The organism is Methylobacterium brachiatum (assembly GCF_900113845.1).
GTDB classification, from domain to species: domain Bacteria; phylum Pseudomonadota; class Alphaproteobacteria; order Rhizobiales; family Beijerinckiaceae; genus Methylobacterium; species Methylobacterium brachiatum.
Window position 1 is genome coordinate 56,582 of the sequence record NZ_FOQW01000009.1, and the last position, 217,914, is coordinate 274,495.

Sequence of the window (217,914 nt, forward strand, 5' to 3'; positions counted from 1 at the left end):
CGTCGCGGAGGGACGCAAATCCGAGAAGCGCTCGATGAGCGGGTGGCCGACATAGGTGCAGGGCGGGCCGCCGAGCCGCAGATGCGCGTCCGGCTCGAACGGCAGCAGCGCCATCACGTGGTCGATGAAGCCGCGCATGCCCTTGGCCCGCCACGGCCGCCAGGCCCAGACGCTCGGCGACACGTAATCGACGATCGGGATGCCGGGCGCCGCCTTCCGGACCCGCTGGGCCACGGCATGGGTGAAGCCCGGGCTATCGATGATCACCAGAACGTCGGGCCGGGCGCGCATCACCGCGGTCGCGGTCTCGCGGATCCGGCGCAGCAGGGTCCGAGCGCGGGCGAGCACCGGCAGGTAGCCCATGACGGCGACGTCATCGAGGGGGAACAGGGAGGTGAACCCCTCCTCGGCCATGGCCTCGCCGCCGACCCCGCCGAACACGGTCCCGGGCGCGGTCGCCCGCAGCGCCCGCATCAACTTGGCCCCGAGCTGGTCGCCGGAATCCTCGCCGGCCACCAGCCAGACGGTTTTCGGCTCGCTCATGGTCCGGCCCCGGGCCGGTAGCCGACCAGAAACAGCCCGAGGCGGTCGGCCTCCGCGGCGGTGGCCACGCGGTCGATCACCAGGGTGCCGCCGGCCTCGAGCGCCAGGCCGACGCAGCCGGCCGCCGCGGCGTTGCGCACGGTCCGGGGGCCGATCGCCGGCAGGTCGATGCGCAGGTCCTGGCCGAGCTTCGGCGCCTTGACCAGCACGGTCGCGGGCAGCGCCCGGCCCCGCCCGAACGGTTTGCGCCCGAGCGCCCGGGCGCGGGCGAGCATGCGGTCAGTCCCCTCCGGCCCCTCGACGGCGATCACACGCTCGCCCGAGACCGCCACCGCCTGCCCGAGATCGTAGGGCGAGAGCGCGTCGAGCACCCCGCGGCCAGTGCGGATCGACGCGTCGGCTTCCGTGTCGGGTCCGAGGCGGCCGAGCCGGCCCTCGGGGCAGAGCAGATCCGGCGCGGCCTCGTGGACGCCGAGCACCCGGTGGCCCTCCTCCTCGACCAGGGCCAGGGCGGCGCGCAGCAGGCGGTCGTCGCCGCCCCCGGCGATCGCCCGCAGGGTCTCGCGGTTCCGGAGCGCCGCGCCGGCATTGAGCAGCGCGGCCGGGCTCGGCCGCGAGACCCCGCCCGCCGGCACCATCACGGCCGGTCCCCAGCGGCGCAGCAGCTTGAGGATCGCGGCGAGGTCGAGGAGGTCGACGGTGGCGTCGGCCCGGGCGCGCAGGGACCGGTCGGTGAAGCCGCGCAGGGCGATCAGCCGGAACGGCCGGTGCGTCCGGTTCAGGGACTCGGCCACCAGCTCGGGCAGCCGGCCGGCGCCGGCGATCAGGACGAGCGTGCCCTCGGGCAGCGGAGCGGCCTCGGCCATGGGGAGGCTCAGGCCGCCCCGATCGGAACCGGAAGCTCGCGCGGGGTGCAGATCGAGCGCTTGCCGCCAGCGCGAATGAAGGCGAGGATCTCGGACACTGCGGCGTGGGATTCGAAGGTCGCGGCCACGTCCTCGACCCGCTCCATGAGCGTGCCCTCGGGGGCGAACAGCAGCCGGTAGGCCCGCCGGAGTGCGTGGATGTCCTCCCGGGCGAAGCCCCGGCGCTGCAGGCCGATGATGTTGAGGCCCGATAGGTAGGCGCGGTTGCCGAGCACCATGCCGTACGGGATGCAGTCGTTCTCCAGGCCCGAGAGGCCGCCCACGAAGGCGTGCGCGCCGACCCGGGCGAACTGGATCACGGCGGCGCCCCCGCCCAGGATCGCGTAATCGCCGACGCTGCAATGGCCGGCCAGCATCACGTTGTTGGAGAAGATGACGTGGTCGCCGACCCGGCAATCGTGGCCGACATGGGAATTGGCCAGGAAGGTGCAGTGATCGCCGACCGCGGTCTCGAGGCCACCCCCGCTGGTGCCGGGGTTCATGGTCACGCCCTCGCGGATCAGGCAGTCGGATCCGATTGTCAGCGTCGAGGGCTCGCCCCGGTATTTCAGATCCTGCGGCTGATGGCCGATGGAGGCGAACGGGAAGATCCGGGTGCGGGGACCGATCGTGGTGCGGCCGGCCAGCACCACGTGGCTGAGCAGCTCGCAGCCCTCGCCCAGCACGACCTCGGGGCCGACATGGCAGAACGGGCCGATCCGGGTCCCGTCGCCGATCACGGCGCCGGATTCGATCACGGCGCTCGGGTGGATGAGGGCGTCGCTCACTCCGTCACCAGCATGGCGCTGATCTCGGCCTCCGCCACCAGCACACCGTCGACCCGGGCCTCGCCGCGGTACCACCACATCGTCCGGCGCCGGTTCATCTTCTTCATGTGGAAGCGCACCTGATCACCCGGGGTGACCGGCTTGCGGAACTTGCATTTGTCGATGGTCATGAAGAACACCTGCTTGGTCTGCAGCTCTTCAGTCCGGATGTGACGGCAGCAGATCGCGCCGGCGGTCTGGGCCATGCCCTCGATCAGCAGCACCCCGGGGAAGACCGGCAGACCGGGGAAATGCCCCATGAATTGTGGCTCGTTGGCGGTGACGTTCTTGATACCGACGCAGGATTCGTCGCGGTCGATCTCGACGATGCGGTCGATCATCAGGAACGGGTAGCGGTGCGGCAGCAGCTCCAGCAGCGTCTGGATGTCGGCTGTGCCCAGCTCCTCGTTGGTGTCGCGCGCCGCCTCGCTCATCGAATCCCGTACCTCGCGTCACCGCCACCGGGCGGACCGATATCCGCCCTCCATGACGGGCGGACGCCCTCTTCGGAAGAAATCGGCGGAAGCGCAAGGGTTTCCCGGCGGCGCGGCCGATATCGCGACCGGGATCACTCGGCCTCGGGGGCCGGATCCTTCTCGGAATCCTTGCCCGAGCGCTCGGCCAGGCGCGCCAGCGTCGTCAGCTCGCGGAACCAGGCCCGCACCGGCTTGGCCGGCGTACCGCCCCAGCGGCTGCCCGGCGGGACATCGCGGTTGACGTTGGACGAGCCGGCGATCTGGGCGCCGCGGCCGATGCGCAGATGGCCGACGACGCCGACCTGGCCGCCGAGCACCACGTAATCCTCCAGCGTGGTCGAGCCCGAGATGCCGACCCCGGAGACGATCACGCAATGGCGCCCGATCACGACGTTGTGGGCGATCTGGACCAGGTTATCGATCTTGGTGCCCTCGCCGATCACCGTATCGCGCGAGGCGCCCCGGTCGATCGTCGTGTTGGCGCCGATCTCGACATCGTCCTGGACGATCACCCGGCCGATCTGCGGCACCTTGAGATGGCTCACGCCCATGGCGAAGCCGAACCCGTCCTGGCCGAGCCGGGCGCCGGGATGCAGGATCACCCGGTTGCCGAGCAGGGCGTGGCTCAAGGTCGTGCCGGCCCCGATGGAGCAGTCGCGCCCGATCCGCACCCCCGGGCCGATCACCGCGTTCGGGCCGATGACGCTGCCGGACCCGATCTCGACGCCGGGGCCGATCACGGCGCCCGGATCGACCGTGACGCCCTCTTCCAGGCGCGCATCCGGGTGGATATGGGCGCCCGGAGCGATGCTGCGCCCGCCGAATTGCGAGCCGGGACGCATGGCGTCCGGGTGGAGGCGGCCGAGCAGGGCGGCGTAGGCCCGGTACGGGTCGCGGCTGACCAGCGCGACGGTGCCGGCCGGACAGCGCGCCGCGAAGCGCGGGCTCACCAGGCAGGCCCCGGCCCGGGTCTCGGTCAGCGCCGAGCCGTAGCGGGCATTGTCCATGTAGGCGAGGTGGTGCGGCCCGGCGCTCTCGAGCGGGGCGGCTCCGGTGAGCCGGTATTCCGGGTCCGCGCCCTCGGGCAGGACCGCACCGGCGGCGACAGCGATGTCGGCGAGGGTGAGCGAGCCGGTCGCGGCGAAGAAAGCGGGATCTGACATGCGTGACAACGCGCCGGCCGGAGAAATCCGACCGGCGCGCGTGGATTTTATCAGAACCGCGAGCCGCCCGAGAAGCGGAACGCCTGGGTCTGATCCTTGCCAATATGGCCGACCTTGCCGAGCAGCGGCACGTAGACCGACTGACCCTCGTCCTTCGTCAGGGCGTAGGCGTAGTCGAAGCGGATCGGGCCGAGCGGCGAGTTCCACAGGATGGAGGCGCCGATCGAGGAGCGGATCGCGGCGGTGTCGCGGACGTTCACGCATTCCGGCTCGACGCCGATGTTGAACGCGGAGAAGTTGCACTTCCCGGTCTGGGGCGAGATGCCGTTGATGAAGCCGTCGCCGTTCACGTTGAAGTTGCGCCGGCCGTTATAGCCGAACAGCGTACCGGCATCGGCGAAGACCGCGCCCTTCAGGCCCAGATCCCGCGGAATGAGCGGCAGCGGGAACTGCACCTCGAGGGTACCGCCGATATAGGTGGAGCCGCCGATGGCGTTGGAGCGGGCGTCGGCGATGCCGACGTCGCGCGGGCCGATGCCGTTGGGCGCGAAACCGCGGACCAGCGACGGGCCGAGGAAGAACTCGTCGGTGACGCGCAGCGGCTTGCCGTCGATCGCGTTGATGTGGCCGCCCTGGAACCGGACGAAGCCGATCACGTCTTCGAACAGCTCCTTGTAGTAGCGCGCATCCGCGGTGACGCGGAAGAACTTCGAGTCGCCGCCGAGACCCGCGACGTCGGGCTTCAACTCGGCGTAGAGGCCGTTGCGCGGCGCGCCGACCACGTCGAGGGTCGAGTAGGCGAGCGTCAGGCCGGCCAGCGAGGTCAGCGTGTTGCCCTGCGAGCCCTTGATGGCGATCGAGGCTTCGCCGTCATACGCGCAATTCGGGTAGATCGACTGGCCACCGATGTTGCGGCCGCTGTTCGGGTCGATCGTGCCGCCGGCGTAGGTCGCGGTGTAACCCGGGATCGGCGTCGAGCAGTCGTTGTACGGCCGCTTGAGGGTGTTCGGGACCTTCAGCTCGGTGTTGTACAGCGAGTAGCGCAGGGTGATGCCGAACTCCTCGGTGATCGGCAGGCCCAGGCGCAGCTGGCCGCCATACACCGTGGTCTCGTAGCGCGAGTACCGGGTCAGGTCGGAGTACTTGTAGAAGGCGTCGAAGCCGGCGGCGAGCCGGTAGCCGAGGAAGTACGGCTCGGTGAACGAGAAATCGACGCCGCGCGAGTACTGGCCGCCAGTGCCGGCGAGGCGGACATACTGGCCGCGACCGAGGAAGTTGGACTCGGAGACCGAGACCTCGCCGATGATGCCGTCCTGGGTGGAGTAGCCGCCCGCCACCGAGAACGAACCCGTGGGCTGATCCTCGACATCGATGTTGATGACCACGCGGTCGGCCGCGGAGCCGGGCTCGTTGGAGAACCGGACCTTCTTGAAGAAGCCGAGGCCGTTCAGGCGCCGCTCGGCCCGGTCGGTGAGCACGCGGTTGTAGGCGTCGCCTTCCGCGATATCGAGCTCGCGGCGGATGACGTAGTCGCGGGTCCGGGTGTTGCCGCGGATGTTGATGCGCTCGACGTAGACGTGCGGGCCGTCCTCGACCACGAAGCCCAGGGAGACCTGGTGGGAGGCGGGATCGCGCTGGCCGGTCGGGCGGACCTGGGCGAACGGGTAGCCGGCGCGGTTGACCTCGCGGGTGACGTTGTTGAGCGTCCGCTCCACGTCGTCGGCGTTGTAGACGTCGCCCACCGCGGCGGTGATCTGGCCGTCGAGCTTGGCGGTGTCGATGCCGGGCAGGCGGGAATCCACCGCCACCGCGCCGACCTTGTACTGCTCGCCCTCGTTCACCGTGATGGTGATGACGTAGCCGGAGCTGTCGCCCTCGACGTAGCGGGCGTCGGCGCTGACCACCTGGAAGTCGGCATAGCCGTTCTTCAGGTAGTAGCGGCGCACCTGGTCGAGGTCGGCGGTGATGCGGTCGGGATCGTAGACGTCGGAGGTCTTGATGAACGACAGGAAGTTCATCTCGGAGGAGCTCATGAGCCCCTTCAGCGTCCGCTCCGAATAGGCGTTGTTGCCGACGAAGTTGATCGAGATGATGCCGGTCTTGTCGCCCTCGTCCACCTGGTAGATCACGTCGACGCGGCCGTTGGGCAGGTCGACGGTCCGGTAGGTAACCTTGGCGGTGCCGCGGCCGAAACGCTTGTAGACGTCGCGGATGCGGGCGAGGTCGGCGTTGACGATGGCCTCACTGTAGGGGCCGCGGGCCTTCGCCTCGACGATGCCCTCGAGCGTGGCCTTCTCGACCTTCTTGTTGCCCTCGAACACGACCCGGTTGATCAGGTTGTTCTCGCGGACGGTGACCACCGTGCGGCCGCCGGACTGGGCGACCTTCACGTCCGAGAACATGCCGCTGGCGAGCAGGTTGCGCCGAGCCTCCTCGGCGGAGCCGGACGCGGTCCCGGTCACGTAGGACCGGATGGTGTCGGCATCGACGCGCTGGTTGCCCTGGACGACGATCTGCTGCGCCTGCGCGGCACCGCTCAGGACGAGGCCCGCACCGGCAGCGACTAGGACGATGGTCTTCCGCACCGACTTACGTCGGGGCTTCCCCGTCAACGACATCATGCAATCGCCCGTTTCTGTTCTGGTCGCGGGGGTTAGCCCGTCACAGGCGGCCGTTGACCGGTCGTCCTGTCACCCTGGTCCAAGCGTGGCTTCAGGTCCAAGCGTAGCTCTTAGCGGGATTCCCCTGCCAAGCAAACGCGCGGGAGGCCATCGTCAGGGGATTTTGGGGGGTCGTGGCCTTCGCGCCACTTAACGGCGCGGACCCCGCCGGGGCAAAGCGCCGATCATGGTAAATGGCCCGTAAATCTTTGCGGCCACTTCTGTTTTCGCGTCGGCGAATCTGAGCTTTAACGCTGTTTTAAGCACCCGCCGGGGCGCGTTCGCGGCGCTCTCCGGGCGGGATCGCGGCGGGATTGGGGCACCGAATCCGGTGGAGATCGGACCCGGCGCCCCGCCCCGGGATCAGGTGTTCCGCCAGGAGGCGCCGAGGTTGAGGATGTCGTTCCAGGCCGCGAACAGCATCAGCATCAGCACGAGGGCGAGGCCGATGCGGAAGCCGATCTCCTGGGCGCGCTCGCTGAGCGGGCGGCCGCGGATCACCTCGAAGGCGTAGAACAGCAGGTGTCCGCCATCGAGGAGCGGCACCGGGAACAGGTTCAGCAGGCCGATCGAGACCGAAAGCAGCGCGATCAGGCCGACGAGACCGCCGACGCCGCCGGTCTTGGCGACCTCGCCGGAGACCCGGGCGATGCCGATCGGGCCCGAGAGCTGGTCGGCGGATTCGCGGCCAGTGGCGAGCTTGCTCAGGTAGGAGAAGGTCCGCTCGACCACGAAGTAGGTCTCGCGCACGCCGAGATCGAGGGAGTCCAGCGCCCCGTACCGGACGAGCCGGGCCTCCGAGCCCGAGGGCGAGCGGATGCCGAGCCGGCCGATCCGGTGGCGGCCGAACGGCGTCTTCTCCTCGTAGGTCGCCGGGGTCGCCTGGATGGTGATCGGCTGGTCGCCGCGCTCCACCGTGAAGGTCAGCGGCGTGCCGGCGCTCCCGGTCACCGTGCGGTACATGGCGTTGAAGTCGCCGATCTTCTGGCCGTCGATGGCGGTGATCACGTCGCCCGGTTGGAAGCCGGCCTGGGCGGCGACGCTGCCGGGCTCCACCGAGGAGACCCGGGCGGGCAGCTCGTAGCGGCCGGCGAGCCAGATCGCCCCGGCGAACAGCAGGATCGCGAGCAGGAAGTTCGCCACCGGTCCGGCGGCCACGATCGCGGCGCGCTTGGCCACCGGCTGGGTCGGGAAGCTGGTCGCCCGCTCCTGCGGGCTCATCCGGGCGATCGCCTCGGGATCCGGGATGCTCGCGCCGTTCACGTCGCCGTGGAACTTGACGTAGCCGCCAAGCGGGATGGCGCAGAGCTTCCAGCGGGTGCCGCGGCGGTCGTTGAAGCCGAACAGCTCCGGGCCGAAGCCGAGGGAGAAGGCATGCACGCCGACGCCGCACCAGCGCCCGACCAGGAAGTGGCCCATCTCGTGGACGAAGACCACGACCGTGAGCACGAACAGGAACGGGATCACGGCGCCGAAGAAGCCGCCGGCGGTCCCGCCCATCGCGTTGAGGAAGTCCATGAGCCGATCCCTGGCCGTCTCTGCGCCGGCGTCTCAGGCCGGCCATCGGGCCGGTTTAGCAGATCGGTGTTGTTTATCGCCAACGCAATCCGCCGGGACTGCCGCGGGAGGTCGCGGGGCGCGGGCGCGCACATCGGGGCGAAGGATGCCCGCTATCCTCGCTCTCACGCCCCCGAAGCCGTCAGTGGCCCCCGCCCCCGCCGGCGGCCGCGCGCGGGCGGCGGATCAGCGGCACGGCGCAGGCCATCGCCAGGAACAGCACGGTGAGCGCCAGGAACACGTCCTCGAAGGCCATCACCAGCCCCTGGATCCGCACCGTGTTGGACATGGCCTTGAGCGCCATGCCCGGCGCGGCGCTGCCGAAGGACTCGAAGCCGCGCTGCATGGAATCGAGCCGCTCCAGCGCGGCGTTGTTGGCCCAGGTGAAGCGCTCGTGCAGCCGGGCGAGGTGCAGGTCCCAGCGGGCGTTGAGCACGGTGTTGATCAGGGCCAGGCCGACCGCGCCGCCGAGGTTGCGGGTGAGGTTGTAGAGGCCGGAGGCGTTCTTCATTCGGGCCGGCGGCAGGGTGCCGAGCGCGATGTTGTTGATCGGGATCATGCACAGCATCAGCGAGCAGCCGCGCAGGATCTGCGGCCAGAGCAACTCCCAGAAATCCCAGTCCTTGGTCAGCCCGGTCACGATCCAGGTACCGCTGGCGAAGCCGACGAAGCCGATCGCCATCATGATCCGCGGATCGACCTTGCCTGAGAGGCGGCCGGCGATCGGGGCGGTGGCGAACATGCACAGCCCCGAGACGAACATCGTCTCGCCGATCATCAACGCCGAGTAGCCGCGCACCCGGGCGAGGTAGACCGGGTAGATGTAGGTCAGGCCGTAGAGCCCGATGCCGAGCACGAAGCTCGCCACGCAGCCGCTGGCGAAGTTGCGGTCGGAGAAGGCTCGCAGGTCAACGATCGGCTGCTTGGCCGTGAAGGCCCGCCAGAAGAACAGCAGCCCCGAGACCGCACAGATGACCGCGCAGGCGAAGACCGCCTCGTCCTGCATCCAGTCGTGGTTCGGCCCCTCCTCGAGGACGTATTCGAGGCAGCCGAGGAAGCCCGCCATGAAGGCGAGGCCGGCCCAGTCGAACGACTTCAGCAAGGCGTGGTTCGGCTTGTCGAAATCGACCAGGAGCCAGGTCGAGATCGTCACCCCGATTCCCGGCACGACGTTGATCAGGAACAGCCAGTGCCAGGACATCAGGTCGGTGAGGTAGCCGCCGATCGTCGGGCCGATGGTCGGTGCCAGCGTCGCCACGAGGCCGATCACCGGCGACACGATGGTGCGCTTCGACGGCGGGAAGATCGTGAAGGCCGCGGCGAACACGGTCGGGATCATGCCGCCGCCGATGAAGCCTTGCGCGGCGCGCCAGACGATCATCTCGGAGATCGACGAGGAGGTGGCGCACATCACGCTCATCAGCGTGAAGCCCCCTGCCGAGAGCGCGAACATCCAGCGGGTCGAGAGCACCCTCGACAGGGTCCCCGAGAGCGGGATCGAGATCACCTCGGCGATCAGGTAGCTGGTCTGGACCCAGGGGATCTCGTCCCCGGAAGCCGAGAGGCCGGCCTGGATCTCGTTGAGGGAGGCCGAGACGATCTGGATGTCCAGGATCGCCATGAACATCCCGAACACCATGCAGAAGAACGCCACCATGCGGCGGCGGTCCATGGGGGGCTCCGCGGCGGCCGGGATTGCGGCCGGGAGGGCGGCGCTGGCAGCCACGGCCGGGCTCAGCGGCTCGCGGCGTCGAACCGCCGGTTCGCGGCCTGGTCGAGGACCGAGCGATCGGTGCCACCGCGGGTATCGACCCGGACCTCGGCCGAGAGGCCGGGCCGCAGCAGCCCCTCGCGGGCGACGTCCTCGGGCACGCGCACCCGCACCGGCAGGCGCTGGACGATCTTGGTGAAGTTGCCGGTGGCGTTGTCCGGGGGCAGCAGGCTGAACACCGAGCCGGAGGCCGGCGAGAACGACTCGACCACCCCGTGGATCTCGCGGTCCGGATAGGCGTCCACCGTCACGATCACCGGCTGGCCCGGGCGCATGCGCTGCACCTGCGTCTCCTTGAAGTTCGCGTCGATGCGCACGCTCTGGAGCGGGACCAGGGCGGCGACCCGGGTTCCCGGCGCCACGTAGGCCCCGGCCTCGACCGCCTTGTTGCCGACCACACCATCGAACGGCGCGCGGATCACCGTGAAGGCGAGGTCGCGCCGGGCGCGATCGACGGCGGTGCGCAGCTCGGCCGAGAGGCGCTCGGCCTCGCGCTTCTGGGCCTGGAGCACGTCGACATTGGCGCGGGCCGCCAGGAGGCCGGCCTCCATGCCCTTCACCGAGGCCTCGGTGCGGTCCCGGTCGGCGCGGGCCTGATCGATCCGCGACTTGGCGACGTAATCGGCCTGCATCTGGGTTGCCCGGGCGAAATCCGCCTGGGCGCGCACGGCGTCGGCGCGGGTCGCGTCGATCTGCGCGGCGGCCTGGGTGACCTGCGCCTGCGCGGCCTCGACCTGCCGGCCGATCCGCACGATCGTGCTTTCCTGCGTAGCGAGCTTGTCCTGCGCGGCCTGCAGCGCGAGGCGGTAATCGCCGTCGTCGAGCTTGGCGATCACGTCCCCCTTCTTCACCGAGACGCCGTTCACCACGGGTACGGATTCGAGATAGCCCGAGACCTTGGCGGCCAGGACCGAGATGTCGGCCTGCACGTAGGCATCGTCGGTCGAGACGAAGAACCGCCCGACGCTCCACCATTGCCAGGCCTCGTAGGTGCCGCCGCCGAGGGCCGCCGCCAGCACGCCGAGCAGCAGCGCCCGCCGGAGCGGACGCTTGCGGACGGGGGGCGTGTCCGGCGCGGTCGGCGCCGAAGCCTGCGGCGCCTCGGCGTTGCGCGGGGAGGCGGGGCGGGGCGTCGGACCCTCGGCGCGCTCGTCCTCCACGAACGTAATGTCGGCAACCGGCCGGTCGCCATCTTCGCGAAGGGACATCGTCGAGCCTCTGGTCTCATGACCGAACCGTTCGGTCAGCCGACAGGACGCGCCTTGACGCACGTCGAATCTGCCTTCAGGGTAGATTGACCGAACGGTTCGGTCAAGCGAAGCAGCGTCTCCGGCGCGGAGCAGGGTGATGGTTCAGGGCGTGGTGCTGGAGCGGGGCTCGTCCTCGACCGAGAGCGACAAGCGGCGGCAGATCCTCGAAGGCGCGCGCCGTGTCTTCCTCGCCTCCGGGTTCGACGGGGCCAGCATGGGCGAGATCGCCCGGGCCGCGGGTGTCTCCAAGGGCACGCTCTACGTTTATTTCGACAGCAAGGAGGCCCTGTTCGAGGCCCTGATCATCCTGGAGAAGTCCAGCCTGGCCGAGACCCTGTTCACCTTCGACCCGGCGGATTCGGACGTCCCGGCCGTGCTGACGCGGTTAGGGATGAGCTTCCTGGCCGAGATGTCCAAGCCGGAGCACATCTCCGTGCATCGCATGGTCATCGGGGTCTGCGAGAAGTTCCCGCATTTCGGCCAGGTCTATTACGAGGCCGGGCCGGCCTGCGGTGTCGCCCGGTTGGCGGCCTATCTCGACGTCCAGGTGGCGAGCGGCCGGCTGCGCATCACCGATACGACCCTCGCGGCCCAGCACTTCCTGCATCTGTGCCTGGCGGGCCTCCTGACCCGACTCCTGTTCGCGGCCGGCGGCATGGCGGACGAAGCCCGGAAGCGGTTTCAGGTCGCGGAGGCGGTGCGGGTGTTTCTGGCCGGGTACGGGGCGGATGCCTCGACCTAACTTTCCTCCGCTCAAGCGAATGGGCGGAAGACATTTCGATCGAGAGGGCGAAACCGGATTCGTCGGCCCCATTCCCATGTCTTGCCTAGGGGCGTTCGCCTACACCAAGTTGCTGTCGAAAGAACGTGAGCACCCGTTGATTAAAATCTCTGTGGAAGGCTACGCGATCGAAACTCGCATCGTCGACACAAATATTCGGCTGAGATTTTTTCAACTCGTCTGGACAAGGCCTTATAAACGCGAAATGTGCTGCTCGTGGCACAATATGAAATTCTGATTTTCCGGGCAAATTCCGAGCGATCGTGGCGACATCCTCAGGAAACACGCCGTCGCCCCCAAACTGGGACCCCCAGAGCTGAACGGGAACCGAGATAAATCTTAGGCTATCGCTCGTCGGGAACATTTTGCTGAGAGGATCAGCTATAACGATAGCCTTGACCCGAGTGTCATGAACCAAGCTGTGAATTGACCAGACGTCCAGGCTTCCATGCGTGCACCTCTCCGCATTGGAACCAGTGCAAGGCGAGAACCAAGCGCGAAAATTCGGCTGGCCACCGCCGAGCACGAGGCCAGTATAGCCCCCCCGCGAGAACCCGAAAAAGCCGATCCGATTCGGGTCAATCCTCGCTGGGCCTGATGCCGGGCCTAGCAAGAAATCGATAAGGCGCCTGACATCCGAGGGACGGCTGATTAAGGCCCAATAATCGCGAAACCTTGCCTCGTTTGTGTAAGCATCGTCAGGGTGATTAATCGCTACGACGATAAAGCCCGCATCCGCAAGAGTTTCTGCGGTGTCGCGGTGGCCGAGGTAAGATCCACCAAACCCGTGCGAAACGACAATAAGCGGCAAATTTTGGCCCGCGATTGGGCAATCACGGACACCTGGAATCACGGAACTCCCAAGTTTGATATCTTTGGCAGCGCTAGCACAAGGCGACCACATGGCCGCTTCCAAAGCTGGACCACCTGGGTCGGATGGAACCGAGAATGTTTGAAAGCCGGCCGCCTCAACAGCCGTCGCCGCAAAACTAAATATTGCGATGATTAATAATAAACACAAGCGCATCTCGGCCTCATATTTAATAATTTATCGTTGCAATATGGTACCTTGCTGACATCTTTGTTGATTATTGGAAAAATACCGAAGAGTAGAGGATCGAGATTATGTTATCACATGCAGCGTGCAGAGCCTACATTTGAAAGGTTTTCACGCTTGCGGCACGCGGCCGTCCTAACGCCCTTGCGTGGTTTCTCGGAGCCGAATGGAACGCGTCCTGTGTTGCGGCTCCGGAAGGCAGAGGATGTTGCCCAGCGGATTTGGAAGAAGCCCTTTCTCGCCTGCTACGATGGAGGGCCGCCCACGATGCCACCAAGCTCACAGCCTGGAAGCGCTCGTCATGCTGCGTTGCCATCGAAGGCGGCACGCACGAGAGGAAGCTGCCTTATCCCGCCGCGCGCAGCTCCGGCAGAGCCTCGGCGCTCCAGACGCGGACATGGGCGTCGATGGCCAGCGCCTCGTCCACGTCGGCGGGCGCGGTCCGGTACTGCCCGGCGAAATGCCCGCAGGCGCGCTCGACCAGGTCGCTGATCCCGTAGAAGCCGATCCGGCCGGCGATGAAGGCGGCCACCGCGATCTCGTTCGCCGCATTCATGACGGTGGGCGCCGCCCCGCCGGCGGCGAGCGCCGCCCGGGCGATGCGCAGGCACGGGAAGCGCTCCTCGTCGGCCGCCTCGAAGGTCAGCGCGCCGAGCTGCACAAGGTCCAGGGGCCGGCCCCGGGCGATGGTCAGGCGGTCGCCGAGGCCGAGGCAGTGCGAGATCGGCACGCGCATGTCGGGGAGCGCCAGCTCGGCGGTGACGGCGCCGTCCAGCCAGTAGACCAGGCCGTGGATCACCGATTGCGGGTGGACGACGACGTCCAGGCGCTCGGGCTCGATGCCGAACAGGTGGTGCGCCTCGATCAGCTCCAGGCCCTTGTTCATCAGGCTGGCCGAATCGATGTTGATCTTCATGCCCATCGACCAGGTCGGATGGGCCGCGGCCTCGGTCGCGGAGGCGGCGGCGATCCGCTCCCGGGTCCAGGTCCGGAACGGGCCGCCCGAGGCGGTGATCATCATGGTGCGGACATCCGCCAGCGGCCGGCCGGCGAGCGCCTGGCTGAGCGCGTCGTGCTCGGAATCCATCGGCAGGATCGTGGCGCCGTAGCGCGCCGCGTCGCGCATGAAGGCGTCGCCGGCGCAGACCAGGCTCTCCTTGTTGGCGAGCGCGACCTTGCGGCCGAGCCGTAGCGCGGCGTGGGTGGATTTCAGCCCGGCCGCGCCGCTCACCGCGGCGACGACGATATCGGCGTCGCGGGCGGCGGCCTCCATGACGGCACCCTCCCCGGCCCCGTTGGGGATGCCGCTGCCCGACAGAGCCTCGGCGAGGGCCGGGCCGGCACTCGCGTCGGCGAGCGCCGCGAACGAAGCGCCGAGCTCACGCGCGACCTTGGCGAGCGCGACCGCGTCGCGGCCGCCGACCACGGCGCCGGTGCGGAACCGGTCCGGATGCTGGGCCAGCAGGTCGGCGGTGGAGCGCCCGATCGAGCCGGTGGCGCCGAAGACGGCGACGGTCTGGGTCACGGGTGAAACTCCCTCATCGTCACGGGATCAGACCGCTTCCACGCAGGGCGAGATAGAGCCCGGCCAACACGGCCACCGCAAAAAATCCGTCGAGCCGGTCCATGACGCCGCCATGGCCCGGGATGATCTTGCCCGAATCCTTCACCCCGTAGCGGCGCTTGAGGCCGGATTCGAGCAGGTCGCCGGCCTGGCTCAGCACGGAGGCCAGGGCGCTCACCCCGGCGACCACCGGCAGCGAGGCGGCGCTCGGCAGGTCCAGCCCGGCGAGGTCGGCGGCCACCGCCACGAGCGAGCCGGCCGCGACCGCACCGACAAGGCCGCCGATCGCCCCCGACCAGGTCTTGTTGGGCGAGACCCGGGGCATCAGCTTCGGTCCGCCGATCTTGCGGCCAGCGAAATAGGCCGCGATGTCGGTGGACCAGACCACGGCGAACATCCAGGCCGGGCCGACGAGGCCGATTCCGGGATCGTCGCGCAGGGCCACCGGCACCGACGCGATGGCCGCGGCTCCGAGCACGCCGGCGAGCGCCCGTACCCGGCCGAAGCCGGTGCGCGCCACCGTGGCGCAGGCCGCGGCCCCGAGGAGCAGGACGGCGAGGCAGGCGAGCGCTGGGGCGCCGCCGCGCTGGCAGAGCAGCAGGGCGCCGAGCGTCGCCGCGCCCAGCGCGATCAGCACCTCGCGCGGCTCGGTCCGGCTCATCACCATCCATTCGGCGAAGCCGATGATGCCGGCGGCGAGCCAGATCCCCGCGAAGGGCCAGCCACCATAGACCAGGGCCGCGAGGATCGCCGGGGCGAGCACCACGCCCGAGGCGACGCGCAGCCAGAGCTCGCGCCGCCCGGAGGGGCGTGCGGCCTGTGGGGCGGTGGGGGTCACGCGCGTCTCGGCCTTCGCCTCAGACGTGCATGATCTCCTTCTCCTTGGCGGCCAGCACGCCGTCGATCTCGGCGATGAACTGGTCGGTCGCCTTCTGCACGTCGGCGGCCTGGCGCTTCTCGTCGTCCTCCGAGATGGCGCTGTCCTTCAGGAGCTTCTTCAGGTGGTCGAGCCCGTCCCGGCGGACGTGGCGCACGGCGACGCGCGCCTCCTCGGTGTATTTGTGGGCGACCTTGACCATCTCCTTGCGGCGCTGCTCGTTCATCTCGGGGATGCGCAGCCGGATGGTCTGACCCTCGGTCTGCGGGTTGAGGCCGAGATCGGATTCGCGGATCGCCTTCTCGACGGCGGTGACCATGCTGCGGTCCCAGACCGAGATCGACAGAAGCCGGGGCTCGGGCACGCTCACGGTGGCAACCTGCGCCATCGGCATCGACGAGCCGTAGGCGTCGACCTGGATCGGGTCGAGCAGCGAGGGCGTGGCGCGCCCGGTCCGCAGGGATCCGAGATCCTTTGAGAGCGACGCGACCGCGCCCTGCATGCGGCGCTTGATGTCGTTGAGGTCGAATTCCGGTGTGGCCATGGTGGTCGTCCCGACACGTCTGACGTTGTCTTCTCGCCCGGTACGGGCAGTCGCGGCCTCAATGGCGGAATTTTCCCGGTGCCGCAAACCTCCGGCGCATCCTCCGGAAAGCGGGTCACCGGCTTTCCGAAGGCCGCGATGCGAATCGCGAGGCGCGCGGGTGCCGGATCAGGGCGCCACGAGGGTCGAGGGCGCCTCGCCCGACAGGATCCCGGCGATCGAGCTCGGCGGATGCAGGGAGCCCACGACGATCGACAGCCGGCTCTCGCGGGCGAGCGCGAAGGCCGCGGTGTCCATCACCTTGAGGTCGCGGGCGATCGCCTCGTCATGGGTCAGCCGGTCGTAGCGGGTGGCGGTCGGATCCTTCTTGGGATCGGCCGAGTAGACGCCGTCCACCTGCGTGGCCTTGAGCACGGCGTCGCAGCGCAGCTCGGCGGCGCGCAGGACCGCGGCGGTGTCGGTCGTGAAGAACGGGTTGCCGGTGCCGCCGGCGAGCACCACCACCTGACCCTTGTCGAGATGGTGCAGGGCCGGCTGGCGGGCATAGGTCTCGCAGATCGTCGGCATCGACACCGCCGACATGGTCCGGGCCGGCACGCCCGCGGCGTTGAGCGCGGTCTCGATCGCCAGCGAGTTCATCACCGTGGCCATCATGCCCAGGGAATCACCGGTGGCCCGGTCGATCCAGCCGGCCGCCGAGATGCGGGCACCGCGGATCATGTTGCCGCCCCCGACCACGATGGCGATCTCGGCACCGGCCTCGATGGTCCGGGCGATGTCCTCGGCCAGGGCCGCCAGCGTGGGCGGATGGAGCCAGTAGCCGTCCGGAGCGGCCAGGGCCTCGCCCGACAGCTTGAGGAGGATACGGCGAAACGGCGTCGCTTCCGGCATCTCGATCTCCGGCTCCCCACCGCATCGCGCGAACCCGCGAGGCTTCTACGTCAGCCGCGGGAGCGGCGTCGAGGGGCGCGGAGCGATCGAGGCGGGGATCACGGGGACGATCTGCCACCGACACGCGATCGACGTGCAGCTTTGGCAGAGGAGCGAGGCCCGCCATCGGGATGGACGCCCGGGATTCCATGCGCATCGCACTCGTCATCAACGGCGCCTCCGGGGCGGTGGCGTCGGGCACGACGCCGGAGGCGATCCGGGAGAAGCTGGTCGCGGCCGGGATCGAACCGCTCGGCGAGGCCGACCGGGGGGCGCCCCTGCCGGTGCGGATCGCCGCCGCGGCCTCGGAGCCCGATATCGACGCCCTGGTGGTGGCCGGCGGCGACGGCACCATCGCGTGCGCGGCCGCGGCCCTCGTCGGCAAGACCACGCCGCTGGGGATCCTGCCGCTCGGCACCCTGAACCTTCTGGCCCGGGATCTCGGGGTGCCGCTCGATATCGACGGCGCGGTGGCCGCGCTGGTTGCGGGCGGCCGACGCCGGATCGATGTCGGTGAGGTCAATGGCCGCACGTTCCTGATCAACTCGGTGCTCGGCCTGCCCGCCCGGGTGACACGGCACCGAGAGGCACATCGCCGGCATCTCGGCCTGCGCAGCCTGCTGCGCTGGGTCGTGGGGGTCTTGCGCCATCTCGGCCGGTATCCGCGCCTCACCGTGACCGGCACGATCGACGGCGCGGTCCGGACTTGGCGGTTCCGGCTGCTGGCGGTGGTGATCGGCGATTACGTCGAGCGCCCGGGCCATATGCTGGTGCGGGCTCCCGTCGATGCCGGGCGGCTCACGCTCTACGTCCTGGCGCATCTCTCGCTGGCCCGGACCCTGCGCCTCGCCCTCGGCTTCGCCCTGGGCGATTGGCGGCGGCTGCCGGACGTGGAGCGGGTGCCGGCGACGAGCCTGACCATCGCGTCGGAGGCCCGGGCGCTCCGGGTCATGAACGACGGCGAGGTGACCCTGATCCCCGCACCCCTGCGCTACCGGATCCACCGGCAGGCGCTGACCGTGATCGTGCCGAAGACGGGCGGCCATCCGTGAGACGGATCAGCCATATCTCCGACCTGCATTTCGGCCGCACCGACCCGGCGGTGGTGGAAGCGCTGGTTCACGAGCTGAACGCCGACGCCCCGGACCTGATCGTCGCCTCGGGGGATTTCACCATGGCGGCGCGCCCGTCGGAATTCGCCGAGGCCCGCGCCTTCCTCGACCGGCTGAAGCCGCCCTGGATCGGGGTGCCGGGCAACCACGACATCTCGCCGTTCCGCCTGATCCAGCGCTTCCTGTGGCCGTTCACGCGCTACCGGCGCGCCATCGCGGCCGAGACCGAGCCGTGCTTCGAGGATGCGGAGATCGGGATCGTCTGCCTGAACACGGTGCGGCGCTGGGCGCCGGAGCCGGACTGGTCGCACGGCGTGATCCGCCGCAGCCAGATCGTCCGGGCCGAGGCGCGGCTCACGGCGATGCCGGATCACCTGTTCAAGATCGTCGTGGGTCACCACCCGTTCCTGCCGCCCCCCTGGGACGCGGAAGCCCGGATGGTCGGGCGGGCCGATCGGGCCCTGGCCGCGTTCCGCCGCTGCGGGGTCGGCCTGACCCTAGCGGGCCATCTGCACCGGCACTACGCCCGCTACGCGGACCCCGAGACCCCCGAGGATGCCTTGGTGGATCAGAGCGCCGTCCGCTCGCGCCCGGGGCGGTTGCTCGCCGTCCAGGCCGGCTCGGCGACCTCGACGCGGCTGCGGGGCAACGAGCCGAACGCTTACAACCGGATCACCATCGCGGGCGGTCTAGCGACCGTCACCGTGCGGCTGTGGGACGGGCGCGCCTGGGTCGATGCGGCGCCGGCATGACCGACATGGTCGCGCCGGCGCCGATCTTGTCAGCTCCCGGTGAAGACGCCGACGGAGCCGAGAAGCGTCATGACGAGACCGGACGCGAACACGCCGATCATCAGGTAGGAGAAGGTTTTCAAAGCCATGCCTGTGATCTAGCGCGGCCGTGCCGCGGCCGGTGTGCGCTGCAACACGGGGCGGGCGGGATTAGGTTTCCGCGATACGGGACTTAGAGGGGCCCAGGCCGGAATGATATTGTCCGGCAATGACTTGCGTCGTCTAAACAAATAAAGTCGCGGCGCAAACGGCTGGTCCGGCGGTGCTGCTGATTTTGCGACGAGAAGCCCCCGCCCGCATCGGCTACGATGTTCACGCTTCAGCTTATGCAGGCCATGACGCGCCCCCTCTCACGTGCGGGAGAGGGGAGCCGCGCTGCATCCTGGGCGGTGTGATCGACACAGACCGTCTCGATGAGGCGGAATACTGTCTGACCGAGCTCGATCCAACCGGCCGTTCCGACCCAGCCTTCTGCCTTCTCGCCAACGCCGTTGGCGCGAAACACAAAAAAACCCCGCCCGGCTCACGCCGAACGGGGTTTTCGAAATCGTCAGACCGAAAGGTCCGGACTAATCAGGCGCGACCGGCCTGCTGGGCGACTTCGGTGGCGAAGTCCGGACCCTCTTCCTTCTCGATGCCCTCGCCCAGCGCGTAGCGGACGAACGCGGTCAGGGTGACGGGGCCGCCGACCTTGCCGGCGGCTTCCTTGAGCACCTGGCTGACCGTCTTCGAGCCATCATGCACGAAGGGCTGCTCCAGGAGGGTGACCTCCTTGTAGTAGCTCTTCAGGCCGCTCTCAACGATCTTGGCGAGCACGTGGTCCGGCTTGCCGGCGTTCTTCTCGCGCAGGATGTTCGACTCGCGCTCCAGGGTCGCGGCGTCGACGCCGGAGGCGTCCAGCGCCACCGGGTTGGTGGCGGCGACGTGCATGGCGATCTGGCGGCCGAGATTCGACAGGGCGTCAACGTCGCCTTCGGACTCGAGCGCCACGAGCACGCCGATCTTGCCCAGCCCGTCCGAGACCTGGCTGTGGACGTAGGAGGCGATGACGCCCTTCTTGACCTCGAGCTTGGCGACCCGGCGCAGGTTCATGTTCTCGCCGATGGTGGCGATCAGGCTCTGCAGCTTCTCCGAGACGGTCTCGGTGGCGCCCGGGAACTTGGCGGCCTGGAGGCCCTCCAGGGTGCCGTCGGTGTTAAGGGCGATCTTGGCGGCCTCGCGGGCGAAGGCCTGGAAGGCGTCGTTGCGGGCGACGAAGTCGGTCTCGGAATTCACCTCGACGATCGCGGCATGATGGCCGGCGGATTCGACGGCGACCAGGCCCTCGGCGGCGACGCGGCCGGCCTTCTTGGCAGCCTTGGCGAGGCCCTTCTTGCGCAGCCAGTCGATGGCCGCCTCGATGTCGCCCTGCGTCTCGTTGAGCGCGCCCTTGCAGTCCATCATGCCCGCGCCGGTCTTCTCCCGGAGCTCCTTCACCATCGCGGCGGTGATGTTGGCCATGGCGGTCCCTTTCGTGTGGTCTGGATGAGAGAGGCCCGGCGCGCGGGTAAGCGGCCGGGCCCGGTATGCCTGGGTTCACGACGCCCCGATGACGGGGCGCCGCGACGTACCGAGAATCAGACCGCGGCGGCGGCCTCGACGAAACCGCGGGCCTGCGAGACCCACGAATCGCGGTCGATGCGGCCGTTGAGCTTCAGGTCGGAATCGACCTTGGCGACCTCGTCCGGGGTCATCGCGGCGATCTGCCAGTAATGGTAGATGCCGGCATCGTTGAGCTTCTGGACGATCTGCGGACCGGCGCCGTGCAGCTTGGTCAGGTCGTCCGGCGCGCCGCGCGGGGCGGCGAGCAGCTCGAAATGCTCGGTCGACTCGGCGAGCATCGCCACGTCGGCCGGGTCGAGCGCGTCGGACTCGACCGAGACGGCCGCGTCGTCGTTCGCCGGCAGCTCCTCGGCCTGCGGCTCCTCGGAGGCGCCGAGATCGACGCCCGACGAGCCCTGGGCCCGCGAGATGCCGTCGATGGCGGCCTTGGCGATCAGGTCGCAGTAGAGCGCGATGGCGCGGCCGGCATCGTCGTTGGCCGGGACGATGTGGGTGATGCCGTCCGGGTTGCAGTTGGTGTCGACGATGGCGGCCACCGGGATCCCGAGGCGGTTCGCCTCCTTGATCGCCAGCTGCTCCTTGTTGGTGTCGATCACGAACAGCAGGTCCGGCACGCCGCCCATGTCCTTGATGCCGCCGAGCGCCTTCTCGAGCTTGTCCTTCTCACGGGACAGCATCAGGCGCTCCTTCTTGGTCAGGCCCGGGCCGCCGGTCTCCAGCGTCTCGGTGACCTTGCGCAGGCGCGCGATCGAGCCCGAGATGGTCTTCCAGTTGGTGAGCATGCCGCCCAGCCAGCGGGAATTGACGTAGTACTGGGCCGAGCGCTTGGCGGCGTCGGCGATCGTGTCGGCCGCCTGGCGCTTGGTGCCCACGAACAGCACCCGGCCGCCCTTCGCGACGGTGTCGCTTACCGCCTGCAGCGCGGTGTGCATCGCCGGCACGGTCTGGGCCAGGTCGATGATGTGGATGTTGTTGCGGGTGCCGAAGATGTACGGCTGCATCTTCGGGTTCCAGCGGTGGGCCTGGTGACCGAAATGGGCGCCCGCCTCGAGGAGCTGACGCATAGTGAAATCGACGGCCATGTCTTTGTACTCTCCGGTTGGATCCGCCGCGGAGGGATGCAGCCGCCCGACGCATTCGGACGGCCACCGGAAGACGCCTCATTCAGGCATGAGGCCGGCTCCGCGTGTGGGATGGGCGGGCGCTTAGCAGAGCCCGGGGCGGGACGCAAGGATTCGGGTGAAATCGAAGGGCGGCCGCCTCTCAGGGCTTGTAACTGGAGGTCTCCGACGCCGATAAGTCCCCGCATGGCGGGCGTCGCGTTCGATACGCTGAAATTTGCCCGGACCCTCCGGGACAAGGCCAAGCTCTCGCCCGAGCAGGCCGAGTGCTTGGCCGATGCCATGGCCGAAGCGCTTCAGGGTGATCTCGTCACGAACGCAGATCTGCGCGCCGAATTGGCAGAGACTCGCGCCGAGATCGTGCGCTGGGTCGCCGGATTGATCGGCTTTCAGACGCTGGCGATCATCGGAGCCGTCGTCGCCCTCGCCCGGTCGCTTCATTGAGGCCGTAGTCCAGGTCCAAAGCGATCAGGTGCCCGCGAACACGGCGGCGATATCGGCCGGACCCATAACCCGGTAGCCCCCGGCCGGCAGGTCCGCCGGCAGGTCGAGCCCGCCGACCCGGTCCCGATGCAAAGCCACGACGTGGTTGCCGATGGCGGCGAACATCCGGCGCACCTGGTGGTAGCGGCCTTCCGTCAGCGTCACCGCGCAATGGGTGGGATCCTCGACGTCCAGATGCACCGGCAGCAAGGGCCGGTCCTCACCCTCCAGCATCAGCGTGCCCGACGCGAAGGTCGCTCCCTCGGTGCCGTCGAGCGGCCGGTCCAGGGTGACCCGGTAGCGCTTGGCCACATTCGCCTTGGGCGCGATGATCCGGTGGAGCAGCGCGCCGTCATCGGTGAGCAGCAACAGGCCGGAGGTCTCCTTATCGAGGCGCCCCACGGTGGAGAGCGGCGGGTCGCGCCGGCGCCAGCGTTCGGGCAACAGCCCGTAGACGAGGGGCCCGGCCTCCTTGTGCGAGCAGGTCACGCCGAGCGGCTTGTGCAGCATCAGGCACAGGCCCGGCAGCGGATCGACCGGCGCGCCGTCGACGGTCAGACGCTCCGGAAGATCGGGATCGAGGGCGATCCGGTCGCCGGCATCCGCCAGCTCGGCGCCGTCCAGCAGGATCGCGCCGGCGCGGGCCAGCCCCTGGATCTCGCGGCGCGACCCGTAGCCGAGATTGGCCAGCAGCTTGTCGAGGCGGACGGATTTGGCCGCCTTCATCGGCGCGCCTCGTAGACCCGGTAGCCCCCGGCCTGCACCGTGACCGAGACGTCGCGGAACGCGGCACCCAGGGCGGTCTCGTAGGGCAGGTGCGCATTGGCCACGAGCCACAGCGTGCCGCCCTTGCGCAGAGCCTCCGCGGCCCGGGCGATGAAGGTTCGGCCGAGCGCCTGATCCTCGGTGCCGCCATCGTGGAACGGCGGGTTCATCACGACGAAGTCGAGACTGCCCGGCACCGCGCCGGCCGCCCGGATATCGGCCCAGACGATCGTCGCCCGCGGATCGGCGACGTTGCGATGCGCCATCTCGACGGCCCGGCGATCGATCTCCACCAGCGTCAGCGCGGTGACCGCGGGCGAGCCCAGGATCGCCCGGGCGAGGATCCCGAGGCCGCAGCCGAGATCGGCCCCCTTGCCCTTCAGCGGCGGCAGATTCGCCAGGAGCAACGCCGTACCGGGATCGAGCCGGTCCCAGGAGAAGACGCCAGGCTGCGTGCACAGAGCGAGGTTGTCGACGTGGCGCGGGCCGCCTTCCTCGATGGCTGCGCCGAGTCCGGCCGGCTCCGGCGGCCGGACGAGCCTGCAGATCCGGTGGTGGCGGCGCGGCTCGTCGGCAGCGTGACACGCGAAAGCGGCCAGTTCCTTGGCCAGCCGCGTGCCGCCCCGGTCCTTCGGCGCGAGTGCCAGCATCCGGCCGCCGGGCACGAGCGCCCGCAACGTATGAGCGAGCACGTAGCGCCGCTCGATCGTGCCCGGGGGCGCCAGCACGGTCGCGGCATCAAGGCTGCCCTCGGTCAGGTCCTCGAGCCGGGCTGAGCCGGGGATCAGGGGGGAAAGCTGGACGGCGTCGCCGGGGACCTCTGCGAGGTCGACCGGCGGCAGGCCGTAAACGGCATGGCGCATGAACAATTCAGGATCTGGAGAGCTGGCATCGGAACGCGAATCCACAGCGGAGCGGGAAGCCCGCACCCGACTCGGATCATCCGGAGGGAACGTCGCCTGTTACCCGGAATGGCTCCGAAAGCCCAGCCTCGGGGTCGCCGCACGGACCCGGTCAGAGGGCAGACCGTCCGCCGCGGGCGAGCCCCCGCCCCTGCGCCATCGGGGCGGTTCCCGAATCCCCGAAGCCGGGTCTATCTTGCGGTCATGACCGCTCCGAACGACCCGCGCCCGACCCTCCAGAATCCGGACGACGATCCCTACCTGTGGTTGGAAGAGATCGACGGGCCGGAGGCGCTGGCCTGGGTCGAGGCCCGCAACGCCGAGACCCTGGCCCGCTACGGCGATGCCGCCTTCGCCCGGGATCGCGACACCGCGCGGACCATCCTGGATCGGCCGGAGCGTATCCCGTTCGTCTCGCGCCGGGGCGGGCTGCTCTATAATTTCTGGACGGATGCCGAGCACCCGCGCGGCCTGTGGCGGCGCACCGACGCGGCGAGCTTCCGGACCGAGTCGCCGGCTTGGGACATCCTGCTCGACCTCGATGCGCTCGCCGCCGCGGAGGGCGAGGATTGGGTCTGGGCCGGGTCGTCGGTCCTGAAGGAGGGTCACGACCGCGCCCTGCTTTCCCTCAGCCGGGGCGGCGGCGACGCCAAGGTCGTGCGCGAGTTCGACCTGACCGCCCGCCGCTTCGTGGCCGACGGCTTCGTCCTGCCGGAGTCGAAGGGCGGTGCGGCCTGGCTCGACCGCGACACGCTGCTGGTCACGAGCGCCTACGGCGACGGCATGGCCACGCGCGCGGGCTACCCCCGCGCCACCCGGATGCTGTCGCGCGGCTCGGATCCGCTGGCCGCCGCAGTGCTGTTCGAGGTGCCGGAGACCAGCATGGCCGCCTGGGCCTCGGTGGACCGGGAGACGGGCGTCGAGCGACTGGTCTTCATCGAGCAGATCGGCTTCTTCGACACGACGATCCACCTCGGCGACCGGAGCGGCCCGCGCACCCGGCTCGACCTGCCCTCGGACGCGGACGTCCAGATCGACCGGGATTACCTCGCGGTGCGGCCGCGCCAGCCCTGGCTGGTAGGCGGCGTGGAGCACGCGACCGACACGGTGCTGGCGATGCCGCTCTCGGCCTTCCTGGCGGGGCGCCGCGACTTCACGGTCCTGTGGCGGCCGGACCAGCGACAGGCGCTCCAGGACGTGTTCTGGTCGGCGGGGCGTCTGTTCGTCCATGCGCTCGACGACCTGCGCCCGACCTACACGGTCTGCACGCCCGAAGGGGGTGCCTGGACGACACGGCCGCTCGACGGGCTGCCGGCCCTCGGCAGCGTCCATGTCTGGCCCCTCGACGGCGACCCCGAGGAGGCGGACGGCACGCTGCTGGCGACCGTGCACGACCCTGTGACGCCCGCGACGCTGCTCAGCATCCCGCCCAGCCTCGAAGCACCCACGGTGCTGCGCCGGACCCCGCCGGCTTTCGACGCGCAGGGCCTGCGGGTCACCCGGCACGAGGCAATCTCGGCGGACGGCACGCGGGTACCCTACGTCCAGACCGGACCGGAGGCCCTGACCGGCGAGGCTCCGGTGCATATGACCGCCTATGGCGGGTTCCGGCTCCCGCTGCTGCCGAGCTATTCCCCGGTCCTGGGCAAGCTCTGGCTGGAGCGGGGCGGCACGAGCGTCGTCGCCAATATCCGCGGGGGCGGCGAGTTCGGCACGCGCTGGCACGATGCCGGCCGTCGCGAGGGCAAGGCACGGGCCCATGACGATTTCGCCGCGGTCGCGGCCGACCTCGTGGCGCGCGGCGTGACCCGGCCGGGCCGGATCGCCGCGGAGGGCGGCTCGAATGGCGGCCTGCTGATCGCGAACATGCTGACCCGGTATCCGGAGCGGTTCGGCGCGCTGTTCTGCACGATCCCGCTGATCGACATGCGCCGCTACACCAAGCTCCTGGCCGGGGCGAGCTGGATCGCGGAATACGGCGACCCGGACGATCCGCAGGATTGGGCCTTCCTCGGCGCGATCTCGGCCTACCACAAAGCCGAGGCGGGCCGGCCCTACCCGCCGATCCTGCTGGCCACCAGCCGCCGCGACGACCGCGTCCATCCCGGCCATGCCCGCAAGATGGCCCGGAAGCTGAACGCCCTGGGTTACGATGCGTCCTTCTACGAGCCCGCCTCAGGCGGTCACGGCTACGGCAAGGACAATGCCGAGACGGCGTCCTTCCTAGCGCTCGGCCTGACCTTCCTGCGTCGCTCGATCGGCTGGGATGCCCCGGAGGCCTAAGATCCGGGTTTCAAAAGGTCTTCGACCTTTTGCGGGTGCAGGGCAGAGCCCTGCAAGTCTCGGGGGCTCCGCCGAAGGGCGAGCCCCCGGAAACCCGGTTCAGCCGCGGGGGAATTCCAGGCCCATCTCGCGGTAGCGGGCGGGGTCGTCGGCCCAGTTCTCACGCACCTTCACGTGCAGGAACAGGTGGACCTTGGCGTCCGCCGCCTCGGCGATCCCGATGCGGGCCGCCTGACCGATCGCCTTGATGGTCTGGCCGCCCTTGCCGAGCACGATCGAGCGCTGGCTCTCGCGCTCGACGAAGATCGTCTGCTCGATCCGAACCGAGCCGTCCGGCCGGATCTGCCACTGGTCGGTCTCGACCGTGGAGCGGTAGGGCAGCTCCTCGTGCAGCCGGTCGTAGATTTTTTCCCGGGTAATCTCCGCGGCGAGCATGCGCAGCGGCGCGTCCGAGACCTGATCCTCCGGGTAGAGCCACGGGCCCGGCGGCATCCGGGCGGCGAGCGCTCGGCGCAGGTCGCCGACGCCGTCGCCCTTGAGCGCCGAGATCATGAAGGTCTCGGCAAACGGCGAGGCCGCGTTGAGCTTGGCGGCCAGATCGAGCAGCCGCTCGCGCGGGATCAGGTCGATCTTGTTGAGGATCAGCATCTTCTCGCGCTTCACCTCGCCGAGGCGGCTCAGGATGGCCTCGACCTCCTCGTCCAGGCCCTTGCGGGCATCGACCAGCAGGCAGACCGCATCCGCGTCGGCGGCGCCGCTCCAGGCGGAATGCACCATCGCCCGATCGAGGCGGCGCTTGGGCGCGAAGATGCCCGGGGTGTCGACCAGGATCACCTGGGCCGAGCCCTCGATCAGGATGCCGCGCACGAGCGCCCGGGTCGTCTGCACCTTGCGCGAGACGATCGAGACCTTCGTGCCGACCAGGTTGTTGAGGAGGGTCGACTTGCCGGCATTCGGCACGCCGATCAGCGCGACGAAGCCCGCCCGTGAATCCGCTGGCGTGCCCGGAAGCGTCGATGGCGCCTTGGGGGCCGGCCCCTCGGCATGCCCCTCGTCCTGTCCGTCGTCTTGTTCGTGGTCGGTCATGCTGTCTCCGTCGGCCCCGTCTCCGGGACGGTGCCGATTCCCTCGCGCTCCATCAGCGCGCGGGCGGCCTCCTGCTCGGCGACACGCTTCGAGGTGCCCTCGCCGTGACCCGGCTCGAGCCCCTCGACCTGTACGGCAATGCGGAAACGGGGCGCATGATCCGGGCCGGTGCGCTCGACCACCGCGTAGACGGGGATCGGCAGGCTCCGGCCCATGGCCCATTCCTGCAGGGCGGATTTGGCGTCGCGGCCGCGATGGGCCGCCATCGGCTCGGCCGGATGGAAATGCGCCTCGACGATCACCCGGGCGGCCTCGAAGCCGGCATCGAGGTAGATCGCACCGAGGATCGCCTCGCAGACGTCGGCCAGGATCGTCTGGTTGCGCCGGCCGCCGCCCATCACCTCGCCCTGGCCGAGGATCAGGTGCGGCCCGACCTCCCAGGAGGCCGCCACCGCCGCGCAGGTCTCCCGGCGCACGAGGCCGGCCAGGCGGCGTGACAGGTCGCCTTCGTCCGCGTCCGGAAAGGCGGCGTAGAGGCGGTCGGCCACGGCGAGCCCGAGCACCCGGTCGCCCAGGAACTCCAGGCGCTGGTAGCTGCCGCCGCGCCCGGTGGCCTTGCTGGTATGGGTGAGCGCCCGGGTCAGCAGGTTCTGATCGGCGAAGCTATGGCCGATCCGCTCCTCCAGGACGCCGAGCGGCGGCCTGGGCTTATGGGAACGCCGTGCCCGGGAAGACGGTCGGGCCTGTCCAGCCTCGTCCAAGTTCGGGCCGTTCAATGGATGGTCGAGAACAGGCGCGACCAGCGCACATGGGCCGGCCAGTTCCAGAGCTGCCAGGCCGGGGTGCCCTCGTCGATCGAGAAGAAGATCATCTCGGCGCGCCCGACCAGATTGGCGAAGGGCACGTAGCCGACGCTCGCGAGATCGCGCGAGTCGGTGGAGTTGTCGCGGTTGTCGCCCATCATGAAGAAGTGGCCGCTGGGCACGGTGTAGAGCTCGGTCTTGTCCCAGAAGCCGTTGTCGCCGTCGCGCTCGATCACCCGGTGGACGACGCCGTTGGGCAGCGTCTCGAGATACTGGGGCACCTTGGTCGCCTGCCCGTAGGGATCGGTGGTCTCGTAATCGGCGATCCGCTCGCGCTTGACCGGCTTGCCGTTGATGTTGAGCACGCCGTCGATCATCTGGATCTTGTCGCCCGGCAGGCCGATCACGCGCTTGATGTAATCCGTGGCGTTGTCCTTGGGCAGCTTGAACACCGCGATGTCGCCGCGCTTCGGCTCGGCCGCCCAGACGCGCCCATCCGCCTGGATCGGAATGTATTCCGAGAGCGGCAGGGAGTATTTCGAGTAGCCGTAGGAATACTTCGAGACGAACAGGTAATCGCCGATCAGCAGCGTCGGCACCAGCGACCCCGACGGGATGTTGAACGGCTGGAACAGCAGCGTGCGCACCACCAGGGCGATCAGCAGCGCCTGGACGCCGACCTTCAGCGTCTCGCGGATGCTGGCCCAGGTGCCGGTCTCGACCGGTTTCGTCAGCGGCTTGCCGTCGTGATCCACGCGTGCGCGTTCCATCTTCAGACTCAGATTCCGTCGCCGGAGCACGCCCCAGCTTTTCCGTTCTCGTACGATGGGGCCGGAACCGGCTTCCGCCCGTCCGCATCATACGCCAGCCGCCCGCGAGGCCCGGCCCCGCCGCCTGCGGCTGATCTGCGGTTGTCCCGAGGAATGCGCCGCAATCGTGTCCGCTGGTGCGGCGGTCTAGACCAAGCGCGAGCCCCCGGCAACGCGCGAGGGTAGCGGGCTAATCCGCCATCCCGGGTCTCACGCCGGCAGCGCTTCGATGATCACGAAGGCTTGAGCCATGGGCGGATCGTCCGTGAGGCTCACATGCAGCCGGCCCTCATGCCCCGCGGGCAGCATCTCGGCGAGTCGCGCGGCGGCACCGCCGGAGAGCCGCAGGGTCGGCTGGCCGGAGGGCAGGTTCACCACCTCCATGTCGCGCCAGAACACGCCGTTGCTGAGGCCGGTGCCCAGCGCCTTGGCGCAGGCCTCCTTGGCGGCAAAGCGCCTGGCGTAGCCCGGCGCGCGGGCGGCGCGGCGGTCGCAGCGCGCCCGCTCGCCATCGGTGAACACCCGGTGCGTGAAGCGGTCGCCATGGCGCGCGAGCGTCCGGGCGATCCGGTCGATGTCGCAGAGATCGGAACCGATGCCGATGATCATGGGCGCCGCGCGCGATCCATGGCGGCCCGCATGTCGCGCACCGCCTGGGTGAGCCCGACGAAGATCGCGTCGGCGATCAGGGCGTGGCCGATATTCAGCTCCCGGATCTGCGGCAGCGCCGCCACCGGCCCGACGCTCCGGACCGTGAGCCCGTGCCCGGCATGGATCTCCAGGCCGAGCCCGGCGCCGTGCTCGGCCGCCCGCGTGATACGCGCTAGTTCATGGGCAACCCGCGCCTCATCGCCCGCCACGGCGGCCTCGCAATAGCTGCCGGTGTGCAGCTCGACCACCGGCGCGCCGAGCGCACGGGCGGCGTCCATCACCGCAGGCTCGGGCTCGACGAACAGAGAGACGCGGATCCCGGCCTCCGCCAGGGCGCGGATCCGGGGGGCGAGGTGATCGCGCCCGCCGACGATGTCGAGGCCGCCCTCGGTGGTGCGCTCCGCGCGCTTCTCCGGCACCAGGCAGGCGGCATGGGGGCGTGTCGCCAGGGCGATCGTCACCATCTCGTCCGTGGCCGCCATCTCGAAGTTGAGCGGCACGGTGAGATCGCGCTTCAGCGCGGCGATGTCGGCGTCCCGGATGTGACGTCGGTCCTCGCGCAGATGCGCGGTGATGCCGTCCGCCCCGGCCTCGACCGCCAGGAGGGCGGCCCGCACCGGGTCGGGATAGGACTCGCCGCGGGCGTTGCGCACCGTGGCGACGTGGTCGATGTTGACGCCGAGGCGCAGCTTTTCGGAGGTCATGGGCCGATTCGTCCCGGGGCCGCCACGGTCCGCCGGGCGCCCTCGAACCGCCGATATGTTGGCGATCCGCCCGATGGGCAAGCCGCGCCGGCGCTCAGGCGGACGAGCCGCGTCGAGACCGGTCGGTCTTGCCAGCCTGCGAAAAACCGATTATGCGCCGCCCCTCGCGTTCGCTCCGGCCGGGGGCTGAACGGACGGTGCCGCTTGCGGCATAGGATCCTGAACGATCCGTCGTCCGGTGTCTCCGCCTTCGATCAACCGCTCGGGCCTGCAAAAACGGCTCGAAGGGCTTGGCGCCGAGCGTCTCGCGAATGAACCGGCCCGAACCAGCCGCCTCCGGGCGGCCGGGCTCCTTTTGACACTGAAAGGCCCGATATGCCTCTCTACGAGCACGTGCTCTTGGCCCGGCAGGACGTGACGTCCCAGCAGGTCGAGACGATGATCGACACCTACAAGGGTGTGATCGAGCAGAACGGCGGCCGCCTCGAGAAGATCGAGATGTGGGGCGTGAAGTCCCTGGCCTACCGCATCAAGAAGAACCGCAAGGCGCATTTCGCGCTCCTCAACATCGACGCCCCCCCGGCCGCCATCGCCGAGATGGAGCGTCAGATGCAGATCTCCGAGGACGTGCTGCGCTTCATGACCGTCCGGGTCGAGGATCTCGATTCCGAGCCGTCGGCGATGATGCAGAAGCGCGACCGCGACGACCGCAAGGATCGCGAGCGCGGCCGGCGTCGTGACGACGACGGCTTCGGTGGTGGCGGCGGGTTCGGCGGCGGCGAGCGCCCCGAGCGCGGCGATCGTCCCGAGCGCAGCTTCGGCGGGGAGGGCTAAACCATGGCTTTCGGTGCTGGTGCAGGCGGCGGACGCCGTCCCTTCTTCCGTCGTCGCAAGACTTGCCCGTTCTCCGGCGCGAACGCGCCGAAGATCGACTACAAGGACGTCAAGCTCCTGTCCCGCTACGTGTCCGAGCGCGGCAAGATCGTCCCGTCCCGCATCACCGCGGTCTCGGCCAAGAAGCAGCGCGAGCTCGCCCAGGCGATCAAGCGCGCCCGCTTCCTCGGCCTGCTGCCCTACGTGATCAAGTAGGCTGATTCGACTGGCCGGCCCGGCATCGACCCGGGCCGGCTTCCTCAGAGAGCGATGCGACATCGCTCGATCGTTGGGGCGCAGCGACGCCTCTAACCCTGCCGTGCCGGCAGCGGGACAGCGGAACCCATGGCACAGCATATCGGCATCGGTATCGGCGCGGGCCTCGTCTCCGCACTCCTGTTCGGGGTGCTGCTGAAGGCGACCCCGCTGGCGATCCTGCTCTACCTCGTCGCGCCTCTGCCGATCCTCATCGTCGGCCTGGGCTGGAGCCACAAGGCCGCCCTGACGGCGGCGGCCGCCGGCAGCCTCGCCCTGGCGCTCGTGATCGCGCCCTTCATGGGCCTCGCCTACGCCGCCTACATCGCCCTGCCCGCCTGGTGGCTCGCCTACCTGACGCTGCTCGGCCGCGAGACGCCGTCCGGCCTCGAATGGTACCCGACCGGCCGCCTCCTCGGCTGGACCGCCGCCACGGCCGCCCTCGCCTTCATCGCCATCGCGGTCCTGTCCTCGCCGAACCACGCGGCCTTCGACACGCAGCTGCGCGGGCTCGCCCGCACGCTGGTGCAGGTGCGCGACCCCGCCGCCCGGCCGGCGACCGAACCCCGCCGCACCGACGCGCCGCAAGCCGAAGCCGGCTCTCCCGCCCCCGACGCGGGGACCGAGCCGGACGCGACGCCCAAGCCCGGCCAGGACGAGGCCGAGGTGACGCGGGGCGAAGTCGCCGACGCCCTCGCGCGCGTCGTACCGGCCTTCGCGGCCAACGGGCTCACCCTGCTCCTGACCTTCTATCTCTGGGCCTCGGCCCGGATCGTGAAGATCTCCGGGCGCCTGCCCCGGCCCTGGCCGGACCTGCCGTCGACCGCCATGCCGCGCACGACCCTGGTGACCCTCGCAGCCGCCGTGCTGATGTGCTTCGCCCCCGGCTTCATCGGCGTGTTCGGCGTTGCGCTGGTCGGCGCCTTCAGCGCGGCCTTCGCGCTCCAGGGGCTCGCCGCCTTCCACGACCGCTCGCGCGGCCGGCCGGGCCGCGGGCTGATGCTGTTCGGCATGTACCTGATCCTGTTCGTGACCCAGGGCGTCGCCCTGGTGGCACTCACCCTGTTCGGCCTGGCCGACACCGCCCTCGATCGCCGCCGTCCGAAGGACAACCCGGCGCCGTGAGTCCCCGGCCCGTGCGGCCGACCAACTGAAGGAGAATGACGATGGAAGTGATCCTGCTCGAGCGCGTGGCCAAGCTCGGCCAGATGGGCGAGACCGTGAACGTCCGCCCGGGCTTCGCCCGCAACTTCCTGCTCGCCCGCGGCAAGGCGCTGCGCGCGACGGAATCCAACAAGAAGCACTTCGAGTCGCAGCGCGCCCAGCTCGAGGCCCGCAACCTCGACCGGAAGAAGGACGCCGAGGCCGTCGCCGAGAAGCTGAACGGCCAGAGCTTCATCCTGATCCGCCAGTCGGGCGAGACCGGCGTGCTCTACGGCTCCGTCTCCACCCGCGACCTCGCCGAGGTGGTGGCCAAGGAGGGCTTCACCGTCGATCGCGGCCAGTTCATCCTGAACCAGCCGATCAAGACCCTGGGCCTGCACACCGTCCCGGTGGTGCTGCACCCCGAGGTCGAGGTCCAGATCACCGTCAACGTCGCCCGCAGCCCCGAAGAGGCCGAGCGTCAGGCGCGCGGCGAGTCGGTCACCGAGCGCGAGGCGTTCAACCTCGACGACCTCGGCCTGGAGGTCGGCATGGCGCTGGCCGATGCCGGCGAAGGTGCCGACGACCGCGGCTGAGTCCGTCGGGATCCACGGCTGGCGCCGCTCCGCAACGGCCCTCCGGCTCGCGCGGGGCGGCGTCGCCCGCATCCCTGTATAGCGGTGAACATTGGGGATCATTCGCCCCAAGACTTGACACGTTCCAGTTTTGTTCCAGCATGGACGCCCGCCCCTCGCGAGAGTCGGCGGGCGTCCGTTCGTCCGGGCCGAGGACCGGATGAGCCGGCCGTCGGCTAGGCTTCGGTAACCTTACCGTGGCCAATGTCGCGCGGTGTGATCCTGGTGCGCCCGTCGCGGCGCCTGATTCGGAGTCGTCCGCCGATGGCCCTGCCCAATGCGCTCACGGCCAAGCTGGAAGCGGTTCAAGCTGAGTACCGCGTCGCCCCGCACAACATCGATGCGGAGCAGGCGCTGCTCGGCGCCATCCTGGTGAACAACGACGCCTATTACCGGGTGTCGGACTTCCTGCTGGCCGAGCACTTCATGGAGGATGCCCACCAGCAGATCTTCTCGGTGGCCGCCTCGCTGATTCGGGCCGGCAAGCTCGCCACGCCCATCACCATGAAGACCTATCTGGGCGACGCCGATTTCGGCGGCCAGACGGTGATGCAGTACCTCGCGAGGCTGGCCGCCGACGCGACCACGGTGATCAATGCCGGCGCCTACGGCCGGACGATCTACGACCTCGCGATCCGCCGTCGCCTGATCACGATCGGCGAGGATCTGGTCAACGGCGCCTACGAGGCGCCGGTGGAGCAGGCGCCCCGCGACCAGATCGAGGAGACCGAGCGCCGGCTCTACGAGCTCGCCGAGGCCGGGAAATACGACGGCGGCTTCCAAAAATTCTCCGACGCGCTCACCGCCGCGGTGGACATGGCCGCCAAGGCCTACCAGCGCGACGGCAAGCTCTCGGGCATCGCCACCGGCCTGTCCGACCTCGACGCCAAGATGGGCGGCCTGCAGCCCTCCGACTTGATCATCCTCGCGGGCCGCCCGGCCATGGGCAAGACCTCGCTGGTGACCAACATCGCCTTCAACATCGCCAAGGCCTATCGCGGCGAGAAGCAGGCGGACGGCACGATGCAGACGGTCAACGGCGGCATCGTCGGGTTCTTCTCCCTCGAAATGTCGGCCGAGCAGCTCGCCACCCGTATCATCGCCGAGCAATCGGGCGTGCCCTCGTACAAGATCCGCCGCGGCGACATCCGGCCGGAGGATTTCTACAAGATCACCGACGCCGCCCGGGACATGCAGACGATCCCGTTCTACATCGACCAGACCGGCGGCATCTCGATCGCCCAGCTCGCCGCCCGAGCCCGGCGCCTGAAGCGCCAGAAGGGCCTGGACCTGCTGATCGTCGACTACCTGCAGCTGCTCTCCGGCTCCGGCAAGCGCAGCGACAACCGCGTGCAGGAGATGACCGAGATCACCACCGGCATGAAGGCGCTGGCCAAGGAGCTGGCGGTGCCGATCATCGGGCTCTCGCAGCTCTCGCGTCAGGTCGAGAACCGCGACGACAAGCGCCCGCAGCTCTCGGATCTGCGTGAATCCGGCTCGATCGAGCAGGACGCCGACGTGGTGATGTTCGTGTTCCGCGAGGAATACTACGTCAACAACAAGAAGCCGCGCGAGGGCACGGAGGAGTTCTTCGCCTGGGAGGCGGAGATGAACCGTGTCCACGGCAAGGCCGAGGTCATCCTCGGCAAGCAGCGTCACGGCCCGACCGGCACGGTCGAGCTGCAGTTCGACGCCAACATCACCCGGTTCTCGAACCTGGCGCAGAGCGAGCGGCTGCCCGAGCAGATGTGATAGATTGCGACCGCCCGCGCGACCGGGCGGCGGCAAGGAGGCGGTCGTGACAGCTCCGAAGCGGGTGCCGCAGGGACTGAAGACGACGCGGTACGAGGACGATGTCCATGCCTGGGCCCAAGAGCAGGTGCATTTCCTGCAAGCCGGGGCCTGGGCGCGTCTCGACATCGAACACCTTGCCGACGAGATCGCGGATGTGGGTCGCAGCGAACGCCACGCACTGACCAGCGCCCTGAGCGTGATCCTGCTGCACCTTCTGAATTGGGATCATCAGCCGACGCGACGGACACGCAGCTGGGTCACATCGATCCGGACGCAGCGCGTCGTCGTGGCCGAGCGTCTCGAAGACAGCCCCAGCCTGAAGTCCCGGATCGATGTGCTGGTCGCGCGGGCCTATCACCGCGCCTCGATCGAGGCAGCCGGCGAGACCGGGCTCGACGAGGGGACCTTCCCGCCGGCCTGCCCCTACGATGTCGAGACGATCATGACGCGCGAGATCCCCTGGCCGCCGAGCGACGGCCAGCCGCGGCCTCAACACGGGTAGGATCACGCCCGGCCGTCCCGCGCCGCCGCGAACCATCGCCACACCCGGCCGTTGTGCGGAAGACGATTGTCCCGCCGCCGCAGGAGCGATGATGAGCGAGCCGACCCCTCCGAAGATGCCGTATTGGCACGTCTATACCGACGCGGACGGGGTGAGCCGCCAGGAGCGATTTTTCATCGAGCGTTTCAAGTTCGAGGGGATCAACCCCGAGACGGCACCGCAATGGAACGACAAGATGGAGCCGGCGCCGTCGGTCGTGACCTTCACGGTCCTGCCGGTCGGCTGGGTCGGCGAATGGCACGAGAATCCGCGGCCGCAATGGATCGCGATCCTGTCGGGCCGCTGGTTCGTGGAGACCATGGATGGCCACCGGGTCGAGATGGGCCCGGGCGAGCTGATGATGGGCGAGGATCAGAACACCAGGGCGCGCGACGGCAGGAAGGGCCACCTCTCGGGCACCGTGGGCGACGAGCCCTGTACAATGATCGTCACGGGGCTCCAGGTGGAGCCCACCGTGAACCAGCCCGGCCGCTTCAAGTAGGGGCCGCGGCATGGACGGTTTCGAACTGACGCAGCCACGCTTCAAGGCGTATGTGCTGCCGAACGCGCCGCTGGAAAAATTGGCCGACGGCTTCGGCTGGGCCGAAGGCCCGGTCTTTTTCGGCGACCGCAACGAGCTGCTGTTCTCGGATCTCCCGAACAATCGGGTGATGCGCTGGACGGATGCGGGCGGCCTCAGCGTCTACCGCGCGGCGAGCGACTTCGAGAACGGACACGCCCGGGACCGCCAGGGGCGGCTCCTGTCCTGCTCGCATCGCGGCCGGCGCATCCACCGGACCGAGCTTGACGGCAGCATCACCAGCCTGGTCGAGCGCTACCAGGGCCGGCGGCTGAACTCGCCCAACGACATCGTCTGCAAGTCCGACGGCACGATCTGGTTCTCGGACCCGCCCTACGGCATCCAGACCGACTACGAAGGCGGCAAGCAGGAATCCGAGCTGCCCGCCGCACTCTACCGGTTCGACCCGCGCGACGGCTCGCTGCGCGTCGTCGTGGACGACTTCCAGGGGCCGAACGGCCTGTGCTTCTCTCCGGACGAGCGAAAACTCTACGTGGTCGAGACCGGCCTGCAATTCGCCATCGATCCGCTCCAGAACATACGTGTGTTCGATGTGGCCGAGGATGGCCGTCTGTCCGGAGGACACGTGTTCTGCACGATCGCACCGGGCAATGCCGACGGGATCCGGTGCGACGAGCAGGGCAATCTCTGGTCGAGCGCCGGCGACGGCGTCCACTGCATCGATCCCGGCGGCGAATTGGTCGGCAAGATCCTGGTGCCCTCGCCGGTGGCGAACCTCGCCTTCGGCGGCCGCAACAACAGCCGCCTGTTCCTGTGCGCTTCGCATGCGCTCTACGCGATCTACACCAACGTGCGCGGAGCGCGGCTGCTGTGAGCGGCGTTCGGGCCGTCGCCGGCTTCAGCCGTACCGTTGCGGACCTCGCGGTCACCGAGGACTTCTACCGCGAAGCTCTCGGCTTCGAGCGGGTCGCGCCACCCGAGCCGGTACCGGCCGCGCATGTCGAGGCGATGGGGCTCGCCGGGGTGAAGGCACGGCAGCTGCGCCTGCGGCTCGGCCGCCAGACCGTGACGTTCGTGGCCGTCGAACCGGCGGGCGCCCCCTACCCGGCCGATCCCCTGGCGACCGATCCGTTCTTCCAGCACCTGGCCATTCCGGTTCGCGACATGGACGCCGCTATGGCTCGGCTTGCCCGGCTCAACCCGACCACGATCAGCCGGGGCGGCGCGCAGGTCCTGCCCGCCTCCACGGGGGGCGTCACCGCCTACAAGTTTCGCGATCCCGACGGGCATCCGCTCGAGCTGATCTTCTTTCCCGATGGCCCGCCGGCGGACCGCTGGCGCGACGCGCCGGGCCTGTTCCTCGGGATCGACCATTCGGCGATCACCGTCGCCGATCTCGACGCGACCCTGTCGTTCCTCACCGGGCCCCTCGGCCTCACGGTGGCGCAGAAAGGCCTGAACCGGGGGCCCAAACAGGCCCGGCTCGACGGCATCGACGATCCCGAGGTCGATGTCATCGCGCTCGAGCCGCCGGTGCCGGCGCCGCATGTCGAGCTGCTGCATTACCGGCGCCCGGCGCCCCGGCACGCGTCACGCACCGTGTTCGGGCCGGCCGACCGCGCCTCGACCCGTTTCGTCTTCGCGGTCGCGGATATGGGCAGCCTGCTGGCAGCGCTGCGCCAGGCGGGCTTCGCGCCGCGCGCCTCCGCGGACGGCCAGGCTGCCTATTGCGCGGGCCCGGACGGGCACGGGTTCCTGTTCGTGAAGGCCTGACGCCCGCAGGCGGAGGCTGCGTGCAGCGCACTTGACGCGCCGCCCCTCCGGCGTCCAATCCGGCCGCCCCGGAGGTCAGACCGATGCCGCTCCTCGCCCTGCCCTTTCCGGCCATCGATCCGGTGGCGATCGCGATCGGGCCGATCACGATCAAATGGTACGCGCTGGCCTACATCGCCGGCCTGATCGGCGGTTGGTACTACGCGCGCCGCCTGGTCATGGCCGACAGCCTGTGGGGCGTGGTCAAGCGCCCGCAGGTGGTCGACATTGACGACCTGGTCGTCTGGGTGGCGCTCGGCGTCGTGCTGGGCGGTCGGATCGGCTACGTGCTGTTCTACAATCTGCCGATGTACATCGCCGACCCGATGGAGATCCTGGCGATCCGCAACGGCGGCATGTCGTTCCACGGCGGGTTCCTCGGGGCGATCCTGGCCTTCCTGCTGTTCGCCCGCGCCAAGAAGCTCAACGGCTACACCCTGCTCGATATCGGCGCCGTGGTCGTGCCGATCGGCCTGTTCTTCGGGCGGATCGCGAATTTCGTGAACGGCGAGCTCTGGGGGCGGGTCGCGCCGGACTTCCCCTACGCGATCGTGTTCCCCACCGGCGGGCCGCTGCCGCGCCATCCGAGCCAGCTCTACGAGGCCGTCACCGAGGGCCTGCTGCTGTTCATCGTCATGGCGCTCGCTGTCCGCCGGTTCGGGTTCCGCAAGCCGGGCCTGCTCGGCGGGATCTTCGTCCTCGGCTACGCGCTGGCCCGGACATTCTGCGAGTTCTTCCGCGAGCCGGATCGGCAGCTCGGCTTCCTGTTCGGCGACCATCTCGGGCCGATGGGCGGCGGTGTCACCATGGGCATGCTGCTCTGCGTGCCGATGATGATCGTCGGGCTCACCTACATCCTGCTCGCCGCGACCGGGCGGACCCGCCCGCGCAATCCGGTGGCCGCGTCCGGGACCGACCAAGAGGCGCGCGAGGCGCCCGCCAAGGCGTGACGCCGCTCGGAGCCGAGATCGCGGCGCTGATCCGCCATGGCGGGCCGATCGGCATCGACCGCTACATGGCGCTGTGTCTCGGCCACCCGGTCCACGGCTATTACCGCACCCGTGATCCGCTCGGCGTGCGCGGTGATTTCACGACTGCGCCCGAGATCAGCCAGATGTTCGGCGAGCTGCTGGGCGCCTGGTCGGGCTACGTTCACGGCCGGATGGGCCGGCCGGACCCGCTGGTCCTGGTGGAACTCGGCCCCGGCTGGGGCACGCTGATGGCGGACGCCCTGCGGGCCCTCGGGACGGCGGCTCCGGGCGTTCGCGTGACACCGCATCTCGTCGAGACCGGCCCGGTGCTACGGGCCGTCCAGGAGCGAACCCTCGCGGGGAAAGGCGCCACCTGGCACGCCGGAATCGAGACCCTGCCCGCGGGCCCGGCGATCATCCTGGCCAACGAGTTCTTCGATTGCCTGCCGGTCCGGCAGTTCGAGCGTCGCGCGACCGGCTGGCACGAGCGCCAGATCGGTCTCGGCCCCGAAGGCGATTTCGTCCACGGCCTGGCCCCCGAAGCGACCCCGGGGATCGAGGCGGAGGGCCCGGAGGGCAGGCTGCTGAGCGTGCCGGGGGTCGGCCTGGCGCTGATGCGGCAACTCGCCCGCCGCCTTCGCGAATCAGGCGGCGCGCTGCTGGCGATCGATTACGGCCATAGCCGGCCGGGCTTCGGCGACACCCTTCAGGCCCTGTCCGGGCATCGCTTCACCGATCCGCTGGCGGCGCCCGGAGACGCGGATCTCACGCATCACGTCGATTTCGCCGCCCTCGCGAAGGCCGCCCAGGCCGAGGGCGCGACGGTTCACGGGCCGGTGGCGCAGCGGGATTTTCTGCTCGCCCTGGGCCTGAAGGCCCGCGCCGAGCGCCTGAAGGCCCGCGCCACCCCGGCTCAGGCTGCGGCGATCGATGCGGCCGCCGAGCGACTTACGGATGCGAGCCCGACGGGAATGGGCAGTCTGTTCAAGGCCCTGGCCGTGACGGGCCCGGGTCTCGGGCCGCTGCCCGGGTTTCCCGAAGCCTAAGGCTCCGAACCCGGACGGCAGCGCGGGATGTAGTCAGCCGAACGAACCGAAGCCGGCGTCGGAGCCGCTCGGTGCCCGCGGGGTCGGCGGTGCGGGCGGGTTCGGGTCGGAGGGGTCGAGTTCGCCGAGCTCACGCACGACGGGGTGTTCGGATGCGCTCGGGTTCCGGTGTTCCGGGACCTCGGGGGCCTTGGTCTCGATCGGGGAGTCGTTCTCGGTCCGTCGTGACATTGCGATCCTTCTCGGAAGAATCCGGAACCCGGACTCATGCTGCAATGCAGCAAGAATCTGACGGTTCCACGACATCGTCAAGGGGCAGCCATTCCGCTATCGAGCGCGACACCAGGACCGCGAGGGAGCCGACCGTGACCGCAGGCATGTACATCGAGGCGCCGGAACTCTCGTCGCATGCACGCGTGCGCCACGCCTACTTCACCCGGGTCGGCGGCGTGTCCGAGGGCATCTACGCCACGCTCAACGGCGGGCTCGGCTCCCAGGACGTCCCGGAGCGCGTCGCCGAGAACCGGACGCGCATGTGCGCGCAGCTCGGCCTGGCGCCGGACCGGCTCGTCAGCCTGTATCAGGTCCATTCCGCCGCGGTGGTGACCGTCGAGGCGCCCGTCCCGGCCGCGGATCGCCCGAAGGCCGACGCCATGGTGACGCGGATGCCCGGTCTCGCCCTGGGAATCGCCACCGCCGATTGCGGGCCGATCCTGTTCGCGGATCCCGAGAACGGGGTTGTGGGCGCAGCCCATGCCGGCTGGAAGGGCGCGCTCACCGGAGTGATCGAGGCGACCGTCCGCGCCATGGAGGCGCTGGGCGCCCGGAGACGGCAGATCGTGGCCGTGCTCGGGCCGACGATCAGCCAGGCCTCCTATGAGGTCGGCCCGGATTTCGTCGCACGCTTCCGCACCGAGGCGCCCGGCATGGACCGGTTCCTCGGCCCGGGCTCCCGCGAGGACCACGCGCAGTTCGATCTCCCGGGCTTCATCCTGGCCCGGCTCGGCGAGGCGGAGATCGGCGAGGCTGCGACGCTGAACCTCTGCACCTATGCCGATCCGGATCGCTTCTACAGCTATCGCCGGACCACCCACCGCGGTGAGCCCGATTACGGGCGCCTGATCTCGGCCATCGCGCTGACGCCCTGACCTTTTGACACGGCCCGACGCAAGCGTGGCCGATGCTGTCCAGGGGGTGCGACACTTTGTCAAACCGAATGGGCGGAAAAAAGCGTGGCCATAAGCGAACCTTGACCATTCGGGCGCGTTTAGACGCTCGAGGTGCCGGGGAAGAACCGCGGATTGCCAAAAGGGGCCGTGATGAGCGGTCGGCGATACCGCAGCGCGTAAAGCAGCCCTGGAACCGCTGGAATGCAGCCAGATCCGCGTTCCGTTTCGGTCTTGCGAGGCCGGGGCGGGGCCACCCGTGAGGACCAGATGATGAAATCCCTGCTTCGCGCCACCACCGCCCTTGCGGGCGTCGCCCTCGCCGGCTCGGCCTTCGCCGCCGACCTGCCGCGCCGCGCCGCTCCGCCGCCCGTCTTCACCCCGGTGCCCGTGTTCACCTGGACCGGCGCCTATTTCGGTATCAACGCCGGCTACGCCTTCGATGCCAGCAGCCGCTCCAACAACTCCACCTTCGGCGTGCCCTTCCCCTACGCCGTCCCCGGCACCACCGCGACGTTCCGCGACCGCAGCCAGGACGGCTTCTCCGGCGGTGGTCAGATCGGCTACAACTACCAGTTCACCCCGGGCTCGGGCGTGGTGGTCGGCATCGAGGCCGACGCCCAGTACCTTGACTTCGGTCGTAACCGGAACAACGCCTTCATCAGCGGCGCCGTGGCCCCGGGCTACTACGTCACCGACCCGCGCGGCCTGTCGAGCCTCGACTACTTCGGCACCGTGCGCGGCCGTCTCGGCTACGCCTTCGACCGCACCCTCGTGTACGGCACCGGCGGCTTCGCCTACGGCTCGGGCAGCGCCGACCGCTCGTTCGGTGGTTTCGCCGGCAACGACAGCTTCCGCACCGGCTACGCGGTTGGCGGCGGCATCGAGTACGCGCTCCCCACCGACTCGTTCCTGAACTTCTTCCGCTCGTCGGCCGTGACGCTCAAGGTCGAAGGCCTGTACGTCAACCTGGAGCGCGGCACCCGCAACCAGGGCGCCCTGGTGGTCAACGCCGCCAACCTCGTCCCGGTCGCCTACAGCGCCATCGGTCGCCGCGACGACGAGTTCGCCGTGGTCCGCGCCGGCCTGAACTACAAGTTCGGCTCGTACTAAGAACGAGACCCGGCGCGCCCCGCGCGCCGGTCCGGATCCGAACGATGAAAGAGCCCGGCCGAGAGGCCGGGCTCTTTCGCGTTTGGGCCCTGCGCCGGCCTGAATGAAGTTTTCGCAACCGCCCCTGACAAAGCGTCACCGCACACCCATGTCCTCTGCGGCCGTGCGGCGCGTTCGAGCCCGCGGGTACGACTTGAGGAGGAGAACTCCATGAATAGCGAAGAACGCGACGTCATCTCCGGCATCTTCCAGCGCCTGGAGCAGGCCCAGAGCCAGCCCCGCGACGCGGAGGCCGAGCGCTTCATCGCCGAGAAGATCCGCGCCCAGCCCTACGCCCCCTACGCGATGGCGCAGCTGATCTACGTGCAGGAAGAGGCGATCAAGAGCCTGAACCAGCAGCTGGAGCAGGCGCGAAGCCAGGCGGCGCCGGCCCAGTCCTCGGGTGGCGGCGGCTTCCTGTCGAGCATCTTCGGCGGTGGCGGCAGCCAGCGCCAGGAGCCGCAGCCGGGCTATGGGCAGCAGCGCCCGGCCGGCCAGCCCTGGGGCGGCGGTGGCGGCGCGCCGCAGGGCTATCCCCAGCAGGGCTACCCGCAGCAGCCGGGCTACCCGCCGCAGCAGCAGGGCGGCCCGTGGGGCGGCCAGCCGCAGGCTCCGGCCCGGGGCGGCGGCTTCATGGCCACCGCGCTGCCGATGGCGGCCGGCGCGGCCGGCGGCATGCTGCTCGGCAGCGCCCTGTCGAACGCCTTCGCGGGCGGCCATTCGAGCCTCGGCAGCGCCGCGGCTGCGGGCCTCGGCGGCGGTGGTGAGACGGTGGTGAACAACTATTACGGCGATGGCGGCGGCAACCAGGATCTCGGGTCGGCGCTCGACGGCGGCGGTAGCGGCAGCGACTTCCAGGACGCCAGCTTCAGCGATCCCTCGGGGGATTTCGGCGGCGATCTCGGCGGCGGCGACGACAGCGACTGGACCTGATCGATCCGGCCACCCCACAATCAGGCCCGGTCGCGCTCACGCGCGGCCGGGCTTTTTGTTTTGAGACCGTCCGAACGGTTTCGGTCAGACGGGTTGAACCCGCCCCGCCGCCGCTCCCCGGAAGGCGTGGGCGGCGTGGCGTTCCGGCAGCCGGTCGCCCTGCCCGAACAGCTTCCGTCGATAGGACCCGTCGGCGTAGGCGGTCTTGTAGAGCCCTCGGTCCTGTAATTCCGGGATCACGATATCGATGAAGTCGGAGAAGCTTTCGGGGACGACGATGCGGCTGAGGTTGAACCCGTCCACTTCGCCTTCCTCGACCCAGGCCTGGAGTTCGTCGGCGATCGAGACCGCGTCGCCCGCCAGCACCGCGTAGCGCCCGCCGAGCTCGAGCTCCGCCAGGAGGTCGCGCTTGGTCAGGCCGCGCTTCGCGGCAGCCGCGTTGGCGGACTGGATGGCGTTGCCCGGACCGTAGGGAATCGCCTCGTCGAGGCCGTAGCGCGCGAAGTCGATCCCGGTCGAGGCGGAGAAATGCGCCAGGCCGGCCTCCGGACTCGCGTAGCGCAGGTAATCGGCACGCTTCTCCTCGGCCTCGGCCCGGCTGCGCCCCGGTATCACCGCCAGCCCGACGAACACCTTCACGTCCTCCGGGTGGCGCCCGGCCGCCACCGCCTCGGCGCGGATGGCGCGAACGGCCTCCCGGGCCGTCCCCCGGTCGCGGGCCGAGATGAACACGCACTCGGCGTGGCGCCCGGCGAAGGCCCGGCCGCGGCCCGAGGCGCCCGCCTGGTAAAGCACCGGCGTGCGCTGCACGGAGGGCTCGGACAGGTGATAGGCTTCGACGTCGAAGAATGTGCCGTGATGCGAGACCGGGCGGATATGGGCCGGATCGCTGAACACCCGGGCTTCCCGGTCTCGGCGCACCGCCGCGTCGTCCCAGCTGCCCTCCCAGAGCTTGTAGAGCACCTCGAGATACTCGTCGGCATAGTCGTAGCGCCGGTCATGGCTGGGCAGGGTGCCGCCGCTCAGCCCGCGATGGGCGCTGTCGAGATAGCCGGTGACGATGTTCCAGCCGATGCGGCCGCCGGTGAGGTGGTCGAGGGTCGAGAGGCGGCGCGCGAAAGTGTAGGGCGCCTCCGTGTGGACGTTGACCGTCACGCCGAAGCCGAGATGCTCGGTCACCGCCGCCATGGCGGGGACCAGCAGGCTCGGGTCGTTGACCGGGAGCTGCACGGCCTCGCGCGCGGTGACATCGATGCCGCCACCGTAGATGTCGTAGACGCCGCTGATATCGGCGATGAACAGCCCGTCGAACAGGCCGCGCTCCAGGAGCTTCGCCTGATCGGTCCAGTAGCGGAGCGTGTTGTAGTCCGACGAGCGGTCGCGCGGATGGGTCCACAACCCGTGGTTGATGTGGCCGACGCAGTTCATGTTGAACGCGTTCAGCCGGATCTGCTTTCTGGCGACCATTCAGAGCGCTCCGTGCCGGGGCGGCAGCCGGCCGTCGAGAAGGGCGGCGCCGATCCGGCGATACGTCCACCGCACGGGGTCACGACGCAAACGATTCCCTGTCCGCCGAACGGGCAGGAGCCTGATCCGTCCGGAACGCGCAAGCCCTGCGGCGTCGATGCCGCGGCTTATCGATCATCGCATCGCAACGGCTCCGCAGCAGCGTTCTGAATCTCGTCGGTCGCGCGGCATTCCTCACCCCGAACCGGACGAACCGCGCCGGGAGAGAAGAGCTTTCTGCCGTGTCGCGCCGGAGCGGTCATGGCGGCCTTCGCGCGTGATCGAAGGAGAGAGAATATCCTTTCGACTGAGCCGCCGAGAGATATAGCATCTCTTGTGTATTGTTCTGTAAAAAGAACGTTCTCGTTGACCATTCAACGCACGCTAGGCAGATTACATCCTGTAATCGGGCTGTGCCTGCACGCCTCTACCGACCCCTGCGAGGAATTATGATCGGCACGCGACGCACCCTGTTCTCGCGCCGCCACGCGGCCGCCCTGTTGGCGTCCGTCCTGGCCGTTGCCGCACTCGGCCCGGCCGTCGCGGCGGAGGGGCAGCTGCGCATCGCGAAGCAGTTCGGCGTCGTCTACCTGCTGCTCAACGTGGCGGAAGATCAGAAGCTCATCGAGAAGCACGGCGCGAAGGCCGGCCTCGACATCAAGGTGGAGTACGCGCAGCTCTCCGGCGGCTCGGCGGTGAACGACGCGCTCCTGTCGGGCAGCATCGACGTCGCGGGCGCGGGCGTCGGGCCGCTGTTCACGCTGTGGGATCGCACCCGCGGCCGGCAGAATGTGAAGGGCGTCGCGTCGCTCGGCAACTTTCCTTACTACCTCGTCTCCAACCGGCCCGAGGTGAAGACGATCGGCGACTTCACCGACAAGGACCGGATCGCGCTGCCGGCGGTCGGCGTCTCGGTTCAGGCCCGCATCCTGCAATGGGCCTCCGCCAAGCTCTGGGGCGACAAGGATTTCGCCCGGCTCGACAAGATCAGCGTCGCCGTCCCGCATCCGGAAGCCTCGGCCGCGATCATCAAGGGCGGGACGGAGATCACCGGCCATTTCGGCAACCCGCCGTTCCAGGAGCAGGAGCTCGCCGGCAACCCGAACGCCCACATCGTCCTGAACTCCTACGCGGTCCAGGGCGGCCCGGCCTCCTCGACGGTGCTCTACGCCACGGAAAAGTTCTACCGCGACAGCCCGAAGACCTACACGGCCTTCGTGGACGCCCTCGCGGAAGCCGCGCAGTTCATCACCGACCATCCCGAGACGGCCGCGGATATCTACATCAAGTCCAACGCCAGCCGGATCGACCGCGACCTGCTGCTCAAGGTCATCCGCAACCCCGAGGTGACCTTCAAGATCGCGCCGCAGAACACGATCGGGCTCGGGCAGTTCATGCACCGCGTCGGCGTGATCCGGAACGAGCCGAAGACCCTCGACGACTACTTCTTCGCCAATCCCCGCATCGCGACCGGCAGCTGAGCCGATGACGCTGGTCGATGAGCGCCGCGCTATCGCGCGGGTCCAGCGGAGCATCGCGGCCGAGCCGGTCCTTGCCCACGACGCGGAAGCCGTATCTGCGCCGACGCCCCTGCCGGCGCCGCTGCTGCGGGTCTCGGACCTGACCCTCGAATACCGCACCCCGGAGCGCGTGGTCCGGGCGACCCACCGGGTCGGGTTCGATGTCTACGAGGCCGACCGCTTCATCCTGCTCGGCCCCTCCGGCTGCGGCAAGTCCACCCTGCTCAAGGCGATCGCCGGCTTCATCCCGCCGGTGGAGGGATCGATCACCCTCGGCGGCGAGGTTGTGCGCGGGCCGGGGCCGGACCGCATCGTGGTCTTCCAGGAATTCGATCAGCTGCCGCCGTGGAAGACCGTCGCGCAGAACGTGGCCTTCCCGCTGCGCGCCGCCGGCCTCGTCGGCCGGCGCGAGGCCGAAGCCCGGGCGCGGCACTCCATCGACAGGGTCGGCCTCACGCCGTTCGCGGACAGCTACCCGCACCAGCTCTCCGGCGGCATGAAGCAGCGCGTCGCCATCGCCCGCGCGCTCGCCAGCCAGCCCAAGGTGCTGCTGATGGACGAGCCCTTCGCGGCGCTCGACGCGCTGACCCGGCGCAAGATGCAGGAGGAGCTGCTGGCCCTCTGGGAAGAGGTGCGCTTCACCCTGCTGTTCGTCACGCATTCCATCGAGGAAGCGCTGGTGGTCGGCAACCGGGTGGCGCTGCTCTCGCCCCATCCCGGCCGGTTGCGCGGCGAGTACAACAGCCACGATTTCGACCTGGCGAGCGTCGGCAGCGCGGCGTTCCAGGCGGCGGTGCAGCGCCTGCACGGCCGCCTGTTCGAGACCGACCCCGAAACCTCCGTCCCAGCGGCTCCCGCACGATGACCCAGCACGTCCGTCCGCCGATCCGATCGGAATACGATCTCGTGCTGGCGCCCTTCGTGGAGGCGCCGGTCGAGCGCAGGCTGCCGTTTTCGACGCGGGTCTGGCAGCAGGGCTGGCTCCGCAAGGGCCTGATCCTCGTCGTGCTCGCCCTCGCCTGGGAGGCGCTGGCCCGGTGGCAGGACAACGACCTGCTGCTGCCCAGCTTCGGCGCCACCCTGTCGGCCCTCGCGGAGGGCCTGGGCAGCGGCGAGCTGCTGGAGCGGGCCCGGATTTCCCTCACGGTGCTGGCGGAAGGCTATGTCGGCGGCGTCGTTCTGGCCTTCGCCCTGACGACGCTCGCGGTCTCGACGCAGTTCGGCCGCGACCTGCTCTCGACCCTGACGGCGATGTTCAACCCGCTGCCCGCTATCGCGCTGCTGCCGCTGGCCTTGCTCTGGTTCGGGCTCGGCTCCGGCAGCCTGATCTTCGTGCTGGTCCATGCGGTGCTGTGGCCGCTGGCGCTCAACACCTTCGCGGGCTTCCAGGGCGTGCCCGAGACCCTGCGCATGGCCGGGCGCAATTACGGCCTGACGGGCCTGTCCTATGTCTGGCAGATCCTGATCCCGGCGGCCCTGCCGGCGATCCTGTCCGGGCTCAAGATCGGCTGGGCCTTCGCCTGGCGTACCCTGATCGCGGCCGAGCTGGTCTTCGGCGCCGCCTCCGGCCAGGGCGGGCTCGGCTGGTACATCTACCAGAACCGCAACGAGCTCTACACCGACCGGGTCTTCGCCGGCCTCTTGCTGGTCATCGCGATCGGGCTCATCGTCGAGAACGTCGTGTTCGCGACGTTCGAGCGGCTCACGGTCCGGCGCTGGGGCATGGTGCGCTGACGCCGCCCGCGGTCTCCTCGCCTTCGCCCCGCAACGCATCGCCTCCAACCCCGATCGGCCGATGACACAGGACACGCTTCGCCTCGGCGCCTTCTTCTACGCCACCGGGCACCACGTCGCCGGATGGCGCCACCCGTCGAGCGAGGCCGATGGCGGGCTCAACCTCGAGCGTTACGTCGGCTGGGCGCGCCGGGCGGAGGACGCGAAGTTCGATCTGGTGTTCCTGGAGGACGGGACCGGCATCCGCGACGGCAACCTACGCTCCAGCGAGCGCACGGCCCGCTCGGCCCATTTCGAGCCGGTGACGCTGCTCTCGGCGCTGGCGGCGGTCACGAGCCGGATCGGGCTGGTCGCCACCACCTCCACCAGCTTCAACGAGCCCTACAACGTCGCCCGGCGTTTCGCCTCGCTCGATCACCTGAGCGGCGGCCGGGCCGGCTGGAACCTCGTCACCTCGACCACGGATGCCGAGGCCGCCAATTTCGGCACGGATCAGATCGCGCGCCACACCGACCGCTACGAGCGGGCCGAGGAGTTCGTCGATGTCGTCCTCGGCCTGTGGAACACCTGGGACGACGGCGCCGTGATCATCGACCGGGCCAGCGGCCAGTTCTCGAAGCCGGACGGGTTCCGGCCGCTGAACCACCGCGGCAAGCATTTCCAGGTGCGCGGCCCGCTCAACATCTCGCGCACGCCGCAGGGGCAGCCGGTGCTGGTCCAGGCGGGCTCCTCGGGGCCCGGCAAGGATCTGGCGGCCCGCACGGCCGAGATCGTGTTCACCGCCAACCAGACGCTCGACGAGGCGGTCGCCTTCTACGGCGACCTGAAGGAGCGGATGGCCCGCTTCGGCCGGAGCGGGGACGACCTCAAGGTGATGCCGGGTCTGTTCCCGGTGGTCGGCCGCACCGAGTCCGAGGCGCGCGCCAAGTTCGACGCGCTCCAGGACCTGATCGACCCGGTGGTCGGCCTGGCCTTGCTCGAGCGCATGGTCGGCGGCTTCGACCTGTCCGGCTACGATCCGGACGGGCCGGTGCCGGAGCTGCCCGAGGCCGAGGGCGCGAAATCCCGCCAGCAGCTGATGTTCGACCTCGCCCGCCGGGAGGGCCTGACGCTGCGCCAGCTCTACCTGCGGATCGCCGGCGCCCGGGGCCATTCGCAGATCGTCGGGACGCCCGCCCAGATCGCCGACGAGATGGAGGAGCGCTTCCGGGCGAAGGGTGCCGACGGCTTCAACATCATGCCGGCGACCCTGCCGGGGGGCCTCGACGACTTCATCGAACTCGTGCTGCCCGAGCTGCGCCGACGCGGCCTGTTCCGCAGCGAATACGAGGGCCGGACGCTCCGGGACCATCTGGGCTCCCGTCCGCCCGCGCGGCCCGCCGCGCTCCCGGAATCCCCGGCCGGGGCGTGAGGCGGATGCGGCGAAGACTTGGAACGTAGAGGATGAGATCTGGGGGACACCGTCCTCTGCAGCGGCCCAATAAAAGACTTCGCTTCGTTTGACTGTCGGTGCCGGCAACGACACCATCGGGGCTCAGCACGATTCCGGCAGCGCGGGTGCGGGATCCTCATGAGAGGAGCGCAGCACGCCCGCCTCCGGCGCGGAGCCTGCCGAGGCGATGCGTCGGCCCTGCCGCGATCAGGACGGAGCGCAGCGAAGACGTGTCCATGCCGTTGAGCCACGACATCCCGGATCACGCGCTGGCTTTCGCCAGCGATCCGCCTGCATCCTGCGCCGAAAGCCGGATGCGAAGCTACATCGTCGCCTCCGCGCTCCTGATCTGCCTCATCGGATGGATCCTGCACTGATGGCGGCCGTCTCCGAAGACGTGGTCGCCACCGACAGGCCCCCGGCCGGGCGTGGACCACGCGCGTTTTCCATCCCGCAATCCGGACGCTGCCGGAGCCTCATGCGATGAGCGACGGCGCCCCGAAGAAGAGCCCGGCGCGGCGACGCTTTCTCGCCCAGGGCGCCGCTGCGGCGGCGGGTATCCTGGCCGGGAGCGGTGCGCCGGGCCGCAGCCCGGCCGAGGCGGCCGCGCCGCCCGGCATCCCCGACTGGATGAAGGAACCGGGCGCGGATGTCGGCAGCCAGACCTACGGCCAGCCGTCACGGTTCGAGAGCGGCCTGATCCGCAACGTGCCCAAGGGCCTGAAGCAATACATCTCGGCCTCGAGCCGGACGCCGCTGCAGGATCTCGACGGCATCCTCACGCCCAACGGGCTGTTCTACGAGCGCCACCACGGCGGCATCCCCGATATCGACCCCGCGCAGCACCGGCTGCTGGTCCACGGGCTGGTGGAGACGCCCCTGATCCTGACCCTGGACGACATCCGCCGCTTCCCGTCGGAATCGCGCATCCACTTCCTGGAATGCTCGGGCAATCCCGGCTTCGAGGCGATCAAGGCGGGCCGGACCGCGTCGGACCTCGTCGGCCTCGTCAGCTGCGCCGAATGGACCGGGGTCCGCCTCGCGACGGTGTTGCGGGAGGCCGGGCTCAAGCCCGAGGCCCGATGGGTCGTGGCCGAAGGCGCCGACGCCGCCGCCATGACCCGCAGCCTCCCGATCGCGAAATGCCTCGACGACGCCCTGCTGGTCTACAGCCAGAACGGCGAGCGGCTGCGTCCGCAGCAGGGCTATCCCCTGCGGGTGCTCCTGCCCGGCTTCGAAGGCAACATGAGCGTGAAGTGGCTGCGGCGCCTGAATGTCACCGCCGAGCCGGCATTCTCGCGCGAGGAGACCGCGAAATACACCGACCTGATGCCTGACGGGACGGCGCGGCAATTCACGTTCGTCATGGAGGCGAAATCGGTCATCACGCGGCCCTCCGGCACCCAGCGGATCGCCCCGGGCTTCCACGAGATCACCGGCCTCGCCTGGACCGGCCGCGGCAAGATCAGCGGCGTGCAGGTTTCAGTCGATTCCGGACGGACTTGGCAGGACGCCACCCTGCAGGAGCCGGTCCTGACCCGGGCCCTGACCCGGTTCCGCCTCCCCTGGACCTGGGACGGGCAGCCAACCACCATCGCCAGCCGCGCGATCGACGAGACCGGCTATGTCCAGCCGGGCTTCGCGGATCTCACCGCGGTGCGCGGCCTGAACTCCTTCTACCACAACAACGCGGTCGTGCCCTGGCGCATCGCGGCGAGCGGCGAGGTCGCCAATGGCTACGCGTAGGGTTGCGGCTCTGACGGGCGCAGTGCTCCTGCTCCTGCTCGGGATCGCCGGGGCGGCGCGCGCCACCGAGCGTCTCGGGATCGGCCGGCCGGCGTCCGAGGCGGAGATCGCGGCCTGGAACATCGACATCGACCGCGACGGCCAAAAACTGCCGCCGGGCAGCGGCAGCGTCGCGCAGGGACGCGCGGTCTTCGCGACGCACTGCGCGTCCTGCCACGGGTCCCGCGGCGAAGGCGGGATCGGGGACAGGCTGGTCGGCGGCCAGGGAACGCTGGCCACCGCCAAGCCAATCAAGACTGTGGGCAGCTTCTGGCCCTACGCGCCGACACTGTTCGATTACATCCGGCGAGCGATGCCGCTCAACGCACCGCAATCGCTCAGCGCCGATGAGGTCTACGCGGTGTCGGCCTATCTCCTCCACCTCAACGGCCTCGTTTCCGACGAGACGATCCTCGACGCGAAATCCCTGGCGGCGATCCGGATGCCGAACCGCGACGGCTTCGTCCCGGATCCGCGCCCGGATGTGAGGCCCTGACGGATCCGGCGGCGCAATCGCCCGCTTTTGGGGCGCTCAGCTGCGCGGCGGCGTCCAGACCGCGTCGCGGACCCGGACGGCGCGCGGAATCAGGCCGAGCCGGAAGAACCGGTCGGCGGTCGTCTGCTGGCTGGACAGGATGGCGTCGGAGAGCGGCAGCACGCCGAAATGCGTGCGGTCTGCCGCGACCTTCTGGATGGCGAAGGGGAGCCCGGTCACGTCCGCGAGCGCCTGGGCAACCTGATCCCGATGGCCTTCAGCCCAATCCGCCGCGTCGGACAGCCCGGCCAACGCACCGGCCACGATGCCCGGATGCGTCTCGGCGAATGTCCTGTTGGCCAGGAAGAAGGCCGGAGCCTCGAAGGTCTGGCCGGACGTGACGAGGATCCGCGTATCGTTGCGGGCCTGCGTCAGGGCGAGATACGGGTCCCAGATCGTCCAGGCGTCGACGCTGTCGTTGGCGAATGCCGAGCCGGCATCGGCGGGCAGCAGGTAGGCGGGCTTGATGTCGGCGAAGCCGAGGCCGGCCTTCTCGAGGGCGGCCACCAGCAGGTTATGGGAGCTGGTCCCGCGCGCGACCGCGACCGTGCGGCCCTTGAGATCGCCGACCATTCGGATCGGCGAATCCGCCTTCACCACGATGGCCTCGCTGTCGCCGGAGGGCGGTACGGCACCGGCATAGACGAGGTTGCCGCCGGCCGCCTGCGAGAAGATCGGCGGCGTGTCGCCCGTGTAGCCGAAGTCGATGCCGCCGGCGTTGAGGGCTTCGAGCAGGGGCGGGCCGGCCTGGAACTCGACCCAGCGTACACGCGTCCCGGCGGCGGCCAGTCGTTTCTCGATGGTGCCCTGCCTGCGGGCCACGACGATCAGGCCGACCTTCTGATAGCCGATCCGAAACTCCTTCGGCGCAGGCTCCTGTCCGGCCGCCCCCGGGATTACCGGGAGGCCCGCCGCCAGGGCGAGGATCAGGGCCGAGACCCCGCGTCTGGTGGTCGTCACGCGGCGCTCTCCTGCGAGGTCCGGCCCTGCACGAAGCGGCCGCCGACGGTCTGTGGCTGACGCAGCAGGTTGAGGATCGGGCAGGCCTTCTCGACTCGCACCTGGAGTGCCGCGATCACCGCCGGGTCGGCCGGCGAGTCGATCTGCACCGTGTAGGCGAGATCCTGCGGGTGCACGGGGATATCCTCGAAACCGTCCGCGCCGGCACGCGGATCGAACGTCCCGGTCACCGCAACCTCCAGCGCCGTGATCGGGATCGCCTGGAGCGCGGCCTGGATCAGGATCGTGTGGGCGAGGCACGAGCCGAGGACACCGAGCTGGAGCTCGGGCGAGCCGGGCCCCAGATCGAACCCGGCGAAGTCCGGTGCGCTGTCGGACACGATGGCGTGCCGGCGGATCCCGATCCGGCGCACGCCGCTGCCGCCCTCCACCGTCGCCCGCGCGGTCAGCGGCACGGGCGCCACCTCGCCCCTGCGGATCCGCGCGTCGCGCGCCGCCAGCGCGCGGCGCTTCTCGTCGAGATAGGCGTCGATGTCGGCCATGGATCCTGCCCGCGGTGGAAGAGCGTCGCGGCCGTGCCTCGCGACATCCGAAGTCTAGGTTCGGGCCGACGAAAAAGGCTTCCGTAGATCCGGTGCCTGCAAGGATGTCGTTCTGCGACGGCGCGCGACCGCAAGACGGATGTTCATGCCCACTTGGTCATGCGGCCGCGGTCGAACGGCAGCAGATCCGGACGGGATTCATCGATTCGCGGCCATCTTCTGGGGCCATCACGATAGCTCAGGAGATCAACCAGCCCCAATGGGGCGGCCCCGCAAGCTCACCACAAGCAGGTCGTGCGTGAGACTTTCCCACGCCCGAGTTGTCTAACGGGCTACGGAAAAGGGTATTCCCGAACTGAGTGGCCGGACAGGTTCGAATTGTCCGGATGTCCGGAAAATCGATCATCCCGTTTCATTGACCGGCACCTCGCTCGGAGGAACGATGGACTGCGCGGTGCGAGCGCTGCGCCGCGCCCCGATCGATCAGGAGCCGTCCCGTGCCGAGCCAGGACCTCACCCACGCCAAGCCCGAGACGCTCGCCCTCCATGCCGGCTGGCGGGCCGACCCGTCGAGCGGTTCTGTGGCGGTGCCGATCCACCAGACCACCTCCTACCAGTTCCGCGACACGGCGCATGCCGAGGATCTGTTCGCCCTGAGGGAACTCGGCAACATCTACACCCGGGTGGGCAACCCGACCGTGGACGTGCTGGAGCAGCGCCTCGCGGCCCTCGAAGGCGGCGTTGCCGCACTCGCCCTCGCCTCCGGCCAGGCGGCCTCGGCGCTCGCCGTGCAGAACTTGGCCCGCGCCGGCGACAACATCGTCTCCTCGACCGATCTCTACGGCGGCACCTGGAACCTGTTCGCCAACACCCTGTCCGAGCAGGGCATCGCGGTGCGCTTCGTCGATCCCGCCGATCCGCAGGCCTTCGCCCGCGCCACGGACGAGCGGACGCGGGCCTACTACGCCGAGACGCTGCCGAACCCGAAGCTCGCGGTCTTTCCGATCCGCGAGGTGGCCGAGATCGGCCGGCCGCTCGGCATCCCGCTCATCGTCGACAACACCGCCGCGCCGCTGCTGGCCCGCCCGTTCGATCACGGCGCGGCCATCGTCGTGTACTCGACCACCAAATACATCGCCGGCCACGGCATCGCGATCGGCGGCGCGATCATCGACGGCGGCACCTTCGACTGGGCGGCCCACCCGCTGCGCCAGCCCAATCTCAACACGCCGGATGCCAGCTATCACGGTGCGATCTGGACGGAGGCCGCGCAGCCGATCGGGCCGGTCGCCTACGTCCTGCGGGCGCGGGTACGGCTGCTGCGCGACCTCGGCCCCGCGGTCTCACCGCTCAACGCGTTCCTGACGCTTCAGGGCCTGGAGACGCTGCCGCTGCGGATCGAGCGGCACAGCCGCAACGCCCAGGCGATCGCGGCTTGCCTGAAGGACCGGCCCGAAATTGTGCGGGTGATCCACCCATCGCTCCAGACCGGCGCGGCGCGTGCCCGGGCCGACGCGGTGCTCAGCGGCGGCTATGGCGGTCTCGTCGGTTTCGAACTGGCGGCCGGGCGCGCGGCGGGACGGCGCTTCATCGACGCCCTGAAGCTGTTCTACCACGTGGCCAATATCGGCGACGCGCGCAGCCTCGCGATCCATCCCGCGAGCACGACGCATGCACAGCTCGGCCCCGAGGCGCTGAAGGCCACGGGCGTCTCGGACGGTTACGTCCGTCTCTCGGTGGGGCTGGAGCATATCGACGACCTGCTCGCCGATCTCGATCAGGCGCTGGCTGCCGCCGGCACTGTGGCGCGGGCGGCCTGACGATGATCCGGCTTCTCACCCGCTTCGCCCGGTTCTTGCCGGGGGCCGCCCTGCCCCACGGCGAACAGCCCGCGACCCGCCTGCCTCATCTTCATATCCCAATGCTCGACGGCGGCATCCTCGCCTGCGCCGACCTCGCAGCCCAGTTCGTGGACCTGCCCGGTCTTCTGCGAGAGCGTCAGCCCCCTGCTTCGGGCGGTTGATGGGCCGTCGCGTCGGCCGGTTCTGTCGATCTGCGACGCGTCACGTCGCGACGGCCGCGATCCGTGCTTATGCAGGAGACATGACTGTCAGCACGTCGGCCGAGCGGCGACCGCGTGCGCGACGCGTCTACGATGGCGCTACTGCCTGCTGACGGGGTTCACCGAGGGCATCGCAGCATCGGCGCCGAGCTTCGGGGCCGCCTGACTCATCAACGGCGTGCCGGGCGCCGGCTCCGAACCCGACGTTTCCCAGTGGGCGAAGGCGACGCTTGCGAGGATGATGACGATCGCGGCGGGGAACAGGAGACGAGACATGGGCCGGCAACCGAGGCCGCCGGCCTCGGTTCCGACGGTGCGGCTATCGGGTCGGCGCCGTGGTGCTGGTTCCAACGCCCACGCCCGGCCGCGCCGTACCGGTACCCGGGACCGTGGCGGCGCCGGCCGCGCCGGTGGTCGAGCCTGTCGTCGCACCGGTGGCTGAGCCAGTTGCAGCCTCATTCGCCTTCTGGCTGTCGCTCTTCACCGAGCCGGGATTGTTCATGTTGCCGGTCGCACTGCCGCCGCCGGCGGGCTGCTGGGCGTAGGCGGTTCCGGTCAGGGCGATGGCGAGGGCGGCCGCAAGGCCGAAAGTCTTCATGGGCATGTGCGTTTCCTCAGGTCGGCCCGTCTTCGGGCTCCTACGGCAACGCAGCCGGAGCCGGTCCGTTCGCGGTACTTCTATCGAAGGTTGAAGCGGCTCTGCACGATCGCGTCGATCACCGCCGCGGCGGATCGATCCACACCCGTGTGCCGGCCCCTGCGGAGGGGCCAAACTCCTCGGCTGCCCAACCGGACTGGAACGACGCCGTCAGGGTTGCGCCCACACTGACCGCCGGCTTGATCGAGCCGGTGGTCACCGGGTCGGCCCAGTCCGATGCGTGCCCGGCGACATGCACGATCGGCTCCGGCAGGTTGCGCTCGTAGCCCACGACGATGGCGGTCAGCCCGGCGCCGACGAGGACGAGGGCCAGCCCGTCGACGATCATGTGGCCCAGTCTCGGCATGATACCCACGCATGTTGAGGAGCCTCCGGGCTACGACCGTAGGCTTAACGAATCGTACCGATCCGGCCCCGAGCGGCCGGTCGCGCAACGATCCATGCCGATGGGCGCTTACCGCCCGCGACACGATCGGTTCGGAGACGCCATCCATGGAAGCCAGCGACCTCAAGCAACACCCGCCCTTCCGGGTGATCACCTTCCGCGACGACCAGGAGGTCATTTCCGAGGATGTCGAAACCGAGGTGGCGGCCCGGACCCGCTTCGCTTCGGCGGTCGACCTGTGCAAGACGCGGGATCCGGCGCACGCTCACCGCGTCGTCCTGCAATCCGGCGGCGAGACGATCGAAGCCTGGCCGCAAGCCGGCGCATAGCCGCGGCATCACATCCGGGGATCTGCCATGGAAACCTTGTTGCCGACGGCCACGACGCTCGGAGCGGCGCTCAGCGCGCGCAACGAGACGCTGGCGGTCGCGGAATCGTCGTCCGGCGGTCTCGTGGCGGCGGCGCTCCTGTCGGTCCCCGGCGCCAGCGCGTATTTCCTCGGCGGCGCCGTGGTCTACACCGCCGCGGCCCGGTCGGCTCTCGTCGGCCTCGACGAAGCCGCGATGACCGGCCTGCGCTCGGCTTCCGAAGATTATGCGCGCCTGCTGGCCCGGACCGTCCGCACACGACACGGCGCAACCTGGGGCATCGCCGAGACCGGCGCCGCCGGCCCGAGCGGCAACCGCTACGGCGATGCCGCCGGGCATAGCTGTCTGGCCGTGAGCGGTCCCGTCGAGCTCGTCGCCACGATCGAGACCGGCGGCACGGATCGGATCACGAACATGCGGACCTTCGCCCGCGCCCTCCTCGACCTGCTGGGCGATGCCCTGGCCGGTCGGCGCTGAGCACCGCAATCCGTCCGGGCGTCTGGACGCGACCGGGTACGGCCCGGCCAGGGCGGACGGCCAGTCGCTGGAACGGGGATGCCGACGCGACGTTCCGACCTCTCGGACGGGACCGCGCCAGGAGATCAACGTGCCTCAGAGACACCCGCTCCGGTTGTGGGTCGTGCGCCATGGCGAGAGTTCCGGGAATGTCGCCCGCGACGCCGCGCAGGCCGCGGGCGCTGCCCGCATCGACATCCCGGAGCGCGATGTGGACGTGCCGCTCAGCGCGCTCGGTCACCGCCAGGCCGAGGCGCTCGGGCGCTGGTTCGCCAGTTTGCCCGACGATGAGCGCCCGAACCTCGTCCTCGCCTCGCCGTACCGGCGAGCGGTCCAGACGGCCGAACACATTAAGGGTGCGGGCGGTCTGGCCTCCGGCACGCCGCGGCTGTTGATCGACGAGCGTCTGCGCGAGAAGGAGTTCGGCATCCTCGACCGGCTGACCCGGGTCGGGATCGAGCAGCAGCATCCCGAACAATCCGCGTTGCGGCACGATCTCGGCAAGTTCTACCATCGCCCGCCGGGCGGCGAGAGCTGGTGCGACGTGATCCTGCGCCTGCGCAGTTCCCTCGACACGATCGGCCTGCACCATGACGGACGCCGGATCCTGCTCGTCGCCCACCAGGTCGTGGTTTTGTGCCTGCGCTACCTGCTGGAGGGGATGACCGAGGCCGAGATCCTCGCCGTCGATGCCGAGGGCGATGTGCTGAATTGCGGCGTGACGGAGTATGCGTTCTCGGCCACGGCCGCCCCCGACGGCGGGTTGGCCCTGGTCCGCTACAACTTCGTCGCACCCCTTGAGGCGGGGGGCGCCCCCGTTACCTCCGAACCAGATGCCGAAGCGGCCGCGACGTGATCCCTCACGGAGCCGGCGCAGGGCGACCGGGGGATCCATGAGCACCGTCACGCCGGTCACCGAGCACGTCCTGCGGACCATGGCCCCGCCCGAGCCCGACGGCGACAGCAAGGACGGAAGGGGCCGGGTCCTCATCGTGGCAGGGTGTACGGGCCTGCCGGGCGCGGTGTTGCTCGCCGCCCATGCCGCGCTCCGGGTCGGCGCGGGGAAGCTGCAGATCGCGGTCTGCCGGGACCTGGCGATCCCGATCGGGATTGCGGTGCCCGAAGCGCTGGTGATCGGGCTGCCGCAGACCGACGACGGCGGTATCGATAAAGCCTGTGCCGCCGATCTCGCGCAGCGGGCGGAACGCGTCGATGGGGTCCTGGTCGGCCCCGGCATATCCGAGGATGCGGATGCCGAAGCCGTGACCGCCGCCCTGATCCGGGGCGCCGGCGAAGCGGCCCTCGTCCTGGATGCCGGCGCCCTCGTGGCGTTGCGGGCCGAGCCGGATCTGACCCGGCGCTTGTCCAAGCCGGCGATCATCACCCCGCATGCCGGCGAGATGGCGCAGCTCCTCGGGGAGGAGCGCGACGCGATCGAGGCGGATCCGCTGGCGGCGGCGCGGCGGGCGACCGAGCGCTTCGGCACGGTCACTGTGATGAAGGGCGGGCGGACGCACGTCGTCGCCCCGGACGGCAGGGCCTGGTGCTACGAGGTCGGCCATGTCGGGTTGGCGACGTCGGGCTCCGGCGACACGCTGGCCGGACTCGTCGTCGGCCTGCTGGCCCGCGGTGCCGCGCCGGAAGCGGCCGCCCTCTGGAGCGTCTACGCCCATGGCGAGGCCGGCCGCCGGCTCGCCCGCCGCTACGGCGGCATCGGCTTCATGGCCCGCGAGATCCCGGGCGAGGTGCCGTGCATCCTCGCCGAGATGATGACCTAGCGCCTGCAGCCTACGGAGATCATCCTGTGCCGTCCTCGCGAGCGCGGCGAAGCGACCCCGTGCCGCGCGCGATCCCCGAACCTTGGCGCTTCCCTGGTTTGCTTCGCTGCGCTCGCCAGGACGGATGAGGCCGAGCCTCACTCCGCGGCGGTCGCCGATACACCATCCGCTCCGAATTGCGCCGCGTGCAGGCGCCGGTAGACGCCGTCGGCATCGAGCAGCGCCGCGTGCCGCCCCTGCTCGACGATGCCGTCCTCGCCCAGAACCACGATGCGGTCGGCGTCGCGGATCGTCGCCAGCCGGTGGGCGATGACCAGCGTCGTGCGTCCCCGCGCGAGGTCGGCGAGCGCCTGCTGGATCTCGCGCTCGGTCTGCGTGTCGAGGGCGGAGGTCGCCTCGTCAAGGATCAGGATCGGCGGGTTCTTGAGGAACACCCGGGCGATGGCGATGCGCTGCTTCTGCCCGCCGGACAGGCGCACGCCGCGCTCGCCCACCACCGTGTCGAGCCCGGCGGGGAGGCCATCGATGAGCGCGCCGAGCCGGGCGCGACGGGCGGCCTGGTCGATCTCGGCCTCGCTCGCGTCGAGGCGGCCATAGGCAATGTTCTCGCGGATCGTGCCGGCGAACAGGAACACGTCCTGCTGCACGATGCCGATCTGCCGCCGCAGGGAGGCGAGGGTCAGGTCGCGCACGTCGATGCCGTCGATCGTCACCCGCCCCGCCGCAACCTCGTAGAAGCGCGGCAGCAGGGCGCACAGCGTCGTCTTGCCGACGCCCGACGGGCCCACGAACGCGACCGTCTCCCCGGCCGCAATCGTCAGGTCGAGGCCGGCGAAGATCGGGCGGCCGGTATCGTAGCCGAAGCTCACGCCCTCGAAGCGGATGTCGCCGCGCAAGGCTCGCGCCTCGATCGCATCCGGACGATCGACGATGTCGGGCTCGGTCGCGAGCAGTTCCTGGTAGCGACGGAAGCCCGCCACCCCCTTGGGGTAGGTCTCGATCACCGCGCCGATCTTCTCCAGCGGGCGGTAGAACACGCCGACCAGCAGGAGGAAGCCGACGAAGCCGCCGGCCGTGAGATCGCCGCGGACCACGAAGGCCGCGCCGCCGAGCAGCACGGCGATCTGGACCAGGCGCAGGCCGAGATAGTTGATCGACAGGCTGGCCGCCATGAGGCGGTAGGCTTCGAGCTTGGTGTCGCGGTAGCGGGCGTTATCGCGGGCGAACAAGGCGCGCTCGTGCTGCTCGTTGGCGAAGGCCTGCACGACCCGGATCCCGCCGACATTCTCCTCGATGCGGGCGTTGAAGGCGCCGACCCGGCCGTATTGCGTCTGCCAGTTCCGGGTCATCCGCCCGCCGTAGCGGAGGCTCACGAAGGCGATGACCGGCAGGATCGCGCCGGTGATCAGCGCAAGCGTCGGGTGGACCCAGACCATCAACCCGAAGGCGCCGACCAGCGTCATCACGGCGATGAACAGATCCTCGGGCCCGTGATGGGCGACCTCGCCGATCTCCTCGAGATCCTTCGTCACCCGGGCGACGAGGTGGCCGGTCTTCTGTCCGTCGTAGAACCGGAACGAGAGCTTCTGCAGGTGGTCGAAGGCCCGGGCCCGCATCGTCGTCTCAATGTTGATGCCCAGCACGTGGCCCCAATAGGTCACCACCACCATCAGGCCGGCATTGGCCACGTAGACCAGCGCGAGACCGCAGGCCGCCAGCAGGATCAGGCTCCAATCCTGCTGCGGCAGCAGCCGGTCGACGAAGATCTTCACCGCGATGGGAAAGCCGAGCTCCAGCAGGCCGGACAGGACCGCGCAGCCGAAATCCGTCAGGAACAGCGCCCGATGCGGCCTGTAATAGGCGAGGAAGGCCTTCAGCATGATCCGCGGGTCAGCGCTCGGTGGCGCGTTCGAGGGGGCAGAGCGCCCCACAGGACGGGACGCCCGGAAGGCGGTGACGCAGGCAGCAGACGCGCCGCCGGCGGCAGCCCGACGCGTCCGCGCACAGGGCCTGCGCGAGGGGGTTCCTACCGCAGGCGAGGTCGCCGCGCCATCCGAGCCGTGTCGCGGCCGCCGGGCAGGTCGGCTCGCCCGCGCAGCCCAACTCCCCGGCGACGTAGTCGAGGATCACCGCGGCGTTCCCCCATAGGACCCGGGGGGCGATCCCGCACCTTGCGTGGCACATGTCGACGAAGGGGCGCAGATGGCCCTCGACCAGGCCCGCGAGGCCGGACGCGCAGCCGGACCGGCAATCCGGCGTCTCTGCCGGGACCAGGAGGCGGGCCGGTCGGCCGGCGTCATCGAGTTCGAGGCGCGTCGTGTCGAAGGCGAGCGGCAGGGGACGCCCGAGACAGGCCAGGGCGGTCAAGGCCGGCGTGGCGAGGGCGGCCAGATAGAACTGGCTCCAGTACGAGACGAGGACGCGTCGGTCGACCGCACCGTAGCCCGCTCCGAAGGTCGAGAGGGTCGTCTCGAACACTCCGGGATCGCGCAACGCGGCCACCGGCAGCGCGGTCGCCCCGCCGGGCCCGACGGCGACACCGTGACGGTACGTCTCCAGCGACGCGGGAACGCGCGCGGCGATCTCGTCAATCATCGCGTCCCCGCCCCGTCGGCCCGGAGGGTCCGATCCACCGTCACCAGCAGCCAGGCCACCGCCGCCGCGTAGAGGGGCAGCGTCGCGCCGAAATAGGACGGCCATCCGGCCCATTCGGCCAGAGCCGGGGCGGCGACCCGCAGGGGCATCGCGGCGAAGAAGGCCGCGCCGAACAGCAGCGCGTAATCCGTGGCCGGCCGCGGCCCCTGCGCCCAGCGGTAGATCATGTTGAACACCGGAACACCCAGGATCCCGCCGCAGAGGAAATTCAGGATCGTCGCCGCGATCGCCAGCTCTACCGCGCCGGCCGCGCAGGCCGACGCCATCAGGCCGCCGGAGACCAGGACGCCGAACGCCCCGAAGGCGATCAGCCGCACCGTGCCGAAGCGTGCGGCGAGGCCGCCCGCGACGAGCGCCATGACGAGGTTGATGGCCGGCAGGACGGTGCCGGTGAGAAAGCCGACCTGCGCCAGCGGCACGCCGAGGTCGAGGAGGGCCAGCGTGTTGGGGCCGGACAGCAGGTAGGAAGCGGCGAAATACGCGCCCAGCACCAGGATCCGCGCCGCAAGCGCGCGCAGCCGCGCGAACGAGCCCGACCACCGCTCGGGTACGCCGCCGACCCCGTGGAGACGCGCCTCCGGGTAGCCGAGGATCGGCAGGAGGCACAGCGCGTCCAGGGCCGCGCAGGCCAGGACCGCCAGGCGCCATCCGAGGAGATCGTAGGACCCGACCAGGATCCCGACGCCGAGAATGCCGCCGAGGGACGCGCCGCAGAGCTTGGCCGAGGCGACGAAGGCCCGCCGCTCCGCCGGCACGGTCTCGACGACCAACGCCTCCAGCGCGATGTCCATGGTGGCGACGCAGGCGCAGGCCGCGACCGCCAGCAGGAGCAGCGCCAACAGCGGCCAATGCTCGCCGAAGCTGAGGACGCCCAGGAGCAGCACCGTCGCGCCCTGCGCGGCCACGATCCACCCGACGCGGTGATCGAGGAACGGCAGGCGGACCCGGTCGAGGATGGCGGCCCACAGGAAGGTGAGACCCACCGGCAGATTGATGAGCTGCAGCAGCCCGATTTCGGCCAGTTCCAGGCCCCGGACACGCAGGATCAGCGGCGCCCCGCCCGACAGGAAGCCGAGGGTGGCGCCGAAGGTCATATACAGACAGAAGAACGGCGCCAGCGGGCGCATGCCGGACAGAAACCTGTCCAACCTCACCCGAACGCTCCCGACGGCAGCGGGGCTCACCACCTGCAGCATCGCGCGCCCCTGCGAGAGGGACGGCACTGACCCGCCCTACGGTGACGCTCGAACCCCGATCCGTCCTGACTTCGCCAGTTTATAATCAAACTAATTCAATATTGCGCCTCTGATCATTCATTTAGACGTGACACAAGGCTCGGAGCAAGGCGATCGCGCCGACAAATCCATAGCAACGACCCAGCAGAATGGGTGTCGATAGGACAGCTCATCTCACCCGGGGACGACCTGTCGATCGACCGGCCGCGACGCTCATCGTCCGCAAAGGCCTGCCGCGGGGACGAAGACGCTCAGCGGCTTTCCCCGGTGTCATCGCGCCAACGCGGCTCGAAAGTGAGGCTCGCGCCCAGCAGGTCCCTCTCGGAAGGATGACGGGCGGGAGAAACCGGCGAGACGGGCGTCAGAGCACCTCGACGCGGGTCCCCACCGGGACCCGGTCGTAGAGGTCAACCACATCCTCGTTCATCATCCGGATGCAGCCCGACGAGACCGACTGGCCGATCGTCCCCGGCTCGTTCGTGCCGTGGATGCGGTAGAGCGAGGAGCCGAGATAGAGCGCGCGGGCGCCGAGCGGGTTCTCGGGACCACCGGCCATGTGCCGCGGCAGGTCGGGACGGCGGGCGAGCATCTCGGCCGGCGGTGTCCAGTCGGGCCATTCGGCCTTGCGGCTGACGGTCTTGAGGCCGCTCCAGGCGAAGCCCGGACGACCGACGCCGATCCCGTAGCGCAGCGCCCGCTGCCCAGGCTGAACGAGATAGAGGTGCTTGGCGGCCGTATCGATCACGATCGTCCCAGGCCGCTGAGGCCCGGCGAAGGCGACCTCCTGGCGCCGGTATTCCGGCCCGACCTCCCGGGCGATGCGGCCCGGATCCGCCTGGGGGACGCCGTAGGCTTGCTGCGGTGGGAGAGCCTGCAGGGGCTCCGGCTCGGCTGGCAGGAGTTCGCCGGAATATGCCGCCACCCGCTGCGGCGCGGCCGAGCGTTGCGGCCAGCCGCGGCCCCCTCCCCCGGCTTGACCGGTCACGAGATATTCGATGAGGCCGCCGCCATAGCCGCTGCCTTCGGCATAACGCGCCTGCTGCGCCGACGCGGCGGTGCATAGCCACCCCGTGGCCACGACGGCACACAGACCCAGACGGACCGAACCACGCATCGGCGAACGCTCCCGTGGGGGCAGAGGCCCCGATTCGGGGACGATCCACCCGCGACCGGGCGTTCCGGTGAATCAACATGGTGAATCACGCCGCGCCGTCCCCGCCCTCCCCGAATGCGCGCGATCAGCGTGAATCGTTAGTAAAACCCTGCGTGCCACAACCACCGATAGGTCAAATGTCGCTGGGGCATAGAAATCGTCGTCGGATGAAGTTGGCAGTCACAGTCCGCTAACCGATTGTGGTAGAGAGTTGCCACCACGGATCCTGAAGGCTCACGCCCCGACGATGACCCAAAAGCGCTATCGTATCGAAGACAGCCTCGGGCTTCCCGGGGTCTTACCCGCCGCACCGGCTCCGGAGGCCTCGAATGAGCGGCTGGACGAGATCCTGAGCGCGATCATGGATCTGCGCCGCATCACGCAGATGAGCGCGGACGAGACGATCGAGACGTGCCGGCGTGAGCTGCACGATGCGCTGGCGATGCGCTCCGAACTCGACCTGATGAAGGAGGCGATCACCCGGACCAAGTCCGAGCTGGCGACGCTTCACCGCTCCGAGAACAGCGGCAAGGGCATGCGCCGCGCGGCGGACGAGCTCGACGCGGTGGTCGAATCAACCGAGCGCGCCACGACGCAGCTGCTGAACGCGGTCGAGGAGATCGAGTCGAATGCCGGCATGCTGTACACGGCGAATTTACCGCCGGGCATGAAGCAGCATGTCGACATCATCCAGGAGCGGGTGATCTCGGCCTACGAGGCCTGCAACTTCCAGGATCTGACCGGCCAGCGGATCAACAAGATCGTCGGCGTGATGAAGTTCATCGAGGAGCATCTCGATCGGCTGATCGCAGCCTGGACTCAGCTGGACAGCTTCCGCGACCTGATCACCGTGATGCCGGTCCCGACCGCGCTGGACGACGAGAGCAGCCTGCTCAACGGGCCGAAGCTCGACGACGATCCGGGCCACGTCGACCAGAACGACATCGACTCCCTGTTCGACTGATCCGGTCGGACGGGTCCGGCGCGGTAATTTTGTCGGCCAACCCGGTCCCACTCGGGGGCAGGAACGCTTAGATCTGCGGTATGAACCGCAGAGCCCTCTCAGACCTGCCCCCCGACACCTTCGACGACGGCCGCGACGCCGATCGCGAGGAGAGCGCCGGCGAGTCCGAGGCCGCGCTGTCCGCCGAGGATTCGCCGGAGATCGATTTCGATTTCGATCCGGGCGCGGTCCAGGCCGGCACCGAGGTGATCCGTCGGTTCTGGTCGACGCTGCCGAACTCCCCCGGCGTCTACCGGATGTTCGACCATCGCGGCGACGTCCTCTACGTCGGCAAGGCGAAGAACCTGAAGGCCCGCGTCGGCTCCTACGCCCGCGGCCAGGCGCATTCGAACCGCATCGCCCGGATGATCTCCCAGACGGCGGCGATGGAGTTCGTCACCACCGCCACCGAGACCGAGGCGCTGCTCCTCGAAGCCAACCTGATCAAGCAGCTCAAGCCCCGCTTCAACGTGCTGATGCGGGACGACAAATCCTTCCCGTACATCCTGGTCACAGCCGACGGGCCGGCGCCGCAGATCGTCAAGCACCGCGGCGCGCGGCGGCGGAAGGGCAATTATTACGGCCCCTTCGCCAGCGTCTGGGCGGTCAACCGCACGGTCAACGCCCTGCAGCGGGCCTTCCTGCTCCGCACCTGCACCGACAGCTATTACGAGAACCGCAGCCGGCCCTGCCTGCTGTTCCAGATCAAGCGCTGCTCCGGCCCCTGCACCGGCGAGATCGGGACCGACGACTACGCCGCGATGGCGGATGCGGCGCGCGCCTTCCTGGCCGGCAAGTCCAACGCCGTGAAGGACCGGATGCGCGCCGAGATGCAGGAGGCGTCCGAGGCGCTGGAGTTCGAGCGCGCCGCCCGCTACCGCGACCGGATCGCGGCGCTCTCGGCGATCCAGGGGGTGCAGGGCGTCAACACGCAGGGCGTCGAGGAGGCCGACGTGTTCGCCCTCGACGAGCAGGCCGGGCAGTTCTGCATCGAGGTGTTCTTCTTCCGCAACTTCCAGAACTGGGGCAACCGCGCCTACTTCCCGAAGGCCGACCGGTCGATGACGGCCGAGGAGGTGCTGGGCTCGTTCATCAGCCAGTTCTACGACGACAAGCCCGCGCCCCGCACGGTGCTGACCAGCCACCCGATCGAGGATGCCGAGCTGGTCGCCGCCGCCCTGTCGAGCCGGGTCGATTACCGGGTGGAAATTCACAAACCGAGCCGCAGCGAGCGGAAGAACCTCGTCGACTACGCCCAGCGCAACGCCAAGGAGGCGCTGGCGCGGCGGCTCGCCGACACCGCCTCGCAGGGCAAGCTGCTGACGGCCCTGGGACAGGCCTTCGGCATGGACCGGACGCCGCGGCGGATCGAGGTCTACGACAACTCGCACATCATGGGCACGAACGCGGTGGGCGGGATGATCGTCGCCGGCCCGACCGGGTTCATGAAGACGCATTACCGCACCTTCAACATAAAGTCGGAGGAACTGACGCCGGGGGACGATTACGGCATGATGCGCGAGGTCCTGCAGCGGCGCTTCAAGCGCCTCGTCAAGGAGGCGCCCCGCACCGAGCGCGAGGCCGCCGTCGCGGCGGCCGAGGGTGTGGACGCCGAGCCGATTCCGGCGCCCGCGGAGGATAGCGAGGCGTTTCCCGCCTGGCCGGACCTGGTGCTGATCGACGGCGGCAAGGGCCAGCTCGACGCCGCCCGCACGGCGCTCGACGAGATCGGCGTGTCGGACGTCCCGTTGGTCGGCATCGCCAAGGGCCGCGACCGGGATGCCGGGCGCGAGACGTTTTTCGTGCCGGGGCGGCCGCCGTTCAAGCTTCCGCCGCGGGACCCGACGCTCTACTTCGTGCAGCGGCTGCGCGACGAAGCCCACCGCTTCGCCATCGGCAGCCACAGGGCCAAGCGCAAGCGTGAGATGATCAAGAATCCCTTGGACGAGATCGCCGGCATCGGCCCCAGCCGCAAGCGCGCGCTGCTGCACCATTTTGGGACCGTGAAGGCGATCGAGCGGGCCGCCTTCGAGGATCTGGCCAAGACGCCCGGGGTCAACGCCGCGACCGCGCGCGCCGTCTACGATTTCTTCCATGCCGGCGCCTGAGAATCCCGCCGTCCCGGCCGCGCCCGCGGCCGAGACGTTGACGCCCGGGCCAAGCTCTGATTTCACCCCGTCGATGAACGCCGTCCTTCCCCGACGACGGTCGCCGGCCTGGACGCTCGCGAATTGCCTGACCTACGGGCGCCTCGTCGCGGTGCCGGTGATGGTCGCATTGCTGTTCTGGCCCGACTCGCACACCGCGCGCTGGACCGCGCTGGGCGTTTTCGTGGCGGCCGCGATCACCGACTATCTCGACGGGTATGTCGCGCGGACCTACCACCAGAGTTCCGCGCTCGGCCGCATGCTCGACCCGATCGCCGACAAGCTGCTGGTCTCGGCCTGCCTGCTGATGCTCGCTGCCGACCACACCATCGTCGGCTCGTCGGTCTGGGCCGCGATCGTGATCCTGTGCCGGGAGGTGCTGGTTTCCGGCCTGCGCGAGTACCTCGCCGAGCTGAAGGTCGGCGTACCGGTCAGCAAGATCGCCAAGTGGAAGACGACCGTCCAGCTCGTGGCGCTCGGCTTCCTGGTGGCCGGCCCCGCGGGCGAGCGGGTCCTGCCCGGCACGGAGGCGATCGGCCTCGCGCTGCTGTGGCTCGCCGCCGCCCTCACGATCTGGACCGGCTGGGACTACATGAGGGCCGGGATCAAGCACGTGATCGACGACCCGCGCTAGGTCATCATCCCGGGACGCGGCTTCCGTGGTCCGACCAGGGCGATGATCGATGGGCGTGGTTGACGGTCCCTTTCCGGCATGGTGACGCGATGAAGCTCGTCTATTTCGCCTGGGTCCGCGAGCGGATCGGCCGCGCCGAGGAGGAGCTGGCGCCGCCGCCGGAGGTCGCCACGGTCACCGATCTGGTTGCCTGGCTGCGCGGGCGGGGCGAGGAATACGCCTACGCGTTCGAGGATCCGGGCGTGGTGCGCGCGGCCATCGACCGGACCCATGCCAAGCCGGATGCGGCCATCGCGGGTGCCGGCGAGATCGCGTTCTTCCCGCCGATGACCGGCGGCTGAGGTCCGGCGATCCCGGCACGTAGTCCGCCGATCTTGAAAGCCGGGGCTTTCCGGGGTCTCTTGCGGTGTCGCTCCGGCCGCGTTTCAAGCCGAACGGCGCGTGGGCCGAGCCGCGTTCCTCTACGGGTTCGGCCCGCTTTTCAGCACATGATCTAACCACCAGAAATTGCGGAACGCTCAAGCTGGGGCCGCCGTTACTCGGGACCGAAATCGGAACCGGAGTTCCCCGATGCGCCACCCCCTCCTCGCCGCCGCTGCCCTGCTCAGCCTCGGTGCCGCCGCCCAAGCCCAGACCACCGTCATCGAGCGCGACCGCCCCGCCGTGGTGGTCGATCGCCCGGCCTCCGAGTCGAAGTCCGTCACCGTCCACGATCATGGCGACGGCTGCGTCAGCAAGACGGTCCGCAAGGAAAACGAGATGGGCGATTCCAAGACCGTGAAGAAAGAATCGTGCGATTGAGTCAGGCACCGTTCGGGACAGACGTGGCCCGGGCGTCGGCTTTCGCGTCTCGGTCGCTCCGCGGAAAGAACACCGCGGAACAGTAACTTAGAGCTGTACCCGATCGGATCGTGATCGGGTACAGCTCTCCGGCAGGGGGCGGCGATGGCGGCCTCGGTCGGGAAGGATACGCGGATGTCGAGTGACGCCCAGATCGTCGAAGTTCTCTCGAAGGTCACCACGGCCACGATCACGACGATCCTGCTGAAGAAGGGTCTGCGCAATGTCTGGCTGCGCGGGACCCGGCCCCTGAGGCCTGGGCAGCCCCGGATCGTGGGCCGCGCCTTCACCCTGCGCTTCGTTCCGGCCCGCGAGGATCTCGCCACCCCCGAATCGTGGTCGTCCCCGACCTCCACCCGCGCGGCGATCGAGGCGATGCCGGCCGGGTGCATCGCCGTCGTGGACGCGATGGGCGTCACCGATGCCGGGATCTTCGGCGACATCCTGTGCGCCCGCATGGCCAAGAAGGGCGTGGCCGCCCTGGTCACGGACGGCGTGATGCGTGACGTTGCCGGCGTACTCGGCACCGGCCTGCCGGTCTGGTGCCAGGGTGCGGCGGCGCCGCCGTCCGTGGCGGGCCTGACCTTCGTGGCCTGGCAGCAGCCGATCGCCTGCGGCGGCGTCGCGGTCTTCCCCGATGACGTGATCGTGGTGGATGAGGACGGGGCCGTGCTGATTCCGGCGGCCCTGCTCGAGACCGTGCTGGAACTCGCCCCGGAGCAGGAGCGGTTCGAGGGCTGGATCATGGAGGAGGTCGGCAAGGGTGCCGCGCTCCCGGGGCTCTATCCGCCAAACGCCGAGAACAAGGCGCGTTACGAAGCCAGCAAAGGCTGAACCGCCGGGCTATCCGGTCATCGATTCGTGCGGGCTGCGACGGTCGCGGGATGGCCCGTCACAGCTCGACCATGACGAGCCCCCTGAGCCTTCCTTCGCAGGCGTCGTGCAGGGCCTGGGGTGCACGCTCCAGCCCTTGGACCTTCGAGCAGGCGAAATGGAGCCCGGCCTCCCGCTGCCAGGCGAGCCATTCCGGAAACCCCTCCGCGCTGTCCCGGTCCGCGCTGTAGCCGCGCAGGGTCATGTCCCTGAGGATCAGCTGGAACGAGTCGAGCTCGACCGGCGCGGCGATGCTGGCGCCCGCCACGTTCAGCTCGGCGGTCAATGCGCCGAGCAGGACGAACCGTGCGCCCTCGCGCGCCGCCCCCGCGGCGGCGGCCAGGTGCTCGCCGCCGACCATATCGACGAACACGTCCACGCCGGCCGGCGCGGCCGCCTTGAGCTGATCGGCGATCGGGCCCCGGTTGCGCAGGATCACCGCGTCGTAGCCGAGATCGGCCTTCATCCAATCGGCCTTGTCCGCGCTGCCGGTGCTGCCGATCACCCGCGCTGCGCCGAGCTTGCGGGCGATCTGCCCGGCCATCGACCCGATCGCGCCGGCCCCGCTCGACACGAAGACGGTGTCGCCGGGACGAACCTGGATGCCCCGGGTCAGGGCCGCGTAGGCGGTCCAGCCATGGCCGAGATAGGCGGCGGGCTCGATCGGCCCTCGGCCGACCGCAACGCAGCGGCCGGCATCGACGACCGCATAATCCCGCCATCCCAGGGGATGGGAAACGAAGGCGCCGACCTCGAATCCGCTCCCGGGCGGGCAGGCCACGACCTCGCCGATCGCGCCATCCGCCAGGGCGTCCCTGGGCCTGAGCGCGGGGAACGGAATGCCCTCGACAGCTTGTGCATCCGGGCTCGCCATGAGCTGGGTTGAGATGGAGACGCGAAACCAGCGATTGCGGATGATCAGGTCGTTCGGACCGGGGCTCGGCAAACCCGTTTCCGTGATCGTGAGATCGTGGGGTTGGATCATCCCGTCGGGATAGGTGAGCAGCCGGACGGCGCGGCAACGCTCGATGACATGGTTCATGGGAACTCCCTGGCGGGATTGCGGGATGCCGGCCGAGCCGCACCCACCCGAATCGACGGCATCATCCCATCAAATGACTGGTGGTCAGTCAAATTTTTTCGAGGGTTTTCAGCTTCATTTCCGTCGACAGGCGCGAGCCGGCCGGGAGCCCCTTTTCAACGCACCGATCCGGGTTCAGGCAGGGCGGATCGCCCGCCCGTCATGGGATCGCACCGTGCCGACCAAGCCCAGGACCAAGCCGCCTCACGAGCGGCGCGAGGATCTGATGAACGCCGCCGAGCGCCTGTTCCTCGATCAGGGCGTGGCATCGACCACGATCGAGCAGATCACCGCCGGGGCGGGGGTCGCGAAGGGCAGTTTCTACCTTCACTTTTCCTCGAAGGAGGATGTGGTCGGCGGGCTGCGCCAGCGCTTTGTCGCCACCCTGCTCGACACCATCAACGCTGCGGTCGAGCGGCGCGCTGACGGAGACTGGAGCGGGAAGCTCGCGGCCTGGGCGACGGCGTGCGGCCGAGGATACGCCGCCTCCGCACGCCTCCACGAGATCGTCTTCCACGACGTGCCGCCGCCCTCGCTGGACGGTCTGGCCGACAACATCCTGATCGACGATCTGACCCGGCTGCTGACCGATGGCGGCCAAGCACAGGCCTGGACGATCGCGGATGCCCGCTTCACGGCGGTTTTCCTGTTCAACGCCCTTCACGGGGTCGGGTTGGACGCCGCACAGACGGGGCGGCTGGATGTGATCGAGCCCAGGATCGTGGAGCATTGCTTCCGGCTGGTGGGGCTGCTGGCCCCGGGAGAGAGCGCTGCAGACGGATATGGTGCTTGAAGTATGCTCGGTCTGTCCTCGACTTATCGACGTCATTCTTCCGACGCCGCCAGGCAATTACCAAACAGTGACTATTTTAATTTACCACCCACACCCACGAATTCGAGATTTTAGACGTTGAACTAGATCGAAAAAAGACCGTTTGACGGCATCGTTGGCTTCGAGAGCAAGAAACGGGTTGGCCACCCCGGCCGCGGATTCATAGGCTCGGATCGACCTGTTGGAGATCCGCCATGCCGCCCGCCGGGACTCACGCCATGTCCGCGCCCGAATGGGCGATGCTGCTTGGCCTGTCCGTCCTCTGGGGCGGCTCGTTCTTCTTCACCGGCGTCGCGCTTGCCGGGCTGCCGCCCCTCACCCTGGTGGTTCTGCGGGTCGGGCTCGCCGCCCTGATCCTGAACCTGATCCTTCCGCTGACCGGGACACGTCTGCCGGGCACGCGCGACATCTGGGCCGCGTTCCTCGGCATGGGCCTCTTGAACAATGTCCTGCCCTTCAGCCTCATCGTCTGGGGCCAGACCCATATCGCGTCCGGCCTCGCCGCCATCCTCAACGCCACGACGCCGCTTTTCACGGTCCTCGTCGCCCACCTGCTCACCTCCGACGAGCGGATGACCGGCAACCGGCTTGCCGGCGTGCTGGTGGGCTTGGGCGGCGTCGCCGTGATGGTCGGCCCCGCCGCCGTTGCGGGATCCGGCGCGGGGTTCCTGGCCCAGCTCGCCGTGCTGGGTGCGGCCCTGTCCTACGCCGGCGCCAGCGTATTCGGGCGGCGCTTCAAGCGGATGGGCGTCCCACCCCTCGCGGTGGCCACCGGGCAGGTCACCGCCTCGGCTCTGGTGCTGTTGCCGGCTGCGCTGACGATCGACCACCCCTGGACCCTGCCGATGCCCGGCGCGCCCGTCTGGGGCGCGGTCTTCGGCATCGCCACGTTGTCCACCGCACTCGCTTACGTGCTGTATTTCCGGATCCTGGCGCGGGCGGGGGCGACGAACCTCTCGCTCGTCACCTTTCTGATCCCGGTCTCGGCGATCCTGCTGGGCGCCCTGGTCCTGGGCGAGCGCCTCGAAAAGCGGCACTATCTCGGCATGGCCCTGATCGGCGGCGGCCTGGCGGCCATCGACGGCCGCCTCCTCCGCAGGGTCCGCGCCGCCGACGGATCGTGAGTTCAGCCCGCGTGTTACCGCCAGCCGGCGTCGATGAAGTAATTGTGCCCGGTGCACATGCGGGCATCGTCGGAGGCGAGGAACAGCACCAGGGCGGCGACGTCGGAAGGCTGGATCCGCCCGTCCAGGCACTGCGAAGCGACGATCTCGGCCTCGCCCTCGGGGGTATACCAGCGCTCCTGACGGGGCGTCTGGACGTTGCCGGGCACGACCGCGCAGACCCGGATGCGGTCCCGGCCGAGGTCGCGGGCAAGCGCCCGGGTCATCCCCTCGATCGCCGCCTTGGCGGTCTGGTAGACGGCCAGCTCCTTCAGGCCGAGATGCCAGCTGATCGAGCCGAAGTTCAGGATCACGCCGCCGCCGGCCCGGCGCATCGCCGGTACGGCGGCCTGCGCGGCGAAGAACAGGTGACGGAGATTCACCGCCATCCGGTCGTCCCAATATTCGGGCGTGACGTCCTCGAGCTTGTGGCGGTCGTCGTTGCCGGCATTGTTGACCAGGACGTCGAGCCCGCCGAGCGCGGATTCGGCCCCAGCCACCAGGGCGCGGACGGCGTCGACATCGGTGAGATCGCAGCGGCGGTAGAGCGGCGGGTGCGCCGCACCGGGGGACAGGCGCGCGACCAGGGCTTGCGCCGCCTCGTCGGCGATGTCGCAGAACACGACGCGGGCACCCTGGGCAACGAAGGCTTCGACCAAGCCTTCACCGATCCCGGAGGCGCCACCCGTCACCAGCACGCGTTTCCCGCGAAGAGTTGGGTAGATGGCGTGCGTCGAGGGTGAGGACATCGGCAAGTCTCCGAAGGCTGAGACGGCGCAGAATCGCCGACTCGGCGCCATCTCTTCGAAGAGTCGACGATTCGCACCGCCGCCGCAATCCTGTCCCGGTCCCCGGACGATCCGCGCAAGTCGGCGGCCATTGTCCAAACGTTAACGCTTTCGGAATCACATCGCCGCGTCTTCTAGAAAGGAACACGCGATGCCCCTGCGCCTGGAACTCAAGCCGCTCGAGCGGCTGATCATCAACGGCGCGCTGATTCGCAACGGCGACCGGCGCTCGACCTTCCTGATCGAGACGCAGTGCAAGTTCCTGCGCGAGAGCGAGATCATCACGGAGAGCGAGGCCGACACGGCCTGCAAGCAGATCCACCTCACGCTGACGGTGATCTACCTCGCCGACGACCCAGCGGCGGGGATCGACCTGTTCTTCCGGCAGGCCGGGGAGCTGATTCGTCTGATGCCGGCGGCGGCGCCGCAGATCGCCGCCATCGCCGAAGCCGTCGAGGCCGGCACGTTCTATCCGGCGATCAAACTCGGCCGGAAGCTCGTGGAATGGGAGGCCGGGATACTCGCCCAGGCGCTGCCGGCCGGGCCGCCCGAGCCCGGCGCGGCCGCCTGACCGCGCCGTCCGGGTCTCAGCCCAGATTGCCCTGGAGGCCGGCGGCGATCTCGTTGTTGATCTGCACGAGGTTGGCGATCTTCTCCGGGGTCGGCTCGATCATCGTGTCGACGCAGCTGCGCAGCACGAACACGCCCAGGTTGCCGATGCCCTGCTTGATATCGGCCGGCAGCGGGTTCTCGTCGGCGGTCGCCTCGCTGGCCAGGATGGTCCAGACGCGCTGGTTGAACGACAGGGCCTCGTTCAGGCGCTTGGTGTCGCCGGCGGCGAGCCCGTGGCTGGCGCCGATCAGCTGCTGGGCCGCCTTCAGCAGGACCGCCGATTCGGCTTCGCGCGGCGTCAATGCGGACCGGGACGTCCGGGCATAGGCGTTGGCGGCGTAGTTCATAGGCGGTCCAGCCCTATCGCATCAGACCTGCCGGGTGGGCAGGCTTGCGTGTAGCTGTCGCAGATCAAGTGTTAAGGCCGCGTGAGCATCCGTCCGCCATGATGCCGCCGGGTTGGACAGAGACCAGGGATTGTGGTCGCGGAATGCCGGCCACCGGATCGCGTCAGAGATGCTGAACTTCTTGCTTGGAACCGTTGCCGGCGGCCTGATCGCCGCCGTACTGACCATCGCGGCAGCCCGGCAGCCGGAGGTTCAGGCGCGTCTCGGGCTACGACCGGCCCCGGTTGTGGCGGCGCTCGCGGCGGTGACCAAGCCGCGCGAGCCGGATTGCGTCAAGCCGCACGAGGCGCCCACCGTCGGGAGCCGGGATATGCTGTTCAACCGCCAGCGGTTCTGGTCGGTCGCGCCCTGATGTCAGAGCGTCCCGATCAGCACGAGCAGCATCGTCGTGGCGACGGTGGTGCTGATGAAGCCGCAAAGAGCGGCCGCGAAGGACGGGCCGGTGCGATCGGTGGTCGGGGCCTGGAGATCGGACGACAGCAGGGCGGTGGTCATCGGCGCATAACCTTGTCGGCGACGTGCGTCGCTATGTCGGGATGATGCTGCGGGGCCTGAACGTACGAGGTGCGCGGACGCACCCGGTCAGTCGCAGCGGTTGATTTTCTTGGCGATGCGGAGGCCGCGCAGCTCGCTGCGCAGATCGATGGCCACCACGCCCTCGCCGCAGCGCTCGAAAGCGTCGCGGGCGTCGTCGTAGCGGTCGCCGACCTCGTCCAGCGTGTCGCAGACGCGGTCATGGTTACCCAGCCGCGCCTCTTGGCGCGCCTGGAAGCGCAGGGCGTTGGCCTCATCGACCTTGCGCTGGGCCTCGAGGCACGCCGGCAGGGCCAGCGCCGAGGAGGCCAGAGCGAGGAGCGACAGGGCACCGGCCAGGGCCGTCTTGGCGAGGCCGGTCGTCAGGGAGAAGCCGTAGCGGGAAGAGTCCGAACGGGCGCTCACGGGAATACTCACGACTTGGTTTCTATGGTGGCCCCACAAGACGAGGCCGCCGGGTTTCTCGGGACGGCGCGTATCCATCCCCTCTCTGTCCGCTGAAACGGTGAAGCTGCTGTGAAGGTTCCGACTGAACTACGCCTTCCGGCGTAGGCGCCCGGTGCGGATTGCGCAGAGGCCTGCGACGGCCGGACCCGCCGGATCGGCCCGGCATCGCACGGCTATGCCATCGCCTCGCGCGCTCCGCGACCGCACCCGCTCAGGTTGAGCACGCCCCGATCCATCCCGTCCAAGCTGCAGGACGCCCAGTGGCCGGCACCATGATCGCGTCCGCCACCGCAATGCCGTCTGAGAAGCGCGTCGCGATAGAACATCCGACCTAAGGCACCGCCCGTTCTCTCAACAGGTGGCTCCGCGCTAGAGTATCGAGCGACCCAGACGGCATGACGCCGAAGCGAAGAACCCGTCCACCACGGCGCGGATGGCGTCACACGCACTGAACCCTTGCTAAGGCCATGAACAAAAGCGCTCTGGCACCCCTCATCATCTTTGTTCTTGCAGGCTTCAGCGGCACGGACAATTTTCCGGCCCAGGAATACCGAACCCTCACGGTTGCCGACTGGCCGCTCAAGTTCGTCCAACATGATTTCGACGCCTTCTGCTATTCGACCTATCGCTGCGCGGTCCGATACAACGGATTCACATTCGCGGATGACCCGGACGACAAGCTGCAGATCTCGTCGGCGTCCTTGGGCAGCGGTTACCCGGACAATTTGAAGGCCAGCTATCTCGGCGTGCCGAATTTCCCGATGCCGGCCGACGTCTCATGGCGCTCCGCGGATGGCACTGCGCATCACGCCGAGGTCGACATCGCACACATATTTGCCGGCGGCCTGATCAAGCACAACGCGAAGCGCGAGGACATCGCGGAAGGCGTTTCGATCACGAATCCGGAAATCATCCTCGAAGTCAACGACAGGACGATCAACGTCTACATGCGGGCGCACATCCCGATGAAAACGTTGCAGATCCCCGGCAATCGCTACAGCGATTACAGGGCCGATCTCGTCCTGGCATGGAGCAGGACATACTAGAGCGCTCCCGCTCAAGCAGCCCCGCTTCGACGCAGGAGAGTGCGTCAAACCAACATATCGGGGCCGCTCGCAATCGCACTGTTCCGCGCCGAGCAGGCCCCACTTCCGCGGTGCGGGAGCTCGAAAGTTGGCTACGCCTTCCGGCGGAGGCGCGAGGTGAGGATGGCCGAGAGGCCGACCGGGGCCGGCCCCATCGGGTCGACCCCGACATCGTACTGCTTCGGCATCGGCTTGAGCTTGCCGTGGCTGTGCCCGTGCAGGTTGAGCGCACCCCGGTTCATGCCGTTCCAGGTCCGGAATGCGTAGTGGCACAGCACCACCATCCGGTCCTCGACCAGGAGTTCCGCGTAATGGCGCACGGAGGCCCAGCCCGGAGCCCCCAGTGTGTCGGGGCCGTCGTTGTTGCCGACGATCAGGTGCTTCTCGCCATTGAGCCCGTCGAGGATCTCGCGGATCCGTGCGCCGCTCGGGCCGAGCGCGAAATCCCCGAGGTGCCAGACGGTGTCGCCCGGGGCCACCGCGGCGTTCCAGGCGGCGATCAAGCCGGCATCGTGGGCGTCGAGGTCCGGGTACGGCCGGTGGTCGAAGCGCAGGGCCCGTTGGTCGCCAAAATGGGTATCGCCCGTGAAGAAGGTGGCCACCGATCCGCTCCGTGGAATGTCCGCCCACCCGCCTATCCGTCAGCGAGAGCATCCGCCGGCGACCTGGATGCCGGCGCGGTCACAAGCGCTGACGCAGATCGAGGACCGAGAGGCGGGCGCGCTGGCGGCACAGAGGGTCTACCGCACCACGGCGCGCATCGTGATGTGCCGAAGCGTAGCGGCGGCTGGGTTGGCGCAGCGCCGATCGGGTCCGGCTCCGGCCCCCACCTTGCGCGCAAACGAGGCTCGCTTCATGCAAGATCGGCTTGTTGTTCTGCCAGCCTTGAAGCAAGAAATGTAAGAAATTTACATTTCTACAGGCACCTCAGACCGGATCATCTGCGCAGAAGAATTTTGTATTGCGATGTTACGGGCCAGACATTAGCGCAGGCACAGCGTTCGCTACCTCCGGGGCGTTGATGATCGCGGGTCCGCTTGCGCTCTCGCCCGCTATGCATGAGCACCCGTGGTCCATCTCCGTCAGGCTGACCTGCACAACCGTCTCCTCCGGGCCCTCGATCCCGAGGATTTCGCGGTCCTGCAGCCTGCGCTGCGCCCGGAAGACATGCTGCTGCGGCAGATGTTGATCGCCCCCCACACGCGGATCGACACGGTCTACTTCGTGGAATCCGGCATCGTCTCGGTGACCAACGACGGCGCGAGCGGTCGGGTCGAAATCGGGCTGATCGGCCGCGAAGGTCTGGTCGGCGCCAGCCCGATCCTGCTCGGGGACGACCGCACCCCCTACACGCACTTCGTGCAGGCGGCCGGGCACATGCTGTCGGTCGATGCGCAGGTCCTGTCCGGGCTCGCGGAGGCGCGCCCGGCGATGCGCCGCCTCTTCCTGCGCTACATCCACACCCATTTCGCGCAGACCGCGCAGACGGCGTTCGCGAATGCGCGGGGCAACACCGGGACGCGGCTCGCCCGCTGGCTGCTGATGTATCACGACCGCAGCGCGGGCGACGTCGTCACGGTCACGCAGGAATTCATGTCGCTGATGCTGGGCGTCGAACGACCCGGCGTGACCCAGGCGCTGCGCGTGCTGGAGCGGGACGGGCTCGTGCGCACGCATCGCGGTCTCGTCCGGATCGTCGACCGCGATGGCCTGCTCCGCCTCGTCGGCGACAGCTACGGAACGGCGGAGGCCGAATATGACCGCCTGATCGGCGGGCCCACGGCGCCGACCGACTGACGGTCTTGGACGCCGCGACGGCCCGGTGCATCGCGATCCGGCCCACGAGTCTGGGGTGCCGGGCGGCGACGATCGATCCCACCCCCGCCCGGCGATGCGCCGATTGACGCCATCGCGCCCCGGCGCGAAGCCTGCGGACCAAAAGGAAGACGGCGGAGGAACGGGCGATGCTGGGGACGGTCGGGTTCGCGTTCCTGGCGGGGCTCCTGTCGGTTCTGTCGCCCTGCGTCCTGCCGCTGGTACCGATCGTGCTCGGCACCGCGGCTTCGGAGCATCGGCTCGGGCCCGTGGCGCTGGCACTCGGCCTGGCCCTCTCCTTCACGGCCATCGGGCTATTCATGGCGACGATCGGCTTCTCGATCGGGCTCGACGGCGACGTGTTCCGCGGCGCCGGAGCCGTGCTGCTGATCCTCCTCGGCCTGGTGCTGATGCTGCCGCGGCTCCAGGCGCAGGTCGCCACCGCCGCCGGGCCGGTGGGGGCCTGGGCCGAGGACCGGTTCGGCGGGTTCGGGTCCGGGGGCCTGTCCGGCCAGTTCGGCGTCGGCCTGCTGCTCGGCGCGGCCTGGAGCCCCTGCGTCGGGCCGACCCTCGGGGCCGCCTCGCTGCTGGCCGCCCGGGGCGAGCATCTCGGCAGCGTCGCCCTGACCATGCTGGCGTTCGGGATCGGGGCCGCGGCCCCGCTGATGCTGCTCGGCTTCGTCTCCCGCGAGGCGCTGATGCGCTGGCGCGGCGGCCTCGCGGCGGCCGGCAAGGGCGTGAAGGCGGCCCTGGGGGTGGTGATGGTGGCGCTGGGGCTTCTCATCCTCACCGGCACCGACAAGCGGGTCGAGGCCGCGGCGGTCGCCGCCTCGCCGGACTGGCTGAATGCCATCACCACGCGTTACTGACGGGCGCAGCATCGTCCGCCGAAGGCCGGCCTTCCGTCCGGGACGATGCCGGTGAACACCGCCTCGGCGGCCTTGGCCCGGAGTTCCGCATGACCGAGTCCCCCCGTCTGACCAGTCTCGCCCATGGCGGCGGCTGCGGCTGCAAGCTCGATCCGGCGATCCTGCGCCGGCTGCTGGCCGAGCAGCCGGCCGCCGGCCCGTTCGAGCGGCTGCTCGTCGGCAACGAGACCTCCGACGACGCCGCGGTCTGGGCGCTCGACGACGGCACCTGCGTGATCGCCACCACCGACTTCTTCACCCCGATGGTGGACGACCCCGTCGAGTTCGGGCGGATCGCCGCGACCAACGCGATCTCGGACGTCTACGCCATGGGCGGACGGCCGATCTTCGCCCTGGCGATCCTGGGCATGCCGGTGGGCAAGATCGAGCCCGACGTGGTCGCCCGGATCCTGCGCGGCGGCGCCGAGACATGCGCCGAGGCCGGGATCCCGGTGGCCGGTGGCCATTCGATCGATACGCCGGAGCCGATCTACGGGCTCGCGGTGATCGGCACCTGCCGCCGGGAGGCGGTGCGGCGCAACGCCGACGCGCGGGCCGGCGACGCGGTGATCCTGACCAAGCCGCTCGGCGTCGGGGTCTATTCCGCGGCGATCAAGCGCGAGGCCCTGGACGCGGCCGACTATCGCGACTTCGTCGCCACCACCACCCGGCTCAACACGGTCGGCATCGAACTCGCCGCCGAGCCGGCGGTCCATGCGATGACCGACGTGACCGGCTTCGGCATCCTGGGCCACGGGCTCGAGATCGCCCGCGGCGCCGGCCTGACCTTCGCCCTCGAGGCCGGCGCCCTGCCGTTCCTGCCCCGGGCCGAGGCTCTGGTGCAGGCGGGCTTCGTCACCGGGGCCTCGCACCGCAACTGGAACGCGTTCGGCGCCGAGATCGACCTGCCCGCGGGCTATCCCGATTGGCGCCGCCACCTGCTCACCGACCCGCAGACCTCCGGCGGCCTGCTGGTGACCTGCGACGAGCCCCAGGCGGAGGCGATCCTGGCGCGCATCCGGGCGGCCGGCTACGCCGCCGCGGCCCGGATCGGCCGCATGGAGGCCGGCCCTGCCCGCATCCGTGTGGACGGCTGATGGCGCACGCGGTCCGAGAGGCAATCTTCACCCTTCGCGGCCAGACTGAGCGCCCCGCCCGACGCGCGAACCGCCCTTGACCGACGCCGCTTCCTCACCGCCCGCCCACGGCGTCGCCGGCTGGCCGTTCAGCCCCGTCACCGCCGGACCGGGGCGGCCGGCCGCCTTGCCCGACGGGCGGCCCTGGCCGCGGATCCGCGTCGTCACCCTGGCGGATCCCGGCATCGACGCGAAGGCGACCGCCGCCTCGGTCCTGCGCCAGGATTACGCGGAGCTCCGGCACGACCTCGTGCCGCCTGGGTTCGGGCGTGCCCATATCGAAGCAATCCTGGCCGAGCCCGGCTGCGACGCCCTGCTGTGGCTCCGCCCGGGCGATCTCCTCGCGCCGGGGGCGCTCACCGCCCTGGCCCTGGAGGCCGCCCTGACCGGTGCGGCGGCGGTCGCGGGCCTGCGGGTCCTGTTCGCCGATACAATCCTGGAACTCGACATCCCCGGGATGGAGGCTTGGGACGGGGTGCCGTTCCCCGGCGGCGCGGTTCTGTGGATGCGCGCGGCGCTCCACCGCCACGCCGTGCTCGACGCCGACGGCGACCTGCACGCCTCCGCCGCCTGGTCGGCCCTTCCAGCCGCCGCTCGCTCGCGCATCGGCCGCCCGGTTCTGCTGCAACGCATGAACGAGGCGCCGGCCGCGCGATCCGGCGGCCTGGCGATCGTCTCGCTGACCGGCACCGGCACCCAGGGCGGCGCCGGGGTCGCCCAGAGGCGGCTCGCCGAGGCGCTGGCGCTCGCCGGCCACCGCGTGACCGGCATCGCGCTGAGCGACCGGCCGGAGGCCGCGGAATGGACCGACCGGTTCCCGCGGGCCGAGGCGGCGATCGCGGCCGCCGCGCCCGACCTCGTGCTGGCCGGCAACCTGCACGGCGCCACCCGCAGCCTCGACGTGGTCGGGCGGCTGGCCCGCAGCGGCCCGACGGCTCTGGTGCTGCACGACCTGTTCCCGCTCACCGGCCGCTGCTGCCATCCGCGCGACTGCACCCGCGCCGCCACCGGCTGCGACGCCGCCTGTCCCGGACCGGACGAGTACCCGCAGCTCGCCCCCGGGCGGATCGCCGGCATGCACGCCCGAAAGCGCGCGGTGCTGGCCGAACCGGCCGGGCCATGGCTGCTCGCCAATTCCGACTGGACCCTGGCCCGCGCCCGGGACCTCGCACCCCCCGGCGCGGTGGCCGAGCGGATCCAGCTGGCCTTCCCGACCGCGACGTTCCGGCCCGGCGACCGCGCCGCCCTGCGCCGCCGGCTCGGCCTGCCGGCGGGCGACGTGCTGATCCTGATCTCGGCCGTGATCGTCGACGGGCCCGACAAGGGTTTCTCGGATCTGCGTGCCGCGCTCCGGGCGGTGGCCCGGCCGGGGGTCGGCGTCGTCGCGATCGGCCGGCTCGACGATCCGGCCCGGCTCGGCCTGCCGAACCTGTTCGCCCCGGGGCTGATCGCCGACGAGGACACCCTGGCCGCCTGGTACGGCGCCTGCGACCTCCACGTCACCGCGAGCCGCCACGAGACCCTCGGCCAGACCCCGATCGAGGCCGGTCTGTGCGGCGTGCCGACGCTGGCCTACCGCACCTCCGGGCTGACCTCCGCGGTGATCGACGGCGTGTCCGGCCGGCTCGTTCCGGTGAAGCCCGGAGCCCTGGCCTGGGCCCTGGCCGAGCTGGTGGACGATGCCGGGGCCCGGGCGCGGCTCGGCGCCTTCGCCCGGATCGCCCTGGAGAGCCGCCACAGCCCCGCCGCCGCCGCGCTGTCACTCGACGCGATCATCCGGGCGCGGAATCTGCTGCCCGGCGCCGCGCGGCTGGCCTTCGCCCCGGCGATGCTCGGCCATTTCCCGTTCGCGGCCGAGCGCCAGACGGGCGCGACCGGCACCGTGCCGGCGCCTTCGCGGCCGCTGGTACGCCGGCTGCGGCGCGCCAAGCAGATGGTGCTCGGCCGGCGCATGCCCCTGTTCGTACGCCGCTGCCTCTACCTCGCCGGCACCCTGCGGCGGAGCGTCCCGTGAAGCCGGGGCCGAAGCGGATCTATCTCGACCAGACCCATCTGCGCGCGCACGTCACCGGGATCGAGCGGATCACCCTGGACCTGTTCGCCCCGGAGCGGCTGGCGCCCCACGAGGTCCGGGCGGTCACCAGCGGCTCGCTGCCGGGGATGATCGGCCAGCAGCAGCTCGGGCTGCCGCTGCGCGCGCTCACCGACCGGGACGCGCTGTTCCTGTTCCCGGGCTTTCCGCCGGGGCCGCTCTGCGCGGTCGCTGCGGCGCGCTGCCTCCTCTACGTCCACGATACCTTCCTGCTCGACCGGCCGGAGGATCTGAGCCTGAAAAGCCGGCTCTACATGAGCCCGTGCTTCGCCCGCGCCCTGCGCTGGTGCCCGAACCTGTTCGTCAACAGCCGCACCACCGGCGCGGCGGTGCGGGCCGTCTGCGCGCCGAGGGCCCGGGTCGCCCTGCTGCGCCCGTCCGTGCGCGACGCCTTCAATCTCGGTGACCTGCCGGGGCCGGCCGCCTACGCCCCGGGCGCGCCGATCCGGATGCTGGCGATCGGCACGATCGAGCCGCGCAAGGATTATCCGGCCTCTCTCGCCCTGGTCGGGGCGCTCAACCGCGCGGGGGTGCCGGCGGAGCTTCACCTGGTCGGGCGGGTCGGCTGGGGCCGTCACGCCTTCCTGGACGACCCGCCGCCCTTCCTGCACCGCCACGGCTACCTGGCCGACGCGGCGCTGCGGGATCTCGCCGGCTCCTGCCACCTCCTGCTCTCGACCTCGAAGGCGGAGGGGCTCGGGCTGCCGCTCCTCGAGGTCCAGCATGGCGGCCTGCCCGTGGCGGCACCGGATGCACCGGTATTCCGCGAGGTGCTGGGCGCCTCCGGTCTGATGATCCGGCCGGAGGTGCCCGAGGCGGCCGCGTCGGCGCTGATGGACTGGATCGTCGAGGGCGGGCTGGCACAGGCGGCGGCCGCGAGCCGCGGGAACGTGGCGGGCTGGAATGCCGCCGCGGCCGAGGACCGGGCGCGTTTCCAGGCGTTCCTGGCCGGGGATCCGGCGGCCTATGCGGCACCGGACGCCGTGATCGTCGCGTGAATCCGTTTACGTAGTCCCCAACAATTACGGGCCTGTTGGCGCCACAAAAACGTGACAGAGCGTTCTAGTTGGGTATGCGATATCTACACGAAGCCTGCTGCAGGTTGCGCTTCAAGGCGAGAGTACTGGTTCGGTATGCTGATTGCTGCAGTGACGGGACGACATCGCCTCGGCCGAGGTCTCGTCCCGGAACGGCACGCGGGTGACCGGAAAGGGGACGGGAGCCGGATGGCGGTTCAGGGCGGCACGGACCGCCTCACGGTCGGTCAGGAGCGAGGCGCATGTTCGACTTCTCAACACGCATGAGCGGTGAGCAGCCCGTCCGCATGGTGCTGCCGCAACCCGCCGAGCCGCGCACGGAGGCGCGCGTGATCCTGCGCCGCCTGTGGCGGGGCAGCGGCTTCATCCTGCTCGGCGCCCTGTTCATGGTGGCGGCCGCGGTGGCGCTGCTCGGCCTGATCCCGCCGCGCTACACCTCGTCCATCCAGGTGCTGGTCGATCCCAGCGATCTCCGGGTGGTCGAGAACGACGTCAACGCGCGCCAGCCCCAGGCCGATAGCGGCGTGTCGATCGCCGAGAGCCAGGTCCGGGTGATCCAGTCCGACAACGTCCTGCGCCGGGTCATCGCCACGCTGCATCTCGACCAGGACGACGAGTTCGTGATGCCGGACGGCAACAACCCGACGCTCGCCTGGATCAAGGGTGCGCTCGGCATGGTGCCGCCGGCGGCGAGCCGCGACCCGGTCAACATCGCCCTCGACACGCTCCAGACCAAGCTCAGCGTGCGCCGGGCCGAGCGGACCTTCGTGATCGACGTCTCGGTCCAGTCGCGCGATCCCGAGAAGGCCGCCCGGATCGCCAACGCGATCGGCGCCGCCTACTTCGCCGAGGAGGCAGCGGCCCGCACCGAGACCGCCCGGCGCGCCTTCGACGCCCTCACCGGACGGCTCGGCAGCCTCAAGCGCGACGTCGAGCAGGCCGAGGGCGAGGTGGTGCGCTACCGCGAGGCCCACAAGCTCGTGGCCGCGAGCGGCCGCCTGCTCACCGACCAGCAGCTCGGCGACCTGAACCAGCAGCTCGTCACTGCCTCGATCAAGACCGCCGAGGCGAAGTCGCGCCTCGACCAGGCCCGCAAGATGCGCACCTCGGATCCGAGCACCGCCCTGCCCGAGATGCTGCAATCCCTGGAGATGCAGGCGCTGCGGCAACAATACGCCACGCTCTCGCGCAACACCGCCGAGCTCGCCACACGGCTCGGCGAGCGCCACCCGGCCATGGCCGAGCAATACGCCCAGCAGCGCGACCTCCAGCGCCTGATCCAGCGCGAGAAGGAGCGGATCATCGACACGACCCAGAAGGATTACGACCGGGCCGCGGCCAGTGAGGCGGCGATCCGGGCCAATCTCGACCGGGTCAAGAACGAGACGGTGAGCAGCGACCGCGCCTATGTCGGCCTGCGCGAGCTGGAGCGGACGCTCGATGCCCGCCGCGGGGTCTACGAGGCCTATCTGAAGCGCGCCCGCGAGGCGAGCGAGCAGGAGCGGCTCAACACCACCAACGTCCGGATCATCTCGGAGGCGACCCCGGCCCGGCAGCGGACCTTCCCGCCCTCGCCGAAGATCGTGCTGCCGGTGGCTCTGGTGCTCGGCCTGCTGCTCGGCGGCGCCATCGCATTGGCGCTCGGCGCCGACAGCGACCGCCGCCGGTTCCGCCGCGCGGCTGCCCGGCCCGGAACGAGCTTCCGGGCCGCCGATGCGTGATGTCGAGGCCCCGGGCCCGGCAGATCCAGAGGCGGCATGGCAAGACCGGGCCGTGCCGGACCGTGCCGCATCGCCCGGTCGCGGGGCGTCGGACCCGTCCACGACCGTCACGCTGTTCGGCTACAGCTTCCACACCGGCTCGGCGCCGGCGATCGTCGCGGCGGTCGCGGCGCATCACGCGGTCGGCCCCCGGACGATCGTCACCGCCAATGTCGACCACATCGTCCAGCTCGCCGAGGATGCGGATTTCCGCGACGCCTACGCCCGTGCCGCCGCCCGGACCCTCGACGGCATGCCGCTGGTCTGGCTCGCCCGGGCGACGAGCGGGCGGCCGGCCGAGCGGATCACCGGCCACGACCTCCTGGCCTGCGTGCTGGCCGACCCGCCGCCCTTCGCCCGCCGGGTGTTCTTCGTCGCCGCCCGGCAGGATGCCGCCGACACGCTGACCACGCGCCTCCAGGCCGCCGGCCTCCCGGACGGCGCCGTGGCGAGTGCGGTCCCGCCCTTCGGCTTCGAGGACGACGCATCCTACGGACGGGCCCTCGCCGAGCGGATCCGCACCCACGGCACGACCCTGCTGGTGATGGGCGTCGGCGCGCCGAAATCGGAGATCTGGGTCGATCGCCAGGGCCGCGCGCTCGGCAACCCGGTGGTGTTCTGCGTGGGCGAAGCGCTCTCGGTCGCGGCGGGCTACGTGCCCCGCGCCCCGTGGCTGATGCAGCGGCTGGGCCTCGAATGGGTCTTCCGCTTCCTCTGTGCGCCGCGGCGGCTGTTTCGCCGCTACTTCATCGAATCCTGGCGCTTCATCGGCATCGCCGCGCGGGACCGGGCTTCGGGGCGGCGGGATTGAGGGCCGGGGCGGCGGCCGTCGCGCCGGCCTGAGCCCGTCCACGCCCGCATCCGTCACGTCAAGGCGTTGCGGGCGCCCTACGCAAACAGCTCCGGCCGCCGCAATTGCAGCGCGAACAGCAGCAGCAGCGACTTCATGTCGGTGAGCGCGCCGCGGCGGCTCATCGCAACCAGTTCCGACAGCGGGATCTCGTGGACGGCGACCGCCTCGCCCTCGGCGGCCAGGCCACCGCCCGCGCCCATGCGATCGGATTCGCCGTAGGCGGCCAGGAACAGGTCCATCCGCTCGGTCGAGATGCCCGGCATCGTCCAGGCGCTCGCCACGAGGTCGAGGTCGCCGAGCCGCAGCCCCGTCTCCTCGACGGCCTCGCGCCGGACCTCGTCCTCGGGGGCGCCGTCGTCGAGAAGGCCTGCCGGCACCTCGACATGGCTCGGCGGGCCGCCCGAATAGAGCACCGGCGCCCGGAACTGCGAGACCAGCGTCGCGACCCGCCGGACCGGGTCGTAGGGCAGAACCGCGACGGCCCGCCCGTGATCTTCCATTTCGCGGGTGATGCGCGTGCCGTCGTCCTGCATCACCTCGGCCACGAGGTACCGGGCCCACCCCTCGTGCACGAGGCGCACGCCCCCGATCCGTGGTGCCATGCCGTCTCCGCCTCAACCTAGGGAACGCGACGGATCGCTCAGGAATGCGGCGGCTTCGCGGAGGCCCTCATGCGGAAGCACAGGCGACCCCCGTCCCGCTCGGCCGAATCGAGCACGGCGCCCTCCTCCCGCACCATGTTCGGGATGTCGATTATCGCCATCGGATCGGTGCAGGTCACCACCAGGACGCGCCCAGCCCCCAGGGCGCGCAGGGCCTTGCGCGTGCGCAGCACCGGCAGCGGGCATTTCAGCCCCGTGAGGTCGAGCTCGACGCTCTCCGCCGCATCATCCAGCAAACGTATGGCTCCAGGGCCGGCGTCCCTACCACTCGTGATAGCCGAAGATCGGGCCGCGATAGGTGTCCGGCGCGAACACATAATAGGTCGGGCCGTAATAGCCGTATTCCATGTTGCGGCCTGGGGTCGGCGCGTAGGCGTAGCCGTAGCCGAACGGCACCGGATAGCCGTACTCACCGTAATAGCTGTATTCCGGCCGGACGACCCGCGCGCCGGCGACGACGGCCGAGCGCCCGACCGGGGCGGCCTGCGGGGCGCGATACGGGCCCAGATCGGCCGCGGAGCAGACGCCACCGGCTGTCAGGGCGGAGACCAGGCCGGCCGCGAGAGCGGCGGTTAAGCGGATCATGGCACGGACTCCTCGACAAGGGATTCGGCCTCGGAGGGATCCGATCTCATGGCCGAAAACCGATAAGCCTTGCGGGCCTTGTTCGAAGCTTGCGGCGCACGTTTAACGTGCGGCGGGTCGCGTGCGCGAGCCGGCAAACAAAAACGCCCGGCCTCGCGGAGACCGGGCGTCGTCAAGCCGATTGGATCAGGGCTTACCAGCCGTAATCGTAATAGCCGTAGGCCGGGGCGTAACCGTAAGCCGGATAGGCGTAACCGCCGACCGGGGCGTAGCCATAGGCCGGGTAGCCGTAGCCGCCGCCGTAATAGCCGTAGCGGGGCGCGGCGCTGGCTGCCAGGGCACCGCCGATGATGCCGAGGGCGGCACCGGCCGCGACTGCGCCGGCGACCCGGCCGCCATAGCCGCGGCGGTAGCCGTAGCCGCCGTAATAGCCGCGCCGCCAGCCGACCGTGTCGATCTGGGTGCTCGGGCCGCCGACCTGCACGGCGGTCTGCGCCGGCAGCGGCGCAGCCTCGGCTGCGGTGAACGAACCGGCGATCATGGCCAAGGCCGAGGCGCCGGCGACGACGGATGTGGTGATGCGGGACATGGACACCTCCTCCACGCGCTGAACGATCGGCGTGTGAACATCCAGGTATCGCACTTCGTTCCAGGCGCCGGTGTGCGGCCGCACGACGCTCAGGATCGGCGGTTCAGAACACGCATTCCGTGAAGGCCGGGCGCACGCAGGCACTCCAGCGGCCCTCGTAATCGGCGAGCAGATCGTCCGCCCGGGTGCGTCCCGCGGTGACGATCGCCTCGAGCGGCTGGAGGTAGACCGTCTCGTCGCGGCCCTCGGCATCGCGGCGATCGCGGGCGCGCAGACCGGCGCGGGCGATGGCGAGCGCCTCGGCGGCGACCGCGCCGAGGGTGGTGTTGGCCACCGGGGCAGCGAGGCCGAGGCGCGGCGCGGTGGCGCGGGCGGCCTCGCGGTTGGCCGGGCTCCAGCCCTTCACGAGATCCAGGGCGGCGTCCAGCGCCGCCTCGTCGTAGAGCAGCCCGGCCCAGAAGGCGGCCTGGGCCGCGATCATGCCGGGATCGCCGACATCGGCGCCGCGCATCTCCAGGAAGCGCTTGAGCCGCACCTCCGGGAAGGCCGTGGAGGCGTGGTTGGCCCAGTCGGCGACCGTGGCGTACTCGCCCGGGAGCTGCGCCAGCTTGCCGGCCATCAGGTCGCGGAACGAGGCGCCCGAGACGTCGTGGTAGATGTCGCCGCGCTTGACGAAATACATCGGCATGTCGAGCAGCCAGTCGACATAGGCCTCGTAGCCGAACCCGGATTCGAACGCGAAGGGCAGCATGCCGGTGCGGTGGGGATCGGTGTCGCGCCAGATCTCGGAGCGGCGGGACAGGAAGCCGTTAGGCCGCCCGTCGGTGAAGGGCGAATTGGCGAACAGGGCCGTCGCCACCGGCTGGAGCGCCAGGGAGGCGCGCATCTTGCGCACCATGTCGGGCTCGGAGGCGAAGTCGAGATTCACCTGTACGGTGGCGGTGCGCAGCATCATGTCGAGGCCGAGGGCGCCGACCTTCGGCATGTAGCCGGCCATGATCTTGTAGCGGCTCTTGGGCATGACCGGGGTCTCGTCCCGGCGCCAGCGCGGGCTCATGCCGAGCGTCAGGAAGCCGATATCGAGCGGATCGGCCGCGCGCTTGGTCGCCGCCAGATGGGCGGCGAGCTCGGAAGCGGTGGCGTGCACATCCGGCAGCGCCGCGCCGGACAGCTCGAACTGCCCGCCCGGCTCGATCGAGATCGCGCCGCCCTCCTCGGCCGAGAGGCCGATGATGTTGCCGAGGTCGAGGATCGGCTCCCACCCCGTCTCCCGGGCGAGCCCTTCCAGCAGCGCGCGGATGCCGCGTTCGCCGTCATAGGGCACCGGCTCGCGGCTCTCCCGGTAGAACGGGATCTTCTCGTGCTCCGTGCCGATGGCGAATCGCGCGCGCGGCTTCTCGCCGGCGGCGAACCACTCGATCAGTTCGGCGCGCGTGGTGAGCGGCGTGGTGTCGTTGCTGTCGCGCGCCATGCGCTGCCTGCCCGTGCCTGTGAACCATACGCCCGGGACGGGAGCGCACCGGAATGCTCCGACGAGTCCGTCCGGTTCAACCCCGTCCCGCGAGCGGAGACCGGACGGACGCCCGCGCCGGCTTCGAGAGCACGGCGCGGGCGGCGTCCGGTTCGGGACATAATCGAGGCTTCGGGAACCGACAACGCGGCGCCGTGGACCGGGGCCCCTGTTCACCCCGCTTCGGCGGAACAATCCCGTGGCCCGCCGCTCTCATGTGCGCCGGCACACACGCTCCGGCCGGCCTTTGCGTCAGCGCGCGTCACCGAGCACCGCCTGGACCAGGGTCAGCACCGCGACCGCCGCCGTGTCGGCCCGCAGGATCCGCGGCCCGAGCGACAGCGCGACCGTGTTCGGCCGCGCCCGGATCGCCGCCCGCTCGTCGTCCGAGAAGCCGCCCTCCGGCCCGACCAGGACGGCGAGGGGCGGCGGCTGCGCGGGATCGGCGGCCTCCCGAAGGGCCCGGACCGGGTCGCTGACGGGGGCATCCTCGTCGCAGAACACGAGCAGCCGCTCGGGCGCGAGACCGGCGAGCGCCGGGCCGAGCTTCTCCGGCTCCGGACAATCGGGGATCGCCAGGATGCCGCATTGCTCGGCGGCCTCGACGGCGTTGGCGCGCAGGCGGTCCATGTTGATCCGCTCGCCCTGCGTGTAGCGGGTGATGACCGGGCGGATCGTCCCGGCGCCCATCTCGACCGCCTTCTGGGCGAGATAATCGAGCCGCGCACTCTTCAGGGGCGCGAACAGGTAGTGCAGGTCGGCGCGCGGCGTCTGGGCGCGGGTGCGCTCGGAGACGTGGAGATCGGCGCCCTTCCGGCCGGTCTGCACGAGGTGCGCGCGCCATTCCCCGTCCCGCCCGTTGAACACCAGAACCGGATCGTCGGGACCGCGGCGCAGGACGTTGAGCAGGTAATTCGCCTGGGCCCGGTCGAGCGGCAGGACCACGCCGGCGGCGAGGTCCGATTCGACATGGAGACGCGGGGCGGTGAAGTCGTAGGCCGGCATGGTCGGGTGGTCGCGCGCGCCGGCGGAGCTGTCAACGCGGGCCGAAGCCCCCGGCAACCCGCAAACCTGTTGCGAAAAGGTTACGAAGGCCGGTTTTTGGCGCTTCCCCCACACCAGCATGGCCTCGCCGGTTTGCCGCTCGATTGACGCCACATTCCTATGGCGAACCCAAGGGAACGGAGTGGGGCCGGCGGTGCGCGGGTTCCGGCAGGCGTCTGAGGGAGTCGCAGGATGGCATACGGGAGCTTGAGTCTGGGGGCGGCGGCGCTCGTCGGCGGCCTGCTGTTCGGCACGGCGGCCTTCGCGCAGGGCGCGGCCCCGGAATGCGGGACGATCCAGAAGACCCTGGCCGAGCGCAAGGCGCTGGTCTCCCGCGCCAACGCCGCGTCGAACAGCAAGAAGAAGATGACGCCGCAGGAAGCCTGCGCGCTGTTCGGCAAGCTCCAGTCCAACGGGGCCGAAGGCATGAAGTGGATCGCCGCCAACAAGGAATGGTGCTCGATCCCGGATTCCTTCGCCGAGGGCTTCAAGGCCGACCACCTCAAGGTCAGCGGCATCCGCACCAAGATCTGCGGCGTCGCGGCCCAGGCGACCAAGATGGAGGCGCAGGCCCGCGCCCAGGCCCAGAACGGCGCCAGCAGCGGCCTGCTCGGCGGTCCGGGCCTGACCGGCAGCTTCAAGCTGCCGCAGGGCGCCCTGTAGAGGCGTCCAGGCCGGGGCGCCCGTCCCCGCACCAGGTCCCCACGCAGCGCGCTTCGGATTGCCTCACGCTCGACGGGGCGTCCGGTCGATCGATGACACGCGCCATCCCGCCCGTCCCTGCGCGACCGGTCTCACACATCTCCGGACGATGCGCAGGTCCCCTCTCCCGTGCGGGAGAGGGACAGGGTGAGGGATGCGACCCCACCGGAAAGCCCTGGTCCCTCACCCCAGCCCTCTCCCGCACGGGAGAGGGGGCACGTTAAGCCGCACAACAGCGGGGGCGCTCGAACCGGCATGGTCCGTGACCCGTGCGAGAGACAGGACGCAGCGCTTCGGGCGCTTGCTGCCGGCCCTGATGTGTGAATCTGCTAGCTCCGTGACGGAGCGGGATTGCGCGTGGGACGACCGGAGATCCGACCGATGAGCGGGACGGCGGCAGAGGACGGGCGTCCGGCCGACGCGGTGAGCGGGCATTGGGTCGAGCGCGCGGCGCCGCGGCCCTGGCGGCCCTATCTGCGCCTGGCGCGCATCGACCGGCCGATCGGCTGGTGGCTCCTGCTCCTGCCGTGCTGGTGGTCGTCCGCCCTGGCGGCCATCAAGGCCGACCTGTCCTTCCCCGATCCCTGGCACTGCCTGCTGTTCCTGATCGGCGCGGTGGCGATGCGTGGCGCGGGCTCGACCTACAACGACATCGCCGACCGGGACCTCGACGCCCAGGTCGAGCGCACGCGCCAGCGTCCCCTCCCCTCCGGGCAGGTCCGGCCGCGCCACGCGGCGCTGTTCCTGCTGGCCCAGCTGCTCGTCGGCTTGGCGGTGCTGCTGCAGTTCAACGAGCAGGCGGTGCTCGTCGGGCTGTGCTCCCTGCTGCCGGTCGCGATCTACCCGTTCATGAAGCGGGTCATGCCGATGCCGCAGGCGGTGCTGGGCCTGGCCTTCGCGTGGGGGGCGCTGATGGGCTGGGCGGCCCTGTTCGCCCGCCTCGATGCCCCGGCGCTGCTGCTCTACGCGGGCACGATCTGGTGGGTGGTCGGCTACGACACGATCTACGCGGTCCAGGACATCGAGGATGACGAGATCGCCGGCATCCACTCCTCGGCCCGCCTGTTCGGTCGGCACGTCCGGGGCGCCGTGGGTCTGTGCTACGCGCTCGCCGCGCTGTTCGTCGCGCTGGCCGCCTGGGGCGCAGGCGCGGGGCTCGTGGGGTTTCTCGGGGTCGCGGCCTTCGCCGCGCATCTCGGATGGCAGGTCCTGTCGCTGCGGGAGCGCGACGGGCGGGGTGCGCTGACCCTGTTCCGCTCGAACCGGGATGCCGGCCTGATCCTGTTCGTCGGGCTCTCGGCGGACGCGCTGCTGCGCAGCCTCTCCTGAGATCCGGCAGCGCGATCAGGTGCGGGCGATGATCTCGTTCTCGCCGCGGAAGATCTGCGGACGGGCCGGCAGCCGACCGGTCTTGCGGCGGGCCAGGAAGCGCGGGCGGCGGGCACCGAGCCCGGCATGCCGGCGGCGGATGCGCACGCGCCCGAGGATCAGCCGGCCGATCTGCTCGGAGACCGGCACCAGCACGCCGTCCTCCCGGACGATCATCCGGACCAGCCCGGCCCGGGCGGCGATGTCCCGCCAGATGGCGACCACGTCGTCCTCGTCGAAGCAGCCGAGACGGTGCAACTCCTCGCCCTCGGCATCGACCAGGATCAGGCTGAACCGGTCGGCGCCGCAGATCTCGGCGTCCTCGGTGGCGTAGGCCAGGGCGATCCCGGCGGCCTTGCGGGCGCCGGAGACCCGGCCGATCACCGGCAGGGGCGACGGGGCGAAAGCGGAAGCGGCCCCTTGGGCATCCATGAAAGGTCCTTCGCGACGTTCGTCCGTGAACGAGGAAGTGTTCATCTGTCCGAGTCCCTGGGGCAAGTGGCGACCCGTGTCGGGCCGTCCGTTATGCCAAGCAAAATCGCACCCGAACTCCTCCGCACAGCTTAAGCACCGTCGTTAAGCGATTCTGGACGGGGATGTCATTTGAGGAATGCTCAATGCTTCCTTGAATGCTCAACAACTCCTTGCGAAGATCGATGAGTCTCGATCGATCCCGGTGGTGGAGTGCGGATCCTTGTGGCCGTGGGGCTGGCGCCCTACAACGGAGGCCACCGGGCGGCACGGCCCTCCGGTACCCACAACCTCCTGCCGAGCCGGCTCAGTACCTCCGACCTGCCGGGCGGAGGCCCCGACGTGGCCCGATCCGGGCCTGACGCATTCCCTGCGGAGCGCGATGCCCGAGCCCCTCTCCGACGCGGCCGTATCCGCCCTGATGCCGGACCTGCGCGCGGTCATGCGCGAGGCCGCCGATATCGCCCGCCCGTTCTTCAGGCTGGGCGGCCAGACCTCCGCGCGGATCTGGTCGAAGGCCGGCGGGTCTCCGGTGACGGAGGCCGACGTGGCGGTCGACACCTTCCTGAAGATCCGCCTGAGCGCGCTGGTGCCGGAGGCGGCCTGGCTGTCCGAGGAGACCGCGGACGACCCGTCGCGCATCGGCCACGACCTCGTCTGGATCGTCGACCCGATCGACGGCACCCGGGCGTTCCTGTCGGGCCATCCCGACTGGTCGATCGCGGTCGCGCTGCTGGCCGGCGGCCAGCCGCGGATCGGCTTCGTCCACGCCCCCGTCGGCAATGCCGATTACGAGGCGGTGCTCGGACACGGCGCCACGCGGAACGGCGAGCCGATCCGGGTCGATGCCAAGGAGACGCTGCCCGGCGCGCGGATCACCGGGCCGAAGCCGATGCTCGACCGCCTGTCCCGGGGCGCCGGCGCCGATGTCGATTTCGAGCGGATCGACCGCATCCCGTCGCTGGCCCTGCGGCTCGCCCGGGTGGCGGAAGGCTCGGTCGATGTCGGGCTGATCTCCGGCAACGCCCGCGACTGGGATATCGCGGCGGCCGACCTGATCCTGCGGGAGGCCGGCGGCGTGGTCTGCGACCTCAAGGGTCAGGCGACCACCTACAACCGGCCCGACCCGGTCCATGGCGAGTTGCTGGCGACACCGGTCGCCCTGCGCGACTTGGTTCTGGCGGCCTGGGATCGATAGGGCCGCGCCGGGGCGCAAGCGGGCGACGCGCGTCGGCTCGCACCCACGCAAAAGCCGCGCTCGATCATCGATCGAACGCGGCTCCAGACGCTCTGAACGTGCGGGGACCCTATCGGGCCGGATCGGCCCTCAGGCCGCCGCCGCCTCGCGGATGACCACGGCGTTGGGCGCGAGCCCGAAGCGCTCGGCGAGATGCCAGCGCAGTTCCCGGGGGGAATGGTAGTTGTAGGACCGATCGATCAGGTTGCTGAGATCGGTCCCGGCCTCGTTCGCGGAATTGGCCCGCGCCAGCCGACCGACCCGGAAGGTCGACGCATCGGTGACGGGGGAGCGGACGCCGCGGCGCCGCGTGTATTCGAACATCATTATCGCGTGTGTCTTTTCTTTTCTGGACCGGACGTCTGTGCGCGACCGGCGTCGTTTCTGCTGGTTGCCTCCGACGCCCCCGCGGCCCGGGCGATCGCCCGGATGGAAGCGTCGGAAGGGGGAGCCGCCTGATGCGGCCGGTTCAATCCCGTTCGCGGGTTCAGGCGGCCTGAAGGTTGCCGGCGGCGTCCTTGCCGCTGCGCTTGTCCGTCAGGATCTCGTACGAGAGCCGCTGGCCCTCGACCAAGTTACGCATGCCAGCCCGCTCTACGGCGGAGATGTGAACGAAAACGTCCTTGCCGCCGTCATCGGGCTGAATGAAGCCGTAGCCCTTGGTCTCGTTATACCACTTCACAGTGCCGGTATTCACGTAGGGTACCTCGTTCGTCCATAGGTCATGCGCACGGCGAAAAAGCCGCGCGATGCACCACGGTCTTGCTGGGTTGGCCAGTGTGGCAGGGCGCGAGACGCCAGGCGTTGGAAAGCGCCGGTCTCGATGGGAAAGCCCCCCGAGGCTCTATTTAGGCGCTGGCTGCGGCGGCAACAAGGCGTTTCGGGCGCGGCCTCTCGGTCGCAGGCCCGGCGGGCCAACCGTAGCGGCGCGACGCCCCCTGTGATTTCCGGCGTTCTCGTTGCATATACGGAACGCGGACAGACAGTTAAGGCGCGTGGCTCCCGGACGATACATGGCAGGCATTTCGGTCTCGCTGGACGGTGCGAACATCCAGCTCTCCTTCCAGAAGGACGATCAGGCGACGGCGGTGGTGATGGATGCCCGCGCCGCCCGCGCCCTGGTGCGGGCCGTCGGGCAGCTCCTCACGGCGATCGACGACACCGACGAGCCCGACCTGACCGAGGGCCTGGGCGACGAGGAGGTCGCGATGCTCGACGTCACGTCCTCGGCGATCGAGATCGGCACCGACGAGGAAGGCCAGGCCGTGGTCGCGCTCCAGGCCGGCGCGCTGCCTCCGTTCCAGCTGCGCCTGACGGACGAAGAGGCCCGCCACGTGGTGACGAGCCTCTCGGAAATCCTCAGCGCGCCGCGCGACGTACGCACCTCGCACGGCGGTCACTGAACCGGCCGGATCACATCCGCGTGCCGGGATCGGTCGGCGATCCGGGGAAGACGTCGGGCTCGGAGCCCGGGCCGCCGGGCTCGCCGACGCCGGGATCGTTCACCGGATAGGGCGTGCGCGGTCCGGTCGGTCCGATATCGGGCTCGTCTTCGGGCAAGGGGGGCGGCGGCGGCAGATCGCCGGGCGTGGGATCGGGAACGCCGGGATTGGCCATGGCGCGTCTCCTGCTGGTGTTCGGGATGCCGGATCAACGGGCCGCCCCTCCGGGGGTTCCGCAGGTAGAGCCCGGATCCGGTGCGGCGCGGAACAGCGCCCAGGCACCTCCGTTGACCGGGCAGACCCCCCATCAAGGAGGCCCGCCATGCCCGATATCAGCCAAGCCAAGATCCTGATCCTCGCCACCGACGGCTTCGAGGAGAGCGAACTCACCGTGCCGCACGCCCAGCTCGCCGAGGCCGGCGCCACCGTCTTGGTGGCCGCGCCGCAATCGCGCGAGAGCAAGGGCACGATCCGCGGCTGGGACAAGACCGACTGGGGCAAGGAGGTCGCGGTCGACATCGATCTCGAGCGCGTCGACCCCGCCGAATACGATGCGCTGGTCCTGCCGGGCGGCCAGATCAACCCGGACAAGCTCCGGCTCGAGCCGAAGGCCCTGGAGGTGATCAGGAGCTTCCTGACCTCCGGCAAGGTCGTCGCCGCGATCTGCCACGCGCCGTGGCTGCTGATCGAGGCCGGCGCGGCCAAGGGCCGCGACCTGACGTCGTTCGCCTCGATCCGCACCGACGTGATCAATGCCGGCGGCCGCTGGCACGACGAGGCCGTGGTGACCGACCAGGGCATCATCACCAGCCGCAACCCGGGCGATCTCGACGCCTTCTGCGCCAAGATCGTCGAGGAGGTGCAGGAGGGCGGCCACGGCACCCGGCAGCTCGCCGCCTGACATCGGGTCCGCGCATCCGCCCCGGATCGGCTCCGCCCGGTCCGGGGCGCCCCCCTCGGAGGAGCCTGCCGGCGAAGCGGGCGCGAAAGACCAGGGTCCGCGGTCGTTGACGGATCGTACACCGGGATGAAGCAGGCCGCTCCGTTCGGACACGTCATCTTTACACGGGGCGGCGACGCTCACGGCAGCGCATCACGGCGTCCGCCGCTGTCCGAGGGGCCCGCTTGTCCAGCAGGAATGAACGCCGGGATCGGTGCCTCGATCTGGATGTGTTCAAGACGCTTCTCGTCACGGGCATGGTCTTCGCCCACGTCGTCCAGATCGTTCAGGCGCCGGGCGACAGGCTGGCGGAAGGCCTGTCGAACGTCATCAACCTCATCAGCTTCTCGGGTTTCCTGTTCGCGTTCGGCTGGGGAACGGCCCTGTCCCGCCGCAGGGATCGGGCCGGGACGGTTTGGGCCCGGCTCAAGGGCCCCGCGCAAATCCTGCTGGCCTTCTACCTGTCGGGCATCGGGCATCTGCTGCTGATCGAGCGGACCGGCTGGTCCGGCACGCGGATCCTGGGCGTCGTGACGCTGACCGACCTGCCCGGCCACAGCGAGTTCCTGGCCTCGTTCTTCGTCCTGAGCCTCGCGATGATCGGGATCGGGCGATGGCTCGGCCCGCTCGCCGCGCAGCCAGCGATCCTGGCCCTGGGCGTGGCCCTCTCGGCCCTGTCCGGATGCGTCCAGATCGAGGCCTTCGATCTGCCCTGGCTGAGGATCCTGTTCAGCGCGCCGAACACCACGTATTTCCCGCTCGCGCCCTACGCGATGTGGCTGTTTCTCGGAGCATTCTATGCCGGGAAGCCGGAACCGTTCGGCCGCCTCGCGCTGTGCCTTGCCGCCCTGGCGACCTACGGGTTTCTCGCCGTGGCGATGACGGCCGAGCGTCCGCCCGCCCGCTTCCCGCCCTCGACCCTGTGGGTCGTGGGGCCGGCCCTGTTCCTCCTGCTCTATCGGGCGGCCAGCATGGCGATCGTCCGGCGCGTCGCCCTCCCCCGCTTCCTGACGAGCCCGGGGCGGCATGTCCTGATCTACCTGGTCGCCTCGAACCTGGCCCTGTTCACGTGCCAGACCCTGTTCGGCCACCCGGTCCAAGGTCCGTGGCAGGCCACGCTCGTCACCGCCACCCTGATCGCCGCGATCGCGACGGCGATCGAAGCCGCCTCGACCGCGATGCAGACATCGCGGTCGCCCGCCCGGGTCGCGCCGACGTGAACTGTCAGCCGCGCGCGCCGTCGCCGGTCACCTCGAGGACGGCGCAGGCGCGGATCGGACGGCCGTACTCGTCCGTCCCCGCCACGGTGACCCGGTGGGCGCCGGGCGGGAGGTCGTCCGGCAGGCGGGCGGTCCAGATATGGGTCGAGGGCGTCGCCTGGACCCAGCTCTTCTTGGTCTCGGGGTACCGCGCGTAGAGCTCGGTCACGAACGGGTCGAGCCGCCGGGTGCGGACCATCGGCTCCGGCGCCCGGTCGCCGATCCCCACAGTCAGGGTCGTGCGCGGGCCGCCGTCGAAGACGTTGACCACGAGGTTGGTCGAGGCCAGCGCCTCCTGCGGGACCGGGGGGCGCAGGCCCTGCATCGGATGGCTCGCCCGGACGATCTCCGGGGCGGCGGGACGCAACTCGCTCTCGAAGGCGATGCGCATCGTCGCGTCCGGCTCGCCCTGGGCGGGGACGAAGCGGGTCGTGTAGTCGGTGCCGCGGATCGAGAGCACGTGGAAGCCGTTCGGCGTGCCGTCGCGGCTGTCGGCCGAGGGGATGCCGGTCCGGGTATCCGGCCCGCTCCACCACGAGCCCGACACGGCCGTCATGACGTGGTGGTGGTGCCCGTCCGCCGGGTAGTGATGCTCGGTGGTGTGGGTGTGGCCGGCGAGGCTGAGCACCTTGCGGCCGGCCAGCACGTCGAGCAGCGCCGCCCGGTCGATCGTCGCGCTGCGCGGGTCGTCGCCGGTATCGGTGAGCAGCGGGATGTGGGTCGCCAGCACGATCAGGTCGTCCGGCGGGATCTCGGCCAGGAGGTTCTTCAGGAAGGCGAGCGTCCGCTCGCCGATATGGCCCCGGTAGGTGTTGGCCCCGACCGGCACCGGCGGCCCCATCCACTCCACGTTGTCGAGCATGACGAACAGCACCCGCCCGTGCCGGAACGCGTAGCTCGGCGCGCCGAACACGCGCTTCCAGGTCTCGCGGCTGTAGCGCGCGTCCGGGGCCTGCATGTTGAGGTCGTGGTTGCCGGGCAGGCTGTACCAGGGCAGCCCGATCCGGCCGACGATGCGGTTGGAGCGGCCGTAGAGCGAGAGGTCGTCGAACAGCACGTCGCCGGTGGTGAGGCCGAACGCCGCCGGGATGGTCATCGCCCGGGCGACCGCGGTGTCGCGCACATGGTCGAGCTCGAACCGGCTCTCCGGCTGCGGATCGGTGAACAGGATCACGTCGAAATCCGCCGGCTCGTCGACCCGGGTCAGAGTGAAGTCGATCGAGGCCGGAAGCGGGCCGGTGGGTGCGAGGCCCCGGTAGCGCAGGCCGAGGCTCGCCGGCGTGCCGTTGGGCTGGTGGATGTAGGAGTGCCGGGGCACGTTGTCGGCATCGCGCGGCAGGGCGTAGCCGGGCGGCTTGATCACGAAGACCGCGCCGTCCCCGGGCATCGGCAGGCGATAGCGCCCCTGCCCGTCCGTGCGCGCGACCTCGCGGCCGTTCGAGACCAGCACGCCCGGCAGCGGCGCGCGGTCGGCGCCGGTCGCCGGGACTGCATAGACGATGCCGGTGGCCTCCCCGGATTCCTGCGCCCCGGCGCGGCCGGCGATGAGGCCGAGGGCGGCGGCGCCGGCCACGGTCTCCCGGCGGGTGAGGCGTGCGGGTGCGGGATTGGAATCGCGCGACATCGGGGGCTCCTGCTCGGCGGCAAAGGCCAAGCAGAGGCGTTTGACCGCCCGATGACAGCGCGGCCCCGAAACGCACGAGGCCCGCACCCCGGATGGGATGCGGGCCTCGGATGAAGCCGTCGGGCCGAGGCGCGGAGCGCTTACTCCTCGTCGCCGGGCTCGAAGGTCTGGGGCAGCGGCTCGGCGCTGGCGACCGGGGTCGGCGCCCCGATGGTCGAGGGCACGTTCACGCCGTCGCGCTTGTAGATGTCGTCGCGGAATTGCACGAGGCCATCCGGGGTCGCCCAGGCGGTGATGTAGGTCCAGTAGACCGGCACGGGCTGGGCGATGTTGGCGTCGACGCGCTTGCCGCTCTCGATCGCCTGCTCGACCTGCTCACGGCCCCAGCCGGGGGTCTCCTTCAGCAGCCAGGTGATGTACTCGCGCACGTTCTGCACGCGCACGCAGCCCGACGAGATGAAGCGGAAATCGTCGCCGAACACGCCCTTGGTGTTCGTGTCGTGCATGAACACGCCGTAGGGGTTCGGGATGTTGATGCGGACGATGCCCATCGAGTTGAAGTCGGCACCCGATTCCTGCCGGTAGGTGTAGCGCGTGCCCTCATCCGAGTTCCAATTGATCGAGCGCGGCGAGACCTCGCCATTGCCCGACAGGATGTGGATCTTATTGTCGGTGAGGTAGTTCGGATCCTTCTGCATCTTCGGGATCAGGTCCTTCTTCACGATGGAAGCCGGGACCGTCCAGGTCGGGTTGAAGTTGATCTGCGTCGCCTTGGTGTTCATGATCGGCGACTGGCGGTCGATCTTGCCGACGCCGGCGGCGTGCAGCGTGACGACCTGGCCGTTCTCCACGGTCTCCACCAGGGCGGCCGGGATGTTCATGATCACGAAGCGCCGGCCGAGATCGCCCGAATAGGAGCGCAGGCGGACGACGTTGGTCTCGAGCTGGTGCAGCCGCACGTCGGCGGGCACGTTCATCGCCTGCTGGGTGGCGAGGCTCATCGCGCCGGTCTGGCTGAGGCCGTGCCGGGCCTGGAAGCGCTTCACGCCGGCCGCGACGTAGGAATCGTACACGCCCGAGCCGCCGGCGGCCGGATCGAGGTCGCCGGTGACGATCAGGCGCTGGCGCACCGCGGCCACCGCCGGACCCTTCGCGCCGACGCGCAGGCGCTCGGCGCCCGAGACCGGACGCCAGCCGCCGCGGTTGACGATATCCCGATAGCGCTCGACCATCTGCTCGGTGGCCGCCACGGTCTGGGGCGACAGGATCGGCACGGTCTCGCGCTGCACCTGCATGCCGGCAGGCGAGGCGTAATCCTGCGCCCACTCGGCCTGGGCGTAGTTGCCCTGGTCTCGGGCCTCGGCGGCGCCGAGCCCGAGCGTGCCGAGCGCGGCGACGCCCAGGATGGCGGTGAACCGGTTTGTTGCCTTGGTGCGCATCAGTCGCTGGCTCTTGTCCGGAGTTCGTCAGTTCATGGCGAGAGCGGGTCTACCCGGTCGCCACGGTGTCGGGATGGCCTTAAGACTCCCTATCGAAGGGGCCGGATTGTGGCATCGGCGTGCGCCAACGCACCTGACGACTGGCTGCGGCGCGGCGACAACTGTCACCCGCGGGACGGTGTGGCAGAGATGCCACCGTCGGGCGGTCCGGGCTGGCCGCGCCGGGCGCCCAAGGCCCGCGCCGTAGGTCGCCGCCGCGATCGCGGGCGGACCGATTGCTAGACGAGTCAGGACGGAAGCATGCCCATGAAGATCCTTTGCACGGCCCTGCTGGGCCTCGGCCTGTTCGCGAGCACGGCGCAGGCGGCCCCGGAGGCGGCGCCGGTCAAGGCCGGCGATCTCACGATCGACACGCCCTGGCTGCGCGCCACGCCGAACGGCGCCAAGGTCGCGGGCGGTTACGTGCGGATCGTCAACACCGGCTCGGCCCCCGACACGCTTACCGGCGCCTCGGTGCCGTTCGCGACCTCCGGCGAGATCCACTCCATGTCGATGGAGGGCGGCGTGATGAAGATGGCCCCGGTTTCGGGCGGCCTGACGATCAAGCCCGGCGAGACGGTCGAGCTGAAGCCCGGCGGCTATCACCTGATGTTCGAGGGCCTGACCGGCGCCCCCAAGGCCGGCGATACCGTGTCCGGGACGCTGACATTCCAGCGCGCCGGCACCGTGCCGGTCACGTTCTCGGTGGCGCCGATCGGCGCGAGCGCACCGGGCGGCGGCCACCAGCATCACCACTAGCAGACATCGATCACGCCGCAGTCCGGGACACGCTGCGCGTGTTTCGGGACAGTCCACGCCGCTTGATCTGGCCCGCCCTCGCCCAGCAGTTGAGGGCGGGCAGGCCCTGCACGCAAGCGGTTCCAAGATCGGCCGGAGGCACCGCGTATTCGGCGGTGTCGAGGTCTCCTTTCGAATGCTTGCACGCGACGACGGGCGCCATATCTTAACCATCGGCCCGGTCGTTAAGGTTAAAAAAGATCTAACCCTGATGCGGCCGCGGTTCGGCGCTAGGATTGCTGCGTCGTCCGGGAGCCATGGCCGGAATGTCCCGGTCCGGGACGGCTAGGCCCGTCGGCGGCACAGGAGAGGCACATGAACGGCTTCGATGTCACGTTCCGGGACGATCGGGACTGGGTCGATTTCGGCAAGACCTACGTCAATTCCGTGGCGTTCAAGACGCTGTTCCGCGACGGCATGCTGCTCGTGGAGGAGACGGCGGCCTATCTCGACGGCGAGGGCCGGGACGAGTCGCGCCTCGTCTCCCGGGACGCGACGCTGAGCTACGCCGCGGAGAGCATGCGTTTGACCACGCTGCTCATGCAGATCGCGTCGTGGCTGCTGGTCCAGCGCGCGGTCGCCGAGGGCGAGATGACCCCGGCGGAGGCGCTGCAGGAGAAGCACCGGGTCAAGCTCGGCAAGGCCGAGCCGCCGAAGCAGTCGGATTTCAACCTGCTGCCGGTGCGCCTGCAGCAGCTGATCATGCGGGCGCGGCGCCTGCACGCCCGCATCCTTCACCTCGACTCGCTGATCGCGGACGACCGTCCGACGCCGGCGCCGGTCGAGAGCCCGGTGGCGGCCCAGCAGGGCCTGCTGCGCATGGCCTTCCGCCTGGGCGAGGGCTGAGCGCGGCCGCGCGGCCGGACCCGGGGGGCTCCGACCGCGGGCGCGGGGCTCAGAAGGCCGGCAATTCGCCCGGCCGGTTCTGCGTGATGTAGGCCCGGATCGTGTCGTTCTGGTAGGCGTGGACGAGCTTGGGCACCCAGGGGGCGTTCTTGTCCGCCTCCCGCACAGCGATGAAGTTGTTGTAGGGATTGTTGACCGACGACTCGATCGCGATCGAGTCCTTGCCCGGCTTCAGGCCGGCTTCGACGGCGTAGTTCGTGTTGATCACCGCGGCGTCCAGATCGTCGAGGCTGCGCGCCAGCTGGGCCGCGTCGATCTCGCGGAACTGCAGCTTCTTCGGATTGGCGGTGACGTCGAGCACCGTGGGCAGGATGCCGACGCCGTCCTTCAGCGTGATCAGCTTCTGGGCCTGCAGCAGCAGCAGGGCGCGACCGCCGTTGGACGGGTCGTTCGGGATGCCGATCGCGGCGCCGGTCTTCAGGTCGCCGACCGCCTTCACCTTTCGGGAATAGAGGCCGATCGGCGAGACGATCGTGTCGGCGACCGGCACGATCTTGTAGCCCTTGGCCTTGATCTGGTTCTCCAAAAAAGGCTTGTGTTGGAAGGCGTTGGCCTGGATGTCCCCGGCATCGAGGGCGGCGTTCGGCACGAGGTAGTCGGAGAACACGACGAGGTCGAGATCGAGCCCGTCCTTGGCGGCGATCGCCTTCACCTTCGCCCAGACATCCTCGGAATCGCTCATGATGCCGACCTTGATCTTCTCGGCCGCGAAGGCCGGGGCGGCAAAGGTGAGCAGGATGGCGAGGGCGGACGACAGCCAGCGTTTCATGGAAGACGACCCCAAGAACGGCGCTCGCAGCTTTCGAGCGCCTGAGATGGTTTTGGGTGTTCTCGGCGGACGCTTCGAAGACCGTCCGACGATCACCCGGGAAGAACGACCGCGACCGGATCGATATGCGATCGGGACGGCCGATGATCGTTGCGCGGTCCGATCATCGACGGAAGCGGACATTACGACGGCGCGGCTTGGCCGGAAAAGAGGCCCCTCGCGCAGGCCGACCCGGCGAGAGCCGTCGCGGCGCGTCTTATCAAAAGACTATTTTCTTCGGCGGGTGATCATGTGGAACAAACCCGCCGCCCGGCCGGAAAATTTGCGATCGGATTTCGCGGGAAAAACCCGCCCCAGGCAGGGTGGCGTGACAAGCGCGCAAACAGAAACGGGCGGCCCCGCGAGGGACCGCCCGTTGTGATTCGGGTCCGCCTGATCCGTCGGGGATCAGCGCTTGCCGAGGTTGCCGAACCGCGAGTTGAAGCGCGAGACGCGCCCGGCACGATCGAGCATCTTCTGCTCGCCGCCGGTCCAGGCCGGGTGGGTGAGCGGATCGATGTCGAGGTTGAGGGTGTCGCCCTCCTTGCCGTAGGTCGAACGGGTCCGGTACTCGGTGCCGTCCGTCATCACGACCTTGATGAAGTGGTAGTCGGGGTGCTCGGTCCCCTTGGCCTTTGCGGCCGCGTCCTTCGCCATGACCTGTCGTTCCTGTTCTGGCACGCCGGCGGGGAGCGCAGGAGGCGCCGCCCGGCCCGGAATGCGGAAGGTGTCAGCGGTTGCACCGAACCGTAGGTTCGTGGCAACGGCACGTCCAAGCCGACCGTGGTGGCGGCCCGCGGCCATTGAACACGCGCAATCGGATGAGGGGCGGCGTATATCGCAGGCTCTCTCCCGGAACAAGCGCCGTGGACCGGGTGGGAAGAGACGCGTGAGGCGTGATGGCCCGTAAGACGAAAGCGGCCGCTTCCGGCCGGCCCAAGGCACCGCTGAGCGCGCTCCGGCCGCTCCTGCCCTTCGCCCTGCGCTACCGCGGGCGGATCGCCGCCGGAATCCTCGCCCTGATCTGCGCCTCGGCCTCGACCCTGGTGGTGCCGATCGCCATGCGGCGGGTGATCGACCACGGCTTCACGGCCGACGGCGCCAACGTCATCGACGCCTATTTCCTGGCCCTACTCGGGGTCGTGGCGGCCTTCGCGCTGTCGAGCGCGGCCCGGGTCTATACCGTGGTCACCCTCGGCGAGCGCGTGGTCGCGGACCTGCGCAGCGCCGTCTTCGCCCGGCTGACGATCCTCGATCCCGCCTTCTTCGACCGCTCGCAATCCGGCGAGATCGTCTCGCGGCTCACCGCCGACGCGACGCAGATCAAGTCGGCCTTCGGCGTCTCCGTCTCGATCCTGCTGCGCAACCTGTTCCTGTTCGTCGGCGCGACCGCCATGATGGTGATCACCAGCCCGCGGCTCTCCGTGATGGTGCTGGCGGCGATTCCCGTCATCGTGTTCCCGCTGATCGTATCGGGCCGCGGCGTCCGGCGGCGCTCCCGGGCCGCGCAGGACCGTCTGGCGGACGCCTCCGCCTACGCCGCCGAGGCGGTCGGGGCGGTGCGGACCATGCAGGCCTTCGGGCGATCGGGGACGACGGCCGCGAAGTTCGCCGCCGCCTCCGAGGAGGCCTATGCCGCCGCCCGCGATTCGATCCGGGCCCGCGCGCTGCTGACCGGCGTGGCGATCTTCCTGATCTCCGCCTCGGTGGTCGGGGTGATGTGGTACGGCGCGCAGGGCGTCCTCAACCACACCATGACCGGCGGCGAGCTCTCGCAATTCGTGCTCTACGCGGTGTTCGGCGCGGGGGCGCTCGGCCAGCTCTCCGAGGTCTACGGCGACCTCGCCATGTCGGCGGGCGCGGCCGAGCGGCTCACCGAGATCCTGGCGGCCGAGCCGGCGATCCGCACACCCGTCCCGGCGTCGCGGCTGCCCGAGCCGGCGCGCGGCGCCGTGACCTTCGAGTCCGTGCGCTTCGCCTATCCGACCCGCCCCGGCCACGCCGCCCTCGACGGGCTGAGCTTCGCGGCCGCTCCGGGCGAGCGCATCGCCATCGTGGGCCCGTCCGGCGCCGGCAAGTCGACGGTGCTGCAGTTGCTCCTGCGCTTCTACGATCCGCAGGGCGGCCGCGTTCTGGTCGACGGCACCGACATCGCCCAGGTTGACCCGGAGGCCCTGCGCGCCCGCATCGCCCTGGTGCCGCAGGATCCGGTGGTGTTCTCCGGGACCGTGTCGGAGAACATCCGCTACGGACGCCCGGAGGCCGGCGAGGCCGAGGTGCGGCGCGCCGCCGAACTCGCCAACGCGCACGGCTTCGTCACCGCCCTGCCGCAGGGCTACGACACCCAGGTCGGCGAGCGCGGCGTCACCCTCTCCGGCGGTCAGCGCCAGCGCATCGCCATCGCCCGGGCGATCCTCAAGGACGCCCCGATCCTGCTCCTCGACGAGGCGACCTCGGCGCTGGACGCGGAATCCGAGCGCGCGGTCCAGGCCGCCCTGGACACGCTGATGCGCGGACGCACCACCCTGGTGATCGCCCATCGGCTCGCCACGATCCGCGCGGCCGACCGCATCCTGGTCCTCGACGACGGCCGCATCGTCGAGACCGGCACCCATGAGAGCCTGCTGGCCCAGGGCGCGCTCTACGCGCAGCTCGCGAGCCTGCAATTCACCGACGCCCTGGACGAGACCGCCCGCGGCAAGGGTCTGCGCATCCGCGGCGAACGCATGCCCGCCGCCGAATAAGCGGCGCGGAACCCGCCCCCGCGGGTCTCGGGCGCGGATGACGGGCGTGCGCCGCGCCGGCGAGGGGCAGGAATGCGGGCGCGGTGTCGAAGCCCGCGGTGACCCGCCTCCACCCGGACCTCGCCCGCTTCCCCGCCTGCCGTTCCTCGCGCCGCCGATCCCCGATCGAGCCGCTGGACGGGCTGATGCGCCCCCTCGGCGGCGGCTGAACGGCGTGCGCGCCGGCCTGTACCCGGCGGGATCGTCGGTGCTGTTCCTGATGACCGGCGGCACGCCCGGGATCTTCGTCGACAAGGACACGCTGACCGGTTGCGGAGTCTGATACGGCCCCGGCCCCCGAGGGCTCAGGCGGCGCGAATGCTGCGGGTCCGGCTAGATGACGGTTCGGCCCGGGGCGAGTCCGGCCGCGCCGCCGTGGCCGCCAGCGAGGCCGAGGCCGCGCGGAGCGCCCGGATCGGGTCCGCGATACCATCGATACCGGAACAGTCCTGATCGGGCGCACCCGCGACCCGCTGCGCCTGAGCCGCGATCGCCTCCGACACCATCGCGGCCTGCTCGGACAGTTCCCTCGCCCGGGCGGCAGCCGCCGCGAAACCCCCACCCGCCTGGGCGGCCGCGAGGGTGGCTCGCAGCGCCATCACACTCGCCTGGGCGGTCATCTCGGCGAGCGACCCGATCGTGTCGGCGGGTGTCGGATGGGCCGGCTGACCGCTCAGCGTGACCAGCCCGTGCTGGAAGATCCGCACCGCCTCTGCGACCGCGTCGGCCTCCCCGGCCTGCCGGAATGCGATCGCCGCCCCGGACGCGTCCAAGCGCAGGCCGTGCCGGCCGGCGGAGTCAGAGCCCCGGGGGGCGGCTGACCGGGACCACGCCAGCCACCAGCCGCCGATCATCGCCAGGGCCAGAGCGACCAGGCCGGCAAGGACGCTCGGCTCGAACGTCGCTGTTGCGGACGGTGATGGCCGCCCCCAGCCGGGCCCGGCGGCGAGCAGGGCGCCGAGCACCGCGAAGATCGCGACGAGAGACGCGCATCTGGAAAGGGTCAGCTTGGACATCGGTGGAACCATCCCCGCCTCGCCGTCAACGATGCGTCGAAATGGCTAATCCGCCGTTAAATGATCTGACCGTCGGTCAAATTCGACCGACCATTATTCGCGATCGGCGATCCAATAGACAATAGTTTTGCGAAACTGGATTAAATATCGGGCGAGGCACGATGATCGCACGACTATCCTGGACGCGGACTCGGAGGTCCAAGACTCGGACAAGGGATCCCGCAATGCGGATGCCGCAAGGGCCGCTCCCCGCCCGGTGCCTGACCTCACCGGGCACCAGAGCGGTCGATGGAAAGCGTCGGGCCGCCGACCCTACCGCTCCGTGAGCTTCATCTCGATCCGGCGGTTCTTGGCGTAGGCCTCCTCGGTCGTACCGGCGTCGAGGGGCTGGAACTCGCCGAAGGCGCCGGCGAGGAGATGCTGCGGCGGGATGCCCTTGCCGGCGAGGTACTGCACCACCGCGATGGCCCGGGCCGCCGAGAGCGCCCAGTTCGACGGGAATTGCGACGTGTTGATCGGCCGCGCATCGGTGTGGCCGTCGACCCGCAGGACCCAGGGCAGGTCCGCCGGGATTTGCCGGGCGAGGTCGGCGATGGCCCCGGCGATCCGGTCGAGCTCGGGGCCGGCCTCGGGCTTGAGCGTCGCCGAGCCGCCCGGGAACAGCACCTCGGATTGCAGCACGAAGCGGTCGCCGACCACCCGGATGTCGGGGCGGTTGCCGAGGATCTGGCGCAGGCGCCCGAAGAAGTCCGAGCGGTAGCGGGCTAGCTCCTGGACCTTCTGGGCCAGGGCGACGTTCAGCCGGCTGCCGAGCTCGGCGATGCGCACCTGGGATTCCCGATCCCGGGTCTCGGAGGCGGCGAGCGCATCCTCGAGGGCGGCGAGCTGCCGACGCATGGCGCTGATCTGCTCGTTCAGCAGATCGACCTGGGACAGGGCCCGCTTGGTCGCGCCGCGCTCGGCCTCCAGCTGCTTGTCGAGGGCGCCCGCGGCGCCCTGGCTGACGGTGGCAGCCTCGGCCTGGGACTTCGCCTGGTCGCGCTCGGCCTCGACGCCGGCCAGGGTGGTGCGGAGGCTGCGGACCTCGTCCTCCTGGCTGCGGCGGTTCGAGCGCTCGAGGGCCAGGAGGTCGGTGAGGTCGGCGATCTGCCGGTTGAGCTTGACCAACGTCGCGTCCCGCCCGGTCAGCTCCTGCGACAGGAAGAACTGCCCGACCACGAAGACGGTGAGCAGGAAGACCACCGCCAGCAGCAGCGTCGCCAGGGCGTCGACATAGCCCGGCCAGACATTGACGGAGCGTCGGGAGCGGGCCGCGGTCGAGGCCACTACACCCGCTCCCGGCCCAGCCGGTCGAGCACCTGCTTCAGCTCGCGCTCACGGCTCGCCTGCGCCTCGACCCAGTCGCGGATCATCTGCTGCTCGGCCCGCATGTGCTGGACGAGGCCCTGGATGCCCTCGGCGAGGTTGGTCATGGCGAGCGTCGCGGCCCGGCCGCCCCCGCCCTCCGAGACGATCGCGGTCAACCGCTCGATCGCCTCCTTGAGGTCCTGGGTGCCGGCGGCCGGCCGGATCGCGGTGGCGCCCTCTGTCTCGGCCGCCAACGCGCCGGACAGCAGCCAATCCTGCAATTCGTTGTGGAAACGGGCATGGGCCTGGCTGGCCTGCAGCTCCAGGAAGCCGGTGATCAGCGAGGAGGCGAGGCCGAACAGCGAGGCCGAGAAGGCGAGGCCGATTCCCGAGAGCGGTACCGCCAGGCCCGATTTCAGCTCGTCGAACATCACCCCGGCATCGCCGCCGCCGCGCATGCCCTTGATCACCCCGCCCACCGCCGAGAGGGTGTCGATCAGGCCCCAGAACGTGCCGAGCAGGCCGAGCAGGATCAGGATGCCCGCGATGTAGCGCAGGATCTCGCGATCCTCGTCGAGGCGCGCCGCGATCGTGTCGAGATAGCCCGAAGTCCCCGGCAGAAGCGCCCCGGTTTTCCGGGCGGCGATCATCGGCACCATGGGCGCCAACAGGGCCGGCGGCTTCTTGGCCTGGCCGCCGCTCGCCACCGCGTTGACGTAGCTGACCTCTCGGTACAGCCGAAAAACCTGCCCGAAGGCGATCAGCACCGCGATCAGCAGCACGCCGAGGATCAGCCCGTTGAGTCCCGGATTGGCCAGGAAGGCGGGCGTGATCTGCTTGAACAGGATGAAGGCGAGGAAGCCCACCAGGATCAGGAAGATCACCATCCGCCCGAGATAGATCCCGGGCCGTGCCAGCGGCTGTATTTTATTCTCGTTGTCGTCGCGGGCGGCCATCGGTCGCTCTAGCCTGATCTCACCATGAAGCCGCCGGCGGGCGGGATCCGTCGCGGCCACTGTGGGGGTAGCCCTGCACGCGATCAAGTCTCTCCACGGTCACGCTTGTGCGGCGATCGAGCCCCCCGGAAGGGGTGACAGCTCCGATCGTCCGACCCGCGCCGGCTCACGCCCCGCGCAAGCCGCCTATCCGGCGTAGTACGCCACCGAGGCGCGGCGCCGAAGGGCCTCGGACCGCGCGAGCTAGCGGTGCTGGTACCAATCCCAGACCAGGAAGGCCGGGAACGGGAGCATGATGGCGAAGAAGATCCAGTCGAACATCTGCGGCATGGCGCGGTCCCTTGGCGCGGTCCCTGGGTTCGGGGGTCTCTGCAATCTACGGATGCAGACCGCCGAAGTTCCGGACCTGTGCCATGCCGGGACACCCGGCACCCTGCGCGGGCTGCCGTCGATCCGCCTCTACTCCCAGAACCGCGGCCAGCTCTCTTCGAGATTCGGACCGAGGCGAACCGCCGCGACCCGGGTGGCGAGGCCGTCCGCCTGGGTTTCCACGGCGACGCCGCACAGCGTGGCCTCGCCTCCGGCCACTTCCCAGCGGGAGCCCGGCGTCTTCTGGATCATCCGGCGGATCGGCTCGTCCTTCTGCATGCCGATGACCGAATCGTAGTCGCCGCACATCCCGGCATCCGACATGTAGGCGGTGCCCCCGGGCAGGATCCGGTGGTCGGCCGTGGGCGTGTGGGTGTGGGTCCCGACCACGAGGCTCGCGCGGCCGTCGAGGTAATGGCCGAAGGCCTGCTTCTCGCTGGTTGCCTCCGCGTGCACGTCGACCACCACGGCGTCGGCGGCGGCCCCGAGGGGACAGGCCGAGAGCTCGCGCTCCACCGCGGTGAACGGGTCGTCCATGGCGTCGAGGAAGACCCGCCCCATCACGTTGACCACGAGCACCCGGGCGCCGCCTTGCGTCTCCACCACGGTGGCGCCGCGGCCGGGCGTGCCGGGCGGGTAGTTCGCCGGCCGCACCAGGCGCGGCTGGCGGGCGATGAAGACCAGCGCCTCGCGCTGGTCGAAACTGTGATTGCCGAGCGTCACGGCATCGGCACCGGCCTGGATCAGCTCGTCGCAGATCGTCTCCGAGATGCCGAAGCCGCCGGCTGAATTCTCGCCGTTCACGACGACGCAGTCGAGACGCCAGCGCTCGCGCAGCTTGGGCAGACGCTCGCAGACGACGCTACGGCCCGGGCGACCGATCACGTCGCCGAGAAAAAGCAGCCGCATGGATCAGGACTTCCTGTCGAACCGGATCACGCCCGTTTCGGTGATCACGAACTGGAGCGGTCGGTCATGCGGCTCGGCCGGCACGCGATCAACCCGTTGCACGGAAAATCCAACCCCGACGGTCAGGACGGGCCGGGTGCGGGACAGGCGCGCGATCGCGCCGTCATAGTAGCCGCGGCCGTAGCCGATGCGCTGACCCGTCCCGTCGAAGGCGGCGAGCGGCACGATCAGGGCGTCCGGCTCCACGGGCGGCAGGGACGGGTCGGGCTCGCTGAGGCCGAAGCGGCCGGCGACCAACGCATCTCCGGCCCGCCATTCGCGGAAGATCAGGCCCTCGGGGGTGACGTGCGGCAGCGCGACCCGCTGGCCCCGGGCGAGCAGGCCCTCGGCGGCCGGGCGCGGATCGACCTCGCTGCGGATCGGCCAGAAGGCGCCGACCAGCCGCGCCTCGGCCAGCTCCGGCAGGGCGAGGAGCGCCTGCACGATCCGGGCGGACGCGGCATGCCGGGCGGCGGGCTCCAGCGCGTCCCGGGCGGCGAGCGCCGCGCCGCGCAGCTGGGCTTTGAGCGCCGCATCCGTCTTGGCGGGGTCGGCTTCAGGAGAAGGAGAGTGCGGAGCCACGTGAGCCGTTGGAGGATCGATCCCGGGAAACCTACAGAGTAGGTGGGCGCCGTGTTGGCCAAGTCCAGGGACGAGGCCAGGGACAGCTCCCGAGGGAGTCGATAAGGCCCCGGGGAAAGTGCTCCTGACGAACTCTGCAGCCCCGCCTGCGCAATGTAGCGATCTCGTGGGGTTCCTGCCAGGGCCCGGCGGACCGAAATATCGACGCCGGGACCGGCCCGGTGGCCTGCATCCGGCGGACGCCGTCAGCGCGTCCGGTCGGCCGCCCCGGCGACGACGGCGCGGGTGCCGGCCAGGATCTCGGCCCGCACGGTTTCCGTCGGAGCGGCGTCCCAGAGCTGGATCAGCTCGATCAGACCGGCATGCGCCACCGAGGTCGGCTCGGAGAAGAACGTCTCCACCGGAATGCCCGCGACCGCGGCGATCCGTACGAGCCGGGCATTCAGGGCGCTGCGCGCGTGCGTGTCGGGCTGGATCGTCGCGCTCACACTCATGAAATCGCCACTCCGATCGGTCGGGAGCCTTCGATATCAGAGACGCTCTAGCCAAAATACAATCTATGCAACTAGTTCCGGCGAATTAATTCAGGTATAAGTTGCGTTATCCACCAGAACGGGTCGGCGTCGAGGGCCGGATACCGTTTTGGCGGCTAAAGCCGCCCACGCCTCAGGCTGTACCGTGGCCGCCGGCAGCGGAGGCAGTGCTCGCGTGCAGGGTCAGACGCGGCCGGGCAACCGGATCCGCGGGGCCCGCGCCGAGCCGTCGATGCACTCGATGCCGCCGCCCGTGTTCACGGTATGGAGCCGAGACCCGGGCCAGGCCGGGCCGGGCTCGATGCGGCCGATGACGGTCTGCGAAAAGCCCTCCGGGTCGAGGCGGTCGATCCGCGCCAGCCCGAGGGCGCGGCCATAGCCCGTCGCGCAATCCTGGACCGGGCGGATGAGGCGTCCGCCGCGCTCGACGATGCGCCCTGCGGGCCGCGCGGTCGCGGGATCGATCAGCACCGGATTGGCCGGATGCGGCGTATAGGGGCCGCGGAAATCGGGGGCCGACCAGAGACAGAGCGCGTCGTGGTAGGATCCGGACCCGGCGGGCGCCTCGGGGACGGCATCGCGCAGGGTGGCGAAGATCCACCAGCGGCCGCCCTGTTCGAGGAGGGTCGCGTCGCTGGCGACCACGCCCGAGAGCAGCGTCGCCTCCTTCACCCAGCCGCCGGGGTAGCGGGTGGCGCGGTAGAGATCGACCGTGCCGGAGGCGGAGCTTTCCGGCACCATCCAGGCCTCGCCGTCGCGCTCGAACACGAACGGGTAGGACAGGTGATGGGGCTCCTCCAGCACCGGGACGGGCGTGCCCTCGGGGCCGTCCGGGCCGAAGCGGACCGCGGAGATGATCGCCTTGCCGGTGGCGTGCGGGAATTCCTCGACGAAGACGTGCGTGCTTCCGCCGAAGGCCAGCGGGAACGGGTCGGCGTAGAAGCGGTGGCCGTCATCCGGCAGGTCGGTCCAGCCGGCCTGGGGATGACGCCCGAGGTCGATCAGGTCCGGCCCGTCGAGGCGCCGCCAGCCGCAGCGCCAGTGCGGGGCGCGGTAGCAGAGATGGTACAGGCGGTGGATGACAGCGCCCGCGATCATCCGCGCGGCCCGGGTCCCGAGCTCGCCGCCCGACAGGGTCCGCGCCGGCTCGGAGGGCGGCAGGGGCGCGACCGAGGGCGGTTCGCTGCGCCCGGCGGCACGGCGTCCGAGGGCGGCCGCGACCAGCGTCACCGTCCGGGCGAGCGCGTCGTCGACGCCGGCGAGCAGGATACCCGGCCGGTCGGTGCCGAGCCGGCCCTCGGCCACGATGGTCCCCGCCGCGACGAGGGTCAGCCGGGGGACCGCCCCGGCGAGCAGGCTCGCCAGGAGGGCGTCGTCGCCGCGCCGTCCGTCATAGGCGAGCTGCCAGGTTGCCGGGCCGGCCGGGAGATCGCCGCACAGGTCGAGGACCACGTCCGGCTTCGCGTCGGGCCGCCGCCACGGGTCGAGGGCGGTCGGCGGCAGGCGCTCGGAGCCGAGGCGCGGCAGGCGGTGGATCAGCGCCTCGAGCCGGAACAGCAGCTCGATCGTGTCGGGCCACCCGTCCGGCACGACGGCCGCGTCGACGCTCACGGTCCGGATGCCGGCCGTGCCGGCGAGCCGCTGCAGCAGGGCGATCTGCCAGCGGCGCGGCTCGGCCCCGTCGAGACGAACTCTCACATGCATGATGAGCGCCTTCGCCCCGTCGATAATCTGCCGGATAACGGCCGCAGATCCGATCTAATTCCCAAACGGTAACGAGACCGATAACCCTATAGGCAGCGGACTTTGGTTGACGGCGTTTACCAGACGCCGAGTAATTGGTGGTTGCGCCGATGACCCTCGGCAGTCTTGAGGGATTGTCAGCAGTCTGCGCGACTCTTGCAGTAGGAGATGGGGCCCGCGAGGGACCGACCGAGTTCGAGACGATGGTGACCGATCGTGGCACAGATCGACCGTAACATTGCCGTCGCGACCTGGCTCGCACCGGTCCATCCGGCACAACCGGAGCGGACGGGTCCGACCCGGCCCGACACCACCGCCGAGTTCGGCGACCTGTGGCGCATCCTGTGGCGGCGCAAGCGCACCGTGCTGGGCACCGCCCTGGTGCTCGGCCTGCTGGTCCTGGCCTATGCCCTGATCACCCCGTCCCTCTACACGGCGACCGCGCAGATCCTGATCGACCCGCGCGACCGGCAGGTGGTGCTCAACGACGTCAATCCCGCCGCCCTCTCGCCGGATGGCGGCATCGCCCAGGTCGAGAGCCAGGTGAAGGTGATCGAGTCGGACGCGGTCCTGGGCCGGGCGGTGGCGCAGGCGGGGCTCGAGGGCGAGCCGGGCTTCGGGGTCGCGCAGGCCGGGCTGATCTCGCGCACCGTCGCCTCGCTGCGGGAGATGGTGCTGGGCCCAAAGGCGGAGCGCCCGGTGGATGCCCGCGGCCGGGCCCTTGACCAGTTGCGGCGCAAGCTCGCGGTCAAGCGCGCCGACAAGGTGTTCGTGATCGACGTCGTCGTCACCACGGCGGATCCGGATCTCTCGGCCCGGATCGTCAACGCCATCGCCAACGCGTACCTCGCCGACCAGACCGAGGCCCGTTCCGACGCCGCCAAGCGCGCCGCGGGCGACCTGCGCGGCCGCCTCGACGAGTTGCGCAACACCGTCAACGCCGCCGACAAGAAGCTCGAGGATTACAAGGCCAAGAACGGCCTGATCGCGTCGAGCGGCCGGCTGGTGAACGAGCAGCAGCTCACCGATTCGAACGCCCGCCTGGTCGCCGCCCGGGCCCGCACCGCCGAAGCGAAGGCGCGCCTGCAGGGGATCAAGGACGCGCGCGGCCAGGCGATCGGCTCCGGCGCGATGCCGGAGGCCATCCAGTCCTCGGCGGTGGACCGGTTGCGCGGCCAGTACGCCGAGCTCGCCGCCAAGGAAGCGGACCTGCGCACCAATCTCGGCGAGCGCCATCCCTACATCGCCGCCGTGCGCACGCAGATGCAGGACGTCCGCCGGCTGATCGATGCCGAGCTCAACCGCATCGCCGGCGCGGCCGAGACCGAGTACCAGCGCGCCCAGGCCAACGAGCGCTCGCTCGCCGCCGATCTGGAGAAGCTGCAGCGGCAATCCGCGGTGACCTCGCAATCCTCCGTCCAGCTGCGCGAGCTGGAGCGGGAGGTCGAGGCGGCCCGCACCGTCTACAACACGTTCCTGGTCCGCACCCGCGAGATCAAGGAGCAATCCGGCATCGACAGCTCGAATGCCCGGATCATCACCTCGGCCCGTCCGCCGCAGGATGCGAGCTGGCCGCCGCGCCTGATCCTGGTCGCCGCCGCCCTGGCCGGCGGCCTCGGCCTCGGCGCCGGCATCGCGCTCACCCGGGAATATCTGGAGCCGACGGTGCTGTCGCCGCGCCAGCTGGAGCGGCTGTCGAACGCCCCCGTCGTCGCGGTGATCCCGGGCCTGCAGCCGGGTGGGGCCAGCACCGCGGCCGCGAGCTTCACCCTCGATCATCTCGCCACCGCGGAGGGAACGCGCGGCCGGTCGCTGGCGCTGCTGGTGACCTCCGGCGAGGCCGAGGCGACGGAGCGCCGGGCCGTGATCGCGCTGCTGGCCTCGGTGGCGGTGGCGCGCGGTGACCGGGTTCTTCTGGTCGATGCGGATCTGCGCGCCGACGGTGGCGGCTCGGCCGGCCTGCTCGACGTGCTGCGCGGCGAGCAGAGCCTCAACGCGGTGACGCAGGTCGATCCGAAGACCGGCGCGCGGCGGATCGGGCTCGGCGACACCCAGAAGCCGATCCGCGACGCGCTGGTGCCGGCCAATATCGAGCGCTTCCTGGCCGGCGTGAAAGGCCGGTTCGAGCTGGTCCTGATCGATGGCGGCGTCCTGTCGGAGAACCTGCGGCTCGGCCCGATCGCCGCGGCGGCGGACCGGCTGCTGCTGGTCGTCTGCAACGGCGCCACCCGCCAGCGCGACCTGATCGATCTCGTCGACACCTCCGAGGCCCTCGGTCGGCCGGTCTCGGGCTCCCTGCTGCTCGACCGGCGCAGCGCGTGAGCACGGCGCGGCCCGCGGGCTTCGCGCACCGGCTGGCCGCGCGATCGCGGCCCGGCGCTGGCCTGGCCCGCGCGGAATCGCTGGCCTTCGTGCTGCTGACCGTGGTGCTGGTCGGCGTGTCGGGCGGCCTGCTCTGGGCGCTCGGTCTCAATTACGACGGGATCAGCGGCTCGGCGCCGTCGAAAATCCATCCGGCGACCTACATGGCGGTGGCGCTCGTCGGCTGGACGATGCTGCGCGCCGGCAACCCGGTGATCCCGGTGGCGCAGGCGCTCAACCGCCGCCCGGCCTGCGTGCTGCTCGCGACCTGCGGCGTGCTGCTCCTCGTGCTGATCGCCGCCCGCGGCGGCACGGGACTGGCCGGTTCGATCGACACCTTCGTGCTGGCCGGCCTGATCCCGATCCTGCTGATGGATCGCGACGCCGCGACCCTGCGGCGGATCGAGACCGTCTTCCACCTGATGATGCTCGCCAACGCGATGCTCGGCCTGTTCGAGTTCGCCAGCGGCCAGCGCTTCTTCCCGTTCCGGTTCGACGGCATGGCGTTCGAGACCGATACGCGCTCGGCCGCGCTCCAGGGCCATCCGCTGGTCAATGCGACGCTCACCGCCTGCTACATCCTGGCGCTCGCCAAGGGCGGCGGCCGGCTGAGCCCGGCGCTCCGGGCCGGAATGATCGCCGTGCAGCTCGTCGCCCTGGTGACCTTCGGCGGCCGCTCGGCCACCGTGACCACCCTGGCGCTCGGCGGCCTCGTCGGGCTGTTCGCCCTGAACCGGACCCTGCGGAGCAACCGGATTCCCCTGATCGGTGCGGCCTGCGCCTGCTTCGTGCTGACGGCGCTGCCCGTGATGGTCGCCGTCCTGGCCGCGGTGGGCTTCTTCAACACGCTGCTGAGCCGGTTCGTCTCCGACGGCGGCAGCGCCCAGGCCCGGGTCGACATGCTGGCGATCTTCGACGCGATCCCGTTCCGGCAATTGCTGCTGGCCCCGGACCTCCTGCAGGTGAGCACCCTGCGGCGGATCTACGGCCTGGAATGGGGCATCGAGAACTCGATCGTCTCCGACGTGCTCTACCACGGCATCCTGGTGACGACGCTGCTGGTCGTGGCGGTCGGCCTCTACCTCACCGAGATCGCCCGCCAGTGCCGCCGCGGGGTCTGGCTGCCGATCCTCGCCTTCGTGATCCTGATCAACACCTTCGAGGGGCTGGCCGGGAAGACCACCATGCTCGCGAAGTTCGCGATGATGCTGATCGTGCTGTTTCCGCCGGGCGCCACTCGGGAGCGGGGCTGACACCTCGGTCGGCCCTACCCCCGGCTCCTCCTACTCTCCCCCCCCCCTCATCCTGAGGCGCGAGCGCAGCGAGCCTCGAAGGAGCCCTCCAGGGATCGCGCGGCAGGCTGGAAGGCTCCTTCGTGGCCTCCGCTGCGCTCCGGCACCTCAGGATGAGGGGGGAGAGTAGGAGGAAACACTTCTGAGCGAACCCGCTTAACGACGTCTGCCAAGCCCGAGCGCGGCCACCAGGGCCGGATCGATGGCGTGGCCATCGTCCATCAGGCCGAGCCCGTCGAACAGGTTCCAGAACGACCAAGCGAAGCCCGCCCGCTCGGCCGCGCGCCGTACGTCGCCGAGATAGGCCGCGCGATCCGCGGGCCTGGATGCCGTGTACCGGGAATCGGTGCGCAGCGCCCCGAACTCCCCCATCAGCACATGCCGGGCCGGAATCCCGTAGAGGTCGGCCCAGGTCGAGACCGGAGCCATCGCCTGCGCCAGATAGGCCGGGCCCGGATCGGCCTCGCCGTATTCGCGCAGCTTCGTCTCGATCACCGCGAAATCCCGGGCCTTCTCGGCCTGCGGGACGGCACGGTCCGCCGCCATGCGGGCCCGGATTGCCGCGAGCGTCTCGGGCAATCGTGCCGCCGCGCCCGGCCAGGGCACGGCATTCAGCCAACGGTAGAACGGCTCCTCGGTGAGCCAGGTCGCACCCTGGTGGGAGAACAGATACGGCTCGTAGAAATGGAAGGTGTAGAGCAGCGGCGCGAACCGCGTGAAGGTTGCCGGGTCGAGGGCCGTCAGCCCGGACACGAGGCTGCCGCAGGCGCCGGTCGCCACCAGGGTCAGGTCCGGCGCGGCGTCGCGCGCGGCGGTGAGGAGCCCGGCCTGAACCCGGTTCCAGGCGCCCGCTCCGCAGGCCTGCGGCGGCTCGTTCACCGGCTCCAGCGCCACCCGGTCGGGACCCTTCCGGGCGCAGAGCCGGGCCAGTTCGGCGATCAGGCCGCGATAGGCCGGGTAGAGCGGCGCTTGCTCGGAGCCGTAGAAGGCGCCGGGCGTGTAATGGTGGGTGGCGGCGTTCGCCTGGACGTTGAGCAGGACGCGCATCCCGGTCGCCAGCACCGCTTCGATCGCATCCGACAGGGTGCCGAGAAGCTCGGCCCGGCGCGCGCCGGTGAACGCCACGAACGGCCCCGGATCGAGCGGAAGCCGGGCGAAGTCGAAGCCGAGCTCCGCCAGCCGGCGCAGATCGTCCCGGCTCGGCACGGGGCGGTCGGCCTGGAACGGCGGCCAGGCATAATCGGTCCGCGGCGCCGGAAACTCGGTGGTGAGCGAGAACCACGGCCATAGGGCGATGCCGCGGCGGAGCCGAAGCGGTTCCGGGGCGGCCACGACCGGGAGCGCGCCCGTGCCGGCGACGGCGAGCCCACCGGCCAGCACGGACCGCCGGCTCGCCCTCATCCCTCCGTCCCGGCCGTAGCGCGCTGCGGGCTTGCATGGGCCCTGACACGGGATTCCGGGGCCGGCAGCCGCGGGTAGCCGCCGACCCGGCGCAGCTCGTCCTCATAGGCGGCCAGGACGTCGTCCCAGCGAAACCGTTCGGCCTGGGCGCGCGCCGCGGCCCGGGCGGCCGCGACCGCCCCATCGTCGGTCAGGACCCGCTCGATAGCGGCGGCGCAGCTGTCGCCGTCGGTGAAGTAGAACTGGCCGTCGCCCGCGGTGCCGCGGTTGAACGGGTTGTCGTGCGCGATCACCGCGTTGCCGGCCCACAGCGCCTCCACAAGCGACGGGTTGGTGCCGCCGACCGTGTGGCCGTGGAGATAGGCGCGCGCGTGGACGCGCAGGCTCTGGACCATCTCCGGCTCGTAGATCGCCCCCGGCATCAGCACCTCGAGCCCGGCGGCGTTCTCGACGGCGCGGTGATAGGCGTTGCCGACCTTCAGGGTGCCGAGCACCACTAGCCGCATGCCCCTGGGCTTGCGTGAGAACGCCTCGACCAGGGTGAGGATGTTGTTGTCGGGTTCGATGCGGGCGATCGACACCAGGTAGCGCCCCGGCTCGAGCCCCAGGGGCGGCGGCCGCAGATCCGCCGGCGGCGGATCGCCCCCGTAGGGAATCGTCGCGATGGCGCGACGCGGGCGGCGGCGGGCCAGATGGTCGGCGATGGCCGGATGGTCGGCCACGAGCCGCTGCGACGACCAGGCCGCGATCCACTCGCTCCCGTAGAAGAACGCCCGCACCGGCAGCGGCCATTTCGGCCGGCGCCACTCGATTCCGTCCATGTTGGTCAGGATCCGGCCGCCGCGCGCCCGCAGGTAGGGCAGGAACGCCGCGCCGTTATAGCCGAGGACGAGGCAGACGCCGCCCCGCGTCGCCGCGTCCTTCACGCAGAACGCATCGAAGGCCAGCGTCGCGGCCGGACCGCGCAGGGCCACCTCCACGGTGATCAGCGTGATGCCGTTCCAGGTCCGGGTCGAGACCCGGTCCCGCACCCGCTCGACCTCCGCCTGACAATAGACGCCGACCCGCCAGCCGTGACTGGCGAGATGCAGCGCAAGCCGTTCCGCGAAAGTCTCGAAGCCGCCATGGGCGGCCGGAATCCCGCGCGTCCCAAGAATAAGTAGTGTGGGCGCATCGACGGGCACGGCTCTTCCTTTCCTGTTATCGGTTCATATTGTACAGCGGCAGGAATAACGGTCGCCTAAATAGGCGATACAACCCTCGGTTGTTATAGATCGATAAGTTTTCATCTTATGGTAGATAGTTCGATACTGGCTTCATCTTCTAGCCCAGTTGGCGGCGGTGTGGCACCGCGTCCCTCGGCTTTGCGGACGGATGCGCCCCCCGCCATGCGGCGCGACACAGCCACCGATTCGGGAGCGACCGGGACGACCGGCACGTTCGCGTTCGGGCGCCAAGCCGGAAGCGCGCCGGTCACGCGCATCACCTGCGTGCATCAGGGCTTCGAGCTCTACGGATCGGATCGCTGCTTCATCGAGACGGTGCGGACCATCCGGGCCGCCCATCCGACCGCGCGGATCGAGATCGTCCTGCCCCGGCGCGGCCCGATCGTGGCAGCGCTCGAGCCCTATGCCGACGCGATCGTGATCGAGCCGCTGTGGATCCTGCGGCGCAAGAACCTCGCCCGCCTCGCCACGTTGGGAATGATGGCCCTGCCCTTCGCGGTGGCCCGGGCGCTCCGGCGGATCCGCGACAGCGATCTCGTCTACATCAACACCACGGTTGTGGCCGATTACCTGCTCGCCGCCCGCCTGCTGCCGGGGCGCAGCATCGTGCACGTGCACGAGATCCCGGAAGGCGCCGTGCTGAAGGTCCTGCGCGGGCTGATCCGCTGGAGCGGCGCCAACGTCGTGTTCAATTCGCGCGCCACCGAGCGGGCCTACGCCCTGCCCGTGGGGGCCACAGCGCGCGTGGTCTATAACGGCATCGCCGGACCGGCGGAGCCGAACGGGCGAGATTACGACGGCACGCGGCCCCTGCGGGTGCTGATGCTCGGCCGAATCAGCCGGATCAAGGGCCAGGACGTGCTGGTCGAGGCGCTGGCGTCCCTGCCGGCGGCCATCCGCAGCCGGATCGAGCTGAAGATCGTCGGCAGCGCCTTCGAGGACGCCGCGCGCGAGGAAGCGCTGGCCGCGCGGATCGCGGAGACCGGCCTGGCGCAGCAGGTCACCCTCCAGCCCTTCGTGGACGATCCGTCCGCGCTCTACCGCTGGGCCGACGTGGTGACGATGCCCTCGCAGCGTCCGGAATCGCTCGGCCGGGTGGCGATCGAGGCGATGTCCTACGGCGTGCCGCCGCTGGTCACGGATATCGGCGGCCTTCCCGAGGTGGTGGCCGACGGCAAGACCGGCTGGATCGTGCCGCCCGGCGGCCCGGAGCCGATCGCCACGGTGCTCGCCCGCATCGCCACCGACCCGGCCAGCTGGCGCGGCTTCGGCCGGGCGGCCCGGGAACGCTACGAGACCCTGTTCTCGGAGGCCTCGGCCGCCGAGGGGATCGACGCCATGGTGCGCGCGACCCTGCGGCGCGCCCGGAGCCCCGAGACGGCGGTGGCCGCGGAACGGACCGCGCGCCCGGCGGCCTGACCAACATGTCTTCGGTCCGCGCCTATACAGGACGGAGACCGGCCTTTGTCCGCGGTCGATCTTCGGTGGACAATCACCGGCACTGTCAAATTCGGTAAGCACCGCGCGACGATAATAGCCACCGCGCAAGTCGCCGACGATGCCGAGACGCGCGCAGCGCCGCGCAGGCATGGCGCGACCTGCGCTCCGGCGCGTTGAGCGTCTCAAGCGGATCCGGCGGTTTCCGTCGGCGTGCAAGCCGGGCTGGCGGAGGGAAACGACTCGTCATGGATGTCGTCCAGTTCATCACGCGGATCATCGACAGGGTCTCGGCCGAGAACCTGGTCGCCGCCGGCCTGCTGTTCGCGACGGCGTTCGGCTGCGCGCTGATCGCGTATCTGCGCACCGCGGAACGCTACTCGTTTGCCGAGTTCTTCGAATTCGCGCTGCCGCACGAGGTGATGACCCACCCCTCCGCCCGGGCGGATTTGCTGTTCTACGTCACCCGCAAGGCGATCATGCCGTTCCTGCTGATCCCGGCGGGCGTGACCTTCGTGGTGGCGGTCGGCTACGCGACCAACCGGGTGCTGGGCACCCTGTTCGGCATCGACCAGCCGATCTTCGGCGAGCCCGGGCCGGTGACCGTGGTGCTGTTCACCCTCACCATGCTGCTCGCCTACGACCTGTCCTATTACCTCTACCACACGGCCCAGCACCGCTACCCGTTCCTCTGGGAGCTCCATAAGGTCCACCACTCGGCCGAGGTGATGGTGGGCATCACCAAGGACCGGGTCCACCCCCTCGACGAGCTGATGAACCGGGCCTGGGACGGGGTGATCCCCGGGATCTGCTTCGGGATCTGGAGCCTGCTGGCCCTGAACCCGGTCGAGCTGACGGTGTTCGGGATCAACGTCTACATCATGCGCAACATCCTGATGATGGACTTCGTGCGCCACACCCATTTCAAGATCTCGTTCGGCCGGCTCAACGCGGTGATCCTCTGCCCGCACTGGCACCAGCTCCACCACTCGACGGCGCCGCAGCATTACGACAAGAATTTCGGGCTGCTGTTCTCGTTCTGGGACCGCCTGTTCGGCACCCTCCACGTCCCGGAGCCGAACGAGGATTTCACCTTCGGCCTGGTCGATCGCGATGTCGCCGATTATCAATCCCTCTCGGGTCTCTACGTGCTTCCTCTCAAGAAGATGGGCCGGCGGATCGCCCGGCAGGTCCGCCGCCTGCGCGGGATCCCCGCCCAGCCTAGCTCCGGCGCCTGACCATGTCCCCTGAACGTTTCGAGATCGTCCGCACCGCGGAGCGGCTGGCCGCCGTCGGGCCGGCCTGGACCGCGCTGTGGCGCCGCAGCGGCGCCCTGGTGTTCCAGAGCCATCCCTGGATCTCGGCCTGGTGGGCCAGCGCCCCCGACCGCGAGCGGCGGGCGCTCGCGATCGTGCTCGCCTGGCGCGGCGACACCCTGGTCGGCGTGCTGCCCCTGGCCACCGTGCGGCGGAAGGGCTTCCGCGTGCTCGAATGGGCCGCGAAGGATTGCTCCGATTTCGGCGACGCTCTGCTGGCGGACCGCACGAATGCCGGGCTCGTCCGGCGGATGTGGCAGCAGGCCAGCCGGGCGGGCGGCTTCGACCTCGCCTACCTGAACCGGCTCCTGCCCGACGCCGCCGCGCGGGCGCTGCTCACCCCCATCTCGGGCAGCACGAGGCTGCGCCTCAACCACCGCGACGAGGCGAACTGGCGGGTGCGCGGCCCCTGGCCGACCGGGCAGGCCTGGTTCGACGCGCAATCGAAGAAGACCCGCCAGAATTACCGGCGCGGCCAGAAATCCCTGGGCGAGCACGGACCGCTGACCTTCCGGCTGCTCGGCCCGGAGGAACCGCTCGGGCCTGTTCTGGACAAGCTCACCCAGTTCAAGCGCGCGTGGCTCGCGACCCACAACCTGCCCTCGACGGCCTTCTACGACGAGGGTTCGCAGGCGCTGCCCGCCATGGTGGAGGTGCTGGCCGGGACCGGACTCCTGCACGCCTTCGTGCTCGAATGCGGTGGCGCGCTGGTGGCCGTCTCGATCAACTTCGTCCAGGCCGGCACGATGATGGCGTTCGTCACCACCTACGACCCGGCCTTCGAGCGCGGATCGCCCGGCATGGTGCTGATGATGGACTACATCATGTGGTCGATCGACCAGGGGCTGCACACGGTCGATTTCCTGTGCGGCGACGAGGGCTTCAAGGGCCGCTTCGGCACCGAGAGCCTGACCCTCGCCTCGATGATGGGCGGGCGCACCCCGCAGGGCGCGGCGGCCCATCTGGTCGACCGCACCGGGCACGTCCTCAAGCAGCGCTTCGGCAAGACGGACGACACGGCGACCCACGCGGCCGAAGCGGCGGCGTGACTCGCGGGACCGGTGCTGGTTGAGAGGAAAGCGTGCCGTCGGGGCGCTGAGCATCCCGACGATTCCAGGCCGCCGCGCTAGGGCGATCCCGTCGCCGAAACGCCCGCGCCGCGCCCGCCCCGCGACGACGCCCGAAACGCCCCCACCGACCAGATCAGCGTCGCGATCTCGGAGGCGAGAAGCCCGAGAAGGGCCGTGTCCGGCGGCATCAGCAGCAGGAGCGGCACCATGAGGGCGAAGCCCAACGCGGCGCTCGCCACGGCCCCGGCCGTGATCGTCCGGAACGCCGCGGAGGCTTCGAGATAGGCGCGCGGGATGGCGTAGAGCAGCGACGTCGTCACGACGGCCCAGACGCCGAGCCCGATCCAACCCATGGGCTCGGCGGCGAAACGCCCCTTGAACAGCACCTGCTCGATCAGCGGCAGGGTCGCGGCCATCACCAGCCCGTAGACCAGGCAGGCACAGCCGATCAGCAGGACGTGGCGCATCACGAGCCGGCGGGCGGCCTGGACCTGCCTGGCGGCCAGCAGGCCGCTGATCTCCGGCAGGACCATATTCATCAAGGCGCTCGTGGGGATGCGCAACGGCGCGTAGAGCACCAGCGTCGCGGCGATCGGCGCGTAGGCCGCCGGTCCGGCCAGAAGGGCGAACAGGAGCGTCAGGCCCTGGCCCTGCACGGTGAGGCTGGTGACGCCGGCGAGCGACCAGGCCAGGGTCCGCCAGATCGCCCGGTAGCGCGCCCGCGCCCGGGCGTGGAGCGAGATCCGCAGGCGTTGCCGCAGGGCCCCGTAGGCCACCGCGATGGCGATGGCATGGGCCAGCGCGATCGCGAGGAACGCCCGGTCGAGCAGGGCCGCGCCCTCCCCGCTCACCCCGCGCCACACGAAGGCGGCACCGCAGACGGCGTAGACGAGATCGCTCAGACCCGCGATCCGCGGCCGCCCGCGCGCCAGCAGCACGATCCGGAGATAGCTGCGGAAGCCGTAGAGGCCCACGAACGCCCCGGCCGCCAGGGCGCCGAGGCCGATCACCGGGATCAGCGCCACGGAGGTGGCGACCGCCATCAGCACGGAGACCAGGGCTGCGCCGGAGCCGAACATCACGTCGTAGCCCAGCGCCGCCGGGCGACCGAGGCTGCGGGCGAGGTGGAGCGTCGCCGGCACCGCGACCAGGGCACGGATATAGGTGATGCCGACCGCGCCGACCGTGAACACGATCGCGAACAGCCCGTAATCGTGCGCCCCGAGTTCGCGCACCAGCAGGATGTTCAACGCGAAGTGGAACAGGCTCTGGATCAGCTCGCCGGAGAGGATCACGGCGAACCGTCCGGAAAGGCCGGCGCGCGCCGTCGCGATCAGGTTCAGGCGGCGGGCCGGCATGGAAAGGGTCTCACCGGGTCGCGGCATCGGTCTCGGCATGATGGTGTGGGGCGGCCTTCTTCCGGTGACGACGGCCGCGCTTCGATCCGGTCATCTAGGGGCGGGGTCCGGGACGGCATCCGCATTCGCCCGGGCACGGGCCGGAAACTCTCAACCCTGCGCGTCCGTTCGGTCTCCGGCGCCGCGGCCGAGAACGTGTCCGAGTGCGCTGACGCAGCGGGCGACATCCTCCGCATCGGCCCAGACATGCGGGCTCAGGCGCAGTGCCCCTGACCGCTCGCTCACGAAAACGTTTGCCTCCTGCAAACGATCCACCAGGTTCCCGGGCAGGCCGCCGGGCAGCCGTGCCCCGAGGATGTGGCCCGCGCGCAGGGGCTCCGGCGCGACGGCCAGGCCCAGACCCGCGACGCCTTCGGCCAGGCGGTCGGTGAGGTCGCGCAGCCTGGCCGCGACGGCCGGGACGCCCCACCCGGCGATCAGGTCCAGGCCCGCCGCCGCCATGGAGAGCGCCGCGGGATCGTTCAGTTCGCCGCGATCGTAGCGTCGGGCTCCGGCCACCGGCGACCGGTTCCCGGTATGCTCCTCGATCGGCACCCCGTCCTGCCGGCCGGGCGCGGCGTACAGGAAGGCGACGCCGTAGGGGCCGAGCGCCCATTTGTAGGTCGGAAAGGCCAGGAAGTCGGGCCGCCAGCGGGCGACGTCCACCGGCATCGCCCCGACGGCCTGGGTGGCGTCGATCACCAGGGCGGCGCCGGTGTCGCGCACCGCCGGAGCGAGCCGGTCGAGATCGATCCGGCCGCCATCGGTCCAGTGCAGGGGCGTCAGGGTGGCGACGGCGAGGGGCTTCGCCGCCGGGCGCCGGATGGCCTCCAGCAGAGCCGCCGTCCAGTCCCCGTCCGCCGGCCGGGCGACCTCCTCCACGACGAGATCATGGGCTTCCGCCAGCCGGTCGAAGGCGTAGCGCAGGGACGGGAACTCATCGGCCACCCGCAGCAGCCGGCCGCCCGGCGCGGGGGCGAGGTTGCGCGCGGCCGTGGCCATGGCGTGGCTCACGGACCCGACGATCGCGACGTCGTCGATGCCCGCACCGATCAGCCGGGCCGCCGCCATGCGGGTCCGCTCGGCGAGAGCTGGGATCGCCGAGCGGGGAAAGGTCCAGGGCTGGCTCTTCACCAGGATCCCGGCCTCCCCCGCCGCCCGCACGGCCCGCGGCAGCGGCGACCACGCGGCCGCATCCAGGTAGGCGACATCCGCGGGCACCTCGAACAGGTGGCGCTGGCTGGGAATCGGTTCGACGCGCGGCATGATGGCCGGGACCGTAGGAGATCGCGCGGGAAGCCGCCATGGTCCGGACTTGATCGCTCAGCCCCGATGCCGCAAGCCGGCAGGCCACAGCCCCGCGAGGCAACCGTGCCGACCCGCTCCCTGCCCAAGACCGATATCGCGTCACGATGGGACGCCTGAGCCGCGACTGCTTCGATGCCGGGCCCGCGCCGATGCGGGTCGCCGAGGCAGTGGCGCTGCTGCGCGCGCGGCTGCCGATCCTGTCGGGGATCGAGTCGGTCTCCGTCGAGCGCGCCGACGGGCGTGTGCTGGCGGAGGATCTGATCGCCCCGATCGATCTCCCCCCGTTCGATAACGCCGCGGTCGACGGCTACGCGGTGCGGGCCGGCGACCTTGCGCCGGCGGGCGAGACCCGGCTGCCGCTCGGCGGCCGCGTCCCGGCCGGCCACGCGCCGGCCGATCCCGGGCCGGGCTTCGCGGTGCGGATCTTCACCGGGGCGCCGATGCCGCCGGGCACCGATACGGTGGCGATGCAGGAGGATGTCCGGCTCGACGGCGACGCCGTGATCCTGCCGGCCGGCCTCGCCCCGGGCTCCAATCGCCGCCGGGCCGGGGAGGATGTGGCCCGCGCCAGCCGCGCGATCCCGGCCGGGACGCGGCTGGGGCCGCGCCACCTCGCGCTCGCTGCGGCCCTCGGCCTGCCCGCGCTGCGCCTGCGGGTGCCGCTTAAGGTGGCGCTGTTCTCCACGGGCGACGAGCTGACCCCGCCCGGCCACGAGCTTCCGCCCGCCGGGATCCACGACGCCAACCGGCCGATGCTCGCCGCCCTGCTGCGGCGGCTCGGCGCCGAACCCGTCGATCTCGGCATCCTGCGCGACGCGCCCGGCCCCCTGCGCCAGCGCCTCGCAGCGGCCGCCGCCGCGCACGACCTGATCCTCACCTCCGGCGGCGTCTCGGTGGGCGAGGAGGATCACGTCCGCGCAGCCGTCGAGGCCTCGGGCGGCCTGACCTTCTGGCGGCTGGCGATCAAGCCCGGCCGTCCCGTGGCCCTGGGCCAGGTGGCGGGAACCCCCTTCGCCGGACTCCCGGGAAACCCGGCCGCCGCCTACGTCACCGCCCTCGCCGTGCTCCGCCCCCTGGTCCTGCATCTCTCGGGCGCGCACGACGCGGCGCCGACGCTGACCGTCCGCAGCGGTTTCGACCGGGAGAAGCGGCCGGGCCGGCGGGAATACCTGCGCGTCTGCCTTCGCGCCGGAGCGGACGGCGTGCCCGAGGCGGTGCCGGCGCCCGGCGGCGCCCTGTCCGGCCTGGCGACCAGCGACGGGCTGGTGGAGCTGGCCGAGGATCTGAGCGCCGTGCGAGTCGGCGATGCCCTGCCGTATCGACCGCATGGCGATTGGGGGATGTGACGGCCGGATAGGCGGCGCTGCCATCGACATGACGCTACGAACGTATATACTTTTGGGTATATACACGGAGGCCCGCATGACGAGGACCCGCGTCTTCCAATCGGGGAACAGCCAGGCCGTCCGGTTACCGGCCGGGTTTCGCCTCCGGGGTCCCGAAGTCGAGATCCTGAAACGGGGCGATGAAATCGTGTTGCGGGAGATTCGGCCCCACGATCTCTCTGCTGCCTTCCTCCTTCTGACTGAGCTTCCGATTGATGAGGTCGTCCGTGAGGACACGCCGCCTCAGGAGCGCGAAGGCCTATGAAGCCGCGCTACATGCTGGATACCAACATCTGCATCCACATCCGCCGCGCCCGGCCTCCACAGGTGCTCGAACGGTTCCGGGACCTGACGCCGGGCGACGTGGTCATGTCGCCGATCACACAAGGCGAACTGCTGTTCGGCCTGGAAAAAATCCGGACGACGACGGGCTTCGACGCGGCGCTGCGTGGCTTCACAAAACTGGTCGAATTGATCCCGGTCGTGGCCTTGGGCGAGACCGTTTCCGCACATTACGCGGCGTTTCGCGCCAAGCTGCAGACGGCCGGGTTGAACATCGGGAACAACGACCTTTGGATCGCTGCGCACGCGAAAGCGCTCGATGTCACCCTGGTCACGAACAACACCCGGGCGTTCGACCGGCTCAAGCCCGCCCTTTCGGTCGAAAACTGGGCCGACGAGGCGACCGGATTTGCCCCGTAGGCGCGCGCCCACGATCGAGCTTCCATGACCTTTCGGCGGTGAATTGGACCAGACATCCTGCGGGACACCGCGCCCGTGAGCCTGTAGAGCGTCAGGCCCGATCACGCCGCCCTGTTCGAGACACCGTGTCCCTGCTCGCCGACCGCGCCCCCGCCAAAGTCAACCTGACGCTCCACGTCCTCGGGCGGCGCGCCGGCGACGGCTATCACGAGCTGGAGAGCCTGGTGGCCTTCGCGGGCAGTGCCGACCGCCTGACCCTCGACCCCGACGCACCGCTCGGCCTCACCGTCAGCGGCCCGACCGCCGGCCCCGCCGGCCCGACGCAGGACAACCTCGTCCTGCGCGCCGCCCGCGGGCTCGCCGCGAAGGTGCCGTCGCTGCGGATGGGAGCGTTCCATCTGGTCAAGCGCCTGCCGGTCGCGGCCGGGATCGGCGGGGGCTCCTCCGATGCCGCCGCCGGCCTGCGGCTGCTCGCCTGCCTCAACGGCCTGGCGCTCGACCACTCGGCCGTCATCGCGGCCGCGCGCGAGACCGGGGCCGATGTCCCGGTCTGCCTCGATCCCCGGGCGCGGATGATGCGCGGCGCCGGTGAGGCGATCGGCCCGGCCCTCGGTCTCGCGCCGCTGCCGGCGGTGCTGATCAATCCCGGCGTGCCGGTGCCGACCGCCCCGGTCTTCAAGGCTCTGGGCCTCGCGGTCGGCCAGAGGCTCGACGGCGCACCGCATCCCGCGATCGCCGAGGGGCTCGGCGCCGACGCCCTCGTGGCGGCGCTCGCCCCGGCCCGGAACGATCTGGAAGCGCCGGCGCTCACGGTCGCCCCGGTGATCGGCGAGGCCCTGGCGGCCCTGCGCGACCAGGGCGGATGCCGCCTGGCGCGGATGTCGGGGTCGGGCGCGACGGTGTTCGCGCTGTTCACCGACCGGCGCGCCGCCGTGCGGGCGGCCGCCACTCTGCGGGCCGCCCGTCCGGGCTGGTGGGTGGCGCCGACTTTCCTGCGCTGAGCGACGGACGGCTCCCGTCAGCTTCCGGCCGTACCGGCGCGCGCGCGGCCGCGGCGGAAATAGGCCCGGCGCTCGGCCTCGGCCCGGACCGTCGTGGCGCGCACCTGCAAGAGGTCCTTGCGGGTGAGAAGCCCGACCAGCGCGCCGCTCTCCGGATCGGTCACGGGCAGGCGCCCCTGCCCGGCCGAGAGCATCACGTCGAGGGCGTGCGAGACCACGTCGCCCGGATGCACGACCGCAAGGTCGGCATCCGAGACGCGCTCGGCCAAAGTGCCGTCAGGCCCGTCGCCCTCCCCCGTCTCGACCGTCCAGCGCAGGGCGTCGTTGCGCGTGACCAGCCCCACCGGCCGCCCGGCGCTGTCGATCACCGGATAGGCGTGATGCTCGCCGACACGGATCGCCGCCAGGGCCTCGGCGAGCGCGATTTCTCCGTCGAGGGTCTCGACCGCGCGGGTCATGACCGCCTCGACCCGGGCGAGATCGTAGGGATCGATGCCGTATTCCCGGGTCACGTGCTGGCCCCGCCGGGCGATCTTCTCGGTGAGGATCGAGCGCTTGAGCAGCAGCACGGTCACCGCATAGGCCGCCATCGTGGCCGCGAGCAGCGGCGCCAGGGCGGCGACGTCCCCGGTCACCTCGACGGCGAACACCACCCCGGTGAGCGGCGCCGGCAGGGTCCCGCCGAGCATCGCCGCCATGCCGAGCAGCGCCCAGAAGCCGTGCGCCCCCGGCAGAACGAGCCCGATCAGCCAGCCGATGGCGCCGCCCAGGATCAGCAGCGGCGCCAGCACGCCACCGGATGTGCCCGACGACAGGGCCGCGAGCCAGATCACCGCCTTCACCACCAGGATCGTCAGCACGGCGCCGGCCAGCAGATGCCCAGCGAGGAGGTCGCGGATCACGTCGTAGCCGACGCCGAGCGCCCGGGGCTCCACGAGGCCGCCGAGCCCGACCACGAGGGCACCGAGGGCCGGCCACCACATCCAGTGGATCGGCAGCCGACCGAACCCGTCCTCCAACGCGTAGAGCGCGCGGGTCAGCACGCCAGAGATCAGTCCGCAGGCGACTCCGAGCAGGGCGCAGGCGGGCAGGCCCCACCACGGCAGGGCCGGGTTGTCGGTGAAGGGGAAGAGCGGGCCGGCCTCGAACAAGGCGGGGCGCCAGCAGGCCGCCGTCACCGCCCCGACCGTCACCGGCACGAGGCTGCGCGGCCGCCATTCGAACAGCAGCACCTCGACGGCGAGCAGCACGGCCGCCACCGGCGTCCCGAAGATCGCCGTCATGCCGGCGGCGGCGCCCGACACCAGCAGGGTCTTCCGCTCGGCTGCGCTGAGATGGAAGAACTGCGCGAACAGCGAGCCCACCGCGCCGCCCGTGACGATGATCGGCCCCTCGGCGCCGAACGGGCCGCCGGTGCCGATCGCCACCGCCGAGGAGAGCGGCTTGAGCACCGCCACCTTCGGCGACATCCGGCTACCGCCGATCAGGATCGCCTCCATGGCCTCCGGGATGCCGTGGCCGCGGATCTTCTCCGAGCCGTAGCGCGCCATCACGCCGACGATCAGCGCGCCGATCACCGGGATCGCGATCATCCACGGCCCGGGCGTGGCGCCGGCCAGGGAGGTGAGTGCGGTGTCGAGCCGACCGTACCAGACGGCGTTGGTCACGAGACCGATCAGGGTCAGCAGGATCCAGGCCGTGCCCGAGGCCGCGGTGCCGGTGATCGCGGCCAGCCCGGCCAATGCGAGCACGCGGCGATCCGCGCTGAAATCGCCGAGCGCCCGCCGCAAGGGCCTTTCGTTCGTGCGCTCGATCCCTGGTCCGCCGTCCATCCGATCCTCCATCCGCCCGCGGCTAATTACATCGTGATACGATATATTCAACAAGCGCGGGTCTGTGTGACGGTGCGACGAAGACGGCGAGCGCCTATGGATCGGCACGCCGGTGCGCCGGGTGCCGCGCGGGAGCGGCCGGGAGACCACCATGGACGCCGACGATCCTGAGACCGTGCCGCTCTCCCAGGAGCAGTACGCCGCGCTGGCCGAGTTCCGGTATCGGCTGCGGCGCTTCCTGGCCTTCAGCGAGGCGGCCGCATCCCGGGCCAGCATCCCGCCCCAGCAGCACCAAGCCCTCCTGGCCCTGGCCGGCCATGCCGGTCGCGCGCCGCCGACGGTCGGATTGCTGGCCGAGCAGCTCTTGATCGCACCGCACAGCGCGGCCGAGCTGGTCGCCCGGATGGTCGAGGGCGGCCTGTTGACCAAGGCGCGGTCGACCGAGGATCGCCGGCGCAGCGAGCTCGCGCTGACGCCCCGGGCCGAAGCGTTGCTGCGGGCCCTGACCGCCGCGCATCTGGAGGAGTTGCGCGGCTTGGCGCCGGCTCTGGCCGATGCGCTGACACCCGCGGCATCTTGACGCGAAATGGGACCGCTGGTTTCCTCCCCCATGGGGTGAGCGGATGGCGGATCGAGCCGGTTCGGACGCGCGCAGCGTCAAACTTCGCGGCTTCTACGCGTCCCTCGTGGCGGGCCAGAGCGCGGCGGCCGACGGGCGCATCGAGGAGGCCTTCGCGGCGGTCCCGCGCGAGCCGTTCGCCGGGCCGGGTCCCTGGTCGATCCTGGCCGCCAATGTCTGGCGGTCGCGGGACCGCGGGTCGCCCTACGTGACCACCCCGGACGACGATCCGGCCTTTCTCTACCAGGATGTGCTGGTCGCTCTCGACGCCGCCCGCTCCATCAATATCGGCCAACCGAGCCTGCACGCCCTGTGCCTCGACGCGCTGGCGCCCCAGCCCGGTGAGACCGCGATCCAGGTCGGCACCGGCAGCGGCTATTACACGGCGCTGCTCGCCCATCTGGTCGGACCGGAGGGCCAGATCCACGGATTCGAGATCGATCCCGGCCTCGCCGAGCGGACGGCGCGCAACCTTGCGCCCTGGCCCTGGGCCCGGGTCGAGGCGCGCTCCGGCGCGTCGGACGGGCTGCCGCAAGCCGACGCGATCTACGTCAATGCCGGCGCACCGCGCCCGGCGCGCGCCTGGCTCGATGCCCTGCGGCCGGACGGGCGGCTGCTGTTCCCGCTCCAGCCTCGCTACGGCCGGGGCGGCATGCTGCTGATCCGCAAGGTCGCCGGTGCCGCCGCATGGCCGGCCCGGTTCGTCTCGCCCTCGGTCTTCATCCCCCTGCAGGGGCTGCCGGAGGCTGACACGGAGGGGTTGTCGGAGGCCTTCGCCCGGGGGCCCCTGATGGCCGTCCGCGCGATCCGCTTCGGCGAGAAGCCCGATGCGAGTTGCTGGTACGATGGCGGCGATTGGTGGTTGTCCACCCGCGCGCCGTGAGGCCGCCGGCGGCTACCGGAACGGGCACGCCGTGAAGGCCGGCAGCGTCTCGGCGCGGGCGCAGAGGGCGGTGAGGTTCGGATGCGCGTCCTCCGAGAGCGCGTCACCCTGGACGCTCCGGGTAAAGCGGCAGACCACCGCGGCGGTGATGTCCGGCTGAAGCGGCTCGGGCCCGAACAGCCAGGGCTGCCGCGCCCCCACCTCCCGCTCCAGCTCCGCATAGGCGGCCGCGAGCTGCGCTCGGACGCGCTCGAGCCACGGCGCGTGATGCTTCTCCTCGGGGCGGAGGTTGCGCTCGTAGACCAGCTGCACCGTCTTGTCCGCGGCCGCCAGGGCGAGGCCGAGGATGCGGCAGGCCCGGGCATGGGCATCGGGCGTCGCGGGCATCAGGCGGGCGCGTTCGGGGTGCAATTCGGCCAGGTGGGCCAGGATCAGCGTCGAATCCATCAGCACGATCCCGGCCTCGGTGATCAGGGTCGGCGCCTTGATCACCGGGTTGAGGGCGCGGAAGGCGTCGATGTTGCGCAACACCGAGAGCGGCTCGAGGGTGAACGGGATGTCGGCCAGCCGCATCGTGATCGCGACGCGGCGGACATAGGGCGAATCGAGCATACCGATCAGGCGCATGGCGACAACCTCAGACTGGCCGCATCCCTCTGTGCGGACAGGCGAAATGTCCCCGGTGCGCGCCTCCGTTGCCAGTGGCACGATCGGCCATTACCAGCGGGATCATGCCAAAATCGCGCCGTCCCACCGTCGTCATCCTGGCCTATGACGGGCTCTGCACCTTCGAGTACGGCTGCGCCGTCGAAATCTTCGCGTTGCCCCGGCCGGAATTCGGCGCGCACTGGTATCGCTGCGCCATCGCGGCCGTCGAACCGGGGCCGCTGCGCGGCAGCGGCGGGGTCGTGATCCAGGCCGATGGCGGCCTCGAACTGCTCGACGGTGCCGGCACGATCGTGATCCCGGGCTGGCGCGGCCCGACCGGCGCGATCCCGGCCGCCCTGCTCGACGCGTTGCGGCGGGCGCATGCGCGCGGGGCACGTCTCGTCTCGATCTGCGCCGGGGCCTTCGTGCTGGCCGAGGCGGGGCTCCTGGCGGGGCGCCGCGCCACGACCCATTGGCATTTCACCGACCGGCTCGCGGCCTATCCGGGCGTGCAGGTCGCAGCCGACGTTCTGTATGTCGACGCGGGCGCGATCCTGACATCGGCCGGGAGCGCGGCCGGGCTCGACCTGTGCCTCCACGTCGTGCGGACGGATTTCGGCGCGCAGATCGCCAACCGGGTCGCCCGCCGCATGGTGGTCCATGCCCATCGGGACGGCGGCCAGGCGCAGTTCGTCCAGCGGCCCGTGCCGAAGCGGGCCGGCGCCAAGCTCGGGATCCTGTTCGATCGCGTGCGTGAGACGCTCAGCGAGACCTGGACGGTCGAGCGCATGGCGGCCGAGGCCGGGCTCAGCCTGCGCAGCCTCCATCGCCACGTGCGCGACGCCACCGGCCAGGCGCCGGGGACCTGGCTCATCGCCGAGCGGCTGGCCGAGGCGCGGACGATGCTCGAGGAGACGACCCGCTCGGTGGACGAGATCGCCCGGCTGGTCGGGTTCGGCTCGGCGCCGGCCCTGCGCAGCCATTTCCGCAGCCTCCTGGGCGTGACGCCCACCGCCTACCGGCGCAGCTTCACCACCGGGCCTGCGAGAGCTCTGCTGGACGCCGCCTGAACCGCCGCTTCAGCGCGCGCGGGCGACGCAGAACTCCACCGCGCCGTTGAGCGCGGCCTTCACGGGCCCGTCCGGGAAGATGTCGAGGGCGGCGCGGGCCTGGGCGCCGTACTGGTGGGCGCGGGCCACCGTCTCCTCCAGGGCGCCGTGGCGCTGGAGCAGGTCGAGGGCGGTGCCGAGGTCGTCCTCGCCGATCTCGCCCTGCTGGAGGGTCCGCCGCCAGAAGCCGCGCTCGCCCTCGCTCGCCCGGCGATGGGCCAGGACGATCGGCAGCGTGATCTTGCCCTCGCGGAAATCGTCGCCGACATTCTTGCCGAGCTCGGCCGAGGTGCCGCCGTAATCGAGCACGTCGTCGATCAGCTGGAAGGCGATGCCGAGATTCATCCCGTAGGCGCGGGCAGCGTCCTGCTCGGCCTTCGGCCGGCCGGCCAGGACCGGCCCGACCTCGCAGGCGGCGGCGAACAGCTCGGCGGTCTTGCCGCGGATCACCGCCAGGTAGGCGGCCTCGTCGGTCTCAAGGTTCTTGGCGTTGGTGAGCTGCATCACCTCGCCCTCGGCGATCACCGTGGCGGCGGCGGACAGGATGTCGAGCGCCCGCAGGGAGCCGACCTCGACCATCATCCGGAAGGCCTGGCCGAGCAGGAAGTCGCCGACCAGCACCGAGGCCTCGTTGCCCCACTTGATCCGGGCGGCGACGCGGCCGCGGCGCATGTCACTCTCGTCGACCACGTCGTCGTGCAGCAGGGTCGCGGTGTGCATGAACTCGACGCTGGCGGCGAGCTTCACGTCGCCGTCGGCGTCGCCGGCATAGCCACAGAGCTTGGCGCAGGCCAGCGTCAGGATCGGGCGCAGGCGCTTGCCGCCGGACGCGATCAGGTGGTTGGCCACCTCCGGGATCATCGCCACGTCGGAGCCGGTCCGCGACAGGATCGTGGTGTTGACCCGGGCCATGCCGTCCGCCACCAGCGCGACGAGGTCGCTCAGCCCCGCCTCGGCCTCGGGCTTCGGATTCTCGATGGAGAGGGCCATACCCAAGATCCGCGACCTCCAGTCCGGTTCCCCCGCAGGGAGCGGGCGATCCCTTCGCACGCGCCTCGCGGCGCCGCAACATCGGCGCCACCGGGATATGGTGCGACGAGCCTGCGCAGCGAACGCGACGAATGCGCCGGAAGCCCGGCCTCCCGCCGAAGAATTGCGATGATCGTGCTGATTTCCGCGAATGACCCGGTCCTGATCGGCTTCGCCCGCTCGGTGCTCGAAGCGGCGGAGATCCCGGTCCTGGTGGCCGATACCCATATGAGCGTGATGGAAGGCTCGATCGGGGCGTTCGGCCAGCGGCTGATGGTGCCGGGGGATTGGGCGCCCCAGGCTCGCCGGTTGCTGAAGGATGCCGGGCTCGCCCACGAGTTGCGCGACCCGTGAGCGACGCGCCGGACGCGTTCCTGGGCGGGATCCTGCGCCTGCACCAGCCGCAACGGGGGGCGCACCGGGCGGGGACCGACGCGGTGCTGCTCGCCCGATGGCTGGCGCCGGCGGCGGGGGAGCGGCTCTGCGATGTCGGCGCGGGGACCGGCGCGGTGGGCCTGGCCTGCGCGGCGCTCAATCCCGGCAGCCGCCCGACCCTGGTGGAGCGCGATCCGGACCTGGCCGGGCTGGCCCGGGCGAACGCCGCCCTCAACGGACTCGACGCGACCGTGATCGAGGCCGACATGCTCGCCCCCGCGTCCGAGCGCCGCGCCGCCGGGCTGGAGCCGGACAGCTTCGACCTCGTCCTCACCAACCCGCCGTTCTTCACGGAAGGCCGCCACCGCCCCTCTCCGCATCCCGGCAAGGCGACAGCGCACACATTCCCCGAGGGCAGCCTGGACCTCTGGATCCGCGCCTGCACGGCGATCCTGCGGCCGGGGGGGCGGTTCGGGCTGATCCACCGGGCCGATGCCCTCCCGGCCTGCTTGGAGGCGCTCAAGGGCCGCTACGGCGGGATCGCGATGCGCCCGGTCCATGCCAGAGCCGAAGCCCCGGCGATCCGGGTGCTGATCGCCGCGACACGGGGCAGCCGGGCGGCGCCAAGCCTATTGCCGCCCCTGGTGCTGCATGGCCCGGACCCGAAAACATTCACCCCGGAGGCCGAGGCGCTCCACCGGGGCGCCCCCTGGCCGCCGGCCTGATCAGGCCGCCAATGCGGTCGGCGCCACATCGCCGATGCCGAGGAACCGCTCGACGGCGGGCAGGTCCGAGAACCCCAGAAATTCCGGGCGCAGGGGCTCGGGCAGCCCGTCGAAATTGAGCCCCGGGAACGTGTCGGGATGCGGGTAGAGCTGCCACTCCGCGCCCGGCTCCACCGGCGGGAACAGGATCGCGACCTTCTCCTCGCCCAGGCGCACGATCCGGGTCGGGCTGTAGGACAGGGTCTCGATGCTCCAGTTCCGGTGATAGTCCCGGCGGGCCTTCAGGGTACGGCGGCTCGGCGCGCGATGCATGGCGGTCTCCTGCGGTTGGGGGATGGTGTGGGGGTTCAGGCGGCGCTGCGGCGGCCGGTGCGCTTCGGCCAGCCCAGGGACACGAGGCGCGCCTTGGCGTAGTCGCGGACCTCGTCGCGGGTGCCGGGCGGCATCGCCGCCAGGATCGCCTGGGTCGCGCCGTCGAGCATCAGGTCGGTCACCGCGTTGATCGTCTCGGCCTCGTCGATCCGGCGCTTGAGGTCGCCCTCGGCCTCGGTGACCTCGTCGAAGGGCTGGGCCTCCTCGAAATCCTCGTCCACAGCCCGGACGGTGGGCAGCTGAGCGCGGAACTCGTCGGCCTCCTCCTCCGAGTAGACCAAGCCGTGGAGCTCGATCAGCTTGAGGATGACGCGATCCTTCCCGCGCTTCTCGGCCATGGCGTAGACGTAGGCCGCCTGCTTGCCCGAGACGCGGTAATTCACGTTGACCAAAGCCTCGCCCATCGACCACTCGATCCGGTCGGGGGCCTGTTTCGCGCCGGCCTTGGCGCCGGGCAGGCGCCCGGTCACCAGCAGCACGGCCTCGTCGCGCTCGGCCCGGATGATGGTCGGCGGATCGAACACGATCCCGGCCTGCGCGGCGATGCGCTCCAGGGTCTTGTGATAGATCACGGCCGTGCCCTGCACGCGCCAGACGTTGCCCCCGAAGGGCTCCCCGTAGCGCACCAGGATGTCGGCGATCTGCTTGTCGGCGGTTCGCATGCGGGGCTCGTTCCGGTGTGAGACAGCTGCGTCATCCACAGCTTTCTACGGCGACGCTCTTTGTTCCCGTTTTGTTTCACCGTATATGCGTGATCGCGGGGGCGTGCGCAAGGGTTGCGGCGCGCTCGCCCTGTCGATTGAGGGGGCTGCGTCAGTGCGCGCGGGCGTGCCGGAGGCAGGCGGGGAGGGTTCGGTTTCGGGGATCGGCTTGAGGCGGGGCGGTGATGCACGGGCGTCCGGTTTTCGCTTCCCAGCACGCGACGCGGCGTCGTCCGGGCCCGATTGGCGCGCCTCCTTTTTCGGTCCTGGCTGGCGACCGACGATCGCGGGACCTCGACGGAGTCCTCCGGAAAACGCGGGGCCTGCGGAACGCCGGCTTCGAAGCCTTCTCCGACACTTCGGGATCGAGGAGCGGTTCGGAAGACCGGCAGGTTCGCCGCTGCCCCACCATCATCGCGCGCACAGGGACGGATCCGGGGGACCGAAACGGGTCCGCATAAGAGTGGCTGCCATCGACCGATATGGGCCGCGCGGACAGCCCTTGGGGCTTCGCGCATGAGGCGGTTTTAAACCGCGCCCGGTCCTAATGGCGTGCACGGAGGCGTCCCAGCATGTCAGGCGTCGAGGACGCGGACGTCGTTGAGCGCTGCGCCGTTCCGCCAGAGCCGGCCCCATGCCCGGCCTCGGACCCGCGCAGCTGGTGTGGAACGCCGCCTCTTCCGAGCGCCGCCAAGTCTTCGCGTCAATGACCGCCTATCGTCCAGCTTTCGCGGCCAATATCTGCAATGGTCAAGGTAAGAACGGGGTGTCATTTTATTACAATCGGTTTTTATAGTGTAGCCCCGGGAAACATTCCGGCTCGAATACATTCTATGCAGGAGCACCCTTGAGCAGAGTCGAGAATCCTTCCTCCTGATTGGGGAGACGGTCCATGAAAGCACTGGTTTGGCACGGCACTCAGGATATCCGCTGCGATACGGTTCCGGACCCCAAGATCGAGGATGATCGCGACGCAATCATCAGGGTCACCGCCTGCGCGATCTGCGGCTCGGATCTGCACCTCTACGACCACTTCATGCCCGGCATGGAGAAGGGCGACGTCATGGGCCACGAGTTCATGGGCGAGGTCGTCGAGACCGGCAAAGGCGTCAAGGGCGTTCTCAAGAAAGGGGAGCGCATCGTCGTGCCGTTCACGATCATCTGTGGTGAGTGCGATCAGTGCAAACGCGGCTATTTCTCCGTCTGCGAACGCTCAAACCGCAACAAGGATATCGCCGACAAAGCCTTCGGGCACACCACAGCGGGCCTGTTCGGCTACACACACCTCACCGGCGGTTATCAGGGCGGGCAAGCCGAGTACGTCCGGGTGCCGTTTGCCGACAAGACGCATATCAAGGTGCCGGAAAACCTGAGCGACGAGCAGGTCCTGTTCCTCGGTGACATCTTCCCCACCGGCTGGCAGGCGGCCGTACAGGCCGACATCCAGCCGACCGATACGGTCGCGATCTGGGGCGCCGGCCCCGTCGGCCAGATGACGCTACGCTCCGCGCTCCTGCTCGGGGCCAAGCGGGTGGTCTGCATCGACAGCGTGCCCGAGCGCCTGGAAATGGCGCGCGCGGGCGGTGCGACGACGATCGACAACAGTCAGGAAAGCACGGTCGAGCGCTTGAATGACCTCACGGACGGCAAGGGCCCGGAGAAGTGCATCGATGCCGTCGGCATGGAGGCGCATTCGCCGCGCGCGCTCGAACATGCTTACGACCGGCTGAAGCAGTCTGTGATGCTCGAGAGCGACCGGGCCTCGGTGCTGCGCGAGATGATTTACGTCTGTCGCCCCGCCGGCATCCTTTCGATCCCGGGCGTTTATGGTGGGCTTGTCGACAAGATGCCGATGGGAGCCCTGATGAACAAGGGTCTCACCATCCGGACGGGTCAGACCCACGTGAACCGGTGGACGGACGACCTCGTCAAGCGCATCGACGACGGGCAGATCGATCCGTCGTTCGTCATCACCCATCGGGCCAAGCTCGATCAAGGGCCCGAGATGTATAAGACCTTCCGCGACAAGAAGGACAACTGCATCAAGGTCGTGCTCAGACCCTGAGTGGTTCCGCAGCCCGTCGCGCTGCGGCGGGCTGGCGACTTCGCCCCCATCGCGGCAGCGAGGAAGTCAGCATGTCCGACGGTACATCTCAACGCGATCCGGGGCGTGCGCCTGTGCGCTCTTCGCTGCCGAGCTATCTCACCGCGGACCCGCGCCGAAGACCGGATCCCGCGACCAGGGAGCTCGCTCACGGCTTAGGTTGGTTCTCGATCGGCCTCGGGGTGACCGAGGTGGCGTGTGGCGGTGCCATCGCTCGCTGGCTTGGAATGCCGCGCGCAGCCGCTGTCATCCGAGCCTATGGCGTCCGTGAACTCCTACAGGGGGTCGGGATCTTGGGCTCGCGTGATCCGACCCCCTGGGTCTCAGCGCGTGTCGCGGGCGACGCCCTCGACATCGCTACGGTCCTGCCCGGGCTTGAGGGCGATAATCCGCGCAAGGACAATGTGCTGATCACCCTCGTGGCGTTGCTTGGCGTGACCGCCGTCGACGTGATCTGTGCGCAGGACCTCGCGGAGGCACCCCTTGCCCCGTCGGAGACGGTCCGACGCGATTACCGCCGCCGCAGCGGCTTCCGCCGCCGTGCCGAGGCGATGCGGGGCGCGGCACGCACCTTCAAACCGCCACCCGACATCATTGGCCCGGAGGCGATGCGTCCTTGGACGCTGACCAACGTCTAAGGCTGGAAGGATGGCCGGCCGGTTGCGGCCTGTTCTCGGAGAGGCGGCGGGACGGGTCTTGTTGCGGACCGGTCCGCCCATCTCACACGGCCTCGGTCGTGAGCAGTCCCTGCGGCTCTGTCCGTTTCTAGATAGTCACTGTCATAGGCGGACGGGCAGAAAACGACCGCGATAAGACATACCGGCGCAAGATCTGGCGAAGCGTAAGCGGCGGCGCTTTCACGGCTTCGTTTTGATGATGTCATGCGCGTGGTTGGCCGCCTCAATCGCTGCGCCGTGATCAAGTGCCCACGCGCAGAGCGCCTCGAAGGGCTGACGTAGCGAATGGCCCAGCGGGGTGATCGCATACTCGACGCCGATGGGTGCGGTCGGCAGCACGGTCCGGGTCACCAGACCGTTGCGCTCCAGCCGCTTCAGCGCGTCCGCCAGCGCCTTGTGCGTGATGCCATCGAGCCGCCGCTTGATCGCATTGAACCGTGCCGGCCGCGGGCAGAGCACCGTGAGGATCAGGATCGTCCACTTATCGGCGATTTTGTCCAGCACCGGGCGGACCCGCGCCATGTTGGCGAGCGCGCACGCGGACAGGGCATCCAAGTCGGTATCATTGGCCATATCTAGGCTAACCTAAGTGCGTTCTTGATAGCAGATATACGATCTGTATCTCATGCGCCGTCGCAGATGAAGGGATGCCGCGATGGCGCGTATGGTGGACAAGGTTGCTCTCGTGGTTGGTGGCGCGAAGGGCATCGGCCTAGCGATCGCCGAGCGGCTGGCGATCGAGGGCGCGTCGGTCGTCTTCACCGGGCGGCGTGCCGACGAGGTCGCGGCAGCTGCCGCGAGGATCGGGCGCGGTGCGCGGGGTCTCGTCGCAGACGCAGCCTCACAGACGGATTTGCACCGTGTCGTGGCGACGGTGCGGGAGACGCAGGGCCGGATCGACGCGCTGGTGCTCAACGCGGGCATCTCGGAACCGGCGACCCTGCGCGACGGGACGGTCGAGCATTTCGACCGGCACTTCGCGGTCAACGTCCGTGGGGCCGTCTTCGGGTTGCAGGCGGCGCTGAGCGCGATGGGTCGGGGCGGGGCGGTCGTATTGGTGGGCTCCATCGCGGACGTCATGGGGGTGACGCCCTACGGAACTTACGCCGCCACGAAAGCGGCCCTGCGTTCCTACGCGCGCACATGGACCGCGGAACTGGCCCCCCAGGGCATCCGCGTGAACGTGGTGGCCCCCGGCCCGACCGACACCGCCATGATGGCGAGCGTGCCGGAGGCGGGGCGGGCGGCGCTGATCTCACCGATCCCGCTCGGCCGCATGGCGCGCCCTGAGGAAGTGGCTGCGGCCACACTGTTCCTCCTGAGCGACGAGGCGAGCTTCGTCGCGGGAGCCGAACTGTGCGTCGATGGCGGGATGCAACAGGTCTAGCGTCTCGATCACGGTTTCCGCGTGTCCGCTTCGGCCGGTTTGCATCCCCGAAGCGGACCGTCTCAAATCCACCCAACCCAGACCCCGGGTTGGTCGGTGCGTCCTGTCGAAACCCGACGTTCCCGCAGTCCTCAGCGCGCGGCTCGACCGCGCGTTGTAGTCGCGTCCACGACGCGCGGGACCGGTCCACGTGGCAGCAGCCCGTACATGTGCCGGCGGTCAGCCGCCGTGCGTTCGGAGCCACCCGGCGATCCCCTCCACCACCTGCTGCTCAAGGCCGTAGTAACCGTGGGGCGAGAGCGAGCCGCAGGCCCTGTCCGACCGCTGCAGACCGCCGGCGACGGCGAGGACGCGAACGTTTGGCGCGTGCGTCAGGGCTGCGGCGATGCGGGGGGCCATCTCGGGCGGAGCCACGTCGCAGGCGTCGTCGCGGTTGGCCACGACCAGCACCGGAACGCGCACGCCCTGCGGATCCGCGTCGAAGACCGTCTCGGTGCTCCGTCGCCCGGGCACGGACACGGACTCGGTCAACACCAGGCCCGCAATCAAGCCCGGCCGGGCGTGGGAGGCCCCGTTCATCGCCGCTATCGTCCCCTGGCTGGTGCCGACCAAGAAGACGGGCACAGGGGCTTGATCCCGCGCGTAGGCAGCCAGGCCGTCCACCAGCCCGCCGTAGGCCGGGGAGCTTCGCACGCCCCGCAGGTTTGCCTGATCGACGGTGTCGGGGATCAGCACGGCGTAGCCCCTTGCCACCCAGTCCGCCCGCGTGCGGATCACGAAGTTGTCCGCGTGGCGCAGGTCGCCGTCGCGCCGAACGCCGATGTCACCGGAGCCGCCCGGCAGCATGACCAGCGTCGCCCGTGGGTGAGGCGGTGCGTCGTAGAGGACGCGCTGGCCCAGACCGTCGCCGAGCGGCAGATCCACCACCCGCTCTCCCGCGACCAGGGCCTGCCTCACCGATCCGGTCTGAGCGATGGCCGGGGCGCCGAGCAGGCTGAGGGCGACGAGCGAGAGGGCGAATTGACCCGGCATCACAGCTCTCCCTGAACCGACCGATAGGAACGACCTGTTCGATGTCTGCAGACTGCGCTCGCGTTCCTGCAAGCAGGCTGAACGGGTTGGCCGAGGACATCAATTTCCAGTCACGATACGGACTGCATCGCTCCGTGTTCGAGAAACGAGCCGCGTTGCTTGTAGCCGAACGGCCTCGGGCCGGCGCATGCACCCTCCGGTTTCGCCCACTCGCTCACCCGCAGGACGTAGCGGGTCGCCGAACCACCGACGCGCAGACAGTTCGAAGGCCCGGGATCGCCGCAGATGGGCGCGACGGCGGCGTCGGCGTCATGCGTTTCGCGCTCAGAAGCGGACCGGCGGAAATCCACTGACCGCGCTCGTTCAAACGCTGAGACCGGGTGTCCGGACCTGGGCATCGCAGGTGACAGCGCGGAACCACGGAGGCTGGCCGCTGGGGTTGCGATGAGCCGGCCCCCTCCGTTCGTGAACGCGCCGAACGCACTCACGAAGGCTGAAGACGCCGATGTCGGATCAGCCCACGTCCGCATGAACTCAGTGTTTGCTGTGCGCGGCAGCGTAATTGCCAGGTGTCGCTGCCCCCTCCGGCTCGGAAAGCGAAAGGGCGGACTCCACGTCCGGCGCGTCATCGGTGACCCGAAGACCGTCAGCCGACCGGGTGAACGTCACATGCATCGCCGGTTGGCCAGCAGCGCGGGGCGCAGAGAGCGTGACGGATTGTTCAGGCGTTCCGAGAAGCGTCTCAAATCGCGTGGCCGATCCACCCTCCGCGGCCGTCGTGACGACGAGCAGCAATCCGTCTCTCTGATCCGTGAAATAGGCGATGCCGTGAGTCAGGCCCAAACCGATGGAATAGGCCTCCATCGATTTCATATGCCTGTCCATGGCAGACGCTGTATCCGACAGATAAAATGGCGCGCAGATCGCGGCAATCGAGGACAGGCAGACGCGATAGCCGATTTTGGACCGGGACTGAGTCATATCCAATTCCATTTCACAGTCAGACCGTCGCATCACCGCCTCCGGGTGATCCCGTATCGACTTCGATTGCGTGCGATGCTGGACTTTATTTCACCGATCTATGCCGAAGAGGCATGTCGATTTGCCGTCGCCGGGATTGCATCGCCATGACAAGTTCGCGGAACCGCGCTTCAGATGAAATATTCGGCATCCGCGCGCGAGCTATTGCGGCTGCGCCCGGCTCGGTCGCGTGCGTTCCGACGAGCATCCCGGCGCAACAGGCACGCGCACGACCCGCGCCGAGGGAGCCGCGAAGCCGCCCCGGTGGCGCATGGCCGAGCCGTCATGAAGCGCTACACGAGCCCACCGCGTCGCGATCGGAATCCGGAGGTCCGCTTCAGCGATCCCGCGCGGGCGGCTTGAGCGGCCGCGCAGGGTGCGGAACCGTCGATTCGGGTTGTCCGAGCTGCTCTTGAGGAACCGAGCCCGTTCGTGGCGTCGATCGCCGCTCCTCACGACGACCGGCGGTTCGCGCAAGGCGGGTATCGCGCCGGCTATCGCAGATGCTCGACCAGGCGCCAGCAGCCCTGCCTGTGCTCGAAGACATAGGCCTCGGGCGCGCCGAACGTCCGGATGAGGTTGCCCTCGGGGGAGAACTTGGCCCGGACGAGACCCAGGCGCATCCGGTCGCCGTCGAGCGTGAAGCTCAATTCGACCCGCGCCAGCTTGCCTGGGTCGCGGCCGGGCTCGTCGTAGGACCACATGTAATCGATCAGGGTCAGCCGGAACGGCTCGACGGGGCGCGCGACCGGCCTGGCCGGGTCGTTCAGGTCGCGCTCGGCGATCTGGGGGGCGCTGTAGGCCGCACGCAAAGCCGGATCGGTCACGATCGCGTTCAGGAACGCGGTGAATCCGTCCTCCGTCTTGTCGCAGGCCCCCGACGGCAAATCGGCGCGGGTCGCTGCCAGTCGCACCAGGCCAGGAGCCGCCATGGCGGTCGGCGCGGGGGCTGCGGCGGCCGGCTTGCCGCCCGGCAGGAGCAGGACCAGCAATGCGGTCGTGAGCCGGCGTTGCCTCATGACGGCGTTCCTTCTTTCCGGCACGCCGGGGCCAGCGGGACACGGCGTAGGGGACTCGAGACGCGCACCGCCATCCTCGGCCCGGCCGGCCCTGTCCAGGGGACTAGCTCATCGCCGCCCCACGGACGGACGCGCGTGCGTTTTGCCAGGGCCTCAAGGCGCGCGGAGGCGGCTCCCCGAACCGGTGCCACCCGCGACGCCGGATCTCCGGCAGGCGGCTGACCATGCGCGGCGCCCTCAGGTCATCGAGGGACCGGAATACCCGCCTCGCTATGCCCACGCGCTGCCCGCTGGAGACAGAAATCCCCTCGCGGACGGCGTCAGGCCTCACGCGATCGGGAAGCGGGACGATTGGAAAGCCCGAAAAACCCGGTTCCGGTCAGTTCAACGGACAGCGCCCAGAGCCGCTCAGCTTCTTCGGGATCCGCGGCATAGGCCTTGACGCCCACGAACGGCTCACCGGCCGCCTCCGCCCGCACGGCCACGTCGCAATCCTCGCAATAGAGGCCGCCGAGCCCGTCGAGCAGCGGCGCGGTCGCGGCCCAGACCTGGGTGGCGGCGCCCTGGGCCGGCGTCTTGAAGGTCGGGTCCGCCAGCGCGCCGGACGCGTCGAGCCAGCCCTCCGCGATCATCTCGGCCCGGGTCAGGTGGCGCTGGAGCGGTGTGAGGATCTTCCCCGGATGCAGCGAGAAGGCGCGGATGCCCCGGTCCCGGCCGAGCCGGTCGAGATGGACCGCGAACAGGGCGTTGGCGGTCTTCGCCTGGCCGTAGGCGCGCCACTTGTCGTAGCCGGACGCAAACTGGGGATCGTCCCAGCGGATCGGCGAGAGGTGGTGCCCGGCGGAGGAGACCGCGATCACCCGGGCACCGGACCGGAGCAGCGGCAGGAGGCGGTTGGTCAGGGCGAAATGGCCGAGATGGTTGGTCGCGAATTGCGCCTCCCAGCCCGGGCCAACCCGCATCTCCGGGCAGGCCATGAGGCCCGCATTGTTAATCAGCCAGTCGATCGGCCGGCCGGCGGCCAGGACGCCCTCGCCGAAACGCCGGACGCTGGCGAGGTCCGCCAGGTCGAGGGCATCGACCGTGACCCCGGGAATCGCCTGGGTCGCGATCCGGGCGGCATCCGGATCGCGGGCGCCGACCAGGATCGTCGCGCCCGCTCCCGCGAGCGCCCGGGTGGTCTCCAGGCCGAGGCCCGAATGGCCCCCGGTGACGAGGGCGTGCCGCCCCGTCAGGTCCCGCCCGGCCAGGACGTCGGCGGCGGTGCTGCGGGGGCCGAAGCCCGATCCGAGGGGATTCTGGTGATCGATCATGGTCCTGCTCCGCGGCGGCAAAGCGATGCCGCCCTATCCCCGGGATGATCGACCCGGGGCGCCGGACGCTCCATGCTGCGCCGTCCGCGAATCCGACGCGGGCGTCCGGTCGTCGCCATGGATCCGCTCTCCGACGTGCTGTCCCTGCTGAAGCCCCGGAGCGTGCTCAGCGCCGGGCTCGATGCCGGCGGCACCTGGGCGATCCGCTTCCCCGCCCATGACGGGATCAAATTCAACGCGGTGATGCGCGGCGCCTGCTGGGTGTCGGTGGAGGGCGAGGCCGAGCCGGTCCGGATCGCGGCCGGCGACTGTTTCCTGCTGACCCGCGGGCGGCCGTTCCGGCTCGCCACCGATCCCGGACTGCCGGCGATCGATGCGGCCACGATCTACGACCGGGCGGCCGACACTGTCGCGACCTGCAACGGCGGCGGCGCCTTCTTCCTGATCGGCGGGCGGTTCTTCTTCGAGGGCGCTCCGGCCGGCCTTCTGTTCGACGCGCTGCCGGCCATCGTGCATGTCCGGGACGCCACCAACCAGGCCGCGATCCTGCGCTGGGCTCTGGAGCAGTTGGCGGCCGAGCTGCGGCTGAGCGCGCCCGGCGGCACCCTGATGGCCGACCATCTCGCGCAGATCATGCTGCTCCAGGTGCTGCGGCTCTGGCTCGCCTCCGGGCGGCCGGCCGGCTGGCTCGGGGCGATCGCCGATCCGCGGCTGACGCGGGCGCTCACGGCCCTGCATGCCGAGCCGGCGCGGCGCTGGACGGTCGCGGAATTGGCCGGGCGCGCCGGCATGTCGCGCACGACGTTCGCGGAACGGTTCAGGGCGGTGGTCGGGCAGCCGCCGCTGGCCTATCTCGCCGGCTGGCGGATGCAGCTCGCGGCCGACCGGCTGCGCAGCTCGGATGCGCGCGTCGCTTCCATCGCGTATGCCGTCGGCTACGAATCCGAGACCGCGTTCCGCACCGCCTTTCGCCGGCAGATGCTGTGCACGCCGATGCAGTATCGGCGGAGAATGGCCGCATTGTTGCTGCACCGCACCCTGCGCTAAAGCTCGTCCGGAAAAGGTGGAGGCCGGCTTTTCGGGCGCGATGACGCGACCGAGACCGGACCGCCGGGACGCTGTCCGAGACCGAGCCGCGATGACGCCTTCCCTCTGGACCCGCCTGTCGAACCCCAGCCACTTCATGCGCTGGTCCGGCGCCCTGGTGCCGTGGCTCGCCGCCCTGTCGGCGGCCCTCGTCGGCCTGGGGCTGTACCTGACCTTCTTCGTCGTGCCGCCCGACTACCAGCAGGGCGAGACCGTGCGGATCATGTACATCCATGTCCCGGCGGCCTGGCTCGGGGTGTTCTTCTACGGCGCCATGAGCCTGTCGGCGATCGGCACCCTGGTCTGGCGCCATCCCCTGGCCGACGTCGCCCAGCGCGCCGCCGCGCCGATCGGGGCGGCCTTCACGCTGATCTGCCTGGTCACCGGCTCGCTCTGGGGCAAGCCGATGTGGGGCACCTACTGGGTCTGGGACGCGCGCCTGACCTCGATGCTGATCCTGCTGCTGATCTATTGCGGCATCATCGCCCTGTGGCGCACCCTGGAGGAGCCGAACCGGGCGGCTCGGGCCGTGGCGATCCTGACGCTCGTCGGCGCGGTGAACCTGCCGATCATCAAGTTCTCGGTGAACTGGTGGTCGACCCTGCACCAGCCGGCCTCGATCCTGCGCATGGGCGGCTCGACCATCGACCCGTCGATGCTCTACCCGCTGCTGATCATGATCGGCGCCGCGACGCTCGGCGGTACGACGCTCCACCTCTACGCGATGCGCACCGAGATCATGCGCCGCCGGGTGCGGACGCTGACGATCCGCGAGGCCGAGCGGCTGGACCGCACGCAGCCGCGCCTCACGCCGAAGCCCGCCGGGATGCCGGTCGGGCAGCCGGTCTAGGATATTCCCGATGGATCTCGGCTCCCACGGCGGCTTCATCGTCGCCGCCTACGCGTTCACGGCCCTGGTCATGGCCGGCCTGATCGGCAACGCCATCCGCGACCGGCGGGCGCAGCTGCGCGCCCTCAGGGGCTTCGGGGAGGAGCGGCGGTGACCGGCGACGACATCACCGACCGGCCGCCCCACGTCCGACGGTCGCTGCTGCTGGTCGTGCCGGTGCTGGCGTTTGCCGCGCTGGCCGCGGTGCTGTTCCTGCGCCTGCGCTCGGGCGCCGACCCGGCCGCCCTGCCCTCCGCGATGATCGGCAAGCCGGTGCCGAGCTTCAGCCTGCCGGCAGTGCCCGGGCTCAAGGTCGGGGACGCCCCGGTGCCGGGCCTGTCCAGCGCCGACCTGAAGGGCCAGATCACGGTGATCAACGTGTTCGCCTCGTGGTGCGCGCCCTGCCAGGTCGAGCACCCGATGCTGATGCGGCTCGCCCGGGAGCCCGGCATCCGGCTGGTCGGCATCGATTACAAGGAGCCGAACCCGGCCGCCGGCCAGCGCTTCCTGGCCCGGCACGGGGTGCCGTTCAGCGCCGTCGGGGCCGATGCCGACGGGCGCGCGGCGATCGATTTCGGCGTCTACGGGGTCCCTGAGACCTTCGTGGTCGGGCCGGACGGGGTGATCCGCGACAAGCTCGTCGGCATCCTCACGCCGGACAATTACGCCAGCGTGCTCACGCGGATCCGGGCGGCCGGAAAGGTCGCGCAGGCGCGCTGACTCTCACTCGCCCGGCTGCGGCTCCTTGCGCTCGTAGCGGCTGAGCAGCGGCGTCTGGGCCAGGGCGAACAGCACGGTGATCGGCATGATGCCGAACACCTTGAAGTTCACCCAGAAATCCTCGGTCTGGGTCCGCCACACGATCTCGTTCAGGGCCGCCAGGACGAAGAAGAACAGGCCCCAGCGGAAGGTGAGCTTGCGCCAGCCCTCCTCGGTGAGGCTGAACATCGAATCGAGCACCACCGACAGGAGCGAGCGCCCGAAGGCGAGGCCGCCGAGCAGCACGGTGCCGAACAAAGCGTTCACGATGGTCGGCTTGACCATGATGAAGGTCTTGTCCTGCAAGGCCAGGGTCAGGCCGCCGAACACCACCACGACCACGCCGGAGACGAGCGGCATGATCGGCAGGCGCCGCACCAGGACGAAGTGAACCGCCAGCGCCACCACGGTCGCCGCGATGAACACCCCGGTGGCCACGAACAGCTTCTGGTCGGGCGCCACGCCGAGGCGTTCCGAATAGGCATTGCCCAGGAAGAAGATGACGAGGGGCCCGAGCTCCAGCGCCAGCTTCACGAGCGGCGGCAGATGGCGGCGGGGGGGAACGGATTCGATCTGCATGCGCGTCAGTTGGCTCGGATGCGGCCCTCGCGTTAGGCTGGAGGCCGGGCTGGCGGTTTCGGGGCTGTGTGGAACGGGGGGCTCACGATGTCCATCACGATCGACAATGCCGAGGTCGAGGCGCTCCTCGCCGACCTCACGGCCACCACCCACCGCGCCGCGCCGGATCTGTTGCTCGAGCTGCTCCGGCGGGAGCGGGCGCGGGTGGCGGAGGAGGCGGAGCGCGACCGCGCCGCCGCCATCGCGTCGGGACGGTTGCTGCACGAGCGCACCTACGCAAGCCAGCTGGTCGACCCCCGGCCGATCGAAGAGATCCTGGCCTATGACGAGAACGGCCTGCCCGTGTGAGCACCGTCGTCATCGATAGCTCCGTCTTCATCGCGATCCTGAACCAGGAATCGGATGCCGACAGCTTCAGCGTCGCGATTCGCGCTCACCGGTATCGCGCGATGGCCTCGGCGACGTATCTCGAATGCGCCATCGTGATGTCACGCTGGGTAATAGGCCGTGTCGAACTCGACGATTGGCTCCTCCGCGAAGCGATCACGGTCGTCCCGGTCGACCACGCCCTCGCCCAGCTCGCCGCCGACGCCTTCGCCCGCTACGGCAAGGGCCGGCACCCGGCCGGGTTGAATTTCGGCGATTGCTTCGCCTACGCGCTGGCCCGGTCGCTGAACGCACCGCTCCTGTTCAAGGGCGACGACTTCGCCCGGACCGACGTGCTGCGCGTCGGCACCTGAAGCATCGTCCTGATCCGAAAGCCGGCAACCACCTTCCGGGACGATGCGCTAATCCTTCTCCAGCCCGGCGATCGCCCGGGCGAAGTCCCGGGCCGCGAACGGCTCCAGATCCTCCACGCCCTCGCCGACGCCGATGAAGTGCACCGGCAGGCCGAACTTGGCCGCCAGCGCCACCAAGATGCCGCCGCGGGCCGTGCCGTCGAGCTTGGTCATCACCAGCCCTGAGACCGGCGCCGCCTGCGAGAACAGCTCCACCTGCGAGATCGCGTTCTGGCCGACGGTGGCGTCGAGGACGAGGATCGTGGCGTGCGGCGCCTCCGGGTCCTGCTTGCGCAGCACGCGAACGATCTTCTCCAGCTCGGCCATCAGCCCGGCCTTGTTCTGGAGCCGTCCGGCGGTGTCGATCAGGAGCACGTCGGTCCCGGCGGCCCCCGCCTGCTTGAGCGCGTCGAAGGCGAGGCCGGCCGCGTCGGCCCCCTCCCCACCGCTGACCACCGGGGTGCCGGTGCGCGCGCCCCAGACCTTGAGCTGCTCCACCGCCGCCGCCCGGAACGTGTCGCCGGCCGCGAGCATCACGGTCCGGCCCTCCGCCCGCAGCTTCGAGGCGAGCTTGCCCAGAGTCGTGGTTTTGCCGGCGCCGTTGACGCCGACGGTCAGGATCACGAACGGCTTCTTCGTGCCGTCGATGACGAGCGGCACCGCCACGGGCTCCAGCGCCCGCTCCACCTCCGTGGCCAGGATCGCCCGGACCTCGTCGGGCGAGATGCCCTTCTCGTAGCGGCCCTTGCCGACGGCGTCCGAGATCCGCGTCGCGGTCTCCAGGCCGAAATCGGCCTGGATCAGGGCATCCTCCAGATCCTCCAGGGTGTTGGCGTCGAGCTTGCGCTTGGTGAACAGGCCGGTCATCCGGTCGGTCAGGGCCGACGAGGTCCGCTTCATCCCGGAGGTGAGACGGGTCCACCAGCCCTTGGCCTCGGGCTCCCGGTCCGGCCCGGCGCCGGCATCGTGGGCGAGCGCTGCGGCGGAATCCACCGGCTGGATGTCGGGCATCGGCGCGACCACCGGCTCCCGGTTCGCGTCCCCGGTATCGACCGGGTCGGCACCGTGCGCGGGATCGTCCCCGGCCGTGCCGGCGGGCGGCCGCTCGGGCTCGCCTTCGATCGGGAGCAGGTCCGCCCCCTCGACCACGTCGGCGACGGGGGCCTCCGTCTCCTCGGGCGGCAGCGGGATATGCGCGACGTCCTCGGCCCCGGTGGCGTAGTCGGGCTGGCCCTCGGAGGGCGAGGCCGGCGCATCCGCAGGCAGCTCCGTCTCCGCCTTGTGCGCGTCCGTGCCGTCGCCCGTGCTCTGGCCCTTGCGCCCGAACAGGCGCCCGAACCAGCCGGGCTTGTCCTCGCTCGCCATGAAACCTCGTCCTCGCCCCAGCTTGCCGACCCGATGCCGAACCCCTAGAGCCGTTGCCGACCGCGTTGCAAACGGCAACGGCTCCAAGTCCTTGGTTTGACGCGCTCGCCTGCGCCGAACCGGCCGCCGCTTCGGCGGCGCGCGCCCTGGCCCGACCGGATGTCCCTCACCTTCGACATAGGTGCCCGCCTCCTCTACCGCGATGCCCTGCTGCTCGTCATCGACAAGCCGCCGGGCCTGCCGGTCCATCCGGGCCCGCGCGGCGGCGAGACCCTGACCGACCATCTCGACGGCCTGCGCTTCGGCCTGCCGCGCCGCCCCGAGGCCGCGCACCGGCTCGACCGCGACACCTCCGGCTGCCTGGCGCTCGGCCGCCACGCCAAGGCGCTGGCCCGGCTCGGCAAGCTGTTTGCCGGCAACGCCGTGGACAAGACCTACTGGGCCGTGGTCGAGGGCGGCCCCGACGCGGAAACCGGCCGGATCGACCTGCCGCTGGCGCGCCGCTCCGACGATCCGCGCTCCTGGTGGATGAAGGCCGACCCGGCGGGCGACCCGGCCCTGACCGATTGGCGCGTCCTGGGCCGGGCCGGTGGCCGGACCTGGCTGGAGCTGAAGCCGGTCACCGGCCGGACGCACCAGCTCCGGGTCCATTGCGCCGCCTCCGGCTGGCCGATTTTGGGAGATTCGATCTACGGCAGCGCCCCCCGGGGCGGCAGCCTGCACCTGCACGCGCGGACGCTGACGATCCCGCTCTACCCGAAGCGGGAGGCGATCACCGTCGAAGCGTCACCGCCGGCGCATATCGCGGACGCCGTAGCGCGAATGGGCGGCTAGACCGGCATCCGGTTTCTGGTGACGGTTTCGCGGCGCCAGCCGTCATGGCGAGCGTAGCGAAGCAACCTAGGGATACGCCTCGTTCGGAAACCGTGCGGTGCACTGGGTTGCTTCGCTGCGCTCGCAATGACGGTTCGGATAAGAATGCTGCGGTTTGAGGGGCTTCACGCCGCGATCAGCCGCGCCCCGTCATGCCCCGCGATCGTGACCGCGTGGAACGTCCCCGCCTCCGCCTCTCCGGCCAGCCGCACCGGCGTGAAATCCGGGCTCCGACCGGTGCCGCCGCGCTCGGCCAGGACCGTCAGCGTGCGGCCGACCTGCCCGTCGAGGTGCCGGCGCAGGGCGGCGGCGCCGGCCGCGCGCAGGCGGGCGGCGCGGTCGCGGATCGCGTCCGGCGCCACCGGGGGCATGCGGGCGGCCGGCGTCCCGGGGCGGGGGGAATAGGGGAAGACGTGCAGATGCGTCAGCCCGCACTCGGCCACGAGGTCGAGGGAGCGGGCGAACTGGTCCTCGGTCTCGGTGGGGAAGCCCGCGATCAGGTCGGCGCCGAATACCACGTCCGGGCGCAGGGCGCGGACGGTCGCGCAGAAGCGGATCGCGTCGGCGCGGCTGTGGCGGCGCTTCATGCGCTTGAGGATCAGGTCGTCGCCGGCCTGGAGGGACAGGTGCAGGTGCGGCATCAGCCGCTCCTCCTCGGCGAGCGCGGCGAGCAGCGCGTCGTCGACTTCCACCGAGTCGATCGAAGAGATGCGCAGGCGCGCGAGCTCCGGCACCGCCCGCAGGATCGCCCGCACGAGGCCCCCGAGGGAGAGCGACGGTTCGGGCAGGTCGCGGCCATAGGCGGTGAGGTCGACGCCGGTGAGCACGACCTCGCGGCCGCCATGGGCCACGATGGTCTCGACCTGGGCGACGACCTCGGCCACCGGCACCGAGCGCGACGCGCCCCGGCCGAACGGGATGATGCAGAAGGTGCAGCGGTGATCGCAGCCGTTCTGCACCGGCACGAAGGCCCGCGTATGGCCGGCGATCGCGGCGATCCGGGTCGGCGCGACGGTGCGGGCCGCCATGACGGCGCCCGGTCCGGTGGCGGCGGGCGACCAGCCCGCCGGGCTCAGCTTCTCGGCATTGCCGACGAGCCGCGCCACCTCCGGCATGGCCGCGTAGGCCTCGGTCTCGACCTCGGCGCCGCAGCCGGTGACCACGATCTCGGTGCCGGGCCGCTCCCGGGCGATCCGGCGGATCGCCTTACGGGCCTGGCGGCCGGCCTCCTGGGTCACCGCGCAGGTGTTGACCACCACCCGGTCGCGCCCGTCGGCAGCCGCGTGGACGCGCAGGGCCTCCGATTCCACGGTGTTGAGCCGGCACCCGAAGGTCAGGGTCTCGACGCCCATCAGGTGGCGCCGGAAAACAGCTCCGGCGCCAGATTGCCCTCGGCGACGAGCGCGACCGGGCCGGTCATCAGGACATGGTCGTCGGCGCGCCATTCCACGAACAATTCGCCCCCGGGGAGCCGGACATGGGCCTGCCGGCCGATCATCCGCAGGCGCGAGGCCGCCACCACGGTGGCGCAGGCGGCTGTGCCGCAGGCGAGCGTCAGCCCGGCACCGCGCTCCCAGACCCGCAGGGTGATCGCCTCGCGCTCGGTCACCTGCGCGATCGAGATGTTGGCGCGCTCCGGGAAGAGCGGATGGTTCTCCAGCATCGGCCCGATCCGGGCGAGGTCGTAGGAGGCGGGATCCCGGTCCACGAAGAACACCGCGTGCGGGTTGCCCATGTTCACGGCGGCCGGCGAGTGCAGGATCGGCTCGTCGATCGGGCCGATCTGCAATTCGATCCGCCGCGTGTCGGGGAACGGCTCGGACAGGGGGATCTCGTCCCAGGCGAGCTTCGGACGGCCCATATCCACCGTGAAGGCGCGCTCCGAGATCCGGCGCACGCCGACCCGCCCGGCCGCCGTCTCCAGGACCAACCTGCCGCCCTCGGCGGGGCGGGCCATGGCCGGGTCGTCGAGCATCGCGTAGGCGACGCAGCGGGTGCCGTTGCCGCAGGCGCCGGCTTCGGAGCCGTCGGTGTTGTAGATCCGCATGAACGCGTCGGTGCCGGAGCTCACGGGATCGTGCAGCACCATGAGCTGGTCGAAGCTCGAGCCGGGATCCTGCGCGATCGCCCGCGCCTCCTCGGGCCGGACTTTGACGGTCGAGCCGCGCAGGTCCAGCACCACGATCGCGTTGCCGGCGCCGTGCATCTTCAGGAAGCGTCTATGGGCGAGTGCGCTCATGCGGCCAGAAGCTTTGAGGGGATCGAGCGGCTATATGGCAAACCCGCTCGCCCGACGCGAGGGGGGCCGGCAGCGTGGCAGATGCGCCGCACCCGCCGCTCTCGTGCCCCGCGCCCTCGCGGGCGGGCCGGATCGCCACTAGGTTAGCCGGCGGGAGCCCAAGCGACGATCCGCCGGGACCCGACCGGAGCGCCACCCGTGATCCGCCTTCGTTCTCTCGTCGCTCTCTCGACCGCCCTGCTGCTCGCAGCCGGCGGTCCCCTGGCCGCGCAGCAGCAGCCGGCACCGCCACCCTCCACGGCGCCGGCGCCCGCCCAGACCAGTCCGCTGCCGACCACCACGGCCCCCAACCCGGTCGCCGACCCGACCAAGAGCGCCGCCCCGGCGCCGCAGCAGGCGGTCGCCCCGCCGCCCGCCGGCCAGGCCGCCGTGGGGACACCCGGGCGGCCGACGCTGATCGAGAAACCCGGCGAGCCCGGCGACGTCGACGAGGTGACCCTGCCGGCCAAGCCCGCCGCGATCGTCTCGGGCAAGACCAAGTGGGAGGAGGCCATCGTCAACCTGACCAAGGCCTTCACGCGGATCGAGGCGGATCTCGCCAAGCTCGGCATCGCCCCGGCGGGCCGGCCGCTGGCGGTGTTCACCCGCACGGACGATGACGGTTTCGAGTTCGAGGCGATGATCCCGGTGGCCGCCGCCCCGAACCCGGCCCCCGCCGAGGCCGACGGGATGCGCTTCGGCACGACGCCGTCCGGCAAGGCCCTGCGCTTCCCCCACCGGGGCTCCTACGAGTCGATCGACGGCACCTACGAGACGCTGACGGCCTATCTCGACGCCAAGGACATCGTGGTCCAGGACCGCTTCGTCGAGGAATACGCCACCGACCTCAAGGACGGCACCGACGACAACCTCGACGTGAATATCTTTGCGCTGGTGAAGTAGGCTGCTCGAACACGGCCACAGAAAGAATTTTTGTTTTGTTCGACAAGCGAACGGTCGCCGGGGGGTAATCGTCCGCCCTGTGATCCCGGGGCCGCGAGGCGCAGCCCGGGATCCATTACCTCTGACAGCTCAAGATTTTGCGCCGTCGGCGGTTCTGGGTTCCGGGCTCGCCTGCGGCGCCCCGGAATGACCGTGTGACTCATCCGGCCGTCGGTCCATCTTCGATCATAGAACGACATTCGGCAGCGCCTTGATCTGCCGAACAACCATTCCCTCGCGCGATGATCCAATAATCCCATGCGCACGTCGCGTGGCCTCGGCCGATGGACAGATCGCCGCTGGTTTCGGCGCCCCGGAACAGCGGCGGCGGCTTGCGGATTCCCCGTGCATGCCGACGTCCCTGTTCCCCACCCCCTCCGCACCGCCGTCGCGCCGTAGGGCCGCGCCGTCGCCGGCCGACCCGGCTGTCGCCGACAAGGCGCTCGCGATCCACGCCCGGCTCTGCCCGGTCTATGGCTGCCCGATCCCATATTTCCACAGTCTCGATCCGGTCAGCGAGTTGGTCTCGTCGCTGCTCTCGCACCGGACCCGCAACGCCGAATCCGGTCGGGCCTTCAAGGCCCTGCGCGCCCGCTTCCCGGATTGGGAGTCGGTGATCGACGCGGAGGTGCCGGAGATCCAGGAGGCCATCGCCGGGGTGACCTGGCCGGAGCTGAAGGCGCCGCGGATCCGCGAGGTCCTCATCGCCGTGCGCGAGCGCTGCGGCAGCCTCGACCTCGCCTTCCTGGGCGACCTGGATGTCGCGGCGGCCCGCGCCTGGCTGGAGGCGATCCCCGGGATCGGCCCCAAGACCAGCGCGGCAGTCCTGTCATTCTCGACCCTGCGGATGCCGGCCCTGCCGGTGGACAGCCACCACCACCGGGTCGCCCAACGGCTCGGCCTGATCGGGCCCCGGGTCGATGTCGGGCCCTCGCACGCGATCCTGCGGGCGCAGTTGCCGGCCGACTGGAGCGCGCAGGCGCTCTACGACAATCACGAGATCCTGATGCTGCACGGCCAGCAGGTCTGCCACCATCGCCGCCCCGCCTGCGGGCGCTGCGTCCTGGTCGATCTCTGCCCGAGCGCGGCCCTCGGCGCGCGGGAGCCGTGACGGCATCCTTGACCGGTCCGGGCCGCGGGTGCGAGTAACCCCGCGCCCGGCAGGCGCGGAGCCCCGGCGTCTTCGTTTTCAGGATCGGCGCCGATGGCCGCGTTCACCGAATTGGTCTTCTCGGGCGTCCAGCCCACCGGCAACCTGCATCTGGGCAATTACCTCGGGGCAGTGAAGCGCTTCGTGGAGATGCAGGGGCGCGAGGCGCAGTGCCTGTACTGCGTGGTCGACCTGCACGCGATCACCGTCTGGCAGGACCCGGAGGCCCTGCGCGGCCAGATCCGCGAGGTCACGGCCGCGTTCCTGGCCGCCGGCATCGATCCGAAGCGCTCGATCGTGTTCAACCAGAGCCAGGTGCCCCAGCACGCCGAGCTCGCCTGGGTGTTCAACTGCGTCGCGCGGCTGGGCTGGCTGAACCGCATGACCCAGTTCAAGGAGAAGGCCGGCAAGGACCGGGAGAACGCCTCGATCGGGCTCTACGATTACCCGGTGCTGATGGCGGCCGACATCCTGGCCTACCGGGCCACCCACGTCCCCGTGGGCGAAGACCAGAAGCAGCATCTGGAGCTGACCCGGGACATCGCCCAGAAGTTCAACACCGACTTCGCGAAGTCGATCGCGGCCCACGGCCACGGCGAGGGGTTCTTCCCGATCACCGAGCCGCTGATCGGCGGGCCGGCGGCGCGGGTCATGTCGTTGCGGGACGGATCCAAAAAAATGTCGAAGTCGGACCCGTCCGACAACGCGCGCATCAACCTCACCGACGAGGCCGACACGATCGCCCAGAAGATCCGGCGGGCGAAGACCGACTCGGAGCCCCTGCCCTCCGAGATCGCCGGGCTCAAGGAGCGGCCGGAGGCCGACAACCTCGTGGGGATCTACGCCGCGCTCGCCGGCATCACCCGCGAGGCGGTGCTGCGCGATTTCGGCGGGGCGCAGTTCTCGACCTTCAAGCCGGCTTTGGCCGACCTCGCGGTGACGAACCTCGCGCCGATCGCCGGGGAGATGCGCCGGCTGACCGCCGATCCCGGTCATATCGATGCCGTGCTGGCCGACGGCGCCGGGCGGGCCGAGACGATCGCGGCCCAGACCCTCGACGCGGTGAAGGATATCGTCGGCTTCGTCCGCCGGAGCCCGAACCTCCAGGCGGTCCGGTGACGGTCCGGGCGCTCGTCTTCGACGTCTTCGGGACGCTCGTCGACTGGCGCTCCGGGGTCGCCCGGGAGGCCGCGCGCCTGCTCGCCCCCTACGCCCCGGCCCTGGATGCCGGCGCCTTCGCGGATGCCGATTCTTTCACCGATACTTGGCGCGCCCGCTACAACCCGTCGATGGAGACCGTGCGCTCCGGCGCCCGGCCCTTCGTCGACCTCGATACCCTGCAGGCGGAATCCCTGCCCGACGTGCTGGCGCAGTTCGGCATCGCGGGCGTGCCCGAGGACGTGCGGCGGGAGCTGGTCCAGGCCTGGCACCGGCTCGACGCCTGGCCCGAGGTGCCCGACGCCATGCGCCGGCTGCGGGAGCGGCACCTCCTGGCGCCGAACTCCAACGGCCATGTCCGGCTCATGGCCGACCTCGCCCGGCGCAACGGCTTCGTCTTCGACGCGATCCTGGGCGCCGGCTATTCCCGGGACTACAAGCCCAAACCCGCGCTCTACCGCGACGCGGTGGCGGCCTTCGGCTTCGCGCCGGCGGAGACCCTGATGGTCGCCGCCCATTCGAACGACCTCGCGGCGGCGGCGAGCCACGGCCTGTCCACCGCACACATCGCCCGGCCGCACGAGCACGGGCCGGCCGGCGGCGAAACCGCGCCCAGCGTCCCGGTGACCTACGCGGCCCGGGACCTCGCGGACCTGGCCGACCAGCTCGGCTGCTGACGAGAGACGAAAGGGGGAGCACGATGGCCGATTGGAACCCCGCCCTCTACATCCGCTTCGAGGACGAGCGCACCCGCCCGGCGGCCGAGCTCCTGGCCCGGGTGCCCCTCGACGCCGCGCGCCTCGCCTACGATCTCGGCTGCGGTCCCGGCAATTCGACGGCCCTGATCGCGGCGCGCTTCCCCGAGGCCGAGGTGATCGGCCTCGACACCTCGCCGGCCATGCTCGAGAGCGCGCGGACCCGGCTGCCGGGCCTCGGCTTCGCACTGGCCGACGCCGCGACCTGGACACCGGAGCGGGCGCCGGACCTGATCTACGCCAACGCCGTGCTGCAATGGCTGCCCGACCATCCAGTGCTGCTGCCCCGATTGTTCGGGCTTCTGGCGCCCGGCGGCGTGCTGGCGGTGCAGATGCCCGACAATCTCGCCGAGCCCTCGCACCGGCTGATGCGCGAGACCGCCGCGTCCGGTCCCTGGGCTGAAGCGATCGGCGATCCGGCCGTGGCCGGGCGTGTCGGGCGGATGCTGGATCCGGCCGGCTATTACGACCTGCTGGCGCCGCTCGCCGCCGACCTGGATGTCTGGCGCACCGCCTATCATCACCCGATGGCGGATGCCGCCGCCATCGTCTCCTGGGTCCGGGCCACCGGGCTGCGCCCGTTCCTCGACCCGCTGGACCCGGACCAGACGGCCGGGTTCCTCGCCGCCTACGAAACCGCCATCGACGCCGGCTACCCGCCGCTCAGCGACGGCCGGCGGCTGCTGGCCTTCCCGCGGGTGTTCATCGTCGCCCGCAAGGGCGGGTAGCGGCCCCGGTTTCTGCGAGCCCGGCTGACATCGCGCGCTTCGTCGGACCGCCCGTAGCGTCGCTTCGCGCACGCTCACACGGACGGTGAGCGTGCGTGGGCCGTCCGTTCAGGCCTCGCCGCGGGCGACCAGCGCCTCGTACTCGGCCACCTCGAGCTTGCCCTCCTGGGCGACCCGGGCCTTGTCCGCGTCGCTGATCACGTCGCCGGCGAGGTCGAGGCGCTTCCAGGAGGCGAGCGGGGTCTCGCGGCCGGGGGTCGGGACGTACTTGTTCTGCTCGAGCTTCTGGTACTTGTGGATGTAGCGCGGGCAGTTGACCCAGATCTTCTTCACCGCGACCTTCACCAGGTACTTGGCCTCGGTGTACTCGGCCATCAGGGCGTCGTCGCGCAGCAGCGTCGCGTGGCCCTGGACGCGGATCCGGTGCGGCGTCTCGAAATCGATGAACAGCAGGCCGACCTTGGCCTGACCCTCGATATTGCCCATCGAGTAGAACATGCCGTTGCCGTCGAAGCCCGGGAACACGAGGGTGTTCTCGTCGAGCACCTTCACGAAGCCCTGGGGGCCGCCCTTGTACGAGACGGTCGGCATGCCGTCGGGATCGACGGTGGACAGGAAGAACATGTCCCGGGAGCCGATGAAGGCGCCCTCGTCCGGCCGGATGCTCTCGTGGACCCAGTCCTCGTCCAGGCGCACGGCGAGCTTGGTGGTGCCGAACTCGGTCTGCAGCGCCCGGTGGACGTCCGAATAGAGCGATGCCATGGCGTGTCCTCTCCAACCCTCTCCGGTCCTCATGCAGGCGGGACCGCTGGGGCGTTTATCGCCGGGAATGGCCGCGCTCGGCAACCGGCAATAGAAAAGGCCGGCCTCGCTTTCGCGTGACCGGCCCGCGCAGGCGCGGCCGAGCAGAGCCCGGCCGCGCGATCCGAACGATCAGTTGCGGGTCTTGTCGACCAGCGCCTTCTCGGAGATCCACGGCATCATGGCGCGGAGCTTGGTGCCGACCTCCTCGATCGGGTGGGTGGCGAGCTTGGCGCGGGTCGCCTTGAACGAGGTCTGGTTGACCTTGTTCTCCAGCATCCAGTTGCGGGTGAAGGTACCCGACTGGATGTCGTTGAGCACGCGCTTCATCTCGGCCTTGGTCTCGGGCGTGACGATGCGCGGGCCGGTGACGTACTCGCCGTACTCGGCCGTGTTGGAGATCGAGTAGTTCATGTTGGCGATGCCGCCCTCGTAGATGAGGTCGACGATCAGCTTCACCTCGTGCAGGCACTCGAAATAGGCCATCTCGGGGGCGTAGCCCGCCTCGACCAGGGTCTCGAAGCCGGCCTTGATCAGCTCGACCAGGCCGCCGCAGAGCACGGCCTGCTCACCGAACAGGTCGGTCTCGCACTCTTCCTTGAAGGTGGTCTCGATGATGCCGGCGCGGCCGCCGCCATTGGCCGAGGCGTAGGACAGGCCGAGATCGTGGGCGTTGCCGGAGGCGTCCTGGGCGATGGCGATCAGGGTCGGCACGCCGCCGCCGCGCAGGTACTCGGAGCGCACGGTGTGGCCGGGGCCCTTCGGGGCGACCATCAGGACGTCGAGGTCCTTGCGCGGCTCGATCAGGTTGAAGTGGACGTTGAGGCCGTGGGCGAACAGGAGGGCAGCGCCCTCCTTCATGTTCTTCTCGAGCGACTCCCGGTAGATGTCGCCCTGCAGCTCGTCGGGGGTGAGCATCATCACCACGTCGGCCCACTTGGCGGCCTCGGCCACCGACAGGACCTTGAAGCCCTCGTGCTCCGCCTTTTTGGCGGTGGCGGAGCCCTCGCGCAGGGCGATGACGATGTCCTTCACGCCGGAATCGCGCAGGTTGAGCGCGTGTGCGTGGCCCTGGCTGCCGTAGCCGACGATGGCGACCTTCTTGCCCTTGATCAGGTTCAGGTCGGCGTCGCGATCGTAATACACCCGCATGTCGGTTTCCTCTTCGGTGTTGGTTTCGGGTTGGGTTAGGCCTTCGCCCGGCCGTACAGGGCCAGGAACTGCTCCACGGCGCGGTCCGCGTCGCGCCGGATCTCATCCTCGCCGAGGTCGAGCGCCTCGCCGAGCAGTAATCGGATCTGAATATCGCGGCCGACGAGGCCGAAGAAGGTCCGGAACGCCGCCTCGCTGTCCGCGAAGGCGAGCAGCCCGGCATCGCGCCCGGCCTCCAGCACCGGCTTCACCCGCTCGCCGATGGCGAAGCGGCCGTTCGCCAGCACGATGCCGCCGAGATTGCTCTTGCGCGAGCCGGCATGGGCCACGGCGATCCGGTTCAGCGCCACCGAGGTGCGGCTGGTGATCACCGTCAGCCACGAGACCGCGAAGTCCTGAAGATGCTCCCGCAGGGTCGCCCCGTCGAGGGCCTGCACGGCCGCCCCTCCGGCATGGACCCGGGATGCCTGCCACCGCACCGTCGCGGTGAGCAGCCCGTCGCGGTCGCCGAACCACTTGTACAAGGTCTCCTTGGAACAGCTCGCCCGGCGCGCCACGGCGTCCATGGTGAGCTGGTCCCCGTCCTCGACCATGAGGGCGAGCACGGCGTCGAGCACCGCCTGCTGGCGCACGGACGGGGTCGCCGGCGCCTTGGCGCCCGCCTCCACCGTCTCCTGCCGCTCTGCGAGGCTCGACCGCATCGTTTCCAGTACCGTACCGTACGGTACGCTCGATAGAGCGATTCGCCGGGCGCCGCAAGGGGCCCGGCGGGGCCGGATTCAGGCCGGCAGGGTCAGCCCCTCGCGGGCGAACACCGCCTGCACCGCCGGCCGCTCGGCGACCCTGCGGGCATGGGCGTGCCAGGCCGGGAAGCGCGCGGGCATGTCGAACCGGAGCGACGAACCGGAGGCCCAGACCCAGAAGACCATCAGGTAGGCGTCGACCACGCCGTACCGGTCCCCCACGGCCCAGCCGCCATTCGAGAGGTGGACCTCGGTCATGGTGCAGAGATCGCCGTAGGTATCGGCGGCCTTGTCGCGGATGCCGGGAAACGCGTCCTCGTCGGCGGTGTAGCGCTCCGGCCGGCGGACATGCGCGTAGGCGACGTGATGGTTTGCGGCGAGCCAGCCGAGCCACTCGTCGGCCCGGGCCTGCTCGCGCAGGTCGGTGGGCCAAAAGCCCTTCTCGGGTACGGAGCGGGCGACGTGGCGCAGGATCGCGGCGCATTCGGTCAGCACCCAGCCGTCCTCGACCAGGGCCGGCACCCGGCCGCGCTCGTTGATCGCGAGGTATTCCGGAGCACGCTGGTCCCCCGCCGCGAGGTTCAGCTTGACGCCCTCGAACGGCAGCCCGGATTCTTCCAGGATGATGTGGGCGGCCAGCGAGCAGGCGCCGGGGGCGTAGTAGAGGGTGCGGGTTGTCATTCGGGTTTTACCGTTGATGCTGAAGAAAGATCATCTGACCTAACGAAGGTCAGCCCGAGAAGCGTTCGCAGCTTGCCGCGCACTTCGGCGACGACTTCGTCCGGTGCCGACCCGAGGCTCCTCAAGATCCGGGCAGCCCGGTCGATCGATCGGACTTGGTCGACCAGCACGGCTCCCTTTACAGCGAGGCCAGCAGGCAGGAACACCTTCGTCGGCCACGGGTGCGGATTGCGCGTGATCGGGCAGATGATGACCCGGCGCGTCAGATGATTCATGTCCGGATCCGAGACGACGAGTGCCGGCCGTATGCCGTTCTGCTCCGTGCCGCGGACCGGTTCCAGATCGATCAGAAGCAATTCGCCCGGATGCGGTTGCCAATCAGTACGGGTCGTTGGCGTCATCGATGATCTCGGAACCGCGGTCGGGGCCCCAATCGACAGTCTCGGGCTCCGCCTCAGGTCCCAAGCGCCGTGCCTCGGCGATCATCTCTTCCATCGTATAGACAGGCAGGCCGTCGACATACCGGCGACCGTGCCATTGCCGGGGCTCCGCCGGTGGCGGGGTCTTCGACACAATCTCGACGGTCTCGCCCTCGCGGATGCCGAGTTCCTCGGCTTCCGCGCTGCTCAGCCGCACGGCGAGATCTTCACCCCAGCGTATGACCTTGGCTTCCATCGCTCCGCCTCCCGCGAGGACGACGGAACATAGCAGATCCGGGCCGGCGCTTCCTACAGCGGCTCCGACCCACGCCCCATGGCGCTGATGCCGGTGCGGCAGATCTCGACCAGGCCGATCACGCTCATCAGCCGCACGAACCGGTCGATCTCCTCGGTGGCGCCGGTAAGCTCGAACACGAAGGAGTTGAGCGTGGCGTCCAGCGTCTTGGCGCCGAAGGCGGCCGCGAGCCGCAGCGCCTCGCTGCGGTGCTCGCCCTCGCCCTTGACCTTCACGAGGCAGATCTCGCGCTCCAGCGCGTTGCCCTGGAGGGTCAGGTCCACGACCCGGTGGACCGGCACGAGCCGGTCGAGCTGCGCCTTGATCTGCTCGATCACGGCGTTGGTGCCGGCGGTCACGATGGTGATCCGCGAGATGTGGCGCGCCTCCTCGGTCTCGGAGACGGTCAGGCTCTCGATGTTGTAGCCGCGGCCGGAGAACATGCCGGAGATGCGGGCGAGCACGCCGGGCTCGTTGTCGACGATCACGGCGAGCGTGTGCCGGTTCACCGGCTCGACGCGCACGGCGTCGGGATAGTGGGTGTTCATCGCGTTCATGCCGGCTTCGTCCTCGTCGTCCAGTCCGTGCTCATCGGCGTCCGCACGCCGCCCATACGGCAGGCGGCGACCCCGAAAGGGCCGCCGCCAAACCCGTCACACCAGCATCTTGCCTTCCTCGGAGATCACGTCGCCGAGCTCGACGCCGGTCTCGCCGAGGTAATCGGACAGGAGCATCTCGTTATGCGCCTTGCCCGAGGGGATCATCGGGAAGCAGTTCTCGGTCTTGTCGACGATGCAGTCGAACAGGACCGGCCCGTCATAGGCCAGCATCTCCGCGATGGCGCCGTCGAGGTCGCCCGGCTTCTCGCAGCGCATGCCCTTGGCGCCGTAGGCCTCCGCCAGCTTGACGAAGTCCGGCAGGCTCTCGGAGTAGCTCTGGGAGTAGCGCGAGCCGTGCAGCAGCTCCTGCCACTGCCGGACCATGCCCATGTACTCGTTGTTCAGGATGAACACCTTGACCGGCAGCCGGTACTGAACCGCCGTCGAGAGCTCCTGCATGTTCATCAGGATCGAGGCCTCGCCGGCGATGTCGATCACAAGCCCCTTCGGGTGGGCGAGCTGGGTGCCGATCGCCGCCGGCAGGCCGTAGCCCATCGTGCCGAGGCCGCCCGACGTCATCCAGCGGTTCGGCTCGTCGTACTTGAAGTACTGGGCCGCCCACATCTGATGCTGGCCGACCTCCGTGGTGATGTAGGTCTCGCGGTCCTTGCAGGCCTCGTAGAGACGCTGCACGGCGTATTGCGGCTTGATGATCGTCCCCGACGGCCAGTAGGCGAGGCAGTCGCGGGCCTTCCAGGCGCCGATCTTCTGGAACCACGGATCGAGGTTGGATGTCTCGGGCCGCGACGGCAGGGCACGCCAGGCCTCCAGCATGTCGGCCAGCACCGAGGCGCAGTCGCCCACGATCCCGACATCGACCTTGACCACCTTGTTGATCGAGGAAGCGTCGACGTCGATGTGGATCTTCTTCGAGAACGGCGAGAACGCGTCGAGCCGGCCGGTGATCCGGTCGTCGAACCGGGCGCCGACGCAGATCATCACGTCGCACTCGTGCATCGCGAGGTTGGCCTCGTAGGTCCCGTGCATGCCGAGCATGCCCAGGAACTTCGGGTCCGTGCCCGGATAGGCGCCGAGCCCCATCAGGGTCGAGGTGACCGGGAAGCCGGTCTCGGCGACGAGCTCGCGCAGGAGCCGGGAGGCCTCCGGGCCGGAATTGATCACGCCGCCGCCGGTGTAGAAGACGGGACGACGCGCGGTCGCCATCAGCTCGACCGCCGCGCGGATCCGGTCGCCGTCGCCCTTGACCGCCGGGCGGTAGGTCTTGTGGCTCGAGATCTCCGGGCGCTCGTAGAGGCCGGAGGCGAACTGGATGTCCTTGGGCAGGTCGACCACGACCGGGCCGGGCCGGCCATTGGCGGCGACGTAGAACGCCTCGTGCAGGATCCGCGGCAGGTCCTCGATCGATTTGACCAGGTAATTGTGCTTCGTGCAGTGGCGCGTGATGCCGACCGTGTCGCATTCCTGGAACGCGTCGGTGCCGATGAGATGCGTCGGAACCTGCCCGGTGATGCAGACGAGCGGGATCGAGTCGAGCAGCGCGTCGGTCAGGCCGGTGACGATGTTGGTGGCGCCGGGGCCCGACGTGACCAGCACGCAGCCGACCTTGCCGGACGAGCGCGCATAGCCCTCGGCCGCGTGGACGGCGCCCTGCTCATGCCGGACCAGCACGTGCTTCACCGCGTCCTGGTGGAACAGAGCGTCGTAGATCGGAAGTACGGCACCGCCCGGATAACCGAACAGCGTGTCCACGCCCTGATCCCGGAATGCCCGGATGACCATCTCGGCCCCGGTCATGACCTCGCCGCCCATGCTCTCCTCCTCCGCTCCCCGGATCGTCGGCGGCGGTCGTGCGCCGCCGGACGGACCGGTTCCTTTCGTCCTGCACCTTCGTCACGCGAGGCGGTATCCGCCTCGCCCGAAAGCACTGTGTTCGTCGGTATCTCGAACGCCTGGATCTCGTTGGCCGTGATGCGTCACCGGGCAGCGGGCAATAAAAAAGGGCCCCGAGGGACCCTGCATGCGCCACCGCTCGGATTGCAGCCCTGAACTAGGGCCGCCCCGTCGGTGACGCTTCCGCTACAATAAGAACCGCGTTCATCGGATATCCGAGCCTGCCTCGCGGCGATCGACAAATCCAGGATCGGATTCAGTCCAGTCGCACGTGAAGTGTTGGGCCTCATACCGGAGACCCGAGAACCGGTCAACGCGAAAGCCGAGGATCGGACGCGCTCAGTGCAGGAGCGGCGGGCGGCGGCGGACCCAGTTGCTCGCCGCGTCGTAGGCCGCGCCGAGCTGGAGGCAGGCAAGTTCGCCGTGATTGCGGGCGACGATCTGGATACCGGTCGGCAGCCCGGCCTCGCCGAAGCCCGCCGGGATATCGAGCGCCGGCAGGCCGGACATGGTCACCGGGACCACGGTCTGCATCCACCGGTGGTAGGTGTCCATCGGCCGGCCGCCGACCTCGCGGGGCCAGCGCAGGTTCTTGTCGAAGGGGAAGACCTGCGCGGTCGGCATGACCAGGAAATCGTAGCGCTCCATGAACCGGCGCACGGTCTCGTACCAGCGGGTGCGCCCCTCCAGGGCGGCGGTGAGCCGGTCGATCGTGAGCTCGAGACCGCGCTCGGCCTCCCAGATCGCCTCGGGCTTCATCTGCGCCCGGTGGGCGGGCACGTCGTAGAGCGGCCGGAGCACCGGCGCGACCATCAGGGCCCGCAGGGTGATGAAGTCGCGCCAGAGCTGCTCCATGTCGAACCGGGGCGCGGCCTCCTCGACCACGCAGCCAATCTCCGTGAAGGTCGCCAGCGCGGCGCGGCCGAGGTCGAGCACGCCGGGATCGAACGGGATCTGCCCGTCGAAATCCCCGAGCCAGGCGATCCGCGTCCCGCGGAAATCCCGGGCCAGCGGGCTCGCGAAGGCCGAGGGGTCCTGGCGGATCGTGTTCGGGCAGCGCGGATCGTAGCCCGCCTGCACCGACAGCATCAGGCCGATATCGGCCGGGCTGCGCCCGACGGCGCCGAGCACGGACAGGCCGGGGGTGAACACGTCCTTGGTCTCGACCGGGATCCGCCCCCAGCTCGGGCGCAGGCCGTAGCAATTGTTGAAGGCCGGCGGGTTGCGCAGGGAACCGCCGAAATCGCTGCCATCGGCCACCGGCTGCAGCTTCAGGGCGACCGCCACCGCGGCGCCGCCGCTCGACCCGCCCGCACTCTTCTCCGGATCGTAGGCGTTTCCGGTGGCGCCGTAGACCGGATTGAAGCTGTGCGAGCCGAGCCCGAATTCGGGGATGTTGGTCTTGCCGATGAAGATCGCCCCGGCCGCGCGCAACCGGGCGACCATGATCGTGTCATTTTGCGCGATCCGGTCGGCGAAGATCGGCGACCCTTGCGTGAACGGCAGCCCGCGCACCGCATCGAGATCCTTCACGGCGAGCGGAAACCCGTGCAGCGGCCCCACGGCCTCGCCGCGGGCGAGCGCGGTATCCCGCGCCTCCGCCTCCTTCAGGAGCGCCGCATCGTCCTGAAGCCCGACGATGGCGTTGACCTGCGGATTGAGCCGGTGGATCCGCTCCAGATAGGCGCGCATGACATCCACGCAGGAAACGATCCGGCCGCGGATGGCGGCCGCGAGATCGACGGCGCCGAGCGCCGTGATGCCGTCCTGTCGCTCATCCTGCATGGTCGGGCTCCGATCGAGGTCTGCGGATAGGCATGACCAGTCACACGCGTGCGCGCGCGAAGGTCTAGTACTGGTGATCGTCGGAGAGGCAAGAGATGTGCTGGAATTCGGCCCACCATCCCGTCGCAGGCCCCGGCAACGTCATTGCGAGCGCAGCGAAGCAACCCAGGGAGCCCCGACGACCTGAAATCGCCCGCTGCCCTAGGTTGCTTCGCTGCGCTCGCAATGACGGAGAGGGCCGATGCTCCCTATCGGAGTGGTGTCAGACCACCGCCCAGGGCAGCGTCTCATCCCCCCGGAACACCACCACGGCGGTGTCTTCGACGGTCACCGCCTCGATCACGCGGCTCTCGCGGCGCTCGAGGGTGACGGTCGCCGCGTTGGGCTCGAGCCCGTGGAAACGGGCCCCGTTGAGCGACGCGAAGGCCTCGAACCGGTCGAGCGCGCCCTCCTCGTCGAAGACCTGCACGTAGGTCTGCAGGGCGGTCGGGCCGCAGAACACGCCGGCACAGCCGCAGGACGCCTCCTTGGCGCCGCGGACATGCGGGGCGGTGTCGGTGCCGAGGAAGAAGCAGGCCTCGCCCGAGGTCGCGGCCGCCCGCAGGGCCAGGCGGTGGCGCTCGCGCTTGGCCACCGGCAGGCAGTAGAGATGCGGGCGCAGGCCGCCCTGGAAGATGTGGGTGCGGTTGATGACGAGGTGGTGGGGCGTGATCGTCGCCGCCACCCGGCTCCGGTTGGCCCGCACCACGTCGAGGATCTCGGCCGTGGTGGCGTGCTCGACGGTGACCTTCAGGCCCTGGTGCCGGGCGAGCAGCGGGATCAGGCTGCCCTCCATGAAGGCGGCCTCGCGGTCGAAGATGTCGATCTCCGGGTCGGTGGCCTCGCCGTGGATCAGGAGCGGCATGCCGATCCGCTCCATCCGCTCTAGGACGGGCGCAAGCCCGATCAGGTCGGTGACGCCGGCATGGGAGTTCGTGGTCGCGCCGGCCGGGTAGAGCTTGGCCGCGATCCAGACCTTCTCGGCAAAGCCGCGCGCGATCTCGTCCGGGTCGGTGTCGTCCCGCAGGTAGCAGGTCATCAGCGGGGTGAAGTCGAGCCCCTCGGGCAGGGCCGCCAGGATCCGCTCGCGATAGGCGCGCGCGGCCGCCACCGTGGTCACCGGCGGGACCAGGTTCGGCATGATGATGCCCCGGGCGAACTGGGCCGCCGTGTAGGGCAGCACCGCCTTCAGCATCGCGCCGTCGCGCAGGTGGATGTGCCAGTCGTCCGGCCGGCGGATGGTGATCCGGTCGGCGGACGTCGCGGCGGGGGGCTGCGCGGCGGGGAACAGGTCGGCGACGCTCATCGCTTGCGGCTCCTCAGCCCTGACCGAAGGAGGAGATGCCGCCATGGGCCGCCGACCATTCCGCCGGCCCGTTGAGGAAGCTCTCGACCTCGGCCAGCGTCTTCGGATCGAAGGTGCCCATCTCCTTGGCGACCGCCAGCACGTCCCACCAGGTCGTGAGGTAGTGCAGCTTGATCCCGGTCTCCTGCATCAGCGCGGCGCTGCCGGGGAAGATGTCGTAGTAGAACAGCACGAAGCAGTGATCGACCTGGGCGCCGGCATCGCGCAGGGCCTGGCAGAAATTGACCTTGCTGCGCCCGTCGGTGGCGAGATCCTCGACCAGCAGGGTCCGGGCGCCCTCGACCACCTCGCCCTCGATCTGGGCGTTGCGGCCGAAACCCTTCGGCTTCTTGCGCACATACTGCATCGGCAGCATCAGCCGGTCGGCGATCCAGGCGGCGAACGGGATGCCGGCGGTCTCGCCGCCCGCGATATGGGTGAGCGACTCGTAGCCGATCTCGCGCACGATCGTGGCGGTCGCGAAATCCATCAGCGTCGCGCGCAGGCGCGGGAACGAGATGATCTTGCGGCAATCGATATAGACCGGGCTGGCCCAGCCCGAGGTGAACTTGAACGGCTCGTCCTTGTAGAAATGGACGGCCTGGATCTCCAGGAACATCTTGGCCGCCTCGCGGGCGATCAGCGTCCGGTCGATGGGCAGGAAGGACGTGGTCATGCGGCGTGCGCGCTCCGCTGGGGGCACTCTCCGCCGGGGACCGGTTGAAGAGCGCGAGGATAGGGAAGGCCTGACCGGTCTCCTCCGCCCTGTCTCTGCCAGCGTCAACCCTGAAGCGGCCGCTATCCGCCGCTCAAGCCGCGCCGGCCCTGGCTCGCAGCTGCGCCAGATGCCGGATCGCGAGCGCGTAGCCGTGCGTCCCGAAGCCCGCCAGCACCGCGGTCGCGGCGAGGGAGATGTAGGAATGGTGCCGGAAGGCCTCGCGCCGGTGGACGTTCGAGATGTGGCACTCGATCACCGGCACCTCACAAGTGTTGAGCGCGTCGAGGATCGCCACCGAGGTGTGGGTATAGGCCCCGGCATTGATCACGATCCCGGCGGACCCGACCCGGAAATCGTGGATCGCGTCGATCAGCGCGTGCTCGGCATTGCTCTGGCGGAAATCCACATCGAGCCCGAAGCCGGCGGCGGTCTCGCGGCACAGGGCCTCGACATCGGCCAGGGTCTCGCGCCCGTAGATCTCCGGCTGCCGCTTGCCGAGCAGGTTCAGGTTCGGTCCGTTGAGGACCAGGATCGTGTCGTTCATCGCGTTCCCCGCCGCCCCGTGCGGTCGGCCTCGAGCCTCGATGCGCCGAGACCTTCGTTCGCCTGCTCCCACCCGAACCCTCATCCCGAGGTGCTCGCGAAGCGAGCCTCGAAGGAGCCCTCCAGGGATCGCGCGGCTGGCTGGAGGCCTCCTTCGAGGCCTCCGCTACGCTGCGGCACCTCAGGATGAGGGCGCGGGTTGGTTCGCCCCGTTGTGGCCGTGCGTTGGGTGAGCGTCAAACACGCCTCTGCATTCGCCCTGTCACCGGCCCCGAGATGTCCCGCGCCGAAGGCGGCCCGGCTCGCCGGAGCGGTTCAGTTTCCCCGCGGGCGGGGCTATCCCGCACGCGAACCAGACGAACGATCAGGGAGAAGACGCGATGGCAGGCCCCCCGAGCGACGCGCCCGTGGTGATCGCGGTGGCGATCACCGGCTCGGTGCCGCGCAAAAAGGACAACCCGGCCGTGCCGGTCACCGTGGCCGAGCAGATCGAGTCGACCCGGCAGGCCTTCGAGGCCGGCGCGACGCTGGCCCATATCCACGTGCGCAACGACGACGAGTCGCCCTCCTCCGATCCCGACAAGTTCGCCGCCGTGCAGGAGGGGCTGCGCAAGCATTGCCCGGGGATGATCGTGCAATTCTCCACCGGCGGCCGCGGGCGCGATCCGGCCGCCCGGGGCCTCTCGCTCAAGCACCGGCCGGACATGGCCTCGCTGTCCACCGGCTCGGTGAACTTCCCGACCATCGTGTACGAGAACAGCGCCAGCCTGGTCACCGACCTCGCCGGCCAGATGAAGCAGTTCGGGATCCGGCCGGAGATCGAGATCTTCGACCTGTCGCACCTGCATGGCGCCAAGCGGCTGGTCGAGGCGGGCCTCATCGATGCGCGCCCGCACGTGCAGTTCGTGATGGGCGTCCAGAACGCGATGCCGGCCGAGGAGCACCTGCTCGACATCCTGCTCGCCGAGACGCGGCGGATCCTGCCCGGGGCGACCTGGACCGCCGCCGGGATCGGCCGCAACCAGGCGGTCGTGATGGAATGGGCGCTCGCCCGCGGCGCCGACGCGGTCCGCACCGGGCTGGAGGACAACATCCGGGTGACCAAGGACAGGCTGGCGGCGAGCAATGCCGAGCTGGTCACCCTCGCGGCCGAGGCGGTGCGCCGCCACGGCCGCCGGGTGGCGAACCCGGCCGAGGCGCGGGCCGCTCTGGGCCTGGCCTGACCGGGCCGCCGGAGGCCCGCGCGGGCCGCATCCTCACGCGGCCCGGACGGTCTCCAGGAAGTGCCGGACCTCGACCGCGAGGTGCTCGGACTGGCGCGACAGGGCAGAGGCGGCGCTCAGCACCTGGGAGGCCGCCGCCCCGGTCTCGTCGGCGGCTCCGGCCACGCCGGCGATGTTCGTGGTCACCTCGGCGGTGCCGGTCGCGGCCTGCCCGACATTGCGCACGATCTCCTGAGTCGCTGCGCCCTGCTGCTCCACGGCCGACGCGATCGAGGTCGCCACGCCGCTGATCTCCTGGATCCGCGCCGTGATGCCGCCGATCGCCGTCACCGCCTGACCGGTCGTGCCGCGGACCTGCGTGATCTGCCCCGAGATGTCCTGCGTGGCCTTCGCGGTCTGCTCGGCGAGCGCCTTCACCTCGGACGCCACCACCGCGAAGCCCTTGCCGGCCGCGCCCGCGCGGGCCGCCTCGATGGTCGCGTTGAGCGCCAGCAGGTTGGTCTGACCGGCGATGTTCGAGATCAGCCCGACCACGTCGCCGATCCGCGAAACCACCGTGCTCAGCTCCTTGACCAGCGCGCCGGTCTGGTCGGTCTCCGACACCGCCAGCCGGGCGAGCTGCGCCGAGCCGTCGACCTGCCGGCCGATCTCCTGGACCGAGGAGCCGAGCTCCTCGGCTGCGGCCGCCACGGTGTTGACGTTGACCGCCGCCGCCTCGGCCGCGACCGCCACCGTCGTCGATCGGCTGGCGGTCCGGGTGGCCGTGACGGTCATCGTCTGCGCGGTGGCCTGGAGCTCGGAGGCCGAGGCCGAGACCTGGCCGATGATGCCGCCGATTGCGGCCTCGAAGCTGTCGGCCATCTCGCGCATGCCGAGCTTGCGCTGCTCCTCCGCGGCCAATCGGGCCTGCGCGGTCTCCTGTTCGAGGCTGCGGGCGCGGATCATGCTCTCCTTGAAGATCTGGACGGCGCCGGCCATCGCGCCGACCTCGTCGCGCCGGCCGAAGGCGGGGATGGCCGTCTCCGTGTCGCCGGACGCGAGCTGATGCATGGCGGCGGTCATGCGTCCGAGCGGGCGGCTGATCTCCAAGACCAGCATCACGACCGCCCCGATCGCCAGGATCGCGGCGACCGCCAGGAAGACCATCATCTGCTGCCGGGCCTGATCGTAGGCGGCCTGCGCCTGCGCGCCGCTCGACTCGGCGGCTGCGTTCTCGAGGTCCGCCAGGGATTTCAAGGTCGCGACGATGCCCCGGATCGAGTCGGACATGGTCGTGTTGTACTGCTCCTGCGCGCCGGCGGCGTCACCGGCATCGGCCTTGGCGAAAGTCTCCGCCTGCTCGTTCAGATACGCCGCCCATTGCTGCTCGAAGGTCCGAAACAAGGCCCGTTTGGCCTCGGTTTCCATCAGGCTCGTGTAGCGCGCCTTGTAGCCCTGCAATTCGGCCATCCGCTGGTCGATCGACGTCATCGCGTCCGCACGCTGCTGCGGTGTCTTGGCGAGGAGGAGACGGTTGCCGTTGACCCGGATGCGCAGCGTCATGGTCTGGATGCCGCCGAGCGCCTGCGTCGCCGGGAGACGCAGGGCGCGCAGGTCGGTGGCGACGTGATTGATCGTTTCGATCTGGTGATAGGACAGGGCCGCCAGGCCGCCGATCAAGGCGAGCATGATCGAGAAGTAAGCGATCAGCTTGCCTTTGATGGACACGGACTCGAGCATTATTCTTCCAGGTCGCGGCAGTCTCTGCGCTCCATGCGCGCGGACAATGCTTTATCGTTGCAGATAAAATATATCCTTAAGCTCCGACAATTCTTAGCCGGCGACGACTTATAGCGTCGGCCATCATTGATATCGGAACCGCAGGATTGCCGGCGTGCCGGGATGGCAGCTTTGCGCGACGCCGAATCAAGTCCAGGGCCGCCGCTATTCCCGCAGCGGGCCGGGCCGAAGCCGGCCCGGGACGGCCGCCGTTTCGAGCGGCCCCGCCCCAAACTCCCACCTTCTCACGCGCCGGGCGGCGTGCTAACGATCCGCCCGCGCGGGTGTAGCTCAATGGTAGAGCAGCAGCCTTCCAAGCTGAATACCCGGGTTCGATTCCCGGTACCCGCTCCACTCTTTCCCTCGCAGCGGCAGCGACTTAGACGCCGAGGGTGATACCAGCCACCCCCTCTGATACCAGCCTGATACCAGCCGCGAGCGAGTTTCGGCCCTCAGAACCGCTGCGGCTACCGCGCCAGGACCTCCGCCTCCATCTCGTAGAACCGGGCTAGCGCCCGGGCCGCGACACCCTTGTCGACCGGCGGGCACTCCGGCTCCGGGTAGGCGGCCGCCCGGAGCTCCATCAGGACGATCTCGCACCAGTGGTCGAGGAGGTCCTCGCGCAGGTCGGGGTGGGCCCGGACGAGGCGCACCAGGGTCGCATTCCGGTCGGCCTCGCCCTCGGCGAGGTGGAGCTCGAAGATTACGTCATCGCGCAGGTCGGCTTCGGTCATGGCAGGTCTCCTTGTCCCTGCAATCGAAGCGAAACCCGAGGACCGGAAACGGAAGTCGGTGCGATGGACAGGATGCCGCAGGCGGTGGGTTGCCGGCCGGCATCCAGCCTGCCACGCTGCCGGGATGACGACCCTCACCGACATGGTCGCCGCGATGCAGGCCCGCGAGGCCGCCCGGGCGGCGCGGGGCGAACCGCCCCCGTACATCGTGGAGGCCGACGCGACCGGCACGCCTGTCACCTGGTGCCTGCCCGGGCACGGCACAGTCCGGCGCTATCCCGGCGGCCGGTGCGTGCGCCTCCGGGACGGCGTCGAGCTCGCAACGACGGGGTGGGGCTACCCCGTCTGTTAGAGGTCCTTCAGGGCCTCGACATCCTCAAGCGTCAGGTTGAGCTCCCTGCGCAACATGGACTGCTCGGCGCGGATTGCCTCCTCGCCCAGCGGCTTGGCGAGCGGAGTGACGAGCCAACTCCATAGGGTTTCTCGGTGCTTGACGGTCACTGCCCTCACGCCGCCGTCCTGCAGAAGCACGAGCCTCTGTTTCTGGCTCATCGTCACTCGTCCAGGCTTCCCTCCGCGAGATTCGATGAATGGCCCACCATACGGGAGGGGCGAATCCTCAGACAGGAGGACCGGCACTGGGTCGGCGCGGCGCCAGACCTGAACAACCGTCGCGAAATGATGTCCCCGATGCCGGACCTTCCAGGCCTCGTAGATGCGCCGCTCCAGTTCCTCGCGAGCCCAGTCGGTCACTGGCGCGCGTTGCCAATGCCGGTCGGCTTCCAGCTCGATGCGCGTCGTGAAGCGCCAACTTTCGACCTTGATCCTGTACTGCCGGAGTTCGTCCGTCGCATGGGACGATGGCACCGGCAGTGAGAGGATGTCGCGCGGGAGCCAAATCGGCATGCGGACTTAGCGCTCCCCGCCCATCTCTGCGTCGATCCCCCCCGCGGCGCGGCGCGAGATGTTTGCCGAATTGACGTTCATGCCGGCGCTGAGGCCGACCAACGCCGACTTCAGGAGCGGCGAGACCGACGCGGCCGGGTGGTCCGCCTCGTCCCCCTCGATGAGCTCCTCGATCCAGTCTGGGTCGAGCTCCAGGCCGGCGAAGCGGCGGACGGCAGCGCAGAACTTCGTTGCCCCCCCGTGGTCCCGGACCTTGGCCCGCAGGATCGGGATGATCTCCTCGTCGGGCATGTCGTGCATCACCTGCACGCTCTGCCGCAGCATGTAGAGGTGCCGGTAGACGAGTTCGAGCGTGTGCTCCGCGGCCTCCCGTTCGTAGATGTCGAACTGGGAGCGGAGGGCGTCGTCGGCCGCGGCTTGCCGCGCCTTGACCTTCCCGATGCGCTCCAGGAAGTCAGTCGTCTGGAATGTAGCGTCGCCGTCTCTCAACATGTGCATCCTCCGTCGATGGAGGGCACCCTGGACGGGCCAAGTTACTTGAAACCGAATCACCGGCGGCCAAGCTGCGCCTTGGTTCGCCCCGGCTGACCGGGTTCGCTAAAATGCCACGGACCCTCGCAACGCGGCGTCCGCCACCCCGGCAATCGGGCGCACCGGCTCAACGAATCCCGAACGGTCGCCCGGCAGGATGGCCGCAGGTTGAGCGAGGGTTCGCATGCACGTCATGGATACGAAGAGCTGGACGTCAGACCAGTGCAAGGAATTCGTCCGGGAGGCGAACGAGACGGTCGAGGATGTGAAGGCGACAGGCGAGCCATGGGATGCGTACATCCGCCGGGTCTCGCCCGAGTACGACCTCATCCAGGTCGTGTGGCCCGACAAGCGAGGCCGCGGCGGATGCAGCTTCGGCGTGGTGAAGGGGCTCGGGCTGCTGATGCTAATCGGCCAAGGGACGAAGCCCGTCACCCTCAGGAAGCTGCGATTCCGGCTGCGCGACTACGACACGGCCTACATGACATGGGCGATGTACGGCGATGGTCGGTCCAAGCATCCCGACGCTGTCGAGTTGGTGGACGCCGCGGCCAGGGGCGCGCCCCGCTCCGCGTAGGCCAGCTGCAAGTCGTCGTAGCTCCGGACGCCCCTCCGCCACACGACGGCCTCCCGCATCCCGGCGGGGAACCTCGGCGCCGCGACGCGGACCGGCCGGGGCGGCTGCCGGTTCACCCCTCGCATGGGGGTTCCTCCGCGGCACGAAGGCGAGCGGCGAAGCCGGGGTGGACCGTGATCCCCCGGGAAGCCCAAACCTCCCTCGCCAGGGCGGCTGCGTTCCGCAGGTCCTCCCGGTGCCGTGCAACCTCCTCCGCCTCGCCCCACTCCGCGCGAATCTGGGCTGCCCTAGCATCGTCCTGCGAGGTCCAGCCGAAGCGGGTGAGCGGGCGGGTCATGTCAGCCTCGACGTTTAGGTGCCGTCCGAGTGGATGGTGACCTCCTCGACGTCCGCCTCGCCGGAGATGAAGGTATCGCCGAAGGGGCGCACTGTTGCGTTGGCGAACACGTCTTCGAGGGTCATCCCCGTCGGCGGGGCCCAGAGGCCCATCTCGACCGCGGTGCGGACGTATTCCTGCCAGACGCGCTCGACGACCGTGAATTGCCTTGCCGGCTTCGGCTCGGCTGGATCGAAGCGGTTGCCTAAGCTAGCGGTCACTCGGGCGGTCATGCGGCGCCTCCCCCGGCCGCGAGGATCTCCGCGGCCCGCTGCAGGTCGAAGTAGCCGTCCACGAGGGTGGTGTGCCCGACCGTCTCGCCGGCCTCATCGGTCACCTCGCAACCCTGCAGCCGGGAGACGTAGCCTGAGCCGGTTCGGGAGGATGCGACCAGGGCGCCGTGAAGGGCGGCCGCCGTGGCGCGGCCGCCCGGGAGCACCCGCTTGATCAGGCGCACCTCGCTGAGGTCGATTTCCACTTCGAGGCCGGTGACGTAGGCGACCTCGTGGCCGGCCGTCATCTCGCTGACCTCGATGACCTGGGGCTCCCGGCCTTCAACGGAGGCCCACCAGAAACCCTTCGCACTCATGCAGCGCTCCTGTCCCGCTTGGGGCACGGCGCCGCGGTGAGCTCGTGCCGGTGGGCGAGCGCGCGAACGGCGGCCGCGAGGATGGCCCGGCACTCGCGTCCGATTCCGTCGCCGGGGGCGAGGTCCTCGCTCCACTCGCAGGGGCATTTGTCCTCGGGCCACTCGCGGAACAGGGGCTCGCCGTGGGGACCGTTGTAGTCCGGGCCGAGGGAGGCGTGCCCCGTCAGGTCGCACAGGCCCGACGAGACCCAGAATCCCGGGAGCGCCTCGGCGACGAACGCCCGCGCCGCGTCGAGCGAGCCGGTGTACGGGGACGGCCCCTCCGGCGGGTCGTAGACGCTCAGCGGAGTGCTGCGCAGGATCAGCTCCAGGTAGGCGTCGAGCGCCGGGTCCGGCTCGCCACCATCCACCAGGGAGAGCTCGACGCGTCGCAGGTCGGCCCGGCGGCACGCACGCATGAGGGCCTCGCGGTCGTCGGCCGCGGCCTGCAGGTCGGCGAACAGGCGCGCGTTCATGGAGGCCTCCGCGGCCTCGGGGTCGTCCCGCTCGGCGATGTGGCGCAGGGCCTCGTCGTCCCAGCGTCGGCGGTCCGTCAGCAGGGTCATGCCGCCTCTCCCTCCGGCTGCTCGACCTCGGTGAACCAGCCGGTCAGCGGCTCCCCCGGCTCGGCCGGGCCGCAATCCAACAGGCTGCCGTCGGCCTCACCACGTAGAAGATGCCGTCCTTCACCACGACCTCGACGTCCTTCCGCACCTTCATCACCCTCTCCTCACGCTGCCGCGGCGCCGATCAGCGCGCGGATGTCCCCGGCGAGTTCGGCGCGCCCCTCGGTCACGCCGGCGTCCCGGCCCGCCCGCTCGCCGGCGGCGAACGCCGACAGCATGGCGAGGAGGATCTCTTTCGACGGGGCGTCCCCGCCGTGGGCCTTGCCGACCTGGAACAGGCGTCGCCCGCGCTTCACGTCATGGAAGATCCAATAGCGAGGCGAGTGCCACTTCGGGTGGTCCCAGTCGAAGTCGCAGACGACCACATCGTCGCCGAGGCGGGCGTAGGGCTCAGCCATGGAACGACCCGCAGGCTGGCAGATCCGCGTCGGGGATGAGCTTCCGTGCCCGCGCGGCGGCCGCCCGGCGCTGCTGCCGGTTCAGACCCTGCTCCCGGAGACCAGCCAGTATCCCCACGAGAGGGGACCGCTCCTCCGCGACAATGTTGAGTTCACACGTCGTCTCGGTGTGCATGCCGTACTCGGGCAGGCTGACACGTCTCAGAGAAGTATGTTCGCCCGTAACGTCGACCTTACCGTCCGGGCCGTAGACGCTGTCCTTAAGAGCCTGCCACTTCTCAAGCATCGCGGAGCGGGTCGCCTCGGCTTCGAGTGCAACCTGCTCTTGAGCGACGTCCTGCGCGCTGCGCCCCATGCCGGCGATGAGCCGGCCGACGAGGGCGTTCCCGAACGCGTGTAAGGTGCGCTCCTCGGCGAGCATCTCCTTGGCAGTCGAAACCGGCGCGGCCTGGAACGCTGCGGCCTGCTCGGGGGTGGCGACGGACACGGTCAGCCCGCCGAGGCTGGACCCGCCGAATGCCGGCTCGATCTGCACCCCCTTCTCGCGGGCGCCGGCGAGGAGCGCCCGGTAGGCCTCCAGGTCCTCGCAGTAGATGCCCGGCGGGATCGCGCCAAGGAGCGCCTCGAACGTGACAGGGTCGAGGTCGGCACGGTCGTAGGCCCGCTTGTACCAGACGGTCGACATGATCAGGCGTCCCCTTCGATACGGTCGCGGATGGTCTCCAGGGCCTCCTGCATCGCCAGGGCAAAGCGGGGCTGCTCCGCCGCGTCGCCGGGATGCTCGCCGTTCCAGCCTTCGCTGGAGGCCTCGAAGCCAACGCGGTACGCCGCCTCGATGCCGGCGTGACGGACGAAGCCGCCCTCGCGCAGCATCTGCAGGGCGCGGTCCGGGTACGTGTCAGAACCCTGTCCGACGCACTCCCACAGGACCTCCTGCGCGAGATCCCGGTCGGTCATGGTGCGAAGCGTCGCGATGCGCTGCGCATCCGCATTGGCCTTCTCCGCCCGCAACAGGCTGACGGCCCGGTTGAACGCCATGCCTTCGTCGTCGCTCAGGCCGAAGACGGCCCTGGCGAGGGAGGCGATCTTCTCGGTGATGGCGGAATTGGGGAGTGCGTCGGCCATGCGTCGTCCTCGCGGGAAGTGGTGCGAGGAGTGCCGGGACAGCTTTGGCCGTGTGACCCGGCATGACGGGAGTGGACCCCGCCACCGGCAGCCGCGCCCTCTCCATGGGCACGTGGTCCGATTCTATGTGGAAACGCCGATTCGAGAAGACCGGTTCGACTTGACGCGGCGAGCGGCATCCCCAATTCTAAACCCGCCGCTAAGTCGCGGTGTCCTCCCGGTGGGAGGGCGAACCTAAAGCCGATGTCGTACGGCACACGGAACGGTCCTCCTCCCGCATGCGGGAGGGCAAACCCGTAACCGTCGTGGGTTCAAGTATAACTGAGATCTCCTCCCGGCTTCGGGAGGGCAGACAGGCCCCGGCGCGAAGCCGGGGCCTTCTTAGTTTCCGGGGCGCGCGCTATGCCGAGGCATGCGTGTCGTCCTCCGCCCCGTGCCCGAACATCCTGAAGCCGTCGGCACCGTCGATGGCGCCCCGCTGACATACGAGGGCCGCGTCCCGCATGTCGCCGGCCGCCCCGTCGAGCACGCCGTCATTGCCGAGGCGCTCTCCGATGCCGTTGAGGCGGCCGCCGGCGCGGTGTTCGGGGGTGACTACGTGAACCCGCTGTCGCGGGCGACCGGCCTGAATCGGAGGACGGTTACGCGAGACCGGGTGCTCCGGAACGGGCTGCCGGGGTGGGCGCTCGCCTTCCTCGGGCGCGCCGCCGCCTACGAGCATCCCCGCGCCATGGGGTACATGCTGCAGGCCGCCGCCGAGATGTCCGAGCGGGGCATCCTCGCGCAGGGCGACGCGCTCCCAGGCGTGCGCCCGCGGGACCGCGAGGATCTCGCCGTCCTCGCCCGGCTGGGGTTGGAGGAGGCCCTTGAGCTCGTGGCGGTCGCCCGGGACGCCAAGCGCCTGCCGGTTGTCGACAGGGAATAAAGGGCACCTGTACAGAACCGTTTGACGAGTTCTTAACGCCAGGCCGGTAGTGTACGTCGGATATGCGTCAGTGGCTCCGCCCAGACGCGTGGTGACGGAGACACCCGATGACTAGCAGCGCGCCCGCGTTTGGCGTTCCCCCGACTTTGCGCGAACTCCTGTGTGGCGCCGCCCCCTACGGCGGTAGCGCGCACCGCGACCTGTTTTGCTACCTCGCCTACACCTGGTCGAGCCTGATCATCCAGGACCGGCGGACGCTCTGCGAAGACGTGGGCGCGTCCATGCCGATGGTCTTCCTGCTCGATGGGCTGTGGAAGTCGTGCATGCGGCTGAGGGACCGCAAGGCGGACGCCTGGGAGCCCGATTACGAGATTTTCCAGCAGAGCCTGACAGCCTTCTGGCTGGATCTCGGGCGGCTGCTCGACAAGCGTCCGGCGGAGGATTTTGAGGTCGACTGGCACGCCGGCGTGTCGAATCCCCTCGATGATCTCCACGGGCGGGTCACCCTCCATCTTGCGATGCTGGGAGACCCCGTCGCCATCGACGCAATGCCGGACCTTCTGTGGATGTACGCGCGCCGGGCGCAGCCGGGCGAGGGATACGTCGAGCTCCACGCGGCCGCTATCGGGTGCGAGCTCGACGACGGTTCATACCGGGTGCAGTGGACGAGGGGGTACGACGGCCTCGTCGACATCCTAAGCCAGTGGCGCGAGCGCGGCATGGAGCCCATCGCCAACGCGGCGGCGCTCGCTCGTGGGCAGATCCGCGATGCCGTCGTAGAGGCCATGCAGGCCCGGCCGGAGCCGGTGTCGACGCTGGCGAAGATCAGGAAGGAGGCCGCCGAGGTCGAACAGGCCGCCCCGGAGCCGGAGGGTCCCGGGCTCCTTGTGCTCGCGTCGGTTGGACACCTTCCCGGCAGCGCCAGGGACGGCGAGAGCAAGACGACGAGCGCCTGGAACCCGCGCGCCGAGTTCGCGGCCATTGCGGGCAGGCGGCTGCCCCTCGTCCCGGTGCCGGACCTCGCGCTCGTCCAGGCCATCCTGGCGGGGGAGTTCCCCGACGCCGCAGGGCTGATTGCGTCCATCCTCGCGCCGCTCGCCGGCCGCCAGTTCTCACGCCTGCAGCCCCTGCTCCTCCGGGGCGCGCCGGGGAGCGGCAAGTCGCGCCTCGCGCGCCGCCTCGGTGAGGTGCTCGGGCTGGCCGTCACGGTCTACGGATGCGGCGGCGTCGGGGACGGGAGCATCATCGGGACGTCGCGGCAGTGGGGGACTGGCCGCGCTTGCGTCCCCCTGCAGGCGGTCAAGCGCGCCGGAGAGGCGAGCGTCCTCGTCGTGCTCGACGAGATCTCGCGCGCCGGCACCAGGACCGACAACGGCAGGCTCACCGACGGTCTGCTGGCGCTCGTCGAGCGGGAGACGGCTCGGACGTACTTTGACCCCTACCTGGAGTGCCCCGTCGACCTCAGCGCGGTCTCGTACATCGCCACGGCGAACGACACGGCAAACCTCGACCCGGCACTCCTGTCCCGATTCCGGGTCGTGGACATGCCTGCGCCGACGCTGGCCTCGCTGCCTGTGCTCGCGCGCGGCCTCGTCGCCGAGCTCCGTCGCGAGCGTGGCCTCGATGCGCTGTGGCTGCCCGACCTGACGCCGGACGAGCTCGACATGATCGGGGAGCACTGGCGCGGAGGTTCCGTCCGGACGCTGCAGGCCCTCGTCGAGTGCGCCCTGGACGGCCGCCATGCCGGCCCGGCGAACTGAGGGAGGCGAGCATGAACAGGCAAGCGCACGCCCCCGTCTTCGACTTCTTCCGGGATGCCCTCAAGGGGTACAGGCTCTCCGGAGCGGTCGACTACCGCGTCGGCCCGGTCCTCGACGAGTACCTCGGACACCTCGCCCGATGCGTCGCTGACGGAGAGGTGACGGTCGCCGAGGGCCTCGTCCTAGGCAACCTCGTAGTCAAGTTCGCCAGCCGGTGCGCATCCCTCCCGGAGGCGCGCCGGGAGCCCCGGTGACGGAAGTCTACCGGTGCCTCACCAGGAAGGCGGCGCCCTGGTCGATCCGGGAGCGCGGGCGCGTCGTCGGGCATCGGGGCAGCCTCGCGCTCCGGGACGTCAAGTTCCGCGTCTCGTCCGCCGGCGTCGACCGCATACGGGTCCGCCGTCAGCGCGAGGTCGTCGCCTACGCCCGGGGCGTCCTCGCTGAATCCGGGCCCATCCCCGCCCGACGCGCTGCGGGTCAGGTTCGACCCCTACGCCGCCCCCGCCTTCCTCCTCCCCGACGGCAGCCCGATGAGCGCGGCCGCCGTCGCCCTGTTCCTCCCGGACGGCTCGTGCTGTGCCGTCCCTCATCCTCCGGAGTGTCCCAGTGCGTAGCCTCGTCGCCCTCCTCGCGCTGATCAGCGTGGCCACCCCCGCCGGCTCCGCCGAGCTCTGGCCGCAGCCCGAATCCGGATGGCGATTTGCGCTAGTCGTCCCCGCCGGGCCCGAGCGAGAGCGGTTCGGCTACGTCGATGCCGACCCGGCGCCCCCGGGCGGGTGGACCGTCACCGTAACGTGCGGCCTCCAGGACGCCCGCACCGGCCGGGTGCTCTCCCGCGTCGTTGGGCGGGGCACGTCAAACAGGGGGCCGAGCCCGGGCTTTGGGGGGCAGTGGTCGTGGCCGGGCGGAGCAGGCGCTTCGTTCGTCGTCACGCAGTCCATGCGGCGACCCGAGGCGCTGCGCCTGCCCGCCGAGTTCACGGCGCCGGAATGCCCCCGGCGTGGCATGGGCGACCTAAGCACCGGCGACTAACATAGTTCTACGTAGCAGCTTCTATGGCCTTCAGGTCCACTTGGAAGTCGTAGTGACCTGCCTCGATCTTCACTCTGGCTTTCTCGAAATACTTCTCGGGTGGCGTCACGGATGCGCTCCGAACGACGTCCATCCTGTCCATCAGCTCGGCCAATGCAGCCTCGGCCTCCTCGGCAGTCCCCAGCGCGGTGATGTTGGCAACGCGCCGAAAGCGGTCCTGCAAAGCCTTGAACTCAGCAGCGAGGCGCGAGATCTCGTTGACGCTCGTCTGGATGTTGAGCCCGTCCGAGAGTGCCGGAAACAGGCTGGCACCGAGAGAGAGGGTGGCGACCACCCACGCCGGGACGACATCTTGGAGCACCGTAAAGCTCGCGAGTGCGCCAAGCACGATGGGGGCTGCGATGAAGAACTGCCGCTGTCGACGGACCTGCCGGAGCCAGATGAAGAGCGACGTCGACGTCCACAGACAGGACTCGGACTGCCTCATAGCCTCCTTCGCGACCTCGATGCGCCGCTGGACACTCACAGTACGTGTATCGGTATCCGGGCCCCGAAGATCGTCTGCCATTCCTGCCCCGCCGTAACATCGTAATCGAGCCGCTCCCACTCGCACGCTGTCTCAGCGACAGCCAGAGCAGCCTCCGCCTTCGTGTGCCAGTCGGCCCCAAGCCAAATCCATTCCCCCGTACCGGGGACCAGCAAGCCCGAGCCCGCCCTCCCGACGAGCGCCCGGAGGAAGTCCCGCACGAACCAGTCGTAATAGTAGTAGTCCTGTTGAGCGTATTGATACGTGCTCATGAAATCGGCGACCAGGAGCTCAATCAGAAACGATTTGAGCGGTACATTCTTCTCCCGCTGCCACATCTTGATGATCTTCGTCAGGGCGCGAGTGTTGCCGTTTGTTCGCGTGTCGATGGCCTCGATCAAGGCGATCTGAGCAAGCGGGTCGACGGTCTTCCACCGGCCGCCGTTGTTGGTGTCGGGCATGAGGTACTGCCCGCCCGGAAGGTCGAAGACGGGGACAACCTCCACAGTGATGGTATTGAATTGGACCATCACCACCTGCCCGTCACCTCGCATGTCCGTCTGCGGGTAGGCATCCAGGAGGGAGGCCCGAACTTCTTGTAGAAGCTGCGACTGGCGATTCCCAACCCGGGCCTCAAAGCGCGCGAGGACTGCCGGGGTGAACTCCACCATAATGTCGATGTCGGCGCTCGGTCGAACTTGGGTACCCTTGCCCCAGGACCCAACGATGCGCAGCGGCGGCTGGTCCGCGACGCGTCCGTTGTATGCGCGCTCCAGCGCCTGGGTGACGCGAATCGCCTTGCCGATGCCGTCCTCAACCTGATCCCGCGTCAGGTTCAGGTCCTCGTGGAAGGCCCGAAATCGCTGCCGTACTGCCACCCACATGTTGTCACCCCTGCGCGCAGCATGGGGGAGCCGTGGTCCGGTGGGAAGGCTGTGTGATACATCCGCCGGGTGTCATCCCCAGCGGGTACCCTAACAGAAAGGGCCGGCCCTGAGGTGGGGGCCGGCCCCGAGATGTAGCGAACGAGCCTTCGCTACCGATTAGGTGTGCGTGTCACAGACCCGGCAGGAGGGCATGGGACGGCGGCCCCGGCGGTCGGACGCCGAGCTTTTTCGCGTAGTGGACCATCCCCTTCCCTGTGACCTTGGTCGTCGGCCGCGGCTTCCCGCCGTGGACCGCCCAAAGGACCTCGAACAGGCCGCGCCTGATGGCCCGCTCGTTCGCGACCGGCCCGCCATTGAGCTCGTAAAGGTCGCCCCTGTCCTTCAGCCAGGCCACGAACTTCAGCGGCCCCTGGTGCAGTGCCTTCTCGGCCGCCTTCAGGCCCCAGAGCCCGTCGCTGTCCGCCAGGGCCTCCACGAAGTCGACCGCAGGGCGGGCCGCGGCGACCTGCGCCTCGGCGACGATTCGGCCCTGGCGCTCCTCCTCGACACGCTCGGCGTAGCGGCCGAGCAGGCTGCGGAGGATTGCCGGGTCATCGAGGAGGGCGAGCGGGTCGGCGGGGGCGACCGGGACGCTCCGACGTACGAGCTCGTCCGCCATGCGGTTGAACTCGGCGATGTAGGCCTCCTTGAACCGCGCTGCCTCGGCGCCGGTGAAGCCGAGGACGGCGAACGCGATGCGTCCTTGGTCATCAGGTAGTGGGAGAGGACCTGCCGGGCGTGGCCCTGGACGTCGCGCGGCTGAAAATTCAGCCGGGCGAATTCGGGCGAGCATGCCTCCTCGGTGTTGCGCAGCCCCTGCAAAACATTCTTGTGCGCGCGTCCGATGTAGGCGGCGACGGCCCGGCTGTCGGCGGAGGCCGCCCCATCGACAGTAACGACCGGGACCCTGGCGGGCGAGAGGGTCATCGCGCTCATCAACTTGGCATACGCGGCGATGCTGCCTCCATCCTCAACGCCCCGCTCGACCTCTCTTTCGTCGAGGATGCGCTCCCTGCGGTAGGCCATTACCAGCCCCCTGACACGGTCGCCGCGCTAATCCTAAGGGCGGCCGCGGCGGTGGCGGGGGTGAGCCGATGCGCGGAGATTTTGGCGCCGTCCCAGGCAGGGGCAAGGGGAAGATGGGCGCCGGCGCCGCTAATGCCTCCTACGGGGCGGCCGCGGCCGCTGCGCCGGCGGCCCTTGGCGGTGAGGCGCCAGACCGTCTCGGCATCGAGCCAGCCCCAGCGCTCCACCGCGGCGTGGCGCCCATGGCTATCGACCAGGGCGGCAACTGCCTCGAAGTTCGGAATAACGTGAAAGTCAGATGGCGTCATTCCGCCTTCGCCTTCCTGCAGGCCCGGCGAACGAGGCGTCGGTCGACCCGGGCGAGCACGTTGGCGATGTCCGAGTCCGCCCGGGGCTGCCCCACCGCCGAGCGGCCCGCAGCGGTGGATGTCGATCTGCTCCCAGAGGGTGAGCGGGCGCAGTGCCAACATGAATGCGCGCAACCACCTGGGGATCGCCGCGGGTCTTGTTAACCAAGGGGCCTATTCGGACTCGGGCGAGTGCCACGACGCGTGCAGTGTTTCCCTGTCGGCCGCTTGGGTGGCCTTACTGAGGAAAACGCAATGATGGACGATAAGCCCGACGATTGGCCGTGGCCCGAACTAGTGAACGACGAACCAGCCACGGGACCACACTCGCCAGCTGAAGGCTCTTTCGAGACCGTCTCAGCCTGGATACGAACGGGCTGCCGCGCCCGGCGCAGCGGTTGGGCCCCTGGCATCTACGTTCGGGCCGTGAACTCAGAAGACATCTCCAACAACGAGGCACCGGACGTCATACACATCTGGACCTACCATACCCTCCCTGGAGGCGGCGTTTCTCTTAAGCCGCGGGAGTGGGTTGAGGCTCGCAGCGACATCCTGGAGATGGATTGGGAGCGGATATTGTCTAGGCCCGAGCACGAGGAGATAATCGAGGAACGCCGCAGAGAAAGCGCAAACGGCGGCTTTCAGTTCTTCCGCCTGAACTTTCGGAAAGGACAATCCTCCGAAGCCTAAACCCACTGCGACCCACATTGTAGAAATGCGAGCGGCCGTTGCCACGGACCCGGGTGCCTCTCTCGTGCAAATAGTCCGACGGTGCGGCTCACGCCGATAGGAAGCCGTCAACGACCGCAGATTGAGGATAATACGGGAAGCCGGCGGGCCGCTCGTGACTGCCATCGCCGATTTGACCAAAGACGTGGACGGCAAGAAAGCGCGGTTCTGGCCGCTCCTTGACCCTTGCCGAACGCGTCCTAGCATCCCCATCCGTTGGCGGCGGGCGAGTATCCGCTCGGCCGGCCCCACTTGCGGACGTGCCGAGGCACCCGGCCGTGTGCCGGACGATTGGCAGCCGGAATCCGCCATGGTAGCCCAGCCGCATGATCCTCGTAACCGGCGTGTCGAACTCCGGCAAGACGTACACGCTTGAACGACTCGTGCAGGCGATGCCGAGCTTCCGGTACGTTCGCGCGAGCGCGATCTTGCGCCTCCTCAGTCGTCCGATCTCAGACCTGACCGTCGAGGCGGCCGTCGAGAATCAAGACGCCCTCGTGGCCGAGCTGTCCCGGCTTGGGATCCTGTCCGATGACGACGCAGTGCTTGACGGTCATGCGACCGTCGAGACCACGTCGGGAACCCTGCCCATACCGGATCGTACGTTTGACGCACTGGCGCCGCGCGCCATCGTCCACGTGGTGTCGCCCCCGGCCCTGATCTCGGAATGAAGCGCATTCCGTGGCCGACCCTGGAGCTCCGCAGAAGCCGCGAACCGCCAGGAGGCGGAACGTAGCCATGCCCGCGCGCAGGCCTCCCGCATGGGCGTGCCCTGCTTCGAGATCACGTCCGGTGACGTAACCGCCTTCCTGGAATGCACCGCCGCCGTCAGGAGGGGCGAGCGGGGCGCAAGCTCACGTTTAAAATGTGCTCGGCGCTGTCGTCGCGATAGTAGCGGTCGACGGCGTAGCGGTGCTCGAAGCCGAAGTTCCTGAACAACGCGTCGAAGCTTTCCAGCGTCTCACCTGGGACGGTCACCAGGGGGCGGTCGGTGCCGAGCCACTCCAAGGCGTCGTCTACCAGGCGCGTCGCGACGCCACGACCGCGTAGCTCGGGACGTGTCCAGATGGTGCAGAGCTTCCGTTCGTCCGAACGCTTGGCGATGACGAGCCCGGACAAGCGGTCCTCGTGCCTCTCGACGAATAGGCGGCGCTCGCCCGAGATGAGCCCCGGGATGACGGTGCCCCAGTGCCCGACCCCGGGGGAAGGCTCCACGCCCTGACCCGGACAAGACACCCGGCAGCGACATACCGGCGTGACAAAAAAAGACGGGTCGAGGGTCGCTTTTCGCTCTGGCGGGCCTGGATATATGCCGACGGTCACGTAACAATACTCGAAGGAAAAATCGCTTCGGGTCGAGCTCTTGTCCGCCAACCCCGCCCTTTTCGAGCACATCAGCGGCGTCGCCCGGCGCTTCACTGTCCAGCGCGTGCGCGAGACCGGCGCCCCGCTCGACGCCCGCGAGATCGAGGCCTTCCTCGCGGCCGCGGCGGAGGCCTACGTCGCGAGCGGCTCCACGGGCGTCGACGAGGACATGCTAACGGACGTCCTGCCCCGCGTCGCCCGGTACTGCGTGGGCATGGACGTCAGCCCCGGGAAGAAGACGGCGTCGAACGAGAGGCTGTTCCGGGCCGTCGAGCCCGAGGTAAGGGCTTGGACGGTCGCGCACCGCCGGGCCACGCGCGCCCCGGTCGACGCCGCCGCGCTGCGGGCCGCTGTCGAGGCGCTCGTCTCGGCATACCGGTCGGTTCCAGGACAGGCCCATGACGACGACGGGCATCTCGCGCTGATCGAGCGGTGGGTCGCTTGGTACTCGCGGATGACGGCGGTCCGGCAGGAGGGCACGCAGAAGCCCGGCGCCACCCACCGCGCGCGGCAAGAGGCTGATTTCGAGGTTCACCTGGTTGTCTCGTGGGAGCGGCAGGTTGCAGAGCATGAGGGCCGCGCCCCGCGGCGCCTTTCCATCGACGCCATCACCGAGGCCCTGCGCGGCACGGGCATGAAGCGCTCCGCCATCCGCGGCGCCGTCGAGCGGATGCGCGGCCGCCCGGAGCGGCAGGCCCACATCGACGCCCTGTCCGGCACGGCTCGCGACCTGGTCGAGGCGCTGGAGACATCGGGCATCCCGCAGAACCGTCTCACGGTCGTGCGCACGGACGCCTTGGCGGAGAAGCTATGGCCCGCCACGACGAACCCGGCGACGAAGCGTAAGCATCGCCAGAGGCTCCGTGCGGCCGCCGTCGAGATCACCGCGGCGCCTATCGACCTGCACGTCATCGTCCTCGGCGAGCACACCCTCGTGGGCCGCGGCCGCCGGCTCCCGGACGGTCCCGACGCGTTCGCCGCCGAGGTCGTCCAGACCGGTAAGGTGCGTCCGATTCCGGGTGGCCTGATCGCCCGCCGGCAGGGCGACTGGGGCACGCCGGAGGGCCAGGACGCGCAGGTCCTATGTCGCGTCCTGGCCTCCCACGCGGGCGACGGGGACATACAGCGCGTCCTGGAGGAGCTCTCCCTGCCGGAGGCGCGCGACGCCTTCCTCGGCGTGAGCGCGGCCTATGCCGACGCCTGCCACAGGGACACCGTGGACTGGTGCCGGATGGTCGAGGACCGCACCAACGGCCCGCTTGCCGGGATCTTCTCCGAGGCGTCGGGGCAGTCCCTGGAGGCCGTCGCGAAGATCCGCGGCATGGTCGAGAATGCGCGCCAGAACGGCCTCGGCGCGGCATGGGACGCCTACGTCGCCGAGGCCGCGTCATACGCCTACCGCCTGCACCGGGCCGAGGCAGCGCCGGTCCGCGAGCGCATTCGGCGCATCAGCACCGCCCTAGCGACCGCCCCGACGCCCGAGGCATGGGAGGCGGCAATGCTGATCCACATCGCCTCGAAGCGCCCCGGGCGTCGCCCCACTACCGCGGCCCTGCCGCCGGAGCGCCGCCGCCCCGACCGCGCCGCCGTTTCCGCCACGAGCTACAAGATGGACCTCAGCCTCAAGACGACGAGCCACAAGCCGCCGCCTGTTTTCAAGCCCCGGCATACCGAGCGCATGGAACTCCCGAAGTGGCTGGAGACCGAGGTGTCCAAGCACTGGCGCATTAACGTGATCCAGGTCGCCGCGAACGACATGCTGCTCGCGTACCTGGGGCTCACGCGCGAAGAGGCCATGGGCATGGAGAAGCGGCCCCTCGTTCCCGGTGCCGGCACGGTCGAGGACGCCATGGAGGGCCTGCGACGCGTCCTCAGGACCTGGGGCGGGATGGTCGCCCAGGCCGACGCCGAGCTCGACGGTGCCCTGCGCGAGTCAATCGTCTGGGCCGGTCAGGCCCTCCGGGCGCACGGTTATGAGGCCTTCGTCATCGCCGCCGGCATCCCCCACGTCATCATCGATGGCCTGCGCTCGCACGAGGGGACCGTGACGCTCCGAGCCACGCTGGCGAACGAGATCGAACACCTCGATTGGATAATCGCGCAGGCCAGCGCCGGGACCAGCGCCGCCGCCTAACGGGGGTTGTCCGTTGCAGGGGATGACGGCCCGCTAGCCGGGCCATGCCGCCCGCCCTCGCCATAGCCTTCATCGACGCCCTGCCGGCAGCCATCGCATCGTGGCGCCCGACCTTCGTCGTCTCCCTCCATTCCCCATCCCGGCCCATGACACGCCCATGGGCCGGCCCATGGCTGCCCATCGTCGGCCATGACCGCGAGGCCATGGCCTCCATGGGGAGGACCATGGGCCCCATGCTGTTCCGCGTAGGCATGCCGCGCGCCGCCATGGGGCATGCCCGGCCCATCGCCTTGCCCATGCCGTTCCATGTGTCCGCACTTGTCAAGGCCATGAAAGCCCATGGGATGGCCCATGGGGACGCCATGGGAAGCCATGGGGCGAGGCTGCTTACCTATTGTCACGCAGGCCCGGAGCGCGACCCAACCATGACTGTACTGACGGCCCGTCCGCAGCCAGCGTTCGTTCCTTGCCCAGAGGGCTGGCATGATCACCACCAGGAGCCAGTCCCACCCTACTAACCGAAGCCTCGTACATTCTTGCAGGCCTCGTCGAGCAGATGCCGGATGAAGTCTACCTCGACGACCCCGAGCCCGTCGGCGCGCCCGAGACCGGTTCGGCATGCATCGCTCGTGAGCGCCGGAACGCCGCCGAGCGCAAGCGGGCCGAGCGTCCCCGGAGGCGTGCCAAGGGCATCCCTAAGCCGCGCCTATTAGACGCCGCCATCGCCACGGCCTGCTCAGACCTCAGCCGTCAAGGCGGCCTTCGCGATCGCGTGAACAAACAGAAGAGCTACGAGGGCGTCGCCTACGCCCTCGCGGATCTCGTCGGACACGCCATGGAGACGTTCGTAGAGCACCGAGTGTGAAGCAGAGCCAAGCCAAGGCCGCGCTAATGGCTCGCCCCCGGCTAACTTAGAAGGCCTGAAAGGCCACGCTCGCCTCGGCGCGTAGGAAGGCCCGTCAGCAATCGCTGTCACTGGCGCAATTCTTGTTCCAGACCGGAGCCGACAGTTGCGCATATCTGATGTCAGAAGGTCCTGACACAAGCTGCTGTGCAACTCAGAGCGCCGGAAGGAACATGCCAGCAAATCCTGACACGTCACCTTGCTTGGGACGGACGCGCGTCAGACAAACGCTGAGGTCGCTGCCAGAAAATCCTGACTACCGCTGCCGCGCCAACGAAAGTTCGTGACCCTCGCTGTCAGAAATCGCGGACAGCACCGGCAGCGTCTGATGCTTCACGGAAGCGAGAGGGTGTGACGCCGCGTTCTTTGATCGGCTGCGCTTCCGGAGAAGCGTCAAGGGGTGGGTCGCTCAGAGATAGAGCTAGCTGAATTCCTTCCCTATACCGCTCGGCTACTTCGCGTAGCCTCTCAATATGTTTGGAAGGCGGCGTTCCTCGAAACTGCATAGTGTTCGGATCCGTCTCCTCCCAGCGTCGAAGTTGCTTCTGATCGACTCCAAGCTCACTGGCTGCGCGACCGTGCCAAGTCGATCCCCAAATAGCTGTAGCCAAAACGCGCATCTGAACGATGGCGGGCAAGCGCGGAGCTCGCAGCAGCGGAGGTTGATATCTGGTCGCGCGTATCAGACCAAAGTACGCGTGCCGATTGATGTCGTCTGCAGTCTCGTGGTCATCAGTGACTGACCCATTCTTCAGCCATCTTAATCCCCCCATCCAGTCAACCATGTCGAGTTGGCCTGGGAGAAATTCGGTCTGCACCCGTGGCTTGCTGGGCTTCTTCGCCATCACCTACGCCTAAAAAATCTGGATCGACGTTCTACAGCAGCGGCTATGGGGCACCGAGTCGGAAAGAGGTGGACGGTTAAAAGAAGTCTGCGAGGCGCGATGGCTGAGCTTCTTCGAGACAGCCTCGGAGGCCGACGTCACCATGTAAAGGCGCTTCCGCGTTAGATTCTGCATCCAGTCCCTCGGTATCGTCGGCACGCGTTGCACCACCGCAATGTCCTGCGGACGAATTGGGCACAGGCGACGGAAGAGCTTACCCAGGCCTCAAACGTGGCCGAGGCGGTCTGGCGCGTGGCAACCTATCCGACTTCCCTGATGCGCCTGCCGGCCGGCACTGATGCGGTCGCCTGGGCGGCGCCCTAATACGAATCCGCGAACGCCTGATTCGGCTACATGTCTGAGTGGAAGCGGACTGGCAGATATGACATTCACCTCAATTGTTCAGCAGGACATGCCGGCATGGCCGGAACTGGCCGAAAGCAGCTGGTCCGCTTCCAAGCAGAGCCGTCAAAAGAGCGGACGGCCTCCTATCGATCCAACACAGTCGCCTATGCAATTAGGGGCGCATCCCGTAAGCAGCCATTCGCTGCTTACAACGAGTTTCCTGCCGAAGATTGGCTAAGAGCCCGTCCGGTAAGGGTCTGAGGCGGGGTTGAGTGGCCGGGATGGCGATGATTCCAGGAGGGTGCTGAAGCCTGACCTGGAAGCGCCATGTGGACCCCGACCACCCGGCGGCAGCATAGCCGCGTGGGCCTTCGCTATGAAACCGACCTGACCGACGCCGAGTGGGCGGTGATCGAGCCACTGATGCCGAGGCCAGCGCCCTGTGGCCGGCCTCCGCTCTGGACGACACGGGAGGTCCTGAACGCCATCTTCTACGTTCTGAGGGGTGGGATCTCCTGGCGGTTGATACCCAAGGATCTACCGCCGCGCTCGACCACGTTCGGCTACTTCAGCCGCTGGCGCGACACAGGGCTGTTTGGCCGGATCAACCACCACCTGGTCATGGCCGATCGCGAACGAGTCGGACGGGAAGCCTCACCGTCTGCCGCGGTCCTCGACAGCCAAAGCATCAAGACGACGGAAAGCGGCGGCCCGCGCGGCTACGATGCTGGCAAGAGGGTCAAGGGGCGCAAGCGGCAAGCGCTGGTCGACATGGACGGGCGCGCGCTCGTCCTCGATCCTCAGCCTGCCGACGTCCAGGACCGCGACGGAGCCGTGCCGGTGCTGCGCCTGTCGCGTCGGACCTTCCCGTTCATCGCCAAAGCCTTCGCCGATGCAGGCTATGCCGGCAACAGACCGGCTACCGCCACGATCATCACGGTCGAGATCGTGCGCAAGCCGCCCCATCAAGTCGGCTTTGCCGTGCATCCACGCCGCTGGGTGGTCGAACGGTTCTTCGCCTGGATCAGCCGCAATCGCCGCCTCTGGAAGGACCCAGAGGCGACTCTCGCCTCGGCCAGAGCATTCCTCTACGCGGCAGCCGTCATGATCCTCGTCAGGCGACTGGCCCGCTCAGCCTGACTTCTCGGACGGACTCTTAGCGTTTCGCACGTCGGTGAAGACGGCATCGATATCAGGCCTCTTGGCCATGATCCTCAGGGCTTGGGTGTACGTCCACCGGAGCCGGTCGCAACTGAAGCGGCTCGCCTTATGGAGGACTTCGAGAGCCACCCCATCGTCTGGCGGGTCAGCGGCAGGGCCGGGGCCGTGGCGCGGGGCGGACGGTGGTGAGGCCGTGGCTCAGGCTCACGGTCTTTGGGTAGCCGTGCCCTTGGAACGAGGGCTTGCGGCTCCTAGAGCTGTCTTCCGCATCCGCGTGAGTTCGTGCACGCACTGTGCCAAATCAGGGAAACGCGGTGCGATCCCAGCGACCGTTCACTCCGGGGTGGCGACGTCGAGAGAGAAGAGTCCGACCTGCACCTCCTCGGCGAGCTTGATGCCGACCTAGCGCGTTTTGAAGGTCGAGGGGGAATGGACCGCCTTTCGGACATCCCGCACTCCCTCCGCGAGGAGGCCATCGACGGCCTGCGCGACGTCCTCCCTGGCCCGCAGCCTTAGGCTCGGGAGGTCCACGCCGTAGAGGGCGTGCATCTGCAGCGGCATAAAAACCCGCTCGACGAACCGGGTCGCGGCCGGCGTCGCCGCGACGAGCATCTCCGGGGTATGCCCCTGGCCCGCGATAATTTCCGCCAAGGCCGATACGCATCCGCCATAGCCGATCCGATAGGTGGCCAGCGCCATCTCGGGAAACCGCGTAACTTCGGCGATGGTCAGTCGCATGAGCGCGATCACGTCCGGTACGAAGATCTCGTCGGCGAGCAGCATGGCGACGCCAAGCAGGTTCTCCCTGGAGACGCCTCCGTCCGATGCGGCCGAGATTCGGGCGACGGACTGGGCGACTCGGCGGCGGACCACCGCCTCGTACAGGGCCTCCTTGTTCCGGTAGCGCGCGTAGAGGGTTGCCTTCCCGGCTTGCGCCTCCTCGGCCAAGCCCTCGAAGGTCGTTCGGTCGAAGCCGTGGGACAGAAACAGGCGCGTCGCTACGTTGAGCACCCGCTCTTCGACTTCGCCGGCTTGGTCGGCGCGCGGCCGACCGCGGCGCCCAGAGAGGACGGCGCCGACCGCCTGTGTGGCCACCTTGCGCAAATTAAGCTCCTCCTAGCTGGAACAATACGGCGGCACTCCGCCTTCACAAAATGAACGCGTGCGTTCTTTTTCCTCTTCAATGCAGGAGTTGGCCGATGGCCGAGCAGGATTACGAGCAGTGGTACATCCAGGGTCTCCAGGCGTTGAAGAGCGCCGACGAGCAGGGGAAGGAAGCCGCGAAGGCGGCCACGAAGGACCTGAGCGATCCTGAGCTCCGCAAGATCGCCGAGGAGGGTTCCGCGACGGCCGCGCGCCATGCCGAGACCATCACGCGCCTCCTGCATGAGGCGGGCGGGCAGCCGAGCAACAAGCCCAACAAGATCATGGAGGGCATCCGGGCCGGCACCATCGACGTCATGGCCGCCGCCAACGACCCAGCCGTGAAGGACGCCAGCGGCGTCGCATCCGCCCAGATCTCGCTGCACTACTACATCGCCGCCTACGGCACGCTCGCCGCGACCGCCAAGCACCTAGGCCGCGAGAAGGAGGCCGCCGAGCTCAAGCGCATGACCGACGAGATGAAGGCGTTCGACGAACGCTACACCAAGGCGGGCGAGGCGCGCGCGAATAAGCAGGCCAGCCAGTAGGCCTTACGCAGCCGGCGTCGTCCGGAGGGGCCAGTAAGACGGTCTCAGGCCACCGGCGTCGGCAATTAGGACATAGGGATCGCAGGGGGACTTCCCCCTGTGGTGCGACGGCCGGTCGTCTTTCCGCCCCCTCAGGTCGCCCGGCCGTCAACACTGCTCGCACCGGCTTGCCAGGTCGACCCCGGGGTCCCTGCAGGGGCGGTCAGCTGCTCTTAGTAGCCGCGAATGACATCAAGCGCCGAACGCATCTTGTTCGGTGTCCACTAACCCCTACAGCGAGAACGCCAAGGGCCGCCATTTCCTGGACGCCCTAACCGCCTCGCTCAAGGACAAGGCCAAAGTTGCCCACGGCACCGCCGAGTGGTTGGTCAAGCTCGCCTGAGAAGCGCAACCGCGAGGTCCCGTCCGTCGACGCCGGCGGGCGGCAGCCGTTCACGGATGACTAGGACATGCTCGCGACCGGTGGGTCGCCTGATTGGAGTACACATGCCGAACCCGTTCTGCGCCGCGATCCTACTCGCCTTCGAGGCGCAACGGGTCATCGAGTTACGATTGGTGCGCATCGCGTGGGGCGGGGCGCAGGCGCAGGCCGAGATATTCTCGATGGTTGGCGAGAAGGTGGTGGCCGCGATGGAGGCCGCCAACACGCTGCTGGCCGGGGGCTCGCAAGGCCAGGTTATCTCCCGATACCGCGAAATCGTGGCCGACAACACGCGACGCCTGACAGACTAACTCGAACGGGCTGAACAGCTTGAATTCTCAATCTCTTAGCGTCAGACGCTCGCCGGGGCCGGCCGAATCTTTGGCCGACGTGCTGTGACTGCCCGCAGGACCTTGCCCGCCTTCTCGGCCGAGTAGGGCTTGCGCAAGAACTCGAAGCCTTGGGCGCCCTCCCGGGCCAGCACATGGCTGTAGCCGGAGGTGAGAACCACCGGCATCTCGGTGTATAAATCCCGCAGCCGCCGGGCCAATTCGATGCCACCCATGCCCGGCATCACCACATCCGACAGCACCGCATCGAACCGGAACGGCACCGCCTCGATCTCCGCCAGCGCCGCCTCGGCCGTCTGGTTCAGCACACTGCCGTAGCCCAGGTCGTGCAGGATCGGCGTGCAGAACCGGCCAATCTCGACGTGGTCCTCGACCACCAGGATGGACTTGTCTCCATCCTCCAGCGCCTGCCCGTTGAGCTGGGCGGCAATTAACTCCTCGCCGGGGCCGCCTCGTCTTGGGGCAGGTACAGGGTGAAGGTGCTGCCCCGCCCGACGACGCTGCACACGTCCACGTGGCCACCGGATTGGTTGGCGAAGCCGATGACCTGGGACAGCCCCTGACCGGTTCCGCGGCTGACCTCCTTCGTGGTGAAAAACGGCTCGAAGATCCGGGCGAGCTGCTCCTTCGCGATGCCCAAGCCGGTGTCGGTGACGGCGACCGCCACGAACGAGCTCGGCGAGTCGGCTTGGCCCCGGTTGCCCGGCTTCGGCGCGCCGTAGGTCATGGCGATGTAGTCAGCGTGCCTTCCCCCTTCATGGCATTGAGTGCGTTCACCGCGAGGTTCACCAGCACGGTCTCAAACTGGATGGGGTTCGCGCGCACCAAGCGAGCGCTCCACGACAACGCCATAGCCGAGAGCTTCTTCTCGACCCTCGCATGCGAGCTGCTCTATTGCCGCCGCCTCCGCTCTCAGCCCGAGGTTCGGATGGCGGTGTTCAACTACTTTGAGGGCTTCTACAATCCGCTGCGTCTTCCCTCGGTGCTCGGCTATTGCTCACCCATTGCCTTCGAGCAAAAAATCGAATTGGACAGGTCCAGCTCGACCTTGATCGAGCAAGCCCCCCTAACCGTCCATCTAACCGGGGCAATCCCAGTTCAACGCGTCGGCACTGGTTCCGCTGACTGCGTCCCCCGAGAAGCGGCCGTCGGCCAGCAGGGTGTCCAGCACACCCCCATGTGTACGCGCCGTAGGATCCGCCGCCTTGAAGCGCGAGGCAGAGCGGTCGCTGGTGGGACGCCATGGGGGTTCTTCGTGGTCAGATCCAAGTCTTGGCGTCGACGCCGTGATCGGGCCGTCGGTGCCCCTCCGGTCGCCACGCACCGCCGGCCCAGTCCGGGCTGCGGCGTGGCGTCGAGGAATGGCGCTCGACCGGCCTGCGGGAGGGGGCGAAGCGCGAGTCAGTCAATGCATCGCACCTTCGAGGAACGAAGGCGGGACTTCGTGGTATTGGCGTGGCCGGTCAGTCCTCCACTCCCCCCGTCACGGTACGACGGGTGCTCCGCCCTGGCGCGGCCGAGGGCATGATCGCGGCGCCGGAGGCGACGACACCCGCGACCATCCGAAGTTCTGGCGACTGACGGGGGTCGTCCGCTATCCGTTCCGCCTCGACCTGCAGGCGAAGGTTGCAGGCCTTGGACGGGAGACCATCGTTCGGGGTGCAGGCGTCGTGCCGGGCACACGCGGCGTCCAGGGCGTCGACCGGAGCCAGGGGGGCGTTATTGCCCGGGCCACAATAGTTGCCGTGGATCAAGAGGGTTGGACGAGCGGGTGCGGTTCCAGACTGGGCTACGCACGGGATCACGAAGCCCGCGGCTAGGAATATTGAGGTAGCGATCCGAGTGAACATGATGGGTCTGCTCTGTATGGTCGCGCCCCCTCAGGCGTGACGCCGACTGCCTTCACGGGTGACGCAGGGCCGTCCCGCGCATGCAGCCAGCTCGTCGATGTTCCCCGGTCCCTCATCGGCCGAGGGCCCCGTCGTGCACGACGTCCGTGAGCGGGATGCCCACCTTGGCCAGGGACAGGGGCGGCGTCCGTCCGACCGGGAAGGTCGTCTCCCAGCCGCCGCCGAGCGCCTTCGACAGCGCGACGAAGTCGGTCGAGATAGCGGCCGTCGCCTGGGACAGGCTGGTCTCGGCTTGGAGCACCGTCTGTGAAGCCTGGAGGACGGTCGTGAAGATTTCGACGCCCTGGACGTATCGCGCCCGCGACAGGGCGAGGGCTTGGCGCGCATCGGCCACCTGCCTGGCCAGACGCGCTCGGCGGGCCTCGTCGCCGCGTAGAGCGGCGAGGGCGTTGACGACGTCGTGCCAGCCCTGGAGCACCGCCTTCTGGTAGGCAATGGCCGCCTCCTGTTGCCGGGCGCGCTGGAGCACTAGGTTCGACTTGAGCCGCCCGCCCTCGAACAGCGGGATGGAGATCGAAGGGCCGATGTTCATGTACTGGAGCGACGAGCCCCGGAAGAGCTTGCCCGGGTCGACCGAATTCACGGTCGGGCTTCCGGTCAGCGTAACGCTTGGGAAGAACTGCGCTTCCGCGACACCGATCTCGGCCACGGCCGAATGCAGGTTGGCCTCGGCCCTGCGGATGTCGGGCCGGCGCATGACCAGGCTCGACGGCACACCGATGGGTATGCGCGGGGGCACGGGCGGGATCGAGGGGCCGGCGACGAGTTCCTGCGAGAGCGCCAGCGGCGGTTCGCCGAGCAGCAGAGAGATCGCGTTGATTTGCTGGATCTCCTGCTGCTGGAGCTGCGGCAGCTGCGCTTTGATCGCCTCGACCTGCTGTGCCGCACTGGACGTATCGAGTCCGGTGACCAATCCCTTCTGCTGACGCACCCGGACGACGTCGAGGATCTGCTCGTTGACCCGGATGTTGGCGAGGTCGATCCGGATGAGCTCCTGGGTGCCCCGCAACTGCACGTAGGCTCGCGCGAGTTCGGCCTGGCCGGAGATCAGCGCGTCGCGCCTCGCTTCCGCGGAGGCGTCCGCCTGGGCCTCTGCGGACTCGACCGAGCGCCGGACCTTGCCCCAGAGGTCGAGTTCCCAGGAGGCGTCGAAGCCCAGCGTGTAGCTCTCGAAGCCGTTGGTCAGCGGCGCCGTCAGGTTGCCGCTGGAAGCGCCGCTGCTTCCGCCCGTCAGGCTGCCGAGCGAGTTGGAGAGGAGGCCGATGGTGCCGTTCTTGCTGAACTGCTGCCGGTAGGCGCTGCCTTGCCCGTTGAGGGTCGGCAGGCCCGCGGCAGCGGCGGTATTGATCTGGGACCGGCTCTGGAACAGCCGCGCGGTGGTGGTCTGAACGTCGAGGTTCTGGGCCGCCAGACGGTCCTCAAGTTGCGCCAGCACGGGATCGCGGAAGGCGAGCCACCACGCAACGTCCGGTTCGGCGTCGATGGTGCGTGCCAGGAGTCGCCGTGGCGTCGGCGCGACGAGGCCGGTGTCGAGATAGTCGCCCGCGTCTGCGAGCGGCGTCGCAAGCGGGGCGAAGTCGGGCCCGACCGTGCATCCGGCAAGGCCGAGCAGGCCGGCCGTGATCATCGCTCGGCCGCGTCGGCCGAGGTATCGGGAGAGCGTCATGTCAGTGTCCCCCGCCGCCTTCGCCTTGCGCGGTCTTGGCCGAGATCAACAGGCATAGGGGTACGACGAGGAACGCCAGGACCGCCGCGTACTGGTACACGTTGCCGTAGGCGAGCACTTGGGCCTGCTTCGTGAAGGTCTGGTAGGTATGCGCGACAGCCTGCTGGTGCACCAACGACGCCGCCCGCCCAAGGGACCGGAGCGTGTGCTCGCTTTCCTGAATTAGCAGGTTGTAGCCGTGGCGTAGGGGCGTCATGAACGACGAGAGATGGGCTTGGTCGGCCTGCGTTCGTTCCGTCACCGCGGCGGTCGAGAGGGAGATCCCGACGGAGCCGAACACGTTGCGGAACATGGAGAACAAGGCGGATCCGTCGCTGCGGTAGCGGTCCGGCAGGGTCAGGTAGGCGATCGTGGAGATCGGCACGAACAGGAAGGCGAGTGGCGCCGTCTGCAGCGTGCGCATCCAGACCAGTGTCCGAAAGTCGACGTCGGGAGCAAGAAAGCTTGAATAGAACATCGCGGCGCCCGTGAAGGCGAACCCGAACATGATGATGTAGCGGGTCTGGACGAACTTCATCGCTACGGCGACGACGGGGATCAGGAAGATGACCGCGATGCCTCCCGGCGACAAGATGAAGCCGGAATCAAGCGCCGTGTAGCCCAGCACCTGCTGGGCGAAGTTAGGAGTAAGGACGGATCCGCCATAAAGCAGTGCCCCGACCGCACCGATGAGCAGGCAGCCGACGGAGAAGTTCCGGTCCTTGAAAACGTTGAGGTCTACGACCGGCTCGTCGGCGATCAGCAGCCAGCAGATCGCGCCGAAAATTCCCAGGAATGCGATGACGGCCATTATCCGGATGAAGGACGAGCTGAACCAGCCGTTGACCTCGCCACGGTCGATCATGACCTGCATGCAGCCGATGCCGATGACGATGAGCGACAGGCCGACGTAGTCGAGGCCGCGGGCGCGCTTCTTCTTCTCGTCTGGTGGGTCCTGAACGAGGTATGCGTTGACGAAGAAGGTGAAGATCCCGACCGGCACGTTGATGAAGAAAATCCAGCGCCAGGTCGAATGCTCGACGAGGTAGCCGCCCAGCGTCGGCCCGAGGACGGGGGCGACGACGGTCGCCACGGCCGTGACGCCGAAGGCGGCCCCGCGCTTGGCCGGCGGGAAGGTGTCGAGGATGATTGCCTGCTGGCTCGGCTGCAGGCCGCCGCCGAAGAAGCCCTGCATCAGGCGGAAGACGATGATCTGCCCAAGGCTCTGCGAGATGCCGCACAGGAACGACGACACCGTGAACATGCCGATGCAGATCAGGAAGTAGCGCTTGCGTCCGATGGTGTCGGACAGCCAGCCAGCGATGGTCAGCACAATACCGTTGGCGACGAGGTAGGCTGTCAGGGTATAGGTCGCCTCGTCGTTCGAGGCCGCGAGCGAGCCGGCGATGTAGGGCAGCGCCACGTTGACGATGGTGGTGTCGAGCACCTCCATGAACGCCGCCAGCGTGACCGCGATGGCGACGAGCCAAGGGTTGTGGGCGGATTTTCGACCGTTCGAGGCGTCGCTCATTTGAGCATCACCGTCGGTACGACGCTGATGCCGAGCGGCAGCGGCTCGTCCTTCTTCAGACCGCCGTCGATGACGATCTTCACCGGCACGCGCTGAACGATCTTGATGAAGTTGCCGGTGGCGTTCTCGGCCGGGAAGGCGGAAAACTTAGAGCCGGAGCCGCGCTGGATCGAATCCACGTGGCCCTCCAGATCGAGGTCGGGGTAGGCGTCGATGGCAATCTTGACCCGTTGCCCGGGGCGCATGCCGTCGAGTTCAGTCTCCTTGTAGTTGGCCGTCACCCAGACGTCGGTGGTGACGAGCGACATCACTTGCTGGCCGGCTGACAGGTAGTCGCCGGCGTTGACGTTGCGCTTCGTGACCCAGCCGTCCTGAGACGCGCGCACCACGCTCCACTCAATGTTCAGGTCAGCCTGCTCGACTTGCGCCTTGGCCTGTTCGGCCTGGCCCTTAAGCTGGTCGACCTGCTGCTCGGACTGACCGATGTTCTGCTGAACCGGCATGGCCTGGACGAGGCGCGCCTGCGCCTGCTCGACCTGTGCCTTAGCCTGCTGGTAGTTCGCCGCGGTAGTGTCGACGTCCTGCTGAGTCGTGGCGAGCTTCGGCAGGCTCCTCTGACGGTCGTAGTTCGCCTGCTGCAGGGCGAGGTTGGCCTTGGCCGAGTCGAGGTTGGCCTGTGCGAGCTGGAGCGCGGCGGGAAAGTTCTTCCTGGCGATCTCGACGCCGAGCTTCTGGTTGGCGACCTGCGCGTTGCTGGCGTCGAGTTGGCCCTGGGCCTGCTCGCGGCTGAACCTGAACTGCCGCGGGTCAATGCGGAAGAGCGGATCGCCCTTGCGGACGAACTGGTTGTCCGTGACATCCAGGGCGATGACCTGTCCGGCGACCTGCGGGGCGACGTTGACGATATTCCCGTCGGTGTAGGCATCGTCGGTGCTAATCTTCCCGCGCGTCGAGAGCCAGTAGTACAGGCCGCCGCCGGCGAGCAGCAGTAGGACCACCGCCGCGATGCCGATGACGAGCGGCCGTCGTTTCCTCCGAGCTCGCTTGTCGCCTTCGGCTTCGTCTTTGCCCGCCCCGGAGCCTTTGCGGTCGTCTTCATCGTCTTCCCTGTCCGATCCGGAGCCTTTCCGGTCGTCCTGCCCCTCCGCCTCGTCGCGGTCGCGTCCGTTATTGGAACGAATGTCGCGTCGGTCCTCGTCGCCGCGGCCCCGGCGACGAGGCTCGTCGTCCCGGTATTCCTGCCCGGATCGTTCGTCACGGCGTCGGCGGGATCGGTCCCCATCCGAGTGTGAGCGGCTCTCTACACGGCCGCGCCACGCATCGGCATCCTCAAGGCGGCGGTCTTCGTACCGGGACCGGGTGCGGTCCAAAGAGCCGATGTCGAGCACGTCACGTCGATCCGAGGGCCCTCTCGACGGTGCGTACGGGCCGTCCAGGTCGTCTGCGCGCATGTGGGGAGATCACCCTTAACCTTCGCACGGCAACCGGCGAGACGACCTGTACGTTTGCTGCCATGACGGCGTGATGCATACGAACCGAACGTTTCGTTTCTTTTCTGGAAGATGATGCCGATGTCAAGCGAAACGCCCGGTTCAGGCAAGCGATCATGGGTTCGTGTTTCGCGTGGTGAGGAGCGGCGCGGCGAGATCGCGGAGGTCGCGGAGCGCGTGTTTCTCAAGCACGGCTTCGCAGAGACGACGATGCGGTTAGTGGCGGTCGAGGCCGGCGCTTCGACTGAGACGGTGTACCGTCACTTCGGCTCCAAGGACGAGATGTTCATCGAGGTGGTGGGCAATCGCACCCAGGAACTTCGCCAGCGGATCGAGACCGACCTCGAAAGTACGGGGCCACTCCCGACCGTCCTGGAATCTGTCGGTATGAGCCTCTTTGGGGCAATGGTCATGCCGGAAGTGTCGGCGCTAGGGTGCATCATCGTCGGCGAAGTGCCCCGCAATCCCGCGCTCGGCGAGGCGTTCTACGCGATGGCGCCTGGCCGGACGCTCGCCAAGCTGACCTCGTACCTTACGGATGCTCGGGCCCGCGGCGATTTCATCGGGGACGACCCGCAGCTCGCTGCGAACATGTTCATCGGACTGATCATGGGGAAAATCCTGCCGGTTCGCCTCTTCATTCCGCACCTGGACGACTCCAGCCCTGAGCAGATCGAACGCCACGTCGGCGAGGCCGTGCGGATCTTCCTCAGCGTCTATCATCGAGGTGGGGCCGGAGGCGGCGGGGCGAAATGACCGTTCACTCGGGCTTTGCGGCTGCCATGGCTTCACCTTGCTCATCGGGGAGCCTCGCCATCTTGGGGCCCGTCCGGTGAGGATCTGAGGCGGGGTTGAGTGGCCGGGATGGCGATGATTCCAGGAGGGCGCCGAAGCCTGACGTGGAAGCGTCATGTGGACCCCGACCACCCGGCGGCAGCATAGCCGCGTTGGTCGTCGCCATGAAACCGACCTCACCGACGCCGAGTAGGCGGTAATCGAGCCACTGATGCCAAGGCCAACGCCTGTGGCCGGCCTCGCCTCTGGACGACACGGGAGGTCTTGAACGCCATCTTCTTCGTTCTGGGAGGTGAAAGCTCATGGCGGTTGATACTTAAGGATCTGCCGCCGCGTTCGACGACGTTCGGCTACTTCAGCCGCTGGCCTGACACAAAGCTGCTCGGCCGGATCAACCACCGCCTCGACATGCTTGATCGCGGGCGGATAGGACGGGAAGCCTCACCGTCCGCCGCGGTCCTCGACAGCCCAAGCATCAAGACGACGGAAAGCGGCTGTCCGCGCGGCTACGATGCCGGTAAGAGGGTCAAAGGGTGCAAGCGCCAAGCGCTGCTCGACATGGACGGGCGCACGCTCGTCCTAGATCTTCAGCGTGCCGACGTACATGACCGCGACGGGGCCGCGCCGGTGCTGTGCCTGTCGCGCTGGACCTTCCTGTTCATCACCAAGGCCTTCGCTGACGCCGGCTATGCCGGCGACAAGCCACATGGTCACCCGCCGGGCCAACAAGGCGCCTCCGGACCAGGGTGGCTGGAACATCTTCTGCACCGATTGGTCCGGCTTCGACATGCTGAACCCGGCGGTAGAGCAGGTGCTGCGCTGCGGCGGCGTGCAGACGGGCTTCTTCGGCTGGCCCGACCTCCCGCAGATCGAGGCCATGCGTGGGGCCTGGATCGAGGCGCCGGACGAGGACGGCCGCCGGAAGATCGCCCACGATATCCAGGCGCTGGCGATGCAGGAGGTGCCCTACCTGCCCCTCGGCCAGTATCTCAGCCGGACTGCCTATCGGGACGATCTCCGGGACGTGGTCAAGAACCTGTCCGTGTTCTGGAACGTGCGGCGAGCGTCCTAGAGGTCTACTGAGCGTGACGAAGGCGACGGTTCTCGCCGGATAGATGCTGGGCGTTCGTGCTCGTCAGAAGAGCGGGCGATACGGCTAAGGCCGTCGGCTTTCTGGCCTTTCCGGCCCAAAAGCAGAAGGTCGCGTTTCCACTCCGAGCGGTCGTACCGATCAGAGCCGAAGCCATCAGGAACTGGTATCAACGAGCAGCCAGCGTAGCTCCTGAACGCCGCGATCCACTGCCTTCCAGGGCTAACCGGCTTAGCCGAGCCGCACCGGATTGCCGTGATATCACTCGCTGATCACACCACCTTTGTTCTCTCCAATCTCTTCGATGGTATCGTTCAGAGGAAGACGAAACGGCTCAGAACGGCCGGTCTGATATCGACCCAACTGCGCCGTAGAAGCAGTCCGACGTCGTTCTCGAAAGCAGACATCGAAACTGGGCTCGCGCCGCCAAGGTACTCTTATGAGTGTTCGCCTTCCGAACTAGCGCCCCCCACTCGATCAATCCACAGTCTGCATCTGGACGACACTGCCGAGTTCACCGGGCTTGCCCGAGACCACCACGAGGTAGCGCCGGCTAGCGCCGGCATCCGTGCGGGTGACCTGTCGGATCGGACCGATCGCGTTGACGATGGCCGCGCCGGCCGGGTTGGTCATGAAGGCGGCGAGCGGCTCCAGGCCGGTCGCTCCCTTCGGATCGGCGGCGAGCGCCAGCACGAAGGGCATCTTCGGGGGCAGTCCCGTGACCGCGGCCTGCAGCGTCTGCAGCACGCCCTGGTCGAACAGGGTGACCTGCGTCGCCGGCTTGCCATCGGAACCGGCGAGCGTCAGCGCGCTGGTCTTGCCGGCGGCTCCCAGCGGCTGGAGGTTCTGCTTTCCGTCGCCCTCCGGCACGGCGTTCGGGACGTAGGCGACGCCCTGCGGACCCTGCCCGACCGGCACCTCAGCGATCACCGTGTTCGACGCGGTGTCGATCACCGCCGCCGTGTCGGCGTTCTCCAGGCCGACATAGACGCGGCTGCCGTCGCCCGAGGGCCAGAGCCCGTGCGGCAGGGCGCCGGTCGCGATGGTGGCGACCTGAGAGAAGTCGTCGGTGCGGAACACCTTGACCTGGTTCAGGCCGCCGATCGTCACGTAGGCGAACTGGCCGGCCTTGGTCGAGACGATGTTGACGTGGTTGGTGATCGGCCCGGTCTCGATCGTCTTCAGCGGCGCGAAGGGCGGACGCGCCGAAAACACCTGGGTGCGGCCGACATCCTTGAGGGTGAACCACACCTGCTTGCCGTCCGGCGTCGCGGCGATGTCGGGGCAGAACGGGCTCTCCTGCTTCACGCGGCCGACGATGGTGTGGGTCTTGGTGTCGATGACGACGGTCTCGGGGCTGAAGCTGGAGCAGACGTAGCCGTAGGTGCCGTCCGGCGAGAAGATCGTCATGCCGGGCCCGTTCGGTACGGTGATCCGGCGGGTCTCCTTGGCGGTGGCGGCATCGAGCACCGCGATATGGTCCTCGCCGCGCACGCTCACCCAGACCTCTCGGCCGTCCGGCGTGAAGAAGGCTTCGTGCGGCGAGCGGCCGACATAGGCGGTGTGGCGGACCGCGTTGGTCGCCGTGTCGATGAAGCTCACGGAGTTCGAACCGATCGAGACCGCGAGCAGGGTCCTGTGGTCCGGCGAGAAGCCCATGCCGTGAACCAGAAGCTGCCCGCGATAGAGCGGGCTCAGGTTCATCGGCGTCGGGTCGCCGAGCCGGATCACTCCGAGCAGGGTGTTGGCGGCGGGATCGACCACCGAGACCGTGTTGGAGAACTGGTCGGAAGTGTAGAACCGATCCTTGCCGCTAACCGGCACGTCCGGGGCGGACGCTGCGCCCGGGGCCTGCCCGGCAAGCGCCGGGCCGGAGAGCAGCGCGAGGGCGAGGATCGTCAGGGCGGTCTTCATCGGCGGGTCTCCGAGGGCATGGCGGCGGGGGCCGCACCGTGGTCGTGGGAATGGGCCGCACCAGTCGATGGCTGCGGCGCTTTGGGAAGTCCGGCGAGCGCACGGCGCATCACATCGATCTCCTGGCCCTGCTCGACGACGATTCCCTGCGCGAGGCGAAGCAGGACCGGATCCTTGCCGTAGAGCAGCTCCGCCTTGGCCATCGCGATCGCGCCCTCGTGGTGGGGGATCATCATCGCGGCGAAATCGCGGTCGGGATCGCCCGAGGGCGGAACCATCATGTCGGCGTGCATCCGCGTCATCGACTGCGCCATCATCGCGTCGAACGACGTCGACGACGCGGCCGGCGGCTCGCTGGCGGCCAGCGTCGGGCGCATCATCATCCGGCCGCCGACGAGGCCGCTCGCCATCAGCGCCGCCGTCACGGCAAATCCCAATGCTCCGCGCATGCGGCCTCCTCCCGATCCGGTGTCGATGGAAGGGATGCCAGAGGACCGGCTTTATTCCGCGGCGGGGCCGAAAAAGCGTTCACGCCGATGGGATCGCCTTTTTTCGTGTGTCCGCGGAATAAAGGCGCCCGTTCCGCATCCCTCCCGATGCGGTCATGCTCGACCGCGGGAGACTTCACCCATGCGCAATCTGCTGATCCGCACCGCCTTCGCGGCTGTCGCCTTCTCCGCCGTGGCCGCCCAGGCCGCCGCGCCCGCCATGACGGCCGAGACCGCCAAGGGGCCGGCGCTCGTGGATGCCAAGAACATGACCCTCTACACCTTCGACAAGGACATGGGCGGCAAGTCGATGTGCAACGGCCCCTGCGCCGCCAACTGGCCGGCCCTGACGGCGGCCTCCGGATCGGCGGCCTCCGGCGATTGGACGACGGTGACCCGGGACGACGGCACGATGCAGTGGGCCTACAAGGGCAAGCCGCTCTACACCTTCGCCAAGGACACCAAGCCGGGCGACACCACCGGTGACGGCTTCCTCAACGGTGCGTGGCACATCGCCAAGCCCTGATCGGTGAATGCCCGGATCGGCTCCTTCTGATTGGGACACGTCGTTGGACGAGATCGCCGCCCTGATCGAACCGCAGATCCCGGCCCTGCGGCGCTACGCGGTCGCGCTGCTTCGGGATCGCGAAGCGGCGGACGACCTCGTCCAGGACACCCTGGAGCGGGCATTGTCCGCTTGGTCCGGGCGTCGCCGCGACGGCGACCTGCGGGCGTGGTTGTTCACGATCGAGCGCAACCTGTTCCTGGCCGCCGTCCGGCGCCGGGGCCGGCGCGGCGCCGATCTCGGCGCGGAAGCGTTGGAGCAGGTGCCGGATCCGAGCGCCGACCCGGGGGCAGCTTTGGGAGCCCGCGACGTGCTCGCCGGGCTCGACACCCTGCCCGAGGAGCAGCGCTCGGTGCTGCTCCTCGTGGCGGTGGAGGACCTGTCCTATGCCGAGGCGGCACAGGTGCTCGGGGTGCCGCTCGGCACGGTGATGTCGCGATTGAGCCGGGCGCGCACGCGGATGCGCGGATTTCTGGAGACGGGCCGGACAGGCCTGCTGAGGAGGGTTAAATGAGCGGGGATCCGCGCCCGGTCGGCGAGGACGACCTGCACGGCCTGATCGACGGCCGCCTTGAACCGGAGCGGCAGGCGCTGGTCGAGGCGTGGCTCGCGGGGAACCCCGCGCGTGCGGCTGAAGTCTCGACGGACCGAGTTCTGCGCGAGCGCCTGCGCGCCCGCCTCGCGCCGATCGCCGAGGAGGCGATCCCGGCGCGACTGCGGGTGGCCAACATCCGCTCGCGACACCTGTACCCTGGCGCAAGCTGGTTCCCCATGGCGGCTGCGGCCGTGCTCTGCCTCGCGCTCGGCGGCGCCGGCGGCTGGGTCGGCCATGCCCTGCACGGTGTGCCCGCGGTGGCGGTGGCGGAGGCACCGGCGACGCAGGACGCGGTCGCAGCCTTCCGCACCTTCGTGGTCGAGGCGGTGCATCCGGTGGAGGTGCGCGCCGACGAGAAGCCCCACCTCGTGACGTGGCTCTCGAAGCGTCTCGGTCACGCGGTCGCGGCCCCCGACCTCTCGGCGCAGGGCTTCCGGCTGATGGGCGGGCGCCTGTTGCCGGCTGGCACCGAGCCCGCGGCGATGTTGATGTACGACGACGACCGCGGCACCCGGCTGACGCTCTACAGCCGCGTCGGTGACGGCGACGGCCGCACACTCTTCCGCTTCGCCCGCGAGGGCGACATCGCTGCCTTCTCCTGGGTCGATGGTGGCATGTCCTACGTCGTCACCGGCCGCACCGACGAGGCCCGGCTGCTCACCGTCGCGCAGGCGGTCGATGCGCAGGTCCGCGGCCTCGCGCCGGATCGTCGGCAGCCATGACCCTTGACCAGCTTCGCATCTTCGTGGCGGTGGCCGAGCGGCAGCACGTGACGCGGGCCGCCGAGGCGCTGAACCTCGTCCAGTCGGCGGTCAGCACGGCGATCGCCAACATCGAGGGGCGGCACGCGACGAAGCTGTTTCACCGGGTTGGCCGCGGGATCGAACTGACCGAAGCGGGGCGCGTGTTCCTCGTCGAGGCCCGCGCCGTGCTCGCCCGGGCCGAGGCCGCCGAACTTGTGCTCGCCGACCTCAGCGGCATGCGACGCGGGACGCTGGCGCTCTACGCCAGCCAGACCATCGCGAGCGATTGGTTGCCGCGCCACCTCGTCGCCTTCCGCCGCACCTACCCTGAGATCGCCCTGCGCTTGGCCGTGGGCAACACCACCGACGCCGCCGACGCGGTGCGCGCCGGGCAGGCCGAACTCGGCTTCGTCGAGGGGGCGTTGGACGACCCGACGCTTGCGAGCACCACCATCGCGCGGGACCAACTCGTTCTCGTGGTCGCCCCAAACCATCACTTCGCCGGGGCGACCGCCCTCGCACCCGAAGACCTCGCCGGGGCCGATTGGGTGCTGCGCGAGGCTGGATCGGGAACCCGCTCGGCCTTCGAGGCGGCGCTCACGGAGGCTGGCCTCGCCCCGGCCCAACTCCGGGTCACGCTCGAACTGCCCTCGAACGAGGCGGTGCGCGCCGCCGTCGAGGCCGGGGGCGGGGCCACCGTCCTGTCCGAGACCGTGGTCGCCGCCGCGATTCGGGCCGGGACCCTGGTGCGGGCGGCGTTCGAGTTGCCCAGCCGACCCTTCCGGGTGCTGCGCCACAAGGAGCGCTACCGCAGTCGGGCCGCCGACGCGCTGCTCGAACTCATCGCAACGTCGGATCCCGGATGAGCGAGCCTGCGAAACCCGTGCCCCCCCCGACGACCCGCGGGTGAGGCTCGCCAAGGACCGGACTCGGCGTCGGCCTGGCCGCTTAGCGCTTCCTGCGGGAGGTGCTGGCGGTCTGGCCGCCGAAGGTGCTGTCGCTGACGCTGATCGCCTCATTCTCCGGCGCCGTGTGGCGGGACCGGGCGATCCGGGCGCGACTCGCCCATGCCGAGATCCCGATGATGCCGCGCCTCCTCACCGTCGGGATCGCGGCCCTGCCGATCGCGATCTCGGTCCTCGCGGCCACCGCCCTGCTCCGGGCGTGAGGGTCATCAGGCGACGGTCACCCGCACCCGGTGCCAGGCGGCGCTGAGGTAGCCCTTGTAGTTCCAGGTGTCGTCGGGAGCGGCCGGCTGGGTCTGGCCGGCGGAATCCCAGGCCCGCACCGCGAGTTCGTGCTCGCCAGCGGTCAGCTCGCGCTCGATCTCCCAGAACGTCCAGGCGTAGGGCGCGTCGGCATCGCGCTCGATCCGGGCCTGCGCCCAGCTGCGGCCGCCATCCGTCGAGACGTCGACCCGGGCGACCGCGCGGTCGCTGGCGATGGCGTAGCCGCGGATCGCGTGCCGGCCGGCCTTCAACGCCGCGCCGCGGGCGGGCTCGCAGATCGCGCTGTTGAGCGGCATCGCCTCGATGGTGATGCCGTGGGCCGGCTCGGCGGTCTCGGCCGTCACGTCGGGCGGAAACAGCTTGTAGTCGTCGGCCTGCATCGGGTTGTCGGAGGGCCGGTCCTGCACCGTGATGCGGGCGAGCCATTTCGGGCTGCGGATGCCGGCAAATCCCGGCACCACCACGCGCAAGGGATGGCCGTGCTCGGGGGCGAGAGGCTCGCCGTTCATCGCGAAGGCAAGCAGCGTCTCGGGGGCCAGCGCCTTGGCGAGCGGGATTGAGGCGCCGAAGCGCGTGTCCGTGTCCGCGATCCGGTCGTGGCTCTCGAAGGCGACGTGGCGCCCATCATCCGCATCGATGCCGGCAGCGCACAGCACGTCGGCGAGCCGCACGCCGGTCCATTCCGCGTTGCCGATGGCACCGGGCGCCCACGGATCGCCGGAAACCGGCGCCACAGCCAGCATGTCGGCCCGGCGATTGCCGGCGCATTGCATCACCGCCGTGACGGTGACGGGCGCGAAGCGCGCCTTCAGATCGGCGACGGAGAGGTCGAGCGGCGCGGCGACCATCCCGTCTACGGTCAGGCGGTAGCCGTCGGCGTCGAGGTCCGGGATGTCGCCGTGGCTGCGGACGTAGAAGTCGGCCTGGTCGGTGAGGAACGCCGCCCGAAGGCGATCGAGCGGCGGCTCGGCGTTGTAGGGCGCCTTTCCGTGCACGATGAGGCGGTCCTTGCGCTGGAACAGGCCGAGCATGGGGTCTTTGTCCTGCGTTCGTGACGGGTCGACACCGGGAACGCGCCGGGAGCCGAGTAGGCACCCGACGCGCGACGCTTCACGGCTTCATCGTCGAAACCACCGCGTTCTTCGCGCGATCGACCACGGCGACGCTGAGATCGCGGTTGAGGACGTAGGCGCGGGCGTTGTCGGTCGAGAACGCGATGGCTTGGCGCGGCTCGTTCAGGCCGGTCACCGTGGCGACGACGGTGAGTGTACCGGTGTCGATCACCGAGAGCGAATTGTCCTTGAGGTTGCCCGAATAGACGAAGCGCCCGTCCGGGGTCAGCGCGGCGCCGTAGGGGTCTTTGCCCACCGTGACTTCGGACGTGACCTTGCGGGCGGCGACATCGACCACGCCAACGGTGTTGCGGCCGCTGTTGGCGGCAAACAGCGTCTTGCCGTCCTTGGTGATCGAGATGGCGCGCAGCTTGTCGAACCCGGCGATCTCGCCGGTGATCTTGTTCGTGGCGGTGTCGACCAACGTGATCTTGTCGCCGAGGAAGTTCGTCACGAACACGGTCTTGCCGTCGGGCGACAGCTTCACGCCCTGGCGCGGCTGCGCGAAGCCGGGGATCACGGCCTCCGCGAGCATAGTCTTGGTGTCGAACACGGTCAGCGTGCTCGCGGCCTCGTTGTTGACGTAGAGCTTGCCCCCGTCGGCCGAGAGCACGGTGCCGAAGGCCCCTGGCCCGGCGGCGAGAATGCCGACCTCCTTGCCTGTGGCGGTCTCGTAGATCGTGATCCGGCCGGTGCCGCTGTCGGAGACGTAGAAGCGGGTGCCGTCCGGTGCGAACACGATGTTGCGCGGCGTCACGAAGCCGTCGAGGCGGCGCAGCACCGTCCCCTTGGCGACATCGTAGACGATGACGGCGCTCTCCTCGCTGTTCGACACCGCGGCGACTGTGCCGGCAGCGTTCAGGGCCAGCGCGTTGTTCTTGATCGCGCCGTCGAAACCGGCGGCGGATCCGGGCTGGCCCTGGGCGAGGAGCAAGGCAGCTCCGGCGAGGAGGGCGCGCAGGCTGGAACGGACATGGGTCATGAAGCGTGTCTCTCGGGCATGCGCCCTCGTCCGGCGGCCTGGGGCCGGCCGTGCGGGCGGGTTCGAAATCGGATTGCGTCGTGCGGGACCGGTCCGGCCATGCATCGCCTCAAGGAGATGCCAGCGAGGGCGGTCTATTCCCCGAGGCCGGCGAAAAAACGCGGCGGCCTCGGGATTCGGGGGTTCAGGGCGTCGGCTTCAACGCCGTGAGGTAGTCGACGATGGTCTGCACGTCGGCCTGATCGACCGGCGCCTTGTAGACGTGGACCATCTTGTTCACGGTCTCGGTCCACTGCGCCTTCGTGAGCTTGGGCTGGGTCAGCACCATCCCGGCCGAGTGGCAGGCGAGGCAGTTGTTATTGACCGCCTCGGCCCCCGGCCCGTCGGGGAAGATCCGGTCGGAGGTCGGCATCTGGATCGATTGCGAGGTGAAGCGCATCGGCTCGGGGGCCGGGGCGGCGAGCGCGACCAGGGGAGACAGGGCGAGTGCGGCGATGAGGGCTGCCGGATGGATCGGGTTCATGGCTAATCTCCTCAAGCGGCCTGGAAGGACACGGTCTCGATGCCGTTCTGCATGAATCCGTTGGCGTTCCAGACCCGGTCCATGCCCTGCGCCACGCCGTTGGTGTTGGTGCAGCGGACCCTGACCGTGTGGGTTCCGGAGGCCAGTGCCGGCAGGCTGCCCTCGAAGCGGCGGAAGCTGTAGGGGCCCTCGTCCTTGCCGAGTTGCGCCGGGAACCACGTCGCCCCGCCGTCTCCGGAGAAGTCCACCGCCTTCACCCCACAATCGCCGCCGAAGGCGATACCGCGGATGGCCACCGGCGTTCCGGCCGCCACCTTGGCGCCGTCGGTCAGGTTGGTGACGAAGGAGCGCGGCACCATCCTGTTGATCGGTACCGTCTTGAAGCCGGTCTGGCCGGGCTTGATGTTGGCGCCCGGCACGTCCGGGATACGGTAGGCGGTCTTCATCCAGTACTGATCGTCGGGCTTGTCCAGCACCTCGATGTCGGACAGCATCTTGACCCAGTAGGTCGAGTACCAGCCCGGCACCACGAGACGAAGCGGGAAGCCGTTGAGCAACGGCAGCTGTTCGCCGTTCATCGCGTACGCGATCATCACCTCACCATTGTTGGCGTGGTCGAGATCGAGCGACTTCTTGAAGTCCGGCGCGTCGTCGACCACCGGCTCGTCGAGGCCGCTGAAACGCACCTGCACGGCACCGGCCTTCACCCCGGCCCTTTCGAGCACGTCCTTCAGCCGTACCCCGGTCCAGCGGGCGTTGCCCATCGAGCCGTTGGCCCATTGCGCGCCGGGAACCCGCGGCTCGAACAGCCCGCGGGAGTTGCCCGAGCACTGGTTGACCGCGGCGATCTCGAAGCGCGGCAGGCCGGCGATGGCATCGAGGGAGAGCGAGAGTTCCTTCTCGACATGACCGTGGACCTTGAGACGGAAGGTGCCGGCATCAACCTCGGTTGGGATCGAGGCCCAGTGCCAGCGCACGTAGAAGCGGTCGTTGGGGGTGAACACGCCCTCATCGAACACCGCAAACGGCGTCTCCAGCAGCGGCGGATGGGTACGCTGGAGGATCATCTCGCCCTTGCCGGGAAAGGCCGTCGTGAGATCCCGCACATCCGGGCCGCCGGGTAGCGGCAGCTTCACCGAGCCCGCGGCCCAGGCCGGCATCGCGGCGGCAAGGCTGCCGAGCCCGAGCCCGCCCAACAGGAGGCGGCGGTTCATCGGTCTGTCCAATCCGTGCATGGTCTCTCCCTTCAAAGTTCGTCGGCGTCGATGCGTTCGAGGGCACCGGACCCGTGGCGATTCCTTGCGACTAGGGAGATGCTACGGGATGCGTTTTATTCCCACCAACGGTCTTTCGCGATGCGAACGATCTCCCAACGCGATGATTTGAGAATTTTGGATCTCCGCGCCGGTGGTGCCAGATATCGTCTCGACGTCAGACCGCCGGTGCTTCGACAGGCGCGGTCCTGCGACACCCGAACAAGGCGTGACGCTCGGCGAAACCGCGAAGGGCGACAATGCCGAGCGGTTCGAGGGCATGCGCCAGGCCGTGGAGGAAGGTGTCGGTGGCGATCAGCGGCGTGTCGTAGGTCTTGCACAGGCGCTCGACGCGAGCGAGCACGTTGAGATCGCGGCCGATCGCCGTGAAGTCGACCCGGTCGCCGCCGCCGATATTGCCGTAGGCGACCTCCCCAACATGAAGTGCGACGCCGACCTCAAAGGCAGCCCTGTCACCGTCGCGCAGGGTCGCAAGCGCATCGAGTGCGGCCTCGGCGGCACGCAAGGCGGCACGGCGCGCCTCGGCCTCGTCGCGATCGGCATCGAACACGGCCAGCAGCCCGTCACCAATATACTTTAGCACCTCGCCGCCTTCCGCCTCGACGGCCGGCACGATGGCATCGAACATCCGGTTGAGGGCGGCCACGACATGGTCGGGGCTTTGCCGGTCGGACAGTTCACCGAACCCGCGCAGATCGGTCAGCATCATCGCGGCCCGCATGAGGCGTACGTCGCCGCGCCGCACTGTGCCGGCCAGGATTTGCCGCGCTGGGTCGCGCCCGACATAGGCGCTCAGGACCGCGCCAAGCATGTCGTCGAGCGCCTTGATTTCGAACAGCAGCGAGAACGGCTCGACCAGCGCCAGCAACGTCTCGATCTCGATCGGCGTGAAGCCGCCCGGTCTCGCCGTGGCCCAGGAGGCGGCACCCATGCGTCCACGCGCGGCGCGCAGCGGCGCGATGAGGTAGTCGGTCAGACCCTCGTTGCGAAGCTCGCCAAGCACGGGAAACGGCAGCGGCCCATCCCCGTCGAGACGGCATTGGAGTGGGGTCCGCGTCTCGACCACGTGCTCGACGGTGTTGCCGTGGAAGGTCGGCGTGCCCTCGATGCCGTGGCGGCGACGCAGGGCTAGGCTCGACGTTCCTGGATGCCAGACGCGCATCACCCACCGGAACGACGGATGCAGGGTCGGCGCGTGGGTGGTGGCGCGGGCCAGCGGCAGGCCGAGCCCCGAGAGGCACGCACTGAACCCATCGAGAAGGGCTGCCGCGTCCACCGCTTCGCGACCCGGCCCCATCAACCATCCCGTTGCCTGCGCGACTGCCTCGGATGAAGATTGGGACGAACGTGTCACGGCAATTCTTCCATCAAGGGGTGGGATCGATGCCTTAGCGCAGATCAGACGAGGCCGAGCACATGGATTAGGCCGAGGCTGACGGCGCCGAGGGCAAGGAGCGAGGCGATTACAGCGAGGGTCACCCGCGCCCCGGCCTTGGCGACGCTGCGCACGTCGACCCCGAGGCCGAGCGCCGCCATCGAGACCACGGTCAGCACGTTGGCGGTCTCCGACATCGGCGCGAGGGCGATCTGCGGGATCAGCCCGGCCGAGCGAAGTCCCGCGAGCGCCAGGAAGGCGAGGATGAACCACGGCACCAGGCGCTGGATCGCGAGGCCGCCGCGGGCCGGGCGGTCACCGGCGGTGACGCCGGGGGCGGCCTCGTCGGTCTCCTCGCGCAGCCGGCTCGCACCGAGCGAGAGCATCAGAACGACCGGCCCGAGCATCAGCACCCGGACGAGCTTCACCAGGGTTCCGACCTGGACGCTGAGCGCCGCGACCGGCGCGGTGGCGGCGAGGACCTGCGGCACGGCGTAGACGGTGAGGCCGGCGAGCACGCCGTACTGCATCGGCGACAGGCCGAGCAGCGGCACCAGCAGCGGCAGGCCGAGCACCACCAGCACGCCCAGCACCGCGGTGAAGGCGATGGAGGCGGCGACGTCCTCGCCGTCGGCGCCGATCACCGGGGCGGTGGCGGCGATCGCCGAGTTGCCGCAGATCGAGTTGCCGCAGGCGACGAGGATCGCCATGCGCGAATGCAGTCCGAGCGCCCGGCCGATGCCGTAGCTCGACAGGATCGCGACCACGACGACGCCCGCGATGCCGAAGAGCAGGCCCGGGCCGGCGGCGAGGATCGTCGCGAGGCTGAGCGACGCGCCTAGCATTACGACCGCGATCTCCAGCACGGTCTTGGCCCCGAAGGCGATGCCGGGAAAGAAACGCTGCGACGGGGTCCAGGCGGTGCGGATCGCGCTCCCGAGGAGGATCGCCAGCACCAGGGCTTCGAGCCAAGCGCGACCGAACAGGTGCGTCTCGACGGCTTCGAAGCCGACCGCTGCGGCGGTAACTGCCACGCAGAGGCCCAGTCCTGGAAGGATGGCTCTCGTGCCGGCCAGGGCACGCATCGATCGAGGGTGGGAGACAAGTCTGGGGGCGGACATGGGTGGCTCCGATGTGATGCCGGAGAATCCCACTTCCCTTTCATTCACTCCAACGGAATGATTAGATAATTCCCATCACTTAATTAGATCAAATGGGGATCCCTTCGAAGCGTGAGGCGACCCATTCTTGGGGGCCTACAGGCGGATTCAACCGTCGATCCAGCGGGCCTCGATCGTCGTGTCCGCAGCAAACTCATAGATCCTGACGGAGCCCGTCGCGAGTTCGAGGTGCTCGACCTCCGCCGGGCTGAGGTCGTCGAGCGCCATAACGAGCGCCCGCAGGCAATTACCGTGGGCGACGACGAGCACGTCCCCGCCCATGACCGCCGGTAGGATGGATCGGAGGTAGCATGGCACGATGCGGGCGACGGTATCGCGCAGGCTCTCACCGTTCGGCGGCGCCTCGGCGTAGGAGCGCCGCCAGGTCTCGATCCGCTCCGCCCCCCAGCGCGCATCGGCGGCGGTCTTGTCGAGCCCGCTGAGGTCGCCGTAGTCTCGCTCGTCGAGCGCGGCGAAGCGTTGAGGGATTAATCCGGGTTGCCCGAGCGTATCGAGGATAAGCCGGCCGCTCACGACGGCCCGCGTCAGCGTCGAGGTGAAGGCATCGGAAAAGCGCCAGCTGCGCTCGGCCAAACGCCGCCCGGCTGCCACGGCTTCTATCCGACCCTGCTCGGTCAAGGGCGAGTCCAGCAATCCCGTGAACAGACCGGATCGGTTGGCTACGCTCTGGCCATGCCGGACCAGCACGAGACGTCGCGTGATTGGGGCTTTGCGATCGTGAATCACTCTGTCTCCCAAGGCAACGCACTTTCGCGTCGGTCGCATCGCCTCTGATGAAAACGGCATCCGGCTTTTACGAACTTCGACCCTGAGATGGGTTGGACCGTCCATCCGGAGACGGCGATTCAGCCTAGGTCCGCTTTAGAACGTCTTGCGACCGAAAGCAGCCAAGCTGCTTCCCACCCACTCCAGTCATTCAGGAGTTCCTGGCTGCATGACCAGATCTGGCCGAAAGCAGAATGGCCGTTTCGGAGAAGGCTGGCTGGAAAAGCGGACGGCCTGCTATCGACCGAGGCTGTCGTCTAATCGCTTGGCATAAAGCAAGTCCTTTTCGGGTCGTCGGGCTGTCGTTTGCCGGGAGCACGGTCGTCTTCGCGGTCGGCATGAGCCGCCGCATGATGGGGCTTCGCAGGATGAACCTTCCGATGTGTGAAGCGCACTCGATGGGCCGGTGAGGATCTCAGGGTGCAACAGCCTCGGCGGAATGGTTCGCCCCCGTCCCGGCAGGGACGCCTCGACGCGCTTTGACGCGCGGCAAGCTCGGGTGTTCTGAGATCAGGCCATGGCAGCCTTCGCCAGGTAGGGTTGGCCGGACCGCAACATGGCATGCATGATGACAGCCAGCTTGCGTGCGACGGCCACGGCGGCGCGCTTGAAGCCCAGCCGCTCGCGCAGCTTCAGCCCCCATGCACGCAGGTCGCTGTCCACCCGGCTTCGCGTC

General features: G+C 69.6%; 229 protein-coding genes, 1 tRNA gene, 1 other RNA gene and 5 pseudogenes (1 of these 236 running past the window's edge). 113 read left to right on the forward strand and 123 right to left on the reverse strand.

The window, feature by feature from the left end; translation table 11 throughout:
• The 9 genes from lpxB to BMZ47_RS13115 form a co-directional block, all read right to left on the reverse strand.
• A protein-coding gene (lpxB, locus tag BMZ47_RS13075; protein WP_091862789.1) for a lipid-A-disaccharide synthase crosses the window boundary here: on the reverse strand, positions 1-543 show its 5' end (the start). It extends 630 nt beyond the left edge of the window; only the first 543 of its 1,173 coding nucleotides appear in the window; it begins with the start codon at positions 541-543; its stop codon lies off the left edge, out of view.
• Positions 540-1,409 carry an LpxI family protein gene (locus tag BMZ47_RS13080; RefSeq protein ID WP_091862792.1) on the reverse strand — a complete coding sequence of 290 codons (870 nt, stop codon included), beginning with the start codon at positions 1,407-1,409 and terminating at the stop codon, positions 540-542. The genes lpxB and BMZ47_RS13080 overlap by 4 nt, the downstream gene beginning before the upstream one ends.
• Before the next feature lie 8 nt (positions 1,410-1,417).
• Positions 1,418-2,236, reverse strand: coding sequence for an acyl-ACP--UDP-N-acetylglucosamine O-acyltransferase (lpxA, locus tag BMZ47_RS13085; RefSeq protein WP_091862795.1), 819 nt, complete (start codon positions 2,234-2,236; stop codon positions 1,418-1,420).
• Positions 2,233-2,709 carry a 3-hydroxyacyl-ACP dehydratase FabZ gene (gene fabZ, locus BMZ47_RS13090; protein ID WP_091862797.1) on the reverse strand — a complete coding sequence of 159 codons (477 nt, stop codon included), beginning with the start codon at positions 2,707-2,709 and terminating at the stop codon, positions 2,233-2,235. Before fabZ ends, lpxA begins: the two co-directional genes overlap by 4 nt.
• A gap of 134 nt (positions 2,710-2,843) precedes the next feature.
• Positions 2,844-3,914 (reverse strand): UDP-3-O-(3-hydroxymyristoyl)glucosamine N-acyltransferase, encoded by a 1,071-nt coding sequence (lpxD, locus tag BMZ47_RS13095; RefSeq protein ID WP_091862800.1) that lies wholly within the window; start codon positions 3,912-3,914, stop codon positions 2,844-2,846.
• Between the two features lie 50 nt (positions 3,915-3,964).
• A complete protein-coding gene (gene bamA / locus BMZ47_RS13100; protein WP_007561090.1) occupies positions 3,965-6,535 on the reverse strand; it encodes an outer membrane protein assembly factor BamA in 2,571 nt (856 codons plus the stop codon).
• 402 nt (positions 6,536-6,937) lie between these two features.
• The gene (locus BMZ47_RS13105) at positions 6,938-8,092 is read right to left on the reverse strand and encodes a M50 family metallopeptidase (RefSeq protein ID WP_091862803.1); all 1,155 of its coding nucleotides are present in this window, start codon (positions 8,090-8,092) and stop codon (positions 6,938-6,940) included.
• A 181-nt stretch (positions 8,093-8,273) separates the two neighbouring features.
• Positions 8,274-9,857 (reverse strand): DHA2 family efflux MFS transporter permease subunit, encoded by a 1,584-nt coding sequence (locus tag BMZ47_RS13110; protein ID WP_091862806.1) that lies wholly within the window; start codon positions 9,855-9,857, stop codon positions 8,274-8,276.
• Between the two features lie 8 nt (positions 9,858-9,865).
• On the reverse strand, positions 9,866-11,110 hold the full coding sequence (locus BMZ47_RS13115; RefSeq protein WP_091862809.1) for an HlyD family secretion protein: 1,245 nt from the start codon (positions 11,108-11,110) through the stop codon (positions 9,866-9,868).
• A 139-nt stretch (positions 11,111-11,249) separates the two neighbouring features.
• On the opposite strand from BMZ47_RS13115, the gene BMZ47_RS13120 reads away from it, so the two are divergent.
• Positions 11,250-11,894 (forward strand): TetR/AcrR family transcriptional regulator, encoded by a 645-nt coding sequence (locus BMZ47_RS13120; RefSeq protein ID WP_091862812.1) that lies wholly within the window; start codon positions 11,250-11,252, stop codon positions 11,892-11,894.
• An 85-nt stretch (positions 11,895-11,979) separates the two neighbouring features.
• Here BMZ47_RS13120 and BMZ47_RS13125 read toward each other — a convergent pair whose 3' ends face one another.
• From BMZ47_RS13125 to pyrH, 5 genes are all read right to left on the reverse strand, one after another.
• A complete protein-coding gene (locus BMZ47_RS13125) occupies positions 11,980-12,960 on the reverse strand; it encodes an alpha/beta hydrolase family protein (RefSeq protein ID WP_167369041.1) in 981 nt (326 codons plus the stop codon).
• 376 nt (positions 12,961-13,336) lie between these two features.
• On the reverse strand, positions 13,337-14,515 hold the full coding sequence (dxr, locus tag BMZ47_RS13130; RefSeq protein ID WP_091862819.1) for a 1-deoxy-D-xylulose-5-phosphate reductoisomerase: 1,179 nt from the start codon (positions 14,513-14,515) through the stop codon (positions 13,337-13,339).
• Between the two features lie 19 nt (positions 14,516-14,534).
• Positions 14,535-15,392 carry a phosphatidate cytidylyltransferase gene (locus tag BMZ47_RS13135; protein ID WP_091862822.1) on the reverse strand — a complete coding sequence of 286 codons (858 nt, stop codon included), beginning with the start codon at positions 15,390-15,392 and terminating at the stop codon, positions 14,535-14,537.
• A gap of 19 nt (positions 15,393-15,411) precedes the next feature.
• Positions 15,412-15,975 (reverse strand): ribosome recycling factor, encoded by a 564-nt coding sequence (gene frr / locus BMZ47_RS13140; RefSeq protein ID WP_007561074.1) that lies wholly within the window; start codon positions 15,973-15,975, stop codon positions 15,412-15,414.
• Between the two features lie 168 nt (positions 15,976-16,143).
• Positions 16,144-16,866 (reverse strand): UMP kinase, encoded by a 723-nt coding sequence (gene pyrH / locus BMZ47_RS13145; RefSeq protein WP_091862823.1) that lies wholly within the window; start codon positions 16,864-16,866, stop codon positions 16,144-16,146.
• Between the two features lie 188 nt (positions 16,867-17,054).
• Between pyrH and BMZ47_RS13150 the strand changes: the two genes are divergently transcribed.
• Positions 17,055-17,957 (forward strand): diacylglycerol/lipid kinase family protein, encoded by a 903-nt coding sequence (locus tag BMZ47_RS13150; RefSeq protein WP_091863125.1) that lies wholly within the window; start codon positions 17,055-17,057, stop codon positions 17,955-17,957.
• The gene (locus BMZ47_RS13155) at positions 17,954-18,769 is read left to right on the forward strand and encodes a metallophosphoesterase family protein (protein WP_091862826.1); all 816 of its coding nucleotides are present in this window, start codon (positions 17,954-17,956) and stop codon (positions 18,767-18,769) included. The genes BMZ47_RS13150 and BMZ47_RS13155 overlap by 4 nt, the downstream gene beginning before the upstream one ends.
• 612 nt (positions 18,770-19,381) lie before the next feature.
• On the opposite strand, the gene tsf is transcribed toward BMZ47_RS13155, so the two are convergent.
• Both tsf and BMZ47_RS13165 read right to left on the reverse strand, forming a co-directional pair.
• The gene (tsf, locus tag BMZ47_RS13160) at positions 19,382-20,308 is read right to left on the reverse strand and encodes a translation elongation factor Ts (protein WP_050733772.1); all 927 of its coding nucleotides are present in this window, start codon (positions 20,306-20,308) and stop codon (positions 19,382-19,384) included.
• Between the two features lie 116 nt (positions 20,309-20,424).
• A complete protein-coding gene (locus BMZ47_RS13165; RefSeq protein ID WP_007561064.1) occupies positions 20,425-21,492 on the reverse strand; it encodes a 30S ribosomal protein S2 in 1,068 nt (355 codons plus the stop codon).
• A gap of 225 nt (positions 21,493-21,717) precedes the next feature.
• Here BMZ47_RS13165 and BMZ47_RS13170 point away from each other — a divergent pair, with 225 nt between their 5' ends.
• Positions 21,718-21,975, forward strand: coding sequence for a hypothetical protein (locus BMZ47_RS13170; protein ID WP_091862829.1), 258 nt, complete (start codon positions 21,718-21,720; stop codon positions 21,973-21,975).
• A 24-nt stretch (positions 21,976-21,999) separates the two neighbouring features.
• Here the strand turns inward: BMZ47_RS13170 and BMZ47_RS13175 are convergent, their stop codons facing one another.
• Together BMZ47_RS13175 and BMZ47_RS13180 are read right to left on the reverse strand one after the other, a co-directional pair.
• Positions 22,000-22,740 (reverse strand): pseudouridine synthase, encoded by a 741-nt coding sequence (locus BMZ47_RS13175; RefSeq protein WP_091862833.1) that lies wholly within the window; start codon positions 22,738-22,740, stop codon positions 22,000-22,002.
• Positions 22,737-23,642 (reverse strand): class I SAM-dependent methyltransferase, encoded by a 906-nt coding sequence (locus BMZ47_RS13180; RefSeq protein ID WP_007561058.1) that lies wholly within the window; start codon positions 23,640-23,642, stop codon positions 22,737-22,739. The genes BMZ47_RS13175 and BMZ47_RS13180 overlap by 4 nt, the downstream gene beginning before the upstream one ends.
• 243 nt (positions 23,643-23,885) lie before the next feature.
• On the opposite strand from BMZ47_RS13180, the gene BMZ47_RS13185 reads away from it, so the two are divergent.
• Positions 23,886-25,964, forward strand: coding sequence for a prolyl oligopeptidase family serine peptidase (locus tag BMZ47_RS13185; protein ID WP_091862835.1), 2,079 nt, complete (start codon positions 23,886-23,888; stop codon positions 25,962-25,964).
• 99 nt (positions 25,965-26,063) lie between these two features.
• Here the strand turns inward: BMZ47_RS13185 and era are convergent, their stop codons facing one another.
• The 5 genes from era to BMZ47_RS13210 form a co-directional block, all read right to left on the reverse strand.
• Positions 26,064-27,050 carry a GTPase Era gene (gene era / locus BMZ47_RS13190; RefSeq protein ID WP_091862839.1) on the reverse strand — a complete coding sequence of 329 codons (987 nt, stop codon included), beginning with the start codon at positions 27,048-27,050 and terminating at the stop codon, positions 26,064-26,066.
• Positions 27,047-27,811 carry a ribonuclease III gene (rnc, locus tag BMZ47_RS13195; RefSeq protein WP_039902523.1) on the reverse strand — a complete coding sequence of 255 codons (765 nt, stop codon included), beginning with the start codon at positions 27,809-27,811 and terminating at the stop codon, positions 27,047-27,049. The genes era and rnc overlap by 4 nt, the downstream gene beginning before the upstream one ends.
• An 11-nt stretch (positions 27,812-27,822) precedes the next feature.
• Positions 27,823-28,623 carry a signal peptidase I gene (gene lepB, locus BMZ47_RS13200; RefSeq protein ID WP_007561051.1) on the reverse strand — a complete coding sequence of 267 codons (801 nt, stop codon included), beginning with the start codon at positions 28,621-28,623 and terminating at the stop codon, positions 27,823-27,825.
• Between the two features lie 249 nt (positions 28,624-28,872).
• On the reverse strand, positions 28,873-29,271 hold the full coding sequence (gene acpS, locus BMZ47_RS13205) for a holo-ACP synthase (protein WP_007561049.1): 399 nt from the start codon (positions 29,269-29,271) through the stop codon (positions 28,873-28,875).
• Positions 29,268-30,017: a pyridoxine 5'-phosphate synthase gene (locus BMZ47_RS13210; protein ID WP_091862843.1), complete on the reverse strand. Its 750-nt coding sequence runs from the start codon at positions 30,015-30,017 to the stop codon at positions 29,268-29,270. The genes acpS and BMZ47_RS13210 overlap by 4 nt, the downstream gene beginning before the upstream one ends.
• A gap of 375 nt (positions 30,018-30,392) precedes the next feature.
• On the opposite strand from BMZ47_RS13210, the gene rpsF reads away from it, so the two are divergent.
• The 11 genes from rpsF to BMZ47_RS13265 all read left to right on the forward strand — a co-directional run bounded on the left by rpsF (position 30,393) and on the right by BMZ47_RS13265 (position 39,628).
• Positions 30,393-30,851: a 30S ribosomal protein S6 gene (gene rpsF, locus BMZ47_RS13215; RefSeq protein ID WP_007561046.1), complete on the forward strand. Its 459-nt coding sequence runs from the start codon at positions 30,393-30,395 to the stop codon at positions 30,849-30,851.
• 3 nt (positions 30,852-30,854) lie between these two features.
• Complete coding sequence (gene rpsR / locus BMZ47_RS13220; protein ID WP_007561044.1) at positions 30,855-31,106, forward strand: 30S ribosomal protein S18; 252 nt, start codon at positions 30,855-30,857, stop codon at positions 31,104-31,106.
• Positions 31,107-31,235: 129 nt separating this feature from the next.
• Entirely contained in the window at positions 31,236-32,270 is a 1,035-nt protein-coding gene (locus BMZ47_RS13225; protein ID WP_091862846.1) for a hypothetical protein, read from the forward strand.
• A 41-nt stretch (positions 32,271-32,311) separates the two neighbouring features.
• Positions 32,312-32,884: a 50S ribosomal protein L9 gene (rplI, locus tag BMZ47_RS13230; RefSeq protein ID WP_007561034.1), complete on the forward strand. Its 573-nt coding sequence runs from the start codon at positions 32,312-32,314 to the stop codon at positions 32,882-32,884.
• A gap of 303 nt (positions 32,885-33,187) precedes the next feature.
• Positions 33,188-34,675 (forward strand): replicative DNA helicase, encoded by a 1,488-nt coding sequence (locus BMZ47_RS13235; RefSeq protein WP_007561032.1) that lies wholly within the window; start codon positions 33,188-33,190, stop codon positions 34,673-34,675.
• Between the two features lie 46 nt (positions 34,676-34,721).
• A complete protein-coding gene (locus BMZ47_RS13240) occupies positions 34,722-35,219 on the forward strand; it encodes a DUF29 domain-containing protein (RefSeq protein WP_091863126.1) in 498 nt (165 codons plus the stop codon).
• 91 nt (positions 35,220-35,310) lie between these two features.
• Positions 35,311-35,760 (forward strand): cupin domain-containing protein, encoded by a 450-nt coding sequence (locus tag BMZ47_RS13245; RefSeq protein WP_091863127.1) that lies wholly within the window; start codon positions 35,311-35,313, stop codon positions 35,758-35,760.
• A gap of 10 nt (positions 35,761-35,770) precedes the next feature.
• Complete coding sequence (locus tag BMZ47_RS13250) at positions 35,771-36,673, forward strand: SMP-30/gluconolactonase/LRE family protein (protein ID WP_091862849.1); 903 nt, start codon at positions 35,771-35,773, stop codon at positions 36,671-36,673.
• Complete coding sequence (locus BMZ47_RS13255; RefSeq protein ID WP_091862852.1) at positions 36,670-37,572, forward strand: VOC family protein; 903 nt, start codon at positions 36,670-36,672, stop codon at positions 37,570-37,572. The genes BMZ47_RS13250 and BMZ47_RS13255 overlap by 4 nt, the downstream gene beginning before the upstream one ends.
• A gap of 83 nt (positions 37,573-37,655) precedes the next feature.
• Positions 37,656-38,561: a prolipoprotein diacylglyceryl transferase gene (lgt, locus tag BMZ47_RS13260; protein WP_007561023.1), complete on the forward strand. Its 906-nt coding sequence runs from the start codon at positions 37,656-37,658 to the stop codon at positions 38,559-38,561.
• Positions 38,558-39,628 (forward strand): class I SAM-dependent methyltransferase, encoded by a 1,071-nt coding sequence (locus BMZ47_RS13265; protein ID WP_091862854.1) that lies wholly within the window; start codon positions 38,558-38,560, stop codon positions 39,626-39,628. Before lgt ends, BMZ47_RS13265 begins: the two co-directional genes overlap by 4 nt.
• Before the next feature lie 33 nt (positions 39,629-39,661).
• Here the strand turns inward: BMZ47_RS13265 and BMZ47_RS28965 are convergent, their stop codons facing one another.
• A complete protein-coding gene (locus BMZ47_RS28965; protein WP_007561019.1) occupies positions 39,662-39,859 on the reverse strand; it encodes a hypothetical protein in 198 nt (65 codons plus the stop codon).
• A 146-nt stretch (positions 39,860-40,005) separates the two neighbouring features.
• On the opposite strand from BMZ47_RS28965, the gene pgeF reads away from it, so the two are divergent.
• The 3 genes from pgeF to BMZ47_RS13285 all read left to right on the forward strand — a co-directional run bounded on the left by pgeF (position 40,006) and on the right by BMZ47_RS13285 (position 42,879).
• Entirely contained in the window at positions 40,006-40,776 is a 771-nt protein-coding gene (gene pgeF / locus BMZ47_RS13275) for a peptidoglycan editing factor PgeF (protein WP_091862857.1), read from the forward strand.
• Between the two features lie 291 nt (positions 40,777-41,067).
• Entirely contained in the window at positions 41,068-41,907 is an 840-nt protein-coding gene (locus tag BMZ47_RS13280) for an outer membrane protein (RefSeq protein ID WP_091863128.1), read from the forward strand.
• Positions 41,908-42,117: 210 nt separating this feature from the next.
• On the forward strand, positions 42,118-42,879 hold the full coding sequence (locus BMZ47_RS13285) for a DUF2076 domain-containing protein (protein WP_007558752.1): 762 nt from the start codon (positions 42,118-42,120) through the stop codon (positions 42,877-42,879).
• 84 nt (positions 42,880-42,963) lie between these two features.
• Here the strand turns inward: BMZ47_RS13285 and BMZ47_RS13290 are convergent, their stop codons facing one another.
• The gene (locus tag BMZ47_RS13290) at positions 42,964-44,346 is read right to left on the reverse strand and encodes an LLM class flavin-dependent oxidoreductase (RefSeq protein WP_091862860.1); all 1,383 of its coding nucleotides are present in this window, start codon (positions 44,344-44,346) and stop codon (positions 42,964-42,966) included.
• Positions 44,347-44,834: 488 nt separating this feature from the next.
• Here BMZ47_RS13290 and BMZ47_RS13295 point away from each other — a divergent pair, with 488 nt between their 5' ends.
• From BMZ47_RS13295 to BMZ47_RS13320, 7 genes are all read left to right on the forward strand, one after another.
• Positions 44,835-45,866, forward strand: coding sequence for an ABC transporter substrate-binding protein (locus tag BMZ47_RS13295; RefSeq protein ID WP_091862862.1), 1,032 nt, complete (start codon positions 44,835-44,837; stop codon positions 45,864-45,866).
• Between the two features lie 4 nt (positions 45,867-45,870).
• A complete protein-coding gene (locus BMZ47_RS13300) occupies positions 45,871-46,770 on the forward strand; it encodes an ABC transporter ATP-binding protein (RefSeq protein ID WP_091862865.1) in 900 nt (299 codons plus the stop codon).
• Entirely contained in the window at positions 46,767-47,639 is an 873-nt protein-coding gene (locus tag BMZ47_RS13305) for an ABC transporter permease (protein WP_091862868.1), read from the forward strand. Before BMZ47_RS13300 ends, BMZ47_RS13305 begins: the two co-directional genes overlap by 4 nt.
• A 61-nt stretch (positions 47,640-47,700) precedes the next feature.
• Positions 47,701-49,050 carry an LLM class flavin-dependent oxidoreductase gene (locus tag BMZ47_RS13310; RefSeq protein ID WP_091862872.1) on the forward strand — a complete coding sequence of 450 codons (1,350 nt, stop codon included), beginning with the start codon at positions 47,701-47,703 and terminating at the stop codon, positions 49,048-49,050.
• Positions 49,051-49,307: 257 nt separating this feature from the next.
• A complete protein-coding gene (locus BMZ47_RS28575) occupies positions 49,308-49,448 on the forward strand; it encodes a hypothetical protein (RefSeq protein ID WP_167369042.1) in 141 nt (46 codons plus the stop codon).
• A gap of 106 nt (positions 49,449-49,554) precedes the next feature.
• Positions 49,555-50,817: a sulfite dehydrogenase gene (soxC, locus tag BMZ47_RS13315; protein WP_091862875.1), complete on the forward strand. Its 1,263-nt coding sequence runs from the start codon at positions 49,555-49,557 to the stop codon at positions 50,815-50,817.
• Positions 50,804-51,352 carry a c-type cytochrome gene (locus tag BMZ47_RS13320; protein WP_091862878.1) on the forward strand — a complete coding sequence of 183 codons (549 nt, stop codon included), beginning with the start codon at positions 50,804-50,806 and terminating at the stop codon, positions 51,350-51,352. Before soxC ends, BMZ47_RS13320 begins: the two co-directional genes overlap by 14 nt.
• Before the next feature lie 36 nt (positions 51,353-51,388).
• On the opposite strand, the gene BMZ47_RS13325 is transcribed toward BMZ47_RS13320, so the two are convergent.
• Positions 51,389-52,351 carry an aliphatic sulfonate ABC transporter substrate-binding protein gene (locus BMZ47_RS13325; RefSeq protein ID WP_091862881.1) on the reverse strand — a complete coding sequence of 321 codons (963 nt, stop codon included), beginning with the start codon at positions 52,349-52,351 and terminating at the stop codon, positions 51,389-51,391.
• Positions 52,348-52,893, reverse strand: coding sequence for an OsmC family protein (locus BMZ47_RS13330; protein WP_091862884.1), 546 nt, complete (start codon positions 52,891-52,893; stop codon positions 52,348-52,350). The genes BMZ47_RS13325 and BMZ47_RS13330 overlap by 4 nt, the downstream gene beginning before the upstream one ends.
• 497 nt (positions 52,894-53,390) lie before the next feature.
• Here BMZ47_RS13330 and BMZ47_RS13335 point away from each other — a divergent pair, with 497 nt between their 5' ends.
• Entirely contained in the window at positions 53,391-54,713 is a 1,323-nt protein-coding gene (locus BMZ47_RS13335) for an O-acetylhomoserine aminocarboxypropyltransferase/cysteine synthase family protein (RefSeq protein WP_091862887.1), read from the forward strand.
• Between the two features lie 341 nt (positions 54,714-55,054).
• Here the strand turns inward: BMZ47_RS13335 and BMZ47_RS28580 are convergent, their stop codons facing one another.
• From BMZ47_RS28580 to BMZ47_RS13350, 3 genes are all read right to left on the reverse strand, one after another.
• Positions 55,055-55,231, reverse strand: coding sequence for a hypothetical protein (locus BMZ47_RS28580; protein ID WP_167369043.1), 177 nt, complete (start codon positions 55,229-55,231; stop codon positions 55,055-55,057).
• Positions 55,232-55,274: 43 nt separating this feature from the next.
• Positions 55,275-55,559, reverse strand: a complete 285-nt coding sequence (locus BMZ47_RS13345; protein WP_091862893.1) for a hypothetical protein — start codon at positions 55,557-55,559, stop codon at positions 55,275-55,277.
• A gap of 112 nt (positions 55,560-55,671) precedes the next feature.
• Entirely contained in the window at positions 55,672-55,941 is a 270-nt protein-coding gene (locus tag BMZ47_RS13350; protein WP_091862895.1) for a hypothetical protein, read from the reverse strand.
• A 164-nt stretch (positions 55,942-56,105) separates the two neighbouring features.
• Here BMZ47_RS13350 and BMZ47_RS13355 point away from each other — a divergent pair, with 164 nt between their 5' ends.
• From BMZ47_RS13355 to BMZ47_RS13370, 4 genes are all read left to right on the forward strand, one after another.
• Positions 56,106-56,327 carry a hypothetical protein gene (locus BMZ47_RS13355; protein WP_091862898.1) on the forward strand — a complete coding sequence of 74 codons (222 nt, stop codon included), beginning with the start codon at positions 56,106-56,108 and terminating at the stop codon, positions 56,325-56,327.
• A gap of 27 nt (positions 56,328-56,354) precedes the next feature.
• A complete protein-coding gene (locus BMZ47_RS13360; RefSeq protein ID WP_091862901.1) occupies positions 56,355-56,843 on the forward strand; it encodes a CinA family protein in 489 nt (162 codons plus the stop codon).
• 130 nt (positions 56,844-56,973) lie between these two features.
• A complete protein-coding gene (locus BMZ47_RS13365) occupies positions 56,974-57,738 on the forward strand; it encodes a histidine phosphatase family protein (RefSeq protein ID WP_091862904.1) in 765 nt (254 codons plus the stop codon).
• Between the two features lie 37 nt (positions 57,739-57,775).
• Positions 57,776-58,660: an NAD(P)H-hydrate dehydratase gene (locus BMZ47_RS13370; protein ID WP_091862912.1), complete on the forward strand. Its 885-nt coding sequence runs from the start codon at positions 57,776-57,778 to the stop codon at positions 58,658-58,660.
• 137 nt (positions 58,661-58,797) lie between these two features.
• Here BMZ47_RS13370 and BMZ47_RS13375 read toward each other — a convergent pair whose 3' ends face one another.
• From BMZ47_RS13375 to BMZ47_RS13390, 4 genes are all read right to left on the reverse strand, one after another.
• Complete coding sequence (locus BMZ47_RS13375; RefSeq protein ID WP_007558168.1) at positions 58,798-60,540, reverse strand: ABC transporter ATP-binding protein; 1,743 nt, start codon at positions 60,538-60,540, stop codon at positions 58,798-58,800.
• Positions 60,541-60,550: 10 nt separating this feature from the next.
• Positions 60,551-61,255: a siderophore-iron reductase FhuF gene (gene fhuF, locus BMZ47_RS13380; protein ID WP_007558166.1), complete on the reverse strand. Its 705-nt coding sequence runs from the start codon at positions 61,253-61,255 to the stop codon at positions 60,551-60,553.
• On the reverse strand, positions 61,252-62,511 hold the full coding sequence (locus tag BMZ47_RS13385; RefSeq protein WP_091863129.1) for an MFS transporter: 1,260 nt from the start codon (positions 62,509-62,511) through the stop codon (positions 61,252-61,254). Before BMZ47_RS13385 ends, fhuF begins: the two co-directional genes overlap by 4 nt.
• 400 nt (positions 62,512-62,911) lie before the next feature.
• Entirely contained in the window at positions 62,912-63,664 is a 753-nt protein-coding gene (locus BMZ47_RS13390) for a L,D-transpeptidase (protein ID WP_091862915.1), read from the reverse strand.
• Between the two features lie 286 nt (positions 63,665-63,950).
• On the opposite strand from BMZ47_RS13390, the gene BMZ47_RS13395 reads away from it, so the two are divergent.
• From BMZ47_RS13395 to BMZ47_RS13420, 6 genes are all read left to right on the forward strand, one after another.
• The gene (locus BMZ47_RS13395) at positions 63,951-64,667 is read left to right on the forward strand and encodes a protein phosphatase CheZ (RefSeq protein WP_007569187.1); all 717 of its coding nucleotides are present in this window, start codon (positions 63,951-63,953) and stop codon (positions 64,665-64,667) included.
• An 80-nt stretch (positions 64,668-64,747) separates the two neighbouring features.
• A complete protein-coding gene (gene uvrC, locus BMZ47_RS13400; RefSeq protein ID WP_091862918.1) occupies positions 64,748-66,814 on the forward strand; it encodes an excinuclease ABC subunit UvrC in 2,067 nt (688 codons plus the stop codon).
• Positions 66,815-66,887: 73 nt separating this feature from the next.
• Positions 66,888-67,487, forward strand: a complete 600-nt coding sequence (pgsA, locus tag BMZ47_RS13405; protein ID WP_163006196.1) for a CDP-diacylglycerol--glycerol-3-phosphate 3-phosphatidyltransferase — start codon at positions 66,888-66,890, stop codon at positions 67,485-67,487.
• Positions 67,488-67,576: 89 nt separating this feature from the next.
• A complete protein-coding gene (gene moaD / locus BMZ47_RS13410; protein WP_091862921.1) occupies positions 67,577-67,828 on the forward strand; it encodes a molybdopterin converting factor subunit 1 in 252 nt (83 codons plus the stop codon).
• A 229-nt stretch (positions 67,829-68,057) separates the two neighbouring features.
• Complete coding sequence (locus tag BMZ47_RS13415) at positions 68,058-68,288, forward strand: hypothetical protein (protein ID WP_091862924.1); 231 nt, start codon at positions 68,058-68,060, stop codon at positions 68,286-68,288.
• Positions 68,289-68,462: 174 nt separating this feature from the next.
• The gene (locus BMZ47_RS13420) at positions 68,463-69,161 is read left to right on the forward strand and encodes a ribonuclease activity regulator RraA (protein ID WP_091863130.1); all 699 of its coding nucleotides are present in this window, start codon (positions 68,463-68,465) and stop codon (positions 69,159-69,161) included.
• A gap of 58 nt (positions 69,162-69,219) precedes the next feature.
• On the opposite strand, the gene BMZ47_RS13425 is transcribed toward BMZ47_RS13420, so the two are convergent.
• Complete coding sequence (locus tag BMZ47_RS13425; protein ID WP_091862928.1) at positions 69,220-70,242, reverse strand: MDR family NADP-dependent oxidoreductase; 1,023 nt, start codon at positions 70,240-70,242, stop codon at positions 69,220-69,222.
• 265 nt (positions 70,243-70,507) lie between these two features.
• Here BMZ47_RS13425 and BMZ47_RS13430 point away from each other — a divergent pair, with 265 nt between their 5' ends.
• Positions 70,508-71,074, forward strand: a complete 567-nt coding sequence (locus BMZ47_RS13430) for a TetR/AcrR family transcriptional regulator (protein WP_091862931.1) — start codon at positions 70,508-70,510, stop codon at positions 71,072-71,074.
• A 233-nt stretch (positions 71,075-71,307) separates the two neighbouring features.
• A complete protein-coding gene (locus tag BMZ47_RS13435) occupies positions 71,308-72,237 on the forward strand; it encodes a DMT family transporter (protein WP_091862934.1) in 930 nt (309 codons plus the stop codon).
• A 14-nt stretch (positions 72,238-72,251) separates the two neighbouring features.
• Here BMZ47_RS13435 and xylB read toward each other — a convergent pair whose 3' ends face one another.
• Entirely contained in the window at positions 72,252-73,025 is a 774-nt protein-coding gene (xylB, locus tag BMZ47_RS13440; protein WP_091862938.1) for a D-xylose 1-dehydrogenase, read from the reverse strand.
• Positions 73,026-73,215: 190 nt separating this feature from the next.
• On the opposite strand from xylB, the gene BMZ47_RS13445 reads away from it, so the two are divergent.
• Positions 73,216-73,635: a flagellar biosynthesis repressor FlbT gene (locus tag BMZ47_RS13445; RefSeq protein WP_007569202.1), complete on the forward strand. Its 420-nt coding sequence runs from the start codon at positions 73,216-73,218 to the stop codon at positions 73,633-73,635.
• Between the two features lie 16 nt (positions 73,636-73,651).
• Here BMZ47_RS13445 and flaF read toward each other — a convergent pair whose 3' ends face one another.
• Positions 73,652-74,023, reverse strand: a complete 372-nt coding sequence (flaF, locus tag BMZ47_RS13450) for a flagellar biosynthesis regulator FlaF (RefSeq protein WP_091862941.1) — start codon at positions 74,021-74,023, stop codon at positions 73,652-73,654.
• A 169-nt stretch (positions 74,024-74,192) separates the two neighbouring features.
• On the opposite strand from flaF, the gene BMZ47_RS13455 reads away from it, so the two are divergent.
• A complete protein-coding gene (locus tag BMZ47_RS13455) occupies positions 74,193-74,435 on the forward strand; it encodes a hypothetical protein (RefSeq protein ID WP_007569206.1) in 243 nt (80 codons plus the stop codon).
• Between the two features lie 2 nt (positions 74,436-74,437).
• Here the strand turns inward: BMZ47_RS13455 and BMZ47_RS28585 are convergent, their stop codons facing one another.
• Positions 74,438-74,578, reverse strand: coding sequence for a hypothetical protein (locus BMZ47_RS28585; protein WP_007569207.1), 141 nt, complete (start codon positions 74,576-74,578; stop codon positions 74,438-74,440).
• 87 nt (positions 74,579-74,665) lie between these two features.
• The gene (locus BMZ47_RS13460) at positions 74,666-74,983 is read right to left on the reverse strand and encodes a hypothetical protein (RefSeq protein WP_091863131.1); all 318 of its coding nucleotides are present in this window, start codon (positions 74,981-74,983) and stop codon (positions 74,666-74,668) included.
• A 548-nt stretch (positions 74,984-75,531) separates the two neighbouring features.
• Here BMZ47_RS13460 and BMZ47_RS13465 point away from each other — a divergent pair.
• Entirely contained in the window at positions 75,532-76,110 is a 579-nt protein-coding gene (locus BMZ47_RS13465; RefSeq protein WP_091862945.1) for a hypothetical protein, read from the forward strand.
• Between the two features lie 131 nt (positions 76,111-76,241).
• Here the strand turns inward: BMZ47_RS13465 and BMZ47_RS13470 are convergent, their stop codons facing one another.
• Positions 76,242-76,751: a metallophosphoesterase gene (locus BMZ47_RS13470; protein WP_091862948.1), complete on the reverse strand. Its 510-nt coding sequence runs from the start codon at positions 76,749-76,751 to the stop codon at positions 76,242-76,244.
• A 466-nt stretch (positions 76,752-77,217) separates the two neighbouring features.
• Here BMZ47_RS13470 and BMZ47_RS13475 point away from each other — a divergent pair, with 466 nt between their 5' ends.
• From BMZ47_RS13475 to BMZ47_RS13505, 7 genes are all read left to right on the forward strand, one after another.
• On the forward strand, positions 77,218-77,946 hold the full coding sequence (locus BMZ47_RS13475; RefSeq protein ID WP_091862951.1) for a Crp/Fnr family transcriptional regulator: 729 nt from the start codon (positions 77,218-77,220) through the stop codon (positions 77,944-77,946).
• 167 nt (positions 77,947-78,113) lie between these two features.
• On the forward strand, positions 78,114-78,833 hold the full coding sequence (locus BMZ47_RS13480) for a cytochrome c biogenesis CcdA family protein (RefSeq protein WP_091862954.1): 720 nt from the start codon (positions 78,114-78,116) through the stop codon (positions 78,831-78,833).
• A gap of 89 nt (positions 78,834-78,922) precedes the next feature.
• Positions 78,923-79,969, forward strand: coding sequence for a selenide, water dikinase SelD (gene selD / locus BMZ47_RS13485; protein ID WP_091862957.1), 1,047 nt, complete (start codon positions 78,923-78,925; stop codon positions 79,967-79,969).
• 76 nt (positions 79,970-80,045) lie between these two features.
• Positions 80,046-82,022, forward strand: a complete 1,977-nt coding sequence (locus BMZ47_RS13490; protein ID WP_091862960.1) for a glycosyltransferase — start codon at positions 80,046-80,048, stop codon at positions 82,020-82,022.
• Positions 82,019-83,098, forward strand: a complete 1,080-nt coding sequence (locus BMZ47_RS13495) for a glycosyltransferase (protein WP_091862964.1) — start codon at positions 82,019-82,021, stop codon at positions 83,096-83,098. Before BMZ47_RS13490 ends, BMZ47_RS13495 begins: the two co-directional genes overlap by 4 nt.
• A 281-nt stretch (positions 83,099-83,379) precedes the next feature.
• Positions 83,380-84,858, forward strand: coding sequence for a GumC family protein (locus BMZ47_RS13500; protein ID WP_091862967.1), 1,479 nt, complete (start codon positions 83,380-83,382; stop codon positions 84,856-84,858).
• 52 nt (positions 84,859-84,910) lie between these two features.
• Positions 84,911-85,708 (forward strand): WecB/TagA/CpsF family glycosyltransferase, encoded by a 798-nt coding sequence (locus tag BMZ47_RS13505; RefSeq protein ID WP_244536814.1) that lies wholly within the window; start codon positions 84,911-84,913, stop codon positions 85,706-85,708.
• Positions 85,709-85,785: 77 nt separating this feature from the next.
• Here BMZ47_RS13505 and BMZ47_RS13510 read toward each other — a convergent pair whose 3' ends face one another.
• The 6 genes from BMZ47_RS13510 to BMZ47_RS13535 all read right to left on the reverse strand — a co-directional run bounded on the left by BMZ47_RS13510 (position 85,786) and on the right by BMZ47_RS13535 (position 90,101).
• Complete coding sequence (locus tag BMZ47_RS13510; RefSeq protein ID WP_091862973.1) at positions 85,786-86,352, reverse strand: NUDIX domain-containing protein; 567 nt, start codon at positions 86,350-86,352, stop codon at positions 85,786-85,788.
• Between the two features lie 38 nt (positions 86,353-86,390).
• Positions 86,391-86,648 (reverse strand): sulfurtransferase TusA family protein, encoded by a 258-nt coding sequence (locus tag BMZ47_RS13515; protein ID WP_425285066.1) that lies wholly within the window; start codon positions 86,646-86,648, stop codon positions 86,391-86,393.
• Positions 86,649-86,673: 25 nt separating this feature from the next.
• Entirely contained in the window at positions 86,674-86,997 is a 324-nt protein-coding gene (locus tag BMZ47_RS13520; RefSeq protein WP_091862976.1) for a hypothetical protein, read from the reverse strand.
• 193 nt (positions 86,998-87,190) lie between these two features.
• Positions 87,191-87,586: a hypothetical protein gene (locus BMZ47_RS13525; RefSeq protein WP_091863133.1), complete on the reverse strand. Its 396-nt coding sequence runs from the start codon at positions 87,584-87,586 to the stop codon at positions 87,191-87,193.
• Between the two features lie 103 nt (positions 87,587-87,689).
• Positions 87,690-89,057: a glutamate--cysteine ligase gene (locus tag BMZ47_RS13530; RefSeq protein WP_007569231.1), complete on the reverse strand. Its 1,368-nt coding sequence runs from the start codon at positions 89,055-89,057 to the stop codon at positions 87,690-87,692.
• Between the two features lie 291 nt (positions 89,058-89,348).
• Positions 89,349-90,101, reverse strand: coding sequence for a 16S rRNA (uracil(1498)-N(3))-methyltransferase (locus BMZ47_RS13535; RefSeq protein ID WP_007569232.1), 753 nt, complete (start codon positions 90,099-90,101; stop codon positions 89,349-89,351).
• A gap of 231 nt (positions 90,102-90,332) precedes the next feature.
• Here BMZ47_RS13535 and BMZ47_RS13540 point away from each other — a divergent pair, with 231 nt between their 5' ends.
• Positions 90,333-90,803 (forward strand): hypothetical protein, encoded by a 471-nt coding sequence (locus BMZ47_RS13540; protein ID WP_050733332.1) that lies wholly within the window; start codon positions 90,333-90,335, stop codon positions 90,801-90,803.
• 420 nt (positions 90,804-91,223) lie between these two features.
• Positions 91,224-92,171, forward strand: coding sequence for a 4-hydroxybenzoate octaprenyltransferase (gene ubiA, locus BMZ47_RS13545; RefSeq protein WP_091862979.1), 948 nt, complete (start codon positions 91,224-91,226; stop codon positions 92,169-92,171).
• 15 nt (positions 92,172-92,186) lie between these two features.
• On the opposite strand, the gene BMZ47_RS13550 is transcribed toward ubiA, so the two are convergent.
• Positions 92,187-92,642, reverse strand: coding sequence for a DUF6101 family protein (locus BMZ47_RS13550; RefSeq protein ID WP_091862982.1), 456 nt, complete (start codon positions 92,640-92,642; stop codon positions 92,187-92,189).
• Positions 92,643-93,063: 421 nt separating this feature from the next.
• Here BMZ47_RS13550 and BMZ47_RS13555 point away from each other — a divergent pair, with 421 nt between their 5' ends.
• Entirely contained in the window at positions 93,064-93,879 is an 816-nt protein-coding gene (locus BMZ47_RS13555; protein WP_007565866.1) for an inositol monophosphatase family protein, read from the forward strand.
• A gap of 129 nt (positions 93,880-94,008) precedes the next feature.
• On the opposite strand, the gene BMZ47_RS13560 is transcribed toward BMZ47_RS13555, so the two are convergent.
• A complete protein-coding gene (locus BMZ47_RS13560) occupies positions 94,009-94,245 on the reverse strand; it encodes a hypothetical protein (RefSeq protein ID WP_007565867.1) in 237 nt (78 codons plus the stop codon).
• Positions 94,246-94,405: 160 nt separating this feature from the next.
• Complete coding sequence (locus tag BMZ47_RS13565) at positions 94,406-94,615, reverse strand: cold-shock protein (RefSeq protein ID WP_007565868.1); 210 nt, start codon at positions 94,613-94,615, stop codon at positions 94,406-94,408.
• A 316-nt stretch (positions 94,616-94,931) separates the two neighbouring features.
• Between BMZ47_RS13565 and BMZ47_RS13570 the strand changes: the two genes are divergently transcribed.
• The gene (locus BMZ47_RS13570; RefSeq protein WP_007565869.1) at positions 94,932-95,321 is read left to right on the forward strand and encodes a hypothetical protein; all 390 of its coding nucleotides are present in this window, start codon (positions 94,932-94,934) and stop codon (positions 95,319-95,321) included.
• Positions 95,322-95,331: 10 nt separating this feature from the next.
• Here the strand turns inward: BMZ47_RS13570 and BMZ47_RS13575 are convergent, their stop codons facing one another.
• A complete protein-coding gene (locus BMZ47_RS13575) occupies positions 95,332-95,535 on the reverse strand; it encodes a hypothetical protein (RefSeq protein ID WP_082316915.1) in 204 nt (67 codons plus the stop codon).
• Between the two features lie 147 nt (positions 95,536-95,682).
• On the opposite strand from BMZ47_RS13575, the gene BMZ47_RS13580 reads away from it, so the two are divergent.
• Entirely contained in the window at positions 95,683-96,261 is a 579-nt protein-coding gene (locus tag BMZ47_RS13580; RefSeq protein ID WP_091862985.1) for a type 1 glutamine amidotransferase domain-containing protein, read from the forward strand.
• A gap of 269 nt (positions 96,262-96,530) precedes the next feature.
• Positions 96,531-97,520 carry a hypothetical protein gene (locus tag BMZ47_RS13585; RefSeq protein ID WP_091862988.1) on the forward strand — a complete coding sequence of 330 codons (990 nt, stop codon included), beginning with the start codon at positions 96,531-96,533 and terminating at the stop codon, positions 97,518-97,520.
• A gap of 4 nt (positions 97,521-97,524) precedes the next feature.
• On the opposite strand, the gene BMZ47_RS13590 is transcribed toward BMZ47_RS13585, so the two are convergent.
• Together BMZ47_RS13590 and BMZ47_RS13595 are read right to left on the reverse strand one after the other, a co-directional pair.
• Positions 97,525-99,183 (reverse strand): calcineurin-like phosphoesterase C-terminal domain-containing protein, encoded by a 1,659-nt coding sequence (locus BMZ47_RS13590; RefSeq protein WP_091862991.1) that lies wholly within the window; start codon positions 99,181-99,183, stop codon positions 97,525-97,527.
• 140 nt (positions 99,184-99,323) lie between these two features.
• Positions 99,324-100,622, reverse strand: coding sequence for a L,D-transpeptidase family protein (locus BMZ47_RS13595; RefSeq protein ID WP_091862994.1), 1,299 nt, complete (start codon positions 100,620-100,622; stop codon positions 99,324-99,326).
• 360 nt (positions 100,623-100,982) lie between these two features.
• Here BMZ47_RS13595 and BMZ47_RS13600 point away from each other — a divergent pair.
• Positions 100,983-101,420, forward strand: a pseudogene (locus BMZ47_RS13600) (copper chaperone PCu(A)C); the annotation flags it as partial.
• 354 nt (positions 101,421-101,774) lie between these two features.
• Positions 101,775-102,305, forward strand: a complete 531-nt coding sequence (gene rcdA, locus BMZ47_RS13605; protein ID WP_007565878.1) for a protease adaptor protein RcdA — start codon at positions 101,775-101,777, stop codon at positions 102,303-102,305.
• A gap of 49 nt (positions 102,306-102,354) precedes the next feature.
• Here rcdA and BMZ47_RS13610 read toward each other — a convergent pair whose 3' ends face one another.
• Both BMZ47_RS13610 and rpmE read right to left on the reverse strand, forming a co-directional pair.
• On the reverse strand, positions 102,355-103,134 hold the full coding sequence (locus tag BMZ47_RS13610) for a MetQ/NlpA family ABC transporter substrate-binding protein (protein ID WP_007565879.1): 780 nt from the start codon (positions 103,132-103,134) through the stop codon (positions 102,355-102,357).
• Positions 103,135-103,581: 447 nt separating this feature from the next.
• Positions 103,582-103,830, reverse strand: coding sequence for a 50S ribosomal protein L31 (gene rpmE / locus BMZ47_RS13615; RefSeq protein WP_007565880.1), 249 nt, complete (start codon positions 103,828-103,830; stop codon positions 103,582-103,584).
• 242 nt (positions 103,831-104,072) lie between these two features.
• On the opposite strand from rpmE, the gene BMZ47_RS13620 reads away from it, so the two are divergent.
• Complete coding sequence (locus BMZ47_RS13620) at positions 104,073-105,917, forward strand: ABC transporter transmembrane domain-containing protein (RefSeq protein ID WP_091862999.1); 1,845 nt, start codon at positions 104,073-104,075, stop codon at positions 105,915-105,917.
• An 83-nt stretch (positions 105,918-106,000) separates the two neighbouring features.
• Complete coding sequence (locus BMZ47_RS29155) at positions 106,001-106,126, forward strand: hypothetical protein (protein WP_280142729.1); 126 nt, start codon at positions 106,001-106,003, stop codon at positions 106,124-106,126.
• Between the two features lie 135 nt (positions 106,127-106,261).
• Here BMZ47_RS29155 and BMZ47_RS13625 read toward each other — a convergent pair whose 3' ends face one another.
• The 9 genes from BMZ47_RS13625 to BMZ47_RS13660 form a co-directional block, all read right to left on the reverse strand.
• A complete protein-coding gene (locus BMZ47_RS13625) occupies positions 106,262-106,972 on the reverse strand; it encodes a hypothetical protein (protein WP_091863002.1) in 711 nt (236 codons plus the stop codon).
• Between the two features lie 312 nt (positions 106,973-107,284).
• Positions 107,285-108,298: a peptidoglycan -binding protein gene (locus tag BMZ47_RS13630; RefSeq protein WP_007565883.1), complete on the reverse strand. Its 1,014-nt coding sequence runs from the start codon at positions 108,296-108,298 to the stop codon at positions 107,285-107,287.
• Positions 108,298-109,275, reverse strand: a complete 978-nt coding sequence (locus BMZ47_RS13635; protein WP_091863004.1) for a MotA/TolQ/ExbB proton channel family protein — start codon at positions 109,273-109,275, stop codon at positions 108,298-108,300. Before BMZ47_RS13635 ends, BMZ47_RS13630 begins: the two co-directional genes overlap by 1 nt.
• 243 nt (positions 109,276-109,518) lie before the next feature.
• The gene (locus BMZ47_RS29160) at positions 109,519-109,650 is read right to left on the reverse strand and encodes a hypothetical protein (RefSeq protein ID WP_279888231.1); all 132 of its coding nucleotides are present in this window, start codon (positions 109,648-109,650) and stop codon (positions 109,519-109,521) included.
• Between the two features lie 84 nt (positions 109,651-109,734).
• Positions 109,735-110,553 (reverse strand): TIGR00282 family metallophosphoesterase, encoded by an 819-nt coding sequence (locus BMZ47_RS13640; RefSeq protein ID WP_007565887.1) that lies wholly within the window; start codon positions 110,551-110,553, stop codon positions 109,735-109,737.
• 3 nt (positions 110,554-110,556) lie between these two features.
• Complete coding sequence (locus BMZ47_RS13645) at positions 110,557-111,174, reverse strand: 5-formyltetrahydrofolate cyclo-ligase (RefSeq protein WP_091863007.1); 618 nt, start codon at positions 111,172-111,174, stop codon at positions 110,557-110,559.
• Positions 111,164-111,320: non-coding RNA, 6S RNA (ssrS, locus tag BMZ47_RS13650), on the reverse strand. The genes BMZ47_RS13645 and ssrS overlap by 11 nt, the downstream gene beginning before the upstream one ends.
• Positions 111,321-111,419: 99 nt before the next feature.
• Positions 111,420-111,668 carry a hypothetical protein gene (locus BMZ47_RS13655; RefSeq protein ID WP_091863010.1) on the reverse strand — a complete coding sequence of 83 codons (249 nt, stop codon included), beginning with the start codon at positions 111,666-111,668 and terminating at the stop codon, positions 111,420-111,422.
• A gap of 222 nt (positions 111,669-111,890) precedes the next feature.
• Positions 111,891-113,411, reverse strand: a complete 1,521-nt coding sequence (locus tag BMZ47_RS13660; protein WP_091863013.1) for a glucosamine inositolphosphorylceramide transferase family protein — start codon at positions 113,409-113,411, stop codon at positions 111,891-111,893.
• A 255-nt stretch (positions 113,412-113,666) separates the two neighbouring features.
• On the opposite strand from BMZ47_RS13660, the gene BMZ47_RS13665 reads away from it, so the two are divergent.
• Together BMZ47_RS13665 and BMZ47_RS13670 are read left to right on the forward strand one after the other, a co-directional pair.
• Positions 113,667-115,772 (forward strand): GumC family protein, encoded by a 2,106-nt coding sequence (locus BMZ47_RS13665; protein ID WP_091863016.1) that lies wholly within the window; start codon positions 113,667-113,669, stop codon positions 115,770-115,772.
• Positions 115,769-117,064: a VpsF family polysaccharide biosynthesis protein gene (locus BMZ47_RS13670; protein ID WP_091863019.1), complete on the forward strand. Its 1,296-nt coding sequence runs from the start codon at positions 115,769-115,771 to the stop codon at positions 117,062-117,064. Before BMZ47_RS13665 ends, BMZ47_RS13670 begins: the two co-directional genes overlap by 4 nt.
• Positions 117,065-117,259: 195 nt before the next feature.
• On the opposite strand, the gene BMZ47_RS13675 is transcribed toward BMZ47_RS13670, so the two are convergent.
• Entirely contained in the window at positions 117,260-118,504 is a 1,245-nt protein-coding gene (locus tag BMZ47_RS13675; protein WP_091863021.1) for a glycoside hydrolase family 5 protein, read from the reverse strand.
• Positions 118,501-119,688 carry a DUF1972 domain-containing protein gene (locus tag BMZ47_RS13680; RefSeq protein ID WP_091863024.1) on the reverse strand — a complete coding sequence of 396 codons (1,188 nt, stop codon included), beginning with the start codon at positions 119,686-119,688 and terminating at the stop codon, positions 118,501-118,503. Before BMZ47_RS13680 ends, BMZ47_RS13675 begins: the two co-directional genes overlap by 4 nt.
• 204 nt (positions 119,689-119,892) lie before the next feature.
• On the opposite strand from BMZ47_RS13680, the gene BMZ47_RS13685 reads away from it, so the two are divergent.
• From BMZ47_RS13685 to BMZ47_RS13695, 3 genes are all read left to right on the forward strand, one after another.
• On the forward strand, positions 119,893-121,149 hold the full coding sequence (locus tag BMZ47_RS13685; protein WP_244536815.1) for a glycosyltransferase family 4 protein: 1,257 nt from the start codon (positions 119,893-119,895) through the stop codon (positions 121,147-121,149).
• Between the two features lie 266 nt (positions 121,150-121,415).
• Positions 121,416-122,405: a sterol desaturase family protein gene (locus tag BMZ47_RS13690; RefSeq protein WP_091863030.1), complete on the forward strand. Its 990-nt coding sequence runs from the start codon at positions 121,416-121,418 to the stop codon at positions 122,403-122,405.
• A gap of 2 nt (positions 122,406-122,407) precedes the next feature.
• Positions 122,408-123,532, forward strand: a complete 1,125-nt coding sequence (locus tag BMZ47_RS13695; protein ID WP_091863033.1) for a GNAT family N-acetyltransferase — start codon at positions 122,408-122,410, stop codon at positions 123,530-123,532.
• Positions 123,533-123,609: 77 nt separating this feature from the next.
• On the opposite strand, the gene BMZ47_RS13700 is transcribed toward BMZ47_RS13695, so the two are convergent.
• Positions 123,610-124,911 carry an MATE family efflux transporter gene (locus BMZ47_RS13700; protein WP_091863035.1) on the reverse strand — a complete coding sequence of 434 codons (1,302 nt, stop codon included), beginning with the start codon at positions 124,909-124,911 and terminating at the stop codon, positions 123,610-123,612.
• A gap of 150 nt (positions 124,912-125,061) precedes the next feature.
• The gene (locus BMZ47_RS13705; RefSeq protein ID WP_091863038.1) at positions 125,062-126,216 is read right to left on the reverse strand and encodes an aminotransferase class V-fold PLP-dependent enzyme; all 1,155 of its coding nucleotides are present in this window, start codon (positions 126,214-126,216) and stop codon (positions 125,062-125,064) included.
• Positions 126,217-126,362: 146 nt separating this feature from the next.
• On the opposite strand from BMZ47_RS13705, the gene BMZ47_RS13710 reads away from it, so the two are divergent.
• From BMZ47_RS13710 to BMZ47_RS13725, 4 genes are all read left to right on the forward strand, one after another.
• Complete coding sequence (locus tag BMZ47_RS13710; protein ID WP_091863041.1) at positions 126,363-127,604, forward strand: molybdopterin molybdotransferase MoeA; 1,242 nt, start codon at positions 126,363-126,365, stop codon at positions 127,602-127,604.
• 76 nt (positions 127,605-127,680) lie between these two features.
• Positions 127,681-127,908 (forward strand): antitoxin, encoded by a 228-nt coding sequence (locus BMZ47_RS13715; protein WP_007561964.1) that lies wholly within the window; start codon positions 127,681-127,683, stop codon positions 127,906-127,908.
• A complete protein-coding gene (locus BMZ47_RS13720) occupies positions 127,905-128,345 on the forward strand; it encodes a type II toxin-antitoxin system VapC family toxin (protein ID WP_091863044.1) in 441 nt (146 codons plus the stop codon). The genes BMZ47_RS13715 and BMZ47_RS13720 overlap by 4 nt, the downstream gene beginning before the upstream one ends.
• 125 nt (positions 128,346-128,470) lie before the next feature.
• On the forward strand, positions 128,471-129,346 hold the full coding sequence (locus tag BMZ47_RS13725; protein ID WP_091863047.1) for a 4-(cytidine 5'-diphospho)-2-C-methyl-D-erythritol kinase: 876 nt from the start codon (positions 128,471-128,473) through the stop codon (positions 129,344-129,346).
• Between the two features lie 17 nt (positions 129,347-129,363).
• On the opposite strand, the gene BMZ47_RS13730 is transcribed toward BMZ47_RS13725, so the two are convergent.
• Complete coding sequence (locus BMZ47_RS13730) at positions 129,364-131,178, reverse strand: chloride channel protein (protein WP_091863134.1); 1,815 nt, start codon at positions 131,176-131,178, stop codon at positions 129,364-129,366.
• 151 nt (positions 131,179-131,329) lie between these two features.
• On the opposite strand from BMZ47_RS13730, the gene BMZ47_RS13735 reads away from it, so the two are divergent.
• Together BMZ47_RS13735 and BMZ47_RS13740 are read left to right on the forward strand one after the other, a co-directional pair.
• Positions 131,330-131,758, forward strand: a complete 429-nt coding sequence (locus tag BMZ47_RS13735; protein WP_091863135.1) for a MarR family winged helix-turn-helix transcriptional regulator — start codon at positions 131,330-131,332, stop codon at positions 131,756-131,758.
• A gap of 43 nt (positions 131,759-131,801) precedes the next feature.
• Complete coding sequence (locus tag BMZ47_RS13740) at positions 131,802-132,680, forward strand: protein-L-isoaspartate O-methyltransferase family protein (RefSeq protein ID WP_091863050.1); 879 nt, start codon at positions 131,802-131,804, stop codon at positions 132,678-132,680.
• 12 nt (positions 132,681-132,692) lie between these two features.
• Here the strand turns inward: BMZ47_RS13740 and BMZ47_RS13745 are convergent, their stop codons facing one another.
• The gene (locus tag BMZ47_RS13745; protein ID WP_091863053.1) at positions 132,693-133,307 is read right to left on the reverse strand and encodes a glutathione S-transferase family protein; all 615 of its coding nucleotides are present in this window, start codon (positions 133,305-133,307) and stop codon (positions 132,693-132,695) included.
• Between the two features lie 104 nt (positions 133,308-133,411).
• Between BMZ47_RS13745 and ftrA the strand changes: the two genes are divergently transcribed.
• The gene (gene ftrA, locus BMZ47_RS13750; protein ID WP_091863056.1) at positions 133,412-134,398 is read left to right on the forward strand and encodes a transcriptional regulator FtrA; all 987 of its coding nucleotides are present in this window, start codon (positions 133,412-133,414) and stop codon (positions 134,396-134,398) included.
• Between the two features lie 9 nt (positions 134,399-134,407).
• Here the strand turns inward: ftrA and BMZ47_RS13755 are convergent, their stop codons facing one another.
• Positions 134,408-135,427, reverse strand: coding sequence for a polyprenyl synthetase family protein (locus BMZ47_RS13755; RefSeq protein WP_091863059.1), 1,020 nt, complete (start codon positions 135,425-135,427; stop codon positions 134,408-134,410).
• Between the two features lie 168 nt (positions 135,428-135,595).
• Here BMZ47_RS13755 and BMZ47_RS13760 point away from each other — a divergent pair, with 168 nt between their 5' ends.
• Together BMZ47_RS13760 and BMZ47_RS13765 are read left to right on the forward strand one after the other, a co-directional pair.
• Complete coding sequence (locus tag BMZ47_RS13760; RefSeq protein WP_091863063.1) at positions 135,596-135,820, forward strand: putative signal transducing protein; 225 nt, start codon at positions 135,596-135,598, stop codon at positions 135,818-135,820.
• A complete protein-coding gene (locus BMZ47_RS13765; protein WP_091863066.1) occupies positions 135,817-136,566 on the forward strand; it encodes a tRNA1(Val) (adenine(37)-N6)-methyltransferase in 750 nt (249 codons plus the stop codon). The genes BMZ47_RS13760 and BMZ47_RS13765 overlap by 4 nt, the downstream gene beginning before the upstream one ends.
• Here BMZ47_RS13765 and BMZ47_RS13770 read toward each other — a convergent pair whose 3' ends face one another.
• The gene (locus BMZ47_RS13770) at positions 136,567-136,878 is read right to left on the reverse strand and encodes a hypothetical protein (RefSeq protein WP_091863069.1); all 312 of its coding nucleotides are present in this window, start codon (positions 136,876-136,878) and stop codon (positions 136,567-136,569) included.
• 35 nt (positions 136,879-136,913) lie between these two features.
• The gene (locus BMZ47_RS13775) at positions 136,914-137,600 is read right to left on the reverse strand and encodes a trna delta -isopentenylpyrophosphate transferase (RefSeq protein ID WP_091863071.1); all 687 of its coding nucleotides are present in this window, start codon (positions 137,598-137,600) and stop codon (positions 136,914-136,916) included.
• Positions 137,601-138,531: 931 nt separating this feature from the next.
• Between BMZ47_RS13775 and BMZ47_RS13780 the strand changes: the two genes are divergently transcribed.
• Together BMZ47_RS13780 and BMZ47_RS13785 are read left to right on the forward strand one after the other, a co-directional pair.
• Positions 138,532-139,704 (forward strand): zinc-dependent alcohol dehydrogenase, encoded by a 1,173-nt coding sequence (locus tag BMZ47_RS13780; RefSeq protein ID WP_091863075.1) that lies wholly within the window; start codon positions 138,532-138,534, stop codon positions 139,702-139,704.
• A gap of 71 nt (positions 139,705-139,775) precedes the next feature.
• Positions 139,776-140,381: a cyclase dehydrase gene (locus BMZ47_RS13785; RefSeq protein ID WP_091863078.1), complete on the forward strand. Its 606-nt coding sequence runs from the start codon at positions 139,776-139,778 to the stop codon at positions 140,379-140,381.
• A gap of 219 nt (positions 140,382-140,600) precedes the next feature.
• Here BMZ47_RS13785 and BMZ47_RS13790 read toward each other — a convergent pair whose 3' ends face one another.
• The gene (locus tag BMZ47_RS13790; protein ID WP_091863080.1) at positions 140,601-140,993 is read right to left on the reverse strand and encodes a winged helix-turn-helix transcriptional regulator; all 393 of its coding nucleotides are present in this window, start codon (positions 140,991-140,993) and stop codon (positions 140,601-140,603) included.
• A gap of 82 nt (positions 140,994-141,075) precedes the next feature.
• Between BMZ47_RS13790 and BMZ47_RS13795 the strand changes: the two genes are divergently transcribed.
• On the forward strand, positions 141,076-141,807 hold the full coding sequence (locus tag BMZ47_RS13795; RefSeq protein WP_007561929.1) for an SDR family NAD(P)-dependent oxidoreductase: 732 nt from the start codon (positions 141,076-141,078) through the stop codon (positions 141,805-141,807).
• 219 nt (positions 141,808-142,026) lie between these two features.
• Here the strand turns inward: BMZ47_RS13795 and BMZ47_RS13800 are convergent, their stop codons facing one another.
• From BMZ47_RS13800 to BMZ47_RS13815, 4 genes are all read right to left on the reverse strand, one after another.
• On the reverse strand, positions 142,027-142,839 hold the full coding sequence (locus tag BMZ47_RS13800) for an alpha/beta hydrolase (RefSeq protein WP_091863082.1): 813 nt from the start codon (positions 142,837-142,839) through the stop codon (positions 142,027-142,029).
• A gap of 534 nt (positions 142,840-143,373) precedes the next feature.
• Complete coding sequence (locus BMZ47_RS13805) at positions 143,374-143,853, reverse strand: hypothetical protein (RefSeq protein ID WP_139220979.1); 480 nt, start codon at positions 143,851-143,853, stop codon at positions 143,374-143,376.
• A 500-nt stretch (positions 143,854-144,353) separates the two neighbouring features.
• Positions 144,354-144,878, reverse strand: a complete 525-nt coding sequence (locus BMZ47_RS13810) for a hypothetical protein (protein ID WP_091863085.1) — start codon at positions 144,876-144,878, stop codon at positions 144,354-144,356.
• Between the two features lie 320 nt (positions 144,879-145,198).
• Positions 145,199-146,191 (reverse strand): SDR family NAD(P)-dependent oxidoreductase, encoded by a 993-nt coding sequence (locus BMZ47_RS13815; RefSeq protein ID WP_091863087.1) that lies wholly within the window; start codon positions 146,189-146,191, stop codon positions 145,199-145,201.
• 117 nt (positions 146,192-146,308) lie between these two features.
• On the opposite strand from BMZ47_RS13815, the gene BMZ47_RS13820 reads away from it, so the two are divergent.
• The 4 genes from BMZ47_RS13820 (at position 146,309) to BMZ47_RS13835 (ending at position 148,886) form a co-directional block, all read left to right on the forward strand.
• Positions 146,309-147,238: an AraC family transcriptional regulator gene (locus BMZ47_RS13820; RefSeq protein WP_091863088.1), complete on the forward strand. Its 930-nt coding sequence runs from the start codon at positions 146,309-146,311 to the stop codon at positions 147,236-147,238.
• Between the two features lie 91 nt (positions 147,239-147,329).
• Complete coding sequence (locus tag BMZ47_RS13825; protein WP_007561919.1) at positions 147,330-148,127, forward strand: heme ABC transporter permease; 798 nt, start codon at positions 147,330-147,332, stop codon at positions 148,125-148,127.
• A 10-nt stretch (positions 148,128-148,137) separates the two neighbouring features.
• On the forward strand, positions 148,138-148,281 hold the full coding sequence (gene ccmD, locus BMZ47_RS13830) for a heme exporter protein CcmD (protein WP_007561917.1): 144 nt from the start codon (positions 148,138-148,140) through the stop codon (positions 148,279-148,281).
• Complete coding sequence (locus BMZ47_RS13835) at positions 148,278-148,886, forward strand: DsbE family thiol:disulfide interchange protein (RefSeq protein ID WP_091863089.1); 609 nt, start codon at positions 148,278-148,280, stop codon at positions 148,884-148,886. The genes ccmD and BMZ47_RS13835 overlap by 4 nt, the downstream gene beginning before the upstream one ends.
• A 3-nt stretch (positions 148,887-148,889) precedes the next feature.
• Here the strand turns inward: BMZ47_RS13835 and BMZ47_RS13840 are convergent, their stop codons facing one another.
• Positions 148,890-149,504, reverse strand: coding sequence for a septation protein A (locus BMZ47_RS13840; protein WP_050733290.1), 615 nt, complete (start codon positions 149,502-149,504; stop codon positions 148,890-148,892).
• A gap of 87 nt (positions 149,505-149,591) precedes the next feature.
• On the opposite strand from BMZ47_RS13840, the gene BMZ47_RS13845 reads away from it, so the two are divergent.
• Together BMZ47_RS13845 and BMZ47_RS13850 are read left to right on the forward strand one after the other, a co-directional pair.
• Positions 149,592-149,852 carry a hypothetical protein gene (locus tag BMZ47_RS13845; RefSeq protein WP_091863090.1) on the forward strand — a complete coding sequence of 87 codons (261 nt, stop codon included), beginning with the start codon at positions 149,592-149,594 and terminating at the stop codon, positions 149,850-149,852.
• Positions 149,849-150,244 (forward strand): type II toxin-antitoxin system VapC family toxin, encoded by a 396-nt coding sequence (locus tag BMZ47_RS13850; RefSeq protein WP_091863091.1) that lies wholly within the window; start codon positions 149,849-149,851, stop codon positions 150,242-150,244. Before BMZ47_RS13845 ends, BMZ47_RS13850 begins: the two co-directional genes overlap by 4 nt.
• A gap of 48 nt (positions 150,245-150,292) precedes the next feature.
• Here BMZ47_RS13850 and ftsY read toward each other — a convergent pair whose 3' ends face one another.
• Positions 150,293-151,648, reverse strand: coding sequence for a signal recognition particle-docking protein FtsY (gene ftsY, locus BMZ47_RS13855; RefSeq protein WP_091863092.1), 1,356 nt, complete (start codon positions 151,646-151,648; stop codon positions 150,293-150,295).
• A 159-nt stretch (positions 151,649-151,807) separates the two neighbouring features.
• Between ftsY and BMZ47_RS13860 the strand changes: the two genes are divergently transcribed.
• A complete protein-coding gene (locus BMZ47_RS13860; protein ID WP_091863093.1) occupies positions 151,808-152,482 on the forward strand; it encodes an RluA family pseudouridine synthase in 675 nt (224 codons plus the stop codon).
• Positions 152,483-152,646: 164 nt separating this feature from the next.
• Here the strand turns inward: BMZ47_RS13860 and mtaB are convergent, their stop codons facing one another.
• Positions 152,647-153,873 (reverse strand): tRNA (N(6)-L-threonylcarbamoyladenosine(37)-C(2))-methylthiotransferase MtaB, encoded by a 1,227-nt coding sequence (gene mtaB / locus BMZ47_RS13865; RefSeq protein ID WP_091863094.1) that lies wholly within the window; start codon positions 153,871-153,873, stop codon positions 152,647-152,649.
• Positions 153,873-154,760, reverse strand: a complete 888-nt coding sequence (gene dapF / locus BMZ47_RS13870) for a diaminopimelate epimerase (RefSeq protein WP_091863095.1) — start codon at positions 154,758-154,760, stop codon at positions 153,873-153,875. Before dapF ends, mtaB begins: the two co-directional genes overlap by 1 nt.
• Before the next feature lie 198 nt (positions 154,761-154,958).
• Between dapF and BMZ47_RS13875 the strand changes: the two genes are divergently transcribed.
• From BMZ47_RS13875 to tam, 5 genes are all read left to right on the forward strand, one after another.
• Positions 154,959-155,702 (forward strand): GyrI-like domain-containing protein, encoded by a 744-nt coding sequence (locus BMZ47_RS13875; RefSeq protein WP_007561898.1) that lies wholly within the window; start codon positions 154,959-154,961, stop codon positions 155,700-155,702.
• A gap of 388 nt (positions 155,703-156,090) precedes the next feature.
• Positions 156,091-156,852 carry an endonuclease III domain-containing protein gene (locus BMZ47_RS13880; RefSeq protein ID WP_091863096.1) on the forward strand — a complete coding sequence of 254 codons (762 nt, stop codon included), beginning with the start codon at positions 156,091-156,093 and terminating at the stop codon, positions 156,850-156,852.
• A 93-nt stretch (positions 156,853-156,945) separates the two neighbouring features.
• A complete protein-coding gene (gene trpS, locus BMZ47_RS13885) occupies positions 156,946-158,010 on the forward strand; it encodes a tryptophan--tRNA ligase (protein WP_091863097.1) in 1,065 nt (354 codons plus the stop codon).
• Positions 158,007-158,726 (forward strand): haloacid dehalogenase type II, encoded by a 720-nt coding sequence (locus BMZ47_RS13890; RefSeq protein ID WP_091863098.1) that lies wholly within the window; start codon positions 158,007-158,009, stop codon positions 158,724-158,726. The genes trpS and BMZ47_RS13890 overlap by 4 nt, the downstream gene beginning before the upstream one ends.
• A 23-nt stretch (positions 158,727-158,749) precedes the next feature.
• Positions 158,750-159,532: a trans-aconitate 2-methyltransferase gene (gene tam, locus BMZ47_RS13895; protein ID WP_091863099.1), complete on the forward strand. Its 783-nt coding sequence runs from the start codon at positions 158,750-158,752 to the stop codon at positions 159,530-159,532.
• A 108-nt stretch (positions 159,533-159,640) separates the two neighbouring features.
• Here the strand turns inward: tam and BMZ47_RS13900 are convergent, their stop codons facing one another.
• From BMZ47_RS13900 to aroQ, 12 genes are all read right to left on the reverse strand, one after another.
• Positions 159,641-160,294, reverse strand: a complete 654-nt coding sequence (locus BMZ47_RS13900) for a pyridoxamine 5'-phosphate oxidase family protein (RefSeq protein WP_007561889.1) — start codon at positions 160,292-160,294, stop codon at positions 159,641-159,643.
• 171 nt (positions 160,295-160,465) lie between these two features.
• Entirely contained in the window at positions 160,466-161,485 is a 1,020-nt protein-coding gene (gene ilvC / locus BMZ47_RS13905; protein WP_007561887.1) for a ketol-acid reductoisomerase, read from the reverse strand.
• A 35-nt stretch (positions 161,486-161,520) separates the two neighbouring features.
• Entirely contained in the window at positions 161,521-162,186 is a 666-nt protein-coding gene (locus BMZ47_RS13910; protein ID WP_007561885.1) for a TetR/AcrR family transcriptional regulator C-terminal domain-containing protein, read from the reverse strand.
• A 78-nt stretch (positions 162,187-162,264) separates the two neighbouring features.
• On the reverse strand, positions 162,265-162,909 hold the full coding sequence (locus BMZ47_RS13915; RefSeq protein WP_091863100.1) for a glutathione S-transferase family protein: 645 nt from the start codon (positions 162,907-162,909) through the stop codon (positions 162,265-162,267).
• Positions 162,906-163,310, reverse strand: coding sequence for a type II toxin-antitoxin system PemK/MazF family toxin (locus BMZ47_RS13920; protein WP_091863101.1), 405 nt, complete (start codon positions 163,308-163,310; stop codon positions 162,906-162,908). The genes BMZ47_RS13915 and BMZ47_RS13920 overlap by 4 nt, the downstream gene beginning before the upstream one ends.
• Positions 163,288-163,584: an AbrB/MazE/SpoVT family DNA-binding domain-containing protein gene (locus BMZ47_RS13925; RefSeq protein WP_091863102.1), complete on the reverse strand. Its 297-nt coding sequence runs from the start codon at positions 163,582-163,584 to the stop codon at positions 163,288-163,290. Before BMZ47_RS13925 ends, BMZ47_RS13920 begins: the two co-directional genes overlap by 23 nt.
• A gap of 53 nt (positions 163,585-163,637) precedes the next feature.
• The gene (gene ilvN / locus BMZ47_RS13930) at positions 163,638-164,180 is read right to left on the reverse strand and encodes an acetolactate synthase small subunit (protein ID WP_007561879.1); all 543 of its coding nucleotides are present in this window, start codon (positions 164,178-164,180) and stop codon (positions 163,638-163,640) included.
• 96 nt (positions 164,181-164,276) lie between these two features.
• A complete protein-coding gene (locus BMZ47_RS13935; RefSeq protein ID WP_007561876.1) occupies positions 164,277-166,052 on the reverse strand; it encodes an acetolactate synthase 3 large subunit in 1,776 nt (591 codons plus the stop codon).
• A gap of 420 nt (positions 166,053-166,472) precedes the next feature.
• Positions 166,473-167,918 carry an amidase gene (locus BMZ47_RS13940; protein WP_091863103.1) on the reverse strand — a complete coding sequence of 482 codons (1,446 nt, stop codon included), beginning with the start codon at positions 167,916-167,918 and terminating at the stop codon, positions 166,473-166,475.
• Positions 167,919-168,180: 262 nt separating this feature from the next.
• Positions 168,181-169,263, reverse strand: a complete 1,083-nt coding sequence (pyrC, locus tag BMZ47_RS13945; protein ID WP_091863104.1) for a dihydroorotase — start codon at positions 169,261-169,263, stop codon at positions 168,181-168,183.
• A gap of 13 nt (positions 169,264-169,276) precedes the next feature.
• Positions 169,277-169,978: an orotate phosphoribosyltransferase gene (locus BMZ47_RS13950; protein ID WP_007561866.1), complete on the reverse strand. Its 702-nt coding sequence runs from the start codon at positions 169,976-169,978 to the stop codon at positions 169,277-169,279.
• A 133-nt stretch (positions 169,979-170,111) separates the two neighbouring features.
• A complete protein-coding gene (gene aroQ / locus BMZ47_RS13955) occupies positions 170,112-170,564 on the reverse strand; it encodes a type II 3-dehydroquinate dehydratase (RefSeq protein ID WP_091863105.1) in 453 nt (150 codons plus the stop codon).
• 379 nt (positions 170,565-170,943) lie between these two features.
• Here aroQ and BMZ47_RS13960 point away from each other — a divergent pair, with 379 nt between their 5' ends.
• Positions 170,944-171,786: a 3-oxoadipate:acetyl-CoA acetyltransferase gene (locus BMZ47_RS13960; RefSeq protein WP_091863106.1), complete on the forward strand. Its 843-nt coding sequence runs from the start codon at positions 170,944-170,946 to the stop codon at positions 171,784-171,786.
• A gap of 33 nt (positions 171,787-171,819) precedes the next feature.
• On the opposite strand, the gene BMZ47_RS13965 is transcribed toward BMZ47_RS13960, so the two are convergent.
• A complete protein-coding gene (locus BMZ47_RS13965; protein WP_091863107.1) occupies positions 171,820-173,505 on the reverse strand; it encodes a methyl-accepting chemotaxis protein in 1,686 nt (561 codons plus the stop codon).
• Positions 173,506-173,824: 319 nt separating this feature from the next.
• On the opposite strand from BMZ47_RS13965, the gene BMZ47_RS13970 reads away from it, so the two are divergent.
• Positions 173,825-173,898: transfer RNA gene (locus BMZ47_RS13970), tRNA-Gly, on the forward strand.
• 113 nt (positions 173,899-174,011) lie between these two features.
• On the opposite strand, the gene BMZ47_RS13975 is transcribed toward BMZ47_RS13970, so the two are convergent.
• On the reverse strand, positions 174,012-174,278 hold the full coding sequence (locus BMZ47_RS13975) for a hypothetical protein (RefSeq protein ID WP_029361019.1): 267 nt from the start codon (positions 174,276-174,278) through the stop codon (positions 174,012-174,014).
• 124 nt (positions 174,279-174,402) lie between these two features.
• On the opposite strand from BMZ47_RS13975, the gene BMZ47_RS13980 reads away from it, so the two are divergent.
• On the forward strand, positions 174,403-174,630 hold the full coding sequence (locus BMZ47_RS13980; RefSeq protein WP_029361021.1) for a hypothetical protein: 228 nt from the start codon (positions 174,403-174,405) through the stop codon (positions 174,628-174,630).
• On the opposite strand, the gene BMZ47_RS13985 is transcribed toward BMZ47_RS13980, so the two are convergent.
• Positions 174,627-175,184 carry a hypothetical protein gene (locus BMZ47_RS13985; RefSeq protein WP_029361022.1) on the reverse strand — a complete coding sequence of 186 codons (558 nt, stop codon included), beginning with the start codon at positions 175,182-175,184 and terminating at the stop codon, positions 174,627-174,629. The genes BMZ47_RS13980 and BMZ47_RS13985 overlap by 4 nt on opposite strands.
• Before the next feature lie 6 nt (positions 175,185-175,190).
• Positions 175,191-175,676: a hypothetical protein gene (locus BMZ47_RS13990; protein ID WP_029361024.1), complete on the reverse strand. Its 486-nt coding sequence runs from the start codon at positions 175,674-175,676 to the stop codon at positions 175,191-175,193.
• Positions 175,677-175,899: 223 nt separating this feature from the next.
• On the opposite strand from BMZ47_RS13990, the gene BMZ47_RS13995 reads away from it, so the two are divergent.
• Positions 175,900-176,292 carry a hypothetical protein gene (locus tag BMZ47_RS13995; protein WP_029361026.1) on the forward strand — a complete coding sequence of 131 codons (393 nt, stop codon included), beginning with the start codon at positions 175,900-175,902 and terminating at the stop codon, positions 176,290-176,292.
• 351 nt (positions 176,293-176,643) lie between these two features.
• On the opposite strand, the gene BMZ47_RS14005 is transcribed toward BMZ47_RS13995, so the two are convergent.
• From BMZ47_RS14005 to BMZ47_RS14030, 6 genes are all read right to left on the reverse strand, one after another.
• Positions 176,644-176,901, reverse strand: coding sequence for a hypothetical protein (locus BMZ47_RS14005; protein WP_029361027.1), 258 nt, complete (start codon positions 176,899-176,901; stop codon positions 176,644-176,646).
• Positions 176,898-177,257: a hypothetical protein gene (locus BMZ47_RS14010; RefSeq protein WP_029361028.1), complete on the reverse strand. Its 360-nt coding sequence runs from the start codon at positions 177,255-177,257 to the stop codon at positions 176,898-176,900. Before BMZ47_RS14010 ends, BMZ47_RS14005 begins: the two co-directional genes overlap by 4 nt.
• On the reverse strand, positions 177,254-177,862 hold the full coding sequence (locus BMZ47_RS14015; RefSeq protein WP_091863109.1) for a hypothetical protein: 609 nt from the start codon (positions 177,860-177,862) through the stop codon (positions 177,254-177,256). The genes BMZ47_RS14010 and BMZ47_RS14015 overlap by 4 nt, the downstream gene beginning before the upstream one ends.
• Before the next feature lie 164 nt (positions 177,863-178,026).
• Entirely contained in the window at positions 178,027-178,320 is a 294-nt protein-coding gene (locus BMZ47_RS14020) for a hypothetical protein (RefSeq protein ID WP_029361276.1), read from the reverse strand.
• Positions 178,313-179,005, reverse strand: coding sequence for a hypothetical protein (locus BMZ47_RS14025; RefSeq protein ID WP_091863110.1), 693 nt, complete (start codon positions 179,003-179,005; stop codon positions 178,313-178,315). The genes BMZ47_RS14020 and BMZ47_RS14025 overlap by 8 nt, the downstream gene beginning before the upstream one ends.
• 2 nt (positions 179,006-179,007) lie before the next feature.
• Positions 179,008-179,445, reverse strand: coding sequence for a hypothetical protein (locus BMZ47_RS14030; RefSeq protein ID WP_029361278.1), 438 nt, complete (start codon positions 179,443-179,445; stop codon positions 179,008-179,010).
• A 412-nt stretch (positions 179,446-179,857) separates the two neighbouring features.
• Between BMZ47_RS14030 and BMZ47_RS14035 the strand changes: the two genes are divergently transcribed.
• From BMZ47_RS14035 to BMZ47_RS29360, 4 genes are all read left to right on the forward strand, one after another.
• Positions 179,858-180,370, forward strand: coding sequence for a hypothetical protein (locus BMZ47_RS14035; RefSeq protein ID WP_029361279.1), 513 nt, complete (start codon positions 179,858-179,860; stop codon positions 180,368-180,370).
• A 107-nt stretch (positions 180,371-180,477) separates the two neighbouring features.
• Entirely contained in the window at positions 180,478-182,130 is a 1,653-nt protein-coding gene (locus tag BMZ47_RS14040) for an AAA family ATPase (protein ID WP_091863111.1), read from the forward strand.
• A gap of 11 nt (positions 182,131-182,141) precedes the next feature.
• On the forward strand, positions 182,142-182,384 hold the full coding sequence (locus tag BMZ47_RS14045) for a hypothetical protein (RefSeq protein WP_091863112.1): 243 nt from the start codon (positions 182,142-182,144) through the stop codon (positions 182,382-182,384).
• The gene (locus BMZ47_RS29360; protein ID WP_483129551.1) at positions 182,381-182,767 is read left to right on the forward strand and encodes a L5-gp82 domain-containing phage-derived protein; all 387 of its coding nucleotides are present in this window, start codon (positions 182,381-182,383) and stop codon (positions 182,765-182,767) included. Before BMZ47_RS14045 ends, BMZ47_RS29360 begins: the two co-directional genes overlap by 4 nt.
• A gap of 402 nt (positions 182,768-183,169) precedes the next feature.
• Here BMZ47_RS29360 and BMZ47_RS14055 read toward each other — a convergent pair whose 3' ends face one another.
• From BMZ47_RS14055 to BMZ47_RS29315, 4 genes and pseudogenes are all read right to left on the reverse strand, one after another.
• Positions 183,170-183,688, reverse strand: a complete 519-nt coding sequence (locus BMZ47_RS14055) for a hypothetical protein (RefSeq protein WP_029361283.1) — start codon at positions 183,686-183,688, stop codon at positions 183,170-183,172.
• Positions 183,685-184,572, reverse strand: coding sequence for an SMODS domain-containing nucleotidyltransferase (locus BMZ47_RS14060; protein ID WP_029361284.1), 888 nt, complete (start codon positions 184,570-184,572; stop codon positions 183,685-183,687). Before BMZ47_RS14060 ends, BMZ47_RS14055 begins: the two co-directional genes overlap by 4 nt.
• A gap of 172 nt (positions 184,573-184,744) precedes the next feature.
• Positions 184,745-185,233 carry a phage antirepressor KilAC domain-containing protein gene (locus BMZ47_RS14065; RefSeq protein ID WP_029361285.1) on the reverse strand — a complete coding sequence of 163 codons (489 nt, stop codon included), beginning with the start codon at positions 185,231-185,233 and terminating at the stop codon, positions 184,745-184,747.
• Between the two features lie 89 nt (positions 185,234-185,322).
• Positions 185,323-185,640: pseudogene (locus BMZ47_RS29315) on the reverse strand (hypothetical protein); the annotation flags it as partial.
• Between the two features lie 605 nt (positions 185,641-186,245).
• On the opposite strand from BMZ47_RS29315, the gene BMZ47_RS27960 reads away from it, so the two are divergent.
• Both BMZ47_RS27960 and BMZ47_RS14075 read left to right on the forward strand, forming a co-directional pair.
• A complete protein-coding gene (locus tag BMZ47_RS27960) occupies positions 186,246-186,677 on the forward strand; it encodes a Thoeris anti-defense Tad2 family protein (RefSeq protein WP_208601051.1) in 432 nt (143 codons plus the stop codon).
• A gap of 365 nt (positions 186,678-187,042) precedes the next feature.
• Positions 187,043-187,387, forward strand: coding sequence for an AAA family ATPase (locus tag BMZ47_RS14075; RefSeq protein WP_029361287.1), 345 nt, complete (start codon positions 187,043-187,045; stop codon positions 187,385-187,387).
• A gap of 157 nt (positions 187,388-187,544) precedes the next feature.
• Here BMZ47_RS14075 and BMZ47_RS29165 read toward each other — a convergent pair whose 3' ends face one another.
• Positions 187,545-188,111, reverse strand: a complete 567-nt coding sequence (locus BMZ47_RS29165; protein ID WP_091863113.1) for a GNAT family N-acetyltransferase — start codon at positions 188,109-188,111, stop codon at positions 187,545-187,547.
• On the opposite strand from BMZ47_RS29165, the gene BMZ47_RS14085 reads away from it, so the two are divergent.
• From BMZ47_RS14085 to BMZ47_RS14100, 3 genes are all read left to right on the forward strand, one after another.
• Entirely contained in the window at positions 188,080-190,215 is a 2,136-nt protein-coding gene (locus tag BMZ47_RS14085) for a hypothetical protein (protein ID WP_029361289.1), read from the forward strand. The genes BMZ47_RS29165 and BMZ47_RS14085 overlap by 32 nt on opposite strands.
• A gap of 556 nt (positions 190,216-190,771) precedes the next feature.
• On the forward strand, positions 190,772-191,080 hold the full coding sequence (locus BMZ47_RS14095) for a hypothetical protein (protein ID WP_091863115.1): 309 nt from the start codon (positions 190,772-190,774) through the stop codon (positions 191,078-191,080).
• Between the two features lie 1,595 nt (positions 191,081-192,675).
• Positions 192,676-193,488, forward strand: coding sequence for an IS5 family transposase (locus BMZ47_RS14100; RefSeq protein ID WP_091863116.1), 813 nt, complete (start codon positions 192,676-192,678; stop codon positions 193,486-193,488).
• 423 nt (positions 193,489-193,911) lie between these two features.
• Here BMZ47_RS14100 and BMZ47_RS14105 read toward each other — a convergent pair whose 3' ends face one another.
• The gene (locus tag BMZ47_RS14105) at positions 193,912-194,604 is read right to left on the reverse strand and encodes a TetR/AcrR family transcriptional regulator (RefSeq protein ID WP_244413308.1); all 693 of its coding nucleotides are present in this window, start codon (positions 194,602-194,604) and stop codon (positions 193,912-193,914) included.
• Positions 194,605-194,708: 104 nt separating this feature from the next.
• Between BMZ47_RS14105 and BMZ47_RS14110 the strand changes: the two genes are divergently transcribed.
• The 3 genes from BMZ47_RS14110 to BMZ47_RS14115 all read left to right on the forward strand — a co-directional run bounded on the left by BMZ47_RS14110 (position 194,709) and on the right by BMZ47_RS14115 (position 195,932).
• Positions 194,709-195,200 (forward strand): YciE/YciF ferroxidase family protein, encoded by a 492-nt coding sequence (locus BMZ47_RS14110; RefSeq protein ID WP_012322137.1) that lies wholly within the window; start codon positions 194,709-194,711, stop codon positions 195,198-195,200.
• Positions 195,201-195,456: 256 nt separating this feature from the next.
• Positions 195,457-195,582, forward strand: a complete 126-nt coding sequence (locus BMZ47_RS29170) for a hypothetical protein (protein WP_280110120.1) — start codon at positions 195,457-195,459, stop codon at positions 195,580-195,582.
• Between the two features lie 104 nt (positions 195,583-195,686).
• Complete coding sequence (locus tag BMZ47_RS14115; protein ID WP_012322138.1) at positions 195,687-195,932, forward strand: hypothetical protein; 246 nt, start codon at positions 195,687-195,689, stop codon at positions 195,930-195,932.
• Positions 195,933-195,973: 41 nt separating this feature from the next.
• Here the strand turns inward: BMZ47_RS14115 and BMZ47_RS29320 are convergent.
• Positions 195,974-196,796: pseudogene (locus BMZ47_RS29320) on the reverse strand (ATP-binding protein); the annotation flags it as partial.
• On the opposite strand from BMZ47_RS29320, the gene BMZ47_RS28595 reads away from it, so the two are divergent.
• Positions 196,780-197,499 (forward strand): IS3 family transposase, encoded by a 720-nt coding sequence (locus BMZ47_RS28595; RefSeq protein WP_158682019.1) that lies wholly within the window; start codon positions 196,780-196,782, stop codon positions 197,497-197,499. The pseudogene BMZ47_RS29320 and the gene BMZ47_RS28595 sit on opposite strands and share 17 nt — an antisense overlap.
• A gap of 434 nt (positions 197,500-197,933) precedes the next feature.
• On the opposite strand, the gene BMZ47_RS14130 is transcribed toward BMZ47_RS28595, so the two are convergent.
• From BMZ47_RS14130 to BMZ47_RS14140, 3 genes are read right to left on the reverse strand one after another with little or no spacing between them, the layout of a single operon-like run.
• Positions 197,934-199,547, reverse strand: coding sequence for an efflux transporter outer membrane subunit (locus BMZ47_RS14130; protein ID WP_012322140.1), 1,614 nt, complete (start codon positions 199,545-199,547; stop codon positions 197,934-197,936).
• A gap of 1 nt (position 199,548) precedes the next feature.
• Complete coding sequence (locus BMZ47_RS14135) at positions 199,549-201,117, reverse strand: DHA2 family efflux MFS transporter permease subunit (protein WP_012322141.1); 1,569 nt, start codon at positions 201,115-201,117, stop codon at positions 199,549-199,551.
• A complete protein-coding gene (locus tag BMZ47_RS14140) occupies positions 201,114-202,505 on the reverse strand; it encodes an HlyD family secretion protein (RefSeq protein ID WP_244413147.1) in 1,392 nt (463 codons plus the stop codon). The genes BMZ47_RS14135 and BMZ47_RS14140 overlap by 4 nt, the downstream gene beginning before the upstream one ends.
• Before the next feature lie 183 nt (positions 202,506-202,688).
• Between BMZ47_RS14140 and BMZ47_RS14145 the strand changes: the two genes are divergently transcribed.
• The 3 genes and pseudogenes from BMZ47_RS14145 (at position 202,689) to BMZ47_RS14155 (ending at position 204,474) form a co-directional block, all read left to right on the forward strand.
• Positions 202,689-203,363 carry a TetR/AcrR family transcriptional regulator gene (locus BMZ47_RS14145; RefSeq protein ID WP_158682020.1) on the forward strand — a complete coding sequence of 225 codons (675 nt, stop codon included), beginning with the start codon at positions 202,689-202,691 and terminating at the stop codon, positions 203,361-203,363.
• A gap of 154 nt (positions 203,364-203,517) precedes the next feature.
• Positions 203,518-204,134 (forward strand): annotated as a pseudogene (locus BMZ47_RS14150) (transposase); the annotation flags it as partial.
• Positions 204,109-204,474, forward strand: a complete 366-nt coding sequence (locus BMZ47_RS14155) for a periplasmic substrate-binding domain-containing protein (protein ID WP_041372424.1) — start codon at positions 204,109-204,111, stop codon at positions 204,472-204,474. The pseudogene BMZ47_RS14150 and the gene BMZ47_RS14155, both read left to right, overlap by 26 nt.
• A 495-nt stretch (positions 204,475-204,969) precedes the next feature.
• On the opposite strand, the gene BMZ47_RS14160 is transcribed toward BMZ47_RS14155, so the two are convergent.
• Positions 204,970-206,406, reverse strand: a complete 1,437-nt coding sequence (locus BMZ47_RS14160; protein WP_012322152.1) for a YncE family protein — start codon at positions 206,404-206,406, stop codon at positions 204,970-204,972.
• Positions 206,403-206,855 carry a CopM family metallochaperone gene (gene copM / locus BMZ47_RS14165; RefSeq protein ID WP_012322153.1) on the reverse strand — a complete coding sequence of 151 codons (453 nt, stop codon included), beginning with the start codon at positions 206,853-206,855 and terminating at the stop codon, positions 206,403-206,405. The genes BMZ47_RS14160 and copM overlap by 4 nt, the downstream gene beginning before the upstream one ends.
• A gap of 181 nt (positions 206,856-207,036) precedes the next feature.
• Here copM and BMZ47_RS14170 point away from each other — a divergent pair, with 181 nt between their 5' ends.
• From BMZ47_RS14170 to BMZ47_RS14190, 5 genes are all read left to right on the forward strand, one after another.
• Positions 207,037-207,420 carry a COG4315 family predicted lipoprotein gene (locus BMZ47_RS14170; protein ID WP_012322154.1) on the forward strand — a complete coding sequence of 128 codons (384 nt, stop codon included), beginning with the start codon at positions 207,037-207,039 and terminating at the stop codon, positions 207,418-207,420.
• Between the two features lie 43 nt (positions 207,421-207,463).
• Positions 207,464-207,973 carry an RNA polymerase sigma factor gene (locus BMZ47_RS14175; RefSeq protein ID WP_012322155.1) on the forward strand — a complete coding sequence of 170 codons (510 nt, stop codon included), beginning with the start codon at positions 207,464-207,466 and terminating at the stop codon, positions 207,971-207,973.
• Positions 207,970-208,776, forward strand: a complete 807-nt coding sequence (locus tag BMZ47_RS14180; protein ID WP_029358180.1) for an anti-sigma factor family protein — start codon at positions 207,970-207,972, stop codon at positions 208,774-208,776. Before BMZ47_RS14175 ends, BMZ47_RS14180 begins: the two co-directional genes overlap by 4 nt.
• Positions 208,773-209,663, forward strand: coding sequence for a LysR family transcriptional regulator (locus BMZ47_RS14185; RefSeq protein WP_012322157.1), 891 nt, complete (start codon positions 208,773-208,775; stop codon positions 209,661-209,663). The genes BMZ47_RS14180 and BMZ47_RS14185 overlap by 4 nt, the downstream gene beginning before the upstream one ends.
• Before the next feature lie 101 nt (positions 209,664-209,764).
• Entirely contained in the window at positions 209,765-209,965 is a 201-nt protein-coding gene (locus tag BMZ47_RS14190; protein WP_012322158.1) for a hypothetical protein, read from the forward strand.
• A 6-nt stretch (positions 209,966-209,971) separates the two neighbouring features.
• On the opposite strand, the gene BMZ47_RS14195 is transcribed toward BMZ47_RS14190, so the two are convergent.
• The 8 genes and pseudogenes from BMZ47_RS14195 to BMZ47_RS27980 all read right to left on the reverse strand — a co-directional run.
• Positions 209,972-211,057 (reverse strand): molybdopterin-dependent oxidoreductase, encoded by a 1,086-nt coding sequence (locus tag BMZ47_RS14195; protein WP_012322159.1) that lies wholly within the window; start codon positions 211,055-211,057, stop codon positions 209,972-209,974.
• A gap of 79 nt (positions 211,058-211,136) precedes the next feature.
• Positions 211,137-212,120 carry a beta-propeller fold lactonase family protein gene (locus BMZ47_RS14200; protein ID WP_012322160.1) on the reverse strand — a complete coding sequence of 328 codons (984 nt, stop codon included), beginning with the start codon at positions 212,118-212,120 and terminating at the stop codon, positions 211,137-211,139.
• A 184-nt stretch (positions 212,121-212,304) separates the two neighbouring features.
• Positions 212,305-212,643, reverse strand: coding sequence for a c-type cytochrome (locus BMZ47_RS14205; RefSeq protein WP_012322161.1), 339 nt, complete (start codon positions 212,641-212,643; stop codon positions 212,305-212,307).
• 11 nt (positions 212,644-212,654) lie between these two features.
• On the reverse strand, positions 212,655-213,878 hold the full coding sequence (locus tag BMZ47_RS14210) for a molybdopterin-dependent oxidoreductase (RefSeq protein WP_012322162.1): 1,224 nt from the start codon (positions 213,876-213,878) through the stop codon (positions 212,655-212,657).
• 196 nt (positions 213,879-214,074) lie between these two features.
• Entirely contained in the window at positions 214,075-215,214 is a 1,140-nt protein-coding gene (locus BMZ47_RS14215) for an adenylate/guanylate cyclase domain-containing protein (RefSeq protein WP_012322163.1), read from the reverse strand.
• Between the two features lie 101 nt (positions 215,215-215,315).
• Positions 215,316-216,377 (reverse strand): YeiH family protein, encoded by a 1,062-nt coding sequence (locus BMZ47_RS14220; protein ID WP_029358182.1) that lies wholly within the window; start codon positions 216,375-216,377, stop codon positions 215,316-215,318.
• A gap of 183 nt (positions 216,378-216,560) precedes the next feature.
• On the reverse strand, positions 216,561-217,175 hold the full coding sequence (locus tag BMZ47_RS14225; protein WP_029358184.1) for a 2,3-bisphosphoglycerate-dependent phosphoglycerate mutase: 615 nt from the start codon (positions 217,173-217,175) through the stop codon (positions 216,561-216,563).
• Positions 217,176-217,748: 573 nt separating this feature from the next.
• A pseudogene (locus tag BMZ47_RS27980) lies at positions 217,749-217,914 on the reverse strand (IS110 family transposase); the annotation flags it as partial.

Coding starts and splice junctions, on each gene's coding strand:
- BMZ47_RS13080 (WP_091862792.1), bottom strand. CDS start 1,409: ATGGCCGAGGCCGCTCCGCTGCCCGAGGGCACGCTCGTCCTGATCGCC.
- fabZ (WP_091862797.1), bottom strand. CDS start 2,709: ATGAGCGAGGCGGCGCGCGACACCAACGAGGAGCTGGGCACAGCCGAC.
- lpxD (WP_091862800.1), bottom strand. CDS start 3,914: ATGTCAGATCCCGCTTTCTTCGCCGCGACCGGCTCGCTCACCCTCGCC.
- bamA (WP_007561090.1), bottom strand. CDS start 6,535: ATGATGTCGTTGACGGGGAAGCCCCGACGTAAGTCGGTGCGGAAGACC.
- BMZ47_RS13105 (WP_091862803.1), bottom strand. CDS start 8,092: ATGGACTTCCTCAACGCGATGGGCGGGACCGCCGGCGGCTTCTTCGGC.
- BMZ47_RS13115 (WP_091862809.1), bottom strand. CDS start 11,110: ATGTCCCTTCGCGAAGATGGCGACCGGCCGGTTGCCGACATTACGTTC.
- BMZ47_RS13120 (WP_091862812.1), top strand. CDS start 11,250: ATGGTTCAGGGCGTGGTGCTGGAGCGGGGCTCGTCCTCGACCGAGAGC.
- BMZ47_RS13125 (WP_167369041.1), bottom strand. CDS start 12,960: ATGCGCTTGTGTTTATTATTAATCATCGCAATATTTAGTTTTGCGGCG.
- frr (WP_007561074.1), bottom strand. CDS start 15,975: ATGGCCACACCGGAATTCGACCTCAACGACATCAAGCGCCGCATGCAG.
- pyrH (WP_091862823.1), bottom strand. CDS start 16,866: ATGCCGGAAGCGACGCCGTTTCGCCGTATCCTCCTCAAGCTGTCGGGC.
- BMZ47_RS13150 (WP_091863125.1), top strand. CDS start 17,055: ATGCGCATCGCACTCGTCATCAACGGCGCCTCCGGGGCGGTGGCGTCG.
- tsf (WP_050733772.1), bottom strand. CDS start 20,308: ATGGCCAACATCACCGCCGCGATGGTGAAGGAGCTCCGGGAGAAGACC.
- BMZ47_RS13165 (WP_007561064.1), bottom strand. CDS start 21,492: ATGGCCGTCGATTTCACTATGCGTCAGCTCCTCGAGGCGGGCGCCCAT.
- BMZ47_RS13170 (WP_091862829.1), top strand. CDS start 21,718: ATGGCGGGCGTCGCGTTCGATACGCTGAAATTTGCCCGGACCCTCCGG.
- BMZ47_RS13175 (WP_091862833.1), bottom strand. CDS start 22,740: ATGAAGGCGGCCAAATCCGTCCGCCTCGACAAGCTGCTGGCCAATCTC.
- BMZ47_RS13180 (WP_007561058.1), bottom strand. CDS start 23,642: ATGCGCCATGCCGTTTACGGCCTGCCGCCGGTCGACCTCGCAGAGGTC.
- BMZ47_RS13185 (WP_091862835.1), top strand. CDS start 23,886: ATGACCGCTCCGAACGACCCGCGCCCGACCCTCCAGAATCCGGACGAC.
- era (WP_091862839.1), bottom strand. CDS start 27,050: ATGACCGACCACGAACAAGACGACGGACAGGACGAGGGGCATGCCGAG.
- lepB (WP_007561051.1), bottom strand. CDS start 28,623: ATGGAACGCGCACGCGTGGATCACGACGGCAAGCCGCTGACGAAACCG.
- acpS (WP_007561049.1), bottom strand. CDS start 29,271: ATGATCATCGGCATCGGTTCCGATCTCTGCGACATCGACCGGATCGCC.
- BMZ47_RS13210 (WP_091862843.1), bottom strand. CDS start 30,017: ATGACCTCCGAAAAGCTGCGCCTCGGCGTCAACATCGACCACGTCGCC.
- rpsF (WP_007561046.1), top strand. CDS start 30,393: ATGCCTCTCTACGAGCACGTGCTCTTGGCCCGGCAGGACGTGACGTCC.
- rpsR (WP_007561044.1), top strand. CDS start 30,855: ATGGCTTTCGGTGCTGGTGCAGGCGGCGGACGCCGTCCCTTCTTCCGT.
- BMZ47_RS13225 (WP_091862846.1), top strand. CDS start 31,236: ATGGCACAGCATATCGGCATCGGTATCGGCGCGGGCCTCGTCTCCGCA.
- rplI (WP_007561034.1), top strand. CDS start 32,312: ATGGAAGTGATCCTGCTCGAGCGCGTGGCCAAGCTCGGCCAGATGGGC.
- BMZ47_RS13235 (WP_007561032.1), top strand. CDS start 33,188: ATGGCCCTGCCCAATGCGCTCACGGCCAAGCTGGAAGCGGTTCAAGCT.
- BMZ47_RS13245 (WP_091863127.1), top strand. CDS start 35,311: ATGAGCGAGCCGACCCCTCCGAAGATGCCGTATTGGCACGTCTATACC.
- BMZ47_RS13250 (WP_091862849.1), top strand. CDS start 35,771: ATGGACGGTTTCGAACTGACGCAGCCACGCTTCAAGGCGTATGTGCTG.
- lgt (WP_007561023.1), top strand. CDS start 37,656: ATGCCGCTCCTCGCCCTGCCCTTTCCGGCCATCGATCCGGTGGCGATC.
- BMZ47_RS28965 (WP_007561019.1), bottom strand. CDS start 39,859: ATGTCACGACGGACCGAGAACGACTCCCCGATCGAGACCAAGGCCCCC.
- pgeF (WP_091862857.1), top strand. CDS start 40,006: ATGTACATCGAGGCGCCGGAACTCTCGTCGCATGCACGCGTGCGCCAC.
- BMZ47_RS13280 (WP_091863128.1), top strand. CDS start 41,068: ATGAAATCCCTGCTTCGCGCCACCACCGCCCTTGCGGGCGTCGCCCTC.
- BMZ47_RS13285 (WP_007558752.1), top strand. CDS start 42,118: ATGAATAGCGAAGAACGCGACGTCATCTCCGGCATCTTCCAGCGCCTG.
- BMZ47_RS13290 (WP_091862860.1), bottom strand. CDS start 44,346: ATGGTCGCCAGAAAGCAGATCCGGCTGAACGCGTTCAACATGAACTGC.
- BMZ47_RS13295 (WP_091862862.1), top strand. CDS start 44,835: ATGATCGGCACGCGACGCACCCTGTTCTCGCGCCGCCACGCGGCCGCC.
- BMZ47_RS13300 (WP_091862865.1), top strand. CDS start 45,871: ATGACGCTGGTCGATGAGCGCCGCGCTATCGCGCGGGTCCAGCGGAGC.
- BMZ47_RS13305 (WP_091862868.1), top strand. CDS start 46,767: ATGACCCAGCACGTCCGTCCGCCGATCCGATCGGAATACGATCTCGTG.
- BMZ47_RS13310 (WP_091862872.1), top strand. CDS start 47,701: ATGACACAGGACACGCTTCGCCTCGGCGCCTTCTTCTACGCCACCGGG.
- BMZ47_RS28575 (WP_167369042.1), top strand. CDS start 49,308: ATGCCGTTGAGCCACGACATCCCGGATCACGCGCTGGCTTTCGCCAGC.
- soxC (WP_091862875.1), top strand. CDS start 49,555: ATGAGCGACGGCGCCCCGAAGAAGAGCCCGGCGCGGCGACGCTTTCTC.
- BMZ47_RS13320 (WP_091862878.1), top strand. CDS start 50,804: ATGGCTACGCGTAGGGTTGCGGCTCTGACGGGCGCAGTGCTCCTGCTC.
- BMZ47_RS13330 (WP_091862884.1), bottom strand. CDS start 52,893: ATGGCCGACATCGACGCCTATCTCGACGAGAAGCGCCGCGCGCTGGCG.
- BMZ47_RS28580 (WP_167369043.1), bottom strand. CDS start 55,231: ATGTCTCGTCTCCTGTTCCCCGCCGCGATCGTCATCATCCTCGCAAGC.
- BMZ47_RS13345 (WP_091862893.1), bottom strand. CDS start 55,559: ATGCCCATGAAGACTTTCGGCCTTGCGGCCGCCCTCGCCATCGCCCTG.
- BMZ47_RS13350 (WP_091862895.1), bottom strand. CDS start 55,941: ATGATCGTCGACGGGCTGGCCCTCGTCCTCGTCGGCGCCGGGCTGACC.
- BMZ47_RS13355 (WP_091862898.1), top strand. CDS start 56,106: ATGGAAGCCAGCGACCTCAAGCAACACCCGCCCTTCCGGGTGATCACC.
- BMZ47_RS13360 (WP_091862901.1), top strand. CDS start 56,355: ATGGAAACCTTGTTGCCGACGGCCACGACGCTCGGAGCGGCGCTCAGC.
- BMZ47_RS13370 (WP_091862912.1), top strand. CDS start 57,776: ATGAGCACCGTCACGCCGGTCACCGAGCACGTCCTGCGGACCATGGCC.
- BMZ47_RS13375 (WP_007558168.1), bottom strand. CDS start 60,540: ATGCTGAAGGCCTTCCTCGCCTATTACAGGCCGCATCGGGCGCTGTTC.
- fhuF (WP_007558166.1), bottom strand. CDS start 61,255: ATGATTGACGAGATCGCCGCGCGCGTTCCCGCGTCGCTGGAGACGTAC.
- BMZ47_RS13385 (WP_091863129.1), bottom strand. CDS start 62,511: ATGCTGCAGGTGGTGAGCCCCGCTGCCGTCGGGAGCGTTCGGGTGAGG.
- BMZ47_RS13390 (WP_091862915.1), bottom strand. CDS start 63,664: ATGCGTGGTTCGGTCCGTCTGGGTCTGTGTGCCGTCGTGGCCACGGGG.
- BMZ47_RS13395 (WP_007569187.1), top strand. CDS start 63,951: ATGACCCAAAAGCGCTATCGTATCGAAGACAGCCTCGGGCTTCCCGGG.
- uvrC (WP_091862918.1), top strand. CDS start 64,748: ATGAACCGCAGAGCCCTCTCAGACCTGCCCCCCGACACCTTCGACGAC.
- pgsA (WP_163006196.1), top strand. CDS start 66,888: ATGAACGCCGTCCTTCCCCGACGACGGTCGCCGGCCTGGACGCTCGCG.
- moaD (WP_091862921.1), top strand. CDS start 67,577: ATGAAGCTCGTCTATTTCGCCTGGGTCCGCGAGCGGATCGGCCGCGCC.
- BMZ47_RS13415 (WP_091862924.1), top strand. CDS start 68,058: ATGCGCCACCCCCTCCTCGCCGCCGCTGCCCTGCTCAGCCTCGGTGCC.
- BMZ47_RS13420 (WP_091863130.1), top strand. CDS start 68,463: ATGTCGAGTGACGCCCAGATCGTCGAAGTTCTCTCGAAGGTCACCACG.
- BMZ47_RS13425 (WP_091862928.1), bottom strand. CDS start 70,242: ATGAACCATGTCATCGAGCGTTGCCGCGCCGTCCGGCTGCTCACCTAT.
- BMZ47_RS13430 (WP_091862931.1), top strand. CDS start 70,508: ATGAACGCCGCCGAGCGCCTGTTCCTCGATCAGGGCGTGGCATCGACC.
- BMZ47_RS13435 (WP_091862934.1), top strand. CDS start 71,308: ATGCCGCCCGCCGGGACTCACGCCATGTCCGCGCCCGAATGGGCGATG.
- xylB (WP_091862938.1), bottom strand. CDS start 73,025: ATGTCCTCACCCTCGACGCACGCCATCTACCCAACTCTTCGCGGGAAA.
- BMZ47_RS13445 (WP_007569202.1), top strand. CDS start 73,216: ATGCCCCTGCGCCTGGAACTCAAGCCGCTCGAGCGGCTGATCATCAAC.
- flaF (WP_091862941.1), bottom strand. CDS start 74,023: ATGAACTACGCCGCCAACGCCTATGCCCGGACGTCCCGGTCCGCATTG.
- BMZ47_RS13455 (WP_007569206.1), top strand. CDS start 74,193: ATGCTGAACTTCTTGCTTGGAACCGTTGCCGGCGGCCTGATCGCCGCC.
- BMZ47_RS28585 (WP_007569207.1), bottom strand. CDS start 74,578: ATGACCACCGCCCTGCTGTCGTCCGATCTCCAGGCCCCGACCACCGAT.
- BMZ47_RS13465 (WP_091862945.1), top strand. CDS start 75,532: ATGAACAAAAGCGCTCTGGCACCCCTCATCATCTTTGTTCTTGCAGGC.
- BMZ47_RS13480 (WP_091862954.1), top strand. CDS start 78,114: ATGCTGGGGACGGTCGGGTTCGCGTTCCTGGCGGGGCTCCTGTCGGTT.
- selD (WP_091862957.1), top strand. CDS start 78,923: ATGACCGAGTCCCCCCGTCTGACCAGTCTCGCCCATGGCGGCGGCTGC.
- BMZ47_RS13500 (WP_091862967.1), top strand. CDS start 83,380: ATGTTCGACTTCTCAACACGCATGAGCGGTGAGCAGCCCGTCCGCATG.
- BMZ47_RS13510 (WP_091862973.1), bottom strand. CDS start 86,352: ATGGCACCACGGATCGGGGGCGTGCGCCTCGTGCACGAGGGGTGGGCC.
- BMZ47_RS13520 (WP_091862976.1), bottom strand. CDS start 86,997: ATGATCCGCTTAACCGCCGCTCTCGCGGCCGGCCTGGTCTCCGCCCTG.
- BMZ47_RS13525 (WP_091863133.1), bottom strand. CDS start 87,586: ATGTCCCGCATCACCACATCCGTCGTCGCCGGCGCCTCGGCCTTGGCC.
- BMZ47_RS13530 (WP_007569231.1), bottom strand. CDS start 89,057: ATGGCGCGCGACAGCAACGACACCACGCCGCTCACCACGCGCGCCGAA.
- BMZ47_RS13535 (WP_007569232.1), bottom strand. CDS start 90,101: ATGCCGGCCTACGACTTCACCGCCCCGCGTCTCCATGTCGAATCGGAC.
- BMZ47_RS13540 (WP_050733332.1), top strand. CDS start 90,333: ATGGCATACGGGAGCTTGAGTCTGGGGGCGGCGGCGCTCGTCGGCGGC.
- ubiA (WP_091862979.1), top strand. CDS start 91,224: ATGAGCGGGACGGCGGCAGAGGACGGGCGTCCGGCCGACGCGGTGAGC.
- BMZ47_RS13550 (WP_091862982.1), bottom strand. CDS start 92,642: ATGGATGCCCAAGGGGCCGCTTCCGCTTTCGCCCCGTCGCCCCTGCCG.
- BMZ47_RS13555 (WP_007565866.1), top strand. CDS start 93,064: ATGCCCGAGCCCCTCTCCGACGCGGCCGTATCCGCCCTGATGCCGGAC.
- BMZ47_RS13560 (WP_007565867.1), bottom strand. CDS start 94,245: ATGATGTTCGAATACACGCGGCGCCGCGGCGTCCGCTCCCCCGTCACC.
- BMZ47_RS13570 (WP_007565869.1), top strand. CDS start 94,932: ATGGCAGGCATTTCGGTCTCGCTGGACGGTGCGAACATCCAGCTCTCC.
- BMZ47_RS13575 (WP_082316915.1), bottom strand. CDS start 95,535: ATGGCCAATCCCGGCGTTCCCGATCCCACGCCCGGCGATCTGCCGCCG.
- BMZ47_RS13580 (WP_091862985.1), top strand. CDS start 95,683: ATGCCCGATATCAGCCAAGCCAAGATCCTGATCCTCGCCACCGACGGC.
- BMZ47_RS13590 (WP_091862991.1), bottom strand. CDS start 99,183: ATGTCGCGCGATTCCAATCCCGCACCCGCACGCCTCACCCGCCGGGAG.
- BMZ47_RS13595 (WP_091862994.1), bottom strand. CDS start 100,622: ATGCGCACCAAGGCAACAAACCGGTTCACCGCCATCCTGGGCGTCGCC.
- rcdA (WP_007565878.1), top strand. CDS start 101,775: ATGAACGGCTTCGATGTCACGTTCCGGGACGATCGGGACTGGGTCGAT.
- BMZ47_RS13610 (WP_007565879.1), bottom strand. CDS start 103,134: ATGAAACGCTGGCTGTCGTCCGCCCTCGCCATCCTGCTCACCTTTGCC.
- rpmE (WP_007565880.1), bottom strand. CDS start 103,830: ATGGCGAAGGACGCGGCCGCAAAGGCCAAGGGGACCGAGCACCCCGAC.
- BMZ47_RS13620 (WP_091862999.1), top strand. CDS start 104,073: ATGGCCCGTAAGACGAAAGCGGCCGCTTCCGGCCGGCCCAAGGCACCG.
- BMZ47_RS13625 (WP_091863002.1), bottom strand. CDS start 106,972: ATGTCCAAGCTGACCCTTTCCAGATGCGCGTCTCTCGTCGCGATCTTC.
- BMZ47_RS13635 (WP_091863004.1), bottom strand. CDS start 109,275: ATGGCCGCCCGCGACGACAACGAGAATAAAATACAGCCGCTGGCACGG.
- BMZ47_RS13640 (WP_007565887.1), bottom strand. CDS start 110,553: ATGCGGCTGCTTTTTCTCGGCGACGTGATCGGTCGCCCGGGCCGTAGC.
- BMZ47_RS13655 (WP_091863010.1), bottom strand. CDS start 111,668: ATGAGTGTGAGCGCGACGATCCAGCCCGACACGCACGCGCGCAGCGCC.
- BMZ47_RS13660 (WP_091863013.1), bottom strand. CDS start 113,411: ATGCATGTGAGAGTTCGTCTCGACGGGGCCGAGCCGCGCCGCTGGCAG.
- BMZ47_RS13675 (WP_091863021.1), bottom strand. CDS start 118,504: ATGAGGGCGAGCCGGCGGTCCGTGCTGGCCGGTGGGCTCGCCGTCGCC.
- BMZ47_RS13685 (WP_244536815.1), top strand. CDS start 119,893: ATGCGGCGCGACACAGCCACCGATTCGGGAGCGACCGGGACGACCGGC.
- BMZ47_RS13690 (WP_091863030.1), top strand. CDS start 121,416: ATGGATGTCGTCCAGTTCATCACGCGGATCATCGACAGGGTCTCGGCC.
- BMZ47_RS13695 (WP_091863033.1), top strand. CDS start 122,408: ATGTCCCCTGAACGTTTCGAGATCGTCCGCACCGCGGAGCGGCTGGCC.
- BMZ47_RS13700 (WP_091863035.1), bottom strand. CDS start 124,911: ATGCCGGCCCGCCGCCTGAACCTGATCGCGACGGCGCGCGCCGGCCTT.
- BMZ47_RS13705 (WP_091863038.1), bottom strand. CDS start 126,216: ATGCCGCGCGTCGAACCGATTCCCAGCCAGCGCCACCTGTTCGAGGTG.
- BMZ47_RS13710 (WP_091863041.1), top strand. CDS start 126,363: ATGGGACGCCTGAGCCGCGACTGCTTCGATGCCGGGCCCGCGCCGATG.
- BMZ47_RS13715 (WP_007561964.1), top strand. CDS start 127,681: ATGACGAGGACCCGCGTCTTCCAATCGGGGAACAGCCAGGCCGTCCGG.
- BMZ47_RS13720 (WP_091863044.1), top strand. CDS start 127,905: ATGAAGCCGCGCTACATGCTGGATACCAACATCTGCATCCACATCCGC.
- BMZ47_RS13730 (WP_091863134.1), bottom strand. CDS start 131,178: ATGGACGGCGGACCAGGGATCGAGCGCACGAACGAAAGGCCCTTGCGG.
- BMZ47_RS13735 (WP_091863135.1), top strand. CDS start 131,330: ATGGACGCCGACGATCCTGAGACCGTGCCGCTCTCCCAGGAGCAGTAC.
- BMZ47_RS13740 (WP_091863050.1), top strand. CDS start 131,802: ATGGCGGATCGAGCCGGTTCGGACGCGCGCAGCGTCAAACTTCGCGGC.
- BMZ47_RS13745 (WP_091863053.1), bottom strand. CDS start 133,307: ATGCGCCTGATCGGTATGCTCGATTCGCCCTATGTCCGCCGCGTCGCG.
- ftrA (WP_091863056.1), top strand. CDS start 133,412: ATGCCAAAATCGCGCCGTCCCACCGTCGTCATCCTGGCCTATGACGGG.
- BMZ47_RS13755 (WP_091863059.1), bottom strand. CDS start 135,427: ATGGCCCTCTCCATCGAGAATCCGAAGCCCGAGGCCGAGGCGGGGCTG.
- BMZ47_RS13760 (WP_091863063.1), top strand. CDS start 135,596: ATGATCGTGCTGATTTCCGCGAATGACCCGGTCCTGATCGGCTTCGCC.
- BMZ47_RS13770 (WP_091863069.1), bottom strand. CDS start 136,878: ATGCATCGCGCGCCGAGCCGCCGTACCCTGAAGGCCCGCCGGGACTAT.
- BMZ47_RS13775 (WP_091863071.1), bottom strand. CDS start 137,600: ATGCGAACCGCCGACAAGCAGATCGCCGACATCCTGGTGCGCTACGGG.
- BMZ47_RS13780 (WP_091863075.1), top strand. CDS start 138,532: ATGAAAGCACTGGTTTGGCACGGCACTCAGGATATCCGCTGCGATACG.
- BMZ47_RS13785 (WP_091863078.1), top strand. CDS start 139,776: ATGTCCGACGGTACATCTCAACGCGATCCGGGGCGTGCGCCTGTGCGC.
- BMZ47_RS13790 (WP_091863080.1), bottom strand. CDS start 140,993: ATGGCCAATGATACCGACTTGGATGCCCTGTCCGCGTGCGCGCTCGCC.
- BMZ47_RS13795 (WP_007561929.1), top strand. CDS start 141,076: ATGGCGCGTATGGTGGACAAGGTTGCTCTCGTGGTTGGTGGCGCGAAG.
- BMZ47_RS13800 (WP_091863082.1), bottom strand. CDS start 142,839: ATGCCGGGTCAATTCGCCCTCTCGCTCGTCGCCCTCAGCCTGCTCGGC.
- BMZ47_RS13805 (WP_139220979.1), bottom strand. CDS start 143,853: ATGCGACGGTCTGACTGTGAAATGGAATTGGATATGACTCAGTCCCGG.
- BMZ47_RS13810 (WP_091863085.1), bottom strand. CDS start 144,878: ATGAGGCAACGCCGGCTCACGACCGCATTGCTGGTCCTGCTCCTGCCG.
- BMZ47_RS13815 (WP_091863087.1), bottom strand. CDS start 146,191: ATGATCGATCACCAGAATCCCCTCGGATCGGGCTTCGGCCCCCGCAGC.
- BMZ47_RS13820 (WP_091863088.1), top strand. CDS start 146,309: ATGGATCCGCTCTCCGACGTGCTGTCCCTGCTGAAGCCCCGGAGCGTG.
- BMZ47_RS13825 (WP_007561919.1), top strand. CDS start 147,330: ATGACGCCTTCCCTCTGGACCCGCCTGTCGAACCCCAGCCACTTCATG.
- ccmD (WP_007561917.1), top strand. CDS start 148,138: ATGGATCTCGGCTCCCACGGCGGCTTCATCGTCGCCGCCTACGCGTTC.
- BMZ47_RS13840 (WP_050733290.1), bottom strand. CDS start 149,504: ATGCAGATCGAATCCGTTCCCCCCCGCCGCCATCTGCCGCCGCTCGTG.
- BMZ47_RS13845 (WP_091863090.1), top strand. CDS start 149,592: ATGTCCATCACGATCGACAATGCCGAGGTCGAGGCGCTCCTCGCCGAC.
- ftsY (WP_091863092.1), bottom strand. CDS start 151,648: ATGGCGAGCGAGGACAAGCCCGGCTGGTTCGGGCGCCTGTTCGGGCGC.
- BMZ47_RS13860 (WP_091863093.1), top strand. CDS start 151,808: ATGTCCCTCACCTTCGACATAGGTGCCCGCCTCCTCTACCGCGATGCC.
- mtaB (WP_091863094.1), bottom strand. CDS start 153,873: ATGGGCGTCGAGACCCTGACCTTCGGGTGCCGGCTCAACACCGTGGAA.
- dapF (WP_091863095.1), bottom strand. CDS start 154,760: ATGAGCGCACTCGCCCATAGACGCTTCCTGAAGATGCACGGCGCCGGC.
- BMZ47_RS13880 (WP_091863096.1), top strand. CDS start 156,091: ATGCCGACGTCCCTGTTCCCCACCCCCTCCGCACCGCCGTCGCGCCGT.
- trpS (WP_091863097.1), top strand. CDS start 156,946: ATGGCCGCGTTCACCGAATTGGTCTTCTCGGGCGTCCAGCCCACCGGC.
- tam (WP_091863099.1), top strand. CDS start 158,750: ATGGCCGATTGGAACCCCGCCCTCTACATCCGCTTCGAGGACGAGCGC.
- BMZ47_RS13900 (WP_007561889.1), bottom strand. CDS start 160,294: ATGGCATCGCTCTATTCGGACGTCCACCGGGCGCTGCAGACCGAGTTC.
- ilvC (WP_007561887.1), bottom strand. CDS start 161,485: ATGCGGGTGTATTACGATCGCGACGCCGACCTGAACCTGATCAAGGGC.
- BMZ47_RS13910 (WP_007561885.1), bottom strand. CDS start 162,186: ATGCGGTCGAGCCTCGCAGAGCGGCAGGAGACGGTGGAGGCGGGCGCC.
- BMZ47_RS13915 (WP_091863100.1), bottom strand. CDS start 162,909: ATGACAACCCGCACCCTCTACTACGCCCCCGGCGCCTGCTCGCTGGCC.
- BMZ47_RS13920 (WP_091863101.1), bottom strand. CDS start 163,310: ATGACGCCAACGACCCGTACTGATTGGCAACCGCATCCGGGCGAATTG.
- BMZ47_RS13925 (WP_091863102.1), bottom strand. CDS start 163,584: ATGGAAGCCAAGGTCATACGCTGGGGTGAAGATCTCGCCGTGCGGCTG.
- ilvN (WP_007561879.1), bottom strand. CDS start 164,180: ATGAACGCGATGAACACCCACTATCCCGACGCCGTGCGCGTCGAGCCG.
- BMZ47_RS13935 (WP_007561876.1), bottom strand. CDS start 166,052: ATGGGCGGCGAGGTCATGACCGGGGCCGAGATGGTCATCCGGGCATTC.
- BMZ47_RS13940 (WP_091863103.1), bottom strand. CDS start 167,918: ATGCAGGATGAGCGACAGGACGGCATCACGGCGCTCGGCGCCGTCGAT.
- pyrC (WP_091863104.1), bottom strand. CDS start 169,263: ATGAGCGTCGCCGACCTGTTCCCCGCCGCGCAGCCCCCCGCCGCGACG.
- BMZ47_RS13950 (WP_007561866.1), bottom strand. CDS start 169,978: ATGACCACGTCCTTCCTGCCCATCGACCGGACGCTGATCGCCCGCGAG.
- aroQ (WP_091863105.1), bottom strand. CDS start 170,564: ATGAACGACACGATCCTGGTCCTCAACGGACCGAACCTGAACCTGCTC.
- BMZ47_RS13960 (WP_091863106.1), top strand. CDS start 170,944: ATGGCAGGCCCCCCGAGCGACGCGCCCGTGGTGATCGCGGTGGCGATC.
- BMZ47_RS13965 (WP_091863107.1), bottom strand. CDS start 173,505: ATGCTCGAGTCCGTGTCCATCAAAGGCAAGCTGATCGCTTACTTCTCG.
- BMZ47_RS13975 (WP_029361019.1), bottom strand. CDS start 174,278: ATGACCGAAGCCGACCTGCGCGATGACGTAATCTTCGAGCTCCACCTC.
- BMZ47_RS13980 (WP_029361021.1), top strand. CDS start 174,403: ATGACGACCCTCACCGACATGGTCGCCGCGATGCAGGCCCGCGAGGCC.
- BMZ47_RS13985 (WP_029361022.1), bottom strand. CDS start 175,184: ATGCCGATTTGGCTCCCGCGCGACATCCTCTCACTGCCGGTGCCATCG.
- BMZ47_RS13990 (WP_029361024.1), bottom strand. CDS start 175,676: ATGTTGAGAGACGGCGACGCTACATTCCAGACGACTGACTTCCTGGAG.
- BMZ47_RS13995 (WP_029361026.1), top strand. CDS start 175,900: ATGCACGTCATGGATACGAAGAGCTGGACGTCAGACCAGTGCAAGGAA.
- BMZ47_RS14005 (WP_029361027.1), bottom strand. CDS start 176,901: ATGACCGCCCGAGTGACCGCTAGCTTAGGCAACCGCTTCGATCCAGCC.
- BMZ47_RS14010 (WP_029361028.1), bottom strand. CDS start 177,257: ATGAGTGCGAAGGGTTTCTGGTGGGCCTCCGTTGAAGGCCGGGAGCCC.
- BMZ47_RS14015 (WP_091863109.1), bottom strand. CDS start 177,862: ATGACCCTGCTGACGGACCGCCGACGCTGGGACGACGAGGCCCTGCGC.
- BMZ47_RS14020 (WP_029361276.1), bottom strand. CDS start 178,320: ATGGCTGAGCCCTACGCCCGCCTCGGCGACGATGTGGTCGTCTGCGAC.
- BMZ47_RS14025 (WP_091863110.1), bottom strand. CDS start 179,005: ATGTCGACCGTCTGGTACAAGCGGGCCTACGACCGTGCCGACCTCGAC.
- BMZ47_RS14030 (WP_029361278.1), bottom strand. CDS start 179,445: ATGGCCGACGCACTCCCCAATTCCGCCATCACCGAGAAGATCGCCTCC.
- BMZ47_RS14035 (WP_029361279.1), top strand. CDS start 179,858: ATGCGTGTCGTCCTCCGCCCCGTGCCCGAACATCCTGAAGCCGTCGGC.
- BMZ47_RS14040 (WP_091863111.1), top strand. CDS start 180,478: ATGACTAGCAGCGCGCCCGCGTTTGGCGTTCCCCCGACTTTGCGCGAA.
- BMZ47_RS14045 (WP_091863112.1), top strand. CDS start 182,142: ATGAACAGGCAAGCGCACGCCCCCGTCTTCGACTTCTTCCGGGATGCC.
- BMZ47_RS14060 (WP_029361284.1), bottom strand. CDS start 184,572: ATGTGGGTGGCAGTACGGCAGCGATTTCGGGCCTTCCACGAGGACCTG.
- BMZ47_RS14065 (WP_029361285.1), bottom strand. CDS start 185,233: ATGGCGGACGAGCTCGTACGTCGGAGCGTCCCGGTCGCCCCCGCCGAC.
- BMZ47_RS27960 (WP_208601051.1), top strand. CDS start 186,246: ATGGACGATAAGCCCGACGATTGGCCGTGGCCCGAACTAGTGAACGAC.
- BMZ47_RS14075 (WP_029361287.1), top strand. CDS start 187,043: ATGATCCTCGTAACCGGCGTGTCGAACTCCGGCAAGACGTACACGCTT.
- BMZ47_RS29165 (WP_091863113.1), bottom strand. CDS start 188,111: ATGTGCTCGAAAAGGGCGGGGTTGGCGGACAAGAGCTCGACCCGAAGC.
- BMZ47_RS14095 (WP_091863115.1), top strand. CDS start 190,772: ATGCCGGATGAAGTCTACCTCGACGACCCCGAGCCCGTCGGCGCGCCC.
- BMZ47_RS14100 (WP_091863116.1), top strand. CDS start 192,676: ATGTGGACCCCGACCACCCGGCGGCAGCATAGCCGCGTGGGCCTTCGC.
- BMZ47_RS14110 (WP_012322137.1), top strand. CDS start 194,709: ATGGCCGAGCAGGATTACGAGCAGTGGTACATCCAGGGTCTCCAGGCG.
- BMZ47_RS14115 (WP_012322138.1), top strand. CDS start 195,687: ATGCCGAACCCGTTCTGCGCCGCGATCCTACTCGCCTTCGAGGCGCAA.
- BMZ47_RS28595 (WP_158682019.1), top strand. CDS start 196,780: ATGGGGTTCGCGCGCACCAAGCGAGCGCTCCACGACAACGCCATAGCC.
- BMZ47_RS14130 (WP_012322140.1), bottom strand. CDS start 199,547: ATGACGCTCTCCCGATACCTCGGCCGACGCGGCCGAGCGATGATCACG.
- BMZ47_RS14135 (WP_012322141.1), bottom strand. CDS start 201,117: ATGAGCGACGCCTCGAACGGTCGAAAATCCGCCCACAACCCTTGGCTC.
- BMZ47_RS14145 (WP_158682020.1), top strand. CDS start 202,689: ATGTCAAGCGAAACGCCCGGTTCAGGCAAGCGATCATGGGTTCGTGTT.
- BMZ47_RS14155 (WP_041372424.1), top strand. CDS start 204,109: ATGGTCACCCGCCGGGCCAACAAGGCGCCTCCGGACCAGGGTGGCTGG.
- BMZ47_RS14160 (WP_012322152.1), bottom strand. CDS start 206,406: ATGAAGACCGCCCTGACGATCCTCGCCCTCGCGCTGCTCTCCGGCCCG.
- copM (WP_012322153.1), bottom strand. CDS start 206,855: ATGCGCGGAGCATTGGGATTTGCCGTGACGGCGGCGCTGATGGCGAGC.
- BMZ47_RS14170 (WP_012322154.1), top strand. CDS start 207,037: ATGCGCAATCTGCTGATCCGCACCGCCTTCGCGGCTGTCGCCTTCTCC.
- BMZ47_RS14180 (WP_029358180.1), top strand. CDS start 207,970: ATGAGCGGGGATCCGCGCCCGGTCGGCGAGGACGACCTGCACGGCCTG.
- BMZ47_RS14185 (WP_012322157.1), top strand. CDS start 208,773: ATGACCCTTGACCAGCTTCGCATCTTCGTGGCGGTGGCCGAGCGGCAG.
- BMZ47_RS14195 (WP_012322159.1), bottom strand. CDS start 211,057: ATGCTCGGCCTGTTCCAGCGCAAGGACCGCCTCATCGTGCACGGAAAG.
- BMZ47_RS14200 (WP_012322160.1), bottom strand. CDS start 212,120: ATGACCCATGTCCGTTCCAGCCTGCGCGCCCTCCTCGCCGGAGCTGCC.
- BMZ47_RS14205 (WP_012322161.1), bottom strand. CDS start 212,643: ATGAACCCGATCCATCCGGCAGCCCTCATCGCCGCACTCGCCCTGTCT.
- BMZ47_RS14210 (WP_012322162.1), bottom strand. CDS start 213,878: ATGCACGGATTGGACAGACCGATGAACCGCCGCCTCCTGTTGGGCGGG.
- BMZ47_RS14215 (WP_012322163.1), bottom strand. CDS start 215,214: ATGGGGCCGGGTCGCGAAGCGGTGGACGCGGCAGCCCTTCTCGATGGG.
- BMZ47_RS14220 (WP_029358182.1), bottom strand. CDS start 216,377: ATGCGTGCCCTGGCCGGCACGAGAGCCATCCTTCCAGGACTGGGCCTC.